Here is a 230,686-nt window from a genome sequence, read left to right as displayed (position 1 = left end):
TAGTTTTAAATATTGATTTTGTGTTTTTAAATGGTTTTTCGTCCTGGTAAAGCTCTTTGCCTCAGGTTTAATTAAAGTAAAATGTGGTAATTTCGGGGTTAAAAAACTTCGATGGTAAAGTATTCGGTATATTAGCAAGTAAAAAAGTTGGCGAAAATCATAAGCTTGGCATACACTTCCAATTGTAACCCCGATATGTTGTTGAATTGGTAGGGTAAAACTGCTCTAGAGCTACACACATTTTATGTAGCATTGTTTAACATAGCTTTGAGGAAAGTTTTATGGCGCTCACAAAAGCCGAACTTGCAGAAGACCTGTTTGATAAATTGGGATTTAGTAAACGGGACGCCAAGGAAACGGTGGAAGTGTTCTTTGAAGAAATTCGTAAGGCACTAGAAAGTGGCGAACAGGTAAAGCTGTCAGGTTTCGGTAATTTTGACCTTCGCGACAAAAACGAACGGCCTGGTCGTAACCCTAAAACTGGTGAAGATATCCCTATAACGGCTAGACGCGTCGTTACGTTTCGCCCGGGCCAGAAATTGAAAGCTCGCGTAGAGAACATAAAAGCAAACCAGTAAGCCATCCTAGATGGAATAGACCACGCTTTGTCGTGGTCTTTTTGTATGTGTCAAAACAAATGAGAAACCGCTGAATTGCTCTGGTGGTTTCTCAACATTTGGCTAACTTACGCTGCTTCAATGTGTGTTGTGAGGTATGGTTGCCACGCTTTTTGGTACAAGTTTTTTGATTGAACACGCATTTTTCTAATGGATGCGGTCTCAATGTCGGTTAGGTTTCGTTGTTCTACCAACGCTTGTCGCTCAATCTTTTGGATCTGCTCGTATAAGTCATGCTCTGGACCACTTTTTACATCAGCAATTGCCTTGAGGTGTAATTGTACTTCCGTAATCAAACCTGTTTTAGGGAGACGAACCAGCAGGTTTAAGTCTCGATAGCCTGATGCCGTGGGTTTCTTAAAGCGGTTTTTCACTTTGACAATGGTGGTTTCGCGTTCTAATGCTTCATAAACGGATACAAGGCTTGCAACGTCATTTGCAACTATGGTTGCTCGCGCTAAGTCTGTAATTCGTTCTACTTGGCCATCCAACTCGTGAGTAATTTTCTCTTTGGCGCGATGTTGAGATTTAATACCGGCAAAGTAAGGCTGGGTGCCAGTCAGCAGGGCGGCATTTTTACAGATACCTTCTAGTTCGAACTGAGCTTGCTGCGCTTTGCTGTATAGCTCTTCGAAATCTGCATAAGGCTGAGTGGGTGCGAAGTCGGTTGACTGGATACCATACAAACCACTAAGGCTGTGTTTGAACAATTTTGAGCAAACTTCATTTTGGCTTGCAGAACGCTCTTGCTCGTTACTCGGGACATTTGGAAGTGCGGCAAACGCTGGCGCACGGCTCAGTATTAGAAGCATCAATGCTGTAGTACGTAGAAATAAGCTCATTCATTCTCCTTAACTTGCTTACACTTAGAAAATGGGTAACGAAAGGTCACTAAGATTTGCAAATCAGGCACTACTTCAGCTAATTGGGGCTCTAGTATGGATTCCAAGATTGAGAATCAACCTTATGGCGAAATCATGCTGCAGAAGGCCATCGTACTCAACCACATTTTGCAACTTCACTATGAAAGCTGTATAGCCATATTATCACTGCTGCATTAACCAAAGATGAACAGCATAGACAAAATTGAAAAAACCGTTAGTCTTAGTCTCCAAAATAAAAGCGCAGAGCTCGAATCCCCAACCAGCTGATAAGACAAGTAGAGTTAAATGAGAGATCAAGAATTTTGGCATAATAAATGGGCGAGTAACCAAATTGGTTTTCACCTCGATGATGTGAATCCACTACTAACTGAATTCTGGCAGCATACGAACCCAAGACGTGAAGATACTGTATTGGTTCCCTTGTGCGGTAAGTCAGAAGATCTAATTTGGCTAGCGACGAAACACGATCAAGTGCAAGGTGTAGAGCTCAGTTTGATCGCTGTACGCGCATTTTTTGCCGAGCACTTCTACACACCGACAGTCACGCCGTTAAGTGGCATGCATGAGTTGTATCAGTTTGATGAGTTGTCGATTTACACTGGTGACTTCTTTACTGCACCTGTCTCTAAAGCGGATATCATTTATGACCGCGCGGCGCTCGTTGCATTGCCTCAATCAATGCGAGAAGAGTATGCAACTCGTATTAAGTCACTGTTGAACCCTGGCGGACGTATTCTACTTGTGACCCTTAATTATTCGCAGGACGAGATGTCAGGCCCTCCATTCAGCGTCCCAGTGGAAGAGATAAAACAGTTGTTTGAGGGTTATAAGCTGACTTGCTTGAACGTTGACCGAGCCGACGAAAATCACCCGAAAATCGCTAAGAAAGGGCTCAGTCGATTTTGTGAAGAAGTGTACTTAATAGAGAGTGAGTAATTATCGTACTTAAAAAAGGAAAAGCGCAGCCAATTGAGCTGCGCTTGTGTTCTATCAGTAAACGATCTGTATTTTAGATGCATTATTCACTGCATCTTGTATCGAACCTTCAATAGTTTTACGTCGTGTTAAAACAACACCCAAGCGACGACGACCGTCTATATAAGGCTTAGCAAACAAGCGTACTTGAGTTTGTGGTTGGGCCAGTGCTTTAACAATGTTGTCAAAGCGGATATCGTTTGATTTACCTTGTCCTAAAATGACGGCTGAGGCCGATGGTCCATACTGAGTGATGTGACCAATCGGCATGCCAGTAAACGCTCGAACATGGAGTGCAAATTCAGACATTTCTTGAGAAATCATAGTTACCATGCCAGTATCGTGCGGGCGTGGGGAGACTTCGTTAAAAATGACCTTGTCACCTTTAACAAATAGCTCCACACCAAAAATACCGTAGCCACCTAACGCGTTAACGACTTTTTCTGCCGCATATTCAGCGGCGTTGATGGCGCTGTCTGACATTGCTTGCGGCTGCCACGATTCACGATAATCTCCATCTTCTTGGCGGTGTCCGATTGGGGCACAAAAATGGACGCCATCAATCGCGCGCACCGTTAGCAGTGTGATTTCGTAGTCGAAGTCAATAAAGCCTTCAACGATGACCCGTCCAGCACCTGTGCGGCCACCTTGTTGCGCGTAATCCCATGCTATTTGGATATCTGCTTCTGTTTTAATGACGCTTTGGCCTTTGCCAGACGAGCTCATGACAGGCTTAACCACGCATGGGATACCTACATGCTCAACTGCCGCTTTAAAGTCTTTGAAGTTATCAGCAAACTGATATGGGGAGGTTGTTAGGCCTAGCTCTTCAGCTGCGAGCCTTCGAATACCCTCACGGTTCATCGTTAGTTTTGTCGCTTTTGCCGTAGGGACTACGTTCAAGCCTTGCCTTTCTAACTCAACCAACTTATCAGTCGCGATGGCTTCAATTTCTGGCACCACATAAGCAGGTTGTTCTTTAGCGATGATCTCTTCTAGCGCTTGAGCATCAAGCATGTCGATGACGTAGCTGCGGTGTGCCACTTGCATAGCAGGTGCATCAGCATAACGGTCACATGCTATTACTTCCAAACCAAGGCGCTGACATTCAATAGCCACTTCTTTACCAAGTTCACCAGACCCCAAAAGTAATACGCGGGTAGCATGAGTGCTAGTTGCCGTGCCAAACATAGTTTTCCCTTACAAAATAAAGTGATGTAACTGAACTTGGAGAATCATACTGAAATCGAAGTGCAATGCAAACGTTTGCCTACTGGTCCGCGCTGCCATTTGTATGATTTATATGCAATCAACTGCAATTTATAACCATTCATCTTGAGAATGTATTAAGTCGTGATAGATTCACTGTTCTAATTAGAAAGAGGTCGTAATATAATGAAATACATAAGAATAATTGGTTGTGCTATCGCGGTGATGCTTTTGTCTGGCTGTGTGTCTAAAAAAGCCATGGAGATTCCACCTAACTTTTGGCAAACGGGCGAAGATAAAAATATCGTCGTTGCGTTTGTTCAGCCACCAGAAATGTATGCGCATCGCTCTGGCGGTCAGGGGCTACTAGATATGGCAATCAATGAGATAGTGACTGATAGTGTTGAATCTCATATTCAATCACTGAAGCATGATAAGTTCGAAGTAAGTAAAAGCAAGGTCGCGGAGTTGATAGAGAGTCGTGGTAGTCGCAGTGTGATTCTCCCAGAATATTATGAGGCGACGGACGAACATAAATTGCCGAGAGACCAACGCAAAAAAGGTTATTTCAATTACGATGTTTCTGCCGTTAAGCAACAGTACCAAGCGACACATCTACTTGTTATCCAAACTATGGCTGCTGGCACGCTGCGTAACTACTACGGATTTGTTCCACTTTCATCACCTCGTGGCTATGTTAACGCCGAAGTCACACTCGTTGATCTAAGTAACAATAAGATCGTTATGGAGCACCGAATTTTAGAAGAAGTACTATTACCGGAAGATGTCGATTGGGATGATCCAGAAAACCAATACCCTGAAATCACTAAGGTTGTAAATTTGGCGTTGGAAAACGCAGCAAATCGACTCACTGAGTTGCTGTAACGCAAGCTTGTTGTTACTCGTTATAAAGAAAAAGAGCCCTTTGAGGCTCTTTTTAAAACGGTTTATCAATTAAACGTTCACAAAGCTTACTGGAATGTCAGGGTTGAGTGTTTCAAGCGTTGATTGAGTATCTGCGAGATGGCTGATCTTTCCTTGCGAATTTTCGACCAATGCTGCGGCTTTAATGTTATCAAATTGCTCGCCAGCCATCAGGATTTGAATTAATGCGACCTGAAGTGGTGGAAGACTAGGGTTGAATGCCGCGTTCTCTGCATAAGCGCCATGGAATACACGGCCATTGTTCATCTCAAGAGCGATACCGCTCAAGTTGTTGGTGTAAGGGGCGTGGCTGATATTCATCGCATTGATAGCTGCTTGGATAAGAGTATCGTCCTCATCACAAACGAATTCGTGCTTCACTTCTGTCATAAGGCCAGACTCAATGCCCAAGTCCGCAGGACCGAACGCTTCTGGGAGGTAGTGGTGGAGTGATTGCTCTTCCCGCTCTGGTAATTGGATCTTTAATTCTTTTGCCGTGCTTAGCTCGTTCATGAACTGGCGACAGTGACCACAAGGACTGTAGTTAATGGTGATGTCTTTCACACCATGTTCGCCTTTCATCCACGCGTGGCTAATGGCGCATTGTTCGGCATGAACGGTTTGACCTAGCTGAACACCGAAAAATTCCATGTTCGCGCCAAAGTAAAGACGGCCAGTAAGGCCGCGAACGATCGCACCTACATAAAATTCAGAAATAGAAGCGTAAGAAAACGCGGCGGCGAAAGGGAGCAGAGCAACACGAAGCGCTTTGTCTGAAAGATTGGTCGCGCACAATAGCTCGTCAAACTGTTGTTCAGAAAGAGTGGCATCAAAATCGTCAGCTAAAACGATAGGAGCAAGATGTGTTGAAAGTGCTTCTGGAGCGCTTGCTAGCGCCTGTTCAATGCGACTTTTCATGTCGAATCCTTGTTATTGCATGGACAGTTATTCTAGGTGAAAGGCAGAAATCTTCCGTGCGTCAGATCACGTAAATTAATGCAAAAACATTACACGTTACATATTTAGAGTGCGGTCACACATGTATTCGATTTCACTATGATTTAACGTTAACTCAGTCTCACTAACAACCATACTAGTATATATTCACATTAAAAGTGTCGCAGGAAGAGACGGAGTCCGCTCACTTAAAAAGTGAGCGAGCCGTTATTGATATAGCCAAACAGCCAGAGCGAAGAAGCTTGGTGCAAGAATAGACGTGATGATGCCGCAAAGCACTAAAGCGAGGGACGAAAAAGCGGCATCTCCGGGCTGTTTCTCTGCGCATGTTGCCGTGCCGAGTGCGTGCGAAACTGTTCCCATTGTCAAACCGCGAGCGATAGGGTGCTTGATGCCAACAAGGTTAAAGATCGGATAAGCTAAAATTGCACCAAATAAGCCTACAATAAGTACGAGTATCGCAGCGACCGCGGCCTCACCGCCCAGATGGCTGGAAATTTCCATAGCGATGGGCGTCGTGACTGATTTCCCCATTAAACTTGCGATCAGGCTTATATCAGCCTTGAAAGCTACGGCAATGAGTGTCGTCGTGAGCATTGACATGACGCTACCCAGAGAGCACGCTAGGGCAATAATACGCCAGTTTGCCTTTATCTGTGGTAGTTGCTCATACAAAGGGTACGCGAGTGCGACAACAGCAGGTTGCAGTAAGAAGCTTATATACTCGTTGTCGGCGTAGTAGGTTTCAAAAGGTACCTTTAAAAAGGTCAACAAAGGGATCAATACAGCAATGCTAATAAGAAGCGGGTTTGCGATAGGGTTGTTGATCTTTACGGCGATTTGACGAGCGGCAAGGAAAACCACAATAGTGACAATTAACCACATATTAGTGCTTCTCCTTTAGTAAGTAATCTAAGAACCAAGCCAAGCTGACCAATACGATCAGTGAGCCACCTACTGCACTCGCGACAATGGGGAGTGCATTCGCCATTAACATATCGAAGTGCTGCATCAAACCGACACTGATTGGAACGAATAATAAGATCATATAACGAATGAAAAGCGTTGCTCCGGGCTTAACCCATTCGACTTTTACCAATCCAAGGATCATAGATAAAAACAGCACAAGCATACCAATGACACTTCCAGGAACAGAAATACCAGTGAAGTTTTGAATAGTATTACCGATGCCTAGTGCTCCCATGATCAGGACTAGGGAAACAAGTAAATGAACCAGCTGTAGTAATCGTTCTTTTATCATTTTGGTAGCACATAAAATTTCAAGCACACTCAGAGGTGCGCTTGAATAAGGTAAGAAATTAGGAGGCTAGGCTCTCAACGTAACGATAAACGGATTTTAGTAATGCTATCTTTTTTTCGTCACTTTCATGTTCGTGAACTAAGTTTTCTAAATTCAGCATATATTCTTCAATTTGGCCTTCGAAAACTTCACGACAATGTTGCTCCCAGCGCCTTTGTTCTTGTTCATCCAAGGTGCCCGCATAGTGTCGAGCACGGTATCGGAATAACAATGGCTTAATGCGTTTGTCATCAAACTCTATATCAAGCGCCGCCAGGTTGTGGGCATCCGTTTCGCGAATGATGTCCATCGCTGCGCGATCTGCTGGAGAAAAGAAACCTTCGTAAAGCTGCGTATCCACGTCGTCGCTCTTTTGAAATTCACGTTCAATAGAGAATAGACCAATTAGCTTTTCACGGATCTCTGGATGCTGACGTAGCAATGCTAAATTGTTTAAACATTTCTGGCGGTCAATGCCAATAATTTCTGCATTTTCCGCTGTGAGCGTTTTTGCAGGTGCAAGAATAGGGCATTTGTTCAGATGGATGAGCTTGACTGGTATTGGCAATAGGTCGCCCAGTTCTTCACGCTTTGTGTATAAACGTTCTTGCAATTTTTCTGCTGAAAGCTCTAGGAGCGGTTGAGGATCTTTGGCCAAATCGATCGTAATTACAGCATTATTGTTGGTTGGGTGCCAAGCGACAGGGACAATCCAACTGGTGTATTGGCATTCGCGACCCAACATACCTGATACGTGCATCAATGGCGTCATGTTAACGATATCAACCAACTCGTTCAGTTTTCGCTTGTTACGCATAGAGAAGAAGTAATCGAACAGCTTAGGTTGTGCTGCCTTTACTTTTTTTGCCATTTCAATCGTTGCAATCACATCTGCCATTGCATCGTGGGCGTTACTGTGTTCAATACCGTTAGCAACAGATAAATGCTCAAGTTTGAAGCTCGTAAAGCCTTCATCATTTTCTGGCCACTCAACGCCTTCTGGACGAAGGGCATGACAAGCACGCATTACATCAAGCAAATCCCAACGAGAGTTGCCGTTTTGCCAGCTCCATGCGTACGGGTCAATAAAGTTACGGTAGCAGGTGTAACGAGTAACTTCATCATCGAATCGAATACTATTGTAGCCGAGGCTAGTCGTATTTGGCTTGGAAAGTTCAGCGTGGATCTTGGCGATAAATTCGGGTTCAGATAAGCCTTCTTGCATCGCTTTTTGTGGTGTAATACCAGTGATCAAAGCGGCTTCTGGTGAAGGAAGGTAATCAGCAGGAGGGCGACAATACATCACCAAAGGCTCACCGATGATATTGAAGTTTTCGTCAGTGCGAACACCGGCGAATTGGCTCGGTCGATCTTTAGCTGGGTTTGTTCCCCAAGTCTCGTAATCAAAAAAGAAAAAAGTGGGCTGATTATCTGGGTGCATTCTGTTTACCGTCTACGGAACCTATTGAAGTATTAGACCATTCAATGCTTTGACTCGCAACGAAAGATGCGTGGTGATATTGTGAAATTGAAAAAGCCGAAGAGAAATCTTCGGCTTGATACTTTGTGTTCGATTGATTTCTGAGCGATAACTGGTTTTTATTAGCCAAAGTCGAGGGTGAGTAACAAACGAGTTTCATCGGAACTGAGGTGCGGTGAGCGGTGTACTAAACCTTTATTTTCATTGCCAATCCAGCGTTCCCCTTTAAGTAGAGCCACGTCACCGACAGAAAGGCGCTGGATGTCAGAGTCTTGCTTGTAAAGTCCTGATTCTGCATCAGACATTCCATTGCTACCTCGCCCAAGTTTAGAGCGGTCGATGGTATCGTTTGTTAGCCATTGTGTCGCTGTTCCGTGGTAGGTAGTAACCAACCGGCAAGGTACTTGATCAACGTGAAAGCGTGGGCACATTGGGCTAGTCAGTGTTGCGAGGCGTAATCCCGCACTTTTTAGTTCGAACAAATAACAAAACATATCAACCAGGTCTGCGATATTTCTCAATAGTATTTCTGGTGTGCTTCCGTCAGTAGCGTATTGTAACGCTTCGTAGGTATTTTCTGGAGAAACATCCAGCGATTTGTTAAAGCTAGGGTTGGAGGAAATGAACTGATTGGTAGCTTCAACGAGTGCTTGGTCAAATTGTCGCTGCCAGACGGTAATATTAACTTCCTCCTGATAAATTTCCGCTAACACCGTAGGTTCATTTCTTGATCTGAAAGATGAGGGAAGATGTTCGTTTTGAAGAATACCGGTTAAATTGGGGGCGGGTAAAGTTGAAGGCATGATATAACCTCTGATTCTATCTTTGTGTAATGTTATATCATAACAATTGCTTTTGGAAAGTCGACTGTAACTCTAAGACACTACAAGATTGATAAGTGTCGGAAAGTGAGAAACTTATTGTTTCCTCGAACATCAGTAAAGCTCAAAGTGTAAAAAAGCCGATGGTGTAACATCGGCTTAGTAAGAAAGTGGGCTATTGGGAAGTGTCTATGCTTTTTGTTCCTCCAGCACCACCTCTTCGTTGGCTTTACTCATCACGCGGCTGGTAATAGTGCCGGCTGTCATCGCGCCAGAAACATTCAGTGCAGTTCGAGCCATGTCAATCAGTGGTTCAATAGAGATAAGCAGTGCAGCGATTGTGACAGGTAAACCCATCGCAGGCAGCACAATCAAAGCCGCAAAAGTTGCACCGCCACCAATACCTGCTATGCCGAATGAGCTGATCGTGATGATGGCAATCAGTGACAGAATAAAGTTGATGTCTAGAGGGTCGATACCCATTGTTGGCGCTACCATTACTGCAAGCATTGCTGGGTAGATACCAGCACAACCGTTTTGACCTATGGTCGCTCCGAATGTTGCTGATAAGTTAGCAATTGCTGGTGGTACGTTTAGCTTGGTGATTTGTGCTTCGACATTTAATGGAATGGATGCAGCTGAACTGCGTGAGGTGAAAGCAAACGTCAGCACAGGCCAAATCTTTTTGAAGTATTCCATTGGGCTGACGCCAACAAAAGAAACAAGCAAACCATGCACGAGGAACATTAGCGCAATCGCAACGTAAGAAGCGACGATGAATCCCAATAGGTTAAGTATGTCACTGGTACTAGAGGTCGCGACGACTTTTGCCATAAGTGCGGCAATGCCGTAAGGGGTTAGTGCCATGATCATTTTAACCAGACGCATCACGATAGATTGAGCGGCTTCGACAAAAGCGCGAATTGGCGATTCTAGCTCTTCCTTTTCGGTCATCACTTTTCGCGCAGCGATGCCAACCAAAACGCCAAAAATAACTACAGCAATAATGGAAGTCGAGCGAGCGCCAGTGAGATCCGCAAACGGGTTAGTTGGAATAAAACTGACCAACATCTGAGGTATCGTAAGATCGCTGACTGTTCCTGCGCGGCTCTCCAACACGGCAATACGTGCCGTTTCTCGAGCACCCTCAGTAAGCCCTTCAACAGAAAGTCCAAATAGAGTGGTAACGAGAATACCAATGAATGCAGCGATCGCAGTGGTTAGCAATAAAACTGAAATTGTAATACCAGAAATTTTGCCTAAAGATCCGTCGTTCTCAAGCTTTACCACAGCAGAAACCATAGAAACCAATACCAACGGCATGATCACCATTTTTAACAACCCGACATAACCATTGCCGATGATGCCAACCCATTCGAGTGTTTGAGCGATAACATCGTTGCCTTCGCCATGGATCAGTTGAAGAGAAAGACCAAAAAATGAACCAGCAACTAAACCGATTAACACAAGGCGTGACAATGTGTTCTGTTTTTGTTGTTGGTTGAAAATAAACAATAATATGGCGCAAAACACCACGAGAGAGGCAACCACTGCAAAATTCATAATTTTACCTTATCAATCAGCCCAAAATGCTGATTGTTTTTACACCTTAGATAACAAACTGTGGCGTAAGATAACGTTCGAAGTCTGACTTTTAAAATGAAAAACAGGTATTAGATAGATCGAAAATGAATATAAAAGTGAGACCCACCTCTCGATAAGTCATGCTGAGACGTGTGATTTTTGAGATGTGGCTCAGTCGTAGTGCCGGATGAGGTCGAGCATTTCCCTTCTATGCAAATGAACTACAGGTTCTTCTTGGTAGCTGAAAACTTGATAAATCATCGCTTTGGCTACATTTTGAGCTTGAATAGGCACTAAATTGGACAGTTTCCCCAACATAAGTGGGCGGATTATCTTGAAAAGAGTTTGAACGACTTTTTCGTCGAAACGAGTTTTTTCGCGTTGGCCAATCAGAGGGCCGGGCCTCACAAAAACAAGTTCTTCAAAACCTATTTTCTCAATGTTTTTCTCCATTTGACCTTTGCAAGCGAGGTAGTGGGACGATGAAGAGGCTTTTGCACCCAGACTCGATACGACCGCAAGTCGCTTAACACCAATCAACTTCATTTGTTGAGCAACTTGACATACCAGCTCGACGTCAATTTTTCTTAACCCATTTTTGCTACCCGCTTGTTTTAACGTTGTACCGAGACAAATGAAGCCAATATGGGGGGATAGCCGCTGATCATCCCAGTCATGAATGGTCAGTTCAGCATCCAGTAATGAGATAACTTTATGGTTAGGGTCATCGATGTCGGTTATTGCGCGACGAGAGAGGGAATACAGAGTTTGGATACTAGGCTGCGATACAAGCTGATGGATGACTTCTTTACCCACTAATCCGGTCGCGCCCGCGATTATGACACATACATTTGAATCATTACTCATTGTATTCTTCCTACTAGGGAACAGTTACTTAGAATATTGTAACTTATTTGCATAACTAAGTATTAGGCAGGTTGCCTTTATTTGATGTGTGATGTGTCTACTTCTACACAGTTCGCAATAAATGAAAAGACCCGCGGGACAACGGGTCTTTTGAACTAGGAAAATGAAAGAGGAATGAAACGTCTGGGTAGACGCTTGGGTGGTAGCTTGCCTCTATTCGCATAGCGACGACTTTGATTGGCAAACATGTTTTCTCACTTTCTTATTAGGGACAAGATAACGTAAGCATTAGGTATGCCAGCTTCATCTCAATGAAATCAATGTGGACAAGAATTCATCATTTAAACATCTTGGTGAAGACATGGTTGTTAATTAAAATACTGAAATATATACTTAATCTAATTTTTGACAGTTGTGGTGAGTTTCAGTGAACGCTGTAGATTTACACACATATAGTATGGGTTTATCGTGACTCGTATCCAAACGTAGCCTCAATACTAACACCATTATCAATATTGCTTTCAGAATGAGAAAAGTCATAGTCAAAAAGAAAAAATTAGATGAAATTAATACAGAGAGGCTCAGAATATTGCCTGGGATGGTGAGCTAACCATATCTTGCGTTCGTTCTCAGACCACTAATTTTGTCGATGACAACTTACTAACTATCGTGCATGGTGGAGTCATTAGAACGATAATTGGCCACGTCTTGCTCGATTATTGTGCGTAGGTTGGGCGCATTTTGGGTGTAGAGTGGCGAAGCGAACGGCGATATTCAATATTAGTGATGATACCTATAACTAATATTGAATGAGCAGGTAGTCCCTCAGTTTGCTCGATAGATTCATCATCACTTAAAAATGCACCACGGAAGTGCCTACGCTCGGATCTCGATAGATTCTCAAGGTGAAAAGCGTCGGCCTGATTATATCAAAAGGAACCATAAATGACTGCTCCTAGCTGGGACTTATCCATCGTTTATAACGATCTTGCTGACTTTCGTATTCAAGATGACATTGCCCTTGTGGAACAATGCATTGATCTACTCAATAAACAGTCTGCCGACTGCAACTCTGTTGAAGTGATGCAAAACGCAATTTTAACCAGTGAAGCGGCAAGTCGGTTGGCTGGCACTATTGCTAACTTCGCAAACTGTTACGCGTCAGTAGATGCGACAAATACAGAGGCGAAAGCACTGCTTGGTCGTATGACGCGCATCTTCTCCGAGCTTTCTCAAGCTTACAGCGCCTTTGAGCTTAAACTGACTCACGCTGACGAAGAGTTCATTACTCGTGTTTTGGATCATGAAAATCCAGACATCTGTGGTCAGGCGTTTTCTATCCTTAATTCACGTAAGCTTGCTGATACACGCTTAAGCACCGAAGAAGAAAAATTATTAGCGGCAATGAGCGTGGATGGGAAATCTGCGTGGGGTAAGTTATACAATAACCTCACTGGCTCTTTGAAAGTAAAGCTCGACTATGCTGATGGCAAGAGTGAAGCGCTTGGCTTCTCGCAAGCAGCAAGTCTTCTCTATGGCTCTGAATTCGAACGTCAAGAAGCTGCGTGGCGTGGTGTTCAAAAGGCGATGGCAACACATCAAGAGTCTTTTGCTTCTATCCTTAACGCGCTATCAGGTTGGCGTCTGACTGAGAACAAAAAGCGTTCCACCAAATGTGATGTCCATTTCCTTGATCCAAGCTTGCATGGCAGCCGAATCAGAGCGGAAACGTTGGATGCCATGATGAAAGTAGCGAAAGACAGCCGTGAAATTGGTCAAAAAGCCGGTTTGTTGATGGCGAAGGTCCACGGTCTGGATGAGATGAAACCATGGAATCACCTTGCTGCAATGCCCGCTTTGAGCGGTGAGGCGAAAGTCTACCCGTTTGATGAAGCGATTGACGTTATATGTGAAGCATTCGAGACTGTAAGCCCAGATATGTCGGAGTTTGTCCGCATGATGGTACAAAATGGCTGGATTGATGCAGCGCCTAATGCCAATAAACGCCTTGGCGCATACTGCACTAAGCTGCCGGCGACGCGTACACCGCTTGTGTTTATGACGTGGAGTGGCAGTCGCTCAGATCTTATGACGCTTGCTCATGAGCTTGGTCACGCATTTCACAACTGGGTGATTCGTGACTTGCCGCTTTGTCAAACGTACTACCCAATGACGTTGGCAGAAACTGCCTCGATTTTCGCTGAAAATATCGTTCGTGATCATCTGATTTCAAAAGCAGAGAGTGTGGATGACAAACTCGAAATGCTGTGGGAAGAGCTCTCTTCGGCGCTGGCGCTGATGATCAATATTCCAGTTCGTTACGAGTTCGAAAAGGCTTTCTATGAGCGTCGCCAAGAGGGTGAACTGACCGCAGATGAGTTGTGTGAACTGATGTCAGCAACATGGAAAGGCTGGTATGGTGATGTGATGAGCGAAGCTGACCCTTATTTCTGGGCGAGCAAATTGCACTTCTCGATCTCAAGTGTGAGTTTCTATAACTATCCGTATCTATTCGGTTTCTTGTTTAGCAAAGGTATCTACGCTCAACGAGATGCCAAAGGGGATCGCTTTTACGGTGATTATGTTGATCTATTGCGCGATACTGGCAACATGATGGCTGAAGAGGTTGTCGCTAAGCATCTTTCTATGGATCTTACTCAAGCAGAATTCTGGCAGCAAAGTGTGGAACTGGTTCGTGTCAAAGTAGATGAATTTGAGCGTTTACTTGCGCAACGTGGTGAATAAATGCAAAAGTTGATCAAATCATAATGATCTCTTTTAGGGCTGTGGTAAAGTTCACAGCCCTTACTCTCTGTAATTTTTGATTAAACGCCTCAATACTTGATTTGAGTATTTGGTGCGACAAGATATGGGATCTAAATAAATTTGGTGGTTTCTACTCATAAGTGGGATCGTATCAACAAAAATTCTTTGTACAATTTATTAACATATCCGCCGTGCTATCTAAGGAGTAACGCATGACGAAGTCTCTTTTTCGCCAATCGTTTTTAACCGACACGTTAGATGTTCAAACTGATGTCACGGTTGCGGAGTTGGTGCTGTCTAACGGTGTAAAACTTAAACTCTATCAACGTGGTGTTTTAGAGGTAATTCCTGATGAATACACTCAGGCAACCAAGAACGTTATTATCTCTTGTGGTGTTCACGGAGATGAAACCGCACCAATGGAACTGGTGGATTCAATCATTAAAGATATTGAATCTGGTTTTCAGCGAGTCGAGTGTCGCTGTCTTTTCATCATCGCTCACCCAGAATCGACGCTGGCGCATACGCGATTTTTAGAAGAAAACCTCAACAGATTGTTTGATGAGAAAGAGCACGAGCAGACCAAAGAGCTTGCGATTGCCTACACCTTAAAGCAATTAGTCAGAGATTTTTATCAAGGTACGGCGAAGGACACACGTTGGCACTTAGACTTACACTGTGCGATCCGTGACTCAAAACATTACACTTTTGCTGTGAGTCCGAAAACGCGTCATCCTGTTCGTAGTAAAGCTTTGATTGATTTTCTCGACAGCGCACATATTGAAGCGGTGCTGCTGTCCAACTCGCCAACTAGCACATTCAGTTGGTTCAGTGCAGAAAACTATGGTGTCCAAGCCTTAACGATGGAATTGGGCCGCGTGGCTCGAATCGGTGAAAATGATTTAGACAAACTAACGGCATTTGATTTGTCATTGCGTAACCTAATTGCAGAGGCGGAAGCGGAGCATTTGTCTAAACCATGCATCAAGTACCGGGTTAGCCGTACAATCGTGCGTTTACACGAAGACTTCGATTTTATGTTTGATGACAATGTCGAGAATTTTACCTCTTTTGTGCACGGAGAAGTGTTTGGTCACGATGGTGACAAACCTTTGATGGCGAAGAACGATAACGAAGCCGTTGTCTTTCCAAATCGCCACGTTGCAATTGGTCAACGTGCAGCTCTTATGGTGTGTGAAGTGAAAACACGCTATGAAGATGGTGATTTAGTCTACGATTAATCCTGTATCTCCTGAATTTTGGTGAAATAAGGGTTCGAACCCATTTGCAATTTACTAAGGCTTGACTGTAAGGTTAAGCCTTGTTTGCATTTATTGGCTACTATGGATTTTCAACAACTTATCCTTAATAAGGAACAACGTTGGCAACGCAACCTTTTGTGCATGTCCGTGATTTTTCTGCTGCTCTCTGCCATTCACTTGATGGTTGGAGAGGTATTTCTTACTCCTTTTCAAACTCTTTCATCATTTGAACAAAAATTATTGTTGGATTTACGTTTGCCACGCTTGGTTTCTGCCGCCATTATTGGCGCTGCGTTGGCGGTATCCGGTGCAACGCTGCAAGTCTTACTTGGCAACATATTAGCGGAACCTGGTGTTCTCGGTATTTCAGGTGGCGCGAGTTTGGCAATGGTGCTGGCCTTGTTTGTCTTGCCTGTTTTTCCTTCCCCTATGATTTTCATGTTTGCCGCCATTGCAGGCTCGATGCTGTTTACCATCATATTAGTGGTTATAGCGAGGGTGATGAATCTCACAACAGCAAGGCTACTGCTAGTCGGTGTTGCTTTGGGCATTCTGTCAAGCGCGATTGTGACCTGGGCATTCTATTTTAGCGATGACTTGAGCTTGCGTCAGTTAATGTACTGGCTTATGGGCAGCATTGGTGGGGCAAGTTGGTATCAGCACACCGTCACTCTGTTTATGCTACCCGTGCTGATTTGGCTATGCTGCAAGGGTAATACACTGGATAAGTTGATGCTGGGGGAAGTCCATGCCACCCAACTGGGCATTGACGTTCATCAGATACGTTGGAAACTCATTTTGGCAATCTCTGTTCTCGTCGGTGGTGCCGTCGCACTGGGTGGGATAATAAGCTTTGTGGGTTTAGTCGTACCACATATGCTCCGGTTAGCGTTCGGTACAGAAAATCGCTATCTGTTGCCTCTGTCGGCAATATCTGGTGCAGCCCTGTTGGTGTTTGCTGATATTGGTGCACGTTTGTTGCTTAATTCCGCGGAACTGCCTTTGGGGGTCGTCACTACTTCTATCGGCGCGCCTATCTTTATTTGGATGCTGGTGAAAAGTCATGATGCGCGTTAAGCAAATCGCAGTAGGAAGCCGGTTACTGCCGTTGTCTTTTGAATGCAAATCAGGTCAGGTTGTTCATATCGTGGGTCCAAATGGCTCTGGAAAAAGTACATTACTTGGCGCGATCTCTGGCACTTTAACTCAACGTGATGCCGTAAGTGGGGAAGTGCTGGTCGATAATAGCGATCTGCTCGCAATGCCACTATCGGAACAAGCGCATATCCGTGGTTATTTGTGTCAGCAATCGAGACCCGCATTCAATGTTGATGTCTTTCAATACTTGGCGCTTTCATTGCCGACTGGTGCCAATATCAGCAATGCGATAGTACAAGATGCCGTCAATATCGTTACTGAGCTGGTGCAATTGCAAGACATGCTTCATCGAAGTATTCAGACATTATCCGGCGGTGAATGGCAACGTGTCCGTTTAGCAGGGGTGTGTTTGCAAGTTTGGCGCACAATTAACCCTTACTCTCAGTTTTTGATTTTGGACGAGCCTGCAGCACCGCTCGATATTGCCCAAGAAGTACTGCTATACCAGCTCATTAATGCGGTCGCTGCACAAGGTATCGGGGTATTGGTCGCAAACCACGACTTAAATCGAACGTTAAGGCATGCTGATACTGTGCTGTTGCTCAAAAATGGCGTATTGCATTCTTCGGGTCGAGCAAATGAAGTACTAACGGAAGAGGGCTTAGCAGAGGTTTTCCAAACTCAAGTTCGAAAAGTTGTATTGGAAGAAAAAACTTATTTGATCTTTGATTAGCATTAGAAATTATATGTATCTGAGTGAACTTTGATTTGTTCGTGATGAAACTAAAATTTACGCATATTAAATCAATGAAGCTTTTTTATCTCTAATGGGTTGATAGCAAGCGAAATAAAAGGCGCCCACAATATCGAGTAAAGTGGGCGCTGAATTCTATCTATTGTGTAGGAGTAAGTTTATTGTGTTAGTGGCTTAAGGTCTGCAGGGCGGTAGTAAATCGATTTTAGAACCTTGCCTTTACGTACTGTTTTGCCTTCAGAGACAAAATCTTCTCCACACTTCGCAATGATATATTCGCCTTTTTGAACGGCCATGAGCTTAATGCCTTGCTCCGCATAAAATGCCTCCGTTTCCGCATATTCTTTCTCGTTGCGGCACACTTTACTCATGTTACTCGAGTGTACTTCGTCCCAACAAGGAATGAAGTCAATTCCACGATTTACCGCTACGTTAAGCAGAAGATCAATCAGATAACTGATTGCTAGGTTATCTTCAACTTTGCTGTCACCAAGATGTACCAGACGACCCATTAGAACGTAAACGCTGTCAATGATTGCGTCTGCTTGCTCGGTTTTGCAATCTGCTTCCGCTAGTTCAGTAAGTTCTTCGATCGCAAGAGAAGTGTGCAGTGTATCTGCTTGTGCGTCTAGGCTTGCAACATCCGCCACTGGTAGGTCGAAAGTGCTACGGAACTCGGTGATGTCACGGTATAGGTGATCAAAAATCTCTTGGGTTAGCTTTGACAGTTGCATTTTTATGTCCATTGAATCGATAGTAGCCGCATCATATCAAACCGAACTTTAATCCCCAAGTTTTCGATTATAACTGGCTATAAATCTGCCTCTTGGGCTTTGGGTTTTAACCGAACAAATATGGAAAGAGCTTCTTACGTTCTTCTTCTGAAAGCGCAGAGACACGTGCGATATTGGTATCTGGAATCGATTCTGGATTAGGGTAGTGTTTAAGTACTTTTTCCATGCTCTCTTCACGGATCAAATGAAATACTGGGTATGGAGAGCGATTGGTCAGGTTTTCGTGATCTTCAGGGTCTGCACCGCCAAAGCAGTAATCAGGATGGAAAGTGGCAACTTGGAAAATGCCTTCCCAATCTTGCTGCTTGATCAAGCCTTCAACCCAATCAATGAAGAAGTTGTAGTCCCAGAAATCTTGCAGCATGTTCGGAACCACAACCAAGGTTGTCTCCAGTTCTTCTGGCTCGGTATTATTGAGTTCAATCAGTTGAAGCAAAATGTCTTCAAGTAGTGCTTCCTCTTGCGAGGCTGCACTAACGACGATTTTGATTTGTTTATTGCGCTGTGGTTTAGCGGCGAACGGGCAAAGATTCAACCCGATCACGACATCATTGAGCCATTGATTGACTTGCTCTTTGATCGCATGGATATCAGTGTTTAGTGATTCTTGTGTTGTGCGCGTGGACATACGACTTTCTTGCCTTTAGAAACGTGGCGCAAGCATAACAGAACAGCGCCAAGACATAAAATTTAGGGGATTTAACGCTATCCCAAGTCTTAATGTCTCTATTCTACCTAAGCGGCTGGATAATCAAACAAATTGGGAGATAGGCGACCTAGTTGCTGTACATCTTTTCAAAGTTCTTTGGATTCCATCCTAGCATTACCTGGTCACCAATCTTCAGGACCGGAACAGAACGAGCGCCCAGTGCGTCGAGTTCTTTGCGACCTCTCTGCATTTTTGCATTGCACAAACGATAGTTAATATTTTTAGAATCAAGATAACGTTGAGCATCTTTGCAGTGTGGGCATTTGTCTGTGATGTAAAGAACGACGCGTTTCATTCAACTTCTCTCCATTGTCTTTGGGAAGCGAATTTTAGCTAGGTTTGGCGACAAAGGAAAGCTTGAAACCTATGATGAAACTCTCGTCCATCTCAGGTATATTTAGCGCCTTTCTTTTGTCATAGCGGACTTTAATACGCATGCATTCTTCACTTCGATACATTCAAGGGTATCCACAGAACATTATTGAGCAAGTGAGCTCACTCGTAGACAGTGGCAAACTGGTTCCATGGTTCGAACAACGTTATCCAGAAAGGCACCAAATAAAAAGCGAAAAGGCCCTCTACGAGTATGCGATATCGATAAAAAACCGCTACATGAAGAAAGCAGCACCAATTAGTAAAGTGGTCTTCGATAAAAAAATTCATGCGGTAAATAATGCTCTTGGGCTGCATAGCGTGATCAGCCGTAATCATGGCGGTAAGCTAAAATCAAAAAATGAGATCCGCATTGCAAACGTGTTTAAAGACGCACCTGAGGCATTATTACGTATGTTGGTGGTGCATGAATTGGCGCACACGCGTGAGAAGAACCACGACAAAGCCTTTTATCAATTATGCTGTTACATGGAGCCCGAGTATCACCAACTTGAATTTGATGCTCGTCTGTTTATGATTTATCTCGATTTAAAAGCGATGGCGAATGAAGAGTAATAACCACAACGCGAAGCAAGTTCAGGCAAAAAAGTCGGCCTCCAAAACGAATAAAGAAGTGACTTCGGAAAAATCCAAGCGTGTGAAAAATAAATCGAAAGCGAAAATAACAGTCGCTAAGAAAATCAGCGATGTAGAAGTGATCAAAATCGGTAAAAGTGGATTGCATGCCCGTAATGCGCATCGAGGTCGCTACGATTTCAAAAAATTGATTGCTGCAGACCCCCAACTTGGACCGTTTGTCATTCTGAACCCAAAAGGGGAGGAGTCAATTAACTTCTCCGATCCAAAAGCCGTCAAGATGCTCAACAAAGCATTACTTGCAGCCTATTATGATATTGATTTCTGGAATATTCCTGATAGTTACTTGTGCCCGCCAATCCCAGGGCGTGCTGATTACGTCCATCGCGTTGCTGAACTGCTGGACGGCGAAGTAAAAGGCAAATATGCTCATCATAAAGTACGAGCGCTTGATGTGGGTGTTGGAGCAAACTGTATTTATCCAATCGTAGGTGTTACTCAATACGGTTGGCAATACACTGGTAGCGATATCGACCCAAAATCAATTGAATCAGCACGAGAAATTGCAGAGCGCAACGTCTCGCTAAGTGGCAAGATTAAACTGGTACAACAGATCAGTGAGGCCAATATCTACCTCGGGATTATCCAACCGGGTGATCGCTACGATATCACCACTTGTAACCCGCCATTCCATTCTTCAGCTGAAGAGGCGGCAACAGGTAGCCAGCGTAAACTTGATAATTTAAAAGCGAATCAGAGTAAGAAGTGGCCAAAAGTTCCCTATCATCAGGTAGACGCTTATCAATCAAAAAAGCATCGAGTAAAATCGAGCAAACCAGAGCTTAATTTTGGTGGGCAAAATGCTGAGCTATGGTACGAAGGGGGAGAAGCCGCCTTCATCCGTAAAATGGCCAGTGAAAGTAAAGAGTTCAGTGCACAAGTGCTTTGGTTTACCACGTTAATCTCAAAGAAAGACAACGTTCGCCCGATGCGTAAACAGCTAGAAAAGCTGGGAGTGAAGGCGATTAGAGTGGTCGAAATGAGCCAAGGACAAAAAGTCAGCCGATTTATAGCTTGGTCTTATATGGACAAAGTACAGCGAAAATCATGGATAGAACTAAAGTAATTATTCAAATAAAGCTGCCAAAAACTTAAAAAAGAGTACCACTTTATGGGTGCTTTTTTTTAAATAATTAATTTTATTAGTGAAAAATATTAAATTATCCAAACTTCATCATGCTTATCTTCTTTTTTAACTCTAAGGTATTCTGTATTTTAAGGGTGTCATTATTTTTGAATAAAATCACAACTATATATATTAATTGATTATTTTTTAATTATCCCTTGAAAGAAGATTGATAAAAAAGATAATCAAGCTTCTATAAAGGGAGAATTAAATGAATAAATACAATATCCTAGCATCATTGGTTTTGTCAGTACCTGCATTTAGCCAGACATTTTCTATTATTCCGTCAGTGGAGACTGGGCTTCCTACCGTTTTAGAACAGCCAAATTTATTTCAAGCACCAGTTTTTGATTTTTATAACTTTTCTGATGGGTATTTAGAACAGCGTGCTAATGCCAAAGCTGAGCTTCCCTTATCCTTGAGTCATATAAACAGGGTTTGTATTGAAAATACGTTCAGTGAGCTCAATGGTCATGAAAACTATGCTCAGTCCGGAATTTTATTATATACATACAAAAATGATACTCAAGGAGATAGGCTTTATAATACAACGATAGGAGATAGAGTACCGTTAGAAAGTATTTCTGAGCACTGTTTTGACGAATCAACTTGGGTATATAAAAACTGGCTGCAAGACGGTGTAATTCTTTTTACTCCATATAGTACAGAGTTCTCTATTCTTGAAGGTGTGAGAGTTAAGATTGATGGTGAATTTGAATTACCGACAGATTCTGCTCTTTTTATTAAAAATTACTTTGATTTTATTAGTAAAGTTGGATTCGACCAATCAGCAAGATTTTATCACCCTAGTAGTATTGAGAAGATAAAATCTTTAATTATCAATGGTATAGATAGTAATAGTGAAAATATTATAGCGTTGAAAAACATGTCTTTTGGTGAAAGGGCCTCTAAAGTCGACATCGCGTTAATGTCTAGTAGTGATTTTATGAATAACTTATTAGGAATAGTACAAAAGATCAACGGTAGTAATAATCTTAACTTTGAATCACTACACATCATTAACGAATTTGATTTGGATGAAAAGAAGTATATTAATGTCCAAAGAAAAGAGCGGGTGCTAGGTCAGTTGATCACTGTGAATGAAGTGGTAACGCTTAAAAAGCATGGAAGCCATTGGCTTATAGATATACCTGAAAGTATAAGTGACATCCTCTCTAAATAAAAATAATCGTTAATCGAATAGACTGCCACTTCATTCCTTATTTTTGTTTGTCATATTTTTAATTATTTTTAAGTCATCACTTATGAAATGACATACTGCTTTTTATTTAAAAATTCAGGTGAAACTTAAAATTAATCAATTTATCGAATTATGGCTAAAGGTTGAGTGGTTATTTAAATATTCTTGCAATCTGTGAAACAAATTATTATGAGAAAAAAACTATTAACAACAGCACTGGCCTCGGCTTTTATTAGTCCTTATTCGCTATCTAATGCAGAAGGTAATGATACTCATCGATCAAACTCGCTTTATTCGTCGTCCTTTTCTGAAGAAAGACAGTATAAGTCGGGCTTTAATGCTTTCCTAGCTGCTTTGAGAAGGACTCGCGACTCTATCTTAAACAGTCCTCCCAACAGAAAACTTATCTCTGATATCAAGTCAATTTTGAGTCAAAAAGGACATTGGACGGTCAAGGCTCGCCAGCAATATATGCTGTTAAAAGCAAATATTCACAATAACTTTTATGATGCGTATTCTTCTTCGAACCCTCCTTCGTTGCAACCTTTAAATGCGAGAGAGAGTCAGATTTTTTATGAATTGTTGCGTCTTGCTGATGCCGCCAATCCAGACCTACATATCCATGTCCAAGGGTTTAGTGAGCGACCAATATCTGAGGTTCAAAAATTGAGCTTTATAAAGGGCGCAACCTCTGCTCGATTTATTCCAGGTAGACCTCATTCTGAATTTAATTCAAAGTCTCTCTTCGTATCACGGCTTACCCTAAACTTTACGAAAGAGTACTTGCCCGAAATGATTGCTGCTTTTAGTCATCTGTATTCTGGTGAAGTAGCTGACGTTGTTAGGCAATCTAAGATCATGGGCCCATCAAATTTTAGCTCCGTCACTGATCAAGCTATCATTTATATTGAGGGTAAGAATATAAAGAATGCTGATCGAGTTATTGAGTTTTTGGCGAAACGCGTTCCCGAGCAAGCATGGGTTGACCACACACCCTTAGGGATGGTTTCCCTTGCCAAAGGCAGAAATTATTCAGAGAGCTCACGCTTTTCTTTTTCCAGCCATGGCGCTTCAAGATCGGTTGTCGCAGCAGATGCAATTCTTGAAAACTTATTTGGTGGTGAGAGCTTGGCTATCTTGTTACCTGAGACGCTAAGCTCTCATGGTTACGATCCTGCGCGTATTCCACTCGTTGACTCGTCGTTTGATTATCAGTCGGTACAAATGAAATCGCATGTTGCTACAACTAATTTTATTCGTGATCCTGAAGGTTTCCTCAAATCCCACACGCTCGATGTTACGCCAATTATTGGGGAGTACTCACCTCTCAAAGGAAAACCAGAAATGCATTCCGGCACGGATGGGTTCCAATTAGCTTTTGAGATTGACGGTCAATTTCGTAGCAATAAACTACGCGTTATCAGTGAACCTTTAATGGACAATATGCCTTCATTCATTGATATAGCTAAGTCTGGTAAAGTCGGGCAAAGCTTGGTCGCGGCTTCTCATAGCGGAGGAACCATTGTTGTCGTTGACCTCGATTCTGCGAATTACCGCATTTACTTCGATAAACGTCCACATGCTTATGCTCTGTATGATGATGTCGTCGCCTTCAGAGATTTGAGCTCAGGTTATCGTGTTGAGGGGATGACCAAATTTCATACAGGACTCGATGTCACCTTTTTTGTTTTCAACAAGCAAGGTTGGCAAACGGTTGTGCAGAAGCAGTCATACAGTGGTTTCAGTGATTTAGATGTGCGTCGTATTGCGTCAACCACGGCTGTGCCTTTTATGAGAACAGGTAAAAATTTGCCTGGGCTATTTGAACAAAATCGTGCCAGTCTTCAGAAAGAGTTGCTATTGCTTGCGAAAAGGTTTGGTTTGCCGACTGAGCAGGTAATAGACCTTCCTTATGATCCTCTGGAATTGAAGGTTCTAGAAACCCATTCAAGCTTAAAGAAGTGGAATGAGTTAAGAACTCAGTTGAACAAGAAAATATCTGCACAGAGAAAATCGCTTGCGAGACAGAGAATTGCAGAACTCGCGAGGTTAAAATTAGCCAGCGATTCAAATAATGTGCAGTCTCTTAAGAAAATCTCATTGCTGCGAGCCAGCTTATTGGAGCTAGATAATTACGCTCAATCACTGATTGATTTGTCCAGCCAAATTGACCAAGTTTGGCTTAACTTAAAACAAAAGTCAGAAAGTGGAACAAGGAATCTCATTGTTACCGACAACAGTTTGCGTTCTGGTAACTTTGACAAAGGTCAGATACATCAACGCTTCTTGTTGAAAGAGAAAACCTTAAAAGAACTTTCTGGCAGTGAAAAAGCAGAGTATGAGAGTGGCTACAATAACTTTGAAACGATTTGGCTGCCGGATTACGACGAGTCAATGACTCTTGCACAAAAGCAGCTATTGCTGTTGGGGTCTAATGAGCTCGATGCTCAGCAGCAAGGTGCGTTAATAAGGAGAATAAACAACCAGATCACCAAAGACGAGGTCACAAGTAGCTTAGATTTTACGGCCAAGTTTAACCAAGAAATGTCTCGCTTGGGTGGTCGAGTTGTCGCAAGTTTGCCACAAGACTTTTTATTAACACTGATGGGCGATGGTAGTGGACGTTGTTACCCTTTGGTTCGCGCGATGTCCGTTGCTATGTTTAAAGGTACCGACTCCATTCGAAACTTGTCTAACAAGTTGTTTGTCGGCGCAGCAAATCCAAACGATGTAGAGAGTCATTTCTTATTGAGAGCGCTAAGAAACTTGCATTCCAATAATGAGGCCAGAGAAAGTAGCCAATTGGTGGGCCAGCTCGATATTGCGGGAATTATTGCCTCAGTGAAGCGCGGCCTTTCAGAACGTGGTCAAGTATCGCTGGCTGTCAATACGAGCACACACTCGGTTGGTGTTGCTGCAATCAATGACATGGGACAGAAGCGCTTTTATTTTTATGATCCCAACTTTGCTGTTGTTGAGTTTTCTTCGATGAAATCTTTGAAAAAGGCGCTAGAATCTCATTTTGTGATAAATGGGATGGCAGAGTCTTATTTTGCATCTGGCACTAAAACAAAACCAGAGTTTACTGTGTTAGCGATTGATACTGGCGAAATGTCTCTCGTGGAGGTTTTACCTGGCCAGCAGGTTTTCGATGTTTCCTCCTCTGACCCGCTTAGTCCTGTAGGGAGCGGTGGTTCCATCGTGACACTGAGTGATGATGAATCCTTCATCACCGTTGAGGATTCCGACTCCATCATGACGATTGACGATGATGAATCCATTATTGTTTTAGAAAGCTCAGAGAACAATATAGAAGAGGACTTATCTCTCAGAATGAGCCTCACCAAAGTGAAAGCTTATGAGCAGGCGCGACGATTAGCGAGTGCGGTAGAACTTGGACGTTCCCAGTATCGTCTGCCGGATGATTGGTTACCAGTGATAGGTAGTATCGAAGAAGCTTCTCCTGGGTATTCTGCTATTACGTTTGTCTCGCCAGATGGGTCAGCAGAAAAAACAGTGCAAGTCCAAGGGCGAGAGTTGATTGAAGTGAGTGAATATCTTCACGAGCAGTATGCTAACGTGAACTCTCATTTTGACCTTCGTACAGGACAGCGGGCTTCAACTTTCGAATTTGAGGATGTTCAAGGATTTGATGGTTTAAACGCTGGCTTCGCGGTTCAGTCGGTTATTACTTGGTTCCAAAACGAACAAAGAAGCCAAGTCTCAGGCGAGAAGAGCAGTGCCTTACAGAAAGCATTGGAGATTCATAGTTATGTTATGGCTGGTCAAATTTCTCACGGTCTTTTGGCGGATGCTCAACATATGGTGAATTTGTTTAAAGTTGCAGTGGCCACCGATGCGGAGCTTGTTAGCGCGACAATGAACAATATTTCAGGTATTGCCAATCAAGGTATCGGGCTTGCGTTTGGAGCTATTAACGTCAGTTTAAGCGCTTACGAACTTGCTCATGCTCAAAATGTTCAACAACAAGCAATTTTTGGTACGCAGCTTGGTTTTAATGCGGTCGGAACTGCCCTTGGTGGAGTGGCTCTGGGGGCAAGTATTACAGGCGCTTCCACTACAGCGCTTGTGCTCGGTGAAGCAGGAGCTATTGTTGGAGGTTTAGCTGTAGGCTTTACCGCTTTGGCCGAAGCTTTTGGTGAGATCGCCATGGACGCTCAACAAGTCGGGCGTTATTTTTATCAAGTCGATCATGCTTACCGTGAGGGTGGATATCGCTATGATGCTGAAAAGAGCGTCCTATTGCCAATTCCTGGCGCCGTCATTAATCAAATTGATTTATCAAATGGTCGTGTAGAGCTTGGTAGCCAAGATCTATACTCCTCTAGGCATGGTAAAACCGGGTCTGGTTGGTTGAATTACTTCTTTTGGGCGGGTGATCTACCAAAAGCGTTGAGAGATAAATCTAAGGCTTTACCACTTAGAGAGCGACTCGGTTATGGCTCAAGTGCAGGGGTTGAGTCTCACAGCTCAACATTGGTATTACCTGCAACGGGTAAGTCGTACATCGATTACGACTATGAAATCTTACCCGGCTCGACCACTATGAATGATCGGGGTTTCAGCATATTAAGATCGCTTGAGACGGCCCTTGATTTTGATTTCGATTTTTATGTCTTCCCATCTGAATACGTGATACGCAATGTACGAGAGAAGTTTGTTCCGCACACGGTCTTTGTAAAGCTAGGCTCAACTGATCGAGTCGTTGTTACGCCAGAGATTAAGGAACTTGGTTTGAGAAAACTGACTTATCATCTGAGTGCGGAGGATGGCAAACAAGAGGTGATCGCTCAGCCATACGCGAAGTTTGAGCTTTCGGAAGACTCTGCAGCAAGTGTAGAGTGGGTTATAGATACGAGAGCAATTGAGGGAGGCATACCTGAACTTAAAGGCCAAGTGCTAAAAATTGGGACGGTTACCGCCGATCTTTCTTCGTTGACTGAATCTAGGGTTAAAGTGTTTACGAGCCAAGGCGAGATTTGGCAAGTGGAAGATGCCATGCTCTCTTTGATCGCGACAGACGCTCAGAAAGAACAGAGTAGCGTTCATGTGCTCGAGCACCTGGAGGCGTTAGCTGAAAAACATCAATTACTTGGTGATTATGTTGTTATCAATAATTATGAAGAATCTGGAATACCTCTCGGTACGGCTTATTACGATATAAAAAATGATCGTGTGATTGCGAGTAAAGATATTTCTGTAGAACTTTCACAGCGAGCGCAGTTACTGAAGACAAATGGCGATGAAGCTTGGCTCTTCAATCAGCAATATGGCTTGTTATGGAAAGTCGATAGTGTCTCTGGCAAAGTCACGGCGATTTATACGTTATTCCAGCCGTCTAAACCTTCTATATCCGTTAGCTATAATGCTTGGACTGAAGCTAACATTGTGCATGTTGCTGCAACATATCACATGCCTGATCAGTCTCAAATTAAACACTTATATCGTTTAACGGAAGATGGATTAATGTTGACGGATATTCACGGTAACGAGCGGTTGTATCAAGCCCTTATGGCACCCGTTGATTCGGACCATAGGCAATTGATTTCAAAATCTATTGTTCAGAGAGCATATGCGCCGCTTGATCTCACGGCTTATGAAAATATCCCAACACGACTTGCCGATATCGTTGAAGTTGCTGTAGCGGGTGCAACGCCTGTTTGGAGTATTGATGGTCAAGAGAAAGCATTGATATTGAGAACTCTATCTTCTGTGGAAGATCTCAAGTTGCTGCTTGTTGATGACGGCGTCGAGTATTTTTATAGTGAAAGAGAGCATACGATATACCTTCGAAAAGAAGGACGTATCCAAAACGTGAAGCTAAAAGAGGGTGATAGGGTTACTGCTCGTGATCACGTTTATGTCGCGAGCGATAATGGAGAGATTTATGCATTAACTTCTCAGGGAACGCTCAGCCTTATCGCGATTAACCAACAGTGGATAGAGCGATACCAGCACAATTGGCAAGATACGCTAGTTACCAAATTCGAAGGTGTCAATCATCAGATTATGATTTTTGGGTTGTCAGATTTTGATGGTAAGGCCCTAAAAGCTTGGTATTTGCCGTCCAGTGAGCAATTTGTTTTGGTCGGAGGCCAATGGAGTGATAGGCAGCTGAAAGTCGTTGGTAAAAAAGACGGACAATCTGTTTGGTTGTTCGAGCCAATCACCGGCAAGTTATATGCTCAACCTTCGTTTTCTCTGGAACAAATGTACAGTTTTACCTCTGATCTTCGCTTCATTGCAGATGGGCTACTTACGGTACCTACTGAGGTTGATTTAGTTGATGACAGACTAGCAGACGTTTATATGAGCCATGACGGTTATCGTGCAGAAACCGGGAATGGCTTAGTGTTTGAGTTTAAGACGGATGATTCACCAATACTTGTTGAAGTAAGCGAACATTGGCTGGATGAAAATCCAGGCATGCTGGCCACGTTATCAGAGCGCTTTGAAACGGGACCAGTGATTCACTTAGGCAAAGAGAGCGACCACTGGTTGGTTGCTGAAACGGGCAAAGAAATTCGTCTGGGTAACCCAGGGAAAGCGATTTGGATTGGCTCGGTTGAAGGAGAAGACGTGCATCAAGTGTTCTTTTTACCAGAAAGCAACGAGTTGCTCGAGTCTAATGAACAACAAGTCAGTACCTCGTTAGGCAGATACCAAGATGTATTTAGAACAGGTGATGATTGGTCCCTTGTTATGGAGCCGACGAGTGGTGAGCTGATTGAAGTCGTCAAATTAGAGGAAGCGGACTCGGTTGTTCTTTCGACATCAGGCCGTCACAATGGTTACGACATCAATAATACTATTGGTCGATACAAACATGTGATCATCAACGATAACAGTTATGATTCGTTTGTCGACTTATCGGATTTTGATCGAGACCAAATTGTCCTTCAGCATGAAGGAGACCGATTAAAGCTCGTGATTGCGAATAGTACCTATGTTGTGATTGAGGAGGCAGAGAGAGCTTCAAAGAGTAAGTTAGCGTTTCGTTTTGCTGGTGGTGCGCAGCCTGTGCGTCTGATTTACATCATTTCTCAGCTCGATTCTCGTAGTATCAATGGTATTGTCGAGCTAAGCGACTTAGATTTGTAGAAATCGAACACACTAAAACATTAAGCCCCCGAGAGGGGCTTTTTGTTTTTTTTGCCTACATGATGGCGAAAGCATAAATTTCAACACCTTATGTTTGTTAATTTTTTGGTGTTAAAGTTATAAAAACTCGTCTTTTTGTTATAAACACTTTTCTCTTTAGGTGTGATATTTGGATATGCAACATGTTCAAATAGACATCACAAGGAGAAGAGGGATGTTAAAAAAAACATCGCTACTAGCATTAATAGCAGTAGCTTGTTATTCGTCGAATGCAGTTTCTGTTCAAGCGGATACGTTTATAAAGGCACTGCATTACAACGATTTTGATAAAAAATATACGGATGAATATATAAAAGACATTTTTTTAGTTCATCCGGATTCCGAGTACTCGAATATGAATGACAGTGCCACTTGGTTACTCAATGATATTACATGGCAATCGGCGTGGAGTGATTTTAGAGGTTATTATAACGTCGATCCTTCAGAGACTGTCTCACTGAGACTGCTCGCAAAGGAGGCTGGCTTTACTAAAGCGAGGCCTTTGATCGAGTTTTCTAAAAAGCAACTAAACCCGGGTAGTACATCTGTTCCTGGTAGCTATTTTTACAGCAAAGATTCACTAGCGGTAAGAGCAAATGTAGTCAAAGCCCAAATTGACCCCGATATATATTATAAAGCATGGAGCCTTTTCACCGTTGAAGATGAATATTATAGTTTTAATGTACATGCGCTGATATCAAAGTTTGCTCTTGCGGTTCAAATTGTTCGTGACAAAAGCCAAATAATTAAAGAGTCTGATTGGAGAAAAAACGGTATCTATACTGATGTTATTAAAAGGTTTTTGAATAATACGTATCGATTAAGTGATATCTCAGAAAGTGACAAAGAATATCTAATGGCGATTCTTAATGGTTCTATTAAGTCAGTTGTCAACCCGTACAAGCATAATAGAAAATATCTGAAAACTCAGTACCGGTTAGCGCGCCTTTCCGCTGCATTGGTCGACCGTATGGGCTATTTCGTCGACTTTCCTTGCACAGCTGAGTTCAAATTTCGAGGCACACAAAAGACGAGAAACCAGTGTTTTGTTGATATGACAGACAAGGGACTCTGGAATTGGTATACGGAAGAGTTCTCCAAAGCAATTACGCCAAAATATTCGCATGATGGGCAGCAGCACAGCTTTTTAGCAAGCTTGCTGGATACTTTGTTGCCGCTCACTATGGTAATGGATGGACTTAGTGCATTTGAGTTCTTTACCGCCAGTGAAGCTGCTGAGTTAGGTGCAGAGGGACTATGGGAAGCAGAAGAGGTTGAAGCTAGCCAAGAAGCATTCCTGACAGAGTTTTGTGAAATTGATTGAGGAACCACCAATGAATAAAAAAATAAACATATTAGGGATGCCACTTGCCATCATATCTATTTCCGCTTTCTCTGCTGAAGTGAATGTATCCCGAGTTACTGAATCTGATACTGCAGTACTAAGCCTACTCAATCAAACCGTTGATAGAATTGTGGATTCCTATGGTCACGCCTACATCAAGATTGTTTCACTTGATAATTTTCAAAAAAACGATGTCGAACGCGGAGTAAAAAGAATTGCCGACAAATCGATTGCTCGATTTGAATACCAGTATATTGCGCCAAATGGAGAAAGTATCACACGCGTATACCATTCGTTTAGTGGTGAAACACCAACGCCTAAATTGGAGGGGTACCCTGTCGATTTTCGTCAAAAAATTGAGGCAGAGATGAGGGAGAATGAACGGCTCGTAACGGGTAAAATTACGAAAGAGGAATATAACAGCAGTGGTCGATATTTCAGAGCATCGAATTTTGACAGAGCCAATGATGCGGAGATAAAAGCACTGAGAAGAATCGAAAGAGATATTATGAGCAATGAATTGCCTACAGGGGGAAATTTAACCGTGTTTGTAAATCAACTTCCTTGTGAATCTTGTAGGCCGTTATTTGAAGAGCAACTGGCGGCATGGCCTCACATTGCGAAGGCTGACGTTAGTTACCTGGGTCAGATACCACAAAACTTCAAGGATCCGAATACAAACGATTGGTATCAATACATGAGAGATCATGAGGGTTTGGCTGTTGGTGACGAAGCAAAGCTTCAAGTTAAATTCACTACCTATCGTAAGACACGGACCAAGTATAGTTACTTTAAAAAACATTTATTTGAGCAATACAATATTGAAAATGGAACGGCTCCTGCCACTGGCTGTGCGCTATAAGGCATCGCACTACTTTAAATAGGGTTAACGTGCACTGCCAATTTTCTAACTGGGAGTAGGCGTCTGATAATCCTACAACCAGTGAGACTCTTTGAGTTTAGAAATAACTAGCTCGCCTCCGTCAGGAAGCGAGCTCTTTTGTAATGTGTGCCGGGGGCCAAGTTAATGTGTGTGCTTGCATCATTGGCTCACTAGTATCGTTATCTACAGTAGTGCGACAACACCAGCCAACTCGAGTGCTTCCATAGCCGCTGTTGAAAACTCCTCAACAGTCATGCCTTCTTGATAGGCACTATGAATTACTGTGGATGCAGCTAAGTTTACATCTTCAGCTATCGAGCTCCATCCAATACCAGACAGGCTAGTAGGGTTGTAAGTAAATGGCAGACTGTCAACAATATACTGATCAAATCCTCTTAACATCGCGAAGCGAGAAATAAACTCTGTAACACCTATTTGAACCACTCCGCCCACATCAAACTCTGCGGCGCTGTGTAAAATGATGACAGATTCGTGCTCTGCAACTGAAGCATTCGCTTCTTCGTTCCCGATCATTACGCTAATACTATTTACGTATTGATGAATACCCGGAATTGCGATTTCTTCTCTTAGAAGGTATGAATCCAGCTGTCTTGCAAAATTTGCAGCTTGTTCTTGTGACCCAAATTTTATTACTGTCTGTTCTTCTATTGGTGTAGATAAAGATACGGTCTTTGTTATGTATGTAGCACTGTCTTCAAATTGAAGCTGATTAGCCGACATCCCAGTTGCAACTTCCCGGAAGCCCATATCTGCCATCAGGTCTAGGTCGGATGGCGTGATGGGGTTATGAAAATATTCAGCTCCATATTCAAAGGTTGGATATGCTAAATAATTCTCTATGACTTGCCGGCCGCCACTGCCCTGCATGATTTCGTACATATCATCGAATGCCGTTGTTATCGCCATCGTCCTTGTCCCTGGGCCAACGGTAGTAGAGGTTAAGCCAAGTTTTGCAAAAACGTTTTGTATTATCCCTTTTTTCGCAAGATATACTAAGGTTGCTCCTGCTCCGACAACAGTAACCGTAGAAGAGGCGATTAGGGCGACTTTGCCAGGGCTTAACTCTTTGTCAGCAGTGACATCATCGAAAACCATGACATTGGAAAGCATCAAAGGAGAGGTTTTTTGTCCCAACTCTGTCTGTGCCTTGTGGGTAAAGCTGAGTGTTGTTTGCTGTTGAGACGCAACGAATTGTAACTCGACTTTCTCCCAGTGTTTGCGACCATTCTCTTGGTTATCCCACGGTGCATATACATGACCGAAGTTTCCCCTTATCCAGTAATCAATCTCAACGAGGGGGTGCTGCTTGTTGAGTTCGACTTTTTCACCGCCAATATCGACAACAGCGTATACAGGCTGGTAGGTGTATGAAAAGGTGTGGTATTTTACGAAATTACCCGTCATATCAAAAGATAAGGTGTAAGTTTGACCAGGCACGGTTTGCAATGTAGTTTTCACTGTTGCTTCAATGTTTGGTTTACCCACAATAAGTGAATAACCTCCAGTTTGAGATTGTTCTTCATCAAGGTAGGCATTTTCACCAAAAAGGCTTATTGAGTCACTACAGCTAGAGTTAGCCAATTCAACACACCATCCTGCGATATTGCCTTCTGTTGGTAAGAACCTTGGATTTGAAATGTGTTGATGTTTCTTTAGATAAAGAATGGACTCGGCAACTTTCTGTTTTATCGCATCATTTTTTGAACGCTCTTCACTATAAAGTGAGGCTGATAAGTCGATAGCTTCCACTTGATTCAGATAATCTTCAGCTAAGCTGTTTAGTTGATTTGGGGGCATGCTATTTAATGCAATGTTTAACAAAGCTCCAGTTTGCTTAGCGAGCTCTCCGTTTGCTTTGAATTTGTGATCATAGGAGTGATTCATCGACGGCGTTTGATTTATATTTGCAAAGCAATATGTACTATTTGTCACTACAGCTATTACGAGAGCAATAGTATTAATCTTATTCATTTTAAGCCTATTATATTGTTGTTAGTATTTGTAATTAGTTTTATTAACTTAAAGGTTGCTATACTTGTTGGTAATAAATATATTTATATAATTATTCGCCCTCCTGTGTATTATTGATGTGTTTTTACTTTAAAGATAGGAATGTATTTTGTGTAAAAGTATCGCAATTATTTATTTTGAGTAACCTTATGGCAAAGGTTGATTAATGGCAAGTTTTTATTTTAATGATGTAATTGAATATTGTTTTTATGCGGTTTTTATTGTGGCAATTTTGGGTTTTATGATATTTAAATCATTTGTAATACATATTTTATTTACTGTTAGCATGATCGCATTTTCTCATTGTGTTATTTAATTTTGAGGAGAATTCTCTATTTAACTTTATTTATCTTACAAATTTACCTCCGGTCTTAGGTGGTAATTTTGAAATGCTTACTTCGAGCAAAAACGGAGAGCACAGGGGAGATAGGTTGTGTGATTTTGCTCTTAATTTGTTTATAGATCCTCTTCTGGACAATGAGATTATGTCAACTATCATTTTTTACTAGGCATTACTTGTTGATCATATTAAGTAAATTGTTCGTATCCATACCTAAAAGCGAGATAGTTTTAGATTTGTGGTCCTCGCCAAACCAACCGTTAAAAGTGAGACTATTATGAAAAACCAAGTTGAAAAGATAACACCGCTTTCGCTGTGGGCTAATACCCCTAGCTTGCTGACAAAATTGCTATTATCAATGGCGATACTACTTTTTCCAACGGCTGTTTATGCTGCGGCAAATTTACAACCGAATGACTTTGTTGGTATTTCCTTTTGGTTGATATCGATGGCTTTAATGGCCTCCACTGTGTTCTTTTTATGGGAAACACAATGCGTCACTGCGAAATGGAAAACATCACTAACAGTGTCGGCTTTGGTTACTTTAATTGCAGCGGTTCACTATTTCTATATGAGGGATGTTTGGGTTGCGACCGGTGAAACACCGACTGTCTACAGATATATCGACTGGTTGCTCACAGTGCCATTACTCATGATTGAGTTCTACCTTATACTACGAGCTATCGGCGCGGCCTCTGCTGGCATATTCTGGCGTCTGTTGATTGGTACATTAGTAATGCTAATTGCAGGCTTTATGGGTGAGGTTGGATACATCAGCGTAACCGTCGGATTTGTAATTGGTATGCTAGGCTGGTTTTATATTCTCTATGAAATTTTTCTTGGCGAAGCGGGTAAAGCAGCGCAACAACAAGCCAGTGACTCCGTGAAATTTGCATATAACCTGATGCGTTGGATTGTGACGGTGGGATGGGCCATCTATCCTATCGGTTACGTTCTGGGCTACATGATGGGCGCGGTTGATGATGCCTCTTTGAACTTAGTTTATAACCTTGCCGATGTGATTAATAAAATCGCGTTTGGATTGCTCATCTGGTATGCGGCAACCTCCGAGAGTCAGGATGCGTAATGCTATAACAAGGCATTAAGTTGTTGAAAACGGGCAGAGTTTACTCTCTGTCCCTCTTTCCATACCAAGAAGAGGGGATGACAATGAACAACTCTTCTCAGAGCATAACCATTCATCATCAAGAGTTTATCTACCGAGACTGCGAAAGGTATCTAACGTCCGTTGTGTCCAGTAACCGTCCTGCGATTTACCATTTAGATACAGGCGGGAGCCGTGTCAGAATGCAAGTCTGTTTAGAGATATCATTGAGTTTGGGAATACACTACGATGATGCTGTAAGGTTGGCTGTAACGATTGAATTACTTCATAACGCGTCGCTCATACATGATGACATACAAGATAAAGATTCGGTGAGGCGAGGCGCGATGGCCGTTTGGGCTAAATTCGGCTCCAGCATTGCAATATGTACTGGTGACTACCTTATCGCAAAAGCATTTGGTGTGTTAGCTGAGGTGTCTTGCTCCAAATCTGTCCCCAAGCTGCTTGAGGCGACTCAAAAAGCGGTTACCACAACTATCGAGGGGCAAATCGCCGATCTCACCGCGAAAGAAGACATTCATCGCGACGAATACGAGGACATTGCGGCCAAGAAAGCTGGACCGTTACTTGCTTTATCTCTAGAGCTCCCCCTTATTGTGACCGAAAAGCACTCTGATATACAAACCGCGAGGCATGCAGCATTTAACCTTGCCGTCGCTTATCAAATTTTAGACGATATCAATGATAGCGCGAAGGACTTCAAACGTGGTCGTCCAAATCTTTTGAATCTAAATCTCAACAACAGTGATAAAGAAACCGCGCTCAAACTGACTAAAAATCGTGCTATTTATCTAATCAAAAGTTGTGAGCGTGATTTGATCCGACTACCGGTCGGGTGTCAACAGAGTTTGGGTGGAGTGGTGCGCAAACTACGGGCAATGGCAAAGGAGGGGCTGAGTGAGGGGCAATAATCAGTCAGCTACGAGAAATAAAGCCGTGGTGATTGGCGCGGGTTTTGGCGGTATCGCCGCCTCCTTGAGACTTCGTGCCAAAGGTTACGATGTCACGATACTGGACAAAGGACGTCAGCTTGGCGGTAGGGCCAGAGTGTTCGAACGTAACGGTTTTATTTTTGACGCAGGTCCAACGGTTATCACCGCTCCATTTTTAATTGATGAGCTTTTTGCTCTGTTTGGAAAGACAACAAACCAGTATGTTTCGATTGTTCCCGTTACACCGTGGTATCGTTTCTACTATCCAGACCATACTACCTTCGACTATGGCGCAACGCTCGATGATACCATCAAGGCAATAAGAGAGATTTCACCTAAAGATGTTGGTGGATACCAAAATCTGCTGAAAAAGTCTGAATCCATTTTCGATATTGGCTTTACTAGGCTTGCAGATGAGCCCTTCCATAGTCCGCTCACGATGGTCAAACAAATTCCTAATTTAATACGACTAGGGTGTCATAAAACGGTCTGGCAATTGGTTTGCGAGCATTTAGAGCATGAGAAGTTAAGGCAAGCATTCTCGATCCAGCCACTGCTTGTCGGCGGCAACCCCTTTGATACCACGAGTATTTATAACCTCATTCATTTTCTCGAGCTGAAATGGGGGGTGCATTTTGCCATCGGTGGAATGGGGGCTCTGGTCAGTGGACTGAAGAAACTCATGCTTGAAAATGGTATTCAAATAAAATTGGGTACTGAAGTTCAAAGCGTTATCTCTAAGCATGGGAAAGTGACTGGTGTAGAGCTTGCTGGTGGCGAGCGACTGCCTTGCGATGTTGTTGTGTCTAATGCTGACCCCGCATTTCTCTACCGAAAGATGATTGCGAAACAAGACCAAACATTACCAGTCAGGCTCAAAACTCGTCACGCCAAATACTCGATGGGGCTTTTTGTGCTTTACTTCGGGACAACGCAGAAGTACCAAAGCGTCGCGCATCATACAATCTGGTTAGGTAGGCGTTATGAAAGCTTACTGAATGATATTTTTAATAAAAAGGTGTTGGCTGACGATTTTTCTCTGTACGTACACAGACCAACGGCCACTGATCCCAGTTTGGCTCCAGACGGCTGCGATAGCTTTTACGTACTTGCGCCAGTACCAAACCTACAATCTAAAATTGATTGGGAATCAATAAAAGAAGAATACAGTGATAGAATTGTAAAAGCACTTGATTCCACCATGCTGCCAGGATTAAGAGATTGTATTACCGAGCAGTTTTGCATGACACCGAGCGACTTCAAAAGTGACTATAACAGCATAAATGGGGCTGGATTCTCCATTGCCCCCACACTCGCACAATCTGCTTATTTCAGGTTTCACAATCGTGGTGAAGGGCTTGATAACCTTTACGTTGTCGGTGCTGGAAGCCACCCAGGAGCGGGCCTTCCAGGTGTTCTTTGTTCAGCCAAAGTGTTGGACAAACTGGTCCCCAATGCTCACGGCATTGCAGAGAGTACCAGGGTTTAGCCAGCGAGCGAATTAGCGTTAGCACGAGCTCCATCGCTCCTAAAAATGACAATGTAAGCTGCTCTCGAATTAATTCACCTGAAAATACAACGGGAGAACGTTATGGAAAATACGGCCCTTAACAGCTTGTCTACATACGGAAAGACATTTAGGTTCGCCAGTTTGTTGCTCAGTCGAAATCAGGTGGAGCAGTCGGCTAGGTTGTATTATTTTTGTCGCTGTGTTGATGATATTGCTGACGATACAGATGATAAGCATCTTGCCCGGCAACGCTTGGACAAGGTACAAGACCAGCTGATGATAGGGCGATCCAGTGAGGCGTTCGTGGAAGACTTTTTAAAGCTCTCACATCAGTTAGATATTCCTGTCGCGTACGCTTCAACTTTAGTCAAGGGAGTGAAAGGTGACTTAGGTGCAGTTCGTGTGCAAAGTAAAACAGAATTAATCCAATATGCCTACAAGGTCGCCGGCGTTGTAGGACAGATGATGTGTCCGATACTCAAAGCCGACAAAAAGGGTATGCCTTATGCTATCGATTTGGGGATAGCGCTGCAACTTACGAATATTGCCAGAGACGTCTTAGAGGATGCTAAAATGGGGCGTCGATATTTACCTTATCAATGGTGTCCGTTTTCGCCTAACGAGATTGTCGCTTCGAAACACGATTCGGTCCGCAGGCAGGTGAGTGCCGCTATTGAAAAAGTATTGCAACTTGCTGATCAGTATTACAGAAGCGCTCGCCAGGGGTATTGTTTTCTCCCTCAGCAAAGTAGACGCGCGATAATAGTCGCCGAATCTGTATACAGGCAAATAGGCGTTAAACTGAGGCAGGGGGGCTTGAATTATTGGCAAGGGCGAACTGAAGTCACACTGTTGTCTAAGGTCAAGGTAGCGGTATCTGCATTATCATCCATCTCTTTTGATTCACCTTGCCACCATGATTTTAATCTACATCAGCCTCTGGTCCTATTGACCGACTACGAGACATGCAAGAGTAAATTTGATGGAAACGATTAAAACAGACATCGTTATGCTGGGCATTGGATTATCAACATGTTCACTCGCTATGGCGCTCTTACAACAAGGATATCGCGGCAACATTGTCATGCTGGAAAAGGAGCGCCAAGCAAACATCAACAAAACTTGGTGTTTTTGGAATAGTGAGCATATTCCCCCTTATCTTCGTCACCTTATCAGCAAAAGGTGGTCAGCTTGGAAAGTTGCCGAAACCTTACATTCTGTAAAAGATGTTGATCAGGGCTATTCCTGCATTCGGGGCGAGGATTTTTTTACTTATTGTATTAGCACATTCACGCGAGCAGATAACGTTACTTTAGTATTTGACGCCGATATTAAGGAGACTGGGCAACATGGGCAGTGCATAACCGCTTGTTGTGAAGAATATTTTGTTGAAGCCAAAATCGGCTTTGATAGCCGCTACCAACCACCTAGTAAAAGTGCCAACAATGGTCTTTTACAATGCTTTTCTGGGGCATGGGTCAAAAGTAGTCACCCGATGTTTTGTGATCAAACCGCTGATTTAATGGTCGACATAAAAACGGTAGGGCAAAGCACAGAGTTTGTTTACGTTCTGCCTTTTGATCAATATAACGCATTGATTGAAGTCACGCAGTTCTCACCCAGAGCGCCATGCAAGCAAAGTTTAGAGAGCAAAACGTTGAGCAACATAGAGACTATGGGATTAACACGCGACAATATTGTCGGGTGGGAGTATGGCGTGCTCCCAATGTCTGCGGATAAAACTTCTTTCCCTAGGTCAAAAAACAGCAAAATAGTCGTCCCCTCTCGTTGGCAATCAATCGGGATACGAGGGCAAAACATTCGAGCAGCAACAGGGTACGCTTTTATCTCAATTCAACGTAACAGTGAACATTTAGCCAAACAAATACGGAAGGGAACCGACATCGCGCCAATAAGAACTCCTCGACTTTACTATTGGCTAGATAACGTATTTTTGAGAGTACTGCGTTATCGGCCTGACATTGCACCAGAGCTATTTAGTCGCATGGCGCAAGGAACGTCACCTGAACAGTTCTCAAGATTTATGACAGAAAGTGCTACTATCAGTGACATTGCAAGGGTGATCAACGCTATGCCAAAGCGTCTATTTTTACGTGCCGCTATCGGACTCGATCAATGAGAAGTTGCACACGTCTATCGGTTAACCAACTTTGGGTGGTGTATTTAGGTGCGGTTATCCTTTCCGGACTCCTTTCTCAATTAGAACTGACTGAACTCGTGCCTCTTATCGCTATTTTGGCGTTGGGTTTGCCACATGGCGCGTTAGATATCATTATGTTACATGGATTATCGTTCAATAAGCGCAGAGCTCCCGACAAGGCGAGCTTTGTTGTCAGCATTATTGTTTATGTGGCGGTGGCCGCATGCTGCCTTTTCGCGTGGTTTTGGCTACCGACGTATTGCCTTTGCTTATTTCTCATTTTAGCGGCTTACCATTTCGGTGAGGACTGGATAAATCTCGTACCTAGAAAAGGAGGGCTGATAGGAATCATTGTGTTGGGGCTGCCGGCTTTATTCCAGCCTGATCCTGTTGCCATGTATTTTAGTGCGCTTGATGTACCTAATGGTGAGGCGCGCAGTATTGTCTTTGTTATGGCAATCTTGGGGCTTCTCAGTTTGGCGATTTTACTCATCGACTTTCGACAACTTTCCGTTGAAGTGCTAGCTTGGCTGGTTATGTTGGTTTTGACGAGCTATTTCTTGCCAGTACTCTATTACTTTTGCGTTTATTTTTGTGCCTTGCATGGGCCACTTCATACTTGGCAGGTCAAAAGGCGATATAAACTGTCTTGGTGGTCTCTGGCTAAGGTGTCCGTAATTCCTATGGCCGGAGCCGCTATTCTTGCTGTTGGCTTGTTCAGTTTCCTTCCGCAAGCGTTCAGTGGCAACAAGTGGCTCCCCATGGTTTTTGTTGGCTTGTTCTCACTGACGGTGCCACACCTAATACTGACAATAATGCACGAGCATTACACCATCAGACGTTCTGACTCAATTTGAGTGGATTTCGAGTTAGTGTGATGAGGTCTTGCAGCCATTCAGGGAACTAAAGTCTGGTGTTTATGTGTGAAAATAGTTCATGTAAAGTTGGTATCTAAAATATCAATGCCAGCAATCTCAAAGCGTGTCATCAATGCCTTATTTTCTTGTTGATACCAAACTGCTGGCATATTGGGTTTGAGCCGTGCCTTCTCTTCTTTGTTGATAACCACATAGCGTAAAAAGGTGTTTAGTGTGCTCGTCATTATTTCAAAGCTCATTTCACCATCTTTGCTGATGGCTTTTAATAGTCCAACCACACTCTCCTCTGGCACTAATGGCTCGACAACGGCGTGTTTACGATCGTCAATAGATGTCGAACATGGCAGTAAAGTACGGGCAGTCTCCCAACAGATTTTATTGGTCTTACTCACTAAATTGTGCTTGTAGCAGAAGTAGCTAAACAAAAACCGGGACAGGTTCTGCCAGCGTTCAGCTTGGACTTCTAACCAGAGGTGTTGCAGTTCGATATCAGCGTCAGTCATGGGTATGCAATAGAAAACGTAAACAACGCGTAGTGTAACTCGACTTGTCGTTAACGCCAAAAACACCCTTGATGATCGAGGCAAAAAGGGTGCAATATTAGCGTTTATATTGAGCGTGGCTTGGTATATTTCAGCTGCTTATTTTATGAGAAAGTGCTTTACAAACTTAGTGACTTTTACCATGTCGTCAACCGCAATGAACTCTTCGGTTGTGTGTACTTTTGCCATGCCAGTAGATAAGTTGACGGTTGTAAGGCCTTTTCTGTTGAAGTTGTTCGCGTCGCTACCGCCGCCGGTACTTTTTGTAAATGCGTCGATACCAATATCCGCGAATGCCGCTTTGATTGATGAGACATGTGCGTTGCCTTCTTCGATAACAAATGCGTCGTATGCGCGGTCTGATTCGATTTCAATGTCTGCCCCGTGCTTTTCACAAACAGACTTAAGTGTAGAGATCATGTGGCTGACTTGTTTCTCAAGTTTGGCGTCGTTTAGAGAGCGTGCTTCAGCAACGATTTTTAGTGAAGGCATCACTATGTTAGTCGCTTGACCTCCGTTCACCATCCCGATATTCGCTGTGGTTTCTTCGTCAATTCGAAGCAACTTCATCTGGTTGATTGCATCCGCCGCGACCATGATCGCACTGATGCCTTCTTCAGGGGCTAGGCCCGCGTGTGCGGGGCGGCCTTTGATGGTTGCAATGATTTTTTGTTGGCCAGGTGCTGAAGTGACAATCGTCCCGATAGGACCGCCAGTGTCTAGTACGATCGCTTCTTTAGACGTTACGTAAGACATGTCGAAGTGCTCAGAGCCGAACAGACCGCCTTCCTCATGCACAGTGAAAGCAAGTTCCAGCGTTTTATGTGCTAAGTTTTCTGCTTGAATACAGCGAACCGCTTCCATGATCGCTGCAATACCTGATTTATCGTCACCGCCAAGAATGGTGTCGCCTTTTGAACGGATAATACCATCTTCGATGATTGGTTCGATGCCTATTCCGGGTGTTACCGTGTCCATGTGGCAACTCATTAGGATAGAACCTTCTTTCCCACCTTCCAGACGTGCATACACATTAAAGCCATTAGAAATCTGTTCTGGTACTGGTAGTTTGTGAACGGTAAAGCCAAGTTCGCCCAATTGCTCAGCCAGCGTTTCTGCGATTTGTTTTTCATTCATAGATTCACTATCGATGCGAACCAATTGGCAAAAGTGGTCGATTAAACGTTCTTGATTAATTTGTGTCATTTGGGTGTCTCTTTTTTTATTCGAACCGTAGCGTTGTCGCGCACGGTGACGAGAGGAAACAGAATATCTTTTATTACACAGAGAATGCGCGTGAAAACTGTCCAGAATCAAAAAATATCTTTGCCTGACAGAATTCTGACCTGCTGATCACCCGTGATGATTTAACGGTCACCGTGTCATTTATCTAATCGATGCTGCCCGGGAATAAGCCTCTGATTCACCGTTGTTTGTAATATAAAGATAAGCGTCTGAACGAAAAATGCCCGTGGTAACACTTTGTTTACATGTTGTTATGGTGTGCAAATGGATGGTGGGTTGAATAAGCCACTGATATAAAAGGGGGTGTTTTGATTTTTTGTGAGCATTTTTTGATGGGGGTGTTCGTGTAACATATGATTTACAATTTGTGATAAAAACTGTGTATCGTCAGATTTTTACGTGGCTATTCCAATTTTTCTTATCTTGCGCCAAGTTAAAACTATCGGAAAAGAACGAACGTTCAAACATGGTAATGACATAAGGAGAAAGTCATGGTGGACACCTACAACCCATTAGGCACGGATGGATTCGAATTTGTGGAGTACACGGCGGCAAGCAGCGAAGGCATTGAACAACTGAAAACACTGTTTGTATCGCTGGGTTTTGCCGAGATCGCAAAACACCGTTCTAAAGAGGCTTGGCTTTACCGACAAGGTGACATCAGTTTTATCGTTAATGCTCAGCCGCACAGTCAGGCACAAGGCTTCGCGAAAGTTCATGGCCCCTCTGTCTGTGGCATGGCCTTTCGCGTGCAAGACGCTAGCGTGGCACTCAAGCAAGCGCTGGATAACGGTGGCGAAGAGTACAAAACGGAAATCGGTCCGATGGAGCTGAGCATTCCGGCAATATACGGTATTGGTCAAAGTCTGCTGTATTTCGTTGATCGTTACGGTAAGCAGAGTATTTACGATGTCGACTTCCGGTTCTATGACGATGCAGATCAGCGACTAGCGAAAGCCGACGTCGGCCTGTACGAAATCGACCATCTGACCCACAACGTGAAGCAAGGCAACATGGACGTGTGGTCTGGATTTTACGAGCGTATTGGTAACTTCCGTGAGATTCGTTACTTCGACATTGAGGGTAAACTGACAGGGCTTGTGAGCCGCGCAATGACTGCCCCTTGTGGCAAAATTCGTATCCCTATCAATGAGTCTTCTGATGACAAATCGCAGATTGAAGAGTTCATCCGTGAATATAACGGTGAAGGTATTCAGCATATTGCGATGACAACCGATGATATCTATCAAACCGTGCAAACACTGCGTGATCGTGGTATGGACTTTATGTCAACGCCGGACACTTACTATGAAAAAGTCGACGATCGCGTGAAAGGGCATGGCGAAGATGTTAGCAAACTCCATGACCTTCAAATTCTCATTGATGGTGCACCAACCAAAGATGGCATCTTGTTGCAAATTTTTACTCAGACCGTTATTGGTCCGGTGTTCTTTGAAATCATTCAACGTAAAGGTAATGAAGGCTTTGGTGAAGGTAACTTCAAAGCCTTGTTCGAATCGATTGAAGAAGACCAAATCCGCCGAGGAGTACTAAGCGATGCATAAGTGGATCACATTCCCTCATCGGGAGGGGGTGTGCTCTAAGCAAGCACATGCTGATTTCCCGAAAGAGGCAATTTACGAACGTGAAGCGGGGCGGAGTGGATTTTTTGGCCCTGCGGCACACTTTCACCATCAACATGCCCCGACAGGTTGGTCTGAATGGGAAGGGGATTTACGTCCACGCGCTTTTGATTTCAATTTAGTTGAAACAGCGAGTCAGCTGTCACCTTGGGCAGTACCATCTCTTCTGCATAATGCCAATTGTAAGATCCGCGTGTGGCGTATGCATGAAAAAATGGATTTCTTGGTTAGAAACGCCGATGGTGACGAATTATTATTTATCCATCATGGTGCTGCTGACCTTTACTGCGATTATGGTCACCTTAAAGTGAGCGAAGGCGATTACGTGATGATCCCGCGTTCAACCAATTGGCGATTAGAACCAAGCGAGCCAATGTTTGTTCTGATGATTGAAAACACTGATGCTGCTTATTCTTTGCCAGAGAAAGGGATGGTGGGCAATCATGCTGTATTCGACCCTGCCATTTTGGAAACGCCATCGATTAACGATATGTTCCGAGCGCAATACTCAGAAGAGCTAACTCAAGTTCATGTTAAGCGCCATGATAAAGTGAGTGTGGTGACTTATCCATTCAATCCGCTAGATGCGATTGGTTGGCACGGTGACTTGGCTGTGGTGAAAATGAACTGGCGTGATATTCGTCCTTTGATGTCGCATCGTTATCACTTACCGCCTTCTGCCCACACCACTTTTGTTGGCTCAGGATTTGTGGTGTGTACGTTCGTACCCCGTCCAATTGAGAGCGATCCTGGTGCGCTGAAGGTACCGTTTTATCATAATAATGATGATTATGACGAAGTCTTATTTTATCACGCAGGGGATTTCTTCAGCCGAGACAACATTGAAGCAGGCATGGTGACATTCCATCCTGCTGGCTTTACCCACGGTCCTCACCCGAAAGCGTTCAAAGCAGGTCAGGAATACAAGAAGAAGTTTACCGATGAAGTGGCCGTGATGATTGATACGCGCCACGCGCTCGAGTTTTCTGACGAGCTCGATAAGGTTGAAAACAAAGAATACGTCTATAGCTGGCAAGAGAAGTAAGGGGCAAGGATGAAATTAGCTACTAAGAAAAATGGTACTCGCGATGGCCTGTTGATGGTCGTGAGCAAAGACCTAACACAATGTGTTTCGGCAACCGAAATTTTCCATGCGATGCATCTCGCGCCAACCATGCAAGTGGCATTGGACAACTGGGATAAAATCGCCCCACAACTGGAAGAGCTTTATAACGCGCTAAACAATGGTTCGGTGTCAGGAAGTGAAGAGTTTGAATCCCACTATTTAGAATCACCATTGCCTCGTGCATATCAATGGGCGGATGGCAGTGCTTATGTCAATCACGTCGAACTCGTGCGTAAAGCGCGCGGTGCGGAAATGCCAGAAAGCTTCTGGACCGACCCTCTGATGTATCAAGGCGGCTCAGATGCGTTTATTGGTCCTTGCGACAACATCGAATTTGCGAGCGACGAGTGGGGTATTGACTTTGAAGGTGAAGTTGCCGTGATCACTGGTGACGTGCCAATGGGAGCAAGCATCGCAGAAGCGCAAGGTTCGATTCGTCTTATCATGCTAGTTAACGATGTATCTCTGCGTGGTTTGATTCCAACGGAGTTGGCGAAAGGTTTTGGCTTCTTCCAATCGAAACCTTCATCGGCCTTTTCTCCTGTCGCAGTAACGCCGGATGAACTTGGTGAAGCATGGTATGAGAATAAAGTTCATTTGCCTTTGGTTTCTACTTACAACCATAAGCCATTTGGTTGCCCGGATGCAGGCGTAGATATGACGTTTGATTTCGCCGACTTGATTGTACATGCCAGCAAGACGCGTCCACTTTCTGCTGGCGCTATCATTGGTTCTGGTACGGTGTCGAACAAGCAAGGTACAAAACATGGGACCTCTATCGAAGAAGGTGGCGTGGGCTATTCCTGTATTGCAGAAGTGCGCATGATTGAAACCATTCGTGATGGCAAACCGTCGACGCGCTTTATGTCGTTTGGTGACTCGATCAAGCTAGAGATGTTTGATGCAGATGGCAACTCAATCTTTGGCGCGATTGATCAACAAGTCAGTCAATATCTGAAGCACTAAGAGGCAAGGAAGCAATGAGTGACAACATCACCCTCCATGGTTACTGGCGTTCTTCAGCGGCTTATCGAGTGCGGATTTGTTTGAACTTAAAAGCCTTGGGCTACGAGTCAAAATCCGTTCATTTGGTACGTAACGGCGGTGAACAACACAGCGCGGAATACCATGAGTTAAACGCATCGGAGTTGGTGCCAGTGCTGGTGGATGGTGATGTTCAGCTAAACCAATCTCTTGCCATCATTCAATATCTTGATGAGCAATATCCCCAAGTTCCAGTAATACCAGAACAATCACCTCTTCGTTACCAAGCAATGGCGATGGCCCAGGATATCGCGATGGAAATCCACCCGCTTAATAACTTGCGCATATTACAGTACCTAGAAATGCAGCTGTTGTGTGGGCAAGAAGCAAAAATCGAGTGGATTCATCATTGGGTTAACCGTGGTTTTGTCGCATTAGAAGAAAAATTAAACCAACATCGAAATCAAAACAGAAACAGTGTTTTTGGTGTCAAATCCTACAGTTTGTTAGAAACACCATGTATCGTCGATATCTGCTTGGTGCCACAAGTCTATAATGCGTTGCGTTTTGGCGTGGATATGACGCCTTATCCTGTGATTACCTCGATTGTTGAGGCGTGCAATCAACTGCCTGCATTTATAGATGCCATGCCAGAAAATCAGCCCGATTCAGATAGATAATATTAGCCAACGAGACCTTTAAATTGCCGCAACGTCTATAAGCCACGTTGCTCTCGCTGAACCAAGTATCTTTAGGGGGCCTGGTATCCTCTATGTTTAGTCCGCTTTTTCTTAAACCTGTGCAGCTGAATTAAAACGCTAATATTCTATCTGACACTTGCCCCCCATTATTAGGTCGACTCCCGAACTCGACCATACTTTGTCAGACGCTAACCTCTCGCAATCAATTTATGCGCCAGTTTTATGGGTATATTGTCAGTTATTGATAAAAGTGTGACTTTCATTGGTAACACGCTTCAAGTGACTGTTTTAGTATGAATTTATACCGAGCCCACGATGGCAGTTCGTCATCTGAATCATTATGAGGCCGGAATTTAAGCCTACTAGATTTGGAGTTGTTATGGATAAAGTGCAATGGGAAAAGGTGCTTGGCGATGCAGTAGAGCAGCCAGTCTCTTTCGATGAATTCTCACTTGCGGCGGTCATGTTTGATAAGCCTAAAATGATGGTCAATTTCGAATATCGAACCAACGAACTTGTTGTTTATGCCTTAGTGGGAGAGCTGATAGAAGAAAAGCAAATGCGCCTACTTCTTGAGGGCAACTGTCTCTGGAATTCAACCAATGGTGCGACGCTCTCATTGTTCGATGAAAATCGAGTTTTGCTCACTTTGGCTGTAAACCACCAAGACCAACTTCGTTTTTCTGATCTTCTTTCGGGGTTTGTCGATGCTGCTGATTATTGGCAGCAAAAATTATTGGAGAGGGAGCCTACGACTACTTGTGCTCAGGATATGAGCGGCTTCTCTCTCTCTCACAATTCTTTGTTTGTATAAAGGTAAAGACATGATTTCAGTGAATACATCTCTTGTTGACAATTCTTCTAGAATCAATTCAGTACAGGACGTTGAAGGCGCCCAAAAAATTAGCCCGTTAGCGCTAAATGTATCGAAAAACCCTCAATTGACTGGCAGTGCCAACTTATCATCTGCACATCGTGTAGAGTCATTGTTTAGTCAAAATCAACGGGAAACCTTTGCTAATTTCCCTCAGACTGTTCAAACGGCTCTATTGGAAACGCCGTATCTAAAAGAAAAGAGCGACACCTTATCTAACCAAGAGTTTGCGAAGGTTCTCTCTGCTGCGGGACATTTAGAAACGTGTTTAGGCTCTTCCTCTAGCAACTTACAACTGTTTGCCAACGCGTCGCTTGGTAACGTGTTTAAAGTTGGCGACAGCACAGTATTGCTTAAAGCGCTCGAACGTCTGCCTGCTTCTGAAAGTGTCAATCATGCCCGCGATGCTGTGTCTAAATTAGAGGGAACTAAAACCCCTGCTAATTACAGTAATGCATCCCAAGCGCTGATGAATGTACACAAAACCTTGGAAACGGGTTCACAAGACCAAGCTCGAATTGGCGGATTGGCAGAACAGCTACGTTGCGAAGGGTTAGCGCAACTGCGTGACCAATTTAAACAGCAGTTAATAGAGCAGTTTAGTGGCTTGACAAAGGGCGGGTCGGAGTCTGCTGTATCGATCTCTCTTGATATCGGTGGCGCGCTTGGTTTATTTAATCTTGAGGCCGCGTCGGCAACTGTTAAGCTAAAATACGATTTTAAAGTATTTGGCAGTGATGATACAAAAATTCGTGAGAAACACAATTTTTCGCTTGGAGTCGCAGGATCGGGTGCCAGTGGTGCACCTGTAAATATTAATGTTGGTGGCAATTTGGGGCTAGGTACAGCTCAAGTTTTCCCGAATCTTAAATCGTTTGTGGATTATCATGCCAATGATATGGTCGCGATGCTTGCAGGGAGCGGCGTTAACAAACTGATCAATCTTGGTGGCATTCATCAAGCTCGCCAAGCTGATCAGCTGCTTGAAAGCGTCGTTGTAAATAACCATAAATTACAGCAAGACTTACGTCAGCACGGGATCTTAGAGCAAGGGGATAGAATAGAGACGAAAATTAAAAAGCATGGTGTTCCGGTGAAAGCTGAAACCTCTGCTAAAGGTATTTCAATTGGTGGTGGTTTAGGAATAAAAGATTTTTCTAAAATCAGCGTAGGGGGCTCGTTTTCCAAATCCGAGACTCATTTCACTAAGCATACGGATTTACTCCAACAGCTTCGTCAGCAACCGCAAAGACTTATGGCCCGCAATCCAGATTACTTTAGTATTTCGGTGCCACTTGGAGGTGATACAAAAGACAATGAGTTTCTTGGCAATCGCAAAACTCAAAGCGGTTTAAAAGGTTTGAAGTGGATGGAAGATAAGGCGTTGGAAGTCAGTGAACTTGCCAAAAAAGCGAAAGCAGATCCAGCTTCTCTTGACATAAAGACGGGCAAACTCAATGTCGATGTCTTGAAAGCGAAGCGTGCTGAAATTAAAGACGTCATCACCGCCTTGTTCAAAGAATACGATAGCTATTCAACCATAGTTAATCAGAAGGATTCTAATAAAAGCAGCGATGCGCGTAAGCAAATGAGCATTATCAAGCATAGTATGGAAAATGACCGTGGTTCTAATGGTCGAGGTGAGTATTTACGTGCGGTAATTTGTAGCCATGTTGCGTTGACTCAAACCTACCTAGCGAGCTTTTCTGATGGAGAAGTGCCTTATTTGAATAAAGATGAAGCGGCATTTTGTCAATTTCTTAGTGATGTGGAACGTACTTACAGTAATCCTCAAATGAACCTTGATCAGAAGCGACACATTGAAAAACAGTTAACATTAATGTCGGGTGCGCAAAGTACCAATGTACAGAAGAGTGGTAATGTATCTGTACAAATCCCGGGTGTGAACAAAGCTGTTGATATGGTGGTTAAACACAGCAATATTACAGGCCATATCAACCCGAACAATGATGGCGAGTACCTAAACATTGCTTTCACTGCCGATATCCCTCTCGGTAAACCATCATCAAAAGAGAGGGTTGACGGTCCTATTATTCGAGCTGCTGTGGGTGAAGCCCTTAGCCAGTTTCTATCAAAAAACGCCATCGAAGTGGAGTTAGCAAATGACGCGACTTTAGGGCTAGAGGGTGCACTTGGGTTGGGCGCAAAACTTGAATTAAACATGGTGAGAGGGGAAGACAATAAATTCCATATTCAATACATCCGTGCAACAGAATCTATCACAGTAGGAAGTAAAGGTGCCGCTGCTGCAGGGGCTGTTAAGCTAGGTGGTGGTGTGAGCGTATCGTCTAATATTCATTTATCTGAGCGGCTAGGTGATGATACATTAACCTACTTACAAAAGAAGTTTAACGGTTGGTCAGTGGGACAGCAGCCGGAGCTTTGGCAAAGTTATTGTGATAATCACCAAAAAGATTTGGGCAAGCTGTTCACTAACCTGCTTGAGCCTTCTAGCAATGCGTCTTTGGAGCTAACCAAGATGGTTGGAGATACAGCGGATATGAAAGTACTCAAATCTGACCTGATCAATAAAATTGGCGAATGGGCGACAGACAAGTCTGAGGCAAAGTTTAACAACGCATTAGACGGTTTCAATAAGGTACTTGCCGGCCAGCATAGTGCATTTAAAAATGAAGCTGCCTCTCGTTTTAGTGCGAAGTAACATTAAGTTTATTGCTTGACGTTAGTGGTTTGCAGCAGATTTGCTGTAAACCACTGTATTTTTTTCATTGTGCCCATTCAGGGATATCGTCACCTCAGAAAGTATATCGGCTCTATTGCTCTATTGCGGTTTTCCGTTTAGGCTTTGTTCAATTAGTTGTTTTGGGCTTTATTTATCTATGACCAACATCTTTATTATTGTTGTGCTTCTTGTTGTTTTCTTCTTTGTCATTCAAAAATACGTAATAAAAAATGATGACACTCGTGACTTTACGTACCGTTCGAAAGGCCCTTTGCTTAAAGGACAGGAGAGCGCATTTTTTAATGCCTTAAGAACTGCAGTTGGTGACCATGCAGTCGTATTTGCCAAAGTAAACATGTCGATACTGATTGCGCCCAAAGAGATTAAAAACAAAAAGCAGTTCTTCATTGCCAGCAACCGAATTTCTCGTAGCTACTTTGATTTCGTTATCTGCGATCCCAGAACACTAGAGCCGCGAGTAATTATGGAGTTTGATGATGGTCAGCAACTGCATAAAGGTAAAGTCGAGCGCCAAAAGTTGCTCATGCACGTTTGTAAATCAGCGAACCTTCCTTTGATTGGTGCATCGGTCAAACACAGTTATCAAGTAGGGCGATTACGTCGTTTATTAGCGGCACACATTGATTTGATTGAACCAGACAAAGAAATTCGTTTTTGTAAAAAATGCAGCAGCCCTATGATCATTAAAACGGCCAGCCAAGGAGAGTTTAAAGGTCGACGCTTTTTCACTTGTAGCCGTCAATCGAACTGCACATATACAGAAAACTACAATGTGGTGTTTGAAACTGACGATGCATAAACATCATCTCCCTAGACGATGAAAGACTTTAACCGGATTAGTTAACGTTTTTTCTGCCTCACGACTAAGAGAAGCATATTTAAGCTTCCACTCGGTAATTTTGTAAAGAGGTAAAATAGAGCAGCACTATGCCAAGTGATGTGACTTAAGATAACAAACCTAAACAATAAAAGTATGCTAAACCAAACTTTTACAGCGTGTAGGGCATCAGATTGCCGATAAAACCGCCTGTAATAGGATGTTCAGTTTACATTTTCGCCAAACGAATCAAAGATGATGAATTTGTGCTTGCGCCTCTGATGGGATATCGCTAATATCTATCCCGTTCTTAAGGAATGGGTCCGTAGCTCAGTTGGTTAGAGTACTACCTTGACATGGTAGGGGTCGGCGATTCGAGTTCGCCCGGACCCACCACTCCTTAACGCATAAAAATGCAAAGAACAAAAGTTTGGATCCGTAGCTCAGTTGGTTAGAGTACCGCCTTGACATGGCGGGGGTCGGCGATTCGAGTTCGCCCGGATCCACCAAATTTAACAAGAAAGCCAAGCATTTAGCTTGGCTTTCTTGTATCTGGCGTTTAGCAAATCGGCGTGTATTACGACGGTATTGACAGTCTTAATCTATTAAAAAGCTAAAGTTCAACTTTGACTAAAGTCCCTATACTCAACCAATGAACGATTTCTATAGCCTGTACATTCGCCGCAAATAAAGTGAATAATCCAATTCACCTTACTCAGAGCCGTTAGATACCTAAACATAAAGACTTTTCAGCGAGATAAGAAAGCCTTTATGTTATATTCAATTGAACAAACACCAAAGATTAGTTTTGGGTGTTTATATCTCACTCAATACCCCAAGCCCGCGAGCTTGATCAATCGATATCTGGTTTGATATTAGATTATGTAGAGCGGCTTCGGATATTTGCAGCACTCTGGCGTTATCGTTCGGAGGTGGGACGTGAACCTCAATTGAATTATTTGTCTCACTAATGCGCGACCACAGCTGGCGATCAACTACATAGATATAGGAACCTGGAGATAACTCTGGGTTTGCCTTGACCATCATATTTAACCACCAACTGGCTCGTCTTAGCCCAGCTTCACCTTCAATAAGCTCTAACGGGTTCATTGATTTGGCTCGAATAGCCAACTGTGTCGAGATTGATACATCTAGTGCTCCAGGGTAACTTTCGCTAAATGGATTAGTAAACAACCCATCATATGAGCAAGCCCAGCTGGTTGGGCTTGCTAAGGCGATAACACCTGAAGCGATATAGGTTATTACTCGCTTCGTCATAATCATTCCTTAAGGCGTCACGATATTGAACCAGAAGTTGAAGCTATCCAACATTCCTACAAAGTCTTTCAATACTTTTGGGTCACCATCGACTTTGATAGAGCCGTCTGCAATCGCCTTCTCTAAGTTGATGTTACCAAGCTGAACATCATCTAACGTAGCTTTAGTTAGTTCAAGTGAAACGTCAGGCTTTTCAGCAAGCTTCTTCGTATGGTTAAGAACAGAGTTTTCAACATACAAAGAGTATCTCTCGTCGAGGTCGGTGAAAATCATATTCATTACAAATGCTTTACCTGCTGCTTTTTCTGGCAAGATTCGAACGGCTAAATAATCGAATAGCATTTCTGGGGGCATGTTTTTAATAATATCTGGAGACGCAGTTGTTAATCCACCACTACTAGAAACTCCGTTTCTCAACTCATAAGCCCCTTGTAAGTATACCGAGCGCCAGGGACCTGACTCGGCTTGATAACCCATTTGTTCATAGGCATCCGCTAGTAGTGCTTTCCCTTTTTCACTTTCGGGGTTAGCGAACACAACATGTTTGAGCACTTCGGCTACCCAGCGATAATTACCTTTATCAAAGTCAGCTCGTGCTTTCTTGATGGTTTCTTTTTCACCTCCCATATACTCAACATAGTTAACCGCAGCATCTGTTGGTGGCAGGTTGTTTAGGTCGGACGGGTTACCGCTGTACCAACCCATGTAGCGCTGATACACTGCACGGCTATTGTGGCGTAAGGTGCCGTAGTAGCCTCTTGAACTCCAGCTATTTTTAATCTCGTTTGGAAACTCAATCAGCTCAGAAATTTCTGAGCCAGTGTAACCTTGGTTCATTAAACGAACGGTTTGGTCGTGAGTGTACTTGTACATATCTCGTTGTGTTTTAAAGTACTTGGCAATATCTTCCTGCCCCCACATTGGCCAGTGGTGACTTTGGAATTTAACTTCTACATCCTCACCCCACATATCAATCGTTTCTTGTATGTAGCTTGACCACTTCAAAGCATCTCGAACCTGTGCTCCACGGAGAGTGAGGATATTGTGCATCGTGTTAGTGGTATTTTCTGCCATCCAAAGGGCTTTTTTATCTGGGAACCAAATGTTCATTTCGGTTGGTGCTTCGGTACCTGGGGTATATTGGAAAACCATTTTTACACCATCAATGGTACGCTCTTCACCGGTTTTCTCGATGATGTCAGTTGGCTTGATCATTGTAGCCATACCAGTAGAAGTTGTTTGCCCCAAACCACCATTGACACCTCCTTTTTCATCTCTGGGAAGCATTGATCCATACATATAAATGGCTCTGCGTCCCATTGCGTTACCTGCAATTACATTTTCAGACACTGCATGCTCGGTAAAACCGAAAGAGGCAATAATAGGAACTTTACCTGAAGTCACGTCTTTCTCATCGACAACACCTCGCACTCCGCCAAAATGGTCAACGTGACTGTGGCTGTATAAAGCACCAGTAACTGGTCTTTCACCTAACTCTTTATTGATAAAATCAAGTGCCGCTTTGGCGGTTTCTTGTGAAATAAGAGGATCAAATATAATCCAACCAACATCACCTTTAATAAAGGTGATGTTGGATAAGTCATAGCCACGAACCTGATAGATACCATCGGTAACTTCAAATAAGCCATTAATCATGTTTAATTGGGCGTTACGCCACAGGCTAGGATTAACAGTGTCAGGGGAAGGTTTGTCCAGACCAATGTACTTTTTATATGCTTCGAGGTCCCAAACAACGTCGCCTTTTCCGTTTGTGATTGTTACCACATCTTGCTTGGCAATAAAGCCTTTTTGAGCGTCCTCAAAGTCCTTCTTATCACTAAAAGGTAAGTCTTGTTTGACCTGGTTGTTTACATTTATTGTGGATTGAGTTGCTTCTTTGGGTTCAGATGCGCTAGCACTTAGCATTACCAACATAGCTAACCCCAACGTTACTAATTGTCGCATGCAATTTCTCCTCATATGCAATCTATTTAATAAAAATAGATAAAAAATAGGTGTAACGTGCAGTTTTTTACGGCTTTGTTGCTGAAATCCTTTATCAAGAAACTACGATCTGATCGGCTACACCCATTACTCGTCGTAGTCTCATGCCTAAACCTCGTAACAAAACAACTAACTGGAAACAATACAGCTTTAATCAACCGTGGCTCTTTGACCTTTTGGACTGATGAGAAAACGATAGCCGAGTGGAAGCAAAACAAATAAAGCAAGCGGTGTAAACCAAGCCGATTCAGTGACTTAGCTTTTATTACCGCACTGATGGTGAAACGCGTTTTCTCTATGCCATTGAGAGCGCTGCAAGGTTTTCTCGACTCAGTATTTAAACTCGCTAACATCCCGCTTATTTGTCCAGACTACACCTGTATAAGCCGTCAAGCTTAAGAAGTTGAGGTTTCATTTAAAAACAAAACCAGAGGAACAATACAACAGCTGTCCATTGATGCTACTGGCCTCAAAGTTTATGGGGAAGGTGAATGGAAGGTCAAAAAGCATGGTACTGACGGGAAGCGCAGAGTGTGGTGTAAGCTGCATATTGCTGTAGATACCAGCACCCACGAAATAATCGCAGCAGAGTTAAGTTTATCTAACGTAACCCATGGCGGAGTACTCCCCAACTTACTTAAGCGGACTCATCGTAAAATCGTTGGAGATATCAGGCGATGGCGCTGCCTTCTGGGAGCAAGGGCACCCTCGCCATTTTGCGGTAGGTTGCCAGAAGTTCTGCGGCTCTAACAAGAAGTGGAAAAATCGGTATGGCTATCATAAGCGTTTACTATCAGAGACAGCAATGTATCGAGTGAAACAGTTGTTAGGCGGAAAATTAAGCTTGAGGAACTACAACGCACAGGTTGGTGAGACTTACGCAATGCTCAAAGCATTGAATAGGCTAACGGGGGTAGGTATGCCTGAAACTCATTATTTCGTTTAGGAATTAAGCAACAAAGCCTGCAGAATGTTAAATTTGGGTCCTTAGTTCAGTTGGTTAGAGTACTACCTTGACATGGTAGGGGTCACCAGTTCGAATCTGGTCGGATCCACCAAATTTAGTTCTTCGTGTACAGACACAAAGCCCGCTGATTTAGCGGGCTTTGTTGTATTTGGGGTTTATACCTAACTTCTCGCAATGATGACAAATGACGGGGCATTCTTTCATGTTGTAACGCTCGGTAACTTCATTTAAAACTGTGTAGGTAAAATAATAACGACTTATCGAAAATTTTAACCTTGTTACCGAGCCTTTTGCCTGCGTTAAAACTGATAACCAACGTTTCAGGAAAGACCACGATATAGTTATACCTGAAAGCCTCTCTCTAGTGTGGTTTTTAAACGGTCGGGCTTGCTTGCACAGTTACTGACACATCGACTTGACCTTTAATCTCAACCGATTCGACTTTCGTTTTGTTGCTCACCGTGAGATCAAGAATGTCCTTACTAACTAGAGGTGTATCTCGTTCTAAGGGATGACCTGAGTGTTCGTCATAAACAAGCACATCAGCTTCATTCGCTGGCACACTATTGAATGAGACAGTGGAGCTGAGGTACATCCAGTCGGCTTTTACTAGACTATGATTGTAGAATTTATTATGTCTAGCTTCTACGCGTACAGCGCCCGAAGTGAACGTACCGTCACTCTCTACGGTAAGCGTACCAGTTTCTATATCGCCGCCATTGAGCCCTGTAATTGTTATGTTTGACCCAGGTGTAACACCGCCTGCTCGTCCTTTCCAAAGCACCGTTGCGCTTGCTACATCTTTTGGGAAAACAGGTGGCACAGGTTCTATTGGATCTGCTAGCGAAGTCCCAGAGACGATTATTAACGCAGCAGAGCTGACAGTAGCAAGTTTCTTTAATTTCATTGTCGCTCCTTTTTATTATTTAATGATTTAAAAAATACTCTTCAAGTTCAAAGTTAATCAGTACCTAAAGTCAAAGTACTCTTTGATAGTAAAAGCATAGAATTATGGGATTGTTGTCACTTATTTCGAAGTAAAAGCTGATTAAATCCTATGTAAGCGGCTTGCGAGACGATGACTTTTGATTCTAAAGATCTAAATCTCTCTTTAGGAATTTTTATAAGAGCGATGACAATGCTCCTTTAACAATCGTTGATTTATAACCGCGATAGATGAAATTGTTATCTTTCATTCAAGTCAATTCATAGCAACTGGATCAGGCATCTAGGGATGTAACTTGACTATAAGTAATCTTACGCAGTGCAATTATGTGGGTAATAATGATAAGAAGCATTGGCTTTATAAAAGAAATATGTGGGTAAAGATTGGAAGATTGTTTAATTTTATATGTATTATTTTTTTAATAACAACTAACGATATTTGTTATTTATCATTCATAAGGCAGAATAGTAGGTTGGCACTATTCGTTTATTGTATATTAGAGTGTAATTAATAAGTTCCCTTAATTGATACCATTAAAAATATATGGAAACCAGGTCACAATTACTGGTAAATATTCTTATGTTTAATAGCTGAGTTTTTTGAGGTTTTTACTCTATTTTACTAATATTTCTTAAGTTTGATTTTTTCTTAAACTACTGAAAGTTAAGGATTTAATTTGTTTGGTTTTCATCTTTGTAATAATTGGAAATAATTAAATTTGTGATGTTAATTCCTATCAATAAGTACTGCTCTTTTTTTGAAAAAAGTTAAGTATATTATTTTTAACTGTTTTATTAGTTAAGTTATAAAGCATGCGATAGGTGATGGCAGATATATAAATCGGTTGGATCTTATTTGCACAAAAAAAGAAGAGAGCAAAAAGTGAAAGCAAATAAAAATATACTAAAGGTAGCAGTGGGCATAGCGATGTTATCCGGCCTGCCAACAGCAGCAAATGCTCATGGTTGGTCAGAGTTTCCAAGTGCTCGTCAAAATACATGTTATGAGCAAGGTGGAGTTTGGTCGGGTAATCCACCAAATGCAGCATGCGCCCAAGCGAAAGATATTTCGGGTACTTATCCGTTTGTTCAGCGTAACGAGTATGCCAAGAACATCACCGACTTCAACAACATGGAAGCGGTGAAAGCAGCAATTCCTGATGGTACCCTGTGTTATGCAAACGACCCACAGAAGAAAGGTATGGGAGCACCACATACAGCTTGGACGCGCACTGAGCTAAATACCGGTACTTTTGAGTTCGTATTTAATGCTACTGCACCACATAACCCATCTTTTTGGGAGTTTTACCTAACCAAGCCAGGTGCTGATCTGAGCAAGTCGCTTGCTTGGAGTGATCTGGAACTTATACAAACAGAAGGCAACGTGCCTGTCGAAGGCGGTAAATACCGCATGAATGTTACCATTCCTTCTGATCGTTCAGGTGACGCAATTCTGTATGTTCGTTGGCAACGTGATGATGCGGCCGGTGAAGGATTCTACAACTGCTCTGATATTACTATCGTAGGTGGTGATATAACACCACCTGAGCCGACACCACAACCTGATCTTGTAAAAGGTGACTTGTACATCCCGGCTGACTTTGTCGGCCCAGATCTTGGTGACACGGTTAAATACGACATCATCAACAAATACGGAGAAGTTGCGCGTAGCTTTGATATTGAAGTTAACGAGTCAAACTTCAATGATTGGAAACGCCTGCTCGCGTCAGAGATCAATGGTTGGCACGAAGAATTTAAAGATGGTGCAGTGTTCGTTGGTGACTGGCATGAAGAAATGTCTCACTACATGTACTTCCAAAATGATCCTGCACGTAACTTCTTCAATTCAAAAGACAGTCGTGCGTCAGGTGTCATTTCGGTTATTGATGGTGATGAAGGAACGGTTGAACCTCTGACAGGTGAACTCTTTGAGCTTATCAAGAGTGATAAAGTTGTAAACGCGGGCGACAAAGTTGTAATAGCGATCAGCGAAGTGGCGAACTTGACCCAGACTCAAGGTACGGCGGTAAGCATTCTCAATAACGGTACTGCATCTATTGTGGTAGACACAAAAGCAATTACTCAAAACGAAACACTGTCGTTTGTCGCTAACGCCATAAACAGCGAACGTAAAGAGACATTCACATTTGAAGTGACTACGGACGAGGGGAGTATCGAACCAGAACCGATGCCTGACCCGGAGCCAACACCAAACGGCGATGATTGGAGCGCAGCAAAAAGATACTTAGGCGGTGAAGTGGTGTCTTATGGTAACGAAAAATGGAAAGCTCAGTGGTACACCCAAGGTGGTAGTAATCCGAAAACGACCTACCAAAATGATAAATGGGGCGTTTGGCGTCCTGCCAGCTAATCTCATTTCAATAAAGCCAAATCGAGTTGGCTGATGAGCAAGTATCAAAGCCATCGTTCTTGTTAGTAGAGCGATGGCTTTTTCATAAGAAGAAAGATTGGTTGATATCGAGTCATTGATGGTCTTGAACACAGATTAGTTGGCCCCTCAACTTTGGTAAGTCTTTCCCCATTGTTATGAATAGGGGGATACCATCTTCTATTAGTTCGCTTTTTAGAAAAATTCAGGCGAAGAGTTCGGCAAAGAATAATCTGACCTAATGTAAGCGATAAATTCATCGACCAGATCCGGGTTAAATTGACCACTCATTTTTTCGTTCGAGAGAATACTTAAGGCTTGTTCACGACACATTCCTTTTCTATACGAGCGATTGGCTGTCATCGCGTCCCATGTATCGATAATTGCAAGTATCTGAGCGCAGAAGGGGATATCATTTCCTTCTAGTTGATTCGGGTATCCAGTGCCATCCCAACGTTCATGATGAAGAAGGCCTACTTCCAATGCGGACTTCAAACCGGGGTACTGTTCCCCAATAGGCAATGTAGACTGAACATGTTTGTTCATGATACGACGCTCAGCTTGGCTAAGTTTTTTCTTGCTATGAAGAATTGATAAAGGTGTATTGAGTTTACCAAGGTCATGTACTAGCGCTGAATTAAAAAGTAATTCAGTGTCGTATTTAGACAGACCAATGAACAATGCAAATGAATATGCATATAGTGATACATTCATCACATGGTTATAAGTTTCTTCGGAGTGGTCTGCCATTTTACTTAATAGTGCTAAGGCAAACTTTGAATGACTATATCTACTTGATATTTGATAGACTAAGTCAAAATTTGTCTTTTTCATTCTGTTATTCGTTAGAGTCGTGAAATTAAATCTATTATCTTTTAAAAAATGTTCTGCTTTAAATGAATGATGATTAAATCGGCAGGTTTTCACATTCATTTATCTTTAATAACTTTTAAGTATCAGTTTAATTGGATTTTAGTTATCGATTTTCTTGTTTCTGATATCTTTAATTAAAAATTAGCTGTGAAGATTTATGAAAAAAGTGTCGTATTTAGCGATTTGGAGAGAAACCATTGTTAGGTTTGCTAGTGAAATAGGATATGTTCAATTAGAAAGAGGATTAGGCAAAGATGACATCATGGTAGTTTTAGATACCAACATCAGACAGTTGAAAATTGAAGTTATACTTTCGGATTCTAGTTTAAACTATGATATAAAAAGTGCGCAAAGTTGCATAGATTTTTGTCTTCTTTTACGCTCAATCGAGAGTGTGAAGTGAATTTAGTTTTTTTTAGGTCTCGAATTGATTGCCTTTATTATTAATATTTTCAATGGTTTATGTATTATTAATGTAGAATAATCATGATTTAGTGTTGTTTTTGTAGTCTACAAAGCATCATTTCGGTCTGTTTCTTAACCCAATGATTCAAAATGACAGTTTATCATGCACCTCGACTTATAAGTGGATTGAGTCTAAGTTCTTTGGCCTCAATTTTTGTTTTACCGTTTTTGTCAGCTTGTAACGGTGGGGAAGAAAACCACACGGGTTCAGAATTACCAATCCCTATTGATACAGCTGCAATATATTCTGAAAATGTCAGCATGTATGGCATAGCTGGAAAGAATAACACCGTAGAATTGGCTAAACACGTTTCTATAAGCGACGGTTCTGATTTTTCTGTTGAATCGGTAAAATCAATATCAGGTGACGATTGTAAGATAGCCAACATTAATGCCAATAACTTTGAAGTATATTCTGATGAAGTTAAGGACTGTATTTACCAATATAATGTTTCACCTACCGTTTCGTCAAATAAATCAAAATCATACACTCGTGTCGCTTTTGGTAAGAATTATTCGTCGTCGTTCTTACCTAAAATAGTTGCTTCAACAACCCTTGGAGAGCCGCTACTCATAGACTTAAAGCGCAAATTAGGAGCATCTTTTCCAGGGAAAACTTTCGTTCTTCAGGACGATATCGTATCAGCGGGAGGTGATGTTGAGCGAATAAAAAGTGATAAATTGAGCTTTAGTCCGACAGAAAATGGAACAAGTGTAGTCTATTTTAGTTACTCAAATGGCGAGAAACTATTATTAGGCACGCTTGTTGTCTCTGTATCAGCCATAACTGATCCGCTAAAAGCTGATAACTTTGAATATTCCAATCAAATCAAAGTCGGTGAGAAAGTTACTATTGACGTCGCCCATCATGTGGAAGGTGGCAATGAAGATTACAATAGACCCCAATTAATTGCCGTTGAAGACTTTAACTCGACACTAAAGTTGACTGACCCAACCAACATATTGAACACCAAATTTGATTTTTCATCTCAAACACCTGGAAACCATGATGTTGCCTATACGGTGACCGACCATTTGGGTAATTACACCACTGCTCTTGTCAGAGTAGAGGTCGAGCCTGATTTCTCGTTAATTCAGGATTGGGAAGACATCGTCGTCCATGATTCAGTCATCAATTCCGACATTCGTTTTTTTGCGCCAATGAGTAAAGTGTTTGCTGATTACGTTAAAGCCCCTTATACCTCGATAAATACCGAAAATGGCGACCGAGGTCCCGATGGTGTTGAGATCGTAACTCAAACACTCCAGCAAGCAAGAGATTACTGTAAAACTCGAGGGGGCCGCTTGCCTCTCCAACGAGAGGTTGATGCTCTAATTGCCCAAGAAGGTAACGCTTTTGAGAAACATAATTGGCCAACTGAAATAACTTATTGGACTTCAGAAAAGGCCAGTGAAGCTAATGCAATAACTAAAAGTTTGTTTGATGGAACTGTTGGGCAAAATCCACAAAATGAAGCTCAGTATACGACTTGCGTGGACATGAGTAATCCTAAAGTGCAAGGGTTTAATGTTTCACTTGAACTACAACATTCTGAGGACAATGAATATCAGTATTTCTTGACAGCCATTGGCCCGGATGGTGATGTAGCTCCATATCAAGACGTTGAATTAGCAGTTAATGACGATAAAGGGCATTTTGACTCTCAAGGGTCAACGGCAAGTTACGTTACTGATGATATTGGTCACGTTGCGTTTTCATATTTCGATACTTCATTTAACCGCGCCATCATGACGGTTAGCTTAAACTCATTAAAAGAGTGGTTCCCTTTTAGACCTGTTTGGGAAATTACCCCTTTGGAAGTAACAGATCCTAGTAAGTGGAACCATGTAGATACTAGGTATGGTACAACGGGCAAAATCCCCGGAATTGGAAATCAAGGAATTCCGATCTTATATTCTATATACTATTATCGCGGTATGGGGAGTAGTACGGTATATAAAACGCCCTTTAAAGGCGATGAATTTATGATGGTATACCGAATACGTAATTTAGGTGGTCAGCATGGCAGCGTTTCATTTTTCATTCAGCAGGTGGGTAATTTACCAAATAAAAACGATTGGTACGACATAAATGAACCTGGCGCCCCTCACACGAGTAAAACGTTAAATATTGTTCAGGAATATTATGAAAATAGAATTTATATTCATAATGGTTTCGGAAATCAAATTGCAAATAAGTACAATGCTAATGACAACGATGAATATCGTTACTATTGGTGGCAAAAGAAAGGCGACAAACTGTACCACTATGCTTCTGAAAAACCAGAAATACCGAGTGAGCCTATATTCGTTATTAATTATGACTGGGGTGATATAGATCCAAATCAGCCTTATTGGGTTGGCTTTGGTGGCGCCACCAGTTGGGATCAAAACGATTTGCAAGCCTATATCTCAGAGGCAAGCTTTGGTTCATATTAGTGAATATGGAATTAAATTATGAAAAATTATGTTAGTGCAGTTTCTTTAGTGTTGTTAATGGGTTGTCAAGGTGAATCTGGCTCGGAATCTAAAACGCCAGATTTATCCAAAAATGTAACGATCCAAGCTGAAAGTCTTCAGTCGAAGGCATTTGTCAATGAAGAGCGTCTTGTTACGGTGAAGGCCCGAACTCAGGGCGCGGTCCCTGTCAAGTTAACCTCGGTAAAGCCTTTGCAACCGGGTCAAGGGTGCAAAGTATCCAAAATACAGGGGATGACATTTTCAGCTTATGCCGATGATATTCGAGAATGTAGATTTGAAACCACCGTCGAGCCTATTGATTCATTGAGATTCAAGGGGCAGGCAAAAGCGATAAGCCGTATTGCGGTTTCCGAAACGGCGAGCAATTATGCTCTGCCTAATATATCTATAACTGGTGACCTTGGCCAATCGAAAATTGTAATCAATCTAAATGATGAATTGAAAGGCCGACTTGAGACGTCAGGATATACACTGGACGAAAATGCCACAGCTTCGGACCGGAGTTGGTTAGACTTAAACACATCGGATAATTTAATAACTTACACACCGTCAGCATCTGGTGCTGTGCAGATCATGTATTCTATGTCTGATGGAAAAGAGACCAAACTCGGAACGATCTATTTAGCAATCTCCGATCAACCAAACTCTAACCCTATTGTTGATAGTTTTGATTATGACAAACTTCTGAAAAAGAACACGGTATATAGTATCAAGCTCGCTGGGCATATTACTGATAACGAACAAGCCCCGATTCTTAAAGAGGTCATTGCTTATGACGCTACCATAACTAACGTTTCACAACACGACTATACCTTTGATTTCAAGTCGTCGACGCCCGGTAGGCATGAAGTTGCCTTTATTGTTGAAGATAAGCAAGGGGGTTATGGAGTTGGGCAAGTAGTCATAAACGTAGAACCCGAATTTGATATTCTACAAGATTGGTCTGATATAACGATCATGGATCCGGTATCAAACGAGGATATTACATTTACCGCGCCCTTATCCAAGGAGGTCGCTGATTACGCAAATGTTGATTACCAGCACTCAACAATGTCATCACCTCCTTATGGACCGAATACAAAAATTGTATCGATGGATTGGCACCAGGCACAAAAATATTGTTCAACTAGAAACGGTAGGCTGCCAACATCACGTGAGTTAGAAGCTTTAAAGAACAAAGTAAAAAATGCCTTCAATTCAGATGGATGGCCAACACTGCTGCCTTTTTGGAGTATCATAAAAGGTAATGAAAGTACTGCAGAGGTATTGTTCTTAAACGAGATACCAGAAGTTAGATTGATGGATATAAAAAATGGAGCCTTGGTAACTTGTGTCTATCTTGACGGTAATGTTCGAGATTTTAAGTTAACAAAAAGCGAGAGAGACGACGACTTTAGTGATCTTAGCAAAACACGCCGAATTACCGCAACACTAGAAGACCCTGATGGAAATCCAGCTGTATTTCAGGATGTATTATTTTGGTCACATTACAAACAAGGAGGGTTTGGAGATGATCAGTCTGATGAGACAACAGTTATGACCGATATCCATGGACGTGCTTCCGTTAACTACGAGTTTACAAGTGGTGTGGATGATGTGGTAATGTCTCGCTATGGTGATAGCGCTGCTTTTACTGCTATTGCTCGTAGTACTAGAGATATTTCATCTGTAGAAATCCAAGGCGTTGATTACATTAACGTGGGTTCCGATCAAAGCTCCATCAAAGAATACTATGAGTTAAAGGGGGTACAAGCTGATGGCACACCCACGATAATAGATAATTCACTGGTTGTATGGAGTGCTCAGATTGATCCACCAGAGCTAGCTCAATTTAATAACGAAACGGCTGAGCTTACCACACACCCTCAGCCAACAAATACGAATGGCACAGCCACTATAACTGCTTGCACTACAGAAGAAATTTGCAACACAAAAGTAGTCACACTGGGTAATGGGCTTATAAACGTAGATAACTCGAACCTTGAAATTACTGAAGTTAAATGGAGAGCCAAAAAACCTCCTTACGGTGCTTGCATTAAATCTGTTGTTGGAAGACCGATTGTTGTCGGAGACACTATCGTTCCGACTACGGAATTAAATATACGTAATTCTACAAGTGTTGTTGGCGGATATTGCGGCTCTACGAAGACGTACCAACTTAATTTTGGTCGTGGCTATACTATCTCAGAAGTTGACTCATCTATATTAGGTAGTGGTACTTACAAAATTAGTTGCAAGTCTCACGGGCAAGGAACGATAAGGTTAACCAAGAAAGCAGATAGCAACCAGACAACAACGGTGACTATTAACTGTAATTAAGAGTGGATGCCTAGGTAGATTATTACCTAGGCATTTTTCTTATTAAGGTAGAGAAAGGAAGTATCTCATATCAACAATGTTGCATTTCCTGCCGAGATGCATTGATGGCCATTGTGCTGTCATACGCTATAACTTGATTATAGGTTGGGGCATGAGTCGCGAAATAATGTTCAGTTTTGTCGTTTACAGCGGTTAAACAGTGAAATGACTCCTAAGAAATTGCAATGAAGAGGTAAGCCATGCTAAAAGTGCGGCATGATTTTGCAGAACTTGTCTGCTCTAAAATTATGGTTATTGGTGAATAATGAGCCAATCCGTGTCTGCTGTGTTGTTTTTAGGAGTTAAGCATTAAACCCTAATAACAACTACAATGATCATGGGTATGTATTAAAGTCGAGTATGAGAGCGGGTATGTACAAGCGTATTTCTATTGATGACGTAAGAAGAACAATTGAATTGGTTGATAGTGAGTCAGGTAAGAAAGATCAACCACTTGGGCTAAATAGAAGTGAGTATAACTTATTCATTGCATTCTGTGACTCTCCCGGTGAGGTTTTAGGCAAAGCGACACTAATAGAAAAAGGATGGCCAGGCCGTGTAGTTGGTGACAACTCATTATCGGTATCTATTATGAAGTTACGGCAAAAGTTGGACTCTTTACAACTCGGCTTTGAAATCAGTAACCTCCCGGGTGAAGGTTATGTTTTTTTTAACGAAAATAACATTGAATTCGAGTACCTTAATGAAGGTATGCAACAAGACAAGTACAATGAGGTAGAGGAGAAGGACGGCATTGCAAGTAACTTGGGTTCGCCCTCAGTTAGCAACGATACTCAAAATAGCAACACATATGTAATGTCTTTAAAGTCATGTCTCCATAACCCAGTCTTGTATGAGATCACTATCGGGTTGGTATTTGTCGCATTAGTTTTCTTCTCGGTCTATAGAGAGTCATTTGAGTGCTTCGAGTGCTACGGAAAGTTTTATGGCTAAATCTAAACGAATTGCTATTGTTTTTTCTCTGCTGATAGTCATTTTCCTTTTTCTTTTCCAGCGCTCTTTAGGATCTTACTTTTCGGCTTATGCACACTTTGCCGAGAACGGTCACGAGGTAATTGTTAATGCCAAGTCAGGTGTTTTCAAGGCTGTGAGCTTGTTGGAAGGAAAGCCCTATAAAACTAACTCCGGCCTGTACATCATCTTTGGTAAGTTCATCTACTTTATTAGTTTTGATATCAGTTATGATGATAAGTTAGATCCAGACTTCTTTGACAGAGCCATTGATAACGATTTTTCGATGTATACACCTGGACTGTTGCGCCTAGAGGTTTATAAAGAAAACGATGAAGTGTTTGGCAACTTTGCTAGGGTAAACCGTGAAGCTGTGGTTACCAAGTTAGTTTTTACCGGGAGGATTAAACAATGGTAGCTTCAAAAGTCGTTGGACGCCTGTTATCTTTGCTATTGGCGACAATACTTGTACTCTCAATACCCTGGTTTAATGCTATGACAAGTGATTTTGAAATAAAGGGAAATCTTACAGATAGACATATCCACATAGTTGGGTCCAGCGGTCGATATGTTGTTTATACTAACTCCACAACGAATACTAGAGTAGTGAGAACCGGCTATTATGCATCGATCTTTAATACGGTTTATATGTTCAAACTTAACTCCAAAAAGTACGCCCATGCGCAGGCGTCAAAACACACTGATATCTTACGGGAGCTTAGAACTTTTTATGTGATTAAGATTAAATATATAAATGAAAATCTCTACAAACTAAGGGGGTTGCCAGTAGATCCAAGGCTAGGGGATGTAGAAGCTGTTGTTGAACTAGAAGGTTCCTTAGGCTTGTTTTGAACTCATTTTGTTAACACGTTATTTTCTTTAACTCTGAACTCAAGCTTAGACTGATTGCTACATGTAAGTATATATACCAAAAGTAATAAGGCTCTGAACGGTTAAATCTGCAAAGTGTTGATTTTGTACAAAAACACTTTCAAAGTGATGCTTTTTTGATTAATTTTTGCTCAATTCGAATCGATTTTTTTTAGTTTTCTTTATGTTTTCTTTGTAACATGTAAGCTCCGTTAATTTTAAATAATCACTCTTTAGTGGTTGTTTTGTAGTCTGTCGGGCAACATTTTATTTTGTTTTCTATTTGTTGGTTCAAAATGAAAGATTACTATATACCTCGACATCTACGCGGATTGAGTCTAACTTTTTTGGCCTCGATTCTCGTCTTACCGTTTTTGTCAGCCTGTAACGGTGAGGAAGGAAGCAACGCAGATTCCGAAATACCAAGCCCTAGTGATACAGCTGCTATATATTCCGAAAATGTCGTCATGCGTAGCATTGCAGGAAAGAATACTGTCGTAGATTTGGCTAAACACGTTTCTATAAGCGATGGATCTGATTTTTCTGTTGTATCGGTAAAATCAATATCAGATGGTGACTGCAAGATTACCAATATTAACGGCAATAATTTTGAAGTAAATTCTGATGAAGTTAAGGATTGTATTTACCAATATAACGTTTCACCTTCCGGTTCGTCAAATAAATCAAAATCATACTCCCGTGTAGCTTTTGGCAAAACTTATTCGTCATCGTCCTTGCCTAAAATCGTTGTTTCGACAACCGTTGGAGAGCCAGTAATTATAGATCTAAGGAGTGAACTAGGAGCATCTTTTCCCGGAAAATCGTTCGTTCTTCAGGATGATATTGTATCGCCGGAAGGAGATGTTGAGCTTATAGAAAGTAACAAATTGAGTTTCAGCCCCGAACAAAATGGAACAAATGTGGTCTATTTTAGTTATTCAAATGGCGAAGAATTACGTTTAGGTACGATTGTTGTTTCTGTATCTGCCATAACTGATCCGCCAGAAGCTGATAACTTTGAATACCCTGATCAAGTCAAAATCGGTGAGAAAGTCACTATTGACGTAAGCGATTATGTGCAAGATGACAATGAACATGCGTTTAGACCTCAATTGATTGCTGTTGAAGACTTTAATTCGACAGTAACGATAACTCATCCAAAAAATATAATAAGAAGCCTTGAATTTGATTTTTCATCTGAAACACCCGGAATTCATGATGTTGCTTACACGGTTACCGATCATCTGGGCAATTACACAACCGCTCTTGTCAGAGTGGAGGTCGAACCTGATTTTTCGTTAATTCAGGATTGGGAAGACATCGTCATCCATGATCCAATAATTCATTCAAAAATTCGTTTTTTTGCGCCAATGAGCAAGGTATTTGCTGATTACGTAAATGCTGAATATTTTTCAACGAACACTGAAAATGGAAGTCGTGGGCCGGCAGGTGTTGAAATCGTTACTCAAACACTCCAGCAAGCAAGAGATTACTGTAAAATTCGAGGGGGACGTTTGCCTCTACAACGAGAGGTTGACACACTAACTTCCCGAGAAGGTAATGTTTTTAAAAGGCATAATTGGCCAACTGAAATGAAATATTGGACCTCAGAAAAGGCCAGTCAAGCTAATGCAATAACTCAAAGCTTGTTTGATGGTACCGTAGATCAAAGTCCTCAAAATGAGGATTTGTATACTACTTGTGTAGACATGAGTAACCCGAAAGTGCAAGGGTTTAGTGTATCGGTAATTCCAGAAGACACTTTCATCAACGAAAATACATATACTTTAACGGTGGTTGATCCTGATAATCATGTAGCTCCGTTTCAAGATGCGTTTCTTGAAGTAAATCACCAGTATGGGATTTTTAATTCAGGTTATTCAACCGATCACTTAGTAACGGATAAAGATGGAAAAGTTAAATTTGCATATTTTGATACTTCATTCCATGACTCCATCATAACTGTAAATGTAAATTCTTTCGAAAATTGGCTTCCGTATGTGGCCGATGAAGCACTTGAGGATACCTCTTTAAACACGAGGGACCCTTCGGCGTGGAGACATAGAGAAATTCGTTATAGTAATATTTACCCTCCAGCAATAGGACCAAGAGGGGTCCCGATACTATTTGATAATGAAAATAGAACTGGTATGGGATCTAGCGCTATATATACAGAAGATTATTTTATAGGTAATGACTTCACTTTGAAATACCATATAAGGAATGAAGGAAATCTTGATCATGGCAGTGTATCTTTCTTTATCGAGCAAGGCAAAGATTTTCCTTATGAAGGATGGTATGACCCAAGTTTAGAACAACCTGGCGCGCCGAATATTGAAAAAACGATTAACATTGTAACAAATTATAGACGCGATTATTTTAAGATATACGAAGGTTTTGAAAATGAAGTATATAGATCAGAAGATACAGTTAGATCTAAAGATCAGTATTATTGGTTTGAAAAGAAAGGTGATAAAATATATTACTTCACATCAATTACTCCGATTAAACCAGAAAATCCAATTTTCATAAAAGAATTTGATTGGGGAGCAATAGATCCCACTCAGATTTATAAAGTTGGGACTGGAGGTTCTTCGAATAATAACGATGTTGAAGCTTACCTTGTAAGTGCAAGCTTTTCTGCGTTTAATTTATAATAGGTGTTAAACAATGAAAAAATATTTATTTTCACTCTGTATGATTTTATTTCTAACTAGTTGTAAAAAAGGGGAACAATTAGAAAATGATATTCCATTGGTACCAAGAGAAGTAGAGATAAGTCTAGAAAGCCTTCAGCAAAAAGCACTCATAGGCGTAGAACAGCAAGTAACAATTAAAGCAAGTGTACAAGGTTCCGTTCCCCTAAAGTTAACTTCGGTCACACCATCAGGTCCAGTGAAAGGATGCAAAGTATCCAAAATGCAGGGGATGACATTTTCTGTTTATGCCGATGATATTAGAGAATGTAGATTTGAATCTACCGTCGAGCCTGTTGATTCATTGAGATACAAGGGGCAGGCAAAAGCAATGAGCCGTATTGCGGTTTCCGAAACGGCGAGCAATTATGCTCTGCCTAATCTATCTATAACTGGTGACCTTAGCCAATCGGAAATAGTAATAAATCTAAATGATGAATTGAAACCCCAATTTGATACGTCAGGATATACACTAGATGAAAATGCCACAGCGTCAGACAGGAGTTGGTTAGACGTAAACACATTAAGTAATTCAATAACTTACACACCGTCAGCATCTGGTGCAGTGCAGATTATGTATTCTATGTCTAACGGAACTGAGATTAAGCTTGGAACAATTTATTTGGCAATCTCTGATCAGCCAAACTCCAATCCTATGGTTGATAGTTTTGATTATGATAAACTTCTGAAAAAGAATACGGAATATAAGATCGAGCTTGATGGGCATATTACTGATAATGAAAAAGCCCCGAAGCTTGTAGATGTCATCGCGTATAACGCTAACATATCTAACATATCAGCAGATAACTATACCTTTGATTTCAAGTCGTCGACGCCTGGTAGGCATGAAGTTGCCTTTATTGTTGAAGATGAGCAAGGGGGTTATGGAGTTGGGCAAGTAGTCATAAATGTTGAGCCCGAATTTGATATCATTCAAGATTGGTCTGATATAACGATCACGGATCCGGAATCAAAGGAGGATATCACATTTACCGCGCCCTTATCCAAGGAGGTTGCTGATTACGCAAATGTTGCTTATCAGAGCGCAATAATTTCTTCACCATCTTATGGGCCTTCTAAACCAGTGGTGACCATGGATTGGCATCAGGCACAATCATATTGTTCAACTAGGAAAGGTAGGTTACCCACATTACGAGAACTTGAAGTCTTAAAAAGTAGGGAAGACGACGTCTTTAAGTTAGATAACTGGCCAGAAGAGCTCCCTTTTTGGAGTGTCATAAAAGACAGTAAAGATTCCGCCAACGTTATTTTGTTACGAAATGGTACAGAGGATCCATCGGCTGACATTAAAAGTGAAGAGCTCGTAACTTGTGTCTATCTTGACGAAAACGTCCGTGATTTTGAAATAACTAAAAGTGAGAGAGACGATGACTTTAGTGATTATGACAAACAACGCGGAATTACTACGACACTAAAAGATCCTGATGGAAATGATGCTGCATTTCAAGATGTGAAATTTTGGTCGTATAAAGAACAAGGTGGGTTTGGGGATGATCATTTTAATGAGACCACCGCTATGACTGCAAAAGATGGTCTCGCTTCTGTTACCTACGAATTTACGACTGGGGAAGATGACATAGTGATGTCTGGTTACAATGACAGTGTTGCCCTCACTCAAATTAATGTTAAGCCACCCGAATATCAATCTTTGTCAGTTCGTGGCGCTCGGTCTATTAATGTAGGTTTTGATGATGGCTCTGTTTCAGAAACCTATACGTTATATGGGGTAAAATTTGATGGTTTTGGCGGGATAATAGAAAATTCATTGATTAGATGGAGCGCTGATATTCGTCCGGAAAGACTCGCTGACTTTGATAAGAATACAGGTGTGCTCACAACAAATCCCCAGTGGGATAATACCGACGGTTCAGCAACGATTACCGGTTGTTCAGGCGGTGTTTGTGCTAAGACTGATGTTTTCTTACAAGTTGCTCCCTATGCTCTCTCTTTGGATGTTATTAGTGACAATAAATCTACAGCCACTATGAAAGCAACAATAAGGTATGTGGATGGAAATAACCCTGGAGGAGACAGGTTAGGTCTTTTTTGGTCTTCAGATTCAAAGTGTTATATTAATGGCACTCTTACCCAGGAAGTTAATCCCAAAAACCTTTATACAGATAATAACGGTATCATCAATTTTGAGATAACTAGAAGTGATAAATCTTCAGGTGACTGTGTTATCCATGCCGAAGCGCGTAACGCTGATGCTGTTGAAACAGTTCACATTAAGAACTAGTCCAAATATAAGTGATTGGAAAAGTGTCTACGTTACTACTGAGTGATCAAAGCCCTTTTAAACTTGACTAAATGTTTTAGGCATCGCACCTATTGAATTTGCTACTGGACGATGATGTATCAGTTACATTTACAGAATCTTACGCAAGTGAAGCGTCCTTTAAATCCTTCTTTGAGGCCTTCCCGCATCGCGGCAAGGCCTTTTTTTAAATTTCTCATCTAATCCCGTGCCCGTCTTCTGTTAAGGCAAAGTATTTTCCTTATCCAATATGTAATTTGATGCTTCCGATGATAGCCCACTTGGTAAATCAAACCGCATCAGGATTTTAGAGAAAAAAACCTTGGAGTAGTTCCCTCGAACTTACTAAAGTAAGCACACAATAGTGCCTTCGGGTCGTCTGGAGACGGCACTCATGATATCAGAGTATATTCGTGAGCTGCACCAAGGTATTTGAGCCTGCGGGTTGTCAGAGCACTTCGGTTAGTATGTGTTTTGAAAAAGCAGTGATGCTAGAACTTAACAGTCATTTGGTGTCTGCTTGAGTTTAAAAAATAACGATATTTTAAGGGAGAGACGTACACGATGATAAAATCGTGAACAAACTTAGTGGTGTTAGGTCTGTTAAAAATTTATGAAAAAAGTGTAGGCTACATTATTCAACAAAACCTGCCTCACAACGCGCTTGGTTATGCGCGTATGTGGGAAGGTAAATTACTTATTAACTCTATTAAAAATTATCGATCACCTTATAAAAGTTCCTCAAAAATGACAGTAACGTGACCTTCATATGTATCGCTCTCAACATCTTTGGAACGTATGTCCTTATAGCTAAATAGTAACGAAAAATTAATCGTACTGGTCGGCGATGTAACTGTATAGTCTGTCTTATTACTTATCAAATTACTCTTTCCGTTTTTCACCCAATATATATCTTGACAACCTGTACCTTCACACTTTATTGATAAGGGAATGGTTGTGTTTCCATTTTTTGCGCGTAATAGAAATTCATCTTCTATCAATGTCATTGTAAGACCGGAAGTAAAATACCCCATAGCATTAATATTATAAGTTGTTTCGGCTGAAACAGTTTTGTTATTTGTATCGTATGTTGGTTCTAAAATACCGTTTCCAATAAAATTAATACTCTCTAATGAACTAGGCTTGTAGTCAACAACAATTCTTACAACTAACGGAACAACACGATAGGTGAGTGCATTACCAAAAGATTCGTAGTAATACATTAAGTCCCCACGAATTGAACCATAATATGTTCCTTCGGGCTTTCCTTCGAACGCAGATACAATAGCATTTTTATTTATTTCGAATATTGGGCGATGAAAATAAAATGGTGTTACTTTATTTTCATTCTTGACAGTAAAGTTAGTAATACAGTTTGTCACTTTGTTATCATTTAGTTGGATCAAGTTGCCAGTATGATGTGACTGTTCGCAAGTAATGAGAGCTAAACTATTATCTTCAATAGTTTTTTTATTTGATCCAAGGTTATATTGTCTTCCTGTAGCAGCAAGGGGTATTTTAACAGGTAATACAGATGGGCCATTCAATTTCACAAACTTCTCGCCTGCAGGCTGTGGCATCATACCAGGAATAAATTTTTTGGTTGGTGCTAAGTTCTCGGCAACGATCCACTGGGAAAGTGTGTAATATGAGTCACCTAGACTTAAGGCGTTGTCTAAATAAACGTTCTTACCCTCAATCCGTATTTTTAGAGCTTCGGCATAACTCGAGATTGAGGTAAAGATAAGGGAAATAATTATTAGGCATCTCATTATTTTTCCTCGTCAATATAAACTTTCTTTCTATAGCTTTCGTCATGATTGACAACCTCGACCATTAGATTTTTCACGTCGATATTTTTAGGTAAATTGTAGCTTCGCTTTCGGCCAGCGAGTGAGATGGCAGTCATCTGGCACTCGGAGTTAACCTTATCATTACATTGGTCTATGTGCGCTTTAATAAAGGTGTTTCCTTTATTTTCCACAACTAATTCGCCATTTTTTACTCTAATTGAGTAATCTATTTTTTGCTTGTTGGCCGGTATAACAAATAAAGGGCGATAGCCAAAGTTAATACTTACTTTCGAGGAGCTTTTGCCTTCAGGGTCATAGGGTGAGGGTTCAAAGCTTACAAAAAAATATTGGTCATTGCTAAAGTCGCATTTGGTTCCGCATAGGGAACGGACACCTACGTTTTTTTCTCGACCAGGCTCGACAATCATTTTTGGATGAGTAAGAGTAACTTTCCAATCATCAAAGTTATCTTCGGTATAAGGCGTTCTCACCATCTCATGGTCTTGGATTTCTACTTGAACAATGTTTGTTTGTATAAATTCAGGTGTCGTTTTTTCATTGGATATAGTAAACACACCATTTCCATACTCATCGCTTACTAAAAGCATGGTATCAACATTCATCGCCAGCGTTGAGTTAGCAAATACTAGTGCCGCTAAAGTGGTGAGTTTTTTCATTATTTAATTCCTACAGGTCGGTTTAGAACAAAATCTTGCTCAGGTGTTACTTCTGAGCGCGCGTATTGCGCTATGCTATCTATGCTCTGGTATTGTTGTTGAGTGAGTAATAGGTCACTCTCGCTAGCAAGATAAACGAATGTTGTACGTCCTAGTTTTGTTGTTATCATCTCAGCATCTTGGCCTATGATTAAATCGATTTGAGGTTTTAACAAAGCAATATCGTCAAAGCCACCAATGTACATAACGTTTATCTCTCTATTTTTCTTTACTAAGACGATTGATTCCATTGGTGACAGCTCTGGCTGGCAATAGTTGGTGCCAAAGTTGAGTTTTTTTGCATCTTCGATTGGAGGCAGATAACATTGTTGTCCTTTACTAGAAAGAGAGAAGCGAACCCCTTCCTGAACATCTATTTTATGTATCCCAGTTGTAATGTTAGAAACCTCAAGACAACCTGGACCTGTACATTCTAACTCGTCAATATCTTGACCAAATATATCCTTGAATTTACTCACAAAGCTAATTACTCTGCTCACATTGGATTCTAACTCAACTACGCTACCTGGGTGAGTGTAAGCGAGTTCTGATTTATCACCACTGTTGTACAGCGCGACACTTTCTGCGTCTAAATCAACCTTTGTTGTACGGTACTCTTTTAGTGGTTTTACGGCAGACTGGTCCTGAATATAAGCTTTGCTATCGATTTCGCCATCAGAACTGATGATAAGTAGGCCTTTGTTAATCTCTTCATCCTCATCAAAACGGATATTGTCCTGTGTATCGATAGCTACGTAAGCATTAGCTTTCTCACTGGTAAAATTGATACTATTTCTGCCAATGACCTGTGTATTACTGATACTTGCAGTGAATGAAGTTTGGTCGTTATCTGTGATATTTGCAAAAGCGTTAGCGTCATAATGACGATCGTGGTGTGAGCCATAAGCAGTAAGGCTATTAACACTCGAATCGTCCGTGTTTTTATACTGAGTGTTAGTTAATGTCATTCTTAAGTCGGTGTTTCTATCACTTATTAGATCGCTGGTTTCCAAGCCGTTTGAGAATTGGCTAATACCATCTCCATCAAAGTTAATACTAGTCTTTCCATTTAATAATGTTGAGAAAGGAACGGTCCAATTAACTGCAAATGTGACGTCTGCTTCCTCTAAATCGGAGAGAAAGCTTTCATTATTTATGCTTATGTTAAAGTCTAAATTCGAATCCATGACAAAAGGCATAGTTAAGCCAGAGGAAATGTACCAATTGGAAATCTCATTTTGGTTCGATAAATCCTGATTATAATAGCTGATTGAGCTATAACCTTGGATATACTGACCAAGAATATAGCTACTAGACAAGCTAAATTGTTCTTTATTAGACTGACTATAAATAAACTCCGAAAACGCGTTTTTTGTTTCATTAGTTAGGTTTTCGTATGTAATGCCAAAAGGGCCTAAGTTTAAGTAACTTGAGATATAAGACGTTTGTAAGTCAACAGTTGACAGTACAATTTCATAATGACTGTCAAATGGTAGGTATCCTTTAAAGCCAAGTTGGTTCATAATATGACCACTTGTTATTGTTGATCCTAATGCGACAGTATGAGCGTCAGATAATTTGTATGCAACAAGCCCCTGTGCGTACGTATTTCCTTCGATATTATTGGCATTTGTGTTCTCAAATTCTGTTGAGCTTTTTTGAAATTGCCCTAAAGCTACAGAGTAGTCGGCTTCGCCTGTATTAAGAGTATCTGAGGTAGCGTTATAAACCCTTAGTGTCTCGTTTGAAATAATACGATCACCAACCGAAATTTCGACTCGGACATCATAAACACCATTTGGTAGCTTTGAATAGCTTAATTGTCCTTGCCCTGCTGCTATAGAATCTTGGAAGATTACTCGATTCTGCTTATATACTTTCAGCGTGGCAGGGGAAGGGGAATAAAAATATAAGTTTTGCTCTGTGCGTGTGCCAGAGTTACTCAAGTTTTTACTTGATGCAAGGTTCACGTTCAAATCATTATATTGTGTACCATTTAACAAAAATGAAGTACTGTTTAAACGTTGCCTATCTTGATGGTATCCCGCTGTCAGCCTGAGGTTTTCATGCTCAATGTTATAATAGCCATAGTTGAGCTCGGAGGAATCATTATCGTTGCTGAGATATGAATCCAAATGTATTGAGCCATATGGAAGACCTGCGATGAGTTGATCACTCAAAGACAGATTGATTTCATTATCAAGCTCGGATGAAGCGTAAAGATTAGAGCTATTGATCAAACCTATGTGTTCGTTGTGCGTTGCTGCATATGCTTTAGATTTAACTGATCGTGATTTGTTAACTATCATGTCCTTGTTTAAGTATAAATATAGCTTATTGGTATGATAGTCATAAAAGCTTTCAAAGCTTTTCGGTTCCAATACGCATAAATCCAAGTCACCGACACAATCGACACTATTTGGCTTATTGTTTTTTAGAGCAATTAGTATTTTTTTAGCCTCATCATTCTTCAGGCCAGAATCGACAAGCTTCTTCATGAGTTTATCAGAGGCATCATCGTTTATAATTTGCACTGAATCATAAGTGACAAGCATAGGTATGCTAAAAAATTTGCCATCAGCTCCTTTCACATCGACATCGCGCAGTTGTTGCTGATAAAAGCTTTCAAAACCCTCTGGTACAGTAGTAGCTAATACATTGATTGGTAAGGTTAGGGTACCGATGGCGATATTTCGAAGTAATTTAGAGCTGTTCATAGAGATAATTCCGATGACATAGATAGACTACCAGAGCAGTTATTTGCACCGTTAGGAATGTTTCCAAAAGAAAGTTTTACCTGATACTCACCCCCTTTAGAGCCGTCATCAGAAGTGGTATTGAAAGTGACAGACAGGTAAGTGTTAATCGCTAAGTGCTGATCATCGATATACATATTAACAAAAGGCTGATGTAAACTTATATTCGCACCATTGTCATCCACACATGTAGTATCGTTATCTGTAAGAGATAAACGCAGATTTATTGATGCATCGTTCTTAGGGATATCAGTCGATATCAATAATTTAGTCGTTACATCCTTAAAAGATGTTTTGTCATCATTAGGTATTATGATTAAATCGGAGGGGGAAAATGAAAAACTTGTAATTTGATAATTAATAAAGTTATTTTTATCAATTTTGCTGAGCAGGTCGAAAGTGTTTATTTCTCTTGACTCGGCATTAAAACAAACAATGAGTGTCATTGAAGCTTTTATCAGATTCGAAATCTTCACATTTCCCCCTCTTAGCTCTGTCTTTAGACTGTTAGACTAGCTTGCACTGTCACTGCAACTTCGACTTGGTTGTCAAGAGTAACTGCAGTGATTGCTGCATCGTTTTCTACAGTAAGTCTAAGGCTTGAACCTGTGATAGCTTTATCAACGGTAAGCTCTTGAGTTTGAAGAAGGTCTTTTACTACCAACTTAGCCTCATTAGCTGCTTGACCATCTACGTACACCGAAGACTTCACTAGCGTCCAGTCTGTATTTGTAAGGGTAAGGTTCGAACCAGGAGTCACTTCGTGAGCTTCTAAATCAACAGCACTTGATGTGAATGTACCGTCTGAATTGACAGTTAAAGTTCCGTTATCAATAGCACCACCATTAGCACCGGTGATTTTTATTTGTTGGCCATTGATTATGCCCCCAACTACACCTTTCCACAGTACAGTCGCTGTAGCTATGTCTGGATCACCAGCAAACGAAGCGGCAGAAAATAGACTTAATCCTATTGAACTTGCTAAAACCAATGCTTTAAATTTCATATTATGAAATACCTTGTTTTTACATGTTGATTGTTAATTTACTTGTTTGTCTTCTCGTCGAGCTGCACATATCAATTAAGTGTTGCCTCAAGAAGATGGTCAGATTATTGGACCGATATCAAATTTTGTGAAGTTAAAGTGTCTTAAATCTGATATCAGTACTTTTTATGCCTTTTAACTGCCATTTAACAGGTTTGACCAGTCCTTTTTAGGTTCTTTAGGTTTTTTTATGTAAAAATGATTGGGTTTGCAGGTGATCAAATTGGGTTGTTTGTTAACTTAATTTTCTTGAAATGACGTGAGATCTCAGATGCATAAGTGTATTGCGATTGATGATGTTAGAAGAACTATCGATCTAATCGATGGTGAATCTGGCAAGAGTAATAAACTACTAGAACTGAATCGAAGTGAATATAATTTATTTATTGCATTCTGTGATTCACACGGCGAGATGTTGGATAAACAGACGCTAATAGAAAAAGGTTGGCCAGGGCGTGTTGTCGGCGATAATTCATTGGCTGTAGCCATCATGAAGCTTAGAAAAAAGTTGGACAGTTTACAGCTAGGTTTCGAAATCAATAACCTTCCAGGTGAAGGATATGTTTTTATTAACGCAAACAGAATTGCAGTTCAGCATTGTAGCGGTAGTGTGCAACAAGAGGAGCTAGCCAAGCAAACAGTTGAGAAAGAGACTTTTAGTCACTTGGATTCGAATATTTTGGAAGCGGAAACCAAACAATCACTAACCTATGTTCGTTTACTAAGGCTATATAACTTTATACCTATCACGCCTTCGGTTTTAATTGGTTTGTTGTTTGTCGCTATAGTTTTCTTTTCGTTTTATAGAGAAGCATTCGAGTGCTTTGAATGCTTTGGAGAGTTTTATGGTTAAGCCTAGAAAAGTTGCCATCATTATTTTTCTTCTTATGGCCCTTTCTTTTTGTTGTCTTTTGCTGCGTTCTCTCGGTTCTTACTTTTCAGCGCATGCTCACTATGGCGAAAGAAACATCGAGGTCATAGTAACAGCTAAGTCAGGCATTTATGAAGCGATAAGTTTACTTGATGGCATTCCATATAAAACCAACTCTGGCATATACTTTTTTATTGGAAATTTAATATATTTCATAGGCTTAGATGTTAATTATCGAGAAGGGCTAGAAACAGAATTCGCTGTCAAGGCCATAAATACTGACCTAGCTATGCATTCGACAGGTGTGTCGTTGATAAAGTTAGATAAGGAAAACAATAAATTATCGGGCATCCTAAAAGGGGCTAAAAGCAAAGTTGATATAAACGATATCATTGTGAAGGGGCGGCTAAGTTGGTGGTAAGAGCGAGTATTATTAAGCGTCTAATAGCTTTACTTTTTATCAATATCGTCGTGCTGTCTCTTCCCTGGCTTAATGCTATGACAAGCGACTTTGATATTAAAGGGGAGTTGCCAGATAGGCGGATTCATGTCGTTGGTTCACGAGGAAGGTTCATCGCATACAGCCATTCTGCGACAAAGTCTAAAGTGATCAGCACGGGCTATTACGCCTCAATTTTTAACACACTATATGCGTTTAAACTTAACTCAAAAAAATATGAGAGTGAACAGAAACCCGAGTTCGGCTTGTTCTTAAGAGAGCATCAAACCTTGTTTGTTGCCAAATTGAAACATTTACAGAATAACACTTATTTTTTCAAAACTATCTCTGCAGATCCAAAACTTGGGGTTATCAAGGTTCCGGTAATACTAGATGGTACCTTAGGTTTGCTTTCAAATTGAATGAGTAGATAGCACGTCAAGTGTGAAGGCATGACAACTGTCAAACAGTCTCCTTAATGGGGAAGAATTAACGATTTTATAGAAATAAATAGAACCAAGAGACCTTTCATTCTATTTTCGAATTGAAGTGTTATTTAAATGTATTTCTTTAGCTCTTTAGGTATTTATATTGTGACAGAGCAACATTGAATTATTCATAAACTGGTTTTTATTCTATTTGATGCGAATTAATTTTATTCTTTTTTTATAATTACGCATGTCAATTTATAGTATTAATATTATTATTGATCTTTTGTTTATTAAATCGCTTTAATTCTTATATATGTTTTGTTAAAAATATTCTGTTGTATGTGTAAATATTATACTCGTAGTTTCAACAATTCTAGCGAGGCTAGTGTAAGGTAAGGGGCGGGAAACCGTAATGAAAGATAAAATGGAAACGTATTGGGTTCAGATCGTTGATAAGGCAAGAACCGCATCTGATTTATCGGATTTGACTCGCTCAAGACAGCGTGGATGCATTGGAAAATATGGATTGCGTTATAAGGTGGAAAGAGGCGTACTTGCAGAGCACCGTTACAACCGTAAAAAAGTGGTGAATAATGAGGTAAACACTTCTGATGCTTCAATATCTTAAATATATACTTCGAGAAGAATTCACTCTTCATTTTAGGATGTATGTGTGAGCTTGTAGCTAACAGTTTTTACGTTAACAGATTAATTTAAGTTCATGGATAGGTATAACTAAAGATCTCGGCTTGTATAGACTTATGAGCAGTTTTAAATCTACCTAAACGAGAGAGATTACGAAGCTTACCAATTATGAGTTCGTAGTTCGTTTTTTCGTTGTATTTATTGATCCCTGCACGCTTTCATACACCTGTTGATCTGCAGTTTATACTCTCAAAGTCATACAAATTTTAATCTTTTTAAAGTCGTAGTAATTCCGATACCTGAGGAAGGTTTAATGTAGTGCCCACCTGATATTGAAATTTATTTCGTCAATAAACTAATTTTTTCTAGCATATTTACGGTGTTCAAGCTTTTAATGCTTTACTATTGCCTAGGGCGCTTCCTTCTACAGCCATATCCCCGTAGAAAAAATTTTATTCCCATCGCTAAAGCAGTAATTGAAATTTGTTTTAATCTTCAATAAGTTAACCTGAATATTTGATTGTAAGACAAATATTTTACAGAAAATTTATCCTTATCCTCAAGCGTTTCTCCAACCGAAATTATAAGTTGATTAGCTGTGATGCTTACCACAGAGTCCTGATCAGGTTCGAGGGTAATGATACTTAACGTCAGATTAGTGGGTTATTCATCATAGTGAGTGACACTTCCTTTTCTTAAGGTTTGAGTGATTTTAGGCACTTACCCGATTTCATATTTCTAGGTTAATACAATTTTCATTTCACTTTTATCAGTTGAATGCAAACCTTTGTACTGTAGTACAAATCTGATCTTATCTAAAATTAGACGTTAGTTTAATACTTATTATTAATTAATTTATTTGTGTAATTATTTGGGTAAATATACATACAGATTTTTGATATGGAGTACGCCGCCTAGTAATTATTTTTTAATGGGAATGCTTGTGTTCGATTAAGTTCCAATGAAGAATGAAATTATATTTATTAATTAGACAACTATAAATTAGTAAGATCTGCATTAGAGTTCAACTTAATTTGTTTTTTGTTTCATTATCGGTATTTATTGAGAATAATTTTGAATTATATTCTTCCTTACTCTCGATTGATGAAAACAAATTATTTTCTTGAAACATGCTGAAATTATTCTTGGAATATATGATTTTTGATTGCCAAGGTGAATATCTCTTAGGCAAGGCCACGTTGTACCTTTGATTTAGGTAAATATAAGTAAATAGTGAAATTATGATTAAACCAAAACTGAAAATACTTGCTGTTGCGCTGTCTTTTATCAGTGTTGTCCCTAAACTTGTGTTAGCCGATACTCATATCGAGAAAGAGTTTCAGGTACAAGTGATGAATGATGCATCAAAATTAACTTATACCGCTGAGGAACTGGGACTAGAAACATCATCGCGCATCGCGATTGAAGTTCTCAATAAAGATCAACAACGTGTTGGGTTATTATATGTTGAAAGTCCTTTATATTTACAGTTTGAGGAATTTGAAGAGCAAACGGGCGAGTTTGTCGCAGCCCATGAAAAATGGTTTGAACAAGGAACGGTAAGTTTAGACCATGCTCAGCAAGTGACTTTAGATAAAGGTAATTCTGTTAGATTTTATAGCCTGAACCAGACTGGGGATGTTATTGAATTGCAAATGTTACATTCAAAGCGCATGGTTTCGCCTCGAACACGCAGTATGTCCACTTCTTCCTATAAATTTATTGATAACGGCTCTCCAAGTGAAAAAATCGATTTGGTGTTATTGGGGGATGGTTATACGGCGGGTGAGATGGACAAATTCCGTCACGATGCGATGCAGATCACCGACGGTTTTTTTTCTAAGTCACCTTATAGCGATTATCGAGACTACTTCAACGTATGGTTAGTAGAAAAGCCCAGCCAGCAATCGGGTATTGGCATTGGCTCTCCACTAGCCGGTAGTGCTTTTAAAAGTTATTTCTCAGTCAGTTCAAGCAGGTTATTGTTGCTTGATGATCGTTTTAGTTCATTGAATGAAGCAAAGTCTGTACTTCCTGAATCAGCAACCGAGATTTTCCTCGTAGTTTCCAATACTGAAAAATACGGCGGAGCGGGTTACGCAAATGTTGCTACCATGTCGACACACAGTAGTGCGGTTGGACTTGCTTTACATGAAGTAGGTCATACCTTCGGTAAGCTTGCTGATGAATACAGCTATGGGAGCTGTAATCTTAATAGTGAGCCTCCTGAAAAAAACGTCTCGATGCTAACAAGCAATGTTAAGTGGTCACATTGGATGGGACACGATCAAGAGGTTGGTGTGTACGAAGGCGCACAGTACTGCGCGAATGGTAAATATCGCCCGACTGATAATTCCTTGATGCGTAATTTAGGTAAAAACCTTGAATTTGGCTCGGTGAATACTGAAGCCTTGATCCTTAAAATGTATGAAACAATCAACCCTATAACGTCGGTTTCACCGTCATCAAGTACCATCGGATTGGAGAGTGAACAAGTTTTTCACGTTTCAACCCCAATTCCAGATGATAGAGTGAGTATTCAATGGTCGTTAAATGGAGAAATTCTTACAGAAGGCAAGCAAAGTGCAATAACGCTTAATCCAGACTTACTTGATTCTGGAAGCCATGTCCTAAAGGTACTTGTGAGAGATGCGACAGAAAAAGTGATTCGTGACCCAAGTCAGCGCCTCATCAGTAAGCGTCAGTGGCAGTTGAACGTTGGAGATGATTCTAAACCTGAGCCGAAAAACAGTTACCGTTATGTTCGCTTTGTTATTGACTCGGAGATTAAAGGACAGGTCTTTGCTTCTGCGGCAGAGCTGACTTTTGTTGACCAAACTGGTCTCCCATTATCCCCAGAAGACATGAGCATTGTCTCGTTTTCCAGCCAAGAAACTCTGTATTCGCGCCCGGCAAGCAATGTAATTGATGGTGATCCAGACACGTTTTGGCATTCTAGTTGGAGTCAATCTCCTATCGGCAAAGCACCACACGAAATTATCATCGATCTAGGTCAAAATGTTACGCTGTCCCGTGTTGAATACCTACCGAGACAAGATGGTAATGTGAATGGCACAGCTAAAGATTACAGACTGTATCTAAGTAATACTATCGGGCAATGGGCATCACCGGTGAGCAGCGGCTCTTTTGCTCCGAATACCGAAGAAAAGGTGATTATGGTAGAGTCGAAAGATGAGGTAAATCAGGCGCCTAACGCTATTGTTTTTCTCTCCCAAGGTGAATTGACAGGCTCGGGCACGGTAATGCTGACTGGTGAAAAATCTTTTGACTCAAACGGTGATGGTTTAGTGTATCAATGGCAACAGGTTTCTCCTCAATCCCCACTTGCGTTTATTGAGACGCCTAAAGAAGCAAACACCAAGGTACGGTTTGTTGATAATACCAATGAAGTGACATATCGATTTGCTTTAGCTGTTAGCGATGGAGAACTGTCGGACTCAGCGGAAGTAGCGATTACGCAAAAAGTGGAGATTATTCAATCGAGTCCTGAATGGGCTGCAAAAGAAATATATGCAACACCATGCCACCGCGTTTCTTGGAAAGGGAGTGAATGGGAAAACCAGTGGTGGACAGCCGGTAATGAGCCCGGAACCAGCAGTGCAGGGGAAGTATGGCGAAAAGTCGGCGCTTCGAACAATCTATGTCGGTAATGTAATTACGTCATAGACGGTTTAAGAACGATAGAAGAGGGCGCTTTCAAATATAGCGCCCCTTTTTTGCATTCAGGGTGGCATCTATTATCCATGATTATATTTTTCAAGCTGATTTTGCCCGTTCCTGTACGATATGAGAGACATCATTGCTTGTAAGCTTTTGATACGGTCGTAAGTCGAAGAGTGGCATGATTGAATAAATGTGATCAAACAAGTCTGCTTGCACGCCTTCGTAATAGACCCAGTCCGTATTATTGGTAAATGCGTAGACTTGCAATGGAATACCTTCTGATGTTGGTTCGAGTTGTCTAACCATAATCAGCATGTATGGGTGTATGTCTTTGTTCGCTCTTAGATAAGCGTTGATATAAGCCCGAAACATACCCAAATTTGTCATGTGGCGAAGGTTGGCCAATGCTGGGGCGTCGCTCACCTTTTCATTGTATGTATTGATATCACGCGTTTTTTCATAAATGTATTGACGCAGAATTCGAACACTTTTTAGTTTTTCAACTTCTTCATCAGATAAGAAACGAATCGAGGTGACATCGACGTTTACTGAACGTTTAATGCGGCGACCACCTGAATCTGACATGCCTTGCCAGTTGATAAACGCATTTTGTACCAGAGCATACGCAGGCAGCATACTGACTGTGTTGTCAAAATTTCGCACTTTCACTGTTGTTAGTGAGATTTCTTCAACTGTACCATTCGCACCGTATGAGTCCATTTGAATCCAATCGTTTAAACTGATCATTCGATTGGCGGAAAGCTGAATGCCAGCAACGAAGCCTAATATCGTATCCTTAAACACCAGCATCACGAAACCAGTCGCGACACCTAAACCCGATAAGAAGAGTATTGGTGATTCGTTGGCGAGAATTGACATCGACACGACAACGCCAACGAAAAAGGTGAATAGCTTAATCAGTTGAACGAAGCTTTTTATCGGCATTTTTCTTGTGATGCCTTTGAAGGTCGCAATGTCATTCAGTGCGTCAAGAAGAGCGAACGTCATCCACACAAAAATGATCAAAATTGAAATACTTAAAGTTCTATCTAAGATAGCTGCCAACCAATCATAGTGACCGACTGCAAGAGGGATGAAAACATCAAGCACCATGATTGGGACGAGCAGTGAAAGTTTTTCCAATACGTCGTATTTTGCCAAACTCTCAGCGAGTGGTTTGTTGGCTTTCTGCAGAATATTATGGGCTGTTCGAACAATCAGGTGATGAACAATCAAATAGCTGAGTATTGCCGCAGTAAGGCTTGCTAGAATAAATACGATCATGAGTTCAAGACCATATGGATCGCTGTTGATACCCACTGAGCTGAGCTTTTCAGAAATGAAGGTACGAATATGATGATCGAGCAAAATGTCATCCTCAAATAATTGGCCGCATGGAAGGAGTGGCAACATCTATAGAAAAGTCAGGTAACCAGTGTCAGAAAAGGGTCTAAACATTCTTCCACCATACTATTTTCAATGGCTTAATCCCGCAATCTTGAAGCGCACTATTCAAAAGTAGCGTAAATCTGAAGAGATAATGTGGGTTTAACATGCATTTATGTAAAAGACATATGTATTTCTACCAAGTCAGTGAACTTTCAATATTTAATCTAGACTGTTTAGGCAGATCACATTTAATTGAAGGGGCAACCAATGGAAAATTCAAATCAATCGCAACAGGCCACATTTTTGTCCAAAGGCTGGAAATACTTTGTTATCGTTGGCGTTATTGTCGCATTATTGGGCATTGGAGCGATTAGCTTGCCGGTATTTGCAGGTGTAACGATATCAACGATTGTGGGGGCTGTTCTATTGTTCAGTGGTCTGGTTCAGGCTTACCACTCCTTTTCAATCAATTTATGGAAAGAAAAGCTTTGGTACGTGTTCAGTGCCGTACTGTATATCGTGGGTGGTTTGTTTATCCTTTTCAAGCCACTTGCTGGTCTGGTCACGATTACCATGTTGATGGTTATCGTGATGATCTTAAATGGTCTCACTCGTGTCTTCTTTGGTCTCAGTAACCGCAGTCTACCCAGTAGTAATTTAATTGTATTGAGTGGTGTGATTTCGGTGTTGATCGGTGGCTACTTCTTTATGTCGCTCGATGATCCTACGTTTTCAACTTCGCTATTGGGGACATTTGTGGGGATCTCGCTGTTGATTGAAGGCATTAGTTTCATCTTTATGGGGTTGCAAATTAAAAAGCTTTCTCAGTGAAGGTGTGATTAAGGATACATTTGTTTGCACAATACTCAGCACTCTAATTAGCCGTTGTCGCTGGTCCATTTAGTTAGCTAGCTCAAAGACGCCTCACCTAAGGCACGTAGCGGCGTTTTCAAGATAGTTATCATTAGTTCAACAAGCAACTCTTTCTAATCGCACTATTATTATAGTAGTGCGAGTCTGCTGTCTCGTTCTGCCGTCCTATTTATAAGGTGTGACAGTGTCACTCATTCGGAGGGTGAAATGTACAACCGTGAGCACAAGTATGTGTATTGGCGAGAGGAACGCAAGAAAGGTAAATGGCATTACATCATGAAGTCTTTCTTTATGATTTGCTGCGCATTGTTGGTTGGCAAAGTTATCGGCTTGTTCGTTTTTGGAGAGCTGCATACGATCAGAGATGTGACTGAGCAATTTATCGCCGACGTTTTTATCATGATGCTAGTAGGGTTCCCCATTAGTGTTATCGGCTGGTATCATGAAGAGTCAAAGTTTTTCCGAGCATTAAAGCGTCGAGATAAGAAAACTAAAGCTCGTCTGGAAAGCAGAAAAAAAGAAAAAAGTCAGTATAGAAATAAATAAAAGAAATACCATGTCGATTGCTATTTACGTTTGTGGAAGTAATTACACCCGAAAAATAATATTTATAAATAAAAGTCATTAATTGTTTGAGAAAAATATTTTGTCGAAAAAGGAGAAAAAAGACTGTTTACGTATGTAGGTGTGGGTATAATTATCAAATTTCTGCGGTTAAATCTATATCCAGGTAACCTGAGATGCTTAAACGTTTATAAGTGAAAGGTCGCAAATAATGAGTATTTTTACCCTAATGAAAAAATTCAAACGACATTCCTTACAATGACTAAATCATGAACGTATCCAAAAGCTTTCAGTCGGTGATATTACGGTGCGCAGTCCTGGCATTCCTTACTGTACTTTTTACCAATTTTATTTTTTGGGCTCATCAGAAAGTGGGTGAAGTTCAATATCTTTCCAAACATCACATTAGATCTGCTGAGATCAAACTTGATACCATTATTGATGGTTACCGGGGTTTATTGCGAGCAATGAGCACTGATCAACATTTTACTGAATCCACCATCTCCCTACATGAGAGAGCAAAAAGAGCAACACCTTACAAACAAGCGTTTGCTCTTGCTGGCATAGGGTTCAGTAATGGTGTGGGTAGAATGGTGAGTACTCATCATGACAAAGTTCACTCTATTGCCAACCAAAAGTACTTTCATCAAGTTATTCGCACCAAAAAAACAGTCATGAGCAATGTTTTAACGGATGTGTCTAACGGGCAAATGGTGTATGTAATGTGCAGTCCAATGTTTGATGCTCGCGGAGATTTACAAGGTACAATCTCTGCATCTATCCATTTCTCAGAGATTCAAAAAGCACTTGATGTTGAGGGAGGGGATAGCATCTTTAATGTCCTTTTAGATGAGGACCTCAACGTTATCGGACACTCTGGTGATGAACAATATATTGGCATCAACTTGTTCAATTATGGTTATGAAAAACTGTTCGACCGCGAGGAGAACTTAAAAGCGCTAACGGAAGAAAATAGAGGAGGTTTCTTTACTTACCGCTATCCACTGGAACTATCATACGTTGAGTTTGCTCGAATAGATGGAACACCTTGGATTCTACTTTCCAAATCGAAATTGAGCACTGTACTAGGTAAAGGCACGTTAATTTTTGTGGCAAACGTGATGTTGATGATTGCGATTTACCTTGCTATCGCACGTTTGTTGGGTAGACGAGTGTCGTCAGGGCAAGACGCGGGTCACCGATATTAGACACATTGATGTCTAATTCGTGAAAAGATATGGAGGGAGGCAGCAAGCCTCCTTCTTTGATAGGTACAGCTTTTACACTGTGAGACTTCTAAACTGCGAAAACAGGATACGAAAACTAACGATTATTTGCGTGCTTGAGTGAGGATTGAATGCCACTTCAGCTCGTTTTGGCTGTATTTTTCATAAAAATTGCGTACAGTTTGTGGGTCTTTCATTGCAAAACTCTCACTATGTCCAACGTTAAACTTTTTCTAATTCGTGGTTTACCCGGCTCTGGCAAGACGACGCTTGCTAAAAAATTATCCAAACAGCTCAAAGCAAAACATTTTGAGGCTGATATGTACTTTGAAAATGAAAGTGGTGAATACGTTTTTGATGGCACAAAATTAGCCAAAGCGCATGAATGGTGTTTTCAGCAAACCTGTATGTGGCTGAGGAGGGGAAAGTCGGTGATTGTCAGCAATACGTTTGTACGCCATTGGGAGATGACGCAGTACGCAGAATTCTGCCGGATGAATGGCATTGAGGTTGAAGTGAGGGTATGTCGATGCGAGTATCAAAGTGTACATGATGTACCACTCGCGACGATTGAAAACATGCGCCGCCAGTGGCAGGAGTAAGATCTAGTTTAATGCTTGCTTTCTATCCACAGCTCTACCTTGATGGGTTTACTGACCACGACCATCGAACATGACGACCAGCGTTTTGCTCATTATAGAAAGGTCCATCGAAATCCAAGAGTTGAAAGAACTTAAACTCAACGCGTAACTGTGGTCATAGCCCACTTTGCGACGAACGTCTTCGATGCAAGAATCATAACCTTGGTTAACCTGCGCCAGGCCTGTGATCCCCGGTAATACACCGTATGTGCGTTCGACAAAGTAAGGGATTTCGTTTTCCAGCTTTTGATAAAAGGCTGGGCGCTCTGGGCGAGGGCCAATCAATGACATTTCGCCCTTCAGAACATTGATAAGTTGAGGTAGTTCATCTAAACGAGTCTTGCGCAGAAAACGGCCAACCGATGTGATTCTAGGATCATTCTCGCAGGCCCATGTTGCGCCTGAACGCTGCTCAGCATCAATGTACATGGTGCGGAATTTCATGATTTCAAACAAGTCCATCCTCTCAGGTGTACAACGACCAACTCGGAGTTGACGGTAAATCACCGGGCCTTTCGAATTGATCACAATGACCAGTGCAATCATGGGTATCAGCGGCAATGTGGTGAGTAAAATGAGTAGAGAGAAAACCACATCAAAAGCGCGCTTTGCACAGTGAATGTTTGAGTCGTAGCGTGAAATTTTCATTGTGTTTTCCTTATGGACTAGAGTGCTTCCAGCGATCTTTTTCTATGCCTAGTAGGTAAAGAAGCCCACCAACAAAATTAGCTATGTGGCCAACGACTATGTAGTGAATCAACTTGAATGACTTAAATACTTTGAATGCAGGTATTAAATAAGAGATAAACGCCATTAGGTAGAATATCAGTTGTGCGGCAAATAAAACGAGGAACGCTTTGTGTTCTATAAGCAATAGCGAACTTACTAGGCAAATTATCATTAAGTAAGGCGTAGCGAGACGAAGCACCTTCCCCGACAAAAATGTAAATGCAGTGCCACGATAACGTGGTAGTAGCAGCCTTTTCAATTTCAAGAATTGCTGCATATTACCTGCTGAAATTCGTAAACGACGTTTGAAGTCAGAACGCTCAGAACTTTCCTCTAACTCAATAGCTTGCATCTTTGGCTCATAAATGGATGCATAGCCCTGGAGTACAATTCGCATTGGTAAAATAAAATCATCGTTAATGATCTCAGGCTCTAGTGGCGCGAACAGACGGGTTCGAAAGGTGTAGAAAGCGCCATGAGCGCCAATAGTTGCACCGATCAGGGACTCTTTCAATTTCACATTGGTTTGGTAACGCCAGTACGCCGCTTCGCCTTGATTTTGGGTTGACATGATTTGGTAGGTAGCATTGACCACACCGACTTGTTCGTTTTGATAATGCGAACTGGCGAGTAGGAGCGAGTCACAAGAAACGAGGGCGGAAACATCACTCAAGGCCGTGATTTCAGAGGTGACGCTTGACATTTCAGAGTTAATTAAACTCACTTTTCCACGGTTTGTTTTGTGGTCGTGAATAATAAACAGGGTATCTGCGCAAATTGCCTCTTGAATCGTATTTTGCGCGATCTCTGCGGTGCTATCAGAGCAACCGTCACAGGCGATAATGATCGTCAGCTTGTCTCTGGGGTAATCTAGGCTCGCTAGGTTGCGTATCTTTTCTGCTATCCACTGTTCTTCGTTGTATGCTGTAACGATCACCGTCATCGTAGGGAGGGTGCGGTCACTATCGGTGGATTTGTAACAACGTTCTCGCCTAGTAATTTTTAATGTGGCAAGCTGTTTGTGACGCGCAGAAAGCCAGTTTAAAACCAACGGATAACCAACATGATGGTAGATGATGAGTAACGCTGAAAAAATAAAGCCTGTTACCCATAGTAGATCAGTCATAAGTTACTTCCTCTAGCTAGCGTCGCATAGCGATTAACCATAGTTTGGATATCAAAGTGCTGGAGAATATACTCCCTAGGAGAGCAAGGTGAGCAGGACAGTTGCTGCAATAGAGCATCAGTCAGCATTGGCACTTGGTTTGGTGGTACAAGGGTCCCGATTTGCGGAGATAGAGTTTCCTTTACTGCACCAACATCACTCGCTATACAGGGTACACCGCAGGCTTGTGCTTCTAGTGTGCATAGGGGAAATCCCTCTTGTAGTGATGGTAAGCAGAATAAATCGAGACTCTGATAAAAACTTGGCATGTCTTCAATCAACCCAAGAAACGTAACTCTCTCTCGAATACCAAGATATTGTGCTTTCGCCTCAAGTCGTGCCTTTTGGCTACCGCAACCCGCGATGGCAAGATGCGTATGATTGGGCAGGTGAGAGAAGGCTTCGAGTAAAACCTCTTGGCCTTTCACTGCCTCTAACCGCCCAGCGGTGCCAATGATGAACTTATCTTTCGGGAGAGAGAAAAACGTTCTTGCAGTATTTTGGTCGCCATCAGTAAACTTTTCGCAATCTATGCCATTGTGAATAGTCTCGACACTTTTATAGCCTAACTTATCGATAAGTTGTTCTGCGACAAAATTGGCATCCGCTGCCACTTGCGGTCGTAGCACACTGAGCAGGGTGGATTGTAATCGTGCTGCTCGTTTATTGTTTAAGTGCCATGCATCGTGTTCAGTATGAATCAGCGTTTTGATGCCACTGAGCCGTGCAGCAATACCCCCGTAAAACAGCGGTCCGATATGATGAGTGTGGACGATGTTGGCATTTAATATTTTCAACTTGTCGCCTAGTGCACGAATTGTAGCCAGACTAAGACCAGAGGGTTTATTTAAAAAGTGGAGTTGAGACTCAAAAGTTGTCAATTTTTCCCAATTGCCAAGTGCGGTGGCCTTTTTACCTTCTAAGCTAATCACGTAAACCGAGTCTTCTGGTTTCGCAAATCGAAGCATTTCAAGCACCAATGTCTCTAGACCACCCGGCGCAAGATGTTGTACGACGTGGATGATTACGTTACTGGTCGCCGGATATTGTTGAGTATCTGAGTTTGCCATTCCAAAATCCTACACAGACAGTTGGATTGAACTCTGCAGGGGGCGTGCCAGAAATTAAGTACTTTATAAACAATTGCTTAACCGTGTTTTTTATGAAAGTTCGAAATTAGAAAACTCGATTCCTAATTTGAGATTCAAAATTAATAGAAATGGGGCGAGATGATAGCGTGGGTTAACACAAAACCGACTAAATAAAGTCTCGTCTCGAGTGAAAGTTAAGCGTTAACGTTAGAATTTAATTGTAGGGATGGTTGTTATTACTGGAGCGCCAAGGTGTTTCTCAAGTGCTTTTCGAGATCGAACTGAATTATCCGCTAGCTCGGCAATGGTAGCAAAACCAATTCCTAAACCAGTACCACCAATAAAGCCTAAAATCACAAAGATGAACGTGGGCAAGTTGGAAGGTAAGCTTGGTGTGTAAGGCTCATCGATGACTTTAACGCGTTTGTTCTCTTCAAAAACGCCCAGAGCCCCTGTTAATTGAGCCATTTCATAACGTTGGACGAGCGCTTCGTACAGCTCACGCTTTACCGTAACATCACGAGCAAGCCGTGTGATTTCTGTTGCTGTGCTGCCGAAGCGATTTGCATTATTTTCTAACTCTTGGATCATGTTTCTTAGGCTTGATGTCTCTTCTTCCAAAGACTCGTAACGGCCACGCATAATTTGCAATTGGTGAAGCTGAGAGACAAGCAGTGGTTGGGCACTGCCAATCTTGCTCACTGTTGCTGTACTTGCAATGTCCCAGAGCTGGTCACTGTTCATTGTTGGCTGATTCGAGTTGAGCAGCACCGAACGCTCATACTCTAGGCGATTTAACTCGCGTAGCTTGCCTTGGACTGAACTGTGCGCTTCTGTGTATTTCGACCGCAACAAAGTGAGTTTACTGCGTATGTCGATTATTTGTTCTTCGATCTTCCCGATCACCGGATTGGTCCTTGAAAGTTGTTGATCAAGGCTGCCAAGGCTTCGTTTAACGCCCGCTAACTCCGCCTCTTTCTCGGCGAGTGTTTGTTTTAAGCTGGCGAGACGTGTCAAGCTCTGTGCCTGCATCTCAGGTGTGGCATGAGAGTAGACATTTTTGTACTCAGCAAAAGCTTGTACCGCTTTGTTCAGATCTTCACGACGCTTATCAATATGAATGGTCAAAAAGTGGCTTGAATCTTTTATAGAGGATCGCTCAGGTGCCAAAAGTTGCTCAACAAAATGATTGCTGACCGAGCTCAGCATTTCTTCCATACCTTCAGATTGGCTACTCGTAAGTTTGATTTGAATAAAGTCTTTTCCGAGCTGCTCAACCGTCAATCGATCAGCAAGATCTTTAATGATGAATTCTTGCTCGTTAGCGTCCATTGTGTCTTTTACTAGGCCTTGCTCTTTGGCGACGGAATATAACACATGACGGCTTTTGAGCAGAGTGCTCAAGGCGCTCAGTCGGTCCTTCAACATGGTTGAAACAGCGAGGTCTTCAAGAAATGGGTTCATTTTGGCCGTTTCTTGGATCAGCATGCTTGTGTGCGCCTCGTATTTGGTTGGCATGGCTTTACTGACCAAAAAGCCCAAAATTGGTAGGACAAGCATAGGGGTGATGATTAAGTGACGGCGTCGCCATGCTCCGTGTAGTAAAAGGGTGAGATTATCTCTTAAGTCATTCATAGCGCCCTCACTAGTCGATCGACCTGATGTGCTTTCGATTCCCAACCCTGTTGCTGTATTAGCGTGAGTGAACCCTCAGGGGGAGGGAGCAAATGATTCAGACTCGCACAGACGTCGTCAACATTCATCACAACATGCAACATGTGTTGATAGGGTTTAAGTGCTGGAAAAGGGGTACTGATCACGGGCGTCCCTGTCGCAAGGTATTCCAAGAGTTTAAGCGGATTACAGGCTCGAATTTGTGGGTTGTCGATAAAGGGCAGCCAACTGGCATCCCAATGTTGCGAATATCTTGGTAAATCTTGATGTAGTCTTGTCCCTAAATAGTGAATATTACTTCGTTTCGGTAGAGGATTATAATGAAACTCGTTTGGACCGATAAAAACAAGAGTCCAATCGGGTGCTTGATCGGCCACCTGTTCAATAAGCTGATAATCCAACCACTCCGACAAACTGCCGTAAAAGCCCAGTACTTTTTGCCCTTTGTTTGGCATATCTTTCGCTATCACTACTGGTTCTGAGAATAAGCTGAAATCTACGCCGTGAGATATGGTGACCGTTTTTTCTTGAGGGAAGTCATCAGCGAGCTCTTCATTGGCGACCAGAATAAGGTCAGCGCAATCAACAAGATCAATTTCATGTTCTAGTACGACTCGGTGGTCTACGCCCGCTAAGGCACCAAAATCATCGCCACAATAGTAGACGATGCCTCTCGCGTTCATTTGCTTGCAAATATCCACCGCTGTGGGTAAAGATGTCCAAAAGATAGCGTGACGAAAGCCAATTTCGTTCAGTTTCTTACTAAGTTGATGCTTCATCATTTGAGTGGCGACTTTCCGCGTCCATTTGCTGCCTGGAGCGGGTATTGTAAGTAAGGTGATCGTGTTAATACCTGTCTCTTCTTGGTGGCTAAACGGTGTTTTTTCTCTGGCTTTTTGTTTCGTGATTGAATGTTTCAGTTTATGTAACAGACGTTTGACATCTTTCGGTGTGAACTTCGGTTGCCTCAGGCCAATGGAATTGACCCAAAGAATGCGATGACACTTCGCTAAATGTCTTATTAAGTGTTGAGTCGAGGAGGGCAAACCGCCTAAGTCTTCACCAAACACAACCATGTCTGTCATCAAATCTCTCCTAGAGTCAATCCAATTATTGCCATTGTTCAATCAGTATCATTATACATACCAAAGAGTAATGCCTTTTAAAATAATGACTTATATCACTTCTGATTTTGGGAAGGTTCAAGTTTCTCATTTTGAAAATCAGTTTGAACAATACGGTTTACGACAATCGTCAGTGCTGCGAGGATGTAAATGGGCCAAATAAAGCCCTGTGTAAGGAAAGTCCCAGATACAATAATACCGATAAGCCCACCGAGTATAGCGTTTGCCCCAACAGATAGGCTGACGTCTGAACTCCTATTTAGAAGTGACATTGAATGTAATGATGTTTTTATAAGAGAGACCATCAAAGCAATGAAGACGGCCAGTCCAATAAAACCGGTCTCGGCTAGTACGCCAAACCAAGTGCTATGAACTGCGTGGTTGATACCGTCCCAGTGGGGGCTGTAGAAAAAATAGTTAGGATAGAAATTATCTAAACCAACACCAGTGAGTGGATTATCGAGTGCCATTTTGAACGCGGCTTCCCATGCATAAAGCCGTCCCATTGCGGATGCATCAATCCCTACTTCAGTCGCGCCACCTGAAGCGCGTCCGTTAATACCTGCGACTATATACAACGTTAATGTTGCCGCTAAGGTGAGGACAAGTAACATCGTCTTGCACTTGACATGTTTGGATGCAAAATAACAAAAAATAGACAGGGCGCCTAACAAGCCTCCTCGGCTTTGTGTTTCAAGGATCGAAAGAGATAATATGAGACAAGTAATTATCGCAAACCCACGTAACCACAAAGATGAGCGCTTCTCGACCAACTGACTAATTGCAAAAGCAAGCGGAAACAACAACACGAGAGCTAAGTCATTTGGATCGCCGAGCATAGAACCAAATGAACGACCAATTGATACACGTGTGCCCTCGACGATATCAATGCCATTGCTTGCGTTATAAAGGGCAACGAGCCCAACTAATAAGCCCGCAACCATAATGGCTTTTGACATCTGTGCAAGCTGCTTAGGGGTGGTGATGAGCCAGGTAATCGCTAAGGTCATTAGAATAATTTTCCAGTACTTATCCATGAATGTGTTTAGCGCAATTTCCCGAGAGGAGGCGAAAACAATACTGATAATGACTAATGCCCAAAATATGATTAGCCATTTTAACGAAGGATGCCAAAAGACGACAAGCCGTCGGCTAATCAGTATATGAAATGACATTGCCCCTAGCGCCCCGACAGACAGGATATAAGGGAGCTTGAAATCGTAAATAACAGGGAAAGCCTCGTGAATACGAAAGAACGAAAAAATCACGAATAAGATGACTAGCCAAAAGGCTTGGTTTATCGCGAACAATATGAGGAGCGGAGCGAAACATACGGCTAGGATGAATATCGGATTAGGTAATACTAGCCATGCAGCGGCGATCAATAAAGTGATAGTAATTGCAGCGGTGATTTGTACTGGTCTTACATCATTGATATTCATAACGTTACTCTTTTCGCCTCAGCCCTTATTTTGTAAATAATATCGACGCGTGTGCATTTGGGGATGAATTTGCAGGCAATGCCTGCAAAAATAACGCACGTCAAAATGCAAATTACGACTGCACTGCCGACCGATTCAGAGGAATGAATCAAGAGCAGTGCAGAGCCAGATATTATTTGCAATACAACCATCAAACTTAGATGGAAGGGCAAAAACATGCATTGCTGTCCGATGACAAGCGTCATAATTAACTTAGCAAGTTGTGCATAGTAAAGTGCAATAAAAACACCATAAACGCCAAGGGGAGAGAGGGCGAATAGTAAGGTAATAGCGATGCCAGCGGCGATGACATTCATACCTAATAACCATCGTGTTCTGCGTTTATAGAGATGGCGATATTCAGTAGTTCACACCACTCTCTGAGCATGGCTATGGGTAAGAGGAATAGGGTGTAGAGCGCGGCTTGGTGGTAAGTGTGAGGCAAAAAATAATTGATGACAACAAAAGCAAGTGTTGCGACTAACACAGTAAGCGCTGCAATGTAGATCATGCCAAAATGAGAAATTCTCACCGCTTCTGCACCACACCTGCGTTCCAAGTAAGAGAAGCGTCGAGGCATCCACCACATACCAAAAGGTTGCACTAAAATGCACATACCAATGGCAAACTTTACAGCAATGGCGTAGATGCCAAGTGTTGCCAGCGAAGCGTTCGCGCCAATAAACCAGCGCTCAGCGCCGTTTAAGCAGAATGCGACCAATGCAGACATCATGACTGGAGTGCTGTAGCTGAGGTGTTCTTTAGCGACCATAAAATCGGGTAGGACAAGGTTGTACTTGTTGACGATGTGTAACCAGATAAACTGAACCACCGCTGCCAGTAATCCCCCAAACAAGACAGAGATAACGTGAGGATGAATCAATAGGGCAGCAACAATGAACACTGCTTGAAGTAAGGTGGTGGTTATCATTACATACAGTAACGTCTTTGCCTTATCATCTTGCATACGCAGCCAAGCGGTACCGATGCTAATGGGGCCTTCCAATATTATCGCAAGCACAAGTGCAATAAATTCGAACTCAGAAAATGGGCTTGGAATGGGTGCGACTAAGATGAGAAGTATTAATACCAACCCAATCACAGCGATTATCGAGACGGACAATGAGTAGATTTGATTGAGTATATCTGCCTTTTTAGCATCGTCTCTCTCGACACTGACGAATCGATATAGTGCCTCGTGCATGGCCATACTTGTGAGTAATGCGGTAACCACGCCAATAGAGGTGAGCAGTTCCAATTTACCCATTTGCTCTGGAGTCAAATATTGCGGGAGTACAGGCAACATAATGAGACTGATGCTTTTGTTGATCACCAACGCAATGGCAAACAGTGACATGTTAGTCATTGCTTTAGACATGGTCATATCCCTTGGCTTTGTTGCGCTTGCTTGTTTTATCTTTCGCTTTTTTAGATGGGTTTGTACACAATTGTTGGGTAATCGAGAAATAACAGCGCTCGGCCGTGTATAGGCTGGCAACATTCAATGCTTCTAGTCCCATCGTGACTTTTAACCATGGAGATTCATTCAAGAGAACAATGGCGTTGTGTAGTGATGCAGCATCGTTGGGGGTGTATTTCATGCAGTTCTTTCCGTGTATGAGCATACGATCCCAGTAGCTGCCATCATGAGGAATTACGACGCACATACCCGCAGTTAGGGCCTCTAAAATCGATAACCCAAAAGGTTCATTGACACTGGTTGAGACAAAGATACCGCACTGTGCACGAAGCTCGTCTAAGTTGTCGGGGGACTCATGCCACTCAATGTTTGGTTGGCTCAAGTCAGGCTCAGAATATTCAAAACCAGCGATGTTGGGTTTGATATAACATACGGTCGCTTGGAGGTTGGTCGTTTCGTCTTGGTTTATTGCATCAACCAGCAAATCAACGTTCTTCCATTTCAATAGACTAGCCGCCCAGAATACTCGTTGAGAGATAGGATTGGCTTGTTTCGATTTACGCTGAGAGGAAAGACCGTTTACAAATGAACTTGTGTTTAATGTTGGCCAGAATTGATAAACGGCTTGCTTGGGGATTTTCAGGTACTTGGCAAGTGCATTAATCATGGAATCACGGGTATTGTCTAGGTAATAAATTGAATGAGCTTTTACCAAGCAATAACCTGTAGTACGCGAAACCCCGACTAGGCCATGAACCATTTGTACGATGGGCTTGCGAGTAAACAAACGAAGTAAATACAAAGGCATGTCGTTGTTGGGAGAAGATAGCCCAACAAGCCAGTCTAACTTTGGTAGTTTGAGAGTGACTAAAAAGAGTTGCATGAAGTAGAAAATGCTCATTAGCCAATAACTGATACCATGGTGTGATGAGATTGGGGAACGCTTTAGCTTAATTATTTTTACATGAGAGTTTGAACGAAAGATTTTTGTCCAGTGCTCAGGGTGCGTTGTTGCAACATAACTTATCACTCCCCGTTGTTCGCACTGTTTGATTAGCTCTGCGTTAGCGACTTTAGAGCCTCCAAGCATGGGAATGGCATCAAACATCAATATACGTTTCATGGCGGGCTCCTCAATGAAAGTTCAACCAGCGTGACAGCGGTTTAATGCAGTGGGTAACAGGCATTAGATTGAGCTCTTTCTGCAATAGTTCGTGATGGTAAATGTCTTCAATTGCTTTGACGGATGCAGCTACGCTCAGGTTTTGTTTAGCATGCTGGTTTGCGTTTTTTGCCAATTTTTCTCTTAGCGGTGCATCATGAATAATTTGCTGGATAGTGTTAAGCAGGCTTGCCATACTATTGTTTTTGTACAGTAGAGCGCTATGATTGTGTTTAAACAGCTCAGGAATACCACCGGTATTAGGCGCTATGATTGGCAAATTTGCTAATGCGGCCTCTCCCAGAACAAGACCAAACGCCTCTTGGTAAGCGCCGCTGATAAAGGCATCCACTGTGCCTCTCATCCAGCTTTCAGCATTATGTTGTTCACCGACAAAATGAACGCGGTCCTCCACGCCTAAGTCGATCGCTAATGCGGTCAATGCATTGCGTTCTTCGCCGTCACCGACGACCACCAAATGTGGATTGTACTGGTGGTAGCAGTGCATGCGGATTGCATGGATTAAGCGGTCAAAACCTTTACGCTTTATAAGTGATCCAACTGAAATAAAGACAAAGGCTTGATGAGGAATACTCAACTGCTGTTTAACATCGATCGGTGCACTTTGTTGTCCTATTGATACACCGTTGTGAACAACGTGAAGACACTCTGCTGGGTAACCGTCTTTCAAAATCTCTTGTCCAACATCCTTACTCACACAAATTAATTTTGGTGAAAGGTGAAGACCGAGGGAGAGACGATCGCGTAAGGTGTAATGGCAGTGGAGTTGAGTCACGAGAGGAATATGGTTCATACGAGAGGCCAAGCACATCCACTGACAAGGACCACCACTGTTTACGTGGACAAGGTCTATATTGTGTTTTTCAATCAATGCCGACGCTTGCTTTAACAAATCGTTCCATCCACTGATGTCCCAACGCGGTGTGTTCCACCCCCCAACTAGAGTAAAATTGGAATATTCCGCTTCGATCTTGAGAGAACGGCATCTCTCAATCAGAGGCTCACAGTTAGTCCAAACAATGGGCTGGTATTGTTCACGGTTTATGTTCTTAATGAGGTCAATCAGCACAACTTCACTGCCACGAATCCAATTATCCCCATAATGAACATAAAGAACACTTTTTGGAGTAGTCACAATCTTTACCTCTTTAAGCCAACCTTCGAGATATATCTATTGCAACCGAGATGCCAAAATATGCCATTGGTTTAAAATTATGTTTTTTAAAAGGAAAACAAGGAAAGAGATAAAGCTATGATCGAACCTTCTCAATTTGAGAATGGATATGCATCAGGCAGTTATTTCAATTTGGTAACGCTCAATCAGAATAGGAATGATACAACTGGTGGAGTAGTGATTTTTGATGGTCTCAATCGCTTGTAGACGCAGCGAGTATTGTTCACTGTGACTCATGGTCAACCAGAGATCGACCCTATTGATGAGCGCGGGTAGGTCGTTTGCAATAAACCCATTTTTTCCATTTTCGATTAAATCTGGAAGGCGGCCCACGTTAAGGCTGATCACGACAATGCCACGAGCCATTGCCTCCAGAGCCACCATTGGTAAGCCTTCATAGCGGGATGAAATTATGAGAACGCTGATGTTGCTCCAAACAACATTCATGTCGTTTTGGTATCCATGAAAAAACACATTGGGGGGCGCATTTGTAGACAATGATGACTTTTCAGGCCCATCACCATAGATAGAAAACGAAGAATCAGGAATGTGCCGCGCGATTTCCATAAACTGATCTGCACCTTTCTCGTAGCTAAGGCGACCAACAAAAGCAATTTCCTTGTAGGGACAGTCCTGCTTAGGTTTAGGAACAGATACAAAGTTATTAAGTAATTCTGATTGAGTAAGCACCTTACGCTGTATTGTTTGGCTAACCGAAAAACAATGGTCTGAAAGGTGACCAGAGTGTCGATCAATCCAGTCATAAAACCAGACTTTCCCTTTGGGGGTTTCACCTGCGTGATACGTCGAAATAAGGCGGGGGAAAGTTCGCGTAAATAATCTCGCACTTCTGGCTAATACCCCAGCTTTGTATCCGTGTGTGTGAATAACATTCGGTTGATACTCGGCGACTGCACTGGTTATTTGTTTCACAGAAATAGCGTTGGAGCGTTCCGACTTAGGGCAAAGGTGCCAAAGGTAACTGACAGGGATATTCTCGTGCTTGAGTTTTCCAAAAAGAGGCGTTGGCGGTGAGTGTTCTGATACCAATACGACCCTTACGTGAACATTCGAAACCATTAATCCTCGACTTAGTTCAATCACGTGGCTCTCAATTCCGCCAAATATACCGCTGTCCAACAGTATCCAGACTTCGCCAATCATAGGTATCTCATGATTGTTCGAGATTAGCTTCATCCGATTCCCAAGCTTGCTTTTTACGATAAACCGTTGATGGGCTGAGCTCCAGCATCACAGCGGCATTGAGTACATTTCCATCACAGTAAGCTATCGCGTTTTGGATCGCTTCACGTTCCACTTTCCACATTGGGCGTATCGTACCGTCCGAATTGAAATAGACAGAATCCCTTTGTGTGGCGGATATTTCTGACCCAGCAAAAGAAATAACTGCATTTGTTGCTTGCGGTGGTACAAAAACGGTTTGGACTGGTTCATTTTGTTCGGTGGCCAGATTCATTTCTATTCCACCTCCAGCGTTAGATGCTACTGTAGATTGTGATTTCTTAGGCTTATTAGTAAGTTGAACTGGTAAGTGTTGTAACGACACCTTGTCCTCATTGTTCAAAACTACAATGTTACGAATGATGTTTTGTAGTTGACGTACGTTCCCGGGCCAAGAATAGTTTCTTATCACTCGCTGAGCGTCTTTATCAATGTGCCTGAATTTCTTCTTATCTTGCTTGGCATAAGTGAGTAGAAAGTGTTTAGCTAGAGTGACAATATCACTGCCTCTTTCTCGAAGTGGGGGCAGTACAATAGGAACAACATGCACGCGATAATACAAGTCTTCACGAAAACGTCCCTGTTCCAATTCCATTAGAGGGTCTCGGTTGGTGGCACAGATAATACGGACATTGGCCTTCATTTCTTTCGTGCCACCTAACGGCGTGTAGGTTCCTGTTTGCAGAAAGCGTAACAACTTTTTCTGCATATCAAGTTCCATTTCACAAAGTTCGTCCAGGAAAAGCGTCCCCCCATGTGCAAGTGTAGCTGCGCCTTTACGGTCAGTGGTTGCGCCAGTAAACGCGCCTTTTACATGACCGAACATTTCACTCTCCATCAAATCTCGAGGGATTGCGCCGCAATTAATCGCGATGAAAGGCTTATCTCTACGATCGCTTTGCTGGTGGACCGCCTCTGCGCACACTTCTTTCCCCGTTCCACTTTCACCAACGATAAACACGTTAGCGGAGGTTGGAGCAACGGCATCAATGGTTTTGTACACGGCTTGCATTATGAGACTAGAGCCAATAAACCCATGATAAAAGCGGCGATCGAACGTGGACTGGATATTCTCGACCAGACTCTCGAGTTTGGCGCGTTTTAAGTGCAAAGCAACGGAGGTTTTCAAACGGTCAGCATTGATGGGTTTTTCTAAGAAATCATCTGCCCCTTTTTGAATAAGGTTGACGGCTAAATCAACGCTGCCATGTGCTGTAGCGATAATGACTGAAGTCGGAATCTCACGTTCATTGATCCAGTCAAGAACTTCTTCTCCGGACATATCAGGCAGTTTTAGGTCGAGAATAATAAGTTGCGGTTTGTCTCGGTCAATGAACTGTATGGCTTCACGCCCCGTTTCCACGTGGAAGATATCGTAAGGTTCATCTTTAACGTATTGTTTGTACAGTATAGCCAATGAGGTAGAGTCTTCTACCAATAATACCCTTGGTCTCATAATCCTTTCCCAACTTGTTTAATTTGTTGTTGTCGTGTGCTAAGTCGACTTGAGATATATGAATTGATGATGAATCGAACGTTGTTACCTCAAGCTGATTGTTTCTATGTGTTTCTCATTTTGAGAATCTTTATATTTAAGTATTAGCACAAGCAGTAACGATTGCAGAAAGTTTACGAATTTGGTGGACGAAATTCGTTAGCCCATACCTAGTCTTCAAAACCTCGCTCTTTTCTTTGGTTTAGCGCGATAAATGACTGTTCCGCGAGCTCTGGTAATAAGTGGCAGGCAGTGAAAGCGAGTTCTGAGTCACCTTCAACACAGTGTCTTTCTATCTCTCTTGCATGTCGAGAGAGGGTCCGATTGCCTAGGGCAAGTGCCGAACTGCCTAGAGTGTGTACTTCAAACTCCAACATTTCTTTGTCTTGGTTCGTTAATGCTTGCTGTATCTTTTTAACACGCTCGCGCGACTCATCAATGTAATGTTCGATTAAAGTGGGCATGATATCCGCACACGTATCTTTGACCATTTGTTGAAGAATTAACTCATCAACTAACTCAGGCTCCAACGCCGTGTTTGTTTTAGTATCCATGGCGTGCTCTCCCTATAGGGTAAACAATTCACTACTTCTTATTTGTTGAGATATTTTTGCTTTGAGCGTTTCGGATATAAAGCTCAGTTTGTTAATACGGATAATGAGTTCATCTTTCAAGCTCACATGATGTTTCATGTTTAAAACTGCACCTAAGAGGTTTGCGTTACTTGTATCTAGTAGCGCTTTAGCTTGGGTTATTTGTTTGGTAGTGGTTGAGCCATAGCAGGCAACCAATACACAAGCATTGCAGACACCTGCGACAACCTGCGCGGGAATATTGCTTCGATTGATGCTAAGTATAGGAGAGGTATCAATGACCACTCGATCGTACTGCTCGAGCCAGGTATCAACCACACGACGAAGCATTGCTGGATCGCGGTAGGTAAGCTGTGTGCGTGCAAGAACAGGCGCCGTTAACCCAACGAGTATCTGATGATCTTCTTTGTGAGCAATCAGCTGTCCAACTTCCTCGGAGTCCTCATTGAAGGCATGCACGGTGCTATAGGCTGGCTTGAAAAGGTTCAAGTCAACATAAAGTGTTCTATGACCCGCAAGTATCAAACGTTCTGCAATCGCAGAAGCAATTGATGTAAGGCCATCTTCTGACTGACAGGCAAGCACACAAATAGACTTGTAGCCTTTGAGTTCACTTTGAAGATAGATCTGTTCTATTTCAGCATGCGTTGCAGGAATGGTCATTACAGCGCTCCTATTAACACTATGGTGGTGGTAATTTGTAGCAGGTCTCGTAGACCAGCGCGGGCCTTTTCAGCAAAGCTTTCGTCTTTATGCGGAACATAAATCGTATCGCCCATACGAATTACAGGCAGATCGTAAATATTGGCGGTTTTACTGAATTCAACTAAGTTGAACACACGCGCCTGACCTTGGCAGCAGGACATGTTAACCACGCTGATCTTTTCGACGTAGGCACTGTCGCTTGGTCCGCCTGCTTCAGCGAGTAAATCGAGAATAGTCATGTTGTCGTTGAAGGCATAGCGACCCGGAGAGCGGACCTCACCCAACACACGGACCGTAGATTCTTTCGAACGGTCTAGCCAGTTCTTGTTTTTTTCTGGGATATAGATGGTATCACCAGGGCGTACGTTCGGCAGTATCGACTCATCACCAGTTTCAAAATAAAGTGATAAATTGAGTTTACTGACTTTAGCGTAACCTAGGCCGCGATGTGTCACTCTAATGTTGTGAATGTCAGCATCCTTTGTAGGTCCGTCGGCTGCTGAGAGAATATCAAGGAAGTGCATCTCCGTTGTGAAACGATAACGACCAGGTGCATTGATTTGACCAAATACGTAGATAGACGCATCAGAACTTTGGCTCACCCATTGCGATTTATTGTCTGATGGGTCGTCGGGGAGCGCATGAATACGAACAACCGTGCCTGCAGATACACTGGGTAATTTAGACTGTGGCGACCCTTGAAGTATGTATTTGTCCAAATCGAATGTTGTGGCCTTCCCATTGTTGGCGATCTCAATTTTACTTGTATCTGCGCGGCGAGTAGGGCCGCCAACATGGGCAATTAAATCGATTAAGTCCATTTCGTTTGACCACTCAATGCGCCCGGGGCGCTCGACTTCACCCATCACGGCGACAGCGCGACTCGGTGCTACTTTGAGCCACGATTTTTCGTTCATATCGGTTTTCTCTGGTACAAATATCGCATCGCCTGGGCCGACCACAGGAACACGTTGTTTTGACAAGCCTTCGGTGTGGGCCGTTAGGTCAAAGTTGATCACATCACCGTCAGCTTTTATTACGCGAATTTGACGAGATTCAGCAAAGCGGGTTGGCCCTCCGGCGTTGGCGAGAATATCCATGAAACTCGCGCCTTTTTTGCCTTCATACGCGCCGGGATGAGCAACTTCACCCATAACATAAACCACGTTTGCTCCGGATTTTATTTCCTCTTCTTGTTTAGGTACAAAAATAGTAGCGCCTGGTAGAATTTCTGGAAGTAAGTTTTGATCACCGGTGTCTAAATAGCGTTTTAGGTTAAACATCATTGGTTTGTTGTCCGTGATGACACGAATTTGCTCAACACTGGCATAGCGAGTAACCCCCCCAGCGCGCATCACCACATCAACGAGGGTTGTATTCGGCCTATAAGTGAATGAGCCGGGTGCGTTTACCTCGCCAAAAACTTTAATCGCACGAGCAGAATCTGCACTGTCACCAGAGTTTGCCAGTTTCGCTGCATCGAACTCTTGCTCGATATTACCCACTAGTGGTGAAGCCGGGACAAAAAGAACATCTAAAGATTTCAACGTTGGCAATTGTGAATCATCACCCGAATCGAGAAAACGTTTATAGTCAAATTCTATATTCTTGTTGCCTCGCTTTACGATGATTTTGTCTAATTGGGCACCAGCACGGAGGCCTCCAGCTTTATAAAGGAACATCTGGATGTTAGAGCCAGAGGGCAGAGTGTATTCCCCCGGTTTGACCACATAACCTTGTACAGATACAAGTAACTGCTGTTCTTTAACGAACACACGTACACTGCCTACATCTTTAAATGCGGTTTTGAGATTATCTAAAATGACGCTTTGTAATTGAGCCTCGTTATAACCAGCAACAAGCACTGGCCCAATTTCGGGCAAGTTGATTCGACCACGTTTGTCGACCTGGAAGCCTTTGTTTAAAGAGGTTTCTCCGGGAAGGTTGATTTGAACCAAGTCACCGACTTTAACGACATCATCCTGTGAAGCATTCGCAAAGTTTGTGGCGAGCAAGCCCAGTATCACAATGAGAAAGAACGCTCTAAGAATGCTCATAATGACTCTCCCGTATCCATCTCTGCCCCAGTGTCAGACTGCCCGCTGAGTACTTCAATGCTGACACGGCGATTGGTTAGACGCACACCGGGCGTTTGTCCTTCGTACAAGGGTAGCGATTCGCCGACAGATTTCGTTTGTACACGGTCGGAGGTGATACCAAATACAGTCAAGTAGCGTTTCACTTGCTCTGCTCGGTTTTGTGCGAGCTGCGAGTTGTACTCTGGTGTGCCGGTGGCGTCAGCGTGTCCTGTTACAACCAGTGAAAGGTAAGGGTGGTCTCGTAGAATATAAGCGGCTTCGGCTAGGTGGCCCATATATTTAGGGTTGATTTCTGCAGAGTCGATTGCGAACTGGTTGTCTACGTTGAGCAGGTCGTAAATATTGGCGACGATACTGAGATCGTTTCGAAACGCTTCTATATCCTGCGGTGGTTTACAGGTGGTTTGTGACAGCACATAGTCTAGTTGCTGTTCGAGTAGGTTGAGTCGGCGACGCTGTATCACAATGTCGTTAGCGGCATCCAGCATTAACCCACCTTCGAGCTCACGAGCAATCCGGTTTTGTTTTTGTAATGCCTGTACGACCGCGGCGGGGAAACACCAGCGTGCTCCCTCTTGTATTAGTGCATCCAAATGTAATTTGGTGAGCTGCCAATCGAAGCGTAAACCGTGTTCTGGCCCAAGAGGTTCGTCTGGCATTACGGGCGAAAATTGGTAGTTCTCGATTGAAATATCTTGGTAGCTTTCCGCCATCCCGCCCTGACCATGCTCGGGGTAGTTAAATGTTGAGCAACCAAAAATGACGACCGCGAGCGTGACTATTACGCATTGTCGAAAAGATCTTACCATGCCAACCTCCGTATTCACCGGTTTCTTAATGACCTTTTGAGTTGACCGGAATTGCATGATTGATACGTAACAGACTCATGATTTCTAGCGGCTGTCCCGATGCGTTTTCGATACTCATACTGCGTTCACGTTCAACTAGGCGCTTATATAGATAAACAATGGCACCAATCCCTGAAGAATCAAGAAATTGGACATGTTGCAGGCTGATTTCAACCTCTTTATGGTGATCAGTGTGAATTACTTCATCAATCTGGTGCTGGGCTTGACGGCAACCTTTGGCATCCAAATCACCAAAAAATTCGATAGTTAGCGTATTTGCATTGGTTTCTTGCTTACGTAATTCCATCGCTTATTCTCCATTTTGAATATTGCTTAGGTCTGACAGAGCAGAGACTGTGCCAATTATTAATAATCATAAAAAACAGAGGGTTAAGGTACAGACTAGAAGGGTTTCATTTTGAGAATAAGCTTATTCTCAATTTGAGAATCAAATAAACCCATAAATCTACGCTTAAAAATGCCAGATCTGTCGAACTTTGTGCATGCACTTGCATCCTATTACCACTTTGCATTGTTATGGATCGAAGATAGCCAAATGCAGTTAGATGTTTACCGAAAGATGCGATTCAATGATCAGGTTGAATTGTTGAATTGTTGAATTGTTTAAGGACTTCCATGCCATTAAGAATGACGTTGATTGCACTCGCAGTAACACTATCCGCGCAGTCGCGAGCTGAGCCAAATATCCCTCCGCCTGTTTTACTCGCCGATTCTTATCAAGACGGAATCGATGTATCTCAATATTGGTATAGTGAGAAACTGGATGGCATAAGAGCTTACTGGACGGGGCTACATTTGGTTACTCGTAATGGCAATCGTATCAACGCACCCAAGTGGTTCACTGATGTTTTACCCGATTACCCTTTGGACGGTGAATTGTGGGCAGGGCGAGGAAACTTCCATCTTGTCCAACAAACGGTGTTGGATAAAATACCAATCGAAAGGGCATGGCAACGTATCAATTTTATGTTGTTTGATATGCCTTATGCGGAGGGTAATTACCAACAGCGATACGACGTTATTAAACATTTAGTGTCGGCGATGAATGCCAATCACATTAGGTACGTTGAGCATCATGCAATTCAAAGTGAGATGAATTTGTTTGAGCAGCTCGACCGGATTTCGCAATATGACGGCGAAGGCGTAATGCTGCGGAAAGTATCAAGTCGCTATCAAGCAGGAAGAAGCAGTGACTTACTCAAATTAAAGCGCTTTAAAGATGCAGAAGCTGTTGTTATAGGTTACAAGCCTGGTACGGGTAGACTCATTGGAATGATGGGGGCAATGCTCGTTCAGTTACCGGATGGGACAGAATTCTATATTGGCAGCGGTTTCACCGATGAAATGAGGAAGTCACCACCAACAGTTGGCTCTACAATTACGTTTCGGCATAACGGCTATACTCATAATGGAAAGCCAAGATTTGCACGCTACTTAAGAGAGCGCATCTCACTATGAGTAGGTCGCGATAGCTTAATTTTTTTGGTTACCAACAGTGACACCGCAACGTTTAAATAAGTTTTTCCAAAATTGTACGTGTTCTAACGTCTTTTGTCGGAATTGTAAGTGCGCTTCGTCAATACCGTATCTCACTCCATGTGCCGACATTCTTCTCTCGACTAAACGAATCCCGTCCTCCAACTGCTGGTAAGTTCCATCAATAAATGCCATGTATGGCTGGACTTCTGCTACATAGATAGATTGAAATACATTTTTCAAATATCGGAACTGTGTGGTGTCACGGTTGGGAAGACACAAGATTTTTTTCTGGTTGGCCTCAAGCATCTGCGTCGTTTTATCCAGCCAGTGAGTTGCATCGACGAGTGTATAATACAGACGACCAACGACACGTGATTTTTCCATTCCTTCCTGATAGTCAACGACAGTGGCATCCGGGAGGCGTGAAAGGGTGCGGTGAGGAGTTTGATACATAGCGTCCAACACTAAAAAAGTGTCACGCACGTGCGCAACGTGAGCTTTGCTTTTGAGGGGCAGCCAAGAGGCGCCCGACATCTGTTTACGCATTGCGTCACTGGTCAGTAACATGTTGTCGAGGTGCACAATAAAGTGGTGCCATTTTTTGTCGTAGAGTCCAATCAGTTTTGTGCTTTCCTCATCATTTAATGGGTAGTCATTCAAGCATACATCCAACGTTCTAAGTAAGGTGGTTTGGTAGTCAAAGTCATAAAAGGCATCTTGAACTTTACCGAGCTGCGAATTCTTTTCTGCAATTAAATTGAACAGACCACATTGGCGCAGTTGATAGCTTTCGAGTAAGCCGAGTGAGAGACGAGGAAGCTCCTGAAAAAGCTCGCGTTTGTCGGGAATACTGACCGCAGGTGAGGGAGGGAGCTCGGATCCCGATACTTCGAGTACGTTCGCAAGGCGTTGGTTGTATTTCTCAAACAATGCTTTCTCAGGGGTGAACCATTTCGAGCACCCACTAAGCATGGTTACCAATAGCACAAACATTGTTACGGTAAGTGAAGTTCTCACAGCGTTTCCTTATTAATCACCTAAATGGGTATACTTTGTGATCAAGGTGAGCGATCAAAAAAGCCAGCGTATGCTGGCTTTAAAGCAATGCGAGAAATAGAGCAGTCTAGAATGCCCGTATTTATCAAGGCTAGTTTTGAACTTAAATCAATGCTGAGAGAAGTTCAATTGTACCTCTGGAGCCTGACGATGCATCCAGCGTAAGCGGATACCCAATAGAAACGCTGCCGAAGACAGGCCAATAATAAAGCCTAGCCAAAAACCTTGTGCACCCATAGGCTCGACAACCCAATCTGTGCGGCCAAGTACATAGCCGATAGGTAGCCCAAGTAACCAGTATGCAATGAAGGTTCGGTTGAAGATAGCACGCATATCTTTGTAGCCACGCAATGCACCGGCAGCAATTACTTGTACCGCATCGGTACACTGGTAAATTGCGGCAAACAACAATAGCACCATCGCAAGTTCAACAACCTCTGGGCTGTTTGTGTAAAGCAGGGCAATCTGCTCTCGAAAGAGAACCGTTAGTATGGCTGTTATCATCGCAAGCACCAGACCAACGATAACACCAACACGAGAAGCAACGCGTGCTCCATCGACGTTCTCTTCACCCAATCGGTGACCCACTCGGATACTTACTGCTGCGCCCACGCTCATTGGAAGCATGAATACAAGTGAAGAGAAGTTAATGGCGACTTGGTGAGCAGCGACAATGATGGGCCCCAACGGGGAAACCAAGAGTGCAACCACCGCAAACAGTGTTACTTCAAAGAACAAAGCAGCAGCGACCGGAAAGCCCAGTTTGAATAAACGAATTTGAGCTTTAATCTGGGGCTTGTGAAATTCGCCGAATAAGTTGATGCTTTTGAGGCGTGCAGACGTGGTAACGTAAAGCAACAGCAAACCGAACATTATCCAATACACTATTGTTGTTGCAACACCACAGCCCACACCACCAAGTGCAGGTGCACCAAACTTGCCATAAACGAAAATCCAGTTAAGCGGAATGTTTAGCATCAACCCAACAAAGCCGATGAACATAGCGGGTTTGGTCAGTGACATACCATCTGTAAAACTGCGTAAAGTTTGGAACAACAAGAATGCGGGAACCGCAAAGATCACTGCGTGGATATAGCCAATAGTCTTTTCTGTCATCACCGCTTCAACATCCATCAATTCAAGTATGAATTGCGTTTGGAACAGTACGCCAATAATTGGAATACTAATGAGTAGCGCAAGAACTATACCTTGTTGGATCTCAAAGGGGATTTTTACACGTCGACCTGAACCATTAAGTTGAGCGACCACTGGTACAAGTGCCATTAATAAGCCCACACCAAACAGTATTGATGGAAGCCAGATACTTGCAGCTACCGATACCGCTGCCATATCTGTGGCACTGACGCCACCGGCCATGACGGTATCGACAAAGCCCATCCCCGTTTGCGCGACAGAAGCGATCAACACAGGGGTTGCTAATTTAATAAGACTCGATGCTTCTTCTTTATAGCGATGCACGAAATACTCCAGAGAGGAACTGTATGTTGTAAAAGACATTGTTTGAAAAGATAGGGAGTGCTTGAGGACAAAAGATGTGATGAACTGATCTGATGGTTGATTTTAGTCACTATAAGGTGAAAAAATGCCTCGAAGGAACTCCGCGCAGATGATAAACAATTGTCTGCTTCGATACCATACCCATAACGCGTGATATTTGGGCTAATTGATAGATAGTTTATTGGCTAGTTACATAAACCATCAGCGGACGTTTGTCTTGGCTATCAGTCGCTTCTAACCAATAGGTAAAAAGAATGTTTACAGGAATCGTTCAAGGTAAGGCTAAAGTTGTCAATATCGACAAGAAAGATCGTTTTCAAACACATATATTAGAGATCGAGGAGGCATTGAATGAGGGGCTAGAGATCGGCGCTTCTGTTGCGCACAACGGTTGTTGTCTCACTGTCACCAAAATCGAAGGGACTCAAATCAGCTTTGACCTAATGCAAGCAACCCTCACTTTGACTAACCTTGGTAACCTGATAGAGGGTGACTACGTAAATATTGAGCGCGCGGCTAAGTTTGGTGATGAGATTGGTGGTCACAGCATGTCGGGCCACATCAGCTTGATGGCTGAAATCTCGGAAGTGATAGATACACCAAACAATCGTACGATTTGGTTCACACTGCCACAAGAATCAATGAAGTACGTGCTTGCCAAAGGTTATATCGGCCTAGACGGGTGTTCTTTGACCATTGGTGAAGTTGCAAACAACAGTTTCTCTGTTCATTTAATTCCAGAGACGTTGGAAAGAACTTTGTTTGGTTGTCGCCAAGTCGGAGCTAAGGTCAATGTAGAATTTGACCCACAAACGCAAGCGATTGTCGACACGGTTGAACGTGTTTTGGCTGCGAAGCAAGGTTAGGCGTACAATAGTGGCGTTGGCAAGACTATTAAAGGAGCGTCAAAAGCTCCTTTAATATTCTATGGAAACAATGATTTCTACTCATAATTGTCGTCAATAAACAAATCGACTTTTTGCTGTAATTCATCAACTTTCATGTTGAGGTGAATAGCATGGCAACAAATCGGACAATCATCATAAAACTCTTGGTTACCATTACTAGCATCGAGGGTGATCCCGATTGAATGGCCGCAATGAGGACATTTTACATGTCTTTCAGTATATTTTCGCATACATGAACTCCTCGTCTTGTAGGGCTTTAAAAACGTGGTCGCCTAATATAAACCATCCTTGTTTATGTTCACTTTTTTGATTCGAAGAAGCTAACCAACAAGTTACTTACAATATTAGGTATTATTGTTGCTAATTGCGTCGAAATAAGTATGAAAGATGAATGCCACCTCAATGTCGGGAAAAGAACCTTTAACCGAGGTGATGCTCGTCGATAATTGCAACTCTGTTATGATCTTTTTTTATATCAGAGAGTCATTATCCTTTTGATTATCGATTGCGCCTGCTCGAGATAATGCCCGCCAAACAGATTACAATGGTTGAGTGCATGGTAAAGGTTATAAATGTCTTTACGTTGTTCGTATCCAACTGGAAGTGGGGCAACAGACTCATACCCTTGGTAAAAATGAGCATGAAAACCACCAAAAAACTCTGTCATGGCGAGGTCACATTCGCGATCCCCCCAGTAACAAGAAGGGTCATAACAGATAGGCCCTGCGGGGGTCAACGCAACATTGCCGCTCCACAAGTCGCCGTGTAAAAGGGAAGGTTGAGGGGTGTGATGGGTCAGAAGCTGTTTCACAACGTCAGTAAAGTCATCGATATCTACAAGATAAACACCTTTTTCTTTCAACAATTGAAGCTGCCAGCCTATACGTTGCTCAGCAAAGAAAACACACCATTTCTTATGCCACTGATTAGGTTGTAGGGTGGGGCCAATATAATTGTCAGTATCGAAACCGTACTCTTTTTGTTCTCCCCATAAATGTAGCCGCGCTAATTGTTGGCCCATCTTGAAGCTATTGCAATCATCTTCGAGTGGTTTCGTTGGCAAATAATTTAAGATGATAAAGGAATGCGTCTTGGTTTTACCGACCAAAACAACTTCTGGGACAAATAGAGTTGAGGTCTCGCGTATTAAGTGAAGACTTTCAGCTTCGACTTCAAAATTGGCTAGAAAATCTTTGTCGTTGATCTTAACGAAATAACGTTGCTCTCCGTCGTTGATCATATAGCTTTCGCTGGTGTCTCCACCTGAGAGTTTGACCTTTTCAGAAATTAGATATTCAAACATCAGGGTATCAGAAAGCTGCTGCGATATTGCTTGCCACATACAAAACCTCGCTTATCTATTTGACCTACAATAGTTTAGGATAAACGGCAGAACATTGACGCCTGTAAAGGCAAACTTCGACTATATTTTTTTCGCCTATAGTGAAAAATGTTTATAACTGTGAATTACGTCGCCTATAACCCTATGATTTATCGGCCTAACATATGGAGCTATAACAGAACAGCTAGTATTATTATTTTTTTGACTTTAGTTCCTTTGGTGACATGAAAATACTGATTTGTGATGATTCGGCAGTCGCACGAAAGTTGATTATCCGCTCCATCGTTCAAGATACATCATTGCACCTACTTGAGGCCCAAGATGGCCACGAGGCTTTGCAAATCCTTACCGAACAAAATATTGACGTTTTGTTCCTCGATCTGACTATGCCGGTCATGGATGGTTTCGAAGTTCTAAGGTCGATGCCCGTGAATAAATACCAAACTAAGGTTGTCATTATATCGGGAGACGCTCAACGTGAAGCCAAGCAACGATGCATAGATCTTGGTGCAATGGAATTCATCACCAAGCCGATTTCTGAAGTAGAGGTTGTCCCTCTTTATCAGAGGCTGGGACTGCATTATGCCATCAGTTCCCGCACTTGCTCTGAACCTTCATCTACTATGAAACCTTTACCTGCTATTGAAGTTTCTCCCTTATCGAAGTTTCGTGAAGTCACCAATATCGCTCTGGGCAAAGGTGCAGCGATCATGGCCGACCATTTAGGTGAATTTATTCAGCTTCCAGTTCCTCACGTTGGTCCTCTTTCTTATGGTGAACTGTATATGACGCAAGTGGATGTCATCGGAAGAGAAGGCTCTGTGGCGGTCGCGCAACGCTTCGTCGGCGGGGGGATCCATGGTGAAGCTTTGGTTTGCTTACGTGGTAAAGACATTAATCATATTGGTGAGCGTCTCGGTTATTTACTGGAATTTACTCCGTACAACGAAATCATTTTGAACGTGTCAAACTTACTGGTTTCATCCTTCTTAACCTCTTTAGGAAATCAGCTAGATAAACAGTTTTCACTTCGTCAGCCTGGCATCATCGAGACGGTAACGCCTTACTGTAAAGATAATCAAGAATCTGGTGAACTCTTTACCATTGAATATACCTACATGGCAGAATCACTAGACTTCGAGTGTGAAGTTCTGTTTCTGATAGATCAATCATCCGTAGAAATCATCTATGAAATAATGGAGCAAATCTAATGTCCGAGATTACGCAGGACATAGCAGACTTTCACTGGGTTACTCAAATATTGGACACCATGGACTCCGGGCTCATCGTTCTCGATCAGGATTATAAAGTCTGTGTTTGGAACAGTTTCATGCAGTCTTACAGTGGTACTTTATCTCAGGACATTATTGGTGAGTGCTTGTTCGACCATTTCGAGGAACTCCCGAGGATTTGGTTAGAAACCAAACTTAAAACATCTGCAGACCTAGAGACACGTTCATTTTCTAGTTGGGAAAACCGACCATATTTATTTAAGTTCAACAACTTTTCACCGGTCTCCAATAGCAGCAACTTTATGTTTCAAGATATTGTGATCACACCGCTGCGTTCGTTATCAGATGATGTTAGTCATATTGCAATTCAAATAAATGATGTGTCAGAGACAGCACGTAATCGTATCCATTTGAGAGAAACTAACCAGCACCTGTCGGAGATCAGTCGTAAAGATGGTCTCACAGGTTTGTTTAACCGAGCCTATTGGGAGCAATCGTTAAAAGAAGAGTTCGCTGAGCTTAAAGTCACTGAGGGTGCGAGTTCATTGGTTATTTTCGATATTGACCACTTCAAAAAGGTCAATGATACCTACGGTCATCACTCAGGCGACGAGGTGATTCGTCGTACCTCCAGTATACTGAGTAAAACCGCGCGTAGTAATGATGTTTGTGGTCGTTTTGGCGGGGAAGAGTTCACGGTACTGTTACCAGACACCAATCAAGAGCAAGCAATTTACTTTGCTGAACGATTAAGAAAACGGATTGAGCAAGAGATCGTTAAAGTTGAAGAGTTCTTGATCAACTATACAATAAGCGTCGGTGTGTGTGTGTATAAATCGTACTTTGAGAGTCATACACAATGGTTGAAGAATGCTGACCTCGCGTTATATCGAGCTAAAGAAAACGGCAGGAATCAAACCTGCGGCCACGAGGAAGACTAACTCGATTGAATAAAAACCACTCACTTGAAGCACCAATGTTCGTTTATATTAAATAAGTTAATGAAATTTTCTCGGCATGTCTTACTATTGAGGCTAATTGACTTTCAGCTTCAAAGACTTGCACAAAACGGAGAAATACAGTGGTTGTAGAAACCGACGGCTATCTCGCTCTCATCGAGCACTTATCACTTAACTTAGACGTATTTACGTGTGAAATCGGTGACACCGGATTAGAAAGCATTGAAGACGTTGTTACTGACATGGTTGCATCGAACATCATGGCGATATTCGAACAAAACCCAGAATTGCATTCAAGTGTGCGCTTTAAGTTACTAAAAGAGGCTGATGCAGTAGTTGAAGATTTAGGTGAAGTACTTGCGGGGGGATGGGCCAAGAAAGCGACCAATGAACAGATCGCTTTTTTGGATGAGTACATTGCGCTGGTGAAAAACTTATTTGACACTGCCGTTGCGACGTACGACTGATTCGAATCCGTTATTACTTCATGCCATATGAAGAGTTACAGTGTAACTCTTCTTACTTGCCAAAACTTTGCTGCCCAGTAAGGGTTATCTATTCTAGAAATAATCACGCCTTTCGATGCTGAAGCGTGCATAAACTGTTTATTTCCTAGATAGATACCTACGTGATAGGTGTTTCTTTTTGTTTTAAAAAATACCAAATCACCCTGTTGCGCGTCAGACCAACTCATTTCAACGCCTTGCTTAGATTGCTGACGTGTGGTTCGCGGAAGTGACATTTTGTAGGCTTCGACAAATGCTTTTTGCACGAATGCGGAGCAGTCAATTCCGGACTTTTGGGTTCCACCGAATCGATAAGGTGTGCCTTGCCATTCATTAAAAAAGTCAAACAAGCTTTGATTATTAGACAGAAGCTGGGAGACGGGAATGGAAGTTTCTACGTGTGTTTCTGGATCTGGCCCGGATGAACAAGCACTCAAAAACACACTGATCATCAAAAGAAAATAAATACGACGCACGTCACCCACCTGTTACCCCAACAATTTTAACCTGATATTCAAACGTTACATCCAATACCCTTTACTGTGTATAGCTCTTTCTAACACATGTTTCAAAGAAATGGAGGTGCTTGGGGGATAATTTGATGAGTTATCTCAAAAAGTGTTCTATCTAAAGCGAAATGGTTGGGTGATCAGTTTATCCAATCTTTGCTCGTCTTTGTTGCGGATCTCTGGAACACCAATCACAACATCATCATGACCCATTTCGGGTTGAGCGAGGTATGTGCCGAACAAACGATCCCAGATCGACAAGAAGAAGCCAAAATTTGAATGTGTTTCGCGTGCGATGACAGAGTGGTGTACGCGGTGCATGTCTGGTGTCACAACCCACTTACGTAACTTCACGTCCCAAGTTGATGGTAGCTTTGCATTGCAATGGCTAAACATTGCACTGGCATTCAATATAATTTCAAACACCACGATGGCGATAGGATGAACACCCAGTACGAAAACAGCAGCGACTTTCACCGCCATAGAGAGAATGATTTCGAGTGGGTGGAACCGTGTCCCAGTTGTGACATCGATATCCAAGTCGGCGTGATGCAGTCGATGGAGCTTCCATAGCGGTTCAACGCGATGGAAGACAACATGCTGTAGATAGATGATGAGATCGAGTATCACAACTGCCATCAGGACATTTAACCAAGTTGGTAAGGCAAGCGCATTCAGTAGGCCCCACTGGTTTTCATGAGCGATGATAGCAGTTTGGAAAGCAGCAATCGGCATTACAACCGCAATCACGATGCTATTAAGTGCGGCCAAAGTGAGGTTGTTGAACCAACGGAATGAACGACCGACAGTCAGCCTTTTTCTCGGCAACTTGTTTTCCCACAAGGTGCACAGCATTAAGACGGTAATAAACATACTCAGCCTCAGCCACGACGGGTCGTTAAAAGCGGTTTCAGTCATGCTCATTTCCTTAATTGATTTGCTTATTTACGAAAACCTTGCCATATCACAATAATTTAAAACGTAAAAAGCGTAGTAAATGATCGTCCTTACACCTGCATTTCTTGAGACTCACAGGTGATACAAGTAGAATCACGCTCTACTTTATTAAGCCCTTATATAACTGGCAACTTTTATCCATGAGAATCCACGCTTTCCATCGTTTATACCAGCACCGTCAATCTATCTCAACGAAGCCGTTTAATGCTCGTGGCTGTAAAGTGGTTCGCTGTCCGTATTGTCAGGTCTCTAACCAATATTGTTTGTGCGACATTCAGCCCAACATAGAAACCAACATTGCCTGCATGCTGATCGTATCGGAAAACGAAGTGTTCAAGCCAAGTAATACCGGACGTCTAATTGCTGATACGATTCAAGAGACCTTCGTGTATCAATGGAATCGTACTGAGCCTTCTCAAGAGATGCTGGCGCTGTTACATAACGATGCTTATCAACCAGTGGTTGTCTTCCCAGCAGATTATGTGGATGACACTGAACGATTGTTAGCTGATTTGAACCAAGAGCGTTTGAGGACATCCGATGGTTTTGGCAAAAAATGGTTACTGATCTTCATTGATGGCAGTTGGCGTGAAGCGCGTAAGATCTTCCGTCGTTCAGAGTTTCTTAAATCTTTGCCTGTACTTTCTATTGAGCCGGAATCACTGTCTGAATACATTATGCGTCACTCAGATAATGAGCAACACTTATCAACGGCAGAAGTGGCGACGTTAGTATTCAAACAAGCGGGAGAAGAGCAAGCTTCGGAGTGTCTGAAATTGTGGTTTGAAGCCTTCCGTGAAACCTACATGCTGACAAAAACTCGCGTGAAAACTGACTGGTCGCGACCGCATCTGAAACGTTTCAAAGATTGGGCGAAAACCGAGATCTAACACCAAGGAATGAATTTCTACTGATGGCTTGCCGTTTAATGGGCATCAATGAGCGAATAAATCTGCAATCGGTCACGGTTTGCAGATGTACAGATATGGATAATGCCTGAAGTTTATCTTTTTGGCTCTCGCATTTTTGGGAGCCGTTTGAGCCTTTTAGGAGAAAATTGCATGTATTACGGCTTTGATGTCGGCGGCACTAAAATTGAGTTTGGTGCGTTTAACGAAAAACTTGAGCGTGTCACAACAGAACGTCTTCCAACACCAACAGATAACTATAATTTGCTGATAGAAACCATCGCAGGTTTAGTCAAGAAATACGATGCAGAATTTGGTTGCGAGGGTACGATTGGCCTTGGCCTGCCTGGTATGGAAGATGCCGATGACGCAACAGTCCTAACGGTTAACGTGCCTGCGGCAAAAGGTAAACCACTTCGTGCAGACTTAGAAGCAAAAATCGGTCGCAGCGTAAAAATTGAAAACGATGCCAACTGTTTTGCTTTATCTGAAGCTTGGGATGAAGATCTTCAAGGTGAACCCTCGGTACTTGGTTTGATTCTTGGTACAGGATTTGGCGGCGGTGTTGTTTATGAAGGTAAAGTCTTCTCTGGTCGTAACCATGTAGCGGGTGAGGTAGGTCATACTCGTCTTCCTCTCGATGCTTGGTTTCATCTCGGCAAAAATGCACCACTTCTCGGTTGTGGCTGTGGTAACAAAGGTTGTTTAGATAGCTACCTGTCTGGTCGTGGGTTCGAGCTTCTGTACGCGCATTATTACGGCGAAAATAAGAAAGCGATTGATATTATAAAAGCCAACGCAGAGGGCGAAGCAAAAGCGGTAGAACACGTTGAGCGTTTTATGGAGCTTCTCGCTATTTGTTTTGCCAACCTGTTTACTGCCATTGATCCCCATGTAGTTGTGCTCGGTGGTGGTCTGTCTAACTTCGAACTGATTTACGAAGAGATGACAAAGCGGGTCCCCAAGCACCTTCTATCCGTCGCGAAATGCCCGAAGATCATTAAAGCGAAACATGGTGATTCAGGCGGTGTACGTGGAGCAGCTTTCCTAAATATCAAATGATCTGCAGGGTTGTCTCTACAAGACAACGTTTAAGATAAGCTTTGAAAGCCTCGTCTCCCTTAATAGTGAAACGGGGCTTTTTAATCTTAAATTAAGACCAAAAAGAGCATACAAAAAACTCGCGACGATGCGCGAGTTTTTATTTGGTTCTGTTTGGCCGCTGGCTTATTTATTCTTCTTGCCCACGCCCAAGTTTTCTTTTTGAGCTAGGGTGATTTTGCTAAAGCCTAATTTTCTGAAGTGGTTATCGCGGTAGTTGCGCACTGCTTTAGTGTCAGACACAGCTTCAATTTGTTGCTCCATCTTTAGGAACTCAGTGATATCGATACCTTCAGCCTCTGCAACCGCCTCTTGAATGTTGCGGTGTTGCTGGTATGAGAACGTCAGTTCTTTGTCTTGGTCTTTGTAAGTGTAAAGAATGGTGCGAGCCATGGCTGTCTCTCTGAAAAGTTTTCTGTTCATCAATAAAAAGGTCAGCACGCTGACCCTCTCATGTTTAATTGCGCTAGATTCTGCCTTGAAGCGGGATAATTGTCACGCTTTCTCCCATTTTTACTGTATCAACAGCAGGGGAGATTTCGATCAAACAGTTTGCTTCGCTCATTGAGCGTAAAATACCAGAGCCTTGTTTGCCTGTGGTTCTAACCGTGAGACGACCGGTTTCGTCTAGCTGATAAATGCCTCGACTAAATTCAGTACGGCCTTGGCGAGAGCGCAGGTTTTCAGCTGCAATGGCACTCACTTTCAGTGGCTTCCAGCCTTGTTCACCTTGCATCTTACGCAGCGCAGGCTCAACAAAGTTGATGAATGAAACCATCACAGCCACAGGGTTACCCGGCAGACCAAAGAAAGGTTTATCGTTGATTTGACCGAACGCAAGCGGACGACCAGGACGCATGTTGATACGCCAGAAATCAATGTGACCAAGTTTATCCAACGCGAGTTTGATGTAGTCTGCATCACCGACGGAAACGCCGCCAGAAGTCATCACTACGTCGGCTTGCGCAGAAGCATTTTTGAGCGCTTCAATCATTAACTGCTCGTTATCTTCTAGAATACCGAAATCCAAGATCTCACAACCTAGCTTCTCTAGCATGCCCATGATAGTGAAACGGTTTGAATCGTAAATTGAATTCACTTTCTGCTCAGTGCCCGGTGCCTGTACTTCGTCACCGGTAGAGAACACAGCAACTTTCAACTTGCGGAACACGTTCGCTTTGCCAAAACCAAGAGAAGCCATCATGCCCATCTCGGGAGAGGCTAGGCGAGTACCTGTAGTAAATACGTCGCTACCAATGGCTAAGTCTTCTCCTGCTTGGCGAACGTTTTGACCGGTTTTGATGCTCGCGCCATTGAAGGTCACAGTATCAGCATCTTGGGATGCTTGCTCACGCATGACAACGGTATCACCATTGGTAGGTGTTGGGGCGCCTGTCATGATCTTCACCGCTTGACCAACTTCTAATGGTTGATCGTAAGCATGACCCGCCATCACTTCAGCAACCACTTGGTAGCTGTCTCGGTTAACGTCATCTCCACGGATTGCGTATCCGTCCATTGCGGAGTTAGTGTATTGTGGAACGTTCACTGGTGACACAACGTGATCTGCAAGTACACGACCGTACGCATCTTCAATGTTGCACGCTTCGGTTTCAGCAACCGTGCTCACCATTGATAGGATCTTTTCTTGACCTTGAACGACAGAAAGGAAAGCCGGAGAAAGGGTATCGCAGCAAGCGGCGTCTTTCTCTTTGCTCTTTGGTGCTTTCTCCTCTTGAACATACTGAACTACGAATTGAGCAATTGTCTCAAGATCGTTGATGTTCATTTGTGGCAGTTCAGAGTCCAATTCGCTACTGTCTGAAGCAATAGCGATGATGTTTTCATCATTTGGATAGAGCCAAGGTTTACCGACTTCTTCACGGTGCAATTCGATCTTAGGAAACGCAATATTTTTGCAGCCTTCCACTAAAACCACGTCTAGCTTGTCTGTATCGAAACGCGTTAGTAGGTAATCAAACTCAGCTTCTGACTCTGGCGTTTCTGTCATCAGTGCGAAACGGTTACGAGAAGAGATCAGCATTTGTGATGCACCTGCTTTACGTAGGCGATGGCTGTCTTTGCCCGGTTGGTCGACATCGAAGTTATGATGAGCGTGCTTTAACATACCGATGCGTAAGCCCGCTTCGGTTAATTTCGGTAACAAGGCTTCAAGTAGCGTAGTTTTGCCAGTACCAGAGTAGGCAGCAAAACCAAGAACAGGAATGTTTAGCGTGTGTTTCATGATTCAAGTTGTCCAAATTGCGCCAGTTCTTCAGGCGTATTTAAGTTAACGAAACAGTTTGGTGAGTCGCTAAAATCAACGTAACGGGTGTTGCACTCTTTATAGAGCAGGACGATCTTACGATCACCACGTTCCAAAAACGCGGTCAATTTTGGCAGTACACGCTTGTGATAAAGCGTGAAAACAGGTTGTTGGTGGCCGCCATCATGAGCAACCAAAATATCCGAGTCATCTCTTACTGCTTGGCAGAAACGTTCAACGAGATCGGTATTGATTTGGGGGCTGTCACAAGGGACGAAGCCAACCCAATCGGTCTTCGCATGTATCAAGCCTGCATGGATACCACCCATAGGGCCGGGGAAATCTTTAAATTCATCGCTAAAGACGAAACCAAACGCGCTGTAGACATCTTGGTTTCGATTCGCATTGATTAGAATGCGTGGCGTTTGCGGAGATAAACGATTGATGACATGTTGAATAAGTGGTGTCTGATTCAGTTCGATCAGACCTTTGTCTTTTCCACCCATACGGCTGGCTTGGCCACCAGCTAAAATGACCCAACTAGTTTCTGTTGGTTGAAGCATATGCGTTCTCTTGGGATGTTTCTTTCGGTATGACATATAACATAGGAGACTCTATCAAAGTCTTATCCTTAATCCACCACTGTTTTTTACATAAATCGGTCAACGCGTTGGTTTGGTGGCTCGTCACGACAATACTGGAGCCACGCTCAAGCAGATCTTTTGCCATTATGACCAAACGCTCAATCGATTCTTGATCGAGAGAGGCGCTTGGCTCGTCCATCAACAAAATCGAGGGCTTTAAGATCCAAGCTCTCGCCATTGCCACGCGTTGCTTCTCGCCGCCAGATAATACAGAGATGTGTTCATCGGCTAAGGTTTCTAATCCTACCATGCGCAGCGCACTAATAACTTGAGCTCGCGTATCTTTTGCTGTGTCTTGCTGATATTTAATCCCATAACCAACATTCGCATATACTGAGCCGTCGAAAAGGTAAGGGGACTGATGGAGATAAATGACGTCAACGCGACCGTTGCGACATGTCCACTTCTTCAACCATGTGTCTTTAGGTGCTATCACGTTACCGGATGAAGGCTTGAACAAACCCGCGAGGATCTTGAGTAGGGTGGTTTTACCTACGCCGTTGTCACCTTTTAGATAAATCGCGTCATTTGGACCAATAGTCAATTCCGAGATATGGAAAAGCACGCGTTCTTTAAAGCGCATGGACAGTTGTTCAGCAGAGATTTTTATCGTCATGATATACCCTTAGGTTGAGACAACAGCGAGTCAGTGGTTTGCTTCATGTTCTTAGGTAGCCTTTTCCTCTCATACTCGATAAGAAGAAGTTAAGCGCTAACGCTAACGACAGTAATACAATGCCAAGTGCAACCCCTTGCGCGAACGCCCCTTTGCTACTTTCCATGGCAATGGCGGTCGGAATGTTACGCGTCACACCCATAATGTTGCCACCTACCATCATCGAACAACCTACTTCGGTCACGATTCGTGAGAACCCAGCAATGATGGCCGCCAATAGAGGGAAGCGTGCTTCCCAGATCATAGTAGTCGCGATACGGGGTATTGACACACCTAATGTGATCGCGGTTTCAACCGCACGGCGATCACTGGATTGCAATGCGCCGTGCATCATGGAAACTAAAACTGGAAAACAGACGACCATTTGTCCCAAGATCATGGCTTTCTGTGTAAATAACATTTGCCAATCACCTAAAGGGCCTGCTCTCGATAACAACATGTAAAGTAACAAGCCAATTACCACAGTAGGCACCGCCTGCAAGGTGTTCACAATGGACAGAAGGAGCCACTTACCACGAAAGTCAGTGTAGGCAAGGACAAAGGAAATCAAAATAGACGGCAAGACCACCAAAGATATCGCCGTAACAGAAACACTAAAGGAGACCGCAACGATCTCCCATAAGTCTGCATCGAAATTCACCAGTAAGCGCAAAGCATCCAGTGTGGTGGCTGTAAGATTCATATTTTACGTTATTTGCTCTCTTTGCTCTCTGCATTCGCAACGAACAATTGTTTTCCATTCAGAAGGAAGCGATTAATCAGTTCTTGTCCGTGTGTGTTCACCAACCAATCACTGAATGTTTTGGCACCTTGATAATTGATGTTCGGGTAACGCTCGGGGTTAACCAAGATCACTTGGTAGGGGTTAAATAGTTTTTCGTCACCTTGAAATAGAACCGCAAGATCCAGTTTATTCTGGTAAGCCAACCAAGTGCCACGATCCGTCATGGTATAGCCTTGCATTTCTGACGCCATGTTCAGAGTTGGGCCCATACCTTGACCAACACTGCGGTAACCACCAAAGTTTGGTTCCATCTTAGTTTGCGCCCATATACCCAATTCTTTTTTGTGTGTCCCAGAATCGTCACCACGAGAGATGAACATCGCATCTTTATTTGCGATCTCTTTGAATACCTCGAGTACTGAGGTGTCATCTTTTACCTGTGCTGGGTCAGATTTAGGGCCAACGATAACAAAGTCGTTGTACATTAGCTTACGAGGAAGGACACCATAGCCGTTTTCAACGAATAAACCTTCTGCTTTGGGGGCGTGCGTCATGACTAAGTCAACGTCACCATTTTCGCCCATTTTTAGCGCTTTACCAGTCCCAGCCGCGATGATGTCTACTTTATAGCCCGTCTCTTTTTCAAATTGAGGAACTAGGTAGTCCAGTAAACCCGAGTGGTAAGTACTCGTTGTTGTCGCTAGACGAATGTGTTCACCTTCTTGTGCTGACAAAGTAGGGTAGCTGGCAAGAGTGATCGACAATACGGTGAAAGCCTGCGCAATCTTCTTCATTTTCGTTGTTTCCTTTCCAATGATGGTTCGGACTTTTAAGTCTCAGTTTATTAAAAGAGTTACCGGTGCTTCAGCGCATCTTTTTTACACCTTTTACCAAGATATAAAGCAAACAAAGTGCCAACCTTTCACAAGACAAAAGCGTTGAAATTTCAACCAATTTCACAGGCTGATTTGCATGAAAATTTGCGTTGGTACAAAATGTCGCACTTTTTGTAGGGTGTTTCTGTTTAAACTTGGTACACTCTGTCCCACTTAAATTTAACTGGGTTAAATATGTCTATTCAATCCCATATTAGTAGAAACCAACAGTACAATGCTTTCTCAGTATTGGTCGTTGATGATGAACTCGGCATGCAAGCGATTCTAAAAAAGGCGCTGAGCAAATTATTTTCTCATGTCGATACCGCAGGTAGCATTGAAGAAGCAGAAAGCCTTCGAAACTCGCGCCACTACGACCTAATTCTGCTAGATATCAACTTGCCAGGGCGGTCAGGGATTGAATGGGAAGAAGCATTTGAGGGGGATGACAAGTGCGCCGATGTGATCTTTATGACTGGTTATGCAGATTTGGACATTGCTATTCGAGCCCTCCAACTTGGTGCTTCGGATTTCATCCTCAAGCCATTTAACCTGGATCAGATGTTGAAAGCGGTAAGTCGTTGTATGGATCGTCGTTTGAATGAGCGCATGCAATACGTGATGAGGCGTGACTATCAGCGTTATAACACCTCAGAAATCATCGGTGGCTCAGAGAAAACTCGTCAGCTTAAACAGTTGATTACACAGTTTGCGCCTTCTCGTGCTTCTGTTTTAGTCGAAGGCGAATCGGGGACAGGCAAAGAGCTGGTTGCGCGTGGTCTTCATCAAATGAGTGGTCGTACAGGTCTATTTGTTCCCCTGAACTGCGGGGCGATTGCACCAGAGCTTTTAGAGAGCGAGCTGTTTGGCCACACCATGGGGGCATTTACTGGTGCTAAAAAATCTCGTGAAGGTCTTTTCCGTGTTGCAAATGGCGGCACATTATTCCTCGATGAGATTGGCGAAATGCCTTTATCTATGCAGGCGTCACTGTTGCGCGTGTTAGAACAGCGTGCGATTCGTCCGGTAGGTTCTGAACGTGAAATCAGCATAGATGTCCGCATTGTGGCAGCGACCAACCGCAATTTGCAAGAAGAGGTCAACAAAGGTAACTTTCGTAGCGATCTTTACTATCGTCTGAATGTACTCAAGATCGAAGTATCCCCTTTGCGTGAGCGTAAAACCGACTTGTTTGAACTGGCCCCGTACTTTAGCAACATGTTGTCTGGTGAGTTAGGAATGCCAGCGCCAAAGTGGGCACATGAAGACATGGAGGCGATGAGCGAATACGACTGGCCCGGTAATATTCGTGAACTTAAAAACCTTATTGAGCGTAGTATTCTTTTGGGTAAACCACCGGCACACCACTGGCGTGAGCTCAATGGAGGCCATACGTTGCCCAATGTCTCGATTAGTTTATCACACAGTGAGGAGCTACCAAGTTTCAAAGAAGGCAAAGAATTCTCGGGAGAAGGCTACCCAAACACATGGACGTTAAAAGAAGTCGAAAAGGCCCATATCCAGCAATTGGTTAATTTACATGAAGGAAACAAGTCAGCAGCGGCTCGAGATTTAGGCGTGGCGCGCAAAACACTAGAGCGTAAATATAAGGATTGGGATTCTGAGGGCGAGGAGTATGCCGGATAACACTCGTCGGCAACGCATAGGCTTGTCTAAGTGGATGCATCGATTTAAAACTATGGTGCGTTATCGTCTATTGATTTTAACTTCCGCGCCAATCTTCTTAACTTCGCTCGCGCTGATTGGTATCACGATCTACTGGTCGATTCATTATACATGGCAAAATGCACTATTGGATGTTTCAGAGCGCCTTGGTGTGGCCAATAATAGCATTACGCTGCTTCAACAAAAGCAGGCGAACCACGTTGAATCGTTCGCAGACTCTTATGATTTCCGCACTCGAATCATTCAAAATGTCCCGCAAGAGGCATTGCAAGAGTGGGTTACAGCTCAGAAAGAACGTTATGGTTTGGATTTTTTATTCTTCCAACGTGTCAATTCGATGGAAAACAAATTTCGATTCATGGATCTGACCAAACGAAAGTCTTTCTTCGATGTCCTGAATAAAAAAGAGCTAGAGCAGTTAGACCCTGAGCTTGCCAAACGGGCTGAAGTGCCGAAGATAAACAGCGGCGGTACAGAAACGCGTGGGTTAGTGAGTAGAACCGTAATCCCTGTGTATAGTCAGAGAAATGACCTAATGGGCTTTTTAGATGGAGGCCTATTGCTAAATAACAGTACGGTGTTGGTCGATCAAACTCGTGATCTTGTTTATCCTGCTCAAAATGACACGCTGCGTCCTGTCGGAACTCTGACCGTCTTTTTAGACGACCTTCGTGTTAGCACCAACGTCCCATTAGACAACGAACATCGTTTGGGGCGTGCAATCGGAACTCGAGTGAGTTCAGAGGTGTATAACAAGGTATTAGCACAAGGCGGACTCTGGGTCGATCGTGCTTACGTCTACAATGCTTGGTATATCACTGCATATCAGCCGATCAAAGATCAATACGACAATGTCATTGGCATGCTTTATACGGGTTACTTGATGTGGCCATTTTTGAAAGCTTATATGACTAATCTCGGCGAGATAAGTATCATCACATTAATGCTGCTTTTCGTCTCTGGTGTGATGGTTTATCGAGGCTCTCGAGATTTATTCCGTCCGATAGAGCGGATCCATAAAGTCGTAAAGCTCGTCCAGTTGGGTCAAGATAAACGCATTGGCCCGGTTGGATTGGATGAACATCATGAACTGGCTCAGTTGGCGAACCAGTTCGACAATATGCTCGATGCTTTAGAAGATCGTAAAGTCGAACTTAAGCTTTCAGCGATAGAACTTGAGGCAAAAGTTCAGCAACGAACGGCAAGTTTGAAAGAAAAAACAGAACAATTGGAGCTGCATATCCAACTGCTCAATCAAACTCGCGACAAACTGGTGGTTAACGAAAAGCTGGCTGCGTTGGGCGAGTTAACCGCGGGGATTGCCCATGAGATTAACAATCCAACCGCAGTAATTCTCGGTAACATTGAGCTGATCCAATTTGAGTTGGGGGATGAAGCCGGCCGTGTTCAAGAAGAGATTGACGCGATCCACACCCAGATTGACCGAATTCGCAATATCACACGCAGCTTACTGCAATACAGCCGTCAAGGCGGTGTCCAAGATGAAATTACGTGGCAACACGTTAACCCCATCGTCGATGAGAGTATTACGCTGGTCAAGACGGGTACCAAAAAGCGTGATATCGAGTTTGTTACTGATCTTCAAGCCCGTTCCTCGGTTGAAATCAATCGCCACCACTTGCTGCAGATCCTGGTGAACTTGCAGATGAATGGGATTCATGCAATGGACGGTAAGGGCAAGCTAACGGTAATAAGTGAAGATTGGATTGAACAAGGGGAGCTCAAAGGAGTGGCGATTCATGTTACTGATGAGGGGTGTGGCATCAAGGCGGAGAGCCTCGGCCGCATTTTTTCACCTTTTTATACGACCAAACGTGATGGGACAGGGCTGGGCCTATCTGTTTCGCAAAGTATTCTTAGCCAAACTGGCGGTGAGATAAAAGCGGAATCTGTATGGGGTAAAGGCAGTACGTTCAGTGTCTATCTACCAAAGAAAGTTGAGCTTCTACTTGATGTGTTGAATATCGCTTGACGGGCAATTGCAATGATTCACTTTCTCCTAGCGCAGATACAAGCAAAAGGACTGTGATAACACAGCCCCTGTCTGTGGCAATTTTTAACAGCCCTCAGACTAACCTGTATGCACTGCTATTTTAGGTGGGTTGATACCGTGCTTCTTAAATTCTCTCATCACACGCAGGGTTATGTCAGTTTCAAATAGCTTTTCATACGCTGTATCCACCACGTAAGCCTTACACGTTAGCTGTATTGCCAAGTAGTTATCAGTGATGGTCTGTTTTACCAGAACCGTTACTGGCTTAGGTAAATGAATATAACGACTTGAAGACGCCGCTTCCTGTATCAAATCACGTGCTAATGTGATGTCTTCGTTCATGCCCACGTAGAACGGAATCACTACCTGCATATCCAGAGCGCCATAGTTCCCGCTGACCACCACCTCACTTAAGAACTTATTGTTAGGAATCGTAATGATGTCATCGGTGAGGGTACGCATGCGCACAGAACGCAGACCAATTGCGATAACGTCACCGTAGTTACCCTCAAACGTGACGCGGTCACCAACTTGGAACGGACGATCCACCATAACTGTCATACCTGCGATGAAGGAGGCGGCAAGGTCTTTCAATGCAAAGCCGACTGAAACCGCTAACGTACCCCCGATTAAAGCAAGGATTTGATCATTGATTCTAAAGCTCATCATAAAGACGACAGAGCCTGCAGTTAAGTAGATAAAGAACTGCAAGAAAGATTGAAGCTTTTGCAACACCATCCGGTATTGCACAAACTGGCTACCAATCCTTTCAACCATCGAGTTCATGAACTTGAGCAGTAGCCAAGTTGATGCGATGACGATAACAGAGAAGAACACGCCGCTCCAACGTATTAGGCTGGCGATTTGCGAAATATTATCCACACTTGCGATCTCTTCGGTCGCCAATGCAGAGGTGTTAAGTAGCGATAACGCTAATACGGTGAGTAATCTTTTCATCGTTATTTCACCAATAAATGTTGACGGTCGAGAACGTTGGTAATGTGACGGAACCAGTGATCCGACACGCGCGCTTTGTCTTCGCTCCATTCGATAAAGCCACGGCTTTGGAAATAGCGTAGGGTACCAATCACTTCTGCGATACTAAGTTGAGTACATTCTGACAGTTCTTCAGGAGACGCGACTTCAAGCTGAACAATCGAGCGTAAAACTGCCAGCATTGGTTTCGGCATTTTCTCTAGCTCTTGAGATTCTGGTGCGTGGAACAATCTAACTACCACTTGTTGCGTCTCTTTGTTCTGGCGCAAAGAAAGACGGAAGAAGCGCAATGCAACGGTCGGATTTCCATCTGAGTAATGCCATAAAATACGGTAGAAACCTTGTTTGGCACGCTCTTCTTCAGTGATGTCCTCTTGGTCCCATTGCTTGGGCACCACAAGGCCATCAAAGGTTACGGGGTTTTCAATCTCTTGATTGATGCGCGTATCAAACAAAGCAGACAACTGTTTCTCATTCCATCGTGGCATAAACACAACCCAATCAAACAATAAGCGCTCGCCACGAGCACGGTCTACAAAGCGCCAACTTGCTTTTTCAATCGCCATCACAACGCGGTGGTTCCGCCTTGAACGACGCAATAGATTGGTTAATTTAATCAAGCCCCCAAGGCCGCCTACCATTGGTTTAACCAAGCGCTGCGCGTTATCAACGGCAATAAGATATGAGGTATCGCTTTTACGCAAGGCAGAGAGTACCTGAATTTCAGATACTTCCTCCTCTAAGCCAATTTGCAAAGCAAGTTCTTGTAGCAATTCACTGTAACCTGAATAGGGGCAGTTGATATAAATTGGCTTGGCATTTTTTACTTTACTTAATATTGTGCGGAGGAAGGTTGTGGTACCCACACCACGCTCGCCAGACAGTACACAAACAGCGGGACTGTCTGTCAGGAGGTGTTTAGACAATAGCTTGATTTCTTCACCAGCGTATTCGACCAACTCACTCTCTTCGCTACCGGGTAAAATGTACTGAAACGCTTGCTCGCCTTTTATCCTGGCTAGATTAGTGTCACCACCTTTATTACCCGTTTGCTTGGCGAATTCGATACGGAACAAGTATGCTAACGCTTGACTAAACATGGTGTAGTTAGACAGCATTGCTACGACACGGTGTTTGAAGTTATGCAGCATTATCCAGACTGCGCAAATCGCAGTCCCAATGATGCTGAGTAAAAAAGTGTCCTTACGTCGCAGTGACCAGTTCACCCACACAGGACGATCGGAAAGTTTCTCGGCGGCTTCAAATACCTTTTTACGCCACATACGCAACACCGAAAGCGTTACCAATACGAACCAGAAGAAAACCGCGCTGCAGATCCAAGAATAAATGGTACCTTTGCCTAAGGTGCGAATCGAGATTTGAAGAATGACCCCGGCGACGATGGCGCTCCACACGTAACGTCGAATAGTCGACAAACGCAGGGCAATCACTTCCTTGCTGGTACTTCGGCTATTACGATAAGCAAACTCGAGAAGAAAGCTAATCGCAATTGAGCCCCCGAGCACCCACCAAGTGAAGATTTCTAAAATGGTCAAATGCTGTAAGCTTGGGATTTGTGATAATACTCTGAGAGAAAGCGTTATCGCAATCAACCAAGCGATGGCACGATGCGCACGGCTGATGTACCAAATTAAACGAACCCAAATCGGTGGCTTAGCGACATTATCCAGTTGAGTTTCGCGAAATAGAGTTATGATCCGCTTGCTGTTGGCTAACCACCAGAATAAGCCCAAGTATATGAACAGCACTTTGGTTCCAGCCCAAATGACCGGAATTGGTGAAATCATAATTTCTTTGATCAGTGACTTAAAAGCACGAATCTGAAAGAACAGCAGGTACTCTACGTTGAGCTGAGTTTGACGCCATTCTTGTTTGAACTGCGTAACGCCATAAGGACCAAAGCCGGTCATTTTATCGTGAGTGATCGGGTCGGTTACTTCGAGTAAACGCTCTTTACTTTGACTCAAGTTGTTCAGCGTTAGGTAACTTGATTGCGTTTCAAACCATTCATTGTCCTCACCGGACTTACGGTAAGCCTTCAAATGCTGATCAAAAACAAGGGTCTGTTTACGCTGCTCGCTTATTACAGCATTGAGCAGTTGGTTAACCTTACGTTTGTCTTGGTCAGACATGAACAAAGGCTCAGGTAGCTTATTGATTTCTTGAGCGATTTCTGTCGCAACAGGCAGTATTTTTGGCTCAGGTTGGAAATCATATTCCCATTCAGCGAGAGCGGGGTGAGAAAGTGCGAGTCCAAATAGCAGTAAAATGCGCACCATGAGATTCATAAAATTCTCTTAAAACTTAAAAGGTTAGAGAAAGTGTAGTCGCTCTGTCGTGATATGCGAATTTTAACGCTCTGTTATGCGCCATACCATGATTTCGTAGCCATGCAGATTTCTTTTGCAAATGGTTTAATATTTTAGTGACTTGGATAAATCAGTCACTTGAATGAGGTTTATTTTTACCGAATCCAGTCAATTACCCTATTAAGTGTTGCTTTTCTCGTTAATTAATAAAAACAAAACTTGAAGTGTGTTGGCTTAAGCAGTAACGTTGCGCGGTTTTTCCTAATAAACTTGAATTGCTAAGGTAAAGGTTTTGATTTCCACAGCGAATATTACTCAACAATTTGGCGCGAAGCCGCTATTTGAAAACATCTCAGTTAAGTTTGGTGACGGTAACCGTTACGGCTTAATCGGGGCTAACGGTTGTGGTAAATCAACCTTTATGAAGATCCTGAGCGGAGAGCTTGAACAAACAAGCGGTAACGTAAGCTACGATCCAAACGAGCGCGTTGCAAAACTTAGTCAGGATCAGTTCGCGTACGAAACATTTACCGTAATCGACACTGTCATCATGGGTCATAAAGAGCTGTGGGAAGTGAAGCAAGAGCGAGACCGTATCTACTCACTTGCTGAAATGAGCGAAGAAGACGGCATGAAAGTGGCTGACCTAGAAGTTCAGTTCGCGGAAATGGACGGTTACATGGCAGAAGCGAAAGCGGGTGAACTGCTTCTTGCTGTGGGTATCCCAATGGAGCAACACTTCGGTCTTATGAGTGAAGTTGCGCCAGGTTGGAAACTTCGTGTGCTTCTGGCGCAGGTGTTATTCGCAGATCCAGACGTAATGCTTCTTGACGAACCAACCAACAACTTGGATATGGACACTATCCGTTGGTTGGAAGACACGCTAAACGCGCGTAACTGCACTATGATCATCATCTCGCACGACCGTCACTTCCTCAACTCAGTATGCACGCACATGGCTGACTTGGATTACGGTGAGCTACGTGTTTACCCGGGTAACTACGATGAGTACATGACAGCGGCTTCTCAAGCTCGTGAACGTCTATTGAGTGACAACGCGAAGAAGAAAGCACAAATCGCTGAGCTGCAAACCTTCGTTGCGCGTTTCTCTGCAAACGCATCAAAAGCAAAACAAGCAACGTCTCGTGCTAAGCAAATTGACAAGATCAAACTGGACGAAGTGAAAGCATCTAGCCGTCAAAACCCATTCATTCGTTTTGAACAGTCTAAAGAACTATTCCGTAACGCTCTGATTGTTGAAAACCTGAGCCAAGGTTTTGAAGATGATCTGTTCGCTAACTTCAATGCAATTTTTGAAGTGGGTGAGCGCGTTGCCATCATCGGTGAGAACGGTGTGGGTAAAACAACCTTACTAAACACGCTTGCTGGTGTACTAGAGCCACGTACTGGTGAGTTCAAATGGTCTGAAAATGCCAACATCGGTTACTACGCGCAAGATCACGCACACGACTTCGAAGAAGACCTGAACCTCACGGATTGGATGGGTCAATGGCGTCAAGAGGGCGATGACGAGCAAGTGGTTCGCAGCTTCCTAGGTCGTATGCTATTTGGCCAAGACGACATCAAGAAGTCAGTAAAAGTACTGTCTGGTGGTGAGCAAGGTCGTATGTTGCTTGGTAAGCTAATGATGCACAAACCAAACATGCTGCTAATGGACGAACCAACCAACCACATGGATATGGAATCGATTGAGTCATTGAACACGGCACTAGAGCAGTACAAGGGTACATTGTTCTTCGTATCGCACGACCGTGTATTTGTAGACTCACTCGCAACACGTATCATCGAAATTCGTGATGGAAAAATCACTGATTTCAAAGGTACCTACGCTGAGTTCCTAAAATCTCGTGGTATAGAAGGTTAACCCTTTCTCCGAACAAAGAAAAAGACCTCGCAATGAGGTCTTTTTTTGTGCCCATTTCTATGCCAACTATGAGCAAATGCAGGCTGGTGGCAACTAATCCTTAAACTGCCGCATTAGATAGGCATAGAGTCCAACAAGCCCGAAAGTAATGATCATCGAAACGATGATCCCACTTGGTGAAAGTAGGTAATTCCATAGTTGATCGTTGTTCATTGTTCACATCCTTTGTGAATCCACATTGGGATTTAAGTCTAACTCATTTTACGACTGAGTGAAGATCTATTGATTTCCCTTGACGTCGAAGTCAATCTTCTCAGCGCCAGTAAAAACTTGAAAGCGTAAACCTTTCGCGCGAGCGATGGTGGTGATGCCAAACTTTTTCGCCAGATCCAGCCCCATTTGTGTCACGCCTGAACGAGAGAGAAGAACAGGGATTCCCATCTGCGCCACTTTAATCACCATCTCTGATGTAAGGCGACCAGTTGTATAGAAAATTTTATCTTTACCTGTTTCTTGGTTAAGCCACATTTCACCGGCAAGTGTATCCACCGCGTTGTGACGCCCAACGTCTTCGACAAAAGAAAGCACTTCGTCGCCTTTGCATACGGCACATCCATGAACAGCGCCAGCTTTTTTGTAGGTGTCGTTGTAATGCGTTAACGCTTCAAGCGCTGCATAGATTTCAGATTGCTTAAGAGGTGTCTGAGCTACTTGGTAATCTTCCAGTTGCTTCATCACGTTGCCGTACATGGTGCCTTGACCACAGCCAGACGTCACCGTCTTCTTCTTAAGCGCCCCCTCGATGTGCTCGGTGTTTTCTCTGGTGATAACCGCAGCTGAGTGCGTTTCCCAGTCAATAATGACAGATTCAATGGCTTCTGGATCAGACAAGAAGCTTTGGTTCTTCAAATACCCTAACACAAGCGCTTCAGGGCGCGAGCCAAGCGTCATAAGTGTAACGACCTCTTTCCAGTTCAACATCACTGTAAGAGGGCGCTCACAAGCAATTTCTTTCGTCAGTATTTCGCCATATTCGTCAAATACCTCGACTTCGATAGTCTGTAGGGGGTTTTCACTGGTTTTAATGATGTTTGGTTTTACCACAGCTATGTCCTGATGAGTAAAAGAATGATCACACGCTTGTATAAATAACTTCAATTGTTTGCTTTGCGTAAAAGGGCGTGTGTATTAACACTGGTTACAAAGCAATTCTCATTCCAACATCATAGCTGTACAAAACAAAGACGTGATAAAGCAAATTGCAAGGTTTTAGTGAAAGCTAAGATATCGCAGCAATGATACAGGTGTTTATCTGTGTATCGACTAGTTTTGTTCTAATGATAATTTAAAAGTGAAATGGCGCGTTTATTGCTTTGTAGCGATAAAAATTGGAAGTAAGTACAAATTGTCCTTTTTTGTTTTAAAACTAACAACCATAAACCAACTAAGAGGAAGCTAGGTGATTTATGTCGGATAACAAGCAGTTCGAGAAAGATGAAAATTCATGGCCGATAGGCGTTGAACTCCTAAAGCATGAGATTATCACGGGTATTTGGGTGACGACACAATGGCAACTTACCGGGTTCGACATTAACCCAATGGAAGAAACGCCACACGTATGCGTATTACAACTCCATAAAGACGAGCGCACCGATTACCGCTTTAACCTGAGTTCACAACAGCCAAAACTATTTTTGGTCATGGATAACGTCGATTCTGATGATATGCCGACGATTCAATTACTCACTGCGTCCCAAACTGTCGCCGCCCAATATATGGATGGTGATAACCTAGTATTATCAAATGATATGCCTTTGATCGTTCAAGCTTGGATGGAAGCTTTTATAGGTCGTCACGGCGAACTTATAGAAACAAGGCGTAAGAAACGCAAAGGAGCGGGCAGAGCAAATGGCAACTAGTTTTCTTAGCCGTTGGTCACAACGTAAGTTGGACGAAACCGAGAACAAAGACGCTGAGGTGTCGAACTTTATTGAAGTTTCTGAACCAGAAACCAATCAAGTACAAACCACTCAAGCTCAAGAAGAATCAGGTACTCCAGCGGATCTAATCAGTACTGAGGTGGCAGATGCATTACCTGCTGAGACAACAAGCGAAATAACCGACCTTGAGGACATGCCAGTCGCCAAGCTTTTACTTTCTGAGGCGGCAGAGAGCGTTAAGAAAGCAGCACTGCGTAAGATGTTTTTATCGGAAGAATTTAACGTCCGTGATGGCTTGGATGATTACGATGATGACTACAGTAATCTCAAGTCTCTGTCAGAGGACGTTGCTGAAACACTTCGTGATTGGGTTAAAGAGAAAACGGAAGAAGAACTCGCAGAAGAAAATCCACAAGAACCTGAATCTATTCATCAAAGTGATAGTGAAGCGGCTGGTGCAGAACTTGTTGAAGTTACCGAGCTCTCTGAAAACCCAAAAGATCTGGATATAAAAACAGTACCTATTAAAAATGATATTCCAGAGACAAAATTAGAACTTGAAGAAGTGAGACAAAATATACCACAAGAAAACTAGGTACATTTTGACTAAACACTCAACGAACCGATTGGGACATTTTGTCTCAGTCGGTTTTTTTGTCCCTAAATTTCTCATGGTTAATAAATAAATCACTGATAAATAAGCAATATACTATTGGCATGGCATTTGCTAAATCAGTCGCTAATTGGTGTTCATCACCATTCTTATTGAGGTCTAGCCACTTGCTCAACACTGGTTCGCGGTAAGCAGTGACTGCACGTGTGGGTCTACCTACAAGGGGTAGTTATTGATAAGTGAGCGAACAGAATAGTCTGAGCTAACTACAATGAGGATGGAATAACACATCCATGTTTATCAATGGAACCGAGCAATGTTGAGACAATTACTAGAACAAGCGGCAACCAAAAACGCTAGAGCGCGGCTGCATGCGTTTGAGAATACCGTTGAGTTGACCAATCTTATTCCACCAACCGTGAGCTACGAGAGTGGCGGTAATACGCTGATCGTTGGACCGACGGCCATCATTGAGAGTGCAGCCGCACAGCTTACTCAAATGAATAGCTTGACATTGCTCTCGACAGACGGAGAGAAAAGTACTAACCCAGAGCTGTATTTCGCCGACTCGGTTCAGGTTTCTGGCTTCCTTGGTACGTTTGAAGTGCTGATTGAAAATCGCGGCCTTGAAAGTAACCTAGCAAAAATCGCTATTAACAGTGATTGCTTTGATGTTGTTCTCGATCTTTGTTTAAGCAGCTGTATGTCAGAAGAGGTTCCGGTTCCGGGATACTATCCAGTGGGACGAGGTTATCCCAAACTTGCAGAAGCGTTAGAAGAGATCCCAACATTAATGGGGACATTCGATAAACCAAAATTCTTCCGTCTGGACAATGATCTTTGTGCGCACAGCTCTCGAGGCATAAAAGGTTGTGATCGTTGCGTTGATGCTTGCCCTGCTGGAGCATTATCCAGTCAAGGCAGCGATAAAATAGGTCATAGAATTGAGATTAACCCGTACCTTTGTCAAGGCGTGGGCACGTGTTCTACTGCTTGTCCGACAGAAGCCATTCACTACGCGCTACCTAACCCTCAAGATACACAAAAATTCATTGAGCGCACGCTAGCAAACTATAAGCAAGCGGGTGGTTTAGATCCTATCGTGCTTATTTGTAGCTCCCGTCACGAGACATACAACGTGATGGCACTGAAAGCACTACCAGATAACGTGATTCCTATTGTAGTTGAAGAGCTACCGTCTATCGGTATCGATACTTGGTTTTCTGCGCTGGTTAATGGCGCGACTCAAGTGCTATTTGCGGCTTCTCGGTTTATGCCACAGACCATTATTCGTGTTCTGAACAACGAAGTGGCCATCGCACAAGTACTACTGGAGCAACTTGGTATCGCAAAAGAAACCATAGATATCCTTTATTTGGAATCGCTACGTGAAGGTCCTCCAACACTATGTACTGATTCATTTGATCTTGCTCTTGGCGATCTGCAAGGTAACAAGCGTCAACGTCTTTTTACTGCGCTTGATGCCATGTCTTTTGCTCGTAATCCGGATGAGAAGGTTGTTGAACTGCCTGCCAACGCCCCTTATGGCAATGTTTCTTGTGAGAGCAAAGGCTGTACTTTGTGCATGAGCTGCGTAGCGGTTTGTCCGACACGTGCGCTTCATACCGACGGCGAATCTCCTTCACTTAAATTCATTGAACAAGATTGTATTCAATGCGGTTTATGTGAAAAAGCCTGCCCTGAAAACGTGCTGACCCTGACTCCACGGATGAACTGGGTGAAGCAAGAGCGCCAAAAAGCGGTTGTGATTCACGAAGAGAAAGCAGCGGAATGTATTCGCTGTCATAAGCCATTTGCACCTCAGTCTATGATCGACATGCTACAGAATAAGTTACGCGGTCACTCTCATTTCTCTGATGACGCAGCCATCAATCGTATTGCAATGTGTGAGGACTGCCGTGTGATCGACATGTTCGAGTCGATGGCAGAAGACCCAATGAAACAACTGAAATACTAGGAGTTCATAGTGGAAACAATACAAGAACAGACACTAAGAACAGAGATCTACTTGGTTTTGTCGACACTTTTCCGCAGTGCACCAAGTAAAGAAGTGATCGAGTTCCTGACTTTTTTAGAGGTTGAACATACAGAAAGCGCGATGCAAAAAGCGTGGATTGGACTTCAGCAAGTGGCAAAAGATTCCAACCGTGAAGCGCTAGAGAGTGAATACCAAGATCTTTTCATTGGTATCGGTCGTGGAGAAGTGATGCCGTTCGGCTCATGGCACGTGACGGGTGCAATGATGGAAAAGCCACTGGCTGAAATTCGTCACGATTTGGAACTGCTTGGTTTCGAGCGTGATGAAAATGTGAAAGAGCCCGAAGACCATATCGCGGCACTTTGTGAAGTGATGTCTATGCTAACGGATGAAGAAGAAGATCTACAACAAGCGGTGTTTAACAAACACATTTCACCTTGGTTTCGCTCTTTCACACAACAACTGAAAAACGCAGACAGTGCGAACTTTTATAAGCCAGTAGCTCAGCTGTGTGAGGCATTCTTAACACTAGAACAAGTGCGCTTTAGCGTGAACACCAAAAGTAGTAAGCACAAACTAAAAATTGAGGTGAAAAACGTCACTGATTACGAGTAATCGAGCAGTAGTTGGTCATATCGATAGAGGGGCAATAGCCTCCAAAGATCTACCGTAAGGTAAGGAAGCAATGATGAAAGATAATAAAGAAATAAACACGAGCCGTAGGAACCTCCTGAGCGGTTTAACAACTGCAGCCGTAGTTGGTGCGGTTGTCACTGGAACAGAAAAAGTGGCAAGCGCTTCAGAAACGGTCGAGCCTTCAGAAAAAGACATGAAGAAGAAAGGCTATCGTGAAACTCAACACATTCGCGATTACTACGACACACTTTAGGAGAAAACGGATGAAACTCATCAAACGCTCCGACAGTGTGAGCAAAGAATCCAATCAGCTTGGCGTTTCTCGCCGTGCTTTCATGAAAAATACCTCGCTTGCTGCTGGCGGTGCGGTGATGGGGGCAAGTCTTTTTGCACCGGGCATGATGAAGAAAGCACAAGCGAAATCGGTGGATCCAGAAGCGAAAACAGAAGTAAAACGTACCATCTGTTCTCACTGTTCTGTAGGTTGTGGTATCTACGCAGAAGTTCAAAATGGGGTATGGACAGGTCAAGAGCCTGCATTCGACCACCCATTCAATGCTGGTGGACACTGTGCAAAAGGTGCTGCACTGCGTGAACACGGGCACGGTGAGCGTCGTTTGAAATACCCAATGAAGCTTGAAAACGGTAAGTGGAAGAAGCTTTCTTGGGACCAAGCGATCGAAGAAATCGGTAACAAGGTAATGGACATCCGCAAAGAGTCGGGGCCAGATTCAGTTTACTGGTTGGGCAGTGCAAAGCACAACAACGAACAAGCGTACATGTTCCGTAAGATGGCGTCGCTTTGGGGTACCAACAACGTTGACCACCAAGCGCGTATCTGTCACTCAACAACCGTAGCAGGTGTAGCAAACACTTGGGGTTACGGTGCGATGACCAACTCGTTCAATGATATGCACAACTGTAAGTCGATGCTATTCATTGGTTCAAACCCAGCCGAAGCACACCCTGTTGCGATGCAGCACATCCTGATCGCGAAAGAGAAGAACAACTGTAAAATCGTCGTTGCGGATCCTCGTCGCACGCGAACGGCGGCGAAATCAGATCACTATGTGTCTCTGCGCCCAGGGTCTGATGTTGCGTTCATTTGGGGCGTGCTATGGCATGTTTTTGCGAACAACTGGGAAGATAAAGAGTTCATCCGTCAACGTGTATTCGGTATGGATGAAATCCGTGCAGAAGTGGCGAAATGGACACCAGCAGAAGTTGAGCGCGTAACTGGCGTTCCTGAGTCGCAAGTTTACCAAACAGCGAAGCTGCTTTCTGAAAACCGTCCGGGTTGTGTCGTTTGGTGTATGGGTGGCACTCAGCATACAACTGGTAACAACAACACACGTGCTTACTGTGTGCTTGAACTTGCGCTAGGTAACATGGGGAAATCAGGCGGCGGTGCTAACATCTTCCGTGGTCACGATAACGTACAGGGCGCAACTGACCTTGGTGTACTGTCTGACACGCTACCGGGTTACTACGGTCTGTCTGAAGGTTCTTGGCGTCACTGGTCAAAAGTGTGGGACATTGATTACGAGTGGGTGAAAGGTCGTTTTGATGACCAGGCTTATGGTGGTCAAAAACCAATGAACAGTGCAGGTATCCCTGTCTCTCGTTGGGTGGATGGTGTGCTTGAAAACAGAGACAACATTCGTCAACGTGAAAACATCCGTGCAATGTTCTATTGGGGTCACGCGGTCAACTCTCAGACTCGTGGCCCTGAGATGAAGAAAGCGATGCAAAAGCTGGATATGATGGTGATTGTCGACCCATACCCAACAGTCGCAGCAGTAATGAACGATCGTACTGACGGCGTTTACCTGCTTCCTGCCACAACCCAGTTCGAAACACACGGCAGTGTGACAGCGTCTAACCGCTCACTTCAGTGGCGTGATCAGGTTATCGAGCCATTGTTCGAATCTAAACCTGACCACGAAATCATGTACCTGCTCACTAAGAAGCTAGGTTATGAAGATCTGCTGTTCAAAAACATACGCGTAGAGAACAACCAGCCAGTGATCGAAGACATCACTCGCGAGTTCAACAAAGGCATGTGGACCATAGGTTATACGGGTCAAAGCCCAGAGCGTCTAAAAGCGCACCAACAAAACTGGCATACATTCCATAAGACCTCTTTAGAAGCGGAGGGCGGCCCTGTAAATGGCGAGACTTACGGTCTACCTTGGCCATGTTGGGGCACACCAGAGATGAAGCACCCAGGCACACACATTCTATACGATACGTCAAAGACGGTTGCAAAGGGAGGCGGTAACTTCCGTACGCGCTTTGGTGTGGAATTCGAAGGTCAAAGCCTACTTGCAGAAGACAGCTACTCAAAAGGCTGTGAAATCAAAGACGGTTACCCGGAATTCTCTGACAAGCTAATCAAACAGCTTGGTTGGTGGGATGACCTAACGGCTGAAGAAAAAGCAGCAGCAGAAGGTAAAAACTGGAAAACTGACCTGTCTGGCGGTATCCAACGCGTAGCAATCAAGCACGGTTGTATTCCATTTGGTAACGCGAAAGCGCGTGCGGTCGTTTGGACATTCCCAGATCGCGTACCGCTGCACCGTGAACCTTTATACACCCCTAGACGTGACCTTGTCACGGATTACCCAACTTGGGACGATAAAGAGGCCATTTTCCGCGTACCAACGCTTTACAAATCTATCCAGAAAGAAGATAAGTCTGGCGAATACCCAATTATTCTGACTTCTGGTCGTTTGGTTGAATACGAAGGCGGTGGTGAAGAGACGCGTTCAAACCCATGGCTTGCTGAACTTCAACAGGAAATGTTTGTTGAAGTGAACCCAAAAGACGCAAACGATCTTGGCTTCAAAGACGGTGAAGAGGTATGGGTTGAAGGTGCAGAGAAAGGCCGCATCAAGGTGAAAGCCATGGTAACGCGTCGTGTTAAGCCGGGCTTGGCGTTCATACCGTTCCACTTTGGCGGTAAGTTTGAAGGAGAAGACCTACGCCATAAGTACCCAAAAGGTACTGACCCTTATGTTGTTGGTGAAGCGGCTAATACAGCAACCACCTACGGTTACGACCCTGTTACGTTGATGCAGGAAACCAAAGTAACCCTCTGTAACATTCGTAAAGCGTAAGGAGTCTGACAATGGCACGAATGAAATTCCTCTGTGACACCAAACGCTGTATCGAGTGTAACGGCTGTGTTACTGCATGTAAGAACGAAAATGATGATGCCCTTGAGTGGGGTATCCAACGTCGCCGCGTGGTTACGCTAAACGACGGTGAACCGGGTGAAAATTCAATCTCCGTCGCTTGCATGCATTGTACGGATGCACCTTGTATGGCTGTTTGTCCAGCTGACTGTTTCGAGCACACAGAAGACGGTATTGTTCTGCACAACAAAGATCTTTGTATCGGTTGTGGTTACTGTCTGTTTGCTTGTCCGTTCGGCGCGCCTCAATTCCCCAAACAGCAAGCATTTGGGGAGCGTGGAAAAATGGACAAATGTACTTTCTGCGCAGGCGGCCCAAACACAGAGCCAGGATCTCCAGAAGAGCGTGAAAAGTATGGTGCGAACCGTATCGCGGAAGGCAAGCTACCGATGTGCGCTTCATTGTGTTCTACAAAAGCGCTGCTAGCGGGTGATGCTGAGAAAGTCTCTGACATCTTCCGTCAACGTGTGGTTGAGCGTGGTGCGAAAAACGCAGGTTGGACAGACGGTAACGATCTTTCTTACGACGCAACCAAAAGCTAAGTAGGAGAGACACATGTTAAATACGCTTAAACGTGCGTCTCTTGTGATGCTGTCAATGATGACTGCATTACTGCTGACCTTTGCGATTCCGGCGTCTGCGCAAGAAGACACATCTCCAGTGGTTCAACAGGAGATGACACAACTTGCAGGTGCGGATTTTTGGCGTCAGGTCAAAGAGGGGCAAGAAGGCTATACCACGTCGAAATCAGCGGAACACGGTGTGCTGATCAGTACTCCGGGTGAGACTTGGTACATTCTTAAAGAAAAATGGATGTCTCCCGCGGGCGCTGTCGCGATTTTTGGCAGTATCGCAATGGTAATCATGGCTTACGTATTCGTTGGTCCGCTGATGCTAAGCAAGCCACGCACTGGCAAAAAGATCAAACGCTGGTCTCGGCTTGATCGCGCACTTCACTGGAGTATGGCGTTTACTTTCCTAACGCTAGCATTCAGTGGTTTGATGCTGGTATACGGTAAGCACTTCTTAAAACCGTACGTACCAACTGAGTTCTGGGGCTTCATCGTCATGTTGGCGAAGCAGTACCATAACTATATGGGGCCGCTGTTCTTCATCTTACTGATGTTTGTGCTAATGAAATGGTGGCGCAAATCTATCCCTAACATGACAGACATCCGTTGGTTCATGAAAATGGGCGGCATGGTTGGAAAACATAAAGGTACGCACCCATCGGCTGGCTTCTCAAACGGTGGTGAGAAAGCCATTTACTGGTTGTTGATCATTTTTGGTGCTATCGCAGCAGTGAGTGGCTTAGTTCTGGATTTCCCAATATTCGGCCAAACGCGTCGCGATATGGAGTTGTCTAACCTTGTTCATGCTATTTCGGCTCTTATTCTAATCTGTGGTTTTATTTTCCACATTTATATCGGCCTATTCGGTATGGAGGGAGCATTAGAAGGAATGGTGACCGGTGACGTTGATGAAACCTGGGCGAAAGAACACCACGACCTTTGGTATGAAGAGGTAAAGTCCAAGGGAATAGTGGGTGAATTCGACACTGCTCAAAGTGATGCAAAAGGAGAGAAAGCGAATGAACAAACCTCATAGTGGTATTTGGTTAGCTTACATCCTGAGTTGTTTTACCCCGTTTACGTTTTTGATTTCTGGTGTTATCGCAATCATTTACGCAGGCTACCGCTTGGATAAAGGGGAAGACAGTGACATAGTAAATACGCATTACTACGGCTTAATTCGAACTTTCTTCTTGTACCTCACGTTCTTTGTGGTGTTGATCGTAACCGTGGCAACCTCAAATGGTGTGTTAGTTGGCGTGAATGATTATTGGATACACAGCAGCTTACTAGACTCGGTCGCGTACTTTATCCCTTGGGTTGGAATGTTGTTCGCCGTATTGGCGATTCTAGTCTGGCTTATTCGTATGTACCAAGGTATGAATCAACTGAGTAATAATATGCCTCATAGACCTTCGACAGGCCCTAACTTGTAAACAATTCTCTGTATAAAAGCCTCACAACCGTGAGGTTTTTTATTCCCGAAAATCTGATTAATTTACGCAGTTTTTAAGTAGAAACTAGAAGCAAATCAGAAGCCTTACGACCATAGTCTAATCCTTGTTGCTATTGTTGTTTTTGTATCGGTGTTAAGCTTAATAAAAAGAGCAATAAGGATAGACTATGAATTTCCCATATAGAAATATTGTCGTACTTACTGGCGCAGGCATCTCTGCTGAGTCTGGTATTCAAACATTTCGAGCTCAAGATGGACTTTGGGAGAATCACCGTATAGAAGATGTGGCAACGCCAGAGGGCTTCGACCGTAATCCGGACCTCGTTCAGAACTTTTATAACCAGCGTCGTAAAAATCTGCTTGATGAAAGTATAAAGCCCAATGCGGCCCATATCGCGCTAGGACGTTTAGAGGACCAGTTGCAAGGCAATGTGACCATCATTACCCAAAATATCGATAACTTGCACGAAAGAGGCGGTAGCACCAATATTGTCCACATGCACGGTGAATTACTCAAAGCGCGGTGTAGTGAGTCTAATCAAGTCATTGAGCATATAACAGATATTGAAACTGGTGAGTTTTGCCATTGTTGCCAAATTCCATCTCAAATGCGTCCACACATTGTTTGGTTTGGTGAGATGCCATTGCGTATGGGGGAGATATATGCGTCATTAGAACAAGCGGATCTGTTTATCTCTATTGGCACTTCGGGTGTCGTCTATCCGGCAGCGGGCTTTGTACATGATGCGAAAATGCATGGCGCACATACGATTGAAATTAATTTGCAGCCAAGCGCTGTAGAGAGTGAATTTGAAGAAAAGCGTTACGGCAAAGCAAGCATAGAAGTGCCCAAACTCGTAGACGAGCTTCTTGCTCTAGAAAACGAAACTAGCGCTTAAATAAGTTATCAGAGTATCAAGATGAGAAAGGCATCGAAGTGATTTGATGCCTTTTTTGTATTTTGACACTTGGTAATTTGAGCAGGATAGTTGGAGATAGAAATCGTAGGCTTCAGGTACAAGAAAAGCGACCAAAGTCGCTTTTCTAAACTATTTCAACAGACTGATTAGTTGTCTACTTTTAGTTTTTGGAAGTACTCATCATACAACACACTTGCTTCACCAACTTCGTCTTGCCATGTACCGCTGTCCATCACTTCTTGTGGTGGGAAAATGCTGGTATCTTCTGCGAACTCTTTTGGTAGTAGTTTGAGTGCCGACTTCACAGGAGTAGGGTAACCAATTTCTAGCGCAATCTTTGCCGCGTTCTCAGGTCGTAGTAGGAAGTCGATCATTTTATGCGCAGCATCCACGTTTTTTGCACCAGCAGGGATCGCTAGGCTGTCCATCCAGAAAATCGCGCCTTTTTCTGGCCAGATGACGTCGATGTTTGCGCCTTCTTTACGCGCCATGTATGCAGAGCCGTTCCATAGCATGCCAAGTGATACTTCACCGGCTAAGTATGGGTTCGCTGGGAAGTCTGAGTTAAAGACCAATACGTTTGGCATCAGCTTTTTCAGTTCTTCGTAAGCGGCTTTGATTTCGTCTGGGTTAGTCGTGTTTGGTGAGAAACCAAGCTTCGTTAATGCAATGTGGAATACTTCGCGAGAATCATCCATCAACATGAGTTGACCTTCCCACTTGCTATCCCAGAAGTCGTCCCATTTAGTGATCTTTGACTTGTCTAACATATCAGCATTAATACCGATACCAGTCGCCCCCCAAATGTAAGGGATAGAGTAGTTGTTGCTCGGATCAAATGGCTTGTTCAGGAAGTTAGTGTCCAAATCAGCAAAGTGAGACAGTTTCTCCTTATCAACCTTTTGCAGCATGCCTTCTTTACGCATTTTAGATACGAAATAGGTAGACGGTACTACCAAGTCGTAACCAGAACCTTGGGTTTTCAACTTCGCGTACATGCTCTCGTTAGACTCGTACGTAGAGTAGATAACTTTGATGCCGGTTTCTTTTGTAAAGTCTTCAAGAACTTCGTTTGGGATGTATTCCGACCAGTTGTAGAAATACAGTTCTTGATTAGCAGCCATTGCAGGAGTAGCGATTAGCGTCGCCGCACACAGTGCGCTTGCGTAGAATTTACTTTTCATTTTATATCCGTTTTGTTTAGCAATATGACAAATCAATACTAGTCAGAGACATCGATTTGTCATATTGCAATAAGCACAATCCTGTTTATTTGAAGTATGAGCGACAAACATTGCTGCTTTGAACAGCGTAAATGTTTGCAGCACCTGCAAATAAACCTAGCAGCTTGTAATTGTATCAGCCAATGACAAAAATAGGCAGCGTATTGCTACCTATTTTCATTTAGTGGATGATTTATTGAGCAAGTGACGCTATTGGCCAGCTTTTAGCTTCAGGAAGTAATCTTCGTACTTCACTGTCATGTCACCAATAGAATCCTGCCATTCAATACGGTCAAGGTCTTCTTGAGTAGGAAACAGCGGTGCAACGTCTTTAAATTTAGCGTTAGACTCTGCAACAGCGGTGAGGTACCCGGTATCCGCCGAAATTTGCTCCGCGATTTTAGGACGTAGTAAGAAATCGATCATCTTGTGTGCCGCATCCACGTTCTTTGCGCCAGAAGATATCGCAAAATTATCAACCCAGCCGATGCCACCCTCTTTGGGGAACACAAGCTTCAAGTTCATGCCTTCGTTTTGAGCCGCTGCTGCACTGCCGTTCCAAAGCATACCGACGCCAACTTCGCCAGACATATAAGGTGCTCCTGGGTTGTCAGAGTTAAATACTAGAACGTTAGGCATTAGCTTTTGTAGCTCAGCGTACGCTTCGTCGATTTGTTTTGGATCCGTAGAGTTACCAGAGTAACCCAGTTTGCGTAGTGCAATGTGGAACACTTCACGAGTGTCGTCCATTAGCATTACTTGACCTTCAAGCTCAGGTTTCCATAGGTCCGCCCAGCTTTGGAAGTCGTTTGGGTCGTACATGTCTGCGTTCACCGCTAGACCTGTAATCGCCACAACGTGAGGAATTGAGTAGTTGTTATTTGGATCGTAAGGCTTGTCTAGGTAGTTCTTGTCTAGGTAGTTCTTGTCTAGGTTGCCGAAGTTCTTCAGCTTAGTCTTATCGATCTTTTGTAGCATGCCTTCGTCACGCATCTTCGCTACGAAGTACGTTGAAGGTACTACTAGGTCATAACCTTGGTTATGAGTTTTTAGCTTTGCATACAAAGTCTCGTTCGACTCGTAAGTCGAGTAGATCACTTTGATGCCAGTTTCTTTAGTAAATTGCTCTAGGATATTACTGTTGATGTAAGGACCCCAGTTCATAAACACTAATTCTTTATCATCCGCTGCCGCTGTACCAGAGAACAGAGAAAGCGCACATGCACTACCAGCTAATAGAGTAGCCCATTTTTTCATTGACGTTAGCTCCAAACCAAACGTTGTCCAATACTTTATTTTTGGACGATAGATAGAAAAACAGAATGGCGTATGACCATTCTGTTTCGTGATGTTGACGGGGCGGCATCTACTTCACTCTTTCTCTTGCGAGCAGTTGCGAAATGACAACAAGAACCAAAGAAACAACCAGCATGACCGTCGCAAGGGCGTTCACCTCTGGTGAAATACCCACCTTAACCATTGAGTAAATCTTCAATGGCAGGATTTCATAAGTAGGACCCGTTACGAACGAACTAATGATTACGTCATCCAGAGACAGGGTAAAGCTCAGCAACCATCCCGCGGCAACCGCCGGTTTAGCGAGAGGAAGGATGATCTGTTTCAAGATTACCCATTCGCTTGCACCAAGGTCCTTTGCTGCTTCCAACATCTTCACATCAAAGCCATTTAAGCGGCTGTATACCGTTACGACAACGAAGGGCAGACAGAAAGTGATGTGAGCAATCAATAAAGTAAAGAAACCAAGCTGTGCGCCTAATACTAAGAACAAAGCAAGAAATGAAATCGCCATAACAATATCAGGTGACATCATTACGACAAACAGCATGCCGTTCACCGCGCCTTTACCTTTGAACGAATAACGGAACAGGGCAACAGCGGTTAAGCTACCAATGATGGTCGCCGCGGTCGCGGAGAATACCGCCACGTTCAATGAGTGCCATGCAGCCTGCATTAGGCTGTCGTTATTGACTAAGGTTTCATACCATTTTGTGGTGAAGCCGCCCCATTTCATACCAAACTTGTTAGCGTTAAATGAATTAACAATTAAAACGATGATTGGTAAATACAGAAACGCATATACCAACGCCATAAAGCTAAATCTAACTGTGCGTCCCATTAGTCTAGCTCCACTTTCTTATTCAATAATTTCCCAGCTCTATAGTAAGCGTAGAGCATTACAGCCATTGCGAAGGTGAGGGCGATACTTGTCGCTGCACCGAATGGCCAGTCACGAGCGTTTAATACTTGGCTCTTAATCACGTTACCAATCAGTAAGTTCTTCGCGCCGCCTAATAGGTCAGAGATGTAGAACATACCGAGCGCGGGAAGCAGAACCAACAAACAGCCGCCAATAATACCTGGCATGGTAAGAGGTAGAATTACCTTGGTCATGATTTGAAGCTTGTTCGCCCCAAGATCTTTGGCTGCCTCAATGTAAGTGTTGTCCAACTTCTCTATAGCCGAGTACAAAGGCAAAATCATAAATGGGAGTAGGATATACACCAAACCAATCATTACCGCAGTTTCGGTATACATCAAACGCATTGGTTTATCGATGATTTCCATTGCTATCAGCGACTTGTTCAAAATACCTTGGGTACCGAGAACAATCTTCAAACCGTAAGTTCGGATAAGAGAGTTGGTCCAAAACGGCACGATCACCAAAAACAACATGAATGGGCGCCATTTTTCAGGCATTTTCGCTACGATGTAAGCGAATGGGTAACCAATCACCAAACACAACAAGGTTGCAATGATCGCCATATAGAAAGAGTGCATCAGCACTTTTGCATACAGTGGATCAATCAAACGAAGATAGTTATCGAAAGTAAATGTTAATTCAATTAGGTCTGCTTCATCACGCGTCAAAAAACTCGTACCGATAATCATTAGGTTTGGTACCAACACAAACAGTGTTAACCAGCCAACGATGAGGGTAATGATCGCGTTCTGAAGACTAAACTTCTTGTTTATCATTTAGTACTACCTCCCAGCTCTCAACCCAAGTAATAGCGACTTTCTGGCCGAGTGAGTGGTCCACATCCGGGTCATCTTCGTTGAAGAATTCGCTCACCATCACGCGCATGCCGGAGTCCAATTGGATTACGGAGTCCAGCGTCATACCTTTGTAGGTACGCTCTGTTACGTGACCCACAATGCCTTTTTCTTCAGACTCTTTGATCTCTTCGATGCGTAAATCTTCTGGGCGAAGTAGTACTTGCAGTTTGTCACCGGTTTGCGCTGCTTGGTCGTAATAGACAATGGATTCAACGCCTTCAATTTCTGCACGAATGCGTTTTTCATCGATACGCTCTAACATCGTTGTGTTGAATACATTGATCTCACCGATAAAGCGAGCAACAAATAGGTTTTTAGGCTCTTCATATATCTCACGTGGAGAGCCGTCTTGTTCGATGACACCATCGCGCATAACAATAATGCGATCAGACATCGATAGGGCTTCTTCTTGATCGTGCGTTACGAAGATAAAAGTAATACCAAGTTGACGCTGAAGCTGTTTAAGTTCGATCTGCATTTGCTTGCGTAGCTTGTAATCAAGAGCAGAGAGAGACTCATCTAGCAACAGCACTTTTGGCTTGTTCACAACCGCACGAGCGATTGCGATACGTTGTTGCTGACCACCAGAAAGTTGGTGTGGCTTACGTTGTGCCATTTTTTCCAAACGAACCATGCGCAGCGCTTCCATGACTCGCGGCTCGATCTCTGCGGCAGGTGTTTTCTGCATACGAAGACCAAATGCAACATTTTCAAATACGGTCATGTGAGGGAAGAGTGCATAACTCTGAAATACCGTGTTGACGTGCCTTTGCTCTGCAGGAACCTGTGTTACATCTTGGCCATCAAGTACGATTTGACCAGCATCTGCAGTCTCAAAGCCGGCGATCATACGTAAAACCGTTGTTTTACCACAACCAGAGGGGCCAAGAATCGTCAGAAACTCACCATGATTAACATCCAGATTTAAATTACCGATGATTTCCTTGCCATCGAAACTTTTACTAACACCAGTTAGACGAACTAGTGGTTTTCCTGCTTGCTGTTTAGCGTTCAACGTCTGTATTTCTCCCACGTTCAAGTTGGGGTGTATCCAATTGATGTGATATAAATCATTCACTTTAGTGGCGCGCATCATAATCACCAAAATTGTGAAATCAAAGCATTTTCTTATCTTGAAACAGAAAATTTTTTGCAGGCAAAAGTAAACAGCTCTTACCATACTGTTTTTATGGAGGTATTTGTATCTCCACAGTCCCTAGGTGAGTATTGATTTCTTATGCAAATGTTCACAATTTCATGGATTTGCGAATGATTAATTATCAACCAAACGGCAATAATTGCAAGTATTGAAGTCGAGTTCTGATGTTAGTCTTGATATGATTTGGCTATAATTGCGTCCTCATAAATAAACTGGTTTTCCAGAAAAGTTTCACAAGTTAGCCTTGGATTAAATATGAACAATGATTTTGAGAAAGATTTCAACCTAGGAGGGAGTATAGAGCGAGCTCTTTCTGGCAAGTACGAACTGAAAGCTGGCGCCATTTTTAGTGAAGCTTGGCGCACCACCATTAAACAATTTTTATCCTTCTCACCGGCGATTATTCTTCTGCTCTTCGTCCAGTTGGGTATCTTCTACATTGCCTTGCAACTTCAGTTGGGTGATCCAGCCGTTATACTTGATGCAATACAGACCCCAGAATCTTTTACCGCTGACATTGCATCCGCTATTTACGTGGCTAACTTTAGTTACGAGGTGATCAGTGCACCGATTTATGCCGGTGTTAGCTTAATGGCAATGAGCCACATAGCAGGTTTAAATACTAAGGTTCGCCACGTGGGTAAAGGCCTTCAGTATACCGTTCCTGTGATTCTAGCAACGCTGTTTAGTTTATTGATGCAGGGCGTGGCAGGTATGATATTCCCTTTGCTATCTCTCTATTTATCTTTAGCGTTTAGTCAGTCAGTTTTGTTGATTTGTGAGAAAAAAATCCAACCTATGCAGTCACTTCTTTTATCACTGCGTGCCGTTAATAAGAAGATTTTTGTTGTCGCAGGGCTCTACTTAGGCGTGATGTTGATGTTTATTGTTGCCGCATTGTTTTACGGAATTGGCTTGATATTCGTGCTGCCGTTTTTCTTCCACCTGAAAGGCATCCTGTACCGCGAAATGTTTGGTATCAAGTTAAAAATCGTAGCAACTCAACACAATGACAATGACAATGACCACGATGGTAACTCTCATCTGTTTGATGCCTAAATTGATAAAATAAATGAAGAGGTGACGGATCGGATGAAGAAATTAAGCCTAAGTTTAATAAGCAGTGCGTTACTGGTTCTAGCATCGCCCGTAGCCCACTCTCAAGAATACATGTTTACGTATTCCAAGCTCTACACACAATTGAAGAATAACGTGAAGGAAGGACATGACGACGTCAAAGTTGGCGTTTTCTTTGTTGACGCAAAGACCAAGCAACTGTGTGAGATAGAAAAAGCATGGATGGAAAAAGAAGAGCACTACGAAGAGTTTGTGATTCCGGCTTCAAAAGAGCTTCCCATTCCGGTCGATAAGAATTTAAAGTCTGCAAACCCACTTGTCTTTGTTCAAACGCCAAAAGACACTCGCTGTGATTATTCTTTGGTGGTCATGACCAAAAAGTCGTTACAAGGTAATGTTTATTATGAGCAACTCATTCCCTTAATGCCACAAATGCAGGCTCTGCTTGAAGATCTTGGCGGTATGTTTGCAAGCTGGTTTACACCTGAAGTTCAAGGTGTAACCATGGAGTTTGCAGACGATTTGAATGGCGTCATTACCTTCTCCAATGGGTCAGAAAAAGCCATTGTAAATGGTAAAGTCCAAGTGGCATTGAGTGACATCGGTGAAGGAGGACACATGACCTTACCTCAGCCAACAACTCGCGTTTTACCTTATCTACCAAACGCGAAAAAGTAATCATAGAATTATAGAGCTGCAATTGCGGCTCTTTTTTATTGCACATTGCACCCGATTAGAGTGCATAAATTGATGACTCAGTCACACAAACGTTTAATCCTGCTTAAAAAGCTCGTATAATCCACGCCCCATAGAACACCCTATTAGGAAGCCCTAGTCGATTAATCGGCGATGTGAGAGCCCGCAATGAACCAATTAGATACAAGAAAAGAGACCCTAGAATTCAACAAGCTTCAGAAACGTCTTAGAAGAAATGTTGGAAATGCTATTACTGAGTACAACATGATCGAAGAAGGTGATGTTGTGATGGCATGCATTAGTGGTGGTAAAGATTCATTCGCGATGCTTGATATCTTGCTGAATCTACAAAAGGCAGCACCGATCAAATTTGAGGTGGTAGCGGTTAACCTTGATCAGAAACAACCTGGTTTCCCTGAGCACATTCTCCCAGATTACTTTGAAACGCTGAACATTCCTTACTACATCGTAGACAAGGACACTTACTCTGTAGTTAAAGAAAAAGTACCAGAAGGCAAAACAACCTGTGGTCTCTGTTCACGTCTTCGCCGTGGTACACTTTACTCTTTTGCAGAGAAGATCGGTGCGACTAAACTGGCACTTGGTCACCATATGGATGACATCGTAGAAACAATGTTTTTGAATATGTTTCACGGCTCACGTCTTAAAGCGATGCCACCAAAACTTCGATCGGATGATGGTCGTAACGTTGTAATTCGTCCTCTGACTTACTGCCGTGAGAAAGACCTGATCAAATATGCAGAACACAAAGAATTTCCGATCATTCCTTGTAACCTTTGTGGTTCTCAAGAAAACCTTCAACGTCAGTCAATTAAAGCGATGCTGATTGATTGGGATAAAAAAACGCCTGGCCGTGTAGAGGCGATTTTCAAATCTATTCAAAATGTAAGCCCAAGTCAGCTTGCTGACCGTGAGCTGTTTGATTTTGAAAACCTTCCACTAGACCGTGAAGGTAATCGCGAAGAATACGAATTCAATGAAGCTGTCGTTTCTTCAACGAACATTGATGAGTCAATGTTTATCGATGTAACCAACATCTAATTCGATAAGAGGGGGCCGAATAAGCCTCCTTTTTCGTGTTCGTCGCCCAAAAGGCAATATACAGTATAAAAAATCCCCCAAACGTTGGGGGATTTTCACTTCTAGATATCAACCAAGCCCAAAACTAAAAGTCACTAAGTTGCAGTGTTTGGATCAAGTGGACTGATATACCCGTTTGGTTTTAAAGCCAGCACGTCGCAATTGATTTTATCAATCACATGCTCGGCCGTATTACCAATAAATACAGCAGAAAGCCCAGTGCGGCCAGTCGTACCAAGAATAACCATTGCCGCATCCAGCTTTTCAGCCGTAGCAGGAATAATGTCTTCAGGCAGGCCTTGCTCGACGATGGTTTGCTGTTCATCCAAACCGTGTTTTTGACGAAGTGCTTTCATTGCGGTTAGGTGATGCCCGCGAACTGCATCTGTGTAGGTGGTTGGGTCAAACTCTGGTAGTTCAATCGTGATATTCGCTGGTGTAACCGGATAAGCATTGACGAGATAGGGCTCAGCATCCAGACGATTAGTGATTTCTTTAAGACGCTCGATCATTGAATCGTTCAAGTCAATGTGTGTTGGGTTTTCAGAACCGACATGAACAGATGCGAGGATTTTTGCATGTTCTGGCCAATCAGCATTTTTAATCAAAAGTACAGGGACAGGGCACTTACGTAATAAATGCCAATCAGTAGGAGTAAAAATCACGGACTCAAGAACATCGTGCTTACGTGTTCCTTTAATTACAATGTCATGACCACCAGCAAAAACTTCAGCAATGATCGCTTCATAAGGGCGGTTATGCCATACCACACATACGTCAAAGTCGAAGCTATCGTCTAAATACGGCTGAGCAACCCGATTTATCCACTGTTCACGTTGCTGGATAACACCGCGACGCATAGCATCCCTTTCATCGAACGACAGCATAGAGGTCATATCATAAGAAAAATCATAGATTGACAAAAAAACAGTGATTCGGCTTCTGGATACACTTTTTCGAGCAAGTTGAACCGCTCTTGCAAGTGCCGGCTGTTCATCGTTATTGATGTCAGCAACAACAAGGATCTTACTGTATATACTCATATCTAAGCCCACTTATTATTGTAAAACCATACACTGAAAACAAGATAAATCAGTATATTGGAGCACACAAGGTACACTTTTACTGTAGCTTAGTTTGAATAATATTTTGAGGATTTTCGAAGGGATAATAGAGAAAACATGACGCAGCTCATTCTAAAGCTACGTCAATCAATAGGGCATATCAGTCTTTGCTAACGCCAGCAAGTTCCATCAAGACATCATGATTTAAGATGGTGATGTACTTACCTTTAACACTCAGAATTTCGGATTTCTGGAAGCGTCCAAGCAGTCTACTGATTGTTTCTACGGTTAGACCTAAGTAGTTACCAATATCGCCACGAGTCATGGTTAAGCGGAATTCGCGAGGACTAAATCCACGTTGAGAAAAACGCGTCGAGAGATTGTAAAGGAAAGCGGCGAGGCGTTCTTCAGCATTCTTTTTAGAAAGAAGCAGGATCATTTCCTGATCGCCTTTAATCTCATTACTCATCAGACGCATAATCTGTTGACGAAGCTTTGGCATTTTACCTGATAGATCGTCAAGGATTTCGTAAGGGATCTCGCAGACCATAGATGTTTCCAGTGCCTGAGCAAAACTTGGGTGTGAATCACCGGTGATTGCGTCAAAACCAACTAGATCTCCAGCCAAGTGAAAAGCAGTAATTTGCTCATCGCCTTGCTCTGTAATGGTATAGCTTTTGATTGTACCAGAACGGATAGCGTACAGAGATTTTAGCTCATCACCAGCTTTGAACAGCTCTTGGCCTTTTTGAATTGGTTTTTTTCGCTCGATGATTTGATCAAGCTGATCTAATTCAGACTCATTAAGAGTGAACGGGATACAAAGTTGGCTAATGCTACAATCTTGACAATGAATTGCGCAACCGCCTGATTGGATACGCTTTGTTGCAGGTTTATCTGAAATCATAACAATCTTTCACTATTTGATATACGTCAATATTTTATCATTGCACATATCTAAAGGGTAGTAAAAAATAAAGCATAAAGACATTCATATTATATGAAACCAAGTATTTTTATGGCACCAGTAGCGGTATACACACCATAAATTATTAACAATAACGCCGAGATATTTCTAAATATAAAAGATTTTTGAATGTTCTTAAAATGCCTCGTGCCGTAGCCGATAGCAAGCATAGAAGGCAAAGTACCCAGCCCAAATGCCAACATGATCAACCCGCCATTTAATGCACCTCCCGATACTGCCGACCAGGTGAGCGCTGAATAGACTAAGCCGCATGGCAACCAACCCCAGATAAAACCAAATGGGAATGCGTGAAAGGGATGCTTCAAGGGGAGCAGGCGCTTTCCTACCGGAGAGATAAACTTCCAGATATGCTGACCTAACTTTTCTACAACTAACAGGCCATGCCACCACTTAGCAATATAGAGTGCGACTAATATCATGAATATCGCGGCGACAAACCTAAGCCATGCAAGAGATTGGGTGAGACCGCTCAACTCTGAAAGACCAGATATGGCACCTCCAACGACAGCGCCGATCAAAGCGTAACTTACAAGCCGACCAAAGTTGTAGAAGAGAGGAATGGTCAAAGAAGGTTTGTTGTTCGTCACGCCCATTGAAAGTAAGGAGGCGATACCACCACACATTCCCATGCAATGTCCGGCCCCGGCGAGGCCAATCATGAAAGCACCAATAAAATCAGGACTCATAGAGTATCGTTATGGTTTTTTGTTGTTTGGTTTATCATCTTCATCAAGAAGGATATTGTGGCCTTGTCGCTCTAAGTCTTCGAACTGATCGCTACGAACCGCCCAGAGAAATATTGCGACAGCGATACAGACCAATACAATGGCGATAGGGATTAAAATGTAAAGGCTTTCCATGTTTTCTCTCCCATCTACTTCTCTTTGAGAAGTCGCAAAGAATTGGATACGACGATGATAGAACTCGCTGACATCCCCACTACGGCAACGTATGGCGCAACTAAGCCTGCGACCGCAAGCGGCAAAATTAACAGGTTGTAGCCCAAAGACCAAGCCAAGTTTTCTCGGATTATCTTTCTTGTACGCATTGCAAGCAACCTTGCTTCGAGTAACTTCTCTAAATTATCGCCAAGAAGTGTCATATCTGCAGAAGCTTTCGCAACGTCTGTTCCACCTCCCATCGCTACGGAGAGATGAGCACCAGCCAGTGTAGGGGCATCGTTAATGCCGTCACCCACCATCATGGTGATATCGCTTTGGTCTAGTCCCTTAAGATATGCGAGTTTGTCTTCTGGTTTCGCTGAGGCTATCACATGCTCTATGCCCATTTCTTTCGCAACAGGTTGGGCATTTTGTAATGAATCGCCCGTCAACAAGGTGGTTTTAATACCAGCATCAGCAAAACGTTGGATAAATGCTTTGCTCTCTTTACGAATCGGGTCATGGTAATAGAAGGTTGCAACATGCTTGCCTTCTAACGATAGATAAACGGCGTTGCTTTCCTCCCTGTTTTCACCGAGAACAAAAGCAGCACTACCAATGTTTACTCTCTTGCCATTCCAAATACCTTGAATTCCCGAGCCGATGATGTTCTGAACATCGCTTACGGTGATGTCTTGGTGAATAAAACAGGAGAAAGCACGAGCAATAGGGTGATTTGCATGAGCTTCAAGCGCGGCGGCAATTGCGAGCGTGTCGGAGACTTCTAAATCAGAGAAAGTTTTGGTTTGACGGATTTCAATGTCGCCTTTGGTCAAGGTTCCCGTCTTATCTACTACAAGGTGGTTAATTTTACACAGTGTCTCGAAAACATGTCCTTTACGGAGCAAAATACCAAAGTCACCCATACGGGAGGTCGCGCAGGTCAGTGCCGTTGGTGTTGCTAAAGATAGGGCACATGGACATGTCGCAACCAAAACTGACAGCATGATCCAGAAAGCGTCATCAGGTTTAGTTTGATGCCAGTAGAACCATGTTCCTGCAGAAATAATCAGGATTACGCCAACGAAATAGCGCGCAACCACGTCGGCGATTTCAGCAATTTTTGGTTTGGAATGCTGAGCTTCATCTTGAAGGCGCACTATGTTAGAGATCATCGAGTCTGCTTTTGAATTCGTCACCTCAAGATCGAACGATTCATCCCCATTCAATGTCCCAGCATAGACTGCACCTCCGGCTTTTTTAACCACGTGTACAGACTCACCGGTCAGCATGGATTCGTCGATATGGATACGACCAGAAATCACTTTGCCATCTGCAGGGATATGTTCGCCAGGCAGGACACGAATGCGATCGCCAATCTTTAAGGTTTTTACTGGGACTTGTTCACCATCTAGCCTTGTAGCAATCGCAGGGATCAGTTTAAGAAGATTGCCACTTGCTGCCGCTGCTTTTCGACGAGCACGCATCTCTAAGAATCGGCCGACCAACAAAAAGAGGGTAAACATAGAGATGGACTCAAAGAACACCTCTCCCTCACCAGTTACGGTTGCGACTAGACTAGCCAAGTATGCGAAGATCAATGCAATAGAGACTGGAACATCCATACCAAGCGTTCTGCCTTTGATGCTTCGCCATGCATTGAGATAAAAAGGGAGGGCGGAGTAGAGCAGTACTGGTGTCGCAAAAATTAAGCTGACCCAACGGAGGTAGTTTTTAAACTCTGGCTCTAAATCACCAAACACTTCCAAATACAATGCCACTGCGAGCATCATAACCTGCATGGTTGCTAGGCCCGCAATACCTAAGCGATATAGATATTGCTTCATTGTATGATGATAAGCAGCTTCTTGTTTATCTGCCTCAAAGGGAGCCGCTTTGTAACCGAGTTTATGAATTACTGAGAGTAGTTCACTCAAACGTACTTGCGTTTTGTCCCACGCAAGCAATGCTCGATTTGTCGTCGTATTCACACGAATAGAAACTAACCCCTTGACGCCAGAAACCTGTTTCTCAATCAGCCAAGCACAAGCGGCGCACGACACCCCCTCTAAAGAAAGTGATACCTCAGAAGTGTTTTCATGGTTTCGAACAAACTCAGACTGGACATCTTCATTATCATAATGAATGAGGGCTTGAAGCTGCTCTGGAACTAGGTCTGCTTTTTCGGCTGGCGCCGTTCGGTATTGGTAATAGGAGACAAGACCACTATCGACGATAGTCTGAGCGACGGTTTCACAGCCCGGACAACACATGTCGCGAATTTCACCTAATATTTCTACTTTGAAATCCGTGTTGGCTGGTACATCTTCACCACAGTGATAACAGGATTTACACATAGAGTTACTTCATTAACATTGTTTGTTGTGCAGGGAATTCAACTCGACCTTGAATCATCCATTCTTTGTTATGTGGCTCTAGCTCAACGAACCACGGACCTTGAATCGAGTCTTCTGGTGTCAAACGATAATTGCCTTTTGCATCAGCGGTAAGGAGCTTAGTAAAGTCACGGTCAGCCAACGTACGGTGTGTGAACGTTGCGGTTAGCGCAGGAAAGTGTGGTAAAACTCCTTTATCGAAAGCGATAACTATGTTGTTGTGATCAGACGAAACGGTAGCGTTAAGAGCAAGATCGCGAGCGACATTCATTTTACTGATGTCAATGTTGATCCCTTTGCCTTTTTTATAGTAATCCTCGGCAACCAAGGAGACGGAGTGGTTGGCAAATACAACCACGGTTACGATTGTCCAAACCACAACGGTAAGAGGTAGGATAATCAGAAACCACGGCCAAAATTGTTTATACCAAGGCTTTACCATAAAAAAGTTCTCAACAGCTATATGAAAAAATGTAAGGCTTTAAATCTAAGAGAAAGACAGCCCCTTTAAAAGGGGCTGTTATTGAAATGTTACTCATTGTCGGAGTTACTTAGACTCCAGACATATGCCGCGACAAGCTGAACCTTATCTTCACCTAGAATGTCCTTCCAAGCAGGCATTACACCAGAGCGGCCGTTCATAACGGTTTCTGTAACCGCTGCTCGTGAGTCACCAAACAACCAGTCTTGATCAGTTAGGTCAGGTGCGCCTACCGCAGGGTTACCCTTACCATCTGTACCATGACAAGCAGCGCACACAACGAATCGAGCTTTACCAGCTTGTGCTTCTCGTGCGTTTACTTTACGACCCGACAAACTTAGCGTGTAGCTTACCACTTCTCGAACACCTTGTTCGCCAAGAGCATCTTTCCACGCAGGCATCTGACCAATACGGCCTTGCATAATGGTTGTAACGATAGCGGCTGGCTCACCGCCGTACAACCATGCGTTATCGGTTAGGTTAGGGAAGCCTTTCTGACCACGAGCATCAGAACCGTGACACTGCGAACAGTTTTGTAGGAACAGACGTTGACCGACTTTAATCGCTTTAGGATCTTGCGCAATCTCTGGGATAGCGCGCAGGCCATTTTCGTTGTGAGCAAGAGCACGAAATGCCTCACCAAAGTAAGCATCAGCACTGCCCAATTCTTTCGCGTACTGATCGAGACGTTTCTGTTCTTGTGCCTCAGAAATTGCTTTTTTTGAATCTTCTACGTTGGTTACCGTTTGATTTGAACTGGACCAATTGAGCAAGCCTTTAAAGCTTCCTAGTCCGGGGTACATCGCCAAGTATACAGCGGAAAATACAAAAGTGCTGATAAACAGATACGTCCACCACTTTGGTAGAGGGTTATTGAGCTCACGAATACCATCGTACTCGTGTCCCATATCTGCACCTTCCTCGACGCCCATTTTATCCTTAGCACACCAAGTTAGGAGGATTGCACATCCAACTAGAGTACCGACAGTAATTACGATAATCCAGAGACTCCAGAATGTAGTCATTACTTCTCCACTCCTTGATTATTTGGTTTCACTTGCTCTTCATCAGCAAACACTAGATTGGCATCTTCCTCAAATCGTGCTTTACGTTTCTTGCCAAATGCCCACCATACAATGCCAATGAAACTAGCAAAGAGAACAACGGTATAGATGCTGTGAATTGTACCGAAATCCATATCGACTCCTTATTTCATCGCATGGCCAAGAGACTGAAGGTATGCGATGACTGCGTCCATCTCAGATTTACCTTGTACATCCTTAGTCGCGTTTGCGATTTGCTCGTCAGTGTACGGAACACCAAAATTATCTCTGAAAAGCGTCAACTTCTTGGGAGTTAGCTTCCCATCGAGAATGTTTTCAGCTAACCACGGGTAGCCCGGCATTATAGACTCCGGCACCAGTTCACGAGGGTTCATCAGGTGAACGCGGTGCCACTCATCAGAATAGCGACCACCGACGCGCGCTAAATCTGGACCTGTACGTTTTGAACCCCACAAGAAAGGGTGCTCCCAAACACTCTCGCCAGCGACAGAGTAATGACCGTATCGCTCTGTTTCTGACCGGAACGGACGAACCATCTGGCTATGACACACATTACAGCCTTCGCGAATGTAGATATCACGTCCTTCCATCTCCAGAGCGCTGTAAGCTCTTAAGTTGTCTACTGGCTCTGTTGTCTGCTTTTGATAGATAAGAGGCGTTATTTCAACAAGCGCCCCCCAACTGATCGCAAACACGATAAAGATTGCCAATAAACCTACGTTACGCTCTAAGATTTCGTGGCGGTTATTAGAATTATTACTCACACTCAATTCTCCCTAAGCCGGTTGCGGAACTGCTTTTAAGCTCTCTTTCGGGGCACTGACCGTCTTGTAGGTGTTGTATGCCATCAAGAACATACCCGACAAGAAAATAAGACCGCCTAGGAAGCGAACAAAGTAGAATGGATGAGAGGCTGCAACGGATTCAACAAAACTGTAGGTCAGTGTGCCGTCAGAGTTAACTGCTCGCCACATTAGTCCCTGCATTACGCCTGAGATCCACATAGCAACGATGTAGAAAACCGTACCGATAGTCGCCAACCAGAAATGCACATTGATCAGTTTTACCGAGTACATACGCTCCTGACCGAAAAGCTTAGGAACAAGATGGTATACAGAACCAATTGAAACCATAGCCACCCAACCCAATGCTCCAGAATGAACGTGTCCAATGGTCCAGTCTGTGTAGTGGGATAGTGCGTTTACTGTTTTTATCGCCATCATTGGGCCTTCAAATGTAGACATTCCATAGAAAGACAATGAAACAATTAGGAAACGCAGAATAGGATCGTATCGAAGTTTATGCCACGCGCCAGACAGCGTCATAATACCGTTGATCATTCCCCCCCAAGATGGAGCGAATAAAACCAAAGACATGACCATACCTAGTGATTGAGTCCAATCTGGTAGTGCGGTGTAATGAAGGTGGTGAGGGCCAGCCCAAATGTACAAAGAGATGAGAGCCCAAAAGTGAACGATAGACAAACGGTAGGAGTAAACAGGGCGTTCAGCTTGTTTAGGGACAAAGTAGTACATCATACCCAGGAAACCTGCTGTTAACAGAAAACCTACTGCATTGTGGCCGTACCACCATTGTACCATCGCATCTACAGCACCAGAGTAGATAGAATATGATTTCATCGCTGAGACAGGAACAGACATACTATTCACTATGTGAAGTACAGCTACTGTCAGTATAAATGCGCCGAAAAACCAGTTAGCCACATAAATATGTGAGGTTTTACGCTTAACCAACGTACCAAAAAAGACAACAGCATAAGAAACCCAAACAATTGCAATCGCAATATCTATCGGCCATTCAAGCTCTGCGTACTCTTTTGAAGATGTATATCCAAGGGGAAGAGTGATGGCTGCTGCAACTATAATTGCTTGCCATCCCCAAAACGTAAAGGCGACCAATGGGCCCCCAAAAAGTCGCGTCTGACAAGTTCTCTGTACAACATAATAAGATGTTGCGAACAGAGCACTGGTACCAAACGCAAAGATTACCGCATTTGTATGCAGTGGACGTAAACGACTGAACGTTAACCACGGCGTATCAAAGTTTAGCTGTGGCCAAACTAACTGAGCGGCTATAAACACACCAACACCCATACCGACAATTCCCCACAAAATAGTAACTAGGGTAAACTGTCGAACGACTGTATAGTTGTAGCTTTGCTCTAGCTGCTTTACTTGGCTCATTTGCATGCTTCCAATTTCTAATTAACTACACTTTACTTCCAACACGACTTGCGTCGTAACACCACCCAAGTAAACTCTAGAAATAACGTGATATCATCACTTTATTACCATTGCTGACTTTAAAAAAAGTGGCATTTTCAACGTATAACTATACTTGAATTAACAATTCAATGACAGAGTAGTAACCTTACAACACCTCTGGAAATCATTTTTTATTTAAAAAGTTTGAAGTTTGTAACAAGGACATTAGGAATTATGGCTGCACAAAAGTTAACAAAGGCTCGACTTGCACAAATCTTAATCATGCTCAGTGTTTTAATTGGGGCTTTTTTTTGGCGTACCTTCACTTACGATAAGAACAGAGAGGTAGATTGCACACAAAAACAACGATGTGAGTTTGTCATTGGGGCAGAAAAGATAATCATAAATAAAAAGTTAAGTGGGATTTCGATCGAAGGCTCAAAAAAAGAGAGTTTGAAAATTGATCTAAATCAATCAGGCGATTTTATTATTTTCAATAATAAAAATCGAAATATTGGTTGGAATCTTATTTCTGAAAATAAAAAGATTAATTTAAAATTAAACGAGCTTACTGTTCAAGTTAATTTATAAATTAGATCTGCCACGAGATAATTTGATATTTATTATGCAATGAGAATCATCATACTTAAAATGAAATTATCATAATGGTATAACAGACAAGTGATAACCATTAATAGAATTGTATGCAGTGCAAATCATTATTTACCCACATTACAGATGAATATTTAGCAATTAAGCAGCTTCGCTCTGAACTGACAGAGAATAACCTTACGCACATCATCTGCTATTACACGGAAGGATTCGATATCAGAGAAATCCAAAGCGCGTTCGTTGACTTATTCCCTAATACAAGCATACACGGTGCCAGTTCGTGCCAAGCGATAATGACGAATAACGGTTATCATCAAGGGCCAGTGATTGCGATTCTCGCGATTTATGACTCAGATCAGCACGCGTATGGTACAGGCATTTCAACCTATGGAGCGAACGTTGAAGCCAGCGTTGAGGTGGCGTTAAATATGGCGCTGACTCATGCGGATAGGATAGGAGAAGTGCCAAATCTCATTCTTTTACACGCGACCCCAGGACATGAAGAAACGATTATTGAATGTATCGATGAAAGGTTCGGGACCTTAGTTCCTATCATTGGTGGCTCAGCCGCTGATAATCATGTTGAAGGAAACTGGTCAATCATGACTGGCCAAGGTGTCCAAGAAAATGGTGTCAGCCTAACGCTATTTTATTCATCACAACCAGTTGATATCGCTTTTAGCGCAGGGCACTCGCCGACCGATATCACCGGTATCGCGACAAAAACCGAGGGTCGCTATCTTCTGGAAATTGATAATCAGCCAGCTTCGGAAGTTTATCGTCGTTGGACAAACCACCAAGAAACAAAATCTGTTCAAGAGCGCTTTCTGTTTACTAACTCCAGTGCCTTCCCATTGGGGCGCATTGCAGGTCATTTGTACGAACGGCCTTATTTTAAACTCACTCACCCAATAAGAGAGACGGAACAAGGTGGTATCGAACTCTTTACAAATATTCAAAAAGGTGAATCTTTGACTCTAATGAAGGGGAGCCGTCAGCATCTTGTTGCGAGAGCTGCAAAAGTTGTTAACGCAGCTTTTAATCAAAAGCTGGAGAAATCGAGAAAGATAGGGGGGATCAATATTTTTTGTGCGGGCCCTATGCTGCATTTAAAGCAGGACATGAACAGCGTTTGTGAACAAATTAATCAGGAATTAGACAACCTACCTTTTATTTGCCCATTTACCTTTGGTGAGCAAGGTAGATTTATTGGTGGTGAAAATGGACATGGAAACCTGATGATTTCATCAGCAATTTTCCACAAACCTTATGAAAGATAAATATTTAGAGATATATCAACAAGAAGCATTGCAAGAAGCACTTGTCCAATTAAAAGAGGCAAGGCTGAGAGAGAAGCTATTGGCTGACGAGAACACTGCGATCTTATCAGCAATTTCCGCGATGAGCGAGGCTCGGAACCGCCATGAAATTTTTTCCGGCCTCAACAAGGTTCTAAAGAAGTACATTAACTTCGATGACTTCATCGTAATCACTCGTGACTGCCATCAGCAAAATTTCAAAACACTGCTGACGACAAACAGTGTCTTTGACAGTGCCAATTGGTTACCGGGTAACACTTCAGAAAGAGCACTCAATGGTGAATGTATCTTGCTGTTTGAACCGATGCGAATAAAAGAATTTGAGAATCTAAACGCCTTCATTAAAAGCCAAGTAAGCTCCATGCTTTTGACTGGCATTAAGTCTGAAGTGACGCAAACTATCATCATACTTGTCGGCGCACAAAAAGGGCAGTTTAGCATTGAAAATAGAGAAACCCTGAGAAGATTCAGACCCTTAATAGAAAGGGCAGTGATTGACATTGAAACCAAAGAGAAGTTACAACGTATCGTAGAGGTTCGTACCTCACAGCTTGCAAAAGCAAGAGAGGAAGCAGAGCGAGCCAACCAGTCAAAATCTGAATTTCTCGCCATGATGAGTCATGAGATCCGAACGCCATTGAACTCGGTTTTGGGGATGCTCGATATATTAAGACAATCAAGGTTAACGGAGCAACAATTTGAAGTTTTGAATCAGATGGAATGCTCTGCAGAACTGCTGTTAGCGATTATTAGTGACATTCTCGATTTATCAAAAATTGAATCGGGAAGCTTTCATTTAAATGAAAAATGGACGAACCTAAGTGACGCGGTAACACTGGTTATTTATCAACAAAAACAATTGGCTACAAACAAAAATCTAAGTTTTGAGTACCAATGTAATTTGGATAGCAATAAACAATATTGGATTGACTCCACTCGGGTGTCTCAAGTGCTTTTCAACTTAATTGGCAACGCCAGTAAATTCACAGATTTTGGTGGTATCAATGTCACTGTAATTGAGAGTGATGGTCAGCTTGTTATCTCAGTTATCGATACCGGTATAGGCATTCCTAAAGCAAAGATCGGAAATCTTTTCACAGCGTTCCACCAAGGAGACAGCTCGATTACACGAAGATTTGGAGGTACAGGTCTTGGACTTGCCATCACCAAACATTTGGTTGAAATGATGCGTGGAACAATTAGCGTTAAAAGTGAAGAGAACGTTGGTTCGCACTTTGAAATTAAGATTCCTGTCTTAACGAGAAACAATCAAGATAGACCAGTAAAATCAGAACCCAGTTATCCATCAAAAGCGGTGAATCTTCTAGTTGTAGAAGACACCGTGTCGAACCAATTTGTAATTAAGCTGCTCTTAAACAAGTTGGGGCATAACGTTTTCGTTGCAAGCCACGGCGCAGAAGCAATCGAGTTTCTTGAACAACAAAAACAAAACATCGACATCATTTTAATGGATGTTTCAATGCCTATCATGGACGGTATAACTGCGACAAGGTTAATCCGGCAGAAAGGCTTTCATATTCCAATCATTGCTTTAACAGCACATGCACTTGAAAGCGACAAAACCACATGTATGCAAGCCGGCATGAATGCTTTTGTTTCTAAGCCCGTACGAAGACAAGAAATCTACGAAGCCATTCAATCACTTATAGAAACCGCGTAGTGCTTTAATATAGATCTTAACAATCGTAAGATTATTAAGATCTATATTAAGTATTTTATGGTAAATAGCGATTATGTTTAATGGCGCTCGCAAAAAGCGCCGTATTTTAAAATCTAAGCGGGATAGGAGACCAATCCACATCAGATTTGGCATACAGTGACATACAATTTAACATAACACATATAATACGCACTGAGCGATAGCTGCTTTAAGGTCACCAATCCATAAAGCAAACATTCCGCAAATCATTGAAATGCTTGATAAACCAAGGCCGTTAAACTTTTTTGCGATGCTTTCCCACATGCCACGAATCGCCGGATTTTCATTGCGGTCAGCGTGACAACCTAGCAATGCAAGCTCTGGGTCGATTCCTGCACCTTTCGCCAGAAAAACTGCTTCTTCATCAGTGACATACCTGACACCTTTTCTGATTTTGCTAAGTTTCTGCGGCGAAAGATGTAAGTCATGTGCAATTTGCTTATCTTGAACGTAGTTTTGAGCGTTTTTATACGCATTTAATAGTTCATTTGCATACATTTCGAATCCTCCGTTTGCCATAGAATAGCCTTTTAATCCCCATTTTGCGCTATTTACAATCCCCATTTATGGCAACTACAATCCCCACAAATCGGTATTTGACCACCTTGGTACGGGCGTTTGCCCTTGACGCTTTCGTCTGGCCTTGGTGGTCACTCTCAACAAGTCAAGGTGTTGTTATGTCCAATCTAATCGTCTGTTCTCCTATATCACACGCATTACGTGACACCGTCACTAAGTCTATTTTAGAGGCTTAACCCATGAACGAAGCTCAAATCATCTATTACGACTTGCTACCAGATTACACGGTTTCCGTGTTGGTCAAAGGCTATGAAGAATGGGATTTGCTCAAGTCTATGTCTCATCTTGAGTTCTGGGCTTCGTCTGAATTTGTCTCTTACGAGTTGGTGTCCATCACCAATACCACTTACCAAGAACGCGTTGATTTAGGGGTCTTCGATGACTACTGCAACTAACATCCTTAAGAAATTCGATGAGCAGTCCGTTCATATTGACTACCTATGTTTTACATTTGCAGTCAAGGATTTACGCCACTGTCACAAGGCGATTCAACGCTTGCACAAGCATGAGGAATACAAAGGCTTAGCGCCTAAATCACTGTTACAACGTCACAGTAGAGCGCCTAAGTTCCCTGCTCCACCTGAGTTTAATCCGACCTTAGCGAGGACGGCTGAAGACATTGAAGCGTATAACAACGCCTTTGATGTTTGCTACCGTACCTACTTAGAAGATTGTCTGCGCATCTTCACTAATCAGGTGCTTGGCCTGTCGCTTTCTGCGCCTCGTGGCCTTGGTTTCCAGTTCTATACCGAGTCTATGAAACTGACCTCGCCAGATGGTGAAGACTTCTGTGGCTTCGTTGGTCTGGGTGGTAACAATGACACCGTGCATTTCCAAATCAATGGCACTGGTTGTAAGCATGTGTTTGCCCGTCGTGCGCCTTGGTCGCTGCATGATTGGCTGACTAACGTTCTTGGTGTTCAATCACTCGCGCGTGTCGATCTCGCTTACGATGATTACGACGGTATCTTTGATTGTGAATACGCTCGTAAAGCTTGGAATGATGATGCGTTCCGAACGGCTGACCGTGGCCGTGGTCCAGTACTGCATGAAGATATGACCATTGCCAGCATGACCAATGGCAAACCGAACTACACCAAAGAGCAATACTCAGTCGGCTCTCGTACTTCTCGCGTCTACTGGCGTATCTATAACAAGGCGCTTGAGCAAAAGCTCGCAAACACTGGCCTTGTTTGGTATCGCTCAGAAGTCGAACTCAAAAAATGGAACATCGATGTTCTGTTAGATCCTGCTGGCGCATTCGCTGCTATCAATGATTTCTCTGCATCGATTTCTACCGCTAAAAAATTCAATACCAAACCTGTCCCGACTAAACGCGCGGCGTTAGACCTGTTGGCCTCGGCTTACTGGATGCGCCGCCAGTACGGGAAAATCCTGAACTCTTTAATCGAATTCCATGAGGGCGACATTGAAACCGTAGTCGGCTCACTCGTCCGTGATGGAACCAAATTCACCTTCCCCGATACCTACGGCAAGTTGGTGACTCACATATTGGAGACCTAACAAATGGCTAAATCTGTTTTTGTTCTTGGCATGGACATCACTTGGAACTCAGCGCGTGGCGACAGTGCTCAACTCAACATTTCACGCCCGCTACGCAGCATTAACTCGGAAAAATTTAAGCGTCGCACCATCGGTGAATCTGGTGATGTAAACCCGCAATGGGACCAACCGTTGATGATTGAACACAGTTATGCCCTGCTCCTTGAGCGTACTGGTGCTCTGGTTCCTCGTCGTGAGTACCAGTTGCAACTTGAAATCAATCCAGAGGACCCATTAGCGGGTGCCATCGTGACAGAGCTCATTCCTGTCGACCCAGAAATTAAGAAGCACTTCGAAGCTTCAATGAAAGCGGTTCAAGGTTAAAAAGAATATGTCTGTATGCGTCACCGTTGGCAGTAAGCGCGGCACTATAAAAGCAACTCAATCTCATATCGATAATTGCGATGGTTATGTGCTTATTTCAGCGGCGGAGTATCAGGAATATAAGGAACCTGTCCTATTCAATAGTGACTTGTTCCTGTATGTCAGTGGCGTGCTCTTGATTAACATGCTTGTTGGTCATTGGGTAGGTCGTGTTGTTCGCCTTATGAATAAAAGGTAATTCAAATGAAAAAACTAGAACTTGTTGTAAAAAACACAAAACACGCAATCGTAAACAAAAAAACAGCGGTCGGTACTGCTCTTATGCTTGGCTCAACCTCTCCGGCCTTTGCTGCTGCACCGGACATCACAGGCGCTATCACTGCCGCAGTGAGTGGTGGTCAAAGTAATGTGTCACTTGTGGTCGCGGGTCTTATTGGTATGGCTGCACTTGGCTTTGGTGTGACCATGGTTGTTGGCTTCTTACGTCGTTAACGGTAAGTCTTAATGCCTCCTCTATCTGGTAATCTACTTGGTGATGTTCTTGCTATTGGACTTGGTATTTCCTTTGCGGGGGCATTTCTCCACGGCTTTGTGAGTGGCATCAATACTCACTAATCATTAGATAAGGGGGCTTCGGCTCCCTTTTTTATTGGTTGAATAACATGATTCATTATCTGCGTTTTATTACGCTATTCATTATTCTTCTCATCAGCAATGATGCCTATTCCCTAGAAGCTCGTGTGGCTGATATTTCATGGCAAGGCTGCGCCTATAAGGGTCAATGGGTTGATCCTTACAAGATGAACGAGTGTTTTATTGAGCAGGGGTATTACACGCACTGTAGCTTCAGGAAGTCGCGTGGCGCAAAACCTATGTATCCATATAGAACGAGTTGTCACTATGGTTCATCTGGCACCAGCGTGCTCAGTTATTCTGAGATTCGTTGCCCCACAAACAGCCTGTTCGACCCTAAAACGCTTCAGTGCAGCTACGAATGTGATTATGGCTACAATGGTGACGGCACCTGCATGAACGTTTGCCAGTTCAAAAAGTCGATAAACGAAAAAAGGATGCTTGAGTGGTCCGAATACATTTACAGTGACCAAGTGACAGGCGCTTGCTATGGGGACTATGGTGCCACTCGATGCGAATTATCTCGACTTTCGGTCCATATGGTTATTTGTACCGATAACGCTTCAGGTGAGCTTACGCAAAACTCCCTTTGTAATGCTCAATTTGAGTATACGGGTAAACAGTGCGGCGGTGGCACTGATTTCTGGGGCGCTCAAGGGCCGGATGTTCCTATCATTCCGCCACCGACGGATAAACCAATAGATAAGCCCGACACCCCAATCGGTGACATTGAAGATCCAAGCGTCCTACCCGATGATTCAAGCAACACGCCTATGCCTAACGAGGTTGACCCAGAGGCCGAGGTTGAAAAACCTGAAATGGATGATTCGACAGACTCGGCAGTGGTTAGCGCCGTTACCAATCTCAATAAGGACATTAACTCGGCACTTCATGACCTGAACGTTGATATCAATGAGTCTCAAGCCTCGATAGCCGCTGAGATAATCAACGTGAAAGGCTCCATCGTTGACAACACGCAAGCGGTTCAAGAGCAGCAAATCAATGACAACAAGATTTACAACAACACTAAAACGCTTATCCAACAAGCCGCAGACGATATCACTAAAGCGATAAACAACAGCAACGGCAACGGCGAAAACCAAGGCATAGCCGAAGAGCTAGAAGGGTTCGGTGACAGTCTTGATGGTATCGAACGTTTGCTTAGTCGGTCCGGTTTTATCTCGCCGGGCGGTGATGATGTGAATCATCTCATCTTCGCTTCTTCTGACTTCATCAGAGTCAATGAAGGCATCGCAGATAAGAAGCGCACGATTGAAGGCTACGTTAACGACATCAAAGGCCTTGTGTCTATCGGGACCAATTTTAGTAACGGCTCGCTAACCGATAGGTCATTCACCATCAAAGGGTCCAAAGTGGAATCTGGCCTTCAACGTTTTGATGACGTCACGCCTTACGTTCGCCCTGTCATTCTCTTTATCTGTTCCCTTATCGCTCTATTCATCTTGTTTGGCCATAGGAGTAAATAACATGGAATTCATCTATTCAGCACTTGATTTTATTGCCAATGCTGCGGAAACCTTGATCTACTTTATCCAATCCATACCGGAATGGATCAAAAATTGTTTTGAATTCGGGGTCATCTGGTGCATGTCTTTATGGCTTGATTTTAAAATTGCATCGATACAAATGGCGCTCAGCATCGCGCAAGCTTTGTTATCTGATTATGGGGTTTACACACTGATTGAATCTAATTTCAACGCCCTTCCGTCTGATGTCCGTTACATCCTCACGAAATACAGCCTCACGACAGGACTGCGCATTATCTTTGATGCGTTTGCTACGTCCTTAGTCATGCGTTTCTTGAACTGGTGATCTTATGGCTACTTCATTTCGATATGGCCACGGCGGCTCTTACAAATCAGCGTGTGCAGTTTGGTTCGACTTATTGCCCGCCCTTCGTGAAGGCCGAGTGTGCATTACTAACATTCACGGCATGCAGCCGTTAAAAGTGATCGAGAAACGATTAGGGGAAAAGTTTCCTGATAGTGCTCGCCTCATTCGCATTAGTTCGCGCAATCCAGAAGGCTTCGAGCTTTGGAAATACTTCTTCTGTTGGGCTCCGATTGGTGCCTTTATCCTGATTGATGAGTGTCAGCAAATCTTCTCTGTCAATGCAGGGTTTAAGATGGCCAACATCCATAAGCGCCCTTTCAGTGACTTTGAATCCCATCTACCGGAGGGCTTCTCTGAGCTGTTTCATTCTCGTTGGCTGACCGTGGACACTTCATCACTTGATAACGGTGAAATAGACGATTGCCAGCGCACACGCTTTGATGAGCAAGGACGGATTATCTACCCTGAGAACTTCAACAATGCATTTATGGAGCACCGCCATTACAACTGGGACATCGTATTATTAACGCCCGACTTCGCCCAAGTTCCCAAAGAGTTGAAAGGTGTTGCCGAGTTGGCCAAACAGCACAAAGGCAAAGACGGGGTCTTTTTCTCCAATCGTAAGCCTCGAATCCTTGAGCATGACCCAACGCGAACCGTCACCAAACCAAGCAAAGACGATGTGGTTTATAACCTTAAGGTGCCGCTTGATGTTCACTTGCTCTACGCCTCCACCGTTACGGGCCAAATCACCAAGGCTGGCCTTGGGAAAAACGTCTTCCTTAATCCTAAATTCTTAGCAGCTATGGCACTGGTCGTGCTTTCATTGGGGTACATCATCTATGCACTTATTAATATGGTTTCTGGTTCTGAGGCGTCAACTGAGGCAGGAACGCAGCCTAATCAAACTACGCAGCAAAATTCGGTATCGTCTTCACACAGTCAAGCGCGCTATAACCAAGGCTCTGCGTCTCATTCTGGCGTGGGTTCTGGTGGTTTTGATTGTTCGGGCACTGATTGCGGGTCTAGGGCTTATCATGACATAGGCACGGTTCCCGAATGGTTTCCTCTGGCCAACTCCGAAACCATCTATGTATCTGCTGTGGAACGCTGGCATAGACAACACTCAATTCGCTTGAGAGTCCATTTTGAGGTTGTAACACCGAGAGGCGTTACCTACCTCAATGACTCGTTTCTAAAGAAACTTGGTATTCAAATGAACTATCTAGACGATTGCCTAGTGCAGCTGTCTAGCGGGGACTCTAATTTCTACGTGACCTGCTCCCCTTATGAGCAATACGCGCAGGTGCAAGAGCAAGATATCGAACTCAAACCTATGGGTGGCCTATTTGGCGACGATGAGGGCTAACGAATGAATACGCAATCAAAACACGAACCGGTACCAGGATTAACTATTCAATTCTGCAATCAAAACTCAACCAGGAAAGACACCGGCAAAAGGTAAAATGATGGCAATTACAATCAGAGATACTCAAGAACATGAAACAATGCTCTCACAACTCAAAGAGCAAACAAGCACGGCAACAATGAGCAAAGCCTTGCTCAAAGGTGGTTATGATGCACTGAGATACAAAAAACTGTATCTAGCAGAGTGTGAGAAAAACGAGAAGCTTCAAGACGAGCTATACAACCATTCTGAAGCAATAAGCGACTACGTTAATGCACTAGATGGATTGAGAAACCTAAAGCGATCGTGATGGGCATCGCCCCGACCGAAGGGAGTCACCGAGATATAAGGAGTTGCGAAGCGACGACGAAGCACCGAGCCACCCATCATAGGTTATCCGTGGCACTTGCCTAGACTGGCGAGTGTCACTAACTGCCCAAGCCCAAATTGGAAATAAACACCCCTCTTCCTGCCAGAATAAGCCTCGCAGAGCATCACCACACCAAAGGCACGTAAACCAACTGGAACGCACCAGAACGTTCAACAACAAAGCTTTGCGAGAGCCGAGCAAGGCTTTCCTATGTCTATTGTTTTCAACAGCCGACGAGAGCGCGGAGCAAGTGAGGACGAACTAGGACGATTGCGCGACGCGCGGCGGGAGGCCAAACCCCCGTATCTGTATTACGGGGGTAAATTCCACCATACCTCAAAGCTTCCGTTAACTGTGATTAGAATTCAAATGTGCAACTTCTTTTTCCTATTGAGACCATTAAGCATCTCTATTGACTGGTATTGAATGAAACGACACAATGCTGCTTGTATAGATTAGGACGAGAACTACCCAACAAGCATTATGCCGAACTTAAAGTATGAATTATTTTAATAGTGGCTCTATTTAGATAGTTGAGTTATAGTTGAATAGTGTTTTTTTTGCAGTTGCGACTAAGCGGCTATTGCGAGGTTATATGTTTTTGAGAAGTGCTCAAACACTGAAAAATGCTACTGAGGTTGTTCAGTCTTTTTTCGTACCTGCAATACAGGATACAATTGAAGTTCGTAAACTCTCAGCTAGACAATCACGACCACATTTCATAGTTGTTTTTGCAGCTAGTGTAAAAAAAGAAGACTGGCAGCAGATTCAAGTGGTTACAGAAGTCAGTTACGTGCGCAATCGTCTAAGATATGCTACGAAACCATCAAAACAATTTCCAGAACTGGAATGTGTTGAATCCCAGTTAGAAGAAAAAATAAACAGTGTAATAAGAAGCAGCATGTTATTGGCTGCTAAATAACTAGATAAAGGTCGTTGGATGGCTCCGGCAGTAATTGTGGATTACAGCAAGGATTTATGTAATCCCCCCCTAGGTGTAAATCACAAATCCCCCCTGCTTACTAAAACGTTTTTCAATCCAGTCGATGGTGATATTTATGAAATCAGAGAATATCAGATTGTTGGAAGTAGCAATTCTGGTTGTATTGAAGTTTTAGTCTATGAATACTCTGAAAATGACGCATATACTTTAGAGTATGCTGAACAACAGTATAAAGAACATGGAGATAAGCTGTTAGCGGCCCAAGAGGCTCTTCACTTGGATATTCCACCTGTAAAAGTAACTGTAGTTGCACGCTATGTTTATAGCGACGCTAGTATCTGCTTTCAAAATCCAAGTGAAACATTACCGGGTAAACAAATTCGAGGCGCTTACGTACACCGTGAATACACTAGATCCAAGTTGACAAAAGAAGTTTATTTGACAATTTTGGACCAGTATGGAGTTCTAGTTAGTGATAACGTTCAAAGTGTTGACGGGCATGGCTTGTGGGCTTACGGTGTTTGTAACTGGGGAGAGGTATCAGTTTATGATAGCAATACACAGCTTATTCTCTCTCGTCTTCTTCCCACTGGTAGCACTCCAGATAAAAGCATAATCCCTTGGTCTTTAACAAGAGAACTTCAATCAGAGGATGTTGGTAAATTACGAGATGGCTTTTGGTCATCTGGAGTTTCCTTACGGCACCTAATTTTAGTTTTGCGAAAGCACTAAAAATCGCGTATCGAGACATTTGGCATTATGAGTAATTCCTAATCTTTATCCACTACATCAGGTAATGAAAAGCCGAGTCCCGATCATTGAAAGGCTCGGCCTTCTCCAATCGTCGAGTTCAATTGACTCCGAAAACACAAAAGCCCTATCTCATGTGCTAGATCAAAATGTGCATCAATTCGACGTTTAAAATAATTTATTTTATTAAAACAACAAATATTCTATATTGAAGTCCAATACTGAAAGGTACCATAATGCCTATATAAACTTTTATGTAGAGCATTATGCTTTAGGGAGGTATATTGATAACTTTTTTATTTGGGGCTGGTGCTAGTTATGGTTCGGGTAAAACGATACCTTACAATCCTCCATTAGGTAACGACTTATACGACAACCTAGCCTCTCAAAAAGGTAAATTTGGAAAATTAAGCGCGAAATCTCGAAAAGTATTTCAACTACAAGGTTTTGAGGCAGGTATGGCAACCTTGGCCAACGACAACCGATTAATTAATCCATTACAAAAAGAAATCGCATGTTACTTGTCGAAATTTAAGATAACTCCTGAAAATGCTTATGTTCGGTTATTTAATAAAATTCAAAAATTAATGCCTGATATAAATATAGTTACGCTTAATTACGATACTTTGATAGAGCAGGCTATAGCAACAGTCGGTTATGCTGTAGATTACAACGGTACCGGAAAAGGAATTACAATTCTTAAACCTCATGGTTCGTCTAATTTTTTGCCGAGAATGCCAGAAGGTTTTAATATGAATGGTAATGTAATGGTTGGTTGTGGAACGTTTGTAGATGGCCTTCCAACAGATGCAGTGAGTACTAACCAAGAAGTAATTCAATGGTGTAATGATCCTCGTAATAGTGATTTGAGCCCTGCTCTAGCGATGTATGAAAAAGGGAAGCGCGTAGTCGTTAACTCGAGCCTCATAAACAATATTCAAAAGCAGTTCGGTAATGTTGCGATTGACTCTAAGCTTATTGTTCTTGTAGGCATTAAGTACATCGAGCATGATACTCATATTTGGAAAGTATTAGAGGAAAGTAGCGCAACCTTACTTGTCGTAGATCCCTATCCTCAAGATACTATTAATTGGCTATCAGCAATTAATCGAAGGGATGCTGAAGTAATTAGCTTAGGTTTTGAAAGTGCGGTATGGGAAATCACAAAGCGTATAAAGAGATATGCATGTAATGTTAAATAACAAGGCTCCTTTCGGAGCCTTTTTTACATTATTTTTTTTAACACTCTAGCGAACTTTAAGAGCTTTTTCATTGCCCCTCTGTCTTGTTCTGTGCCGATTTCTATCAATGCGATGCCCGTCAATATTTCTTGTGGAGTAACGAGCTGACCTGTTGGTAATTCCAACTTTGTTTTGTGCATTCTGAACTGTTCCCAATCTTCGCCTGGTGACAACTCACGACCAGAAACTAACCTCATCAACCTTTTGCACTCGGGCGGAATCGGATTTCCTTTATCCCAATCTTTGACTGTCCTCACACTTTTGAAACAAATGTTTGCAGTTTCTTCGATTGTTAACCCGCATTCTAATTCACGAAAAACGTAATTCCGGCTCATTTTTCGAAAGTTTCTCATACAACCCTTTATATTCTAAAGGGTTAATATGTAACTGATATGATACTCGATTTACCATAAGCGGATATAATACGCACTGCGATAGTGGGTCTAATGGGCTCGTGATCATCACTGCTAAACCTGTGCAAGCCATTGAAATACCAGTTAATCCAAGCCCGTTATACTTTTTTGCGATACCTTCCCATACTGCTTTAATCTGTGGGTTTTCGTTGCGGTCAGCGTGACAACCTAGCAAAGCTATCTCTGGGTCCAAACCTGATTGTTCAGCTAGAAATATTGCTTGTGTATCAGTCATATAGCGCTTCCCTTTGCGAAAATCACTGATTCGTTGCGGCGGTACATTCATATCCGCAGCAATCTGCTTGTCTTGTACGTAACTTTGAGCCTTTTTGTAGGCATCTAATAGCTGATTTTGGTACATGCTATTTCCTCCGTTTCCGTCAGTTTAGCCTAACAATCACCATTTTTGGTGACTTGCGCTAACCAAAATTGGTGATTAGCCTAATAACCAAATCTGGTTATTCAGTGGTATTTGACCACCTTGGTTTGGGCGTTTGCCCTTGACGCTTTCGTCTGGCCTTGGTGGTCACTCTCAACTGTCAAGGAGTTGCTGTGAAAAAACTGTCTATTCAAAACGCGATCATTCTCAATACGAAAACGACTGGGTTCGGCTCTAGTGCTGAAATAGTCGAGTTCACTGCTATCTGTGCCGATTCCGGTAAAGTTATCGTTAACAAACTGGTTAAACCGACCTGTTCTATCCCTGCTCAAGCTACGGCCATTCATGGTATCACTGACGAAGATGTTCAAGGTGCTTTCGACTTTCACTTGGTGTTTTCGAATCACTTTCTTCCTTTACTCAACGGCCGTCCTATCATCATCTACAACACAGATTTTGAAACGCGCATGATTATCCAGTCGTTAGAAAAACACTGTAATTCTGCTTACCTTCAATCTGTTCAAGAACTGCTTTCTATATTCTGTGTTCCGCAATGCGCAATGCTTTGGTATGCCGAGTTTCACGGTCTTTGGGACCATGAACATGATGATTTTAAGTGGCAATCTCTGTCCAACGCTTGTGCTCAAGAACTTGTTGATGTCTCCGATTTAACCGCTCACCGTGCTTTGTCTGACTGTGAAATGACTCGTCGATTGATTAACGCTGTTAACTCAAAAATTGATGATCAAACCAATCAATTAAGTGACGGTGTCACCAAGTCTAGTTCAGAGGCTTAACCCATGAACGAAGCTCAAATCATCTATTACGACTTGCTCCCAGATTACACGGTTTCCGTGTTGGTCAAAGGCTATGAAGAATGGGATTTGCTCAAGTCTATGTCTCATCTTGAGTTCTGGGCTTCGTCTGAATTTGTCTCTTACGAGTTGGTGTCTATCACCAATACCACTTACCAAGAACGCGTTGATTTAGGGGTCTTCGATGACTACTGCAACTAACATCCTTAAGAAATTCGATGAGCAGTCCGTTCATATTGACTACCTATGTTTTACATTCGCAGTCAAGGACTTACGCCACTGTCACAAGGCGATTCAACGCTTACACAAGCATGAGGAATACAAAGGCTTAGCGCCAAAATCACTGTTACAACGTCACAGCAGAGCACCTAAGTTCCCTGCTCCACCTGAGTTCAATCCGACCATCGCAAAGACGGCCGAAGAGATTGAATCGTACAATGACGCCTTTGATATTTGCTACCGTACCTACTTAGAAGACTGTCTGCGCATCTTCACGAATCAGGTGCTTGGCCTGTCGCTTTCTGCGCCTCGTGGTCTTGGTTTCCAGTTCTATACCGAGTCTATGAAGCTGACCTCACCAGATGGTGAAGACTTCTGTGGTTTCGTTGGTCTGGGCGGAAATAACGACACCGTGCATTTTCAAATCAATGGCACTGGTTGTAAGCATGTGTTTGCTCGTCGCGCGCCTTGGTCGCTGCATGATTGGCTGACTAACGTTCTTGGTGTTCAATCACTCGCGCGTGTCGATCTCGCTTACGATGATTACGATGGTATCTTTGATTGTGAATACGCTCGTAAAGCTTGGAATGATGATGCGTTCCGAACGGCTGACCGTGGCCGTGGTCCGGTACTGCATGAAGATATGACCATTGCCAGTATGACCAATGGCAAACCTAACTACACCAAAGAGCAATACTCTGTCGGCTCTCGTACTTCTCGCGTCTACTGGCGTATCTACAACAAGGCGCTTGAGCAAAAGCTCGCAAACACTGGCCTTGTTTGGTATCGCTCAGAAGTCGAACTCAAAAAATGGAACATCGATGTTTTGTTAGATCCTGCTGGCGCGTTTGCTGCTATCAATGATTTCTCAGCATCGATTTCAACTGCTAAAAAATTCAATACCAAACCAGTCCCGACTAAACGCGCGGCGTTAGACCTGTTGGCCTCGGCCCACTGGATGCGCCGCCAATACGGGAAAATCCTGAACTCTTTAATCGAATTCCATGAGGGCGACATTGAAACCGTTGTCGGCTCACTCGTCCGTGATGGAACCAAATTCACCTTCCCCGATACCTACGGCAAGTTGGTGACTCACATATTGGAGACCTAACAAATGGCTAAATCTGTTTTTGTTCTTGGCATGGACATCACTTGGAACTCAGCGCGTGGCGACAGTGCTCAACTCAATATCTCACGCCCGCTACGCAGCATTAACTCGGAAAAATTTAAGCGTCGCACCATCGGTGAATCTGGTGATGTGAACCCGCAATGGGACCAACCGTTGATGATTGAACACAGTTATGCCCTGCTCCTTGAGCGTACTGGTGCTCTGGTTCCTCGTCGTGAGTACCAGTTGCAACTTGAAATCAATCCAGAGGACCCATTAGCGGGTGCCATCGTGACAGAACTCATTCCTGTCGACCCAGAAATTAAGAAGCACTTCGAAGCTTCAATGAAAGCGGTTCAAGGTTAAAAAGAATATGTCTGTATGCGTCACCGTTGGCAGTAAGCGCGGCACTATAAAAGCAACTCAATCTCATATCGATAATTGCGATGGTTATGTGCTTATTTCAGCGGTGGAGTATCAGGAATATAAGGAACCTGTCCCATTTAATAGTGACTTGTTCCTTTACGTCAGTGGCGTGCTCTTGATTAACATGCTTGTTGGTCATTGGGTAGGTCGTGTTGTTCGCCTTATGAATAAAAGGTAATTCAAAATGAAAAAACTAGAACTTGTTGTAAAAAACACAAAACACGCAATCGTAAATAAAAAAACAGCGGTCGGTACTGCTCTTTTGCTTGGCTCAACCTCTCCGGCCTTTGCTAATGACGTCAATGGCGCTCTCACGACGGCGGTAAGTGGCGGTCAAACTAATGTAGCACTTGTGGTCGCGGGTCTGATTGGTATGGCTGCACTTGGCTTTGGTGTAAACATGATTGTTGGCTTCTTACGCCGCTAACGGTAAGTCTTAATGCCTCCTATCTCTGGTAATCTACTTGGTGATGTTCTTGCTATCGTACTTGGTATTTCCTTTGCGGGGGCATTTCTCCACGGCTTTGTGAGTGGCATCAATACTCACTAATCATTAGATAAGGGGGCTTCGGCTCCCTTTTTTATTGGTTGAATAACATGATTCATTATCTGCGTTTTATTACGCTATTCATTATTCTTCTCATCAGTAATGATGCCTATTCCCTAGAAGCTCGTGTTGCTGATATTTCATGGCAAGGCTGCGCCTATAAGGGTCAATGGGTTGATCCTTACAAGATGAACGAGTGTTTTATTGAACAGGGGTATTACACACACTGTAGCTTCAGGAAGTCGCGTGGCGCAAAACCTATGTATCCATATAGAACGAGTTGTCACTATGGTTCATCTGGCACCAGCGTGCTCAGTTATTCTGAGATTCGTTGCCCCACAAACAGCCTGTTCGACCCTAAAACGCTTCAGTGCAGCTACGAATGTGATTATGGCTACAATGATGACGGCACCTGCATGAACGTTTGCCAGTTCAAAAAGTCGATAAACGAAAAAAGGATGCTTGAGTGGCCCGAATACATTTACAGTGACCAAGTGACAGGCGCTTGTTATGGTGACTATGGTGCCACTCGATGCGAATTATCTCGCCTTTCGGTCCATATGGTTTTTTGTACTGGTCACGTGTCAGGTGAGCTTACGCAAAACTCCCTTTGTAACGCTCAATTTGAGTATACGGGTAAACAGTGCGGCGGTGGCACTGATTTTTGGGGCGCTCAAGGGCCGGATGTTCCTATCATTCCGCCACCGACGGATAAACCAATAGATAAGCCCGACACCCCAATCAGTGACATTGAAGATCCAAGCGTCCTGCCCGATGATTCAACCAACACGCCGATGCCTAACGAGGTTGACCCAGAAGCCGAGGTTGAAAAACCCGTCACAGATGATTCGACAGACTCGGCAGTGGTTAGCGCCGTGACCAATCTCAATAAGGACATTAACTCGGCAATTCATGACCTGAACGTTGATATCAATGAGTCTCAAGCTTCCATAGCCGCTGAGATAATCAACGTGAAAGGCTCCATCGTTGACAACACGCAAGCGGTTCAAGAGCAGCAAATCAATGACAACAAGATTTACAACAACACAAAAGCGCTTATCCAACAAGCCGCTGACGATATCACTAAAGCGATAAACAACAGCAACGGCAATGGCAACGGTGACACCCAAGGCTTAGCCGAAGAGTTAGAAGGGTTCGGTGACAGTCTTGATGGTATCGAACGTTTGCTTAGTCGGTCCGGTTTTATCTCGCCGGGCGGTGACGATGTGAATCATCTCATCTTCGCTTCTTCTGACTTCATCAGAGTCAATGAAGGCATCGCAGATAAGAAGCGCACGATTGAAGGATACGTTAACGACATCAAAGGGCTTGTGTCTATCGGGACCAATTTTAGTAACGGCTCGCTAACTGATAGGTCATTCACCATCAAAGGGTCCAAAGTTGAATCTGGCCTCCAACGTTTTGATGACGTCGCGCCTTACGTTCGCCCTGTCATTCTCTTTATCTGCTCCCTCATCGCTCTATTCATCTTGTTTGGCCATAGGAGTCAATAACATGGAATTCATCTTTTCAGCACTTGAGTTTATTGCTAATGCTGCACAAACCTTGATCGACTTTATCCAATCCATACCGGAATGGATAAAAAATTGTTTTGAGTTCGGGGTCATCTGGTGCATGTCTTTATGGCTTGATCTTAAAATTTCATCGATACAAATGGCGCTCAGCATCGCGCAAACATTGTTATCTGATTATGGTGTTTACACGCTGATTGAATCTAATTTCAACGCCCTTCCGTCTGATGTCCGTTACATCCTCACGAAATACGGCATAACGACCGGACTGCGCATTATCTTTGATGCGTTTGCTACGTCCTTAGTCATGCGTTTCTTGAACTGGTGATCTTATGGCTACTTCATTTCGATATGGCCACGGCGGCTCTTACAAATCAGCGTGTGCAGTTTGGTTCGACTTATTGCCCGCCCTTCGTGAAGGCCGAGTGTGCATTACTAATATTCACGGCATGCAGCCGTTAAAAGTGATCGAGAAACGATTAGGGGAAAAATTTCCTGATAGTGCTCGTCTCATTCGCATTAGTTCGCGCAATCCTGAAGGCTTCGAGCTTTGGAAATACTTCTTCTGTTGGGCTCCGATTGGTGCCTTTATCCTGATTGATGAGTGTCAGCAAATCTTCTCTGTCAATGCAGGGTTTAAGATGGCCAACATCCATAAGCGCCCTTTCAGTGACTTTGAATCCCATCTACCGGAGGGCTTCTCTGAGCTGTTTCATTCTCGTTGGCTGACCGTGGACACTTCATCACTTGATAACGGTGAAATAGACGATTGCCAGCGCACACGCTTTGATGAGCAAGGACGGATTATCTACCCTGAGAACTTCAACAATGCATTTATGGAGCACCGGCATTACAACTGGGACATCGTCTTATTAACGCCCGACTTCGCCCAAGTTCCCAAAGAGTTGAAAGGTGTTGCCGAGTTGGCCAAACAGCACAAAGGCAAAGACGGGGTCTTTTTCTCCAATCGTAAGCCTCGAATCCTTGAGCATGACCCAACGCGAACCGTCACCAAACCAAGCAAAGAGGATGTAGTTTATAACCTCAAGGTGCCGCTTGATGTTCACTTGCTCTACGCCTCCACCGTTACGGGCCAAATCACCAAGGCGGGCCTTGGGAAAAACGTTTTCCTTAATCCTAAATTCTTAGCAGCTATTGCACTGGTCGTGCTTTCATTGGGGTACATCATCTATGCACTTATTAATATGGTTTCTGGTTCTGAGGCGTCAACTGAGGCAGGAACGCAGCCTAATCAAACTACGCAGCAAAATTCGGTATCGTCTTCACACGGTCAAGCGCGCTATAACCAAGGCTCTGCGTCTCATTCTGGCGTGGGTTCTGGTGGTGTTGATTGTTCGGGCACTGATTGCGGGTCTAGGGCTTATCATGACATAGGCACGGTTCCCGAATGGTTTCCTCTGGCCAACTCCGAAACCATCTATGTGTCTGCGGTGGAACGCTGGCATAGACAACACTCAATTCGCTTGAGAGTCCATTTTGAGGTTGTAACACCGAGAGGCGTTACCTACCTCAATGACTCGTTTCTAAAGAAACTTGGTATTCAAATGAACTATCTAGACGATTGCCTAGTGCAGCTGTCTAGCGGGGACTCTAATTTCTACGTGACCTGCTCCCCTTATGAGCAATACGCGCAGGTGCAAGAGCAAGATATCGAACTCAAACCTATGGGTGGCCTATTTGGCGACGATGAGGGCTAACGAATGAATACGCAATCAAAACACGAACCGGTACCAGGATTAACTATCCAATTCTGCAATCAAAACTCAACCAGGAAAGACACCGGCAAAAGGTAAAATGATGGCAATTACAATCAGAGATACTCAAGAACATGAAACAATGCTCTCACTACTCAAAGAGCAAACAGGCACGGCAACAATGAGCAAAGCCTTGCTCAAAGGTGGTTATGATGCACTGAGATACAAAAAACTGTATCTAGCAGAGTGTGAGAAAAACGAGAAGCTTCAAGACGAGCTGTATAACCATTCTGAAGCAATAAGCGACTACGTTAACGCACTAGATGGATTGAGAAACCTAAAGCGATCGTGATGGGCATCGCCCCGACCGAAGGGAGTCACCGAGATATAAGGAGTTGCGAAGCGACGACGAGGCACCGAGCCACCCACCATAGGTTATCCGTGGCACTTGCCTAGACTGGCGAGTGTCACTAACTGCCCAAGCCCAAATTGGAAATAAACACCCCTCTTCCTGCCAGAATAAGCCTCGCAGAGCATCACCACACCAAAGGCACGTAAACCCACTGGAACGCACCAGAACGTTCAACAACAAAGCTTTGCGAGTGCCGAGCAAGGCTTTCCTATTCTATTGTTTTCAACAGCCGACGAGCGCGCGGAGCAAGTGAGGACGAACTAGGACGATTGCGCGACGCGCGGCGGGAGGCCAAACCCCCGTATCTGTATTACGGGGGTAAATTCGACAACTTAAAGCAGAGTCGGGACTAATTGTTGATTCGGTTTTTAATTGATCTACTGCAAAAACATGTGTCATATGTGTCATATGCCTATTTATGAAATTTCAATGTGCTGTAGAATGCTAGCTTACTGTTTCTAAGTAGGTTTATATATGTTATTTACACCAGAATTCATTCGTGAAGTTGAAGAAGACCCAATAATGGGTTTAAGTAACGCCTGTCAGCTTGTGCGTTCAAAATTAGATGAATATTTACACAATACAGAGTGGACGGATATTGAACATGAATTATTGTGGGAAGCAGCCTCATTTATGGCTTTGATCATTGATCACCATAACATTGCAATTGACATCGCTTTACCAGAACCAACCTCTGATATTGGACTTAACTGTGGGGCGCTTCAACAGTTCATTAAAACCGTTGAATCTGAGGTTGCTGGCCATGCGACCTTACTAAAAATTAACGCTTATACCACGCGATATGAATCAATGTTGAGCAGTTCTTTTGCTTATGAGTTTTCTCAAGGCGACTTAGAACGCGTTCAGTCTCTTTTAAATGAATTAAGAATCCAAATTTCAGCTCTTGAACAATTGGAAGAATCTCATAGGCAGAGGCTTCTAAAACGTTTAGAAAAACTCCAATCAGAGCTACATAAACGTGTATCTGACCTTGACAGATTCTGGGGGTTAGTAGGAGATGCAGGTGTAGTTATGGGCAAACTTGGCACAGATGCTAAACCAATCGTGGATCGAATTCGCGAAATTGCTCAGATATCTTGGAATACTCAATCAAGGGCTGAAGATCTTCCTAGCAACTCACCGAATCCTATGCTCGAAACAACCGATGATAGCTTATAAAGTTTAAATAAGGCTCCTTCCGGAGCCTTATTTAAATTAAACCATTTTCTTCAATACCCTTGCATACTTTAGGATCTGGTGAGCTACTTCCATATCATTTGATGCACCAAGTTCAAGCAACGCGACTCCAATCAATACTTGCTGTGCAGTTACCAGCTGGCCCGTTGGAAGTTCTAAGCGATCATGTCTCATCACGAAGTTTTCCCAATCATTGCAAATGCTCAGTTCCCTGCCCTTGTTCATTCGCATTAGTCTCCTGCACTCCGGCGGGATGGCTTTTCCCTTATCCCAAAGTTTGACCGTCTTCACAGTTTTTAAACAAAGTTCGGCAGCCTCTTCAACGGATAAACCACATTCAAATTCACGAAAAATATAGTTTTTGGTCATTTCGTGATACTTCATTGAATTGCACCTCAAAAGAGATGCATTTTATAAACAAGCAGTATGCAACTGCATTATACATAAGGGCATATAATACGCACCGTGATTGTTAGAGCAATTTAGTAATGTCTGGTTTTAGCCACTTTAAAATGTCCTCCTAAAATTAACAATATTGTTTGCTTTTGAGGCTTTAAAAGTCTCGCACACGCTGCTCGTGGTCGTCCTAGCAACCTCTAAAGAGACTCTACATCAATCCCCGACCGCCACATTATGATGCGTTCGGTTACGGTGAAAACAGCCATGTGAACGTTGTCATGCTTCACGAGTCACTCCGCACAATATCGCTCCGATGGTAGAAAAACTTCTGCTCATCAAATCATTTGGTTACTTTCCCAACGATATTCATTGGTCTGGTGTTTACTGTTCCACTGCTAGATTTAAATTCAAATGAGTAACCCCCTCTATAAAATCACTTTAAAATATTGAAACATATGATGATAACCGTTGATGCATTTGGTATTTCAATGCACAATGACGAATAAAGAAGGCAAAGCATTTTATGACAGGCATTATGTAATTCTTGAAATATTTATACCTCCTTTCCTGTCTATATATGAAATTGAAGGAGAACATTATGAATAATCTAACCAAATTGACTTTAGTGATATGTGTGTGGCTTGGCTCAATGGCATCAGCTTTTGCGCTTGAGCCTGTTTATAGCGATTTTTTTGGTAAAGCGATTAAAGGCTATGACCCTGTTTCCTATTTTCTGGAAAGCAAAGCAGTAAAAGGAAACAGCGATATTACTTACGAATGGAAAGGCGCTGAATGGAATTTTTCATCACAGGATAACCTGAATCTTTTCGTAGCGAACCCTCAAAAATATGCTCCTATGTATGGTGGCTACTGCGCTTGGGCTGTAAGTCGTGGGTATACGGCAAAAATAGATCCAAATGCATGGTATATTTTTGAAGACAAGTTGTACTTAAACTACAGCAAGTCAGTTCAAGAAAAGTGGCAGCAAGATATCAAAGGAAATATCATCCAAGCCGATAAAAATTGGCCAACATTGCTAAGTGAGTAAAAAATGTATTCCCAGCACGTTAGCACTCTTACGCAGCAATAATTTAAGGATAGTCATGAACTTTCAAGAAATGTCAGAGCAAGAAATATTAGCGATAGCGAACCCAATCATGGATAACTTGATGGAAGCATCAACAAATATAGACCATGAGGGGCACGTTCGTGATTTTAGTAAGCGTATGTTGAAAATTGTTACTCCTGATTATCTAAATGACATATGTGTTAAATATCAGGCAGAAAAGGGATTCTTCGCTGAGAGAGAGTTCGTTGCAGTGTTTAAGCGCCAAGATTCAGCGGCAATAGTCTGGAAGCAATTTTATACAAAATCCCAAGGTGAGTTTGTAGCAGAAATGGTGCTAGTCTATGAAGATGGTCGCTACTTAGTGGATCATGCTATGGTGTTTTAGATGATTCCACTTAAATTTTATAGGCTCCTTGCGGAGCCTTTTCCGGGCTTCTGATACACCTAATTAAGCTACCGCTTCCAATGGCCTGCATTTTATCTCGGTGTACTGCTCTAGCTTATCAATGATAGTGGTCGGGTCATAGCAATTCGCCACCTCGAATCTTAGTAATGGATGGAGATCTCTAAACGCATTGCTCACGTACTGATCACGCTCTTGCCGTTTTTGTTTGTGGTGTGATGAATCGTTCAGCTCTATCACGGCCAGTATCTTGGTGTTCTTATCTGTAATAACGAAATCCACACGTTTAGCCCACGTTTTAGAGTTATGTTTGAAATTCACTGGTTGGACTAAAGCCATCATCGATACTTGGCTGTGCACCACGTAATCCTCTGGCAATATGCTGAGCAATACCTGATAAAAATTGTTCTCTGTATTCGTGCAAAGGTAGTTACGTTTTTTGTGTGGGACCTTTCGTTTCTTAGTCTCTTGACCGCGCCCCGCAACAATAACGACTGGCTCTTCAACATTTCTGTAATTTGTTTTTTTACTGGCCTTCAAGAAAATATAAAGAACACAACCTATTGATAATCCAATTATAATTTCAAACACTTCCGTTCCTCTTAATTAACGACATGTACACATCGTAGCATATGGTTAACGAACTTTATTGAAGCCAACCTATCAGAACTGCGTCGTTTTAATGACAAGTCTATACTTGCCAATCTGGGCTATCACGAGATAAGAAGTTGGAAGTTCTTGTATACCTTGCTGAGTTCCCCACCCTTAATCACGCGTACGACTTTAGGCTTACGCTCGTTTCGGTAACTTCCGACGCTGTGACGACCGAACTTAAACCGTTCATCAAGGTTTAACTGATCTCCTTGTCGTTTTTATATGACCAAGTCTATCTTATAAAATTACACCTTTGTCTAATTTCTTACACGACAAGATAATGTTAATTTTTTGTTTCCAGCGTCAACTTTTACTTTGAATATCGCCAATCCAAGTGAGATGGCTAGTTAGGAAAACAGGTTGTCACTCATAGCAATAAACAAAGTGATTTTTTAAAAAGTGTTAAATTATCTATAGGCTTTTCCATGTACAAAATATTCTTATTCACAATACTATGCTCTGTCTCTACATTTGGTTTTTCTCAAGTGACTTATGTTTACTGCGGTAAACAAGATGCCTCAGATTGGTACTGGTATCAGGATGATAGTGGCAATTATGTCGAAGTTCCGGGTCACTGGGTGCTTTTACCGGTAACTGATGAAAATAGTGAGCAAGACTTACTTCGCACTCCTTTTGTGGTGGAGCTTTCAGCTCTTATCAATCTCAATATTAATTGTCGAGAAGACTACGTACCTCAGCCAGGACGATGGGCTGCATCTGACTGGTCTAGGTTTCTAATCAATAACCCAGATGGTACACGTGGCCTCCTTCCTGGATATGAGAATGTTTACCTATCTGAAAACATGCTTAGGTTAAGATTGGTTCGGGTGTATTAGATGTCACCTATTTCAAATCTTAAAAATACAACTTTCAGTCATTAATTTTATTAAAATAAAAACGGGACACATTAATGCGTCCCGTCTTGCTCGAATGAGTGAATGCTAGTTTGCTTACGCTTGTTTCTTGTCTTTGTTTGACTTAAAGCCTTGATGAGGAAAAACATTTCTTATGCGTTGTTGAACTTTTTTCGGCACTTCTTTGGAAAAAACTAAACGCATACCAGTACGTTGCTTGTAGAATTTCATCTCCCCATCAAAGGGATCATGTTCAGCAATGACTTGCAGATTATGTTTAAAAGAAGGCGGCATATGGCCTTTGACTTTTGATATGTGTCCTTTTTCGAACTTAACTTTTAGGACTGGCCTATCCACAGCGATAAGCCAAAAAATGACAACAGCAGCGATCAATATTACGTAAAGCATTTGATTCTCCTTAGCTGGATAACAATTTACTCAAGTCTTCTTTCAACGATGAAACCTTCATGCTAGCTTTCTCACTTCGAGATGCTTCTGACAGTAAATATTCAATAGCATCAGAAAGTGTACAGCCTAGCTCATTCGCTCGGTTTGACAGTTTTTCCCAAACCCGGTAATCAAGGTCGATGGATTTTTTCTTTGTGTGGATTTGCTCTGCATTGAAGTGACGTTTACGCTTGGCGCGGATTGCCTGTTTCAGCTTATTTTCAAGCTCTTCTGACATGTGGTTCTCGATCCAAGTAAGTACTTGTGTCGGTTCATGCTCAAGCTTGCTGAGTTCGGCGATAGCAGCATCGGCTTCACTCGTATCGATATATCGAGTCACGGCCTCGCCATCTTTCCACTTTTTGATTAGATAGTTCCATTTCCAACCACACTCTAAATTTTCAAGCTGCTGATATTTCATCCTTTTGACCCTCAATGCCGTTATGGTTACAGCGTAACCCAATTATCCCGTTTCAGCAATTAAATCTAATAAAAGTATCGATATTGATCTCTCATTTGTCGACGGTTTAATCAACTGAATTTGCGGATTTTTTCGATTAGCCAAATTGTTGCTATGGAGTTGATCGTCGTTTCGCTATAATGCCCACAAGATTAAATTAAGATGAATTTGAATGAACCAAGTTAACTGGCAAGATGTCGCCCCTTCTTTCACGCAGTACGAAGAGATTTTAAGCAAAGCCACTTCCCTACCAGCGAAAACCTTTATTGACCTCCAGCCTAGGCTAGAGGCAACCATTGACCGATTTACTCGTGTACGAGGCTTGACTCGCATTCTATTGGTTAATTGCACTGATAACGCGATTTATCGTGGTTTTATAAGCGAAGTGTTGAAGAAGAAGACATCAACGCCGGTCATTACTGTAGAGTCGCTCGATGCTAAAGATCTATTCGATCACTACAGTGTGAATCGAGACGGCCAAGCGACGTTTGAGTCTGGTCTAATTTCTAAGGCACATGGTGGTTATCTTGTTATTCCTGCAAATTTGGTTCTCGCAAATGCCGCACGCTGGCCGAATATCAAAGCAGCAGTTCAAGGTGGAAGCTTTTCTCCAATTAACCTTACACCGCAACGTATTGCCTCATCACCTTTTGCGCCACAAAGTTACGATGTAAAACTGCTCATTACTGGTGACCGAAATCAACTCGCTGAAATAGAATACGTCGATGACGATTTCTCCACTGGTATGACGATGTATACCGAAGTGGAAGAAGATATTCATTTATCTCAAGAAAGCATGAGAAACTATGTCGGCTTGGTGAACTGGATTTGCCATGAGTACCAACATCCTGTACTCAGCAATGAAGCCTTCCGAAGATTAATTCTTGCTGGAATGCGCTTAACCGAAGATCAACATTATCTGCCACTTGGTGTGATGTGGCACAACCAGCTATTGGGCCTTGCTAGCCAGTATTCAAACTTATCTGTCATTGAGTTCGACGATATTGATCAGGCGATTGATGATAAATATTACCGCGAATCGTATCTGCCGCAACGTGCAGTAGACGATATTCTCGATGGGCAAGTAATTATTGAAACAACGGGTGAACAAATCGGTCAAATTAATGGCCTAACGGTAATTGATATGGCAGGACACCCTATCTCTTATGGTGAACCGGCGCGTATCTCTTGCGTTATTCACTTTGGTGACGGCGACATTTCCGATGTTGAACGTAAGGCGGAGCTCGGTGGTAACCTGCACGCGAAAGGTATGATGATCATGCAAGCCTTCTTAAGCTCTGCGTTAAACCTTGATGAGCCGCTCCCTTGCTCGGCATCCATTGTGTTTGAGCAATCATACAGTGAGGTAGACGGAGACAGTGCCTCCCTTGCGGAGCTTTGTTGTTTGGTCAGTGCCCTATCTGAATCTCCTGTTAATCAACAGATTGCTGTTACTGGCGCGGTAGACCAGTTTGGACGTGTGCAAGCCGTAGGTGGCTTGAATGAAAAGATCGAAGGGTTTTACCAAGTATGTAAGCACCAAGGCTTTACCGGTAAGCAAGGCGTGATAATGCCGAAAACGAATCTAAAACATCTCGCGTTACATAAAGATGTGATAGAGAGTATCAAAAATGGTGAGTTCCATATTTGGACAGTTTCTAATGTGGATGAAGCGATCCCTATCCTTATGTCTAAACCATTCCGTGGTGAAGACGACAGTGTCATAGATAAAATCGCCGAACGTATTGAAAATTTTGAACGACACGAGCATCCACAAGGAATTGTGGGACGTATCAAAAATTGGTTCGTCTAGTACTGATCGGAGTTGTTTAGCGTACACCTGTTCACTAAGATGCTGCTATCAGAAATTGGAGTAATTGATAATGCAAAACAAACGTGATTCTTACAGCCGTGAAGACCTTCTCGCTTCAAGCCAAGGGGAACTGTGGCCACAAGGCCCTCAACTACCAGCACCTAACATGCTGATGATGGACCGCATCACAAAAATGTCTGAGACTGAGGGTGAATTCGGTAAAGGTTTGATTCTTGCTGAACTGGATATTACTCCTGACCTGTGGTTCTTCGACTGTCATTTCCCGGGTGACCCTGTAATGCCTGGTTGTCTCGGTCTTGATGCTATGTGGCAGCTTGTTGGTTTCTTCTTAGGCTGGGTTGGCGGTCAAGGGAAAGGGCGTGCGCTCGGTGTCGGCGAAGTAAAATTCACTGGTCAAATCCTACCTACAGCGAAAAAAGTGACGTACGAGATCCACATGAAGCGCGTCGTTAATCGTCGCTTAGTAATGGGCCTTGCTGACGGCCGTGTACTTGTGGATGGCAAAGAAATCTATGTAGCAAAAGATCTAAAAGTTGGTTTGTTCCAAGACACATCAAGCTTCTGATCTTCGTCTGTGAAGTATTCATAAAGGCTCCTTTTGAAGGAGCTTTTTCTTTATAGAACCCAAGTAATTTCAAGTTGATCGGGTATATATACGCAGAAAAGGCTCCTAAAGAGCCTTTTCAAATCCTTCTGTTTGTATGTGGATAATTTATTTGTAGAGACCAGATTGTTTTTCGTCTCTGGCATCACGCCAACCACCTAACCAATACGACCGAGCATCAACCTGCTGATACGGACAGGCCTCTTGCGACCGTCCATTCAAACCCGCTTTATAGCCTTGAGATTGAGCTCTTTCTAGGCGATCACGCTTTTGTCTCTTCATAGTTAATTCCTCATACAGGTCCATTTACAAACGTACTACTGTTACTGTGAAACTTTGATGGAGTTTTTGTTACTCCACTTATAAGAATCGATCACAATGCGCATTTTCTCAAGGCATAAAAAAACAGAGGCTCATTTCTGTGAGCCTCTGCTTGATTTAAAAAATACTGGCTATTTTCTTCGGAACCCGAATAAGCTCAACATGGTCAAAGCCAACCAACCGAGTCCGGCACCTTGACGTTCGACAGCTTCCTCTTCGATGCTTCGCTTTTGAATGTTTGCAGAAGTCGCTCCAGCTATTGGCATCAACTTAACGGCAACGATCTTCTCTGTTTCAGCACAAGAAGAGTTGTGTTGTGTAGTCTTATAGCCACCCTCACATTTCATTGCAGTTGCTGAAATAACCCCAGCATCATTGATGTCTGTTGCAGAAATGATGCGGAATGCGTTGTTTGCTGCAGAGTAATCACCACCGTTTGTGAGGTTATCTAAGAACCATGCCTTGTTATCAAATAGCGCTTTTGATCTTGCCGACTCTGTTCCATCAGGACTATATGGATAAATAAAACCGCGCTTACGGCGAGGTTTACCCTCATCTTCGCGAGAGGTTTCGGCATCAAGCTGACCAACTATCTCATTTGATGCATTGATGCCGCCCATGGTGCCGCCTGCACCATCAAAGAAAATCCCATCTGTAGGGAAAATTGCCTTGGGAGAACTCTCTCTAACATCTTTTACGATAAATAAGCGATTTGGGAATGAGCCAGTTGGCATCGGGTATTGGCCAGAGCGCTTTGCCTCGCCAATAGCAACAAAGTTTGAATTTACATCTGTTAATCGGGAGTTACTGTGTACAGTTTCATCAGAAATACGTTGTTGTGCATCGTCCACAAGCACACTATTCCAACTGTAGTTATTAATACTTTTTTCGTCCTTGGCACTTGCATTTAAGCTCCCGACAAACACAGTGGCATTCATGTAGTTATTATCACGCCAGGTGTTGTAACCCACACCATAAATTATGTTTTTGCTTGTATCGACAACGAGGTCACGCATACTACCTTGAGCAATGTGCTCACTTTCTACAAATTGAACACCGCTCGTCCAAGGAACTTCAACGATATCCTTATTACTGTCCCAAATAGCGGCTTTAGAGCTATGGCGTGCACCATTTTTGTTATTGGCTGCTCTGGAGATACTGCCGACGGTGAATGTCCCATCAGTATTCCATGCGCGGCTTTCTTTAACCCCGGTATCAGTGTTAGGGATAACGGGTGCGACTATCTCGTTACGAGTTTTGAGCACCGATGAATTAGAGGCACTGACGACACTTTGATTACCAATTGCTTCCCCGGCTTCAGTTAGGCTATTGATGATATTGTTATATTGGTTTGCGTAAGCCGTGGGACTTTTTTCTACCAGTGCAAATGCGTTTGTCGTGAAGTCCTTCGCTAATTCTTTACCATATGGCTGCCATTGAATCGCGGCCCAAGACTCACATGTTGAATAACGACGTTCGTAGTCACAATAACGTTCAAAATCATCATAATCATCAATGTAGTCAAAGATGGAATCCGAAGCGAATGGCACTTCTTCTCTGTAGCTGACACCGTCAACGGCAGCACCTTCAGATAGGTTTGTTGTGCGAGTTTCTATAGCAAGTTTGAACTGTTCTGGTATACAGCCTGCCGCACTGTCGAAACAGCCCAAGGCGAAAGGTACACCAGTGCTAGGGTCTGCAGCTACGTCACCCTGTTGAATAGCGACACCAAATGCAGTTGAGTAATCGATATTATCCCCATTAACACCAGGATCCACTTCAATCACTCGATATAATGCTGCGTTAGCATTCATTGACGTACCGACCATCATAGCGACGACGGTTAACTTGAATTTGTTACTACAATTCATGGAATATTAACTTTCCTGTTGCATTGCTTCGAGTTCTTCCCATCTCTCGAATGCGATTTCCAACTCCTGCTCTACCGCAGCGAGTTGTTCCAATATCGGTTGAGTCTGTTCAACAGTTTTAGTGAAGAACTCTGGATCATTCACTTGTTTTTGCAGGACCTCAATATCCGACTCTAATTTTTCTAGTTTAGCTGGAAGAGCCTCTAACTCTCTGAGCAGCTTATACGATAACTTCTTCGAATTGTTCTTAGGTGGCGTAGTTTTGGGAGTTTCCTCAACCACTTTCTCTTTCTGCGCTGTTTTTTCAATCTGACCACGCGAGGCAAGTACTTGATCACGCTGTTGTTTAGCATCGTGATAACCGCCAACAAACTCTTCAATAACACCGTTACCTTCGAAAATCCAACTGGTTGTTACTGTGTTATCTACAAACTCACGGTCGTGGCTGACTAACAGTAACGTCCCCTGATAATTGGCAAGCATTTCTTCTAATAGTTCCAACGTTTCGATGTCCAAATCGTTGGTAGGTTCATCCAAAATAAGCAAATTGTTAGGTTTCAATAAGATACGAGCTAACAACAAACGGTTTTTTTCACCGCCAGACAACGCTTTAACTGGCGTACGTGCACGTTGTGGCGCGAACAAGAAGTCCTGAAGGTAGCTCAAAGCGTGTCGCTGACGTCCACCAACCATCACTTCTTGTTTACCATCTGCTAGGTTATCGATAACTGTTTTTTCAGGGTCGAGAATTTCGCGGTATTGGTCGAAATAAGCCACTTCGAGTTTTGTACCACAATGAAGGCGTCCACTCTGAGCCTCTAATTGTCCCAGTAGGAGTTTGAGCACCGTACTCTTACCGCAACCATTAGGACCAATAAGAGCGATTCTATCACCTCGCATAATATTGAAGCTGAAATCATCGACGATCTGCTTACCTTCAAAAGCGAATGAGACATTCTCTGCCTCAAAAACGATCTTACCTGAACGTGATACACCGTCAATGTTAAGGTTTACTTTACCTTGAACTTCGCGACGATTATTTCGCTCCTCACGTAGCTTTTTAAGCGCACGTACACGACCTTCATTACGAGTTCGGCGCGCTTTTATGCCCTGGCGAATCCAAACTTCTTCCTGAGCAAGTTTTTTATCGAATTCAGCATTTTGCATTTCCTCAACGCGGAGCATCTCTTCTTTGTCATTCAAGTATTGGTCATAATTACCCGGAAAAGAAGCCAGTTGGCCGCGGTCTAAATCGACGATGCGTGTCGCCATCGATTTGATGAACGTGCGGTCGTGGGAAATGAAAATAATCGAGCCTTTGAAATCTTTTAAGAAGTTTTCCAACCACTCGATGGTTGTCACATCCAGATGGTTTGTCGGCTCATCCAAAAGCAACACGTCAGGATCACAAACAAGTGCGCGAGCAAGTGCCGCTTTACGTTGCCAACCACCTGACAAGTCCGTCAGTTTTGTCTCTGGGGTGAGTTTAAGAGCACCAAGCACATTGTTAACGCGATCATCAAAGCGCCAAGCGTTTAGATGATCTAACTGTTCTTGTACTTTAGCAAGACGATTAATATTTTTATCACTCGGGTCTTGCGCTACAAGATCCAGAAGATCATGATACTTCTTCAGTAATTCACCGACTTCCGCTAAGCCACCAGATACGTATTCATAAACGGTACCCTCTTGATTACGCGGTGGATCTTGTTCAAGTCGAGAAACAACCACATCTTGAGTAATTTGAATCTTGCCATCGTCCAACAAAATGTCGCCAGCAAGGACTTTCATTAATGTCGACTTACCTGCACCGTTACGACCAACTAAACAAACGCGCTCGTTTTCTTGAAGAGCGAACTCTGCTTTGTCTAGCAATGGATGGTCACCAAACGCAAGTTGTGCGTTATGAATAGTAAGTAATGCCATTATTATCCAACCAATGTTTGAGTTGTTCTAAGTCAAACGGCCAGTTCAACTCAGAATCTTGATATTTCAATACGGGAATGGTGACGCCGTAACGAGAAAATAAAACATCATCAAACGCAATGTCGACAATGTGAGTATGCTCGGCAAGACCAATCTTACCGACGAGATCAAATGCCACCTCACAGAGGTGGCATCCATCAGTGCTGTAGAGCGTTAGCACATGCAACATCCTTTTAATTCGTCCCTATTCTGTATGAGTTACAAGCCAGCAGTTGTGGATGTGCTTGTTACGAGAGAAATCCAGAGGCAGAGTTTGTGAAGAAATATTCTGTGCTTTCAGGCCCAGCGCAACAAGTTCTGCTTCGTCCATCTTAAAATGACGTTTATTGTTAGAGAATACAATCGTACCGCCAGCACGCAGTAAGCGCTTAAGGTTTGCCATTAACTTGATATGATCGCGTTGAACATCAAACGACGTTTCCATGCGCTTAGAGTTAGAGAATGTCGGTGGATCAATAAAGATAAGATCGTATTCACCTTTCGCGTTTTCAAGCCACTGCAGACAGTCAGCTTGCTCAAAACGATGCTGACGACCCACACAGCCGTTTAGCTGCATATTGTCTTTTGCCCAGTTAAGGTAGGTATTCGACATGTCAATAGTCGTGGTGGAGCGTGCACCACCAACCGCAGCGTGCACTGTTGCACTGCCTGTGTAAGCAAACAAGTTGAGGAAGTCTTTCCCCTGCGCCATTTCACCAAGACGACGACGAGTGATCTTATGATCTAAGAACAAGCCAGTGTCTAAGTAGTCGTGAAGGTTAACAATCAACTTTACGCCGTACTCGTTCACTTCAAGTGTCTCAGAAACCTGACCTAATTTTTGATACTGGTTACGACCTTTTTGCTTCTCACGAACTTTCAGTACAACTTTATTCGCTTCTACGCCTGTCACCTGAATTGTTGCACGAATGATGTCAGTCAAACGACGCTTCGCTTTTTCTTCAGGAATATCTTTTGGTGCTGCATATTCTTGAATAACAATTTGATCACCATAAACGTCAATTGCGACGTTGTACTCCGGAAGGTCTGCATCATAGATACGGTAACAATCCAGTTTCTCTTTACGCGCCCACTTACCAATCTTACCGATATTTTTTTTCAAGCGATTTGAGAAGTCAGCTGCGATTTGTACATTGGTCCCCGCTGCGCCTTTCACTTCATCTGCACTGCGTTCTGCGATGCTGTAGTTTTTTTGGTGACACGGTAACGCACCATTGTTCAATTTAAACTGTCTGTCCGCACGCATACGAAGACAGCTTAATAGCTCGTCTGAGCTCGAGAAGATAGACGCTTTACAGCCACCGAACTCCGCTTTCAGTTGACCGCCAAACGCCGTGTATAACGCAATCAAACCCGGCTCTGTACCAAGGCGTTCACCATAAGGTGGGTTAGAAACAATGACGCCAGCTTCGAAACCAGCAGGGCGAACGATGGTTGCAGCATCACCTTGTGCAAAGGTAATGAGTTCTTCTACACCGGCACGACGTGCATTGTCCTGCGCAACTTTCAGTACTTTAGGGTCGTTATCAAAGCCAAAAAACTTAGCGTCAACTTTTTTGACGCCACGTCGAGCCTGTACATTTGCTTGCGATTTAATCTCCGCCCAAAGCTCAGGTTCAAAATCCTCTAGTGCTTCAAAGCCCCACTGTTTGCGCTTCACACCTGGTGCCATGTTCGCCGCCATCATTGCAGCTTCAATCAACAAAGTACCAGAACCACACATAGGATCTAAAAGTGGCTGAGAGCCATCCCAGCCACAACGAATGATGATTGCTGCGGCGAGTGTCTCGCGTAACGGAGCTCGACCAGATTCAGGACGATAGCCACGTTGATGAAGACCACTGCCTACCATGTCCACACCGAGGATCGCTTTGTCTTTGTGAAGACGTACGTGAACACGGATATCTGGACACTCTTTACTGATGTTTGGACGAGGGAGGTTCTTCTTCTCGAAGCAATCCACGATGCCATCTTTCACTTTCATCGCACCGTACTGGCTATTACGAATTTCACGGTTGGTACCATTGAAATCAACCACAAAACGTTTTGAGCTGTGGAATTGGTTTACCCAGTTAATTGCAGACGTCGACAAGTAAAGGTCCATGTCGTCGTTACAGGTAAACTCCGATAAAACACGTACAAATCGAGACGCCAAGCGGCTCCACAAACAGCAACGGTAAATTTGTTCGTTCGTTGCCTTAAATTTAACGCCTGCCTGTACTGGTTTGGCGTTTTCAATGCCTAGTTTGGTCAGTTCTTCTACAAGCAAGTTTTCCATGCCGTTCGAAGTTACCGCGAGATATTGATTCATAGTGTTCTTTCGTCGATAAAAAATGCTTTTAATTATACCTGACTTTACGATCAATGCCTCGTTTTTAAAGGCGATTTCTCTTTCGTTAGCGCAAACACTCACCAATCTCTTTTGTTGAAAGTCAAACCACATCCATCCATAAGAAAAATACATCTCTTAAATTATCGTCTAATAAAAATGTGCCCCATGGGGTAAGCGAATACTTATTCAGCGCAAATCTGGACTATACCAGAGGGTAATTTAATGTGTAATCTACTTACAAAACCCAACTAAAGGGGAATAAATGGTGGATTTATTGTCGTTAGATGGCCTAATTTAAGCGGATGCTAAAATGCTAAAGTTGAAATAAAATTGAGCAGCGTCGTATATTAAGCACGTTAATGCCCTCGCCTACAGCGACACTGAAGTTTATACGGAGGGGATAATGATAAAATTTGAGTAAAAAAAATCGACCTAGCTTGGTCGATTAATGTAAAAAAGGAACGAAAATAGAGAAAAAATCAAAGGGAACTAGCCCACCATTGCCATTGGCACCGTCATAAATAAATGCTTGGCGCATACCATGCGATCGTGCATCACTTTAATTGGTTGTCCGAATGATAGCGCTTTGTTGCCATCGAGCAGGAATTCATCTTTTCCTACATAAGCGCAAAGACTTGATGCCTCTCCCGACTCTAACACGATGAAAATGCCTTCTGAATAACGGTTTGTTAAAAAGACCATGTCCCCTTCTTCTGGCTCGTGCCCATCGCATTGGGCGTCAAAGAACCAACTCTTAGGCTGAACGGGCTTATGAAAGCGTTTCGCAGCTACGCAATAGAGCGTAAGTTCGGCTTGGCGGTATTCGTTGATGTCAAGACACCGGATTTTCTCGTTGTACGTTTGGAACGCACTTGCGTCATCAACGGTAAATTCATTGTCTGAGAAGGCACAATTGACCAACAGCTTACGGCTTAGATTGGTTTGGAAAATCATCTCCTCCCCTAAATCCAGCATTAGGCAAGCTTTCTGCTCGTCAAAATACCAATTCCATTTGTCGCTGGGTTTAAGCATTATTACGTTCTCTTGTTTGTGACTAGTTAATCAGTAATAAGAGGTAAGACGCTTAGTTACCTACTCATAATATTAAATTCTACAAACGAACGAATAAAAAAAAAGAGGAAACGAATTCCTCTTTTTCTTGTAACAAGCCGCGATTTCTCTGCTATTTAATGCTTTTTCTTATAGGTTTTTAACAATATCACGTACGAGTCTCGGCCCGTGGTAGATGAATCCAGTGTAAACTTGGACAAGTCGAGCTCCTGCCATCATCTTCTCTTTTGCTGCAACGTATGAGTCAACACCGCCCACACCTATGATAGGAAGTTTGTCACCGAGTTCTTCATGAAGTTTACGCACCACTTCCGTTGAACGAGATTGCATTGGGCGCCCACTTAGGCCACCCGCCTCGTTCGCATGCTTCATGCCATCAACGACTGTGCGGTCCAACGTCGTGTTTGTTGCGATCACACCGTCAATATTGTTTTCAATCAGAGACTCACAAATCTGGCTGATTTCCTCGTCACTCAAATCTGGCGCAATTTTTAGTGCAAGCGGTACATATTTACCATGTTTTTCTGCCAATTCTGCTTGTTTTGATTTGAGTTCAGATAATAGCTCATCAAGCGCTTCACCGTATTGCAGAGAACGAAGTCCAGGTGTATTTGGTGACGAGATATTTACGGCAATGTATCCCGCGTGCTCATACACTTTTTCCATACAAATCAGGTAGTCCTCTACCCCTTTCTCAATTGGCGTATTTTTATTTTTGCCAATATTGATGCCAAGAACGCAGTTGTATTTCGCCTTCTTCACATTCTCAACCAGATAATCGACACCAAGATTATTAAAGCCCATGCGGTTGATGATACCTTCGGCTTCAACTAAGCGGAACAAGCGAGGCTTTTCGTTACCCAACTGTGGACGAGGCGTAACAGTACCAACCTCGATAAAACCAAAGCCCATAGCATCAAATGCTTCGATGCATTCGCCATTCTTGTCTAAACCAGCCGCAAGGCCTACTGGGTTGCGGAATGTCAGCCCCATGCATTCTACTGGACGATTTGGTAATTGCTGTCGATAACAAAGGTCGAGAGGAGTGCCGTTAAAGCGCTGGAAGTTTTTGATTGCAAGATCATGTGCCTTTTCGGCATCAAGTTGAAAAAAGCCAGTTCTGGCTAGACGGTAAAGCATTGTGCCTCCGAAAGAAAAAAGCCCCGTGTAAACGGGTAGGTATTATTTACTGTTTTTTATCTCAATTCAATGAAAATGAATGAATTCAGCAAAATAGTACTTACAGTGGAATTTTTAGCTTATAAATCAATTTTTTAAGGGGATGTTCGTCATATAAAACAATAGCCTTCCTGACAAAGGCAAACGATTTTATGCGATAAAAACTTAGATGATACATGACACTGTAACTAAAAATACAAATTTACATCGTTTCAATATAAAAAAGCCTCGCAATTGCGAGGCTTTTAAGGAGTATATACCCTATTCGTTTGAAGAGCAGTTTAAGTTGAGTAGAACCAACTCTCTTAGCGCGACAGAGAATTTCGCAAACTCATGAACAGATCCAACTTTAAACTCGTTCAAGATACTTTCCCAACGATGAAGTGATCGTTCATTGGTTGTCATCCAATCTTCTAGTGCTTGCATCACGTCTAGGTCTTCGGTCGAGCAACCGCAGGTTAGAACTTGAGCCGTCAATTGTCGTTGTTGCCAATCGAGATCCTCGCGAAACGCTGCTCGCGCAAGTGCTTGCCAATTGTTGTCTACTGCTTGACTGTTAATTTGCTTCAAGAACCAGTGAAGTGATAAGCGGTCACCTAAGTTAAAGTAAAGTTTAGAGGCTTGCTCAACCGTTTTACCCGTTTCGCTTGCCACAGCGGAAATATCCAGCGCTGATTGTAGGCTAGAAAGACGAGCAACGTGATTGGCCAGATCCTTTTCTATACCACGTTCAATCCACTTCTGAGCAAGATCGTTATGCTCTTCTACTTCTGAAGCAACTAACATGGTGTCAAGTGTTTCAGTAATAGTATGAACATCATCTTTATACAGTGCCACTAACTCGGTTACCGTATTCTTACCACTGCGGTTGCGAAGTAGCCAACGAGAAATACGGCGCAATGCGCGACGGACATAAAACATAATTTCATACTGCGCTTGTGCTGTAGCAATGTTATCCAGCGCGCGTGTTTGTTTTAGAATATCTTCTAATTCGAAGATCTCACGAGTCGCACTGTAAGCATTCGCGATATCGACCACACTCGCGCCCGTCTCTTCTTGCAAACGAGTCACGAAATTACAGCCCATTTCATTGACCATTTGGTTTGCCAACCCAGTTGCGATGATTTCAGCACGTAATGGGTGGTTCACCATTTGATCTTTATAGTTACGGCGTAACTCACTTGGGAAGTAAGCGGCTAACTGTTTGCCATGGAATTCATCATTTGCAATGTCATCAGCAACCAACAGCTCTTTAAGAACCATCTTGCCGTAAGCAACAAGAACAGAGAGCTCAGGACGAGTCAGGCCAAGGCCTTGTTTTTCGCGCTCAATCAGCGTTTCATCATCTGGAATGTACTCAAGAGCACGATCCAAGTACCCTGCTTTCTCCATAGTATGAATGAAACGGATTTGCTCTTTAACGATTCCGACCCCTTGCTGCTCAGTCACTGAAATCGATTCAGATTGACGGTACGCATCGTCTAATACAATTTCACCCACCTCGTCTTCCATCGATACAAGTATTTGGTTACGTTGTTTTACGGTTAGATCGCCATTCGACACAAGACCATTTAAGAAGATCTTAATGTTCACCTCGTTGTCGGAACAGTCAACGCCGCCGACATTATCTACAAAGTCGGTGTTAACGCGACCACCTGTCGTTGCAAACTCGATACGTCCAAGCTGGGTCATCCCCAAATTTCCACCTTCGCCAACAACTTTCGCTTTTAAATCACGCCCGTCGATGCGAAGAACGTCGTTTGCACGATCACCAACATCAGTATGTGTTTCGCTAGAGGCTTTAACGTATGTGCCGATACCACCATTCCAGAGTAGATCCACCTTCATCTGCAGGATCATTTTAATCAGATCGTTTGGCGCTAAAGATGTTTTCTTCGTGCCCAACATTTTTTGGATTTCTGGTGATAATTGGATCGATTTAGAACGACGAGAGAAAATACCACCACCCTTCGAGATCAAAGCTGAGTTGTAATCTTCCCAACTCGATCGAGGCAGATTAAATAAGCGATTACGCTCTTCCCAGCTGGTGGCTGAATCTGGATTCGGATCAATAAAGATGTGCATGTGGTTAAACGCCGCTTGCAGACGAATGTGCTTAGATAGCAACATGCCGTTTCCAAATACGTCGCCGGCCATATCACCCACACCAATTACGGTGAAGTCTGTTGTTTGACAGTTGATACCCATTTCTCGGAAATGACGTTTCACCGACTCCCAACCACCTTTCGCTGTGATGCCCATCGCTTTGTGGTCGTAGCCATTCGAGCCGCCTGAAGCAAACGCATCACCTAGCCAGAAGTTGTATTCATCTGAAACAGAGTTTGCTAAATCAGAAAACGTCGCAGTGCCTTTATCGGCAGCGACAACCAAGTATGGGTCATCTTCGTCATGACGCACAACGTTCTTCGGTGGAATTACCTCGCCTTCAATGATGTTATCGGAAACGTCTAGAAGTGCGCGGATGAAACGTTTGTAGCAGCGTTGGCCTTCCGCAAAAATTTCATCACGCGTGGTCAGAGTGTGCTGTCGCTTACAAACAAAACCACCTTTCGCACCCACTGGAACGATTACCGTGTTTTTAACCTGTTGTGCTTTGACTAGGCCTAGGATCTCTGTACGAAAATCCTCTTGACGGTCTGACCAACGTAAACCACCACGTGCAACTTTACCACCACGCAAGTGCACACCCTCAATGTCCGGAGCGTACACAAAAATTTCAAATGCAGGTACTGGTTGAGGAATATCTGGGATTTCGCTTGGCTTCATTTTTAATGACAGCCAAGGCTTCGGCTGGTTATTCTCGCCCAACTGATAGTAGTTAGTACGCAATGTTGCCGTGATCATTTCCATGTAGCGACGGATAATACGATCGTCATCCAGGCTTTCCACACGATCCAACTCTGCCGTTATTTTCTTAATAAGGTCGTTTTGACCTTTTTCACTGCCTTTGTGTTTTGGATCGAATCGCTTAGTGAACAGGTTAACAAGACCAGTTGCCAAATCTGGATAATGGCTAAGAGTATCTTCAATGTATTGTTGGCTAAATGGGAAGCCAACTTGACGCATGTAGCGTGCATAAGCACGAAGAATTGAGATCTCACGACCAGACAAAGAAGCACCTAATAACAGGCGGTTAAAACCATCACTCTCTAGATTTCCAGCCCATATTTCAGCAAAAGCTTGTTGAAAACGATCGCGAGCCTCACGAAGATCAACCGTATTTTCACTCTTATGCAGCATGGAGAAATCTAGGATCCAAAACGTTTGACCGTTTTTGGTTTCGATCTGATATGGCGATTCACCGATCACACGTAGACCCAAATTTTCCAACATCGGCATCACATCGGATAGATGAATTGGCTCATCGCGATGATAAAGCTTTAAGCGAACTGCCTTCGACTCTGCCGCTTCTTCTTGCGGACGATAGAACAACATACCAAGTTTGTTATCATCGCTTAACGCTTCTAAACGTTCGATGTCTGCAACCGCAGAGCCTGGCATCATCTCTTCTTTGTATGAACGCGGGAACGCGCTCATGTACTCTTTCGAAAGTGGAAGACCTCTACTCTCACCAAAGTTAGCAATGATGGATTCTTTTAGGCGGTCATCCCATGAAGTCGATACTTCCATTAAGTTCTGCTCAATCTTTTTCACGTCAACATCAATGTTGTTATTGTCTACACGTACAATATAGTGGGTTCTTGCCAACGGGCTTTCTGAAAAGAAGGTGGTAAATTCAACTTCTTGCTCACAACCGAAGTATTGCTTAAGAATACGCTGGGTTTGACTGCGAAGCTCAGTGTTGTAGCGATCTTTCGTGGTATAAACCATGCAGCTAAAGAAGCGGCCAAACGGGTCTTTGCGTACAAACAAGCGCAATAAATCACGGTCTTGCATCTGCACTACGCCCATTCCTACTTCTAATAGCTCTTCTTCTCGAGCTTGGAGCAGCTCATCACGCGGGTAGTTTTCTAATATGTTATGCAGTGCTTTATAAAAGTACGATCCGTTACGATAGCCGCTGGCTTCTAAGATACGATCGACTTTTTCGCGAATCAGAGGAATACTTTGTACTGCTTGGTTATATACAGCTGAAGTATAGAGACCTGTGAATCGGTGCTCACCAACCACTTTGCCGTTCTCATCAAACTTCTTGACGCCAATATAATCAGTGTATGCTGGTCGGTGGATGCGAGATGCTTGGTTACCCTTAGTAATAATCAATGCATAAGGTTTTTTTGCTTCAAGCCTCGCTGAGTCAGAAAGCTCCGAAAGTTTGATGCTACGAACGCGGTTATCATCGGCGAACAGACCTAGGCCTTTCTCTTTCGCAGGTTGAAGCTCAGTGTCGCCATTAACGCTGACAAGATCATATTCTTTGTAACCCATGAAGGTGAAGTTATGATCCCCTAACCAGCGGAGATATTCGATCGTTTCATCCAAACGATCCGTCTTCATTGACACTCGATCTTTATTCTTCTCAAGATCGGCAGTGACGATATTAAGCTTCTCAACCATTTGTTTCCAATCATCAACAACCAAGCGTGTGTCAGACAAAATGGTTCGAAGCTCGTTTTTAAGCGCTTGCATCTCTTCTTTACTGCTTAAGCGATCAACTTCGATATGAAATAGAGATTGAAGAACGCCGCCCTCACCATTAATGTCCGTCACTTGTCCGTTCTTATCGCGTTCTAATTGCGTAGGGTTGTTGAGCATCAGGTGAGAAACAAGGTCGAGCCGCGTTAGCGCCATCTTGATGGAGTCCACCAAAAATGGGCTGTCTGGTACAACAATTTCAACGATGGTGTGAGTCGATTGCCAACCTTGGCGGCTGACCGTTGGGTGGAATACCCTTACCGAGATATCTTCAGGTTTCTGTTCATTGACATGGTGCCATAAGCTGACAACAGCACCATAAAGGTCGGATTCGTTTCGCTGAATCAAGTCATCATCAGCAATGTTACTAAATAGGTGTTGAGCAAGTTTAGTTACAAGCGGCTGGTGAGAAAGCTCGAGTTTGTCTTGAATTAGCTGATATACCTTTTCAAGCAGAACCGGCACTACATTTTCACGCGCGGTCATATTCACACTCCAGATTAGAATTGTTGTTTTGTAGGGGGACTCAACTTCGAGTTTTATTCTCGAAACTAAGCATAGGTAATGCAAGCATCTATTGTAAAAGCATAATTACAAATGTTTAACAAGAAATACTAGTGGTAGGAGGTGAAATGTTTGATTATGTGACTAAGATTCCTGTTTAAGTCACTAGAAATATCGGGGATTACAGAGCTTCTAACTTTAGAAACTTACTATTTTGGTCAGTTGTGAGTCTAAAACGTCCTTTAATGCCCAATTGACTGAGAAATGGTCGGAATTTTGATGCATCTAGTTGCACCCTTAACCCCTTGTCAGTAATGACTTGTACCGAACTTGCGGCACCAGAGTAATGTGAAAGAAATGTTTGGTATGGAATGTTAAGAGTGAAGTGATACTGGTTCATGAGTATGGATTTTGATCAAGACAATAACTAGGGTGGTCAAAACGACCACCCTATTATTTTGTCGGTTATTCGTCCAGTGCTTTCGTCACTTTTTCAAATAAGTCTTTCGCTAGATTGTCCATCGCTTTAAGCTTTTCGAGCTCTGCACGAATCAATTTTTGGCGTTTTTCATCGTATTTACGGAACTTCAATAAAGGATCAATCATACGAGACGCCACTTGTGGGTTGGTTTCGTTTAAATGACGAAGGATCTCACCAGCAAACTGGTAACCAGAACCTGACTTATCATGGAATTGCACTGGGTTTGCGTTTAAGAAAGAACCAATCAAGCTACGTGTACGGTTCGGGTTCTTCAAGCTAAATGCTTCGTGGCTCATGGTTTCTTTCACTTTCTCAAGTGCGTTTTCTACTGGGTTGCTGCCCTGAAGAACAAACCATTTGTCCATAACCAGACCATCATGCTTCCACTTGTCGCTGTAATCCGCCATTAGCGCTTCACGACATTCAAGCTGTGCACTGTTTGCTGCACTCATGGCCGCGATCGTGTCCGTCATATTGTTTGATGACTCGTATTGCGCTTTCGCTAGCTCGTTACCCTTTTCAGTGTGAGCTAGGAACTGCAGACATTGGTTACGCAAAGCTCGTTTACCAATTGCATCGTGAGCAATGCTGTACTCTGCTTGGTTCGATGCATGATAAGTAGCACTCAGCTCATCTTCTAGCTCTTTAGAAAGTGACACTGTAATTTTATTCAGTACCGTATCTACCGCATCAATATCAATCTGCTTGTACCAACCAGTGATTTCGTTGATGGAAGGCAGAGAAAGCACTTGAGCAATAAACGCAGGTTCAAGATTTGCATCAAGTAGGACACCACGGAATGCATCGATCAAGTCTTCTGACAGCTTAACCTCTCCACCTGCTTGAACATTAGTGACGTTTTGACAAATGTATTTCGCTAATAGCATTTGGCTAGCGTCCCAACGAGCAAAATCGTTCGTTGCGTGCTTCATCAAGAAAATCAGTTCATCATCGCTGTAATCGTATTCCAATTTAACTGGTGCAGAGAACTCACGAAGCAATGATGGCACTGGTTGTTCTGCGACGTTTTCGAACACGAAAGTCTGCTTGTCTTGCTTCACGTCCAGGACGTTGTGTACTGATTCACCGTTGATAATCAGGGGAATCACGTCACCGTTTTGTGCGTATAGCTCAATATCAAATGGAATATGTAGCGCTTGTTTTTCTGCTTGGTCGTGTGTTGCTTCAGTAAATTGCTCAACCGTTAGTGCGTAAGTTTTTGCTTCCGCATTGTATTCACTGTTTACACGAAGTGTTGGCGTACCAGACTGGCTGTACCATAAGCGGAACTGCTTAAGGTCAACGCCGGTTGCGTCTTCCATTGCAGAAACGAAATCTTCACACGTTGCCGCGGTACCATCATGACGCTCGAAGTAAAGCTTCATGCCTTTTTGGAAGCCTTCTTCGCCAAGTAGTGTGTGGTACATGCGGATCACTTCGCTGCCCTTTTCATACACAGTTAACGTGTAGAAGTTATTCATTTCAATCACTTTATCTGGACGAATTGGATGCGACATTGGACTAGAGTCCTCCGCAAACTGAGGACCACGTATAATGCGCACGTTGTCGATACGGTTAACCGCTCGGGAACCAAGATCCGATGAGAATTCCTGATCACGGAATACGGTTAGTCCTTCTTTCAAACTCAGTTGAAACCAGTCACGACAAGTCACGCGGTTACCTGTCCAGTTGTGGAAGTATTCGTGACCAATTACCGCTTCAATGCCCAGGTACTCGCGGTCAGTTGCGGTTTTTTCGTTTGCAAGAACAAACTTCGAGTTGAAGATGTTTAGACCTTTGTTTTCCATCGCGCCCATGTTGAAGAAATCGACCGCCACGATCATGTAGACATCAAGATCGTATTCAAGGCAGAAGCGCTCTTCATCCCACTTCATCGAATTGATCAGCGAAGTCATCGCATGACTTGCGCGATCTAGATTGCCTTTATCGACGAAGATCTCCAAGTCAACTTCACGGCCAGACATCGTTGTGTATGTATCGTGCAGAACATCGAAGTCACCGGCTACCAAAGCGAACAAGTAAGCGGGTTTTGGGTGTGGGTCCTGCCACTGAACCCAGTGGCGACCATTTTCAGCTTCCCCTTCAGCAATACGGTTACCGTTGCTCAGCAGGTATGGATATAACGCTTTATTAGCAATGACTTTTGTTGTGTATTTTGCAAGAACGTCTGGACGGTCCAAGTAATAAGTAATGCGTCGGAAACCCTCTGCTTCACACTGTGTACAAAATGCACCACCTGATTTGTATAAACCTTCCAACGCAGTGTTCGCTTCTGGATCGATCTTAGTAATGATTGTCAATTCAAATTCTGCTGGCAGATCGGAGAGAACTAAAGAAGCCTCTTTGACATTATAATGAGTCCAATCTTCACCATTTACTTTTACTCCGCGCAGATCTAGAGCTTCGCCATCAAGTTCTAATGTCGTTGATTCAGCCTTTTGGACTATGTTTGAGACTGCGGTAACGATAGTGTCATTGTCATGAAGATCAAACGTCAAATCAATATCAGTAATGTTATGAGATGGCACTGTATAATCTTTGCGATATTTCGCTTGAGGAGCTTGAGACATGTCCATAAATCCTTGTATAGATAACCACAAAAATACCAGTAACGAAGGTTAGCTGGTATCACTATATAAGCTATTTGTAGGGTTTGTGGTATCAGAATACAAGTCTTTCCGTAAAAAAACGGGGCGTTTAGTGGCCTAGCTCAGTTTTCTGATTAACATTTAGTCTACGCCAGAATAATTCACTATTACTCAGCCACGTAAAGCCAGCAAGAAGTGTCACTGGAAAGTGATGTTATAGCCAGCCACCTATTTGTTACGGCGTAACTCTATTAAGCTCTGCGTACATGTTACCTGCAGAATCCTCAATCGTTAATTCATTTTGATTTAATGTGTATCGCGTTCCATGTTCACCGTTCTCGTACAAAAGAACGAGATGTTCATCTTCTGTGAAGAATACGCCCTGCTTGACGGATTCCTCACCTTCTGCATTCGAAACTCTAAACATAAATACGAAGTCTGATTGAAGAACGAGATCCATCTGATTGATGTTGTTGGCCAGCATACCATCGCCAGCAATTTGTGAACTAGACCAAATCCCCGCTAGCGCATCAGGCAACCCCTTGGTAAACATCACACCGTTTAGGTCGAGTGTATTGTGATTATTTCGATATGAATAAACTTGAGGTTCATCAGTATTCAACCCAAGGACAAGGGTGTCTTCATTGGCATTGTACAGCCCTTCCCAATGGTCAATTGAATAATCACGTTTTTGAATATCAATGGCAAACGTGTAATCTGAACCTAGAGTCAGCTTTATCGCCCGAAAATCCTCTGATGTGTCGTCCGGGTTTGGGTTCATGAGATACCAGTCACCAATTAGAAAAGGTGTATCAAAATGGCTAAGTTCATCTTCCTTGTTGGTTTCCGCGCTAGATATGCTGATGCAGCAACAGCTAAGCAAAATAACGAACCATTTCATAACGGAATCCTTATCGTTTTCTTTTAGCTTAGGCTCTAGATCTCATTTTTGCTAAATATATGAACTTCATCACGTAAATTATTGGTGCAAATTAAGAGTATTAACAATTGAGATTACTCAATAACCCACGGTTTAAACACAAAAAAAAAGAGTGAGCCGCAATGACTCACTCTTAATGTCTAATATTTATAGTCGTTATCACTGAATTTTTACTTCTTCAGCATATCTACCATTATAGCGACGGATTCATCGAGATAAACGTCTGGTGCTTCGTAGTCTTTCGGTACATCGTCTAACTTCTTGAATGCTTTTTTATCCAAGTGAGATTGGCGTTTATTAATCCGCTCTAAACGTAAGGCATCAGCTTTGTCTGATTCATCTTCACGAACTTTCTCGTTAAGAGACAATAAGTTATCATCTTTCTCTTTACGGTACTTTTCGATATCCTCATTGATGAATCGGAATTCCATTTCATCAGCAATACGCTTGGTATGAAGCTTAGTAAGCTTGGTTACAAGTGCAGCATTACTTGGCAGCGTTTGATATTTCGCTTTATCGATACTGTCCCAAGGCAGAGCGTTGCCCTCAACACTCTCGCCAGTTTCACTTGGCTCAACTGGAGTTGGGTAAGCAATGTCTGGTGCTACACCACGATTTTGAGTACTGCCACCATCAATCCGATAGAACTTTTGAATAGTATATTGCACATAGCCAAGTTCTTTGTCGAAAAGATCGTAGATGTGATTTAATGAACGGTGCTGTTGAACTGTTCCCTTACCGAAAGAGTTTTCACCAAGTATAATCGCTCGGTTGTAATCCTGCATTGCTGCCGCAAAAATCTCAGACGCAGAAGCGCTATAACGATTAATCAATACAGTTAATGGGCCATCGTAACTTATTTTGCCATCAGTATCCGCGTTAACTTTGATTCGACCGTAACTATCTCGCACTTGAACAACTGGCCCTTCTTTAATAAACAGGCCAGTGAGTGCCGTAGCCTCAGTGAGTGCACCGCCACCGTTGTTGCGCAAGTCCACGATGACACCATCAACATTCTTACTTTTTAACTCAGTCAGCAATTTGTCGGTATCTTTCGAAAGGCCAACGTAGAAGCTTGGCACTTCAAGGACACCAATCTTTTTACCGTCTGTCTCTATGATTTCAGACTTGACTGCACGGTCTTCTAGGCGAACTTTATCACGCACAATAGTGACAACGTAACTCTTCGTGTCCTTACCTTCTGGCAAGACTTGAAGGTTAACTTTGCTGCCTTTAGGACCTTTAATTAACTGGACAACGTCATCGAGACGCCAACCGATAACATCAACAACTTCTTCGCCATCTTGACCGACACCTATAATGCGGTCGCCCTCACCTAACTGTTTACTCTTAGAAGCTGGACCACCTGCGACCAAAGAACGAATCACGGTATAGTCATCTGTCATTTGCAATACAGCGCCAATCCCTTCCAGTGACAGATTCATCTCTGATTGGAATTGCTCAGCATTTCGTGGAGATAAGTAGCTAGTATGTGGGTCCACTTCACGAGAAAAAGCATTCATGTAAAGTTGGAAAGCGTCTTCGTTACGAGTTTGCGTAATACGTTTCATCGCGTTGTTGTAACGCTTCTCTAACACTTCTTTAATTTCTGGCCATTTTTTACCAGTCATTTTAAGGTTAAGAGCATCGTACTTAACACGTTTGCGCCACAATTCGTTTAACTCTGCTTTGTCTTTTGGCCATGCGGCCTCAGAGCGATCTAATTCAATAAACTCATCAGTATCGAACTTGATTTCTTTATCGAGTAGAGTCAGCGCGTAGGCAAAACGGTCAAAACGCTTTTTTATCGAAAGGTTATAAACGTCAAAGGCAATCTGGTTGTTGCCAGCTTTCAGCTGATCGTCAAGGCTAATTGACCAATCTTTGAAAGAATCGATATCGGATTGCGTAAAAATGTTTCTGTTGTAATCGAGCATTTCTACGTAGCGTTCAAAGATCGCCTTGGAGAAATCATCGTTAAGGTTAAAGTGCTTATAATGAGAGCGAGTAAATCGAGACGTTACTCGTTTACTAGCGGTTTCATGCTGAACTTCAGGTGCAAGAACCGGCAAATCATCTTTGTTTAATTTAGCTTCTAGAGCCTGAGCTGATGCTACTAGCCAGAAGCTAGCAGCGATCAGTGTCACTTTTGAACGGCAATTCATGCGTAGGAGTATCTCCCTTATGCGCGCAAGTGCTCCGCTTTCACAACCATTTGTAGGCCGTTAGCAAGTTGAACACGTACATCTTCCTTATTGACTTCAACAATGGTCGCTGCCATGTTTCCCTTGCCCATATTCACGTTTACTGTGTTTCCAGTTGTGATTTCGTCAGCGTTTAGCGCGCGTGTTTCTACAGGCTTACTTTCTTTTTGTACTTTTGGATTAGCACGACGTGGCTGCTGTGGCTTCTTAGCCGCAGGTTTTGCTTTAGCCTTACCCTCTTCACGAGCTTTCTTAGCTTGCTCTTTACGACGAGCTTGAACTTTCGCTTTGCTCTCAGCAAGTGTCGCTTTAGCGTGCTCTACATGTTCCTCTTCTAGCACACCACATGGGTTGCCATCTAAATCAACACGTACCGCGTCTGGTTTCACACCATGAAGGTAACGCCATGATGAAGTGTACTGTCTTAACGCCGCACGAAGCTGAGTTTTGCTTACTTTTTCGTCTTCATTTAGACGTTCCGCAAGATCTTGAAAAATACCAATTTTCAGTGGTTTTGCTTCACCTTCTAAAGTAAAGCACTTTGGGAAACATTCAGCAATATATGCGATAACTTCTTTGCTGTTTTTTAACTTTTCAGTCATGAGGGTTCCTGGTTTGAGCGGATTTCCGCGAAGCCTTAAGAAAAAATATTCTCGTATTATAGTGACATGCTAAGGAAAAACCACACTCGAAGATGAATTTATGCGTCGTTAGCGTGCGAATTAAGCAGCTTTTCTACTTCAACCATAAAATATGAGAGACCTTCTTCATCAATTTCATTAAATCGACCAATATTTGGGCTATCGATATCCAATACTCCAGCCACCCTCCCATTGATGACAAAAGGAACAACAATTTCTGAGTTACTCGATGCATCACAAGCGATGTGACCTTCGAATTCGTGCACATCGTATACTCTTTGAACGCAGTTAGTTTGCGCAGCTGTTCCACAGACACCACTACCGATGGGGATTCGAACGCACGCAGGCTTACCTTGAAAAGGACCAAGCACCAACTCGCTCCCTTTTACTAGGTAAAAGCCAACCCAATTTATATGTTCAATTTCCATATTGAGTAAAGCACTGATGTTAGCAAGGTTTGCAATGACGTCCTTTTCAGATTCGATAAGCGCAACAGCTTGCTTGGTAAGTCTATGGTATTGTTCTATGTTCATATTAACTTCCTGCTTTTTATTTAGTCTTCCATTCTTATGGTATGTCGTTACAATGCTGCCCTACTTTTAATAGGACTTATTCTCAATTAAAATGCATCCGAAAAATAACACTATTAGCCGTTCTTGGTTGATAACACAAGTGAAAAACCACAAGTCTAAGCTGATCCTAGCGAACTTGATAGCCGTACTTGCGACCTTGATTAGTGTTCCAATCCCTCTCCTTATGCCGCTGATGGTTGATGAGGTCTTGTTAGACAAACCAGCATCCGGGCTTGCGGCAATGAACTCTGTTTTGCCTGAGTCATGGCATACACCGACGGGTTATATCTTCTTTACTCTCTTCTTAGTCGTGCTGATGAGGGCAGCCAGTCAAGGCCTTAATATTATTCAAAGTCGTCAATTCACTCTAGTCTCAAAGACCATCACCTTCGAGATGCGCAGTAAAATGATCGACAAGCTGGGTCGTATTAGTATTCGACAATACGAAACCAAAGGCAGCGGGGGCATTAATGCGCACCTGATCACTGACATCGAGACCATCGATCAGTTTATAGGCTCCACGTTAGCTAAATTCGTTATCAGTTTTCTCACCGTTATTGGTACGGCGATCGTGCTACTTTGGCTTGATTGGAGACTGGGGCTTTTTATTCTTTTGGTTAACCCTATTGTTATCTACTTCTCACGTAAACTGGGAAGCATGGTGAAGCACTTAAAGCGTAAAGAAAACCATTCATTTGAACGTTTCCAAAACCGCTTAGTGGAAACACTTGATGGTATTTACCAGTTACGTGCTGCGAATAGAGAGCGAGAATTTCTTAAGCAATTAAAAGATAGCGCCGATCAAGTTCGTATCGATGCTGATAAATACGCGTGGCAATCAGAAGCTGCAGGGCGTGTCTCCTTTCTTCTATTTTTGATCGGTTTCGAATTATTTCGCGCTGTGGCAATGTTAATGGTCATGTTTAGTGACCTTACTATTGGTCAAATCTTTGCGGTCTTCGGTTACCTTTGGTTTATGCTGTCCCCCGTTCAAGAGCTTTTGGGTATCCAATTCTCTTGGTATAGTGCAAAAGCGGCCCTCAAGCGTATTAATGATCTACTCGTATTAGAAGAAGAACATAGGCCTGTCTCGAAAGTAAATCCTTTCAGAGAAAACCGCGAAGTTGATGTAAAAATTGAACATGTTGATTTTTCATACAACAATGAAATTAAAGTGCTGGACAACCTTTCTCTTCATATTCCAGCCGGCACGAAAGTCGCTCTGGTGGGGGCAAGTGGTGGAGGTAAATCGACGCTTATCCAACTATTGATTGGTGTTTACCGTCAGAATTCAGGTTCTATTCGTTTTAATGATGAACTAACGGAAGACATCAGCTTTGAAGTGATACGCGACAAGATTGCCGTTGTTTTACAACAACCTATACTATTCAACGACTCATTGAGGCATAATCTCACTCTTGGTGGGGACTTTGATGAGGTCGCACTCTGGCGAGCACTGGAAGTCGCTCAACTGCAAGATGTCATTTCTCAACTTAACCACGGATTGGAAACGCAAATTGGCCGTAATGGTATTCGCTTATCCGGTGGCCAGCGTCAACGTTTGGCCATTGCTCGTATGGTGCTTAGTAATCCACAATTTGTTATCCTAGACGAAGCAACGTCAGCATTGGATACTGCAACGGAAGCAGCATTACATGGTGCGTTAACGGAATTTTTACGTGGAAGAACCACACTTATTGTTGCCCACCGTTTGTCAGCGGTAAAACAGGCAGATTTGATTTATGTGCTTGAAGACGGCAGAGTGACGCAAACAGGAACACATGGTGAGCTCGTTGAGCAAGAAGGCTTATATCAAACCTTGTATGGGGGCATTCAGTCCCACGCTTAAACCATTATTTTTAGGGAGGTCATCATGACCTCTCTGTCTAAACTCGCGGCGCAGCCGACTAACATTCGCTTATGCCAAGGTTGTGAACTTCCCGTCGATATCATCGACTTGCCAAGTCGTAAAAGTGCATACTGCCCACGGTGTGGTACACAATTGTACCGTGGTGGTAGACCTAGCTTGTCGGGTAATCTTGCTATTGCTGTTACCTGTATTTTGCTATTTATTCCCTCGCACTTTTTTAACTTCATCAGTATTCGTCTGTTCGGAGTGATGATACCGGCGACCTTGCCTTCAGGAATGATCACACTTTTTCAAGAGGGCTTTATTCTTCTCTCTATTTTGATTCTGTTTTGCAGCTCGCTCGCTCCACTCATAGTATGTAGCGCCGTTGTGACTGCTCATTGGTCGTTGCATAAGCGTTGGTTTAAGGGCCTACGTGTCTCACTTTGGCTAATTCAGCATCTGAAACATTGGGTGATGCTGGATGTATTTCTTGTGAGCATCGCTATTTCCTGCTTTAAGCTGCAAGATTACTCCGATATATTTGTTGGACCCGGCTTAATTGGGCTTGTCCTACTGCAAGTTTTCACCGTTTTATTAATATCTCGGATCAGCGTCCGTCGCTATTGGGAAGCCTGGCGACCTGAGACCAATTATGATTTTAAGCATAAAGACATACATTGCCATGAATGTCACCTATCACAGCCTGAAGGTGATCGTTGCCCTCGCTGCCATAATGAATTGCATCACCGTAAACCGAACTCTATTCAGAAGACGTGGGCATATTTGGCCGCTGCGACGATTGCGATCTTCCCTGCTAACTTGATTCCAATTTCCATCTTGCTGACCAATGGTAAACGTCTAGAAGATACTATATTCTCGGGCGTCGCGGGCTTGGTTAAAAGTGGGATGTATGGCATCGCTATTATTATTTTTGTCGCCAGTATCGTGGTTCCAGTCGCCAAGATTCTAGGACTTACATACATATTGTTATGTATTAAGTTTAAACGTTCGGTGTTTCGGAGACAGCGAATGATGGTTTACTTTGCAGTAAAATGGATCGGTAAATGGTCCGTGATGGACTTATTTGTTATTTCTATCATGATGACCTTAGTCGATCGCGGACAGATTCTCGACTTCACGCCGGGATATGGCGCAGTTGCTTTCGGTGCCGTGGTCATATTTACCATGCTCGCGGCAGAGAGCATTGACCCAAGGTTTATTTGGGACCAAGCCCAGACACAATCAGAAAAAGAGTCAGTTAATGAGTGATCAGAACAGTTCTCAAACGTCATACGAGCCAGACGTAAAGAGGAGAAAAGGTATATCTCCCCTTTGGTTATTGCCGATTTTGACCATGGTATTAGCCGGATGGCTCGTTATGAAATCAATTCATGACGCAGGACAAGGTGTACAAATATACTTCTCCGATGCAGCAGGTTTGGTCGCTGGCCGAACGACCATCCGCTATCAGGGATTAGAAGTAGGTATGGTTCGAGATATTAACCTTTCCGAAGATTTAGGCAGTATTTATGTCGACGCAGATATCTATCCGGAAGCCACAAAATTGCTGAACGACAAAACGCGGTTTTGGCTAGTAAAGCCGACAGCAAGCTTGACTGGTGTTTCCGGGCTTGACGCTCTCGTATCTGGTAATTACATTGCTATTCAGCCTGGTGACGGCGAAGAGTTTGAAACAAGCTTTCATGCACTTGACTCAGCGCCTACTGATTTACGCGTGACACAAGGCCTAAATATCAAAATGAAGAGCCGTGATCTGGGGGGCGTTTCAATTGGCTCAAAGATTATCTATAAAAAGATCCCAATTGGCGAAGTTTTCAGCTATCAACTGAACGACGACACCAAATCCATCACCATTCAAGCTAATATTCAAGAACAATACCAGCACCTAATTAACAGTCGCAGCCGTTTTTGGAATGTCAGTGGTATTGGCGCCAGTATCGGGTTTGATGGTGTAGACATTCGTTTTGAAAGCATGAGCGCCCTCCTTGGAGGGGCAATTGCAGTAGATTCGCCAGATGATGGTGAACCTGTGAAAGAAAATACCGAATTCCGCCTGTATAAAGATCTCAAAACCGCAGGTCGAGGTATTCCAATTAAAATCACCCTTCCTGACGATAATAATATCAGTGGTGAAGGCGCACCCATTATGTACCGCGGAATCGAGGTGGGCCAAATCACGGATTTGCACCTTTCTAAAGGTCGTGAAGTCATTTTAGCATCAGCCGCCATCCAACCAGCCTTTAGCGATATGTTAACTTCTGGAACGCGTTTTGTTCTTGAAGAAGCAAAAGTTTCCCTCTCAGGGGTGGAAAACATTACCAACCTCGTCCGTGGCAACTTTTTAACCATAGTTCCGGGAGAAGGTGAACGCGCTCGTCGTTTTACCGCAATTCGCAAAAATGTCTTTAACCAACAACAACAAAAATCAATTGCTATCCGCTTAGTCTCGGACAATTCTTTTGGTCTAGATACTGGTGCCAACGTACTTTACAAAGGCATAGTTGTGGGTTCGATCATTAAAGTTGGCTTACTTGACAAAACAAAAGCACAAACCTCGAAACATGAAGTATTCATGGATGTCCTTATTGATAATGAGTACAAACGTTTGATTAAAGCGGATAACCGATTTTACGTCACTGGTAGTGCGTCCGCGGAGTTGACCGAATCAGGTTTGAGTGTAACCGTCCCCCCTGCTAAGCAGCTTCTAACTGGTTCAATCAGTTTTGTAAGTCAGGGAAAAGAGAAGATCCAAAATGAATACCAACTGTTCCAAAGCGCTTCACTAGCGGAACTGGCCAGGTATAACCAGACCGGTTCGAAAACGTTAAGTCTGTTTGCCAGTGAGCTACCACCGATTTCGAAAGGCAGTCCATTACTTTATCGTAACTTACCTGTCGGTAACATTTCAGACTTCAGCTTGGTTGACGGGGGTGTGGTGGTCAAAGCGACCATTGAGAATCGTTACGCTCATCTGCTCAGCGCACAAACCGTATTTTGGAATCGCTCAGGTGTTGAGATTGATGCTTCTTTAGCAGGAATAACTGTGAAAGCACACCCCCTCAAAACATTAATTAAAGGTGGTATTGCTTTCGACTCCATACCTGGCATAGAGAACAAAGTTGGTCAACGTTGGAAGCTTTATAAAGATCAAAACCAAGCTCGTAAGTTTGGTCGTGTCATTGCACTAGAAACAGACGGTAGCCAAGAAGTAACCAGAGGTATGCCGATCAAATATCAGGGTGTAAAAGTCGGAGAAGTCACCGTGGTGGTTCCGAATTTTAAGCGTAAAATCGTCGAAGTTAGCGCCAGAATTCTTCCCGAATATGTCGAAAACATCGCAGTGACCGGGTCACATTTTTGGTTAACGCAACCTGAAATCGGTTTAGGTGGTGTTAAGAACTTGGGATCATTAGTATCGAAATCCATCAGCGTAGAGCCAGGTAAAGGTGCAGCAAAATTTCAATTTGATTTGGCAAAGGATAAGCAAACCGAACAAGGCATATCCTTCACATTACAAAGCGAACAACGTGGCTCTGTTCAAGTAGGCACCCCTATTCTCTATCGACAGTTGGAAGTTGGCCGTGTCACCAAAGTGACCTTGGGTGAGTTTGCTGATCGCATCGTTACGAAGATCGAGATCCAACCAGAATACGCTTACCTTGTCCGTCAAAACAGCGTGTTCTGGAACGTATCTGGCGTGGATGTTTCTATTGGTCTGGGCGGTGCGAACATCAAAGCGGGTACTTTTGATAGCTTAGTACGTGGCGGGATTGCTTTCTCAACGCCAGAGCAATCAAAAATTCCACCAGCGGCGAAAAATGGGCACTCTTTCTACTTATACCCTGAGGCGGAAGAAGCTTGGACTCAGTGGCGTACCGCAATTCCAAGGCCATGATGGGTTAAGAGAAAAAGAGTAACCAAAAGAGCAGCTATCGCTGCTCTTTTTTATTACTCAAACCTTTGTGGCTATTCGTTTCTTAACTGCTTTCGTATATCATTTGCAGCAAATTCTTCAATCGAGATTTTACTTTGCATCCTAACGTTTACATCCCAGAAGCTTTTCTGGAAAAAATCCAGACCATACTTCCAACTCATCTCAACATGGAAGACTTTATCGCGTCATGCCAGAAGCCTCTACGCAAAAGTATTCGTGTTAATACCCTAAAGATCAGCGTTGATGCATTTCTAGAACGTGCGGATGCAAAAGGTTGGAAGCTTTCCCCCGTACCTTGGTGTGAAACGGGCTTTTGGATTGAAGCGGATGAATCGGTTGTCCCACTTGGTAATACCGCAGAACACATGTCAGGCCTATTTTACATTCAAGAAGCCAGTTCGATGATGCCAGTATCTGCCCTATTCATGACCAATGAAACGTTTGATTCGGTTCTTGATACTGCTGCGGCACCAGGTTCAAAGACCACTCAAATCGCCGCATTAATGAACAACGAAGGTATTTTGGTCGCAAACGAGTATGCGGCGAGCCGGGTCAAGGTTCTGCATGCAAACATTGAACGTTGTGGCGTACGTAACGCGGCATTAAGCAATTTCGATGGTCGTGTCTTTGGCGGCTGGTTACCAGAACAGTTTGATGCTGTTTTACTTGACGCCCCTTGCTCGGGTGAAGGCACGGTTCGCAAAGATGAAGATGCAATGAAGAACTGGACCCAAGCGTCGGTTATCGAAATCGCAGATACACAGAAAGACCTGATTGAAAGTGCGTTCCATGCACTCAAACCGGGTGGAGTGATGGTTTATTCAACCTGTACATTGAGTACGGAAGAAAACCAACAAGTTTGTCATCACCTAAAAGAGACATTTGGCGACGCGGTTGAATTCGAGAGCTTAAAAGATCTGTTCGAAAATGCAGAAACATCGCTAACAGACGAAGGCTTTTTGCATATTTTCCCCCAAGTTTATGACTGCGAGGGCTTCTTCGTCGCTCGTATTCGTAAACTTACAGCAGTCGATGCTCCAGAAGTGAAAAAACGCATGGGCAAATTCCCATTTGTGAAAGCATCAAACAAAGAGTCAGCCCAGATTGCAAATCAGCTGCAAAATACGATGGACATCAAACTGCCTGAAGACAGCACATTATGGGTTCGTGAGAAAGATGTATGGCTTTTTCCAGATTCACTAGAGCCAATGATTGGCGAACTGCGTTTCTCTCGAATGGGTATTAAAATTGCAGAAACGCATAAAAACGGTTATCGCTGGCAACATCAAGTTGCGACAGCCCTAGCAACTGGCGACGAGAAAAACACAATTGAATTAACAATTGAAGAAGCACGCGAGTGGTACATGGGCCGCGATGTTCGCCCACAAAACATTCCAGCAGGTATGAAGACAGGTAAAGGCGAAGTGTTCGTGAAATACGAAGGTGCGATTATTGGCCTTGGGAAATGGGTAAGCAATCGCATTAAAAACGGTCTGCCGCGTGAACTGGTACGTGATAAAAACTTATTTTAAACACAAAGCGACACGCCATAAAACTATGAAAAAGCCGTCGTATTAACGATGGCTTTTTCATTCGAAAGCTTGATGGCACTGGGTTCACTAGCGATCCGAGCGACCTGTACTAAACTTGACGTATTAGAGTATCGCTTTGAAACGACACTTCTCTTTATGTTTAGCTAGCAATAAGTGCAGGTCACAAAGTTTAGCGCAGGCTCTATCGTAGAGCCTCTTCCCCCTAGGCCCAAATAAGGATGAGTTTGGGCCATTTTTTTATAACACTTCAACGCTGAGAGTCAAAACTCATTCATTGAGACTCGAACCATCAACATAAGACTCTCTTTACAATTAAGTCTGTTGCTTGCAGTGGATTCTATTTCTACAGAGAATCTAACGTTAAAACATAATTAGATCATCGATTATTAAACAAGTTTTATACCGTCTTTTTCGATAACGATTTTACCTGCTTTATAGAGAGCCCCAATGGTCTTTTTATATGTGCCTTTACTGGTTCGGAATGCGTCGAAAATCGCTTCTGGAGAGGATTTATCATTCAAAGGTAAAAATCCCCCCTTCTTTTCCAGCAGTTCTATGATCTTACTGGATAGATCATCCATCTTCGCCACACCAACTTTTTGTAACGCTAGATCAATCTTGCCGTCTTCACGAACTTGTTTGATGTAGCCTTTAAGCTTTTTACCGATGAAGAGTTTACCAAACACGTCTGATGGGAAAATCATGCCCCAATGTTCACCATTAACAATCGCCTTGTAACCAAGTTCGCTGCGCTCTGCGATAATCAAATCAACTTGTTCGTTCACTTCGTAGTTAGCTGGCGTTTTATCTAGCCATTTGTTGAACTTTGTTGTACCGACAATACGGCCAGAGGCTTTATCTGTGTATACGTAAACGAGTAAGATTTGACCCGCTGTAAAACGAGCTCTCTGCTCACTAAACGGGATGAGAAGATCTTTTTCTTTTATACCCCAATTGACGAACGCACCTGTATTATTAATGCCTTCGATTTTCATTAGGCCCCATTCACCGACTTGAGCGATGGGCTTATCAATGGTCGCAGCTAGCTGACTTTCTGAATCGAAGTAAAGAAATACGTCAAGATGAGCACCAAGCTCAGTACCCTCTGGGACATATTTATTGGGTAGCAATACCGAACCATAATCCTCACCATCCAGAAATACACCAAAATCAGCCGTTTTAATGACTTCTAAGCTGTTAATTTGACCAATTTTAATCATTGAATTTGTCTCTTTTAAAGTTTCTGGGGAATTATACCCAAACTAACAAGAAAATCAGAGAGAAAAGCGCACCTCTCTGTTATGCTTTGAATATACGAGAATTTATCCTAGCCCGAACTTAAGTTAATTTAATTATCGGACGCTTATGAGTATAGGATGCGTTAGAAAAATCAGGAGCCTTCCTTGGTCACTGTTGACAAACAAGACTCGGTAACTTTAAAAATTAGCCACGCGCTGGCAAAGAGTAAAACGCTCGACCTTGATATCTACATTTTTATCCCTGGTGAGTTGGGTTTGAATTCCGACATCATCAGTGAGTCTGAGTACTACTACACGTCTATCACACAAAAACGATCTTATTACAGTACGGAAGTGCTGCTGCCATTAGTACACAGCCGTCTGGCTAAACGTGGCCACTTGTCCAGTCGCCAGTATCGCGTTAGTTTAAGTTTATTTGCATATCAATACGTTATAGCACTTGATAAAGCGGTAGCCGCACTGAATAAACATGAAAATGACAGCGTAACCGCAGAAGAAGTGGATGAAGTCATTGAACTGACACTCGATATCCTAAAGCGTCTGCGCCGTTCGATTCCGTATGAAGAAAACCTCAAGCGCTACTATGTCAACATTGATAACTACCTATCTTGGTATACCGAGCAGAGATTCCTATCTCTTGTTGCTCATCTACCTCGTGAAGGTGATTACGGTACGATTAAAGAACGCTTAATTACGTTGTGTGAGAAAGAACAAGCACACCGTAAACTTAACAACTATAACTCGGTGAGCGTGATGGATGATGTCACTCGCCTGTCGAACAAGATGCGTTTGCTAAGACGTTTGATCGAACACCCTATTGTCCTGAGTGAAAAGACCATGTCCATGGGCAATAATATTAAGCGAGCAATTAAAGGGATTGCGACAGGCTTGGTGATGGTCGTTGTGACGAGTACAGTGATACTTGCGCGAGATTATTTAGGCGAGATTTCTGCGTCATTTATTATCGCTTTGTCATTCATCTATGCGCTTCGTGAGATCTTCAAAGATGATCTGCGGGATGCTATGTGGCGTTGGATTCGCAAAGATAAACCAAAATGGCGTAAAAAGTATATGGACCCGACAACAAAGAAAGTCGTTGGTCGAAAGTTAGAATGGCTAGATTACCGTTCACTCTCAAGTTTGCCTGACCGTATTCAAAGCATTCGTAAAAAACGAGTCGTTCAGCGTGAAGAGAAAATTCTTCATTATCATGCTAAGACCGAAATGGCGACTTCATCATTCCTGAGCGGCTACGAGCAGACTCGCGAGACATTGAACATGAGTTTACGTCCAATTATTCGCTTGATGGATAAAAGCTCCAACCGAGTATATCGATTGAACGATGGGCAAGTCAGTAAAGAGTCCGTTGAAAAGCGTCATCTGCTCAATGTGATTGTCAAAGAGGATAATCACACTGAGGAAGCCATTTACTATCGTTGGAAGGTGGTTTTAAACCGCTCTAAGATTGTATCAATTGAACAAATCGACTTGGTTTAAAACATAACGGTTGATCCGTAATATCAGATGTTCACGCAAGCAGTTTGTTCCTAAGCTGCTTTTTTTATCGAAAGCGTCAAAGAAAACTCGGCCATTGGTTCATCGCCACTTATGCTTGGACATAACGCCGTAATTTTCACATCTTGGTTAACACGCTCACCTGTCTCTAATGTCGACCGAAGCATTTCATCAATTAATGGACCATCGTAACAAACGAAATGAACATCCCCTTCTGGACGCTTTAGAAACTCGGCTGACACACTTTTAAACGCCAGGGAAATGCGCTCACCTTGCTGTTGTGCTTTACTCATGGCGAGAAAGCCCCCCGCTACATCCGCTCCAACAGCAAGCGCACCGAAATACATACTATTGAGATGGTTCTTTGTTCGACGTCTCAGTGGAATTTTGACTTCGACATGCTGATCGTCAATCGCTAAGATCTTTGGACGACATAACCAAATAAGCGGTACCTTGGAAAAACCAAAGAATTTTAAGTAGAGATTTGCGTGGCGAACGGCAGATAACATATCGATCTCCTTAACAAGCTAGTCAGACCAGTTAATCAACCAGACTTAAAAATGTCAAAGAAATGTTAATAGCAACTCGATCTCGGTATCGAAATTTCTCGTTCTCAAACGGTTTTCTTTACCAAGCAATTTTTGTACTAGTGGAAATTTCTGCCGTCACTGTTTGACCAAGTGCATTTTGCAAGGCTATCGGGCTAGCAGATAGAAAAAATAGTTATAAATTCAATCGACTAGGTATTGATCTCCTAACTTATTTTTGTCATTTATACATAAGCGTCACTTATGATAGAAAGCAACATCAGATACATTTCGCTATTTACTAAATAAGAATCCCGTGAAACGGTTTATTCCTCATTGTAAATCCGTTATCTTTACCGCTACGAAAAAGAGAATAAAGCTATAACATGCCTATCAAAACAGATGAATTGAGATCCCAAGCCTTGGGTCCGATGCCTACACCCGCAGAGCTGGGAAGCGTACATCCTATTACCGATGAGCTCGCTGACCACATCGCTCAATCTCGTCGTCAAATTGAGAATATTTTAACTGGTAAGGATAATCGTATCCTCGCTATTGTTGGCCCATGTTCAGTTCATGACACTGAAGCGGCGATCGACTATGCAACTCGCCTCGCGAATATCCAAGACAAGTACAAAGATGAGCTACTCATCGTCATGCGTACTTATTTTGAAAAGCCTCGTACCGTTGTTGGTTGGAAAGGCTTGATTACCGACCCGAACCTAGACGGTTCATACGCCCTTGAAGCAGGCCTTCATAAGGCACGCAAACTGCTCCTGGATATCAACAAGCTTGGTCTTGCCACCGCTACAGAGTTTCTTGATATGATTACAGGTCAGTATATCGCCGATCTGATTTCCTGGGGGGCCATTGGTGCTCGCACAACAGAATCACAAATCCACCGCGAAATGGCTTCAGCCCTGTCTTGCCCAGTTGGATTCAAAAACGGTACAAATGGCAATGTAAAAATTGCGATTGATGCGATTCGTGCTTCTAAAGCATCTCACTATTTTTATTCTCCAGACAAAAGTGGGCGCATGACGGTTTACCGCACGAGTGGTAACCCCTACGGGCACATCATCCTTCGCGGCGGTGACAAAGGCCCGAACTTTGACAAAGCCTCTGTAAAACAAACGTGCGAATCTCTGGCCGAATTCGATTTGCCACAACGCTTGATTGTAGACTTTAGCCATGCGAACTGTCAGAAGCAGCATCGTAAACAAATTGAAGTGGCTCAAGATATTTGTGATCAGATTAAATCTGGCAGCCACCGCATAGCGGGGATCATGGCAGAAAGCTTTATCATTGAAGGCAACCAGTCTATGGCTGATATCGACAACCTTACTTATGGGCAATCTATCACTGACCCATGCCTGAGTTGGAATGATACTGTGACTATGCTAGATATGCTGGCAGAAGCCGTAAAATCCAGTAAGTAATTTCCCTATAACAAGATAATCAAGGAATCCTCATGCCATCGTTTGATATTGTTTCAGAAATTGATACCGTTGAACTGCGTAACGCGGTTGATAACGCTAACCGTGAATTATCCACTCGTTTCGATTTCCGCAATGTAAAAGCAAGCTTTGAGCTAGTAGAAGAAAATGTAAAAGTGTCAGCAGAAGGCGAGTTCCAGCTGAAGCAAATGCGTGACATCCTACGTAGCCACTTAGCAAAGCGAAACATTGATGCGAATGCTATGGACGCAAAAACTCCAGAAGCGACAGGTAAGAACTGGCACCAAAATATCGCTTTCCGCCAAGGTATAGATACGCCCACTGCGAAAAAAGTCGTGAAGCTAATTAAAGATGCAAAACTCAAAGTGCAAGCATCTATCCAAGGCGAAAAAGTTCGCGTAACGGGTAAGAAGCGTGATGACTTACAAGCGACAATGGCAGCGATCCGTGAAGCAGAAATGGGTATCCCATTTCAGTACAATAACTTCCGAGATTAATTGCGCTCCCCTTTTCTTTTACTTTGAGTAGATATGGACCCTGAGTAAATAGTAACTCTCGGGTGAATAACAATAGTTGAATGAAAACGCCGACGATTATCTCGTCGGCGTTTGTTTTTGGTATGTATAATCACTAAACCAAGGGGAATCATGTAACCTAAAGATACGTGGTTCAGCGAGAATGAATTGGTATTCGTTTAAAGGTGCACAATTACCTTAAAATTAAAGAGTTAAATAACCAAGTCTCGCCCTTGCAGCAGAGAGAACTCACTTGTACCCTGAGGGATGAATACGCACACCCGCAGCTTATTTTCTTTGGCTTTACTTAACAGATCCGAAAGCTCAGTAGCATGATCAAATGCCTCACGTTCCGCGTCTCTTCTCACCAGCTCCATCACATCGGATTTGCATTTGGTTGAATAAAGTACGAGTTCCGCCTGCTGCATGTAGCGAACAGCTTTGATCGGTAACATCTCAACATCTTTACCTACTTGAATCCAAGTACAACTGCCTGTCTCATCTAAGGGCTCGGACAAGGTTTGTTGATAAATAACTTCGAGCTCTCGGTTATCGCGGGCGTTTTCCACTTCTGGGTGTGAAAAATAGCTTTCCCAAAACTTTCGACGCAAATCAACGTTAGGAAGGACTTGTTTAATCGAATTCCGTTTAGAATTAGCAAACTCCGCCATTAACTCCATATTTTGTGGGAGGATCGATTCAAGCTTTTCACGAATGTTGCGAATCAACACCGGTGACGCGCCACCACTTGAGATGGCAACTTGAATACGACCACGGTTGATCATTGAAGGCGTAATAAAGTCGCAATAAGGTTTATCGTCAACAACGTTAACAAGAATACCGAGCTCTTTGGCATCTTTGTAGACTTGATGGTTTAACTCTGGATTATCCGTCGTCGCCCATACTTGAATGAATGACTTTGTGACAATGTCACTTGAATAAAACCTTTGAATCCAATCAACTTGATGTGCTCGGGCAAGGTTATCGAGGAAGTCGACAACCGTTGGGGAGACAATAGTGACATTCGCCCCAGCCTTCAACAATGCCTCCACCTTGCGGCTTGCTACTTCGCCACCACCGACAATCAGAACCGGTTTGTTTACTAAATCTAAGAACAGAGGAAAATATCGCATTCAATCCATGACCACTTCAAATAACAATCTAGGTTCATGCTATCAAAAATGAGGCAATCACTTCACCTTGTTTCGACTTCACAAATAATATTTGTTCAAATTTTTGGCTACTAGAACCACTTTTCGCTAGTGATAGTTTTAATAATAAGTTATTTGTCCTACTTTTTTTTTCTTATTTTACCGATTGTGCTGATGCACTAATTTCTACAATTAGTTGCACTATTTACAAACAATTAACAGTTCGCCATTCTAATCCGCAAGGCATTTTGTGACTTCTCACCAAAACCTTCTGTAAATTATATATTTGAGAATTAGCAAATCCTTTCCTACGCTTACTACTGACTGATTTGAAGATGGCGGTTTGTCTAAAAATCAATCATATAGGACGAAAACACAGATGAATTGGACACGTTGTATCAGGACGCTCCTGATCAAACATGGATCATACAGGATGGATACATATGGCAAATAAACTCACTATTCTAGCTTCCGTTATCGCGGCTTCTACCACCATGTTGGCTACTACAGCACATGCCGCTGACGGTACTCTGGAAAAAGTCACAAAACAAGGTTTCCTCAACTGTGGCGTAAGCACCGGTCTACCTGGCTTCTCAAACCCTAACGCAAAAGGAGAATGGGAAGGTATTGACGTAGAATATTGCCAAGCACTGGCTGCCGCCGTTCTTGGGGATAAATCGAAAGTTAAATATGTCCCCCTGACCGCGAAAGAACGTTTCACCGCACTTCAATCGGGTGAAATCGATGTGCTTTCACGTAATACCACCTGGACACTTCATCGCGACACAGCTTTAGGCCTGAACTTTGTCGGAGTGAACTATTACGACGGCCAAGGGTTCATGGTTAAAAAAGATCTTGAAGTTTCAAGTGCAAAAGATTTGGATGGCGCATCAGTCTGTGTGCAATCAGGTACAACGACAGAACTCAACTTAGCTGACTACTTCCGCAATCAGGGTATGGCATACAAACCCGTCGTATTTGATACGGCAGCACAGACTTCTAAAGGGTTTGATGCAGGCCGTTGTGACGTTCTAACAACGGACCAATCTGGCCTTTATGCTCTGCGTCTCAACCTTGAAGACCCGTCATCTGCAACCGTTTTACCTGAAATCATTTCAAAAGAGCCTCTAGGCCCAGTAGTTCGCCAAGGCGATGACCGATGGTTCAATATTGCGAAGTGGACGTTAGCTACCATGGTTAACGCAGAAGAATATGGCATTAGCTCCAAAAATGTTGACGAAATGAAGAAATCGAAGGATCCGAACATCAAGCGTATTCTCGGTGTGGATGGGCCGAAAGGCAAAGGTCTTGGCATTCGTGACGATTGGGGCTATCAAGTTATTAAACAAGTCGGTAACTATGGCGAAAGCTTCGAGCGCACGGTTGGTACTGCTTCACCGTTGAACATTTCTCGTGGCGTGAATGCACTGTGGAATGCGGGCGGGTTTATGTACGCGCCACCAATTCGCTAATACAACGATCACCATAGGGCGGTTTATGCCGCCCTTTTTCGTGAGTACATGTATACATAAAGGTTTGAGGTTATCGCTGTATGAAACCGACGAATAATACATCGCCAAGTACGATGTCCAAACCAAGGCGTAGTGAAAACTTGCTCTATAATCCAGCTTTTCGCTCTGCTTTTTTCCAGTTCATAGCCGTCGCAGCACTGGTATTTTTCTTCTACACTATCGTCAACAACGCACTATCTAACCTTGAAGCACGTGGTATTGCAACAGGGTTTGGCTTCCTAAATCAAGAGGCAGGCTTTGGGATTGGCCTAACACTCATTGAATACGATGAAACCTTTTCTTATGGTCGTACTTTTATCGTCGGTTTGCTTAACACCGCACTGGTTGCTGTACTGGGCATTATTCTCGCCACCATCATAGGTTTTATCATGGGGATAGCCCGTCTGTCGTCCAACTGGTTGGTGAGCAGGCTAGCAGCAGTATATATAGAAACGTTCCGAAATATCCCACTCCTTTTACAAATCTTCTTTTGGTATTTCGCCGTTCTTCAGGCCCTCCCTTCACCACGTCAAAGTATGAGTATTGGTGAGGCCGTCTTTTTAAACGTGCGTGGTTTGTACTTCCCCGCACCAATTTGGGAAGCAGGAAGCAGCGTTGTTATTGCCGCATTTATTTTTGGAATTGTCGCGAGTTTCTTGATCTACATATGGGCCAGAAATAAACAGCGCTTAACGGGACAACAGACGCCAATGGTCCGAATTGTCTTTGGATTAGTCATTGTTCTACCATTGGCCGTTTACTTTATAGCGGGTATGCCTATTTCACTGCAATATCCGGAGCTAAAAGGTTTTAACTTCCGTGGTGGTATTAGCATCATCCCTGAACTTGCCGCACTGTTACTCGCGCTAAGTGTCTATACTGCATCGTTCATTGCTGAGATAGTACGTTCTGGTATTAATGCCGTCAGTCATGGTCAAACGGAAGCGGCGATGTCACTTGGTCTTCCTCGTACTAAGACACTTAAGTTGGTGGTCATTCCGCAAGCATTACGCATTATTATCCCCCCTCTTACCAGCCAATATCTGAACCTAACCAAAAACTCCTCGCTAGCAATGGCAATTGGTTACCCGGACTTGGTTTCTGTTTTCGCAGGTACCACCTTAAACCAAACTGGACAAGCGATTGAGATTATCGCGATGACCATGGGTGTTTATTTGGCATTGAGCCTGATTACTTCGGCGTTGATGAACCTTTACAACCGTAAAGTTGCACTGGTGGAGAGATAATATGAGCATACATCAATTCCAACCCGACCTCCCGCCACCAGCAAATACTATTGGGGTGGTTGGCTGGCTGCGCAAAAACCTATTTAATGGGCCAATCAACTCCATCGTCACCCTATTTCTTGCTTATATTGTATTTTCTGCGCTTTGGAACATCCTAGATTGGGCGTTCATTAATGCAGACTGGATTGGCACAACCAGAGATGATTGTAGTCGCGAAGGAGCCTGTTGGGTATTCATCAGTGTTCGCTGGGAACAGTTTATGTATGGCTTCTACCCTGAAGCTGAGCTTTGGCGTCCTCGCTTGTTTTATATCACGCTGGCTATCTTTACTGTACTGCTTGCGTACGAGAAAACACCAAAACGTATTTGGATTTGGTTGTTCTTCGTCAACATTTATCCATTCATCATCGCTGCGTTGCTTTATGGCGGCGTATTTGGTCTGGAGGTGGTTGAGACCCACAAATGGGGCGGTTTGCTAGTTACCTTGATCATCGCGCTCGTTGGTATTGTCGTTTCACTACCTATTGGTGTTGCTTTGGCGCTTGGACGTCGTTCAGATATGCCGATTATTCGTAGTATCTGTACGGTGTACATAGAAGTCTGGCGCGGCGTTCCCTTGATTACTGTGCTATTCATGGCATCGGTCATGCTGCCTCTTTTCTTATCCGAAGGATCAGAGACAGACAAGCTAATACGGGCTCTTATAGGCGTAGTCATGTTCAGTGCCGCATACATGGCAGAAGTTGTGCGCGGTGGATTACAAGCGATTCCAAAAGGTCAATACGAAGCAGCTGATGCACTCGGTCTCAGTTACTGGAAAAAAACCGGACTGATTATTCTGCCCCAGGCATTAAAGATTACCATTCCTTCAATTGTGAACACCTTTATCGGTCTCTTTAAAGACACCAGCCTAGTACTTATTATTGGTATGTTTGACGTGTTAGGTATCGGACAAGCCGCGAATACCGACCCTGAATGGTTAGGCTTCGCAACCGAAAGTTATGTGTTTGTCGCGTTAGTGTTTTGGGTATTCTGTTTTGGGATGTCGCGGTACTCAATATGGCTGGAAAACAAACTCCATACCGGTCACAAAAGATAGCTCATTAATATCAAGGACGTATTATGACGCAACAAGAAGATTATATGATTCAGTTGAAAGACATGAACAAGTGGTACGGTGAGTTTCACGTACTAAAGAACATCAACCTAGAAGTAAAAAAGGGTGAAAAAATCGTTATCTGCGGTCCTTCTGGTTCCGGTAAATCGACCATGATTCGTTGTATTAACCGCTTGGAAGAGCATCAAGCTGGTAGTATTTATGTTTCTGGTACCGAGCTTACAGAGGATCTTAAAAATATCGAGGCCGTTCGTCGTGAGGTGGGCATGTGCTTTCAGCATTTCAACCTTTTTCCTCATCTAACCGTTTTAGAAAATTGTTCACTTGCGCCGATTTGGGTTAAGAAAATGCCAAAAGCCGAGGCAGAAGCCATCGCAATGCAATACCTAGAACGAGTTAAGATCCCAGATCAAGCTGATAAATACCCGGGGCAACTTTCAGGTGGTCAACAACAGCGTGTGGCCATCGCCCGATCACTCTGTATG

Annotated in this window: 200 protein-coding genes, 3 tRNA genes and 5 pseudogenes (1 of these 208 only partly in view); 114 read left to right on the top strand and 94 right to left on the bottom strand. The window is 43.1% G+C overall.

What is annotated here, in order from left to right; all coding sequences use genetic code 11:
• Positions 1 to 281 precede the first annotated feature (281 nt).
• Positions 282 to 578: an integration host factor subunit alpha gene (ihfA, locus tag AND4_RS04510; RefSeq protein WP_009841722.1), complete on the top strand. Its 297-nt coding sequence runs from the start codon at positions 282 to 284 to the stop codon at positions 576 to 578.
• Positions 579 to 685: 107 nt separating this feature from the next.
• Here the strand turns inward: ihfA and AND4_RS04505 are convergent, their stop codons facing one another.
• A complete protein-coding gene (locus AND4_RS04505) occupies positions 686 to 1,459 on the bottom strand; it encodes a RelA/SpoT domain-containing protein (RefSeq protein WP_009841721.1) in 774 nt (257 codons plus the stop codon).
• A 96-nt stretch (positions 1,460 to 1,555) separates the two neighbouring features.
• On the opposite strand from AND4_RS04505, the gene AND4_RS20500 reads away from it, so the two are divergent.
• Both AND4_RS20500 and AND4_RS04500 read left to right on the top strand, forming a co-directional pair.
• On the top strand, positions 1,556 to 1,678 hold the full coding sequence (locus AND4_RS20500; protein WP_275039045.1) for a hypothetical protein: 123 nt from the start codon (positions 1,556 to 1,558) through the stop codon (positions 1,676 to 1,678).
• 108 nt (positions 1,679 to 1,786) lie between these two features.
• Positions 1,787 to 2,437, top strand: coding sequence for a thiopurine S-methyltransferase (locus AND4_RS04500; protein WP_009841720.1), 651 nt, complete (start codon positions 1,787 to 1,789; stop codon positions 2,435 to 2,437).
• Positions 2,438 to 2,491: 54 nt separating this feature from the next.
• Here the strand turns inward: AND4_RS04500 and purT are convergent, their stop codons facing one another.
• Positions 2,492 to 3,667, bottom strand: coding sequence for a formate-dependent phosphoribosylglycinamide formyltransferase (purT, locus tag AND4_RS04495; RefSeq protein ID WP_009841719.1), 1,176 nt, complete (start codon positions 3,665 to 3,667; stop codon positions 2,492 to 2,494).
• Between the two features lie 204 nt (positions 3,668 to 3,871).
• On the opposite strand from purT, the gene AND4_RS04490 reads away from it, so the two are divergent.
• Positions 3,872 to 4,570 (top strand): hypothetical protein, encoded by a 699-nt coding sequence (locus AND4_RS04490; protein WP_009841718.1) that lies wholly within the window; start codon positions 3,872 to 3,874, stop codon positions 4,568 to 4,570.
• Positions 4,571 to 4,639: 69 nt separating this feature from the next.
• On the opposite strand, the gene cdd is transcribed toward AND4_RS04490, so the two are convergent.
• From cdd to AND4_RS04455, 7 genes are all read right to left on the bottom strand, one after another.
• The gene (gene cdd / locus AND4_RS04485; RefSeq protein ID WP_009841717.1) at positions 4,640 to 5,527 is read right to left on the bottom strand and encodes a cytidine deaminase; all 888 of its coding nucleotides are present in this window, start codon (positions 5,525 to 5,527) and stop codon (positions 4,640 to 4,642) included.
• A gap of 246 nt (positions 5,528 to 5,773) precedes the next feature.
• Positions 5,774 to 6,451 (bottom strand): LrgB family protein, encoded by a 678-nt coding sequence (locus tag AND4_RS04480; RefSeq protein ID WP_009841716.1) that lies wholly within the window; start codon positions 6,449 to 6,451, stop codon positions 5,774 to 5,776.
• 1 nt (position 6,452) lies between these two features.
• A complete protein-coding gene (locus AND4_RS04475; RefSeq protein ID WP_009841715.1) occupies positions 6,453 to 6,827 on the bottom strand; it encodes a CidA/LrgA family protein in 375 nt (124 codons plus the stop codon).
• Between the two features lie 58 nt (positions 6,828 to 6,885).
• Positions 6,886 to 8,307: an exodeoxyribonuclease I gene (sbcB, locus tag AND4_RS04470; protein ID WP_009841714.1), complete on the bottom strand. Its 1,422-nt coding sequence runs from the start codon at positions 8,305 to 8,307 to the stop codon at positions 6,886 to 6,888.
• Between the two features lie 161 nt (positions 8,308 to 8,468).
• A complete protein-coding gene (locus AND4_RS04465; RefSeq protein WP_043991452.1) occupies positions 8,469 to 9,149 on the bottom strand; it encodes a DUF1826 domain-containing protein in 681 nt (226 codons plus the stop codon).
• Positions 9,150 to 9,356: 207 nt separating this feature from the next.
• On the bottom strand, positions 9,357 to 10,730 hold the full coding sequence (locus tag AND4_RS04460) for an L-cystine transporter (RefSeq protein ID WP_009841712.1): 1,374 nt from the start codon (positions 10,728 to 10,730) through the stop codon (positions 9,357 to 9,359).
• Between the two features lie 192 nt (positions 10,731 to 10,922).
• On the bottom strand, positions 10,923 to 11,618 hold the full coding sequence (locus AND4_RS04455; protein WP_009841711.1) for an NAD(P)H-binding protein: 696 nt from the start codon (positions 11,616 to 11,618) through the stop codon (positions 10,923 to 10,925).
• 945 nt (positions 11,619 to 12,563) lie between these two features.
• On the opposite strand from AND4_RS04455, the gene AND4_RS04450 reads away from it, so the two are divergent.
• The 4 genes from AND4_RS04450 to btuD all read left to right on the top strand — a co-directional run bounded on the left by AND4_RS04450 (position 12,564) and on the right by btuD (position 17,477).
• Positions 12,564 to 14,363 (top strand): M3 family oligoendopeptidase, encoded by a 1,800-nt coding sequence (locus tag AND4_RS04450; RefSeq protein ID WP_009841710.1) that lies wholly within the window; start codon positions 12,564 to 12,566, stop codon positions 14,361 to 14,363.
• 233 nt (positions 14,364 to 14,596) lie between these two features.
• On the top strand, positions 14,597 to 15,625 hold the full coding sequence (locus AND4_RS04445; RefSeq protein ID WP_009841709.1) for a succinylglutamate desuccinylase: 1,029 nt from the start codon (positions 14,597 to 14,599) through the stop codon (positions 15,623 to 15,625).
• A 102-nt stretch (positions 15,626 to 15,727) separates the two neighbouring features.
• Positions 15,728 to 16,723 (top strand): vitamin B12 ABC transporter permease BtuC, encoded by a 996-nt coding sequence (gene btuC, locus AND4_RS04440; RefSeq protein WP_009841708.1) that lies wholly within the window; start codon positions 15,728 to 15,730, stop codon positions 16,721 to 16,723.
• Complete coding sequence (gene btuD / locus AND4_RS04435; RefSeq protein ID WP_009841707.1) at positions 16,710 to 17,477, top strand: vitamin B12 ABC transporter ATP-binding protein BtuD; 768 nt, start codon at positions 16,710 to 16,712, stop codon at positions 17,475 to 17,477. The genes btuC and btuD overlap by 14 nt, the downstream gene beginning before the upstream one ends.
• A 179-nt stretch (positions 17,478 to 17,656) precedes the next feature.
• Here the strand turns inward: btuD and AND4_RS04430 are convergent, their stop codons facing one another.
• The 3 genes from AND4_RS04430 to AND4_RS04420 form a co-directional block, all read right to left on the bottom strand.
• Positions 17,657 to 18,232: a nucleoside triphosphate pyrophosphohydrolase family protein gene (locus tag AND4_RS04430; RefSeq protein ID WP_009841706.1), complete on the bottom strand. Its 576-nt coding sequence runs from the start codon at positions 18,230 to 18,232 to the stop codon at positions 17,657 to 17,659.
• Between the two features lie 106 nt (positions 18,233 to 18,338).
• Entirely contained in the window at positions 18,339 to 18,920 is a 582-nt protein-coding gene (locus AND4_RS04425; protein WP_009841705.1) for a DUF1415 domain-containing protein, read from the bottom strand.
• A 148-nt stretch (positions 18,921 to 19,068) separates the two neighbouring features.
• Complete coding sequence (locus AND4_RS04420; protein ID WP_009841704.1) at positions 19,069 to 19,296, bottom strand: glutaredoxin family protein; 228 nt, start codon at positions 19,294 to 19,296, stop codon at positions 19,069 to 19,071.
• Positions 19,297 to 19,436: 140 nt separating this feature from the next.
• Between AND4_RS04420 and AND4_RS04415 the strand changes: the two genes are divergently transcribed.
• The 6 genes from AND4_RS04415 (at position 19,437) to AND4_RS04390 (ending at position 31,725) form a co-directional block, all read left to right on the top strand.
• On the top strand, positions 19,437 to 19,949 hold the full coding sequence (locus tag AND4_RS04415) for a M48 family metallopeptidase (protein ID WP_009841702.1): 513 nt from the start codon (positions 19,437 to 19,439) through the stop codon (positions 19,947 to 19,949).
• A complete protein-coding gene (rlmF, locus tag AND4_RS04410) occupies positions 19,939 to 21,096 on the top strand; it encodes a 23S rRNA (adenine(1618)-N(6))-methyltransferase RlmF (RefSeq protein WP_009841701.1) in 1,158 nt (385 codons plus the stop codon). Before AND4_RS04415 ends, rlmF begins: the two co-directional genes overlap by 11 nt.
• Positions 21,097 to 21,367: 271 nt before the next feature.
• Entirely contained in the window at positions 21,368 to 22,339 is a 972-nt protein-coding gene (locus AND4_RS04405) for a hypothetical protein (RefSeq protein WP_009841700.1), read from the top strand.
• 489 nt (positions 22,340 to 22,828) lie between these two features.
• Positions 22,829 to 29,479 carry a TcdA/TcdB pore-forming domain-containing protein gene (locus AND4_RS04400; protein WP_009841699.1) on the top strand — a complete coding sequence of 2,217 codons (6,651 nt, stop codon included), beginning with the start codon at positions 22,829 to 22,831 and terminating at the stop codon, positions 29,477 to 29,479.
• A 214-nt stretch (positions 29,480 to 29,693) separates the two neighbouring features.
• The gene (locus AND4_RS04395; protein WP_009841698.1) at positions 29,694 to 30,842 is read left to right on the top strand and encodes a hypothetical protein; all 1,149 of its coding nucleotides are present in this window, start codon (positions 29,694 to 29,696) and stop codon (positions 30,840 to 30,842) included.
• A 10-nt stretch (positions 30,843 to 30,852) separates the two neighbouring features.
• Positions 30,853 to 31,725 (top strand): hypothetical protein, encoded by an 873-nt coding sequence (locus tag AND4_RS04390; RefSeq protein ID WP_009841697.1) that lies wholly within the window; start codon positions 30,853 to 30,855, stop codon positions 31,723 to 31,725.
• 204 nt (positions 31,726 to 31,929) lie between these two features.
• Here AND4_RS04390 and AND4_RS04385 read toward each other — a convergent pair whose 3' ends face one another.
• Positions 31,930 to 33,738: a hypothetical protein gene (locus tag AND4_RS04385; RefSeq protein WP_241210241.1), complete on the bottom strand. Its 1,809-nt coding sequence runs from the start codon at positions 33,736 to 33,738 to the stop codon at positions 31,930 to 31,932.
• Positions 33,739 to 34,475: 737 nt separating this feature from the next.
• Between AND4_RS04385 and AND4_RS04380 the strand changes: the two genes are divergently transcribed.
• The 6 genes from AND4_RS04380 (at position 34,476) to AND4_RS04355 (ending at position 40,703) form a co-directional block, all read left to right on the top strand.
• Entirely contained in the window at positions 34,476 to 35,204 is a 729-nt protein-coding gene (locus tag AND4_RS04380; protein ID WP_206536069.1) for a bacteriorhodopsin-like, read from the top strand.
• An 83-nt stretch (positions 35,205 to 35,287) separates the two neighbouring features.
• On the top strand, positions 35,288 to 36,154 hold the full coding sequence (locus tag AND4_RS04375) for a polyprenyl synthetase family protein (protein ID WP_043991482.1): 867 nt from the start codon (positions 35,288 to 35,290) through the stop codon (positions 36,152 to 36,154).
• Positions 36,141 to 37,664: a phytoene desaturase family protein gene (gene crtI / locus AND4_RS04370; RefSeq protein WP_009841693.1), complete on the top strand. Its 1,524-nt coding sequence runs from the start codon at positions 36,141 to 36,143 to the stop codon at positions 37,662 to 37,664. The genes AND4_RS04375 and crtI overlap by 14 nt, the downstream gene beginning before the upstream one ends.
• A gap of 102 nt (positions 37,665 to 37,766) precedes the next feature.
• Positions 37,767 to 38,681, top strand: coding sequence for a phytoene/squalene synthase family protein (locus AND4_RS04365; RefSeq protein ID WP_009841692.1), 915 nt, complete (start codon positions 37,767 to 37,769; stop codon positions 38,679 to 38,681).
• The gene (locus AND4_RS04360) at positions 38,668 to 39,825 is read left to right on the top strand and encodes a lycopene cyclase family protein (RefSeq protein ID WP_009841691.1); all 1,158 of its coding nucleotides are present in this window, start codon (positions 38,668 to 38,670) and stop codon (positions 39,823 to 39,825) included. The genes AND4_RS04365 and AND4_RS04360 overlap by 14 nt, the downstream gene beginning before the upstream one ends.
• Positions 39,822 to 40,703 carry a Brp/Blh family beta-carotene 15,15'-dioxygenase gene (locus AND4_RS04355; RefSeq protein WP_009841690.1) on the top strand — a complete coding sequence of 294 codons (882 nt, stop codon included), beginning with the start codon at positions 39,822 to 39,824 and terminating at the stop codon, positions 40,701 to 40,703. The genes AND4_RS04360 and AND4_RS04355 overlap by 4 nt, the downstream gene beginning before the upstream one ends.
• A gap of 77 nt (positions 40,704 to 40,780) precedes the next feature.
• Here AND4_RS04355 and AND4_RS04350 read toward each other — a convergent pair whose 3' ends face one another.
• Positions 40,781 to 41,227 (bottom strand): hypothetical protein, encoded by a 447-nt coding sequence (locus tag AND4_RS04350; RefSeq protein WP_009841689.1) that lies wholly within the window; start codon positions 41,225 to 41,227, stop codon positions 40,781 to 40,783.
• A 138-nt stretch (positions 41,228 to 41,365) separates the two neighbouring features.
• Positions 41,366 to 42,472 carry a M20/M25/M40 family metallo-hydrolase gene (locus AND4_RS04345; RefSeq protein ID WP_009841688.1) on the bottom strand — a complete coding sequence of 369 codons (1,107 nt, stop codon included), beginning with the start codon at positions 42,470 to 42,472 and terminating at the stop codon, positions 41,366 to 41,368.
• Positions 42,473 to 43,002: 530 nt separating this feature from the next.
• On the opposite strand from AND4_RS04345, the gene hppD reads away from it, so the two are divergent.
• The 9 genes from hppD to AND4_RS04300 all read left to right on the top strand — a co-directional run bounded on the left by hppD (position 43,003) and on the right by AND4_RS04300 (position 51,890).
• Entirely contained in the window at positions 43,003 to 44,076 is a 1,074-nt protein-coding gene (hppD, locus tag AND4_RS04340) for a 4-hydroxyphenylpyruvate dioxygenase (RefSeq protein ID WP_009841687.1), read from the top strand.
• A complete protein-coding gene (locus AND4_RS04335) occupies positions 44,069 to 45,199 on the top strand; it encodes a homogentisate 1,2-dioxygenase (RefSeq protein WP_009841686.1) in 1,131 nt (376 codons plus the stop codon). The genes hppD and AND4_RS04335 overlap by 8 nt, the downstream gene beginning before the upstream one ends.
• Positions 45,200 to 45,208: 9 nt before the next feature.
• Positions 45,209 to 46,246: a fumarylacetoacetate hydrolase family protein gene (locus tag AND4_RS04330; protein ID WP_009841685.1), complete on the top strand. Its 1,038-nt coding sequence runs from the start codon at positions 45,209 to 45,211 to the stop codon at positions 46,244 to 46,246.
• A 14-nt stretch (positions 46,247 to 46,260) separates the two neighbouring features.
• Positions 46,261 to 46,944 (top strand): maleylacetoacetate isomerase, encoded by a 684-nt coding sequence (gene maiA / locus AND4_RS04325; RefSeq protein WP_009841684.1) that lies wholly within the window; start codon positions 46,261 to 46,263, stop codon positions 46,942 to 46,944.
• A 400-nt stretch (positions 46,945 to 47,344) separates the two neighbouring features.
• Positions 47,345 to 47,779 (top strand): type III secretion system chaperone, encoded by a 435-nt coding sequence (locus AND4_RS04320; RefSeq protein WP_009841683.1) that lies wholly within the window; start codon positions 47,345 to 47,347, stop codon positions 47,777 to 47,779.
• 10 nt (positions 47,780 to 47,789) lie between these two features.
• A complete protein-coding gene (locus tag AND4_RS04315; protein WP_009841682.1) occupies positions 47,790 to 50,522 on the top strand; it encodes a hypothetical protein in 2,733 nt (910 codons plus the stop codon).
• 178 nt (positions 50,523 to 50,700) lie between these two features.
• Entirely contained in the window at positions 50,701 to 51,363 is a 663-nt protein-coding gene (locus tag AND4_RS04310; protein WP_009841681.1) for a DUF2726 domain-containing protein, read from the top strand.
• Between the two features lie 337 nt (positions 51,364 to 51,700).
• Positions 51,701 to 51,777: transfer RNA gene (locus tag AND4_RS04305), tRNA-Val, on the top strand.
• 36 nt (positions 51,778 to 51,813) lie between these two features.
• A tRNA-Val gene (locus AND4_RS04300) sits at positions 51,814 to 51,890 on the top strand.
• 307 nt (positions 51,891 to 52,197) lie between these two features.
• Here the strand turns inward: AND4_RS04300 and AND4_RS04295 are convergent.
• Both AND4_RS04295 and AND4_RS04290 read right to left on the bottom strand, forming a co-directional pair.
• On the bottom strand, positions 52,198 to 52,659 hold the full coding sequence (locus AND4_RS04295; RefSeq protein ID WP_009841680.1) for a hypothetical protein: 462 nt from the start codon (positions 52,657 to 52,659) through the stop codon (positions 52,198 to 52,200).
• A 9-nt stretch (positions 52,660 to 52,668) separates the two neighbouring features.
• Positions 52,669 to 54,624, bottom strand: a complete 1,956-nt coding sequence (locus AND4_RS04290; protein ID WP_009841679.1) for an alkyl sulfatase dimerization domain-containing protein — start codon at positions 54,622 to 54,624, stop codon at positions 52,669 to 52,671.
• Between the two features lie 143 nt (positions 54,625 to 54,767).
• Between AND4_RS04290 and AND4_RS04285 the strand changes: the two are divergent.
• Positions 54,768 to 55,609, top strand: a pseudogene (locus AND4_RS04285) (IS5 family transposase).
• 35 nt (positions 55,610 to 55,644) lie between these two features.
• A tRNA-Val gene (locus AND4_RS04280) sits at positions 55,645 to 55,721 on the top strand.
• A 282-nt stretch (positions 55,722 to 56,003) separates the two neighbouring features.
• Here AND4_RS04280 and AND4_RS04275 read toward each other — a convergent pair.
• Positions 56,004 to 56,537: a hypothetical protein gene (locus tag AND4_RS04275; protein WP_043991450.1), complete on the bottom strand. Its 534-nt coding sequence runs from the start codon at positions 56,535 to 56,537 to the stop codon at positions 56,004 to 56,006.
• Between the two features lie 921 nt (positions 56,538 to 57,458).
• Here AND4_RS04275 and AND4_RS04270 point away from each other — a divergent pair.
• Positions 57,459 to 58,946, top strand: a complete 1,488-nt coding sequence (locus AND4_RS04270; RefSeq protein ID WP_009841677.1) for a lytic polysaccharide monooxygenase — start codon at positions 57,459 to 57,461, stop codon at positions 58,944 to 58,946.
• A gap of 213 nt (positions 58,947 to 59,159) precedes the next feature.
• Here the strand turns inward: AND4_RS04270 and AND4_RS04265 are convergent, their stop codons facing one another.
• On the bottom strand, positions 59,160 to 59,798 hold the full coding sequence (locus AND4_RS04265) for an HD domain-containing phosphohydrolase (RefSeq protein ID WP_009841676.1): 639 nt from the start codon (positions 59,796 to 59,798) through the stop codon (positions 59,160 to 59,162).
• 196 nt (positions 59,799 to 59,994) lie between these two features.
• On the opposite strand from AND4_RS04265, the gene AND4_RS04260 reads away from it, so the two are divergent.
• The 8 genes from AND4_RS04260 (at position 59,995) to AND4_RS04225 (ending at position 71,939) form a co-directional block, all read left to right on the top strand.
• The gene (locus AND4_RS04260; RefSeq protein ID WP_009841675.1) at positions 59,995 to 60,240 is read left to right on the top strand and encodes a hypothetical protein; all 246 of its coding nucleotides are present in this window, start codon (positions 59,995 to 59,997) and stop codon (positions 60,238 to 60,240) included.
• A 152-nt stretch (positions 60,241 to 60,392) separates the two neighbouring features.
• Positions 60,393 to 62,741 carry a hypothetical protein gene (locus tag AND4_RS04255; RefSeq protein WP_043991449.1) on the top strand — a complete coding sequence of 783 codons (2,349 nt, stop codon included), beginning with the start codon at positions 60,393 to 60,395 and terminating at the stop codon, positions 62,739 to 62,741.
• An 18-nt stretch (positions 62,742 to 62,759) separates the two neighbouring features.
• Positions 62,760 to 65,102: a DUF1566 domain-containing protein gene (locus tag AND4_RS04250; RefSeq protein WP_009841673.1), complete on the top strand. Its 2,343-nt coding sequence runs from the start codon at positions 62,760 to 62,762 to the stop codon at positions 65,100 to 65,102.
• 411 nt (positions 65,103 to 65,513) lie between these two features.
• Positions 65,514 to 66,095 carry a helix-turn-helix domain-containing protein gene (locus AND4_RS04245; RefSeq protein ID WP_009841672.1) on the top strand — a complete coding sequence of 194 codons (582 nt, stop codon included), beginning with the start codon at positions 65,514 to 65,516 and terminating at the stop codon, positions 66,093 to 66,095.
• Positions 66,088 to 66,531 carry a hypothetical protein gene (locus AND4_RS04240; RefSeq protein ID WP_009841671.1) on the top strand — a complete coding sequence of 148 codons (444 nt, stop codon included), beginning with the start codon at positions 66,088 to 66,090 and terminating at the stop codon, positions 66,529 to 66,531. Before AND4_RS04245 ends, AND4_RS04240 begins: the two co-directional genes overlap by 8 nt.
• Positions 66,525 to 66,965 carry a hypothetical protein gene (locus AND4_RS04235; protein ID WP_009841670.1) on the top strand — a complete coding sequence of 147 codons (441 nt, stop codon included), beginning with the start codon at positions 66,525 to 66,527 and terminating at the stop codon, positions 66,963 to 66,965. Before AND4_RS04240 ends, AND4_RS04235 begins: the two co-directional genes overlap by 7 nt.
• A 314-nt stretch (positions 66,966 to 67,279) precedes the next feature.
• Entirely contained in the window at positions 67,280 to 69,640 is a 2,361-nt protein-coding gene (locus AND4_RS04230; protein WP_009841669.1) for a hypothetical protein, read from the top strand.
• Between the two features lie 13 nt (positions 69,641 to 69,653).
• Positions 69,654 to 71,939 carry a hypothetical protein gene (locus tag AND4_RS04225; RefSeq protein WP_009841668.1) on the top strand — a complete coding sequence of 762 codons (2,286 nt, stop codon included), beginning with the start codon at positions 69,654 to 69,656 and terminating at the stop codon, positions 71,937 to 71,939.
• A gap of 746 nt (positions 71,940 to 72,685) precedes the next feature.
• On the opposite strand, the gene AND4_RS04220 is transcribed toward AND4_RS04225, so the two are convergent.
• From AND4_RS04220 to AND4_RS04200, 5 genes are read right to left on the bottom strand one after another with little or no spacing between them, the layout of a single operon-like run.
• A complete protein-coding gene (locus AND4_RS04220) occupies positions 72,686 to 73,729 on the bottom strand; it encodes a hypothetical protein (protein ID WP_009841667.1) in 1,044 nt (347 codons plus the stop codon).
• Positions 73,729 to 74,427: a hypothetical protein gene (locus tag AND4_RS04215; RefSeq protein ID WP_009841666.1), complete on the bottom strand. Its 699-nt coding sequence runs from the start codon at positions 74,425 to 74,427 to the stop codon at positions 73,729 to 73,731. Before AND4_RS04215 ends, AND4_RS04220 begins: the two co-directional genes overlap by 1 nt.
• Entirely contained in the window at positions 74,427 to 77,183 is a 2,757-nt protein-coding gene (locus tag AND4_RS04210; protein ID WP_009841665.1) for a TcfC E-set like domain-containing protein, read from the bottom strand. Before AND4_RS04210 ends, AND4_RS04215 begins: the two co-directional genes overlap by 1 nt.
• Complete coding sequence (locus tag AND4_RS04205) at positions 77,180 to 77,698, bottom strand: hypothetical protein (protein WP_009841664.1); 519 nt, start codon at positions 77,696 to 77,698, stop codon at positions 77,180 to 77,182. Before AND4_RS04205 ends, AND4_RS04210 begins: the two co-directional genes overlap by 4 nt.
• 23 nt (positions 77,699 to 77,721) lie before the next feature.
• The gene (locus tag AND4_RS04200; RefSeq protein ID WP_009841663.1) at positions 77,722 to 78,228 is read right to left on the bottom strand and encodes a hypothetical protein; all 507 of its coding nucleotides are present in this window, start codon (positions 78,226 to 78,228) and stop codon (positions 77,722 to 77,724) included.
• Positions 78,229 to 78,538: 310 nt separating this feature from the next.
• On the opposite strand from AND4_RS04200, the gene AND4_RS04195 reads away from it, so the two are divergent.
• The 5 genes from AND4_RS04195 to AND4_RS04175 all read left to right on the top strand — a co-directional run bounded on the left by AND4_RS04195 (position 78,539) and on the right by AND4_RS04175 (position 84,324).
• Positions 78,539 to 79,120 carry a helix-turn-helix domain-containing protein gene (locus tag AND4_RS04195; protein WP_009841662.1) on the top strand — a complete coding sequence of 194 codons (582 nt, stop codon included), beginning with the start codon at positions 78,539 to 78,541 and terminating at the stop codon, positions 79,118 to 79,120.
• Complete coding sequence (locus tag AND4_RS04190; RefSeq protein WP_009841661.1) at positions 79,113 to 79,559, top strand: hypothetical protein; 447 nt, start codon at positions 79,113 to 79,115, stop codon at positions 79,557 to 79,559. Before AND4_RS04195 ends, AND4_RS04190 begins: the two co-directional genes overlap by 8 nt.
• 77 nt (positions 79,560 to 79,636) lie before the next feature.
• The gene (locus AND4_RS04185) at positions 79,637 to 79,999 is read left to right on the top strand and encodes a hypothetical protein (RefSeq protein WP_241210240.1); all 363 of its coding nucleotides are present in this window, start codon (positions 79,637 to 79,639) and stop codon (positions 79,997 to 79,999) included.
• Positions 80,000 to 80,432: 433 nt separating this feature from the next.
• Positions 80,433 to 80,636: a hypothetical protein gene (locus AND4_RS04180; protein WP_043991480.1), complete on the top strand. Its 204-nt coding sequence runs from the start codon at positions 80,433 to 80,435 to the stop codon at positions 80,634 to 80,636.
• Positions 80,637 to 81,894: 1,258 nt separating this feature from the next.
• Positions 81,895 to 84,324, top strand: coding sequence for a M64 family metallopeptidase (locus AND4_RS04175; protein WP_009841658.1), 2,430 nt, complete (start codon positions 81,895 to 81,897; stop codon positions 84,322 to 84,324).
• 106 nt (positions 84,325 to 84,430) lie between these two features.
• Here AND4_RS04175 and AND4_RS04170 read toward each other — a convergent pair whose 3' ends face one another.
• Positions 84,431 to 85,705: a mechanosensitive ion channel family protein gene (locus AND4_RS04170; protein WP_043991448.1), complete on the bottom strand. Its 1,275-nt coding sequence runs from the start codon at positions 85,703 to 85,705 to the stop codon at positions 84,431 to 84,433.
• Positions 85,706 to 85,993: 288 nt separating this feature from the next.
• Between AND4_RS04170 and AND4_RS04165 the strand changes: the two genes are divergently transcribed.
• From AND4_RS04165 to AND4_RS04150, 4 genes and pseudogenes are all read left to right on the top strand, one after another.
• Positions 85,994 to 86,557: a DUF308 domain-containing protein gene (locus AND4_RS04165; RefSeq protein WP_009841656.1), complete on the top strand. Its 564-nt coding sequence runs from the start codon at positions 85,994 to 85,996 to the stop codon at positions 86,555 to 86,557.
• Positions 86,558 to 86,806: 249 nt separating this feature from the next.
• Positions 86,807 to 87,145: a hypothetical protein gene (locus AND4_RS04160; RefSeq protein WP_009841655.1), complete on the top strand. Its 339-nt coding sequence runs from the start codon at positions 86,807 to 86,809 to the stop codon at positions 87,143 to 87,145.
• Between the two features lie 287 nt (positions 87,146 to 87,432).
• Positions 87,433 to 88,338 (top strand): annotated as a pseudogene (locus AND4_RS19400) (cache domain-containing protein); the annotation flags it as partial.
• A 263-nt stretch (positions 88,339 to 88,601) separates the two neighbouring features.
• Positions 88,602 to 88,991 carry an ATP-binding protein gene (locus AND4_RS04150; protein ID WP_043991478.1) on the top strand — a complete coding sequence of 130 codons (390 nt, stop codon included), beginning with the start codon at positions 88,602 to 88,604 and terminating at the stop codon, positions 88,989 to 88,991.
• Positions 88,992 to 89,039: 48 nt separating this feature from the next.
• On the opposite strand, the gene AND4_RS04145 is transcribed toward AND4_RS04150, so the two are convergent.
• From AND4_RS04145 to AND4_RS04070, 16 genes and pseudogenes are all read right to left on the bottom strand, one after another.
• On the bottom strand, positions 89,040 to 89,678 hold the full coding sequence (locus AND4_RS04145; RefSeq protein ID WP_009841652.1) for a sugar transferase: 639 nt from the start codon (positions 89,676 to 89,678) through the stop codon (positions 89,040 to 89,042).
• Positions 89,679 to 89,688: 10 nt separating this feature from the next.
• Complete coding sequence (locus AND4_RS04140) at positions 89,689 to 90,885, bottom strand: glycosyltransferase family 2 protein (protein ID WP_009841651.1); 1,197 nt, start codon at positions 90,883 to 90,885, stop codon at positions 89,689 to 89,691.
• Positions 90,882 to 91,994, bottom strand: a complete 1,113-nt coding sequence (locus tag AND4_RS04135; protein WP_009841650.1) for a glycosyltransferase — start codon at positions 91,992 to 91,994, stop codon at positions 90,882 to 90,884. Before AND4_RS04135 ends, AND4_RS04140 begins: the two co-directional genes overlap by 4 nt.
• 228 nt (positions 91,995 to 92,222) lie before the next feature.
• Positions 92,223 to 93,650, bottom strand: a complete 1,428-nt coding sequence (locus AND4_RS04130; RefSeq protein ID WP_009841649.1) for a GNVR domain-containing protein — start codon at positions 93,648 to 93,650, stop codon at positions 92,223 to 92,225.
• Positions 93,647 to 94,774 carry a glycosyltransferase gene (locus AND4_RS04125; protein ID WP_009841648.1) on the bottom strand — a complete coding sequence of 376 codons (1,128 nt, stop codon included), beginning with the start codon at positions 94,772 to 94,774 and terminating at the stop codon, positions 93,647 to 93,649. The genes AND4_RS04130 and AND4_RS04125 overlap by 4 nt, the downstream gene beginning before the upstream one ends.
• A 95-nt stretch (positions 94,775 to 94,869) precedes the next feature.
• The gene (locus tag AND4_RS04120; protein ID WP_009841647.1) at positions 94,870 to 96,255 is read right to left on the bottom strand and encodes an O-antigen ligase family protein; all 1,386 of its coding nucleotides are present in this window, start codon (positions 96,253 to 96,255) and stop codon (positions 94,870 to 94,872) included.
• Positions 96,252 to 97,672 (bottom strand): annotated as a pseudogene (locus AND4_RS04115) (lipopolysaccharide biosynthesis protein). Before AND4_RS04115 ends, AND4_RS04120 begins: the two are co-directional and overlap by 4 nt.
• The gene (locus tag AND4_RS04110; RefSeq protein ID WP_009841644.1) at positions 97,665 to 98,837 is read right to left on the bottom strand and encodes a glycosyltransferase family 4 protein; all 1,173 of its coding nucleotides are present in this window, start codon (positions 98,835 to 98,837) and stop codon (positions 97,665 to 97,667) included. Before AND4_RS04110 ends, AND4_RS04115 begins: the two are co-directional and overlap by 8 nt.
• Positions 98,838 to 98,847: 10 nt before the next feature.
• The gene (locus AND4_RS04105) at positions 98,848 to 100,032 is read right to left on the bottom strand and encodes a glycosyltransferase (RefSeq protein ID WP_009841643.1); all 1,185 of its coding nucleotides are present in this window, start codon (positions 100,030 to 100,032) and stop codon (positions 98,848 to 98,850) included.
• Between the two features lie 153 nt (positions 100,033 to 100,185).
• Positions 100,186 to 101,268: a glycosyltransferase gene (locus AND4_RS04100; RefSeq protein WP_043991447.1), complete on the bottom strand. Its 1,083-nt coding sequence runs from the start codon at positions 101,266 to 101,268 to the stop codon at positions 100,186 to 100,188.
• On the bottom strand, positions 101,243 to 102,769 hold the full coding sequence (locus tag AND4_RS04095) for a sigma-54 dependent transcriptional regulator (RefSeq protein ID WP_009841641.1): 1,527 nt from the start codon (positions 102,767 to 102,769) through the stop codon (positions 101,243 to 101,245). The genes AND4_RS04100 and AND4_RS04095 overlap by 26 nt, the downstream gene beginning before the upstream one ends.
• A gap of 209 nt (positions 102,770 to 102,978) precedes the next feature.
• Positions 102,979 to 103,362, bottom strand: coding sequence for an Hpt domain-containing protein (locus tag AND4_RS04090; protein WP_009841640.1), 384 nt, complete (start codon positions 103,360 to 103,362; stop codon positions 102,979 to 102,981).
• A 12-nt stretch (positions 103,363 to 103,374) separates the two neighbouring features.
• Positions 103,375 to 104,064: an AAA family ATPase gene (locus tag AND4_RS04085; protein WP_009841639.1), complete on the bottom strand. Its 690-nt coding sequence runs from the start codon at positions 104,062 to 104,064 to the stop codon at positions 103,375 to 103,377.
• Positions 104,064 to 106,163: an SLBB domain-containing protein gene (locus AND4_RS04080; RefSeq protein ID WP_009841638.1), complete on the bottom strand. Its 2,100-nt coding sequence runs from the start codon at positions 106,161 to 106,163 to the stop codon at positions 104,064 to 104,066. The genes AND4_RS04085 and AND4_RS04080 overlap by 1 nt, the downstream gene beginning before the upstream one ends.
• Positions 106,160 to 107,014, bottom strand: coding sequence for an OmpA family protein (locus AND4_RS04075; RefSeq protein WP_043991445.1), 855 nt, complete (start codon positions 107,012 to 107,014; stop codon positions 106,160 to 106,162). The genes AND4_RS04080 and AND4_RS04075 overlap by 4 nt, the downstream gene beginning before the upstream one ends.
• A 25-nt stretch (positions 107,015 to 107,039) precedes the next feature.
• Positions 107,040 to 107,360, bottom strand: coding sequence for an STAS domain-containing protein (locus tag AND4_RS04070; RefSeq protein ID WP_009841636.1), 321 nt, complete (start codon positions 107,358 to 107,360; stop codon positions 107,040 to 107,042).
• 329 nt (positions 107,361 to 107,689) lie between these two features.
• Between AND4_RS04070 and AND4_RS04065 the strand changes: the two genes are divergently transcribed.
• Positions 107,690 to 108,532, top strand: coding sequence for a DNA ligase (locus AND4_RS04065; RefSeq protein ID WP_009841635.1), 843 nt, complete (start codon positions 107,690 to 107,692; stop codon positions 108,530 to 108,532).
• A gap of 15 nt (positions 108,533 to 108,547) precedes the next feature.
• Here AND4_RS04065 and AND4_RS04060 read toward each other — a convergent pair whose 3' ends face one another.
• Together AND4_RS04060 and AND4_RS04055 are read right to left on the bottom strand one after the other, a co-directional pair.
• Positions 108,548 to 109,570: a DUF3080 domain-containing protein gene (locus AND4_RS04060; RefSeq protein ID WP_009841634.1), complete on the bottom strand. Its 1,023-nt coding sequence runs from the start codon at positions 109,568 to 109,570 to the stop codon at positions 108,548 to 108,550.
• A gap of 147 nt (positions 109,571 to 109,717) precedes the next feature.
• A complete protein-coding gene (locus AND4_RS04055; protein ID WP_009841633.1) occupies positions 109,718 to 111,088 on the bottom strand; it encodes an MATE family efflux transporter in 1,371 nt (456 codons plus the stop codon).
• A 293-nt stretch (positions 111,089 to 111,381) separates the two neighbouring features.
• Between AND4_RS04055 and AND4_RS04050 the strand changes: the two genes are divergently transcribed.
• The gene (locus tag AND4_RS04050) at positions 111,382 to 111,993 is read left to right on the top strand and encodes a riboflavin synthase (RefSeq protein ID WP_009841632.1); all 612 of its coding nucleotides are present in this window, start codon (positions 111,382 to 111,384) and stop codon (positions 111,991 to 111,993) included.
• 77 nt (positions 111,994 to 112,070) lie between these two features.
• Here the strand turns inward: AND4_RS04050 and AND4_RS04045 are convergent, their stop codons facing one another.
• The gene (locus tag AND4_RS04045) at positions 112,071 to 112,265 is read right to left on the bottom strand and encodes a CPXCG motif-containing cysteine-rich protein (protein ID WP_009841631.1); all 195 of its coding nucleotides are present in this window, start codon (positions 112,263 to 112,265) and stop codon (positions 112,071 to 112,073) included.
• Between the two features lie 245 nt (positions 112,266 to 112,510).
• Positions 112,511 to 113,377 (bottom strand): fructosamine kinase family protein, encoded by an 867-nt coding sequence (locus AND4_RS04040; RefSeq protein WP_009841630.1) that lies wholly within the window; start codon positions 113,375 to 113,377, stop codon positions 112,511 to 112,513.
• A gap of 224 nt (positions 113,378 to 113,601) precedes the next feature.
• Between AND4_RS04040 and AND4_RS04035 the strand changes: the two genes are divergently transcribed.
• From AND4_RS04035 to AND4_RS04025, 3 genes are all read left to right on the top strand, one after another.
• Positions 113,602 to 114,588 (top strand): response regulator, encoded by a 987-nt coding sequence (locus AND4_RS04035; protein WP_009841629.1) that lies wholly within the window; start codon positions 113,602 to 113,604, stop codon positions 114,586 to 114,588.
• A complete protein-coding gene (locus tag AND4_RS04030; protein ID WP_009841628.1) occupies positions 114,588 to 115,550 on the top strand; it encodes a sensor domain-containing diguanylate cyclase in 963 nt (320 codons plus the stop codon). The genes AND4_RS04035 and AND4_RS04030 overlap by 1 nt, the downstream gene beginning before the upstream one ends.
• Positions 115,551 to 115,690: 140 nt before the next feature.
• A complete protein-coding gene (locus AND4_RS04025; protein WP_009841627.1) occupies positions 115,691 to 116,035 on the top strand; it encodes a DUF3802 family protein in 345 nt (114 codons plus the stop codon).
• A 35-nt stretch (positions 116,036 to 116,070) separates the two neighbouring features.
• On the opposite strand, the gene AND4_RS04020 is transcribed toward AND4_RS04025, so the two are convergent.
• Together AND4_RS04020 and AND4_RS04015 are read right to left on the bottom strand one after the other, a co-directional pair.
• Positions 116,071 to 116,559 carry an NlpC/P60 family protein gene (locus AND4_RS04020; RefSeq protein ID WP_186004043.1) on the bottom strand — a complete coding sequence of 163 codons (489 nt, stop codon included), beginning with the start codon at positions 116,557 to 116,559 and terminating at the stop codon, positions 116,071 to 116,073.
• A 138-nt stretch (positions 116,560 to 116,697) separates the two neighbouring features.
• Complete coding sequence (locus AND4_RS04015; protein ID WP_009841625.1) at positions 116,698 to 117,501, bottom strand: sterol desaturase family protein; 804 nt, start codon at positions 117,499 to 117,501, stop codon at positions 116,698 to 116,700.
• 179 nt (positions 117,502 to 117,680) lie between these two features.
• Here AND4_RS04015 and AND4_RS04010 point away from each other — a divergent pair, with 179 nt between their 5' ends.
• Together AND4_RS04010 and nagK are read left to right on the top strand one after the other, a co-directional pair.
• Positions 117,681 to 118,430: a tRNA-uridine aminocarboxypropyltransferase gene (locus AND4_RS04010; RefSeq protein WP_043991443.1), complete on the top strand. Its 750-nt coding sequence runs from the start codon at positions 117,681 to 117,683 to the stop codon at positions 118,428 to 118,430.
• Between the two features lie 171 nt (positions 118,431 to 118,601).
• Complete coding sequence (nagK, locus tag AND4_RS04005; RefSeq protein WP_009841623.1) at positions 118,602 to 119,510, top strand: N-acetylglucosamine kinase; 909 nt, start codon at positions 118,602 to 118,604, stop codon at positions 119,508 to 119,510.
• A 165-nt stretch (positions 119,511 to 119,675) separates the two neighbouring features.
• Here nagK and AND4_RS04000 read toward each other — a convergent pair whose 3' ends face one another.
• The 6 genes from AND4_RS04000 to AND4_RS03975 all read right to left on the bottom strand — a co-directional run bounded on the left by AND4_RS04000 (position 119,676) and on the right by AND4_RS03975 (position 124,653).
• Positions 119,676 to 119,942 carry a DUF2960 domain-containing protein gene (locus AND4_RS04000; protein WP_009841622.1) on the bottom strand — a complete coding sequence of 89 codons (267 nt, stop codon included), beginning with the start codon at positions 119,940 to 119,942 and terminating at the stop codon, positions 119,676 to 119,678.
• A 73-nt stretch (positions 119,943 to 120,015) separates the two neighbouring features.
• Entirely contained in the window at positions 120,016 to 121,794 is a 1,779-nt protein-coding gene (locus AND4_RS03995) for a bifunctional molybdopterin-guanine dinucleotide biosynthesis adaptor protein MobB/molybdopterin molybdotransferase MoeA (protein ID WP_009841621.1), read from the bottom strand.
• Positions 121,791 to 122,378: a molybdenum cofactor guanylyltransferase MobA gene (gene mobA, locus AND4_RS03990; protein WP_009841620.1), complete on the bottom strand. Its 588-nt coding sequence runs from the start codon at positions 122,376 to 122,378 to the stop codon at positions 121,791 to 121,793. Before mobA ends, AND4_RS03995 begins: the two co-directional genes overlap by 4 nt.
• Positions 122,356 to 123,075, bottom strand: a complete 720-nt coding sequence (locus tag AND4_RS03985) for an energy-coupling factor ABC transporter ATP-binding protein (RefSeq protein WP_009841619.1) — start codon at positions 123,073 to 123,075, stop codon at positions 122,356 to 122,358. The genes mobA and AND4_RS03985 overlap by 23 nt, the downstream gene beginning before the upstream one ends.
• 43 nt (positions 123,076 to 123,118) lie before the next feature.
• The gene (locus tag AND4_RS03980) at positions 123,119 to 123,817 is read right to left on the bottom strand and encodes an ABC transporter permease (protein WP_009841618.1); all 699 of its coding nucleotides are present in this window, start codon (positions 123,815 to 123,817) and stop codon (positions 123,119 to 123,121) included.
• A gap of 8 nt (positions 123,818 to 123,825) precedes the next feature.
• Positions 123,826 to 124,653, bottom strand: coding sequence for a substrate-binding domain-containing protein (locus AND4_RS03975; RefSeq protein WP_009841617.1), 828 nt, complete (start codon positions 124,651 to 124,653; stop codon positions 123,826 to 123,828).
• A gap of 276 nt (positions 124,654 to 124,929) precedes the next feature.
• Between AND4_RS03975 and AND4_RS03970 the strand changes: the two genes are divergently transcribed.
• A complete protein-coding gene (locus AND4_RS03970) occupies positions 124,930 to 126,381 on the top strand; it encodes a sigma-54 dependent transcriptional regulator (protein ID WP_009841616.1) in 1,452 nt (483 codons plus the stop codon).
• Entirely contained in the window at positions 126,371 to 128,413 is a 2,043-nt protein-coding gene (locus AND4_RS03965; RefSeq protein ID WP_009841615.1) for a HAMP domain-containing sensor histidine kinase, read from the top strand. Before AND4_RS03970 ends, AND4_RS03965 begins: the two co-directional genes overlap by 11 nt.
• A gap of 99 nt (positions 128,414 to 128,512) precedes the next feature.
• Here AND4_RS03965 and AND4_RS03960 read toward each other — a convergent pair whose 3' ends face one another.
• Entirely contained in the window at positions 128,513 to 129,391 is an 879-nt protein-coding gene (locus tag AND4_RS03960; protein ID WP_009841614.1) for a mechanosensitive ion channel domain-containing protein, read from the bottom strand.
• 2 nt (positions 129,392 to 129,393) lie between these two features.
• Positions 129,394 to 131,739, bottom strand: coding sequence for an ATP-binding protein (locus AND4_RS03955; RefSeq protein ID WP_009841613.1), 2,346 nt, complete (start codon positions 131,737 to 131,739; stop codon positions 129,394 to 129,396).
• Positions 131,740 to 132,052: 313 nt separating this feature from the next.
• On the opposite strand from AND4_RS03955, the gene AND4_RS03950 reads away from it, so the two are divergent.
• Positions 132,053 to 133,645 (top strand): ABC-F family ATPase, encoded by a 1,593-nt coding sequence (locus tag AND4_RS03950; protein WP_009841612.1) that lies wholly within the window; start codon positions 132,053 to 132,055, stop codon positions 133,643 to 133,645.
• Positions 133,646 to 133,924: 279 nt separating this feature from the next.
• On the opposite strand, the gene fdhD is transcribed toward AND4_RS03950, so the two are convergent.
• Positions 133,925 to 134,749, bottom strand: a complete 825-nt coding sequence (gene fdhD, locus AND4_RS03940; protein ID WP_009841610.1) for a formate dehydrogenase accessory sulfurtransferase FdhD — start codon at positions 134,747 to 134,749, stop codon at positions 133,925 to 133,927.
• 362 nt (positions 134,750 to 135,111) lie between these two features.
• On the opposite strand from fdhD, the gene AND4_RS03935 reads away from it, so the two are divergent.
• The 10 genes and pseudogenes from AND4_RS03935 (at position 135,112) to cobB (ending at position 144,957) form a co-directional block, all read left to right on the top strand.
• The gene (locus tag AND4_RS03935) at positions 135,112 to 135,564 is read left to right on the top strand and encodes a DUF3305 domain-containing protein (RefSeq protein ID WP_009841609.1); all 453 of its coding nucleotides are present in this window, start codon (positions 135,112 to 135,114) and stop codon (positions 135,562 to 135,564) included.
• A complete protein-coding gene (locus AND4_RS03930; protein ID WP_009841608.1) occupies positions 135,554 to 136,180 on the top strand; it encodes a DUF3306 domain-containing protein in 627 nt (208 codons plus the stop codon). Before AND4_RS03935 ends, AND4_RS03930 begins: the two co-directional genes overlap by 11 nt.
• Positions 136,181 to 136,514: 334 nt before the next feature.
• Positions 136,515 to 138,176 carry a 4Fe-4S dicluster domain-containing protein gene (locus AND4_RS03925; RefSeq protein ID WP_009841607.1) on the top strand — a complete coding sequence of 554 codons (1,662 nt, stop codon included), beginning with the start codon at positions 136,515 to 136,517 and terminating at the stop codon, positions 138,174 to 138,176.
• A gap of 9 nt (positions 138,177 to 138,185) precedes the next feature.
• Complete coding sequence (locus tag AND4_RS03920) at positions 138,186 to 138,812, top strand: molecular chaperone (protein ID WP_009841606.1); 627 nt, start codon at positions 138,186 to 138,188, stop codon at positions 138,810 to 138,812.
• 73 nt (positions 138,813 to 138,885) lie between these two features.
• Positions 138,886 to 139,086 (top strand): transcriptional initiation protein Tat, encoded by a 201-nt coding sequence (locus AND4_RS03915; protein ID WP_009841605.1) that lies wholly within the window; start codon positions 138,886 to 138,888, stop codon positions 139,084 to 139,086.
• 10 nt (positions 139,087 to 139,096) lie between these two features.
• Positions 139,097 to 141,952 carry a formate dehydrogenase subunit alpha gene (locus AND4_RS03910; RefSeq protein ID WP_009841604.1) on the top strand — a complete coding sequence of 952 codons (2,856 nt, stop codon included), beginning with the start codon at positions 139,097 to 139,099 and terminating at the stop codon, positions 141,950 to 141,952.
• An 11-nt stretch (positions 141,953 to 141,963) separates the two neighbouring features.
• A complete protein-coding gene (gene fdh3B / locus AND4_RS03905) occupies positions 141,964 to 142,572 on the top strand; it encodes a formate dehydrogenase FDH3 subunit beta (RefSeq protein ID WP_009841603.1) in 609 nt (202 codons plus the stop codon).
• A 13-nt stretch (positions 142,573 to 142,585) separates the two neighbouring features.
• Positions 142,586 to 143,569 (top strand): annotated as a pseudogene (locus tag AND4_RS03900) (formate dehydrogenase subunit gamma); the annotation flags it as partial.
• 52 nt (positions 143,570 to 143,621) lie between these two features.
• Positions 143,622 to 144,038: a hypothetical protein gene (locus AND4_RS03895; protein ID WP_009841601.1), complete on the top strand. Its 417-nt coding sequence runs from the start codon at positions 143,622 to 143,624 to the stop codon at positions 144,036 to 144,038.
• Between the two features lie 187 nt (positions 144,039 to 144,225).
• The gene (gene cobB, locus AND4_RS03890; protein WP_009841600.1) at positions 144,226 to 144,957 is read left to right on the top strand and encodes a Sir2 family NAD+-dependent deacetylase; all 732 of its coding nucleotides are present in this window, start codon (positions 144,226 to 144,228) and stop codon (positions 144,955 to 144,957) included.
• Between the two features lie 167 nt (positions 144,958 to 145,124).
• Here cobB and AND4_RS03885 read toward each other — a convergent pair whose 3' ends face one another.
• The 5 genes from AND4_RS03885 to potA form a co-directional block, all read right to left on the bottom strand.
• Positions 145,125 to 146,162: an extracellular solute-binding protein gene (locus AND4_RS03885; protein ID WP_009841599.1), complete on the bottom strand. Its 1,038-nt coding sequence runs from the start codon at positions 146,160 to 146,162 to the stop codon at positions 145,125 to 145,127.
• Positions 146,163 to 146,411: 249 nt separating this feature from the next.
• A complete protein-coding gene (locus AND4_RS03880) occupies positions 146,412 to 147,458 on the bottom strand; it encodes an extracellular solute-binding protein (RefSeq protein ID WP_009841598.1) in 1,047 nt (348 codons plus the stop codon).
• 109 nt (positions 147,459 to 147,567) lie between these two features.
• Positions 147,568 to 148,338 carry a spermidine/putrescine ABC transporter permease PotC gene (gene potC / locus AND4_RS03875; RefSeq protein ID WP_009841597.1) on the bottom strand — a complete coding sequence of 257 codons (771 nt, stop codon included), beginning with the start codon at positions 148,336 to 148,338 and terminating at the stop codon, positions 147,568 to 147,570.
• Complete coding sequence (potB, locus tag AND4_RS03870) at positions 148,338 to 149,198, bottom strand: spermidine/putrescine ABC transporter permease PotB (protein WP_009841596.1); 861 nt, start codon at positions 149,196 to 149,198, stop codon at positions 148,338 to 148,340. The genes potC and potB overlap by 1 nt, the downstream gene beginning before the upstream one ends.
• Entirely contained in the window at positions 149,179 to 150,372 is a 1,194-nt protein-coding gene (potA, locus tag AND4_RS03865; RefSeq protein ID WP_186004046.1) for a spermidine/putrescine ABC transporter ATP-binding protein PotA, read from the bottom strand. Before potA ends, potB begins: the two co-directional genes overlap by 20 nt.
• 321 nt (positions 150,373 to 150,693) lie before the next feature.
• Between potA and AND4_RS03860 the strand changes: the two genes are divergently transcribed.
• The 3 genes from AND4_RS03860 to ttcA all read left to right on the top strand — a co-directional run bounded on the left by AND4_RS03860 (position 150,694) and on the right by ttcA (position 153,273).
• Positions 150,694 to 151,497, top strand: a complete 804-nt coding sequence (locus tag AND4_RS03860; RefSeq protein WP_009841594.1) for a hypothetical protein — start codon at positions 150,694 to 150,696, stop codon at positions 151,495 to 151,497.
• A gap of 33 nt (positions 151,498 to 151,530) precedes the next feature.
• Positions 151,531 to 152,193 (top strand): DUF2987 domain-containing protein, encoded by a 663-nt coding sequence (locus AND4_RS03855; protein WP_009841593.1) that lies wholly within the window; start codon positions 151,531 to 151,533, stop codon positions 152,191 to 152,193.
• A gap of 186 nt (positions 152,194 to 152,379) precedes the next feature.
• Positions 152,380 to 153,273, top strand: coding sequence for a tRNA 2-thiocytidine(32) synthetase TtcA (ttcA, locus tag AND4_RS03850; protein WP_009841592.1), 894 nt, complete (start codon positions 152,380 to 152,382; stop codon positions 153,271 to 153,273).
• A 134-nt stretch (positions 153,274 to 153,407) separates the two neighbouring features.
• On the opposite strand, the gene uspE is transcribed toward ttcA, so the two are convergent.
• The 10 genes from uspE to ccoN form a co-directional block, all read right to left on the bottom strand.
• On the bottom strand, positions 153,408 to 154,355 hold the full coding sequence (gene uspE / locus AND4_RS03845) for a universal stress protein UspE (RefSeq protein ID WP_009841591.1): 948 nt from the start codon (positions 154,353 to 154,355) through the stop codon (positions 153,408 to 153,410).
• Between the two features lie 181 nt (positions 154,356 to 154,536).
• Positions 154,537 to 155,283 (bottom strand): FNR family transcription factor, encoded by a 747-nt coding sequence (locus AND4_RS03840; RefSeq protein ID WP_009841590.1) that lies wholly within the window; start codon positions 155,281 to 155,283, stop codon positions 154,537 to 154,539.
• A gap of 89 nt (positions 155,284 to 155,372) precedes the next feature.
• The gene (locus AND4_RS03835; protein ID WP_009841589.1) at positions 155,373 to 156,050 is read right to left on the bottom strand and encodes a sulfite exporter TauE/SafE family protein; all 678 of its coding nucleotides are present in this window, start codon (positions 156,048 to 156,050) and stop codon (positions 155,373 to 155,375) included.
• 9 nt (positions 156,051 to 156,059) lie between these two features.
• Complete coding sequence (gene ccoS, locus AND4_RS03830) at positions 156,060 to 156,224, bottom strand: cbb3-type cytochrome oxidase assembly protein CcoS (protein WP_009841588.1); 165 nt, start codon at positions 156,222 to 156,224, stop codon at positions 156,060 to 156,062.
• Between the two features lie 14 nt (positions 156,225 to 156,238).
• Entirely contained in the window at positions 156,239 to 158,602 is a 2,364-nt protein-coding gene (locus AND4_RS03825; protein ID WP_009841587.1) for a heavy metal translocating P-type ATPase metal-binding domain-containing protein, read from the bottom strand.
• 4 nt (positions 158,603 to 158,606) lie between these two features.
• Positions 158,607 to 159,083, bottom strand: coding sequence for a FixH family protein (locus AND4_RS03820; protein ID WP_009841586.1), 477 nt, complete (start codon positions 159,081 to 159,083; stop codon positions 158,607 to 158,609).
• An 89-nt stretch (positions 159,084 to 159,172) separates the two neighbouring features.
• Positions 159,173 to 160,147, bottom strand: a complete 975-nt coding sequence (gene ccoP, locus AND4_RS03815) for a cytochrome-c oxidase, cbb3-type subunit III (RefSeq protein WP_009841585.1) — start codon at positions 160,145 to 160,147, stop codon at positions 159,173 to 159,175.
• Positions 160,147 to 160,320, bottom strand: a complete 174-nt coding sequence (locus AND4_RS03810) for a CcoQ/FixQ family Cbb3-type cytochrome c oxidase assembly chaperone (RefSeq protein WP_005528472.1) — start codon at positions 160,318 to 160,320, stop codon at positions 160,147 to 160,149. The genes ccoP and AND4_RS03810 overlap by 1 nt, the downstream gene beginning before the upstream one ends.
• A 9-nt stretch (positions 160,321 to 160,329) precedes the next feature.
• Positions 160,330 to 160,950 (bottom strand): cytochrome-c oxidase, cbb3-type subunit II, encoded by a 621-nt coding sequence (gene ccoO / locus AND4_RS03805; RefSeq protein ID WP_009841584.1) that lies wholly within the window; start codon positions 160,948 to 160,950, stop codon positions 160,330 to 160,332.
• Between the two features lie 12 nt (positions 160,951 to 160,962).
• Complete coding sequence (gene ccoN, locus AND4_RS03800; protein ID WP_009841583.1) at positions 160,963 to 162,390, bottom strand: cytochrome-c oxidase, cbb3-type subunit I; 1,428 nt, start codon at positions 162,388 to 162,390, stop codon at positions 160,963 to 160,965.
• Positions 162,391 to 162,645: 255 nt separating this feature from the next.
• On the opposite strand from ccoN, the gene AND4_RS03795 reads away from it, so the two are divergent.
• From AND4_RS03795 to AND4_RS03785, 3 genes are all read left to right on the top strand, one after another.
• On the top strand, positions 162,646 to 163,002 hold the full coding sequence (locus AND4_RS03795) for a hypothetical protein (protein WP_009841582.1): 357 nt from the start codon (positions 162,646 to 162,648) through the stop codon (positions 163,000 to 163,002).
• A gap of 113 nt (positions 163,003 to 163,115) precedes the next feature.
• Positions 163,116 to 164,303, top strand: coding sequence for an FIST N-terminal domain-containing protein (locus AND4_RS03790; protein ID WP_009841581.1), 1,188 nt, complete (start codon positions 163,116 to 163,118; stop codon positions 164,301 to 164,303).
• On the top strand, positions 164,293 to 166,023 hold the full coding sequence (locus tag AND4_RS03785; RefSeq protein WP_009841580.1) for a response regulator: 1,731 nt from the start codon (positions 164,293 to 164,295) through the stop codon (positions 166,021 to 166,023). The genes AND4_RS03790 and AND4_RS03785 overlap by 11 nt, the downstream gene beginning before the upstream one ends.
• Before the next feature lie 168 nt (positions 166,024 to 166,191).
• Here AND4_RS03785 and AND4_RS03780 read toward each other — a convergent pair whose 3' ends face one another.
• Positions 166,192 to 166,560 carry a DUF3693 domain-containing protein gene (locus tag AND4_RS03780; RefSeq protein WP_009841579.1) on the bottom strand — a complete coding sequence of 123 codons (369 nt, stop codon included), beginning with the start codon at positions 166,558 to 166,560 and terminating at the stop codon, positions 166,192 to 166,194.
• Positions 166,561 to 166,820: 260 nt separating this feature from the next.
• On the opposite strand from AND4_RS03780, the gene AND4_RS03775 reads away from it, so the two are divergent.
• From AND4_RS03775 to AND4_RS03720, 12 genes are all read left to right on the top strand, one after another.
• The gene (locus AND4_RS03775; protein WP_009841368.1) at positions 166,821 to 167,036 is read left to right on the top strand and encodes a hypothetical protein; all 216 of its coding nucleotides are present in this window, start codon (positions 166,821 to 166,823) and stop codon (positions 167,034 to 167,036) included.
• The gene (locus tag AND4_RS03770) at positions 167,020 to 168,165 is read left to right on the top strand and encodes a replication initiation factor domain-containing protein (protein ID WP_009841578.1); all 1,146 of its coding nucleotides are present in this window, start codon (positions 167,020 to 167,022) and stop codon (positions 168,163 to 168,165) included. The genes AND4_RS03775 and AND4_RS03770 overlap by 17 nt, the downstream gene beginning before the upstream one ends.
• 3 nt (positions 168,166 to 168,168) lie before the next feature.
• Positions 168,169 to 168,528, top strand: coding sequence for a DUF1293 family protein (locus AND4_RS03765; protein WP_009841370.1), 360 nt, complete (start codon positions 168,169 to 168,171; stop codon positions 168,526 to 168,528).
• Positions 168,529 to 168,535: 7 nt separating this feature from the next.
• Positions 168,536 to 168,766 carry a hypothetical protein gene (locus AND4_RS03760; RefSeq protein WP_009841577.1) on the top strand — a complete coding sequence of 77 codons (231 nt, stop codon included), beginning with the start codon at positions 168,536 to 168,538 and terminating at the stop codon, positions 168,764 to 168,766.
• A gap of 5 nt (positions 168,767 to 168,771) precedes the next feature.
• A complete protein-coding gene (locus AND4_RS03755; RefSeq protein WP_009841576.1) occupies positions 168,772 to 169,020 on the top strand; it encodes a hypothetical protein in 249 nt (82 codons plus the stop codon).
• 170 nt (positions 169,021 to 169,190) lie between these two features.
• Complete coding sequence (locus tag AND4_RS03750; protein WP_009841575.1) at positions 169,191 to 170,648, top strand: hypothetical protein; 1,458 nt, start codon at positions 169,191 to 169,193, stop codon at positions 170,646 to 170,648.
• Between the two features lies 1 nt (position 170,649).
• A complete protein-coding gene (locus AND4_RS03745; RefSeq protein ID WP_009841574.1) occupies positions 170,650 to 170,994 on the top strand; it encodes a DUF2523 family protein in 345 nt (114 codons plus the stop codon).
• Positions 170,995 to 170,998: 4 nt separating this feature from the next.
• A complete protein-coding gene (locus AND4_RS03740; RefSeq protein WP_009841376.1) occupies positions 170,999 to 172,384 on the top strand; it encodes a zonular occludens toxin domain-containing protein in 1,386 nt (461 codons plus the stop codon).
• Positions 172,385 to 172,484: 100 nt separating this feature from the next.
• Positions 172,485 to 172,733, top strand: a complete 249-nt coding sequence (locus AND4_RS03735) for a hypothetical protein (RefSeq protein ID WP_043991397.1) — start codon at positions 172,485 to 172,487, stop codon at positions 172,731 to 172,733.
• 655 nt (positions 172,734 to 173,388) lie between these two features.
• Positions 173,389 to 173,715, top strand: a complete 327-nt coding sequence (locus tag AND4_RS03730; RefSeq protein WP_009841573.1) for a hypothetical protein — start codon at positions 173,389 to 173,391, stop codon at positions 173,713 to 173,715.
• Positions 173,716 to 173,733: 18 nt separating this feature from the next.
• Positions 173,734 to 174,468: a hypothetical protein gene (locus AND4_RS19295; protein ID WP_009841572.1), complete on the top strand. Its 735-nt coding sequence runs from the start codon at positions 173,734 to 173,736 to the stop codon at positions 174,466 to 174,468.
• A gap of 302 nt (positions 174,469 to 174,770) precedes the next feature.
• A complete protein-coding gene (locus tag AND4_RS03720) occupies positions 174,771 to 175,688 on the top strand; it encodes a hypothetical protein (protein ID WP_009841571.1) in 918 nt (305 codons plus the stop codon).
• A 459-nt stretch (positions 175,689 to 176,147) separates the two neighbouring features.
• Here the strand turns inward: AND4_RS03720 and AND4_RS03710 are convergent.
• A pseudogene (locus AND4_RS03710) lies at positions 176,148 to 176,501 on the bottom strand (DUF3693 domain-containing protein); the annotation flags it as partial.
• Between the two features lie 191 nt (positions 176,502 to 176,692).
• Here AND4_RS03710 and AND4_RS03705 point away from each other — a divergent pair.
• The 11 genes from AND4_RS03705 to AND4_RS03655 all read left to right on the top strand — a co-directional run bounded on the left by AND4_RS03705 (position 176,693) and on the right by AND4_RS03655 (position 184,472).
• Positions 176,693 to 177,316 carry a 3'-5' exonuclease gene (locus AND4_RS03705; RefSeq protein ID WP_009841568.1) on the top strand — a complete coding sequence of 208 codons (624 nt, stop codon included), beginning with the start codon at positions 176,693 to 176,695 and terminating at the stop codon, positions 177,314 to 177,316.
• A 3-nt stretch (positions 177,317 to 177,319) separates the two neighbouring features.
• Positions 177,320 to 177,535, top strand: coding sequence for a hypothetical protein (locus AND4_RS03700; RefSeq protein WP_009841368.1), 216 nt, complete (start codon positions 177,320 to 177,322; stop codon positions 177,533 to 177,535).
• On the top strand, positions 177,519 to 178,664 hold the full coding sequence (locus AND4_RS03695) for a replication initiation factor domain-containing protein (RefSeq protein ID WP_009841567.1): 1,146 nt from the start codon (positions 177,519 to 177,521) through the stop codon (positions 178,662 to 178,664). The genes AND4_RS03700 and AND4_RS03695 overlap by 17 nt, the downstream gene beginning before the upstream one ends.
• 3 nt (positions 178,665 to 178,667) lie before the next feature.
• Positions 178,668 to 179,027 (top strand): DUF1293 family protein, encoded by a 360-nt coding sequence (locus AND4_RS03690; RefSeq protein WP_009841370.1) that lies wholly within the window; start codon positions 178,668 to 178,670, stop codon positions 179,025 to 179,027.
• A 7-nt stretch (positions 179,028 to 179,034) separates the two neighbouring features.
• Entirely contained in the window at positions 179,035 to 179,265 is a 231-nt protein-coding gene (locus AND4_RS03685; protein WP_009841566.1) for a hypothetical protein, read from the top strand.
• 6 nt (positions 179,266 to 179,271) lie between these two features.
• On the top strand, positions 179,272 to 179,514 hold the full coding sequence (locus tag AND4_RS03680) for a hypothetical protein (RefSeq protein WP_009841565.1): 243 nt from the start codon (positions 179,272 to 179,274) through the stop codon (positions 179,512 to 179,514).
• Between the two features lie 170 nt (positions 179,515 to 179,684).
• Positions 179,685 to 181,148: a hypothetical protein gene (locus AND4_RS03675; RefSeq protein WP_009841563.1), complete on the top strand. Its 1,464-nt coding sequence runs from the start codon at positions 179,685 to 179,687 to the stop codon at positions 181,146 to 181,148.
• Between the two features lies 1 nt (position 181,149).
• Positions 181,150 to 181,494 (top strand): DUF2523 family protein, encoded by a 345-nt coding sequence (locus tag AND4_RS03670; protein WP_009841562.1) that lies wholly within the window; start codon positions 181,150 to 181,152, stop codon positions 181,492 to 181,494.
• A gap of 4 nt (positions 181,495 to 181,498) precedes the next feature.
• On the top strand, positions 181,499 to 182,884 hold the full coding sequence (locus AND4_RS03665) for a zonular occludens toxin domain-containing protein (protein WP_009841561.1): 1,386 nt from the start codon (positions 181,499 to 181,501) through the stop codon (positions 182,882 to 182,884).
• Between the two features lie 100 nt (positions 182,885 to 182,984).
• On the top strand, positions 182,985 to 183,233 hold the full coding sequence (locus AND4_RS03660) for a hypothetical protein (RefSeq protein ID WP_043991441.1): 249 nt from the start codon (positions 182,985 to 182,987) through the stop codon (positions 183,231 to 183,233).
• A 534-nt stretch (positions 183,234 to 183,767) separates the two neighbouring features.
• Positions 183,768 to 184,472, top strand: coding sequence for a hypothetical protein (locus AND4_RS03655; RefSeq protein WP_009841559.1), 705 nt, complete (start codon positions 183,768 to 183,770; stop codon positions 184,470 to 184,472).
• A gap of 36 nt (positions 184,473 to 184,508) precedes the next feature.
• Here the strand turns inward: AND4_RS03655 and AND4_RS03650 are convergent, their stop codons facing one another.
• Positions 184,509 to 184,874, bottom strand: coding sequence for a phage protein (locus AND4_RS03650; RefSeq protein ID WP_009841558.1), 366 nt, complete (start codon positions 184,872 to 184,874; stop codon positions 184,509 to 184,511).
• Between the two features lie 613 nt (positions 184,875 to 185,487).
• On the opposite strand from AND4_RS03650, the gene AND4_RS03645 reads away from it, so the two are divergent.
• Complete coding sequence (locus AND4_RS03645) at positions 185,488 to 185,937, top strand: YHS domain-containing (seleno)protein (protein ID WP_009841557.1); 450 nt, start codon at positions 185,488 to 185,490, stop codon at positions 185,935 to 185,937.
• 55 nt (positions 185,938 to 185,992) lie between these two features.
• Positions 185,993 to 186,343, top strand: coding sequence for a hypothetical protein (locus tag AND4_RS03640; protein ID WP_009841556.1), 351 nt, complete (start codon positions 185,993 to 185,995; stop codon positions 186,341 to 186,343).
• A gap of 63 nt (positions 186,344 to 186,406) precedes the next feature.
• On the opposite strand, the gene AND4_RS03635 is transcribed toward AND4_RS03640, so the two are convergent.
• The gene (locus AND4_RS03635) at positions 186,407 to 186,952 is read right to left on the bottom strand and encodes a DUF2726 domain-containing protein (RefSeq protein WP_009841555.1); all 546 of its coding nucleotides are present in this window, start codon (positions 186,950 to 186,952) and stop codon (positions 186,407 to 186,409) included.
• Positions 186,953 to 187,500: 548 nt separating this feature from the next.
• Here AND4_RS03635 and AND4_RS03630 point away from each other — a divergent pair.
• Positions 187,501 to 187,851, top strand: coding sequence for a hypothetical protein (locus AND4_RS03630; protein WP_241210239.1), 351 nt, complete (start codon positions 187,501 to 187,503; stop codon positions 187,849 to 187,851).
• A gap of 114 nt (positions 187,852 to 187,965) precedes the next feature.
• Here AND4_RS03630 and AND4_RS03625 read toward each other — a convergent pair whose 3' ends face one another.
• Both AND4_RS03625 and matP read right to left on the bottom strand, forming a co-directional pair.
• Positions 187,966 to 188,277 (bottom strand): DUF3634 family protein, encoded by a 312-nt coding sequence (locus AND4_RS03625; RefSeq protein ID WP_009841553.1) that lies wholly within the window; start codon positions 188,275 to 188,277, stop codon positions 187,966 to 187,968.
• Positions 188,278 to 188,287: 10 nt separating this feature from the next.
• Positions 188,288 to 188,737: a macrodomain Ter protein MatP gene (gene matP, locus AND4_RS03620; protein ID WP_009841552.1), complete on the bottom strand. Its 450-nt coding sequence runs from the start codon at positions 188,735 to 188,737 to the stop codon at positions 188,288 to 188,290.
• 211 nt (positions 188,738 to 188,948) lie between these two features.
• Between matP and AND4_RS03615 the strand changes: the two genes are divergently transcribed.
• Together AND4_RS03615 and fabA are read left to right on the top strand one after the other, a co-directional pair.
• Entirely contained in the window at positions 188,949 to 190,589 is a 1,641-nt protein-coding gene (locus tag AND4_RS03615; protein WP_009841551.1) for a Lon protease family protein, read from the top strand.
• 70 nt (positions 190,590 to 190,659) lie between these two features.
• A complete protein-coding gene (fabA, locus tag AND4_RS03610; RefSeq protein WP_009841550.1) occupies positions 190,660 to 191,175 on the top strand; it encodes a bifunctional 3-hydroxydecanoyl-ACP dehydratase/trans-2-decenoyl-ACP isomerase in 516 nt (171 codons plus the stop codon).
• A gap of 147 nt (positions 191,176 to 191,322) precedes the next feature.
• Here fabA and rmf read toward each other — a convergent pair whose 3' ends face one another.
• The 14 genes from rmf to AND4_RS03545 all read right to left on the bottom strand — a co-directional run bounded on the left by rmf (position 191,323) and on the right by AND4_RS03545 (position 212,503).
• Positions 191,323 to 191,496 carry a ribosome modulation factor gene (rmf, locus tag AND4_RS03605; RefSeq protein WP_005494976.1) on the bottom strand — a complete coding sequence of 58 codons (174 nt, stop codon included), beginning with the start codon at positions 191,494 to 191,496 and terminating at the stop codon, positions 191,323 to 191,325.
• A gap of 170 nt (positions 191,497 to 191,666) precedes the next feature.
• Positions 191,667 to 193,406: a DUF3466 family protein gene (locus AND4_RS03600; protein ID WP_009841549.1), complete on the bottom strand. Its 1,740-nt coding sequence runs from the start codon at positions 193,404 to 193,406 to the stop codon at positions 191,667 to 191,669.
• A gap of 6 nt (positions 193,407 to 193,412) precedes the next feature.
• On the bottom strand, positions 193,413 to 195,332 hold the full coding sequence (locus AND4_RS03595; protein WP_009841548.1) for an ABC transporter ATP-binding protein: 1,920 nt from the start codon (positions 195,330 to 195,332) through the stop codon (positions 193,413 to 193,415).
• Positions 195,310 to 195,552, bottom strand: coding sequence for a glutaredoxin family protein (locus AND4_RS03590; RefSeq protein ID WP_086026781.1), 243 nt, complete (start codon positions 195,550 to 195,552; stop codon positions 195,310 to 195,312). Before AND4_RS03590 ends, AND4_RS03595 begins: the two co-directional genes overlap by 23 nt.
• Positions 195,553 to 195,576: 24 nt before the next feature.
• The gene (gene rlmKL / locus AND4_RS03585; protein WP_043991475.1) at positions 195,577 to 197,703 is read right to left on the bottom strand and encodes a bifunctional 23S rRNA (guanine(2069)-N(7))-methyltransferase RlmK/23S rRNA (guanine(2445)-N(2))-methyltransferase RlmL; all 2,127 of its coding nucleotides are present in this window, start codon (positions 197,701 to 197,703) and stop codon (positions 195,577 to 195,579) included.
• 510 nt (positions 197,704 to 198,213) lie between these two features.
• Positions 198,214 to 198,756, bottom strand: coding sequence for a cell division protein ZapC (locus tag AND4_RS03580; protein WP_009841544.1), 543 nt, complete (start codon positions 198,754 to 198,756; stop codon positions 198,214 to 198,216).
• Between the two features lie 168 nt (positions 198,757 to 198,924).
• Positions 198,925 to 199,935 (bottom strand): quinone-dependent dihydroorotate dehydrogenase, encoded by a 1,011-nt coding sequence (pyrD, locus tag AND4_RS03575; protein WP_009841543.1) that lies wholly within the window; start codon positions 199,933 to 199,935, stop codon positions 198,925 to 198,927.
• A 300-nt stretch (positions 199,936 to 200,235) separates the two neighbouring features.
• Positions 200,236 to 205,077 carry an NAD-glutamate dehydrogenase gene (locus tag AND4_RS03570; RefSeq protein ID WP_009841542.1) on the bottom strand — a complete coding sequence of 1,614 codons (4,842 nt, stop codon included), beginning with the start codon at positions 205,075 to 205,077 and terminating at the stop codon, positions 200,236 to 200,238.
• 199 nt (positions 205,078 to 205,276) lie between these two features.
• Positions 205,277 to 205,495 (bottom strand): DUF2835 domain-containing protein, encoded by a 219-nt coding sequence (locus AND4_RS19395; protein ID WP_009841541.1) that lies wholly within the window; start codon positions 205,493 to 205,495, stop codon positions 205,277 to 205,279.
• 65 nt (positions 205,496 to 205,560) lie between these two features.
• Positions 205,561 to 208,167 (bottom strand): aminopeptidase N, encoded by a 2,607-nt coding sequence (gene pepN, locus AND4_RS03565; RefSeq protein WP_009841540.1) that lies wholly within the window; start codon positions 208,165 to 208,167, stop codon positions 205,561 to 205,563.
• Between the two features lie 253 nt (positions 208,168 to 208,420).
• The gene (locus AND4_RS03560) at positions 208,421 to 209,086 is read right to left on the bottom strand and encodes a hypothetical protein (protein ID WP_009841539.1); all 666 of its coding nucleotides are present in this window, start codon (positions 209,084 to 209,086) and stop codon (positions 208,421 to 208,423) included.
• Between the two features lie 209 nt (positions 209,087 to 209,295).
• Positions 209,296 to 211,290 carry a carboxy terminal-processing peptidase gene (prc, locus tag AND4_RS03555; RefSeq protein WP_009841538.1) on the bottom strand — a complete coding sequence of 665 codons (1,995 nt, stop codon included), beginning with the start codon at positions 211,288 to 211,290 and terminating at the stop codon, positions 209,296 to 209,298.
• Positions 211,291 to 211,307: 17 nt separating this feature from the next.
• Positions 211,308 to 211,931, bottom strand: a complete 624-nt coding sequence (gene proQ, locus AND4_RS03550) for an RNA chaperone ProQ (protein ID WP_009841537.1) — start codon at positions 211,929 to 211,931, stop codon at positions 211,308 to 211,310.
• A gap of 98 nt (positions 211,932 to 212,029) precedes the next feature.
• Complete coding sequence (locus AND4_RS03545; protein WP_009841536.1) at positions 212,030 to 212,503, bottom strand: GAF domain-containing protein; 474 nt, start codon at positions 212,501 to 212,503, stop codon at positions 212,030 to 212,032.
• A gap of 91 nt (positions 212,504 to 212,594) precedes the next feature.
• Here AND4_RS03545 and AND4_RS03540 point away from each other — a divergent pair, with 91 nt between their 5' ends.
• The 4 genes from AND4_RS03540 to rsmF all read left to right on the top strand — a co-directional run bounded on the left by AND4_RS03540 (position 212,595) and on the right by rsmF (position 219,881).
• Positions 212,595 to 214,391, top strand: coding sequence for an ABC transporter ATP-binding protein (locus tag AND4_RS03540; protein ID WP_009841535.1), 1,797 nt, complete (start codon positions 212,595 to 212,597; stop codon positions 214,389 to 214,391).
• Between the two features lie 24 nt (positions 214,392 to 214,415).
• Entirely contained in the window at positions 214,416 to 215,663 is a 1,248-nt protein-coding gene (locus tag AND4_RS03535) for a paraquat-inducible protein A (protein ID WP_009841534.1), read from the top strand.
• Complete coding sequence (locus AND4_RS03530; protein WP_009841533.1) at positions 215,656 to 218,310, top strand: MlaD family protein; 2,655 nt, start codon at positions 215,656 to 215,658, stop codon at positions 218,308 to 218,310. The genes AND4_RS03535 and AND4_RS03530 overlap by 8 nt, the downstream gene beginning before the upstream one ends.
• Positions 218,311 to 218,444: 134 nt before the next feature.
• Entirely contained in the window at positions 218,445 to 219,881 is a 1,437-nt protein-coding gene (rsmF, locus tag AND4_RS03525; RefSeq protein WP_009841532.1) for a 16S rRNA (cytosine(1407)-C(5))-methyltransferase RsmF, read from the top strand.
• Between the two features lie 407 nt (positions 219,882 to 220,288).
• Here rsmF and AND4_RS03520 read toward each other — a convergent pair whose 3' ends face one another.
• Entirely contained in the window at positions 220,289 to 221,122 is an 834-nt protein-coding gene (locus tag AND4_RS03520) for a S1-like domain-containing RNA-binding protein (protein ID WP_009841531.1), read from the bottom strand.
• Positions 221,123 to 221,305: 183 nt separating this feature from the next.
• Here AND4_RS03520 and AND4_RS03515 point away from each other — a divergent pair, with 183 nt between their 5' ends.
• On the top strand, positions 221,306 to 222,658 hold the full coding sequence (locus tag AND4_RS03515; protein ID WP_009841530.1) for a hypothetical protein: 1,353 nt from the start codon (positions 221,306 to 221,308) through the stop codon (positions 222,656 to 222,658).
• 50 nt (positions 222,659 to 222,708) lie between these two features.
• Here AND4_RS03515 and AND4_RS03510 read toward each other — a convergent pair whose 3' ends face one another.
• A complete protein-coding gene (locus AND4_RS03510; protein ID WP_009841529.1) occupies positions 222,709 to 223,185 on the bottom strand; it encodes a DUF4442 domain-containing protein in 477 nt (158 codons plus the stop codon).
• 404 nt (positions 223,186 to 223,589) lie between these two features.
• Here AND4_RS03510 and AND4_RS03505 point away from each other — a divergent pair, with 404 nt between their 5' ends.
• Entirely contained in the window at positions 223,590 to 224,642 is a 1,053-nt protein-coding gene (locus AND4_RS03505; RefSeq protein ID WP_009841528.1) for a 3-deoxy-7-phosphoheptulonate synthase, read from the top strand.
• Between the two features lie 32 nt (positions 224,643 to 224,674).
• Entirely contained in the window at positions 224,675 to 225,157 is a 483-nt protein-coding gene (locus AND4_RS03500; RefSeq protein WP_009841527.1) for a YajQ family cyclic di-GMP-binding protein, read from the top strand.
• Positions 225,158 to 225,387: 230 nt separating this feature from the next.
• On the opposite strand, the gene AND4_RS03495 is transcribed toward AND4_RS03500, so the two are convergent.
• Positions 225,388 to 226,308: a bifunctional precorrin-2 dehydrogenase/sirohydrochlorin ferrochelatase gene (locus AND4_RS03495; protein WP_009841526.1), complete on the bottom strand. Its 921-nt coding sequence runs from the start codon at positions 226,306 to 226,308 to the stop codon at positions 225,388 to 225,390.
• Between the two features lie 461 nt (positions 226,309 to 226,769).
• On the opposite strand from AND4_RS03495, the gene AND4_RS03490 reads away from it, so the two are divergent.
• From AND4_RS03490 to AND4_RS03475, 4 genes are all read left to right on the top strand, one after another.
• Positions 226,770 to 227,798 carry an amino acid ABC transporter substrate-binding protein gene (locus AND4_RS03490; RefSeq protein ID WP_009841525.1) on the top strand — a complete coding sequence of 343 codons (1,029 nt, stop codon included), beginning with the start codon at positions 226,770 to 226,772 and terminating at the stop codon, positions 227,796 to 227,798.
• 80 nt (positions 227,799 to 227,878) lie between these two features.
• Positions 227,879 to 229,084, top strand: coding sequence for an amino acid ABC transporter permease (locus tag AND4_RS03485; protein WP_009841524.1), 1,206 nt, complete (start codon positions 227,879 to 227,881; stop codon positions 229,082 to 229,084).
• Between the two features lies 1 nt (position 229,085).
• Positions 229,086 to 230,183, top strand: coding sequence for an amino acid ABC transporter permease (locus tag AND4_RS03480; RefSeq protein WP_009841523.1), 1,098 nt, complete (start codon positions 229,086 to 229,088; stop codon positions 230,181 to 230,183).
• Positions 230,184 to 230,206: 23 nt separating this feature from the next.
• Positions 230,207 to 230,686, top strand: the 5' portion of a protein-coding gene (locus AND4_RS03475) for an amino acid ABC transporter ATP-binding protein (protein WP_009841522.1). It continues 270 nt past the right edge of the window; only the first 480 of its 750 coding nucleotides appear in the window; the start codon lies at positions 230,207 to 230,209; its stop codon lies beyond the right edge, outside the window.

The sequence above is a fragment of the Vibrio sp. AND4 genome, assembly GCF_000171815.1.
In the GTDB taxonomy this organism is placed as follows: domain Bacteria; phylum Pseudomonadota; class Gammaproteobacteria; order Enterobacterales; family Vibrionaceae; genus Vibrio.
The sequence above is the reverse complement of the archived record's forward strand: the minus strand, read 5'-3'. Positions and strand labels throughout refer to the sequence as shown.

Coding starts and splice junctions, on each gene's coding strand:
- AND4_RS04050 (WP_009841632.1), top strand. CDS start 111,382: ATGTTTACAGGAATCGTTCAAGGTAAGGCTAAAGTTGTCAATATCGAC.
- AND4_RS04045 (WP_009841631.1), bottom strand. CDS start 112,265: ATGCGAAAATATACTGAAAGACATGTAAAATGTCCTCATTGCGGCCAT.
- AND4_RS04365 (WP_009841692.1), top strand. CDS start 37,767: ATGGAAAATACGGCCCTTAACAGCTTGTCTACATACGGAAAGACATTT.
- hppD (WP_009841687.1), top strand. CDS start 43,003: ATGGTGGACACCTACAACCCATTAGGCACGGATGGATTCGAATTTGTG.
- AND4_RS04175 (WP_009841658.1), top strand. CDS start 81,895: ATGATTAAACCAAAACTGAAAATACTTGCTGTTGCGCTGTCTTTTATC.
- AND4_RS04065 (WP_009841635.1), top strand. CDS start 107,690: ATGCCATTAAGAATGACGTTGATTGCACTCGCAGTAACACTATCCGCG.
- pyrD (WP_009841543.1), bottom strand. CDS start 199,935: ATGCTTTACCGTCTAGCCAGAACTGGCTTTTTTCAACTTGATGCCGAA.
- AND4_RS03665 (WP_009841561.1), top strand. CDS start 181,499: ATGGCTACTTCATTTCGATATGGCCACGGCGGCTCTTACAAATCAGCG.
- proQ (WP_009841537.1), bottom strand. CDS start 211,931: ATGACTGAAAAGTTAAAAAACAGCAAAGAAGTTATCGCATATATTGCT.
- AND4_RS03785 (WP_009841580.1), top strand. CDS start 164,293: ATGAAAGATAAATATTTAGAGATATATCAACAAGAAGCATTGCAAGAA.
- pepN (WP_009841540.1), bottom strand. CDS start 208,167: ATGTCTCAAGCTCCTCAAGCGAAATATCGCAAAGATTATACAGTGCCA.
- AND4_RS04090 (WP_009841640.1), bottom strand. CDS start 103,362: ATGGATACTAAAACAAACACGGCGTTGGAGCCTGAGTTAGTTGATGAG.
- AND4_RS03930 (WP_009841608.1), top strand. CDS start 135,554: ATGGCAACTAGTTTTCTTAGCCGTTGGTCACAACGTAAGTTGGACGAA.
- AND4_RS20500 (WP_275039045.1), top strand. CDS start 1,556: ATGGATTCCAAGATTGAGAATCAACCTTATGGCGAAATCATGCTGCAG.
- AND4_RS03985 (WP_009841619.1), bottom strand. CDS start 123,075: ATGACGATAAAAATCTCTGCTGAACAACTGTCCATGCGCTTTAAAGAA.
- matP (WP_009841552.1), bottom strand. CDS start 188,737: ATGAAATATCAGCAGCTTGAAAATTTAGAGTGTGGTTGGAAATGGAAC.
- AND4_RS03570 (WP_009841542.1), bottom strand. CDS start 205,077: ATGACCGCGCGTGAAAATGTAGTGCCGGTTCTGCTTGAAAAGGTATAT.
- AND4_RS04400 (WP_009841699.1), top strand. CDS start 22,829: ATGCTGTTAAAAGCAAATATTCACAATAACTTTTATGATGCGTATTCT.
- AND4_RS04265 (WP_009841676.1), bottom strand. CDS start 59,798: ATGAAAAAGACAAATTTTGACTTAGTCTATCAAATATCAAGTAGATAT.
- AND4_RS03595 (WP_009841548.1), bottom strand. CDS start 195,332: ATGGCATTACTTACTATTCATAACGCACAACTTGCGTTTGGTGACCAT.
- AND4_RS04355 (WP_009841690.1), top strand. CDS start 39,822: ATGAGAAGTTGCACACGTCTATCGGTTAACCAACTTTGGGTGGTGTAT.
- AND4_RS19295 (WP_009841572.1), top strand. CDS start 173,734: ATGGCTCCGGCAGTAATTGTGGATTACAGCAAGGATTTATGTAATCCC.
- AND4_RS03780 (WP_009841579.1), bottom strand. CDS start 166,560: ATGTATGCAAATGAACTATTAAATGCGTATAAAAACGCTCAAAACTAC.
- potB (WP_009841596.1), bottom strand. CDS start 149,198: ATGATAAACAAGAAGTTTAGTCTTCAGAACGCGATCATTACCCTCATC.
- AND4_RS04145 (WP_009841652.1), bottom strand. CDS start 89,678: ATGAAAATTTCACGCTACGACTCAAACATTCACTGTGCAAAGCGCGCT.
- AND4_RS03680 (WP_009841565.1), top strand. CDS start 179,272: ATGAAAAAACTAGAACTTGTTGTAAAAAACACAAAACACGCAATCGTA.
- AND4_RS04335 (WP_009841686.1), top strand. CDS start 44,069: ATGCATAAGTGGATCACATTCCCTCATCGGGAGGGGGTGTGCTCTAAG.
- AND4_RS04240 (WP_009841671.1), top strand. CDS start 66,088: ATGGCTAAATCTAAACGAATTGCTATTGTTTTTTCTCTGCTGATAGTC.
- AND4_RS04225 (WP_009841668.1), top strand. CDS start 69,654: ATGAAAAAATATTTATTTTCACTCTGTATGATTTTATTTCTAACTAGT.
- AND4_RS04505 (WP_009841721.1), bottom strand. CDS start 1,459: ATGAGCTTATTTCTACGTACTACAGCATTGATGCTTCTAATACTGAGC.
- AND4_RS04500 (WP_009841720.1), top strand. CDS start 1,787: ATGAGAGATCAAGAATTTTGGCATAATAAATGGGCGAGTAACCAAATT.
- AND4_RS03750 (WP_009841575.1), top strand. CDS start 169,191: ATGATTCATTATCTGCGTTTTATTACGCTATTCATTATTCTTCTCATC.
- potA (WP_186004046.1), bottom strand. CDS start 150,372: ATGCGCGCCACTAAAGTGAATGATTTATATCACATCAATTGGATACAC.
- AND4_RS19395 (WP_009841541.1), bottom strand. CDS start 205,495: ATGAACCAGTATCACTTCACTCTTAACATTCCATACCAAACATTTCTT.
- AND4_RS04010 (WP_043991443.1), top strand. CDS start 117,681: ATGAGAATCCACGCTTTCCATCGTTTATACCAGCACCGTCAATCTATC.
- AND4_RS03625 (WP_009841553.1), bottom strand. CDS start 188,277: ATGCTTTACGTAATATTGATCGCTGCTGTTGTCATTTTTTGGCTTATC.
- cobB (WP_009841600.1), top strand. CDS start 144,226: ATGAATTTCCCATATAGAAATATTGTCGTACTTACTGGCGCAGGCATC.
- AND4_RS04460 (WP_009841712.1), bottom strand. CDS start 10,730: ATGAATTTTGCAGTGGTTGCCTCTCTCGTGGTGTTTTGCGCCATATTA.
- AND4_RS04345 (WP_009841688.1), bottom strand. CDS start 42,472: ATGACACAAATTAATCAAGAACGTTTAATCGACCACTTTTGCCAATTG.
- mobA (WP_009841620.1), bottom strand. CDS start 122,378: ATGCTTCAACCAACAGAAACTAGTTGGGTCATTTTAGCTGGTGGCCAA.
- AND4_RS04040 (WP_009841630.1), bottom strand. CDS start 113,377: ATGTGGCAAGCAATATCGCAGCAGCTTTCTGATACCCTGATGTTTGAA.
- AND4_RS03510 (WP_009841529.1), bottom strand. CDS start 223,185: ATGTTATCTGCCGTTCGCCACGCAAATCTCTACTTAAAATTCTTTGGT.
- AND4_RS03760 (WP_009841577.1), top strand. CDS start 168,536: ATGTCTGTATGCGTCACCGTTGGCAGTAAGCGCGGCACTATAAAAGCA.
- AND4_RS04465 (WP_043991452.1), bottom strand. CDS start 9,149: ATGCCTTCAACTTTACCCGCCCCCAATTTAACCGGTATTCTTCAAAAC.
- AND4_RS03690 (WP_009841370.1), top strand. CDS start 178,668: ATGGCTAAATCTGTTTTTGTTCTTGGCATGGACATCACTTGGAACTCA.
- AND4_RS03530 (WP_009841533.1), top strand. CDS start 215,656: ATGAGTGATCAGAACAGTTCTCAAACGTCATACGAGCCAGACGTAAAG.
- AND4_RS04405 (WP_009841700.1), top strand. CDS start 21,368: ATGAATAAATACAATATCCTAGCATCATTGGTTTTGTCAGTACCTGCA.
- AND4_RS04480 (WP_009841716.1), bottom strand. CDS start 6,451: ATGTGGTTAATTGTCACTATTGTGGTTTTCCTTGCCGCTCGTCAAATC.
- AND4_RS03880 (WP_009841598.1), bottom strand. CDS start 147,458: ATGAAAAAATGGGCTACTCTATTAGCTGGTAGTGCATGTGCGCTTTCT.
- uspE (WP_009841591.1), bottom strand. CDS start 154,355: ATGAGTATATACAGTAAGATCCTTGTTGTTGCTGACATCAATAACGAT.
- AND4_RS03490 (WP_009841525.1), top strand. CDS start 226,770: ATGGCAAATAAACTCACTATTCTAGCTTCCGTTATCGCGGCTTCTACC.
- AND4_RS03935 (WP_009841609.1), top strand. CDS start 135,112: ATGTCGGATAACAAGCAGTTCGAGAAAGATGAAAATTCATGGCCGATA.
- AND4_RS04360 (WP_009841691.1), top strand. CDS start 38,668: ATGGAAACGATTAAAACAGACATCGTTATGCTGGGCATTGGATTATCA.
- AND4_RS04455 (WP_009841711.1), bottom strand. CDS start 11,618: ATGAGTAATGATTCAAATGTATGTGTCATAATCGCGGGCGCGACCGGA.
- purT (WP_009841719.1), bottom strand. CDS start 3,667: ATGTTTGGCACGGCAACTAGCACTCATGCTACCCGCGTATTACTTTTG.
- AND4_RS03795 (WP_009841582.1), top strand. CDS start 162,646: ATGGCTGCACAAAAGTTAACAAAGGCTCGACTTGCACAAATCTTAATC.
- AND4_RS03675 (WP_009841563.1), top strand. CDS start 179,685: ATGATTCATTATCTGCGTTTTATTACGCTATTCATTATTCTTCTCATC.
- AND4_RS03670 (WP_009841562.1), top strand. CDS start 181,150: ATGGAATTCATCTTTTCAGCACTTGAGTTTATTGCTAATGCTGCACAA.
- AND4_RS04450 (WP_009841710.1), top strand. CDS start 12,564: ATGACTGCTCCTAGCTGGGACTTATCCATCGTTTATAACGATCTTGCT.
- AND4_RS04075 (WP_043991445.1), bottom strand. CDS start 107,014: ATGGTAAGATCTTTTCGACAATGCGTAATAGTCACGCTCGCGGTCGTC.
- AND4_RS03995 (WP_009841621.1), bottom strand. CDS start 121,794: ATGAAACACACGCTAAACATTCCTGTTCTTGGTTTTGCTGCCTACTCT.
- AND4_RS04375 (WP_043991482.1), top strand. CDS start 35,288: ATGAACAACTCTTCTCAGAGCATAACCATTCATCATCAAGAGTTTATC.
- AND4_RS04135 (WP_009841650.1), bottom strand. CDS start 91,994: ATGGCAAACTCAGATACTCAACAATATCCGGCGACCAGTAACGTAATC.
- AND4_RS04015 (WP_009841625.1), bottom strand. CDS start 117,501: ATGACTGAAACCGCTTTTAACGACCCGTCGTGGCTGAGGCTGAGTATG.
- AND4_RS04125 (WP_009841648.1), bottom strand. CDS start 94,774: ATGACAGACATGGTTGTGTTTGGTGAAGACTTAGGCGGTTTGCCCTCC.
- AND4_RS03980 (WP_009841618.1), bottom strand. CDS start 123,817: ATGAATCTTACAGCCACCACACTGGATGCTTTGCGCTTACTGGTGAAT.
- rlmKL (WP_043991475.1), bottom strand. CDS start 197,703: ATGAATCAATATCTCGCGGTAACTTCGAACGGCATGGAAAACTTGCTT.
- AND4_RS04130 (WP_009841649.1), bottom strand. CDS start 93,650: ATGAATGACTTAAGAGATAATCTCACCCTTTTACTACACGGAGCATGG.
- AND4_RS04120 (WP_009841647.1), bottom strand. CDS start 96,255: ATGAATATCAATGATGTAAGACCAGTACAAATCACCGCTGCAATTACT.
- AND4_RS04200 (WP_009841663.1), bottom strand. CDS start 78,228: ATGAAATTTAAAGCATTGGTTTTAGCAAGTTCAATAGGATTAAGTCTA.
- AND4_RS03770 (WP_009841578.1), top strand. CDS start 167,020: ATGACTACTGCAACTAACATCCTTAAGAAATTCGATGAGCAGTCCGTT.
- AND4_RS04390 (WP_009841697.1), top strand. CDS start 30,853: ATGAATAAAAAAATAAACATATTAGGGATGCCACTTGCCATCATATCT.
- AND4_RS03860 (WP_009841594.1), top strand. CDS start 150,694: ATGAACAATGATTTTGAGAAAGATTTCAACCTAGGAGGGAGTATAGAG.
- AND4_RS04220 (WP_009841667.1), bottom strand. CDS start 73,729: ATGAGATGCCTAATAATTATTTCCCTTATCTTTACCTCAATCTCGAGT.
- AND4_RS04085 (WP_009841639.1), bottom strand. CDS start 104,064: ATGACCATTCCTGCAACGCATGCTGAAATAGAACAGATCTATCTTCAA.
- ccoS (WP_009841588.1), bottom strand. CDS start 156,224: ATGGAAAGCCTTTACATTTTAATCCCTATCGCCATTGTATTGGTCTGT.
- AND4_RS03775 (WP_009841368.1), top strand. CDS start 166,821: ATGAACGAAGCTCAAATCATCTATTACGACTTGCTACCAGATTACACG.
- AND4_RS04160 (WP_009841655.1), top strand. CDS start 86,807: ATGTACAACCGTGAGCACAAGTATGTGTATTGGCGAGAGGAACGCAAG.
- AND4_RS03740 (WP_009841376.1), top strand. CDS start 170,999: ATGGCTACTTCATTTCGATATGGCCACGGCGGCTCTTACAAATCAGCG.
- AND4_RS04250 (WP_009841673.1), top strand. CDS start 62,760: ATGAAAAATTATGTTAGTGCAGTTTCTTTAGTGTTGTTAATGGGTTGT.
- AND4_RS03955 (WP_009841613.1), bottom strand. CDS start 131,739: ATGAATCTCATGGTGCGCATTTTACTGCTATTTGGACTCGCACTTTCT.
- AND4_RS04230 (WP_009841669.1), top strand. CDS start 67,280: ATGAAAGATTACTATATACCTCGACATCTACGCGGATTGAGTCTAACT.
- sbcB (WP_009841714.1), bottom strand. CDS start 8,307: ATGCACCCAGATAATCAGCCCACTTTTTTCTTTTTTGATTACGAGACT.
- AND4_RS04080 (WP_009841638.1), bottom strand. CDS start 106,163: ATGAGCATTCTTAGAGCGTTCTTTCTCATTGTGATACTGGGCTTGCTC.
- AND4_RS04100 (WP_043991447.1), bottom strand. CDS start 101,268: ATGAAGCTAATCTCGAACAATCATGAGATACCTATGATTGGCGAAGTC.
- AND4_RS03685 (WP_009841566.1), top strand. CDS start 179,035: ATGTCTGTATGCGTCACCGTTGGCAGTAAGCGCGGCACTATAAAAGCA.
- btuD (WP_009841707.1), top strand. CDS start 16,710: ATGATGCGCGTTAAGCAAATCGCAGTAGGAAGCCGGTTACTGCCGTTG.
- AND4_RS04255 (WP_043991449.1), top strand. CDS start 60,393: ATGACAGTTTATCATGCACCTCGACTTATAAGTGGATTGAGTCTAAGT.
- AND4_RS03695 (WP_009841567.1), top strand. CDS start 177,519: ATGACTACTGCAACTAACATCCTTAAGAAATTCGATGAGCAGTCCGTT.
- AND4_RS04245 (WP_009841672.1), top strand. CDS start 65,514: ATGTACAAGCGTATTTCTATTGATGACGTAAGAAGAACAATTGAATTG.
- AND4_RS03540 (WP_009841535.1), top strand. CDS start 212,595: ATGCATCCGAAAAATAACACTATTAGCCGTTCTTGGTTGATAACACAA.
- maiA (WP_009841684.1), top strand. CDS start 46,261: ATGAGTGACAACATCACCCTCCATGGTTACTGGCGTTCTTCAGCGGCT.
- AND4_RS04395 (WP_009841698.1), top strand. CDS start 29,694: ATGTTAAAAAAAACATCGCTACTAGCATTAATAGCAGTAGCTTGTTAT.
- AND4_RS03640 (WP_009841556.1), top strand. CDS start 185,993: ATGAACTTTCAAGAAATGTCAGAGCAAGAAATATTAGCGATAGCGAAC.
- AND4_RS03615 (WP_009841551.1), top strand. CDS start 188,949: ATGAACCAAGTTAACTGGCAAGATGTCGCCCCTTCTTTCACGCAGTAC.
- AND4_RS03480 (WP_009841523.1), top strand. CDS start 229,086: ATGAGCATACATCAATTCCAACCCGACCTCCCGCCACCAGCAAATACT.
- AND4_RS04420 (WP_009841704.1), bottom strand. CDS start 19,296: ATGAAACGCGTCGTTCTTTACATCACAGACAAATGCCCACACTGCAAA.
- AND4_RS04385 (WP_241210241.1), bottom strand. CDS start 33,738: ATGAATAAGATTAATACTATTGCTCTCGTAATAGCTGTAGTGACAAAT.
- AND4_RS03895 (WP_009841601.1), top strand. CDS start 143,622: ATGAACAAACCTCATAGTGGTATTTGGTTAGCTTACATCCTGAGTTGT.
- AND4_RS04415 (WP_009841702.1), top strand. CDS start 19,437: ATGCATTCTTCACTTCGATACATTCAAGGGTATCCACAGAACATTATT.
- AND4_RS03700 (WP_009841368.1), top strand. CDS start 177,320: ATGAACGAAGCTCAAATCATCTATTACGACTTGCTCCCAGATTACACG.
- AND4_RS04380 (WP_206536069.1), top strand. CDS start 34,476: ATGGCGATACTACTTTTTCCAACGGCTGTTTATGCTGCGGCAAATTTA.
- AND4_RS04185 (WP_241210240.1), top strand. CDS start 79,637: ATGACAAGCGACTTTGATATTAAAGGGGAGTTGCCAGATAGGCGGATT.
- AND4_RS03910 (WP_009841604.1), top strand. CDS start 139,097: ATGAAACTCATCAAACGCTCCGACAGTGTGAGCAAAGAATCCAATCAG.
- ccoN (WP_009841583.1), bottom strand. CDS start 162,390: ATGAGCCAAGTAAAGCAGCTAGAGCAAAGCTACAACTATACAGTCGTT.
- AND4_RS04030 (WP_009841628.1), top strand. CDS start 114,588: ATGTCCGAGATTACGCAGGACATAGCAGACTTTCACTGGGTTACTCAA.
- AND4_RS03745 (WP_009841574.1), top strand. CDS start 170,650: ATGGAATTCATCTATTCAGCACTTGATTTTATTGCCAATGCTGCGGAA.
- AND4_RS04140 (WP_009841651.1), bottom strand. CDS start 90,885: ATGACTGATCTACTATGGGTAACAGGCTTTATTTTTTCAGCGTTACTC.
- AND4_RS03755 (WP_009841576.1), top strand. CDS start 168,772: ATGAAAAAACTAGAACTTGTTGTAAAAAACACAAAACACGCAATCGTA.
- AND4_RS04350 (WP_009841689.1), bottom strand. CDS start 41,227: ATGACTGACGCTGATATCGAACTGCAACACCTCTGGTTAGAAGTCCAA.
- AND4_RS03535 (WP_009841534.1), top strand. CDS start 214,416: ATGACCTCTCTGTCTAAACTCGCGGCGCAGCCGACTAACATTCGCTTA.
- AND4_RS03965 (WP_009841615.1), top strand. CDS start 126,371: ATGCCGGATAACACTCGTCGGCAACGCATAGGCTTGTCTAAGTGGATG.
- AND4_RS03855 (WP_009841593.1), top strand. CDS start 151,531: ATGAAGAAATTAAGCCTAAGTTTAATAAGCAGTGCGTTACTGGTTCTA.
- AND4_RS03660 (WP_043991441.1), top strand. CDS start 182,985: ATGGCAATTACAATCAGAGATACTCAAGAACATGAAACAATGCTCTCA.
- AND4_RS04425 (WP_009841705.1), bottom strand. CDS start 18,920: ATGTCCACGCGCACAACACAAGAATCACTAAACACTGATATCCATGCG.
- AND4_RS03915 (WP_009841605.1), top strand. CDS start 138,886: ATGAAAGATAATAAAGAAATAAACACGAGCCGTAGGAACCTCCTGAGC.
- rmf (WP_005494976.1), bottom strand. CDS start 191,496: ATGAAGAGACAAAAGCGTGATCGCCTAGAAAGAGCTCAATCTCAAGGC.
- AND4_RS04275 (WP_043991450.1), bottom strand. CDS start 56,537: ATGAAATTAAAGAAACTTGCTACTGTCAGCTCTGCTGCGTTAATAATC.
- AND4_RS03970 (WP_009841616.1), top strand. CDS start 124,930: ATGTCTATTCAATCCCATATTAGTAGAAACCAACAGTACAATGCTTTC.
- AND4_RS03645 (WP_009841557.1), top strand. CDS start 185,488: ATGAATAATCTAACCAAATTGACTTTAGTGATATGTGTGTGGCTTGGC.
- AND4_RS04215 (WP_009841666.1), bottom strand. CDS start 74,427: ATGAAAAAACTCACCACTTTAGCGGCACTAGTATTTGCTAACTCAACG.
- AND4_RS04260 (WP_009841675.1), top strand. CDS start 59,995: ATGAAAAAAGTGTCGTATTTAGCGATTTGGAGAGAAACCATTGTTAGG.
- AND4_RS03600 (WP_009841549.1), bottom strand. CDS start 193,406: ATGAATTGTAGTAACAAATTCAAGTTAACCGTCGTCGCTATGATGGTC.
- AND4_RS03505 (WP_009841528.1), top strand. CDS start 223,590: ATGCCTATCAAAACAGATGAATTGAGATCCCAAGCCTTGGGTCCGATG.
- AND4_RS04195 (WP_009841662.1), top strand. CDS start 78,539: ATGCATAAGTGTATTGCGATTGATGATGTTAGAAGAACTATCGATCTA.
- AND4_RS04475 (WP_009841715.1), bottom strand. CDS start 6,827: ATGATAAAAGAACGATTACTACAGCTGGTTCATTTACTTGTTTCCCTA.
- AND4_RS03825 (WP_009841587.1), bottom strand. CDS start 158,602: ATGTGTAAATCCTGTTATCACTGTGGTGAAGATGTACCAGCCAACACG.
- ccoP (WP_009841585.1), bottom strand. CDS start 160,147: ATGACTACATTCTGGAGTCTCTGGATTATCGTAATTACTGTCGGTACT.
- AND4_RS03580 (WP_009841544.1), bottom strand. CDS start 198,756: ATGCTTAAACCCAGCGACAAATGGAATTGGTATTTTGACGAGCAGAAA.
- AND4_RS03790 (WP_009841581.1), top strand. CDS start 163,116: ATGCAGTGCAAATCATTATTTACCCACATTACAGATGAATATTTAGCA.
- AND4_RS04330 (WP_009841685.1), top strand. CDS start 45,209: ATGAAATTAGCTACTAAGAAAAATGGTACTCGCGATGGCCTGTTGATG.
- AND4_RS04190 (WP_009841661.1), top strand. CDS start 79,113: ATGGTTAAGCCTAGAAAAGTTGCCATCATTATTTTTCTTCTTATGGCC.
- AND4_RS03925 (WP_009841607.1), top strand. CDS start 136,515: ATGTTGAGACAATTACTAGAACAAGCGGCAACCAAAAACGCTAGAGCG.
- AND4_RS03960 (WP_009841614.1), bottom strand. CDS start 129,391: ATGAAAAGATTACTCACCGTATTAGCGTTATCGCTACTTAACACCTCT.
- btuC (WP_009841708.1), top strand. CDS start 15,728: ATGGATTTTCAACAACTTATCCTTAATAAGGAACAACGTTGGCAACGC.
- AND4_RS04430 (WP_009841706.1), bottom strand. CDS start 18,232: ATGCAACTGTCAAAGCTAACCCAAGAGATTTTTGATCACCTATACCGT.
- cdd (WP_009841717.1), bottom strand. CDS start 5,527: ATGAAAAGTCGCATTGAACAGGCGCTAGCAAGCGCTCCAGAAGCACTT.
- AND4_RS04445 (WP_009841709.1), top strand. CDS start 14,597: ATGACGAAGTCTCTTTTTCGCCAATCGTTTTTAACCGACACGTTAGAT.
- potC (WP_009841597.1), bottom strand. CDS start 148,338: ATGGGACGCACAGTTAGATTTAGCTTTATGGCGTTGGTATATGCGTTT.
- AND4_RS03975 (WP_009841617.1), bottom strand. CDS start 124,653: ATGAAGAAGATTGCGCAGGCTTTCACCGTATTGTCGATCACTCTTGCC.
- AND4_RS04110 (WP_009841644.1), bottom strand. CDS start 98,837: ATGAAACGTATATTGATGTTTGATGCCATTCCCATGCTTGGAGGCTCT.
- AND4_RS04315 (WP_009841682.1), top strand. CDS start 47,790: ATGATTTCAGTGAATACATCTCTTGTTGACAATTCTTCTAGAATCAAT.
- nagK (WP_009841623.1), top strand. CDS start 118,602: ATGTATTACGGCTTTGATGTCGGCGGCACTAAAATTGAGTTTGGTGCG.
- AND4_RS03650 (WP_009841558.1), bottom strand. CDS start 184,874: ATGAAGTATCACGAAATGACCAAAAACTATATTTTTCGTGAATTTGAA.
- AND4_RS03765 (WP_009841370.1), top strand. CDS start 168,169: ATGGCTAAATCTGTTTTTGTTCTTGGCATGGACATCACTTGGAACTCA.
- AND4_RS04295 (WP_009841680.1), bottom strand. CDS start 52,659: ATGACGAAGCGAGTAATAACCTATATCGCTTCAGGTGTTATCGCCTTA.
- AND4_RS04210 (WP_009841665.1), bottom strand. CDS start 77,183: ATGAACAGCTCTAAATTACTTCGAAATATCGCCATCGGTACCCTAACC.
- AND4_RS03735 (WP_043991397.1), top strand. CDS start 172,485: ATGGCAATTACAATCAGAGATACTCAAGAACATGAAACAATGCTCTCA.
- AND4_RS03820 (WP_009841586.1), bottom strand. CDS start 159,083: ATGGTAAAGCCTTGGTATAAACAATTTTGGCCGTGGTTTCTGATTATC.
- AND4_RS04290 (WP_009841679.1), bottom strand. CDS start 54,624: ATGCGACAATTAGTAACGTTGGGGTTAGCTATGTTGGTAATGCTAAGT.
- AND4_RS03730 (WP_009841573.1), top strand. CDS start 173,389: ATGTTTTTGAGAAGTGCTCAAACACTGAAAAATGCTACTGAGGTTGTT.
- AND4_RS03885 (WP_009841599.1), bottom strand. CDS start 146,162: ATGAAAAGTAAATTCTACGCAAGCGCACTGTGTGCGGCGACGCTAATC.
- AND4_RS04490 (WP_009841718.1), top strand. CDS start 3,872: ATGAAATACATAAGAATAATTGGTTGTGCTATCGCGGTGATGCTTTTG.
- AND4_RS03500 (WP_009841527.1), top strand. CDS start 224,675: ATGCCATCGTTTGATATTGTTTCAGAAATTGATACCGTTGAACTGCGT.
- fabA (WP_009841550.1), top strand. CDS start 190,660: ATGCAAAACAAACGTGATTCTTACAGCCGTGAAGACCTTCTCGCTTCA.
- AND4_RS03810 (WP_005528472.1), bottom strand. CDS start 160,320: ATGGATTTCGGTACAATTCACAGCATCTATACCGTTGTTCTCTTTGCT.
- ihfA (WP_009841722.1), top strand. CDS start 282: ATGGCGCTCACAAAAGCCGAACTTGCAGAAGACCTGTTTGATAAATTG.
- AND4_RS03485 (WP_009841524.1), top strand. CDS start 227,879: ATGAAACCGACGAATAATACATCGCCAAGTACGATGTCCAAACCAAGG.
- AND4_RS04320 (WP_009841683.1), top strand. CDS start 47,345: ATGGATAAAGTGCAATGGGAAAAGGTGCTTGGCGATGCAGTAGAGCAG.
- AND4_RS04180 (WP_043991480.1), top strand. CDS start 80,433: ATGGAAACGTATTGGGTTCAGATCGTTGATAAGGCAAGAACCGCATCT.
- AND4_RS03520 (WP_009841531.1), bottom strand. CDS start 221,122: ATGATTAAAATTGGTCAAATTAACAGCTTAGAAGTCATTAAAACGGCT.
- ttcA (WP_009841592.1), top strand. CDS start 152,380: ATGAACCAATTAGATACAAGAAAAGAGACCCTAGAATTCAACAAGCTT.
- AND4_RS04095 (WP_009841641.1), bottom strand. CDS start 102,769: ATGAGACCAAGGGTATTATTGGTAGAAGACTCTACCTCATTGGCTATA.
- AND4_RS03835 (WP_009841589.1), bottom strand. CDS start 156,050: ATGAGTCCTGATTTTATTGGTGCTTTCATGATTGGCCTCGCCGGGGCC.
- fdh3B (WP_009841603.1), top strand. CDS start 141,964: ATGGCACGAATGAAATTCCTCTGTGACACCAAACGCTGTATCGAGTGT.
- rlmF (WP_009841701.1), top strand. CDS start 19,939: ATGAAGAGTAATAACCACAACGCGAAGCAAGTTCAGGCAAAAAAGTCG.
- AND4_RS04035 (WP_009841629.1), top strand. CDS start 113,602: ATGAAAATACTGATTTGTGATGATTCGGCAGTCGCACGAAAGTTGATT.
- AND4_RS04070 (WP_009841636.1), bottom strand. CDS start 107,360: ATGGAATTACGTAAGCAAGAAACCAATGCAAATACGCTAACTATCGAA.
- AND4_RS03840 (WP_009841590.1), bottom strand. CDS start 155,283: ATGATTTCAGATAAACCTGCAACAAAGCGTATCCAATCAGGCGGTTGC.
- AND4_RS04150 (WP_043991478.1), top strand. CDS start 88,602: ATGTCCAACGTTAAACTTTTTCTAATTCGTGGTTTACCCGGCTCTGGC.
- AND4_RS03545 (WP_009841536.1), bottom strand. CDS start 212,503: ATGAACATAGAACAATACCATAGACTTACCAAGCAAGCTGTTGCGCTT.
- AND4_RS04165 (WP_009841656.1), top strand. CDS start 85,994: ATGGAAAATTCAAATCAATCGCAACAGGCCACATTTTTGTCCAAAGGC.
- AND4_RS03495 (WP_009841526.1), bottom strand. CDS start 226,308: ATGCGATATTTTCCTCTGTTCTTAGATTTAGTAAACAAACCGGTTCTG.
- AND4_RS04310 (WP_009841681.1), top strand. CDS start 50,701: ATGACCAACATCTTTATTATTGTTGTGCTTCTTGTTGTTTTCTTCTTT.
- AND4_RS04000 (WP_009841622.1), bottom strand. CDS start 119,942: ATGGCTCGCACCATTCTTTACACTTACAAAGACCAAGACAAAGAACTG.
- prc (WP_009841538.1), bottom strand. CDS start 211,290: ATGAATTGCCGTTCAAAAGTGACACTGATCGCTGCTAGCTTCTGGCTA.
- AND4_RS03655 (WP_009841559.1), top strand. CDS start 183,768: ATGTTATTTACACCAGAATTCATTCGTGAAGTTGAAGAAGACCCAATA.
- AND4_RS04235 (WP_009841670.1), top strand. CDS start 66,525: ATGGTAGCTTCAAAAGTCGTTGGACGCCTGTTATCTTTGCTATTGGCG.
- AND4_RS03560 (WP_009841539.1), bottom strand. CDS start 209,086: ATGAAATGGTTCGTTATTTTGCTTAGCTGTTGCTGCATCAGCATATCT.